Source organism: Corynebacterium afermentans subsp. lipophilum (assembly GCF_030408375.1).
GTDB lineage: Bacteria > Actinomycetota > Actinomycetes > Mycobacteriales > Mycobacteriaceae > Corynebacterium > Corynebacterium lipophilum.
Genome location: NZ_CP046530.1, coordinates 562035 through 785616 on the forward strand (window position 1 = coordinate 562035; position 223582 = coordinate 785616).

Here is a 223582-nt window from a genome sequence, read left to right on the forward strand (position 1 = left end):
TACGACGACGAGCCCGCGGAGGCGCGCGCGGTGGCGCAGAAGGTGCGCAAGCTGCTGAACGACGGCGTGCCCGCCCGCGAGATCGCCATCTTGTACCGCATCAACGCCCAGTCCGCCGCGTTTGAAGCCGCGCTCGCGGACGAGGGGATTGTCTACCAGGTCCGCGGAGGCGAAGGCTTTTTCCAGCGCGCGGAGATCCGCGAGGCGTTCGCGCAGCTTCTGCGCGCCTCCAAGCGCACGGACCTGCCGGATGATCCGGTGCGCATTGCGCGTGCCGCGCTCGCCCCACTGGGGTTGACGCCGGAGGAACCGGAGGGCGCGAAGGCGCGCGAGCGCTGGCAGTCCTTGAGCGCGCTGGTGGATCTGATCGAGGAGATCGTGCGCACCCGCGAGGCATCCACCATGGCGGAGGTGCTGGGATCGCTGCGCCGCCGCGCCGACGCGAAGCAGCCCCCGGCCGTGGACGGGGTGACCCTGGCTAGCCTGCACGCCGCGAAGGGCCTGGAGTGGGACGCGGTGTTCTTGGTGGGGCTGGTGGAAAAGACGCTTCCGATCTCACATGCGCTCAAGGCGGGCGACGAGCAGATCGAGGAGGAGCGCCGCCTGTTCTACGTCGGCGTGACCCGCGCGCGCGAGCACCTGCACATGTCGTGGTCGCTGGCGCGCCAGGAGGGCGGGCACAAAAACCGCACCCGCTCGCGCTTCTTGGACGGGCTGGTGCCGGAGCTGGAGGTGGAGCAATCCCCGCAGCGGCTCAAGCGCGCGAAGCGCTGCCGGGTGTGCGGCAACCAGCTGGGCACGCCCGCGGAGAAGTCCCTGGGCCGCCACGAGGAGTGCGAGCCGAGTTTCGACGAGGCCGTCTACGACGCACTGAAGCGCTGGCGCCTGGATGTCTCGCGTGCAGCCGGCCAGCCGGCGTTCGTGGTGTTCACCGACGCGACGCTGATGTCCATCGCGGAGGCCATGCCTGCCGACGAGCGCGAGCTGCTCGGCGTCTCCGGCGTGGGCCCGGTGAAGGTGGACAACTACGGCGCCGGCGTGCTCGAGGTGTTAGGGCAGTTCCGATAAGGGGGGTACCCGGAGGCGTCGCGAAGCTTAGAAGCACATGGCGCAGTCCGGGTGGGGCGGCAGCGTCGCCGTGGACACGGGTGTCGGCGCGAACGGGTCGACCACCGTGAGCACCCCGGCACCAGGCTTCGGCGCGGAGACCCCGGGCGGGTCCGGCACGCCCGCCAAACGCCGCAGCGCCACCGCGGCAAAAGCAGCGCCGGCCGCGGCAGGGACGGGATCGCCCTGCACGCTCAGCGGCGCGCGCTGCTCCACCACGGGCCAGTTTGGGTCCCGGTCCAGAAGGTAGAGGCGCACGCACAAAGGGCACGGGCCAGGGCGGGCGCACACGGGGCCTACCACCACGCGCGCGTCCACCTGCGTCACTGGCAGCACCGCGCCCTGGCGCTGCCGGGTCAGCGCGGCGAGCTCGCCGAGTTGGGCAGTGGTGTTCACCGCCGCCACCGGCGCCCACTTCTCGCTGTGCAGGAGGAACTTCGACAGCGCCTCGTTGCGCGCTTGCGTGCGCACATCTAACCCGCATTCGCGCAGTCTGGCAGTCACCGCCGCCGCCAGCCGTCCATGGCCGACGAGCAGCACCTCGGGCTTGGTGGCTGGAACGAGGACCCGGTAGCTGAGCAAGTCGTCCGCGAGACTCCGGGCTGCCTCGGCGCCGATGAGCGAGGTAAGCTGCTCCACCACCCAGCCCAGCCGCCGCGGCCGCATGAGCACACCCAACAGCGCCGCGACGTCCTTCGCGTGCTCGGTGGTTACCAGGCCCGTGCGTGTGGCGTCGACGCCGAATTGCATGACGTTGTCTGCGCGCAGAAACGGGTGCGCGCCGTGGGCGAGTTTCACCCGCGTGTTGTCGTTGATCATCCCTGCATCCACCCCCGATGCGGGATCCTACAATGCATTGCCATGGCTGGCAGGCAAACACAGAAAGACTCGACGCCGTACCGCGTGATCCGCTCGGCGCGCAGGACGCGCTCGGTGCAGGCGCGGCTGGTGGGCGGAGTGGCGGAGATTCGCATCCCTGCGCACTTCACTGACGCGCAAGAGCGCGAGGCGGTGGCCGAGATGCTGGCCAAGCTCGAGCGCAAGACAAAGGCGCGCCCACGTGACGACGTCTCCTTGCGCACGCGCGCCGATTCCCTCAATAAGCACGTCCTGGACGGCCAGGCGCGCCTCGGCTCGATTAGGTGGGTGTCCAACCAGCGCTCGAGGTGGGGCTCCTGCACGGTGTCCACCGGCGACATCCGGATCAGCGACCGGTTAAAGCAGGTGCCGGACTACGTACTGGACGCGGTGATCGTGCACGAGCTAACGCACACGTTCATTCCGAACCACAGCAAAGAGTTCTACGAGTGGGCGGGCAAGGTGCCGTACGCGGAGCGCGCACGCGGCTACCTGGAGGCCTACCAGCGCTTCGGGTGAGGACCGCCCTTAAAGTTCCGTGCCGTCCTCGCGGCCGTCATCCTTGCCGTCGCCGTCTTCGCGCTTGAGCTCCGGGTTGTCGCGCAGCTCCTGCTCGAGCTTGGCAAACTCGTCGTCGAAGTCGGTGTCCGGCGCGTCGTCCAGCAGCGTGTCGATGAACGCAGCCGGGTTGTCCAGGTGCTCCGCCGACGGCAGGAAGTCCGGGTGGTTCCACACCTGGTCGCGGCGCTCGTTGCCCACGGCGGTGCCGATGCGGCGCCACAGCTCGGCGGCGTCGCGGGTGCGCGGCGCGCCCAGCTCGATGCCCACGATGTTGGCGAAGGCCTGCTCGGCGGAGCCGCCGGTGGCGCGGCGGCGCGCCCACGCCTCCGCCAGCTGCGGGGTGGACGGGATGCGCTCGCCGAGAGCCTCGGCCACCACGACGTCGACCCAACCTTCCACCAAGGCGATCAGCGTCTCCAGGCGGGAGGTGGCGCCGGCGTTGCGGGTGCCCACACGCGGGGAGAGGTCCTCGCCCTGCAAGTTCTGCAGCGCCTCCTGGATCTGCTGCGGGTCGCCGCCTTCCAAGTTGAGGTTGCGGACGATTTCCTCGATGTGGGAGGTGTCGATCTCCAAACCGGCGGCGTATTCCTCCACGGAGGAGACGATGCGCTCCACCAGCCACGGCACGTGGCGGAACAGGCGCTGGCGCGCGGCGATGTAGACCATCACTTCCTGGCCGGCCAGGTCCAATCCCTTGGAAATCTCGGTGACGTTGCGCGGCAGTATCGCGGCGGTGCCGGCGGGGGCGACGGGCAGGCCGAAGTCGGAACCGGTCAGCGCCTGCTGCGCCAGATCGCCCAGCGCGTGGCCGAGCTTCATGCCGAACTGCATGGAGTTCATCTGGTTCATCATCCCGGCCATCGGGCCCATCATCTCCCGGGCCTGTTCCGGCATGGAGTCCAGCTGGGCGCGGTTCATGTGCTCCGCAACGGGGTTGACCAGTCGCTTCCACATCGGCATGGTCTGGTTCAGCCACTGCTCGGCGTTCCACGCCTCGGCTTTAGCCCCGCTTGCGGGCAGGTCCGTGGCTTCGTCCAACCACAGTTCCACTAAGCGCAGGGATTCCTCCGCCGCGCGGGTGTCCGCCTCGGAGACCGGGCTTGCACCGGCGATGCGCTGGCGCGCCATGCGCGCGGCCAGCTCAAAGTTCACCGCGTCGCCCGACGCCTGGGCGTTCATGGACGAGCCCATGCCGGAGAGCATCTGGCCCAGCTGGTTAAACATGTCGCCTAAGCCGCCCCCGCCGGGCTGGCCCCCGCCGAAGCCGAATGCGGCAAAGGGGTTGTTCGCGTCGCCGCGGCCGTTTCCGTCGCCGCCCCGATTGTTGCCGTCGCCTTCGCCGTCATCGTTCGAGTCGTTAGGAAAGGAAAAGCCGAATCCGTTAGTCATGCCAGCCAGAATACAGTCAGCCCGCGAACACATGGGTTCGCTGAGAGCCAGCAACAGTGTCAAGCGCCTCCTGCGCTAGAATCTGCGCCCATGTCCAAAGCGCGTGAAGCTCGGAACCGGCGGTGGTCGACCCTGGTCTGGGGGTCCATCCCCGTCGTGCTGTTGGCAGGTGCACTGACCGCGGACCACATCCCGGGCACCGATATCCGCCTGACCGTGCCGTACGCGGCGGAGGGGCCGGGGCCTACCTTTGACACGCTCGGCGAGGTCGGAGGCGAGCCTGTCGTGGACATCGAGGGCGCGGAGACGCTGGACACCGGCGGCAAGTTGAACATGACCACCGTGTCTGTGCGCACGAACATGACGCTCGGCCAGGCGCTGGGGCGTTGGGTTGCCACGGACGACACGATCGTGCCGGTGGAGCAGATCATGCCGCCGGATTTGGACGAGGATCAGGTGCGCGAGGTCAACCAGCAGGCGTTTGTCGCCTCCGAGGCGTCCGCGACGGTGGCGGCCATGCACTACCTGAACCGTCCCACCACGGTGGTGGTGCACGACGTGATGGAAGGCGGCGCCTCCGAGGGGGTGCTGCAGCCGGAGGACCTGATCACCGCCGTCGCGGGCGAAAAGGTGGAAACGCCGCAGGAAGTCCAGGATGCTGTGCGCGCCAAGACCCCCGGCGAGACCATCGAAATCGCCGTGGAGCGCGACGGTGAAAAGCGCACCGAGTCGGTGGAGCTGGGGGAGAACCCGCACGAGAAGGGCCAGCCCATGCTGGGCATCCTCATGACTTCCGAGCCGGCCGGCGGCATCAGCGTGAACTACAACCTCAACGACATCGGCGGGCCGAGCGCGGGCATGATGTTCTCGCTCGCCGTCATTGACAAGCTCACCCCGGGCGCGCTCAACGGCGGCAAGTTTGTCGCGGGCACCGGCACGATCAACGAGGACGGCGAGGTCGGCCCCATCGGCGGCATCACCCACAAGATCCGTGCCGCAGAGGACGACGGCGCGGAACTCTTCTTGGCGCCCGCCGGCAACTGCGACGCCGTCAAACGCGTGGACACAGAGCACATGACGGTGGCGAAGGTGGACAACCTCACCGAGGCCGTCGAGGCGATGGAGGATTTCGCCGCGGGCCGCGACGTTCCCTCCTGCGAGTAGTTACTGCTTGGCCAGCCCCAAGTCGTAGATGCGCTGGCGCGGATCATCCTGGTCGGTGGAGATCAGCTGCTGCATCACCTGACCGGCCTCGTTGTCCACCACGGTGATGATCGCGGAGGTGCCGAGCGTGGACCAGCCCACCACACGGTCGCCGTTGTCTTCCACCACGCGCGAGGAGCGCAGTTCGGTTAGAAGCTGCGTCGTCGAGGCGGCCTTGGAGTCGGAGTCGAAGAATTGGAACTGGCCGATGCCCTCGCCGGAGCAGTCGAAGGAGCCGCTCAAACCGCCCGCCGCGCAGTCGTCGAACTGGTCGAAGAACTCTTCCGGGGCCAATGTGGAGAAGCGCTCGCGCACTTCCGCCAGCGCGTCAGCTTCCTGCTTCTTTCCGCTTGTCGACGTCGCATCCGCCGTGCCCGCAGCAGTCTTCTTCGACGAGGACGCAGACGACGCTGACGACGCAGAGGATGCTGCGGACGTAGCCGAAGAGGCCGACGCGGCAGAGGTGGAGCGCTGCGTCGACGTCACCGTCGCCGAGTCAGTCTCGGTGCCCGCGCCGGTTTCGGTGTCAGTGGGCTCCTGCTCGCTCGGCGGCGTCTCCGTGGAGGTGATCTCCGGCGCGCGGGTATCGGGATCCTCGGAGTCGGAATCGTTAGAGCACGCCGTTAGCGTGAGCGCTGCGGCGGTGGCGCAGGCGATGAGGGATGCGGACCGGGACCAGGGGCGGGAAGTAGACACAACTGACATCCTAAACCAGCTCGTCCGGGTCCTGCTCGAGGCCGTAGCGCAGCGCCGCCACTACACCTGGGGCTACGCCGGGCCCGCCGCGCAGCTCGATGTCGTCCTGGGCGAACGCGCCGCGCTCTTCTAGCTCCTGATCGGTCAGGCGCAGCTGAAGCAGCGTCTGTTCGATGTCCTCTTCGCGCAGTACGCCGGAGAACAGGCGCGCCGGGCGCGGCTCGGCGGCCTCGCCGGCGGAGGCGTCCTTGAACACGATCTCCTGGGCCAAGATCACGCCCTGCACGTCGCGCGGCCAGGCGATGCGGGAGACGTACTCGCCCAGTTCCTCGGAGCCGGGCAGGATGTGCTCCGGGAGGTCTTGGACCACCAGTGTTAACGGGGAAGAGTCGTCGAGGTGGCCCAGCTCGTCGACAAGCAACTGCGTGGGCACCAGGCCGAACAGTGTCGGGGGAGCGTCCCACCCCTCCGCGTGGACGAACTCGACGGCCTCCATCATGGCCTTATTTAATGCTTGCTGTTCGCGCACGGGAACCCTCCGGGCAAGTTTGACGTTGGATTATTTAAGCTTGAAGCTTATCTGCGTTGCACACACTAATTCCTAAGGAGCAGGCTTGGCTACCCGCCTCAATCGGCCACAACCACGCGCCAAGAAACCGAACACGGGATTGATGACCACCATCGGTGTCTTGGGCCTCATTCTTGTCCTCTTGCCAATGGCAGTCGGGCTGTACACCGACTTCCTGTGGTTCGGGGAGGTGGACTTTAGGGGCGTGTTCAACCGCGTGATCCTGGTCCGCGTGGTGCTGTTTATCATCTTTGCGCTGATCGGCGGCGCGATCACTTGGATTGCCGCCCGGCTGGCGTGGCGCGGCAGGCCCCAGGAGCAGGCCGCGCCGTTCGACCAGGCTGCGCAGTACCGCCAGCAGGTGCAGCGGTCCGTTCGCGGCATGCTGGTGTGGGTGCCGGTTGTCGTCGCCATCCTGTCCGGCCTGGCCGGCCAGCGCATGTGGCGCGTGTTCATGCTCTGGTTCAACGGCGGCGAGTTCGGCTCCACCGACGCGCAGTTTGGCAAGGACCTGGGCTTCTACGCGTTTACCCTGCCCGGCATTTCCGCGGTGGTGGACACGCTTTCCATGCTGCTTTTGGTGGCGTTTTTGGTTGCAGCCGTAGGCCACTACCTGCTGGGCGGCATCCGCATTGGCAACAAGGTCTCCGGCATCTCCGGCCACATCAGTAAGGACGCGCGCATCCAGCTCGCCGTCACCGCTGGCCTGTGGATGCTGCTGAAGGCTGTGAGCTACTGGCTGGAGCGCTACTACCTGCTCTACAGCGAAAACGACATCTTCACAGGTGCGTCCTACACCACCGTCAACGCGATGCTGCCGGCGAAGATCATCCTCACCGTCATTGCAGTTGTGGTGGCCGCGGCGTTCTTCGCCTCCATCGTCTACCGCGACTTCCGCATCCCCGTGCTGGCCACCGTGCTCATGCTGCTGTCGTCTCTGGTGGTGGGCAACGTCTGGCCCGCGCTGATGGAGCAGTTCTCCGTCAAGCCCAACCGCCAGGCCAAGGAGTACGAGTACATCGGCCGCAACATCGAGGCCACCCGCGAGGCGTACGGGCTTACCGACGACAACGTGACCTACCTGGACAACTGGGGCGCCGGCAACACCTCCAACTCCGATGTCGCCTCCGACGCGGCTACGATTTCCAACCTGCGCCTTCTGGACCCGGAGATCATCTCCCCGACGTTTACCCAGAACCAGCAGCTGCGTAACTTCTACGGCTTTCCGGACCAGCTGGCCATGGACCGCTACCAGGTCGACGGCGAGATGCGCGACTACGTGGTGGCCGCGCGTGAGATGAACCCGAACGCGCTGAGTGAAAACCAGCTCGACTGGATTAACCGCCACACGGTGTACACCCACGGCAACGGCTTTGTGGCCGCGCAGGCCAACACCGTGGACGAGGCGGCGCAGGACGCCGGCTCCACCCGCGGCGGCCTGCCCATCTTCACGGTGTCCGACCTGCAGTCCAACGCCGCCGCCAAGGCCTCCGAGGACGCAGAAGAGCTGGGCATCAAGGTCGACGAGCCGCGCATTTACTACGGACCCGTCATCGCTTCTGCCAAGGACGGCCTGGACTACGCCATTGTGGGCGAGACCGGCCAGGGCCCGGTGGAGTACGACACGGATAACTCCACCTACACCTACGACGGCAAGGGCGGCGTGGACATCGGCAACATCTTCAACCGCCTCGCCTACACGGTGAAATACCAGGAGCTGAACTTCCTGCTGTCCGACCGCGTCGGCGGCGACTCGAAGGTGCTCTACGACCGCGACCCGCGCACCCGCGTGGAGAAGGTCGCTCCGTGGCTGACCACGGACTCCAAGACCTACCCGGCGGTGATTGACGGCCGCGTGAAGTGGATCGTGGACGGCTACACCACGCTGTCCCAGCTGCCGTACTCCACGCGCAACTCCCTGCAGGACACCACGCAGGATGCGCTGAACCCGGACGGCACCACCCAGCGTTTGATCACGGACAACGTGGGCTACATCCGCAACTCCGTCAAGGCCACCGTGGACGCCTACGACGGCTCCGTGGAGCTCTACGCCTTCGACGAATCCGACCCGGTGCTCAAGGCATGGCAGGGCATCTTCCCGGACACGGTGCGCCCGGCGTCCGACATCTCGGATTCTCTGCGTGAGCACCTGCGCTACCCGGAGGACCTGTTCAAGGTGCAGCGCGACCTTTTGGCGCGCTACCACGTGGATGACCCGGGAGTGTTCTTCAACAACGACGCCTTCTGGTCCGTGCCGAACGACCCGACCGCGCCGGAGGGCCGCGGCCAGCTAAACCAGCCGCCGTACTACGTCGTGGCGGCGGACCCGGAGACGGACAAGCCGTCGTTCCAGCTGATTACCCCGTTCCGCGGCCTGAACCGCGAGTTCCTGTCCGCGCACATGGCGGTGTCCTCCGACCCGGAGACGTACGGCGACATCACCGTGCGCGTGCTGCCGACGAACAAGCAGACCCAGGGCCCGAAGCAGGCGCAGGACGCCCTGATGTCCTCCGACCAGGTCGCCCGCGACCGCACGCTGTGGGAGGGCACCAACGACCTGAAGAACGGCAACCTGCTCACCCTGCCGGTGGGCGGCGGCGAGATCCTCTACGTGGAGCCGATCTACTCGCAGCGCAAGGACCAGGAATCGGCCTTCCCGAAGCTGCTTCGCGTGCTGGTATTCTACCGTGGCCAGGTGGGCTACGCGCCGACGATCTCCCAGGCGCTCGACCAGGTGGGCATCCACTCGGAGGCCGCCCAGGACATCGAGGTTGTGGACGAGAACGCCGGCGGCGACGCCAAGCCGGAAGGTGAGAACCAGGAGGCGAAGCCAGAAGGCGACGCCCAGCCGGAGGGCAGCGAGGACGCTCCGCAGGTGAACAAGGACGAGGCGATGAACAACATCAACGACGCCCTGCGCAACCTGGAGAGCGCACGCGACGGCTCCTTCGAGGAGTACGGCCGCGCACTCGACCGCCTGGATCGCGCGGTGGAGGAGTACCAGCGGGCCCAGTAAGCACGATCTGCGCACGCGCGCCACTCGAGCACAAAAACGATAGCGCCAAACCTCCTTTGAGCAGGAGGTTTGGCGCTATTAGTTGGTGTATGTATAGTAACTCCACGTTGCCGGTTAAGGCGACAGGCGATAATCACATAAACGCCCGACGCGGGGTGGAGCAGCTCGGTAGCTCGCTGGGCTCATAACCCAGAGGTCGTTGGTTCGAATCCAGCCCCCGCTACTAAGTGCCTGGTCAGAGGATACTTCCTCTGGCCAGGTTTTCTTTTTGCGAGACACCGTCTCGATAAACGTCCCTATAGCTGCACGGGTTCTGTACAGCGTCTCGCTAGAGCAGATTGGTACCCCGGAGCAAAAGCGTCCCGATAGCGACCTGCAGAGGCTTCGCGTGTAGGCGAGGGTGCTGCCCGACGCGGGTGCGGCACACCCCTGCTTCAGGGGGCTGCTTGGTTCACTACGGGCTGCGAAGGCCGGCATCTCCCCGGTGGGAACGACAGCAGGCGTGATGCCGACCTTCGCTCAGCACGGGTGGCGTAGGCCCTGTGCCACAAAACCACATGTGTTGATGCGTGGTGTGGATTTGCAGCCGCGTTTGCGCAGGTCGCGTTTTCAAATCCACACCACACTCACGCCGAGTGTGGATTTCACCTCATCTTGGTGACACACATCACATCAATGCGGCCACAGCTGAAGAAAGGCCCATTTCTATGAATAAAAAGGGGCCTTTCTTTATATATAGGACACACGCTAGCTGTCTGAGCTCTGTCCACCCTGTTTCGTCGTGCGCTTGGTGGTTTTCTTCGCGGCGTCCTTCTTGTAGCGCTTCGCTGCACCACGCTTGCGGGCCTCGGATCGCGCCTTTGCACCGGCGTTGTACTCCCGCAGTGCCTCTAACACGTCGTTGTCCTTGGCAATGTCCTTGGATTCATCCCACGAAGCCTGCACGTCGGCAATCTCTTGCATCACGCCATCGCGAAACGACGCTGCGGCAGTCAAGAACGCATCGTGCTCAGCGCCTTCGTAGTCCTTGTCATCGTCGGATTCGATGATCGTGGACGGAGAGTCGTAGAGGTACTCCAACAACATCGGCAGGTTGTCGCGGTGCTTTTTCCACATTGCTGTGTACTCGTTCTTACGCTCACGCGAGACGTTCTTTCGAGACTTGACTGCCTGTTGAGCCTTGTTGATGATCGCTTCAATCTGCTCAGGCGTGAGCTTGTCGAAGTCAATATCAGGCGTACCCGGGTTGTCGGGAGTGTTTGCTGAGTCTGTCATATGTGCACTGTAAACCAGTTTCCGTGCTGTTGTGCACATATCCGCACCAAAAGGTGCGGACGAGTGTGGGCGTGGCTGATGTAAGCCAACCCCCGACACTCGTGTGAGGAGACATCATGGAGCAGCAACCCATTTCGACCCCCGGCGATGTGATCGCCTTAATCCCCGGCTTACTCGGGTTTTACCCACAAGAATCACTGGTGGTGCTGTGCTTCAACCGCGACGGCGGCTATGTGGAGACCGGCCCTGCAATGCGCCTTGACCTCGACCAGGTCACAGAGGACGCATTTGGTGAGCGCTTTGCACGCATCACCGGCGACTACAACGTGGTGCTCGGCGTCATCATCACCCGCCACCGCCACCACCCGGTCGTGCTCAACGCACTGGATCACCTGTACGTCGCCTACGTTGATGAGCTCATCGACGCCATCTGGTCTGTGCCCGATGTTGCCGAAGGCGAGCGCTACCACCTTGAGTACGGCCAGCAGCCGTCGATGGTAGATGACCCGCGCTTTTATGAAGGCGACGTCGCAAGCATCATGGCCTCGCCTGCGATGGCACAGCTTGCACAACACGGCGTGCTGCCGGAGCTCAGCCGCGATGACATGATGGGCTACTTTGCGCTCGCCACGCACCGCGCATCGCGCTACGACCAGGTTGCAGCCGACGCGAAGCTGCACGGCAGCGAGGTGCTTCACGCCTGGGCAAATGGCATCCACGACCCCGCCCGCGCGCTGGTAGCACAAGCGATGCTCACCATCGAAACAGCACAGCCTGCAATGGTTGTGCCCGCGCAGATCCCCGATCCGCTGGTGCTGCTCGACACCGACGAGCTGACAGCGTTTGTGGCGTGTCTGACCAGCAGCAAACTGCGTGACGCACTGATTACCGTCGTGCTCGACAACCCGCAGCGTGCAAGCCAGATCCTGCTTGCTGTCGCTACCTACTTCGACGGCGTTGTGCGTGCCAACGCGCTGTGCCTGTGGTCCATGCTGGCCACCAACGAAGACTTGGCAGGGCTGGCGCGTGCCGCACTCGATGCTGCGGTGGACACCGAGCCAGAGCATAGGCTGACGCGCCTGTTGGACAAGATCATGGCGCACGGGCTGAGCAGACAGCTGCTCGATAGCGCCGCTGACGGGGCGAATATGACCCTGCAGGAGCTTGGCCTATGAGCGGGCCAGCTGTGCCACAGCGGTTCTTCCCAGGCCGGATGATCGCACAGATCCCAGGCATGTTCGCCTACTTCCCGCGCGATGCCTTAGTGCTGGTCGGCCTGGACTGGCTAGACGATGCGCTACAACCCGTTGAGCTGGCGTATGTCGGCCTAGAGCAGGTGTTGCGCCAAAACTGGCAGCACGCGATGTTTCGCGACCTGCGCAGACTGCCTCACGTCTTCGCCGTGATCGTGACTCCACACCGCGAGACGCAGCAGGTCGATGACATCACCGAACACGCATATGTGGCCCAAGTGCTGGGCACCAACCTCATCGAGGCGTGCTGGCACGTGGCAGACATCGCCCACGGCGAGCCATTCTCGCTGGTGTTCGCCACACCAGGGCTATTGGGCTACGACGTGCGCAGACCACCTGTGATGTTCGGTTCGGTAGCCGACCCGGAAGACAACGACCACATGCGCCTGCTACACAACTGTGGCGTGCGCCCAGCGGCGAACCTCGCGACGTTTGCCGGCTACTGGGAGTACTCCGAGGACCTAGCAGCGCTGACAGGCGTGCACAGCAAAGCAGCCTCACAAGAGTTCGCCACCGCCAACGCCGTGGTGGATGTGGCAACCAGCGCACAGCGCAGGGCACACCGGGCGCTGATGGACCTCAACGACGGCAACGCTGATCGCGCTGTCGATCTGGTCTACGCCGCCCGTGACGTGCTGCGCAGCGCTGTGGCCAGCGAGCTCATTGAGCCGACACACTCATGCCCGCAGATTGTGCTGGTCGATGACCCGCATGAGCTTGAAGTGCTCATCGCAGCACTAAGCGTGAGCAAGATCAGCGACTGCCTGATCACCGAAGCGCTCGACCACCCGCAGCAAACCGCAGGGCTGTTGATGCACGTCGCCAAGACCACACACGGCGAAGCACGAGCGCACGCCCTGGGCATGTGGGCGCTTATCGCGCTGCAGGAGGGTATTGCCCCCTGGGCGCTGCAGGCACTGCGCCAAGCAAGCGCTGAGATGCCCTCCTACACGCCTGCACGGGTCATTGGAGAGCTGTTGCGCCAAGGACGCAGCCACGAGGTCATCTCGCGGGCTCACAGCGGCTCACAGCGCGCCTGGGCCGAGCTCTTGCTGCCACCAGATGCCATGCACTGGCGACGCACATAGGAAACCCGCCCTGGATACACCAGGGCGGGCCCGCAGCCAGGGAGCGCTAGGCGCGAAGTTCTGGGGGATGAACTTCATCGGGGGGGTGCCACGCTGCCCGAGGAGGTCAATGAGCAGGTCGCTCAACCCGGCTGCAGACATGAATGTACTGGACAACCACATACCCCGCACGACAACAGGAGAAAGACACTATGACTAGCAACAACACCAACCACCCGCAGGTCTGGGTGGGATGTTTAGCCTGCTACAACGACGGCCGTTTAGTCGGTGAATGGATCGACGCCGAGGATGCCGAGGACATCACCATCGACAGCCTGCACGACTACCTACCAGCGACGCTGCGCACGCAGGTCGAGCGAGACAGCGCGCATGACGAGCTGTGGTGCTTCGACACCAACAACATGCCCAAAAGCGGCGAAATGCAGCCTATGGACGCTGCCATGTGGGGCAGGGCGTACGTCGAACTCAGCGATGATTCGCTGTGGCCGGCCTATATGCGCTGGTGCTACGACGTGCTCGATGCATCCGAGCCGCCAGAGATAGCGCGCTTTAGGCAGGCCTACCAGGGAGAATACGGCTCGTTTGCCGACTTTGGCTGGGAGCAGTACTGCGAGCTCAAGCCCACCGAGGGCATGACCGACGAGCAGGAGCGCTACTTCGACTACGAGCAGTGGCTGCGCGACCTGGAGATGGACTACCACGTGCTTCCCACCATGAAAGTGGGGAGCGTGTGGGTCTTTGACGCGGTGGTATAGCGCTTGCACAGCTTGCTGACAGCGTATTAAATGACGGTGTACAGATTTCACTGGATCTAAGGAGCGGCGCAATGCCCAACCCTCAAGAACTCAACCGCCTGCTGCGTGACCTGCAGAACCTGCTTCCACAAATCGCTGGCGCTATCGTCGCAGTCATCACCGTCATCGTGATGATCGTGCAGGCAATCAACCCATCTCTTCCCGAGGGTGACAAACCCCAGAACCCAGGCCCCAGCATTGATAACGCTGCTCCGAAAGAAGAGTCGATGTGGGACCTGTGCGGTAGGACCTGGAACCTGCTGAGCCCGGCTGAGGTCGGCGTCAACGGCAAGACCTTCAAGAACGGAGTTGTGTCGACCGGCCGCGATGCCGCCCCATCTGGGATCGAATGCATCGTCGACAAGAAGTACAGTGCTGTTTCCTTCACTCTCACACGTGATGAACTGCACTACGTCAACGATGACGCAGAGGTAGAGGCCATCATCTACCTCAACGGTGCCGAGTCCCGTAAGTACACGCTACGTAAGGGCCAGGAGACCCAGGTCACCCTCCCACTTAATGGTGCATCCAGCTTCGCTATCTACTTCGAGGGTGGCGAAAACGATGGTAAGGGTGCCGCAGCCTACGGCTTCAAGTTCTACCGCTAACCCGTAGCCCCAGGCACGTCAGAGCAGTAACCCCGTGAGGTACGCCCTCACGGGGTTTCTGCTTTTGCTCTACACGTCCCGCGTTAGTGCAGCGTAGTTCTCGAACAACAGCTCCTGGCGCTGCCGCTCAGTCGTGAGCTTGCGCGGTGCACCAAACGCCTTGTCCACCTCGCGGTCGAGAGCGTCATGCGCCTTGATCAACGCCGGGTCCATGGCTAGCGGGTTGTAGTGATCCGCAAGTGAGCGTTCTGGGTGCCGCTCACGCGCTTCAAGTACGCCCTTACCGGCCTTAATGATGCGCTCACGCTGATCATCGGTCAGAGACGGCACCGGGAAGGTGTACCAGGTCAAGGTCGAGCTAAACCGCAGGTCAGACTTAATACGTCCTCCGATTGTCTTCAACCAGGTGATGAACATTGATGAGGAAATTAACCCAAACTGCAAACCACTCGAGTCAGGCAGCGTGAAATTCGCGTCACCGCTAATCACCTCAGGTCCAAACCGTTCAACGGTGAAGTAGCGCCGATTCATACTGACATGCCGAGGGATACATAAGTAGGGCTCAGCTGGCCTCCTCGAATTGGGCCTGAACAGGTGTGGGGTGTTGCGATACTTGAAAGCATCACCAGTCTCCTTGGCCGCCTCGCGGTACCGTCGGCTTTCCTCCACCCGATCATGCAACAGCGCAGAGCGAGCCAGATCAGCAGGATCGAAATCTTCGTCCGCCATCCACAAACACCATCGGTCCGTACCCTGCACTAACTCCTTTGCACCAACAAACTTGCGCAGGTACTTAGATGCAACAGTGTCTGCCTTGAATGCATCGATGTCCGCAGGCCCAACCAGCAATGCCGGCCCAAGCGGCATTGTCCCGAACGCGCTGCGTTGGATCACTGCAGAAAGAGGTTTCGATACCGAACGAACCGTCTCCCAGGGCCCATCTACGAGATAGCCGTTGACACCCATCGTCACAGCCACCGGCACAGCCTCACCCCCTACTGATGGGTAGTCCCACAGTTGCTGCTTCACACCACGATCACGGGTGAAGCCCACGATCACACAGTGTACCGCGGCTTTACCAGGTGCTTCAGAGTCCCAGGCGAAGGTGCGATGTGCAAACTTGATACGCCAACCATGCTCAACCAGCGGGTCAAACAGGGCGGGCACACCTTGCCCCTGCACAATCGAGTTGGTGGTCACGAACGCGAACTCGCCTTGTCGCTGCTCAAGCACCCACATCGACTTCGCATGCCAGGCGGTGACGTAGTCAAGCTCGCCAGCTGCGTAGTCGCCCCACGCAGCCTTGAGGTCTTGCCGTTGCTCAGGCGTCTTCGTCTTGTGCCCAATGAACGGCGGGTTGCCGAAGATGTACGTCATCGGCGCATCTGGCAGCGCCACAGCCCAGTCAAAGGCCAGCGCATTGCCGTGGTGAATGTGCGCCGAAATCGAAATGGGCAGGCGATCTGGCGCCATGCCGATACGCGCAGCCAGCTCGACGTTGGCCTGGTGGTCGACCAGGAACATCGCTGTCTCAGCGATGCGTGCAGGCCACCAATTCAGCTCGAAGCCATGGAACTGGCCGATGGAGAGCTTCTGTTCGAGCGAAACGTCCCAGACCATTGTCTCTTGGCCTTCGAGTTCACGGATCGCGACAATGACGTCAGTCTCGATTTTGCGCAGCTCACGGTAGGCGACAACCAAGAAGTTGCCGGACCCGCAGGCCGGGTCGCAGAAGACGTAAGAAGCCAATCTGTCCTGGAAGGTGCGCAGCTGCTTCACTCTCGCACTTGCAGTGCCTTTCAGAGCGATCAGCCTGTCAGCCTCGGCGCGGAACTCGTCCAAAAACAGCGGCTCAAGCACCTTGAGGATGTTTTTCTCGGACGTGTAGTGCTCACCGTCTGAGCGGCGGGCTTCTTTGGACTTCACCAGCTGGAACAGGGAGCCAAAGATCGCAGGGCTAATGCGCGACCAATCAAAGTGCGTCGCCACGCACAACGCCTCGTACATCTGCTCATTGAAGAACTGCGTCGGCAGGGTGTCTTCGAACAGGTGGCCGTTGACGTAGGGGAATTCCGCCAGCAGCTCAGACACATTGCGCCTGCGCTCAACAGGGGTGTTGAGCACTGCAAACAGTGCTTGCAGCTGGGCGCCTAAGTTGGCCGCGTTGCACTCTTCCTCCACAAAGCGGGTGAACATCCCCGCTTCAAACAGACCAGCGTCCTCTGCGAACAGGCAAAACAGGATGCGCGAGAGGAACGATGAGGTCTCGTAGACGGCTACGTCCTCGTCGTGCATCGTTGTTGGTGCCTCGTCACCAACTTCCTCATCCACCTCATCGCCCACCATTGCGGTGAACAAGTTGGTCATGAGCTTCGATGCCTGGACAGAGGCTTCGACCTGCTCTTGGTAGGTGACCGTGTCGTAGCCCGCCAAGAACTTCAGGTAGTCCACATGCTCAGGTAGCTCAGCCAGCGGGAACTCCACGTCGAACTTCTCGCCCGAGAGCCTGATGACGCGCAGATACTCGAAGTTGTGGCACAGGATGTAGCGGGGCATCTCGCTTTGGGTGACAGAGCCACCGGCGAGGTAATCGAGCACCTGGGTATAGGCCTTCTCTAGCGGTACACCGGGGCTTTTGGCCTCGCCAATAACCACTGAGGGCTGGAAGAGGTCAATGCGCCCCAGACCACGGCTAGAGGCCTTCTGGGCGTAGCGCTCGTAGATCGCAGTGACAGTGGCGTCGATGCCGAAGCACGAATACAACTCCTGCCAGAACGGCTGCGCGTACTGCTGCTCGACATTGGCTTGCACCACATCCGTGTTCGAGAGGATCTCGTGCCAGCGGTGGGCAAAGCCCTGCAGGTTGGACTGAATCTGCGTGCGCGAAAGGCGCGTTTCACCTTGGGTTACCACCCAAGGGAGTTTAGTGGATTGTGCAGGCATTTTCGCTCCTATTCACCCATGTCCCTGGCGGATGGTCGGTTGACGTCAGGGTCTGGCTCCAGCGCGTACGGATCGACGCGATGTTCTTCCGGTGCCGGTGACCACGACAGGCGTTTGGGCCGCACAAGTTCATCACGGTAGACCTTCGTCTCGGCCTCAATCTGCTTCTGGTCGGCGTAATCGCGGACCCCCTCGATGGTCTTCTCGAAGTCGCGTATATACGCCTTACGCTGCTGCTCTAATTCCTTCGAGGCTTTCTGGAATGCCTTGGAGTACGACTTGTACGCCCTGTTGTAAGCACTCTCATAAGCAGCTGTGTAGGCCTCGTCAAAACCGGTTGCAAAACCCTCTTCCCGGCCCCTCCAGAAGCCTTCTTCTTCGCCAATAGCGTGGCCATCGGGCTTTCCATCCTTAACGCCCTTGTAGTACCCGCTTGCGTAGCCTTTCTTGTGCCCCGTCTCTCGGGCTTGGTCCCTGGTCTTTCGGTTCTGCGCCTTGCGTTTGGCCATGTAGGCCTTGCTTTCTTCCTCAAACTCGCGCTGACGCTTAACGATGAGCTGCAGCAACAGGGCAAGCGCCATTGCTGCCTGGCGCTGCTGTGTGTGCAGGCTTTGCGATTGGGCTTGCAGGCTGGACTCGCGCTCGTCGAGGTCAGCAGCCCTGGTCTTCAGCGAGGCCCCGAAATCCTCCAGATCCGCAGAGGCGGAGTCAAGCTCGCGTTCGCGCTGCATATTGCGCTCTGTGTGGAGCTCAATATCTGACCATGCCTCCTGCAGGGCCATGTACTCATCCTTGGATAGCCCACTGCCAGCACGGGGTGAGTTTTCCATCTCAACGTCGTAGCCCTTGTCGCGCATGAACTCCTTCATCTGCTTCTGCAGACCAGCAACCTTGACGCGACCGCTAATTACCTTTCCGCGCTTGTTCTTGTTTGGGTGATCTTCCGGATAACGCAGATCACGATGCTGTGACCAGGTTTTGGAAAACGCCGATTGAAGCATTCCGGGAGATTTTGAAGAAGGGGCGAAACTGTCCGCGAAAATATGTATGTGTGGGCGTGACTCATCGAAATTCAGTGCAAATCCATGTATCGCCTGCTGGCCTCCAGGCAATACCATTCCGAAGTATTCCAACACATCCTGGAAATATTGGTTTACAGCTTCTGGGTCCTTTGCAACCCAGCGTGATCGCATTAACGGCTCGCCATCTTCGTCATACTTTATGTCGCCGTTTTCGTCACGTCGGTAATACACGTTCGGTATTTCTCGCAGAAGCGAAATAGGTGCGTAAACAATAAACGTCGAGTATTCGTTCTGATTATCACGAGGCGCTCGATCTATTTGGAGATTCCGCCATTCTGCGTAGTGGACAACATCGCTGGAATCCATGCAGAGGTTGAAGCCACCGGCACCGTCGTTGACGAAAGCAAGGTTCTTCTCAGTCTCTGCGGCAATGATGGAGTCGTTCCGCTCGGCGTACTTCGCCACCAACTGGGGGTCCAGGTGGCGCATGCATTCATCGAGAAGGGCCTTTCGGCCGGTTGTTTTCGACTCCCTCTCACCGAATGCGTGGTGCTCGACGTGAAAGCCAGTACGTGATGCGTGATCTGTTGGCACGGTCCTTGTCCTTACTGTGAAAACTTCATTGAACATGAGCCGCACCACTCATGAAAAGAAATCTACACTACCTCAGAATCAATTGTCAACAACTAATCGGGACAAATTTGCTAAAGGTGAGTTTGTGGTTTTGGTAGAATTACGGAATATCGCAGCGTAACCGTTGTAAACATGAGATCGGGACGGGGGAGAAACATGTGCAACAGCGGCCCTCGCACGAGCAGCTGTACATGGGGTCACAACCGCGAGGTGTACACCCGTGTTCCTGGGGAAATGCGTTTTGAAACACGCGATTGCAGCCGGATTGTGTGGTGCCTTCCGAGCAAAAAGCCTGTCACCTGCAGATTTGATGCTGTTTGCCGCACGAGGTGGGGCCTTTTTCGGGCCGTTTTCACGTTGAAAAGAGCCATCGGACTGAAATCGGCCTCTAAACCCTCAGGTCCTGAACCCCGATTTTGGCTCCGGACTGAAATCGGCTTTGTACCAGCCTCGACTCGCAATCCACGCCCTGGGGGAGGCGTTTTGCGCCGTTTCAGGCCCATTTCAACGCCTCTGCGGCGTTGAACCAATTTTTCTGCACTTGGGGACCCCTCGCAGGCTATGCCGGGACCCTGGCCAAAACCTTGCTGCGCTGCGGTTTTGTCCTCCCCGGCATAGCCTGCCCCCAAGTGCAGAAAAATTGTGATAGCCCCGTAGGACAAATCGGCGCTCCGCTGGATTTGTCTCACGGGGCCCTTGCAGGGGGCTACCGGCTGCCGCCGGAAGGCACCCACAGGCCACACTGCGCCCCCGACACTGCATGTGTTCGTGTCGGGGGCTTGGTGGCGCTGTGAGCGCCTGAACGGGCCCAGTCGGGCCCAACACTGCGCGCACTCGTGTTGGGCCCTTTGTGGGCATTGGAGCACCGACCGCGCCCGCCCCGGGCGCTTGTGGTGCATGGGCGATCCTGGCGGGCAATGGAGCTTGCCACCGACCATATCTGGTCACCCCAGGACATGTACGACAACGAGTGAATGTGTCGTTATCGCAGATCTGCCACACTTTGTGGAGAAAATGTCACGATCTGTTGAGAAAAACGATGAAAAATCTCAAGAAATTTCATCACATTTGGGCTGTTCGCTGTTCCGCAACCATTGCAACAATGGCCTGGTCTACACGTTGAACAACGTATGTGAAACTAGATTGGCTTAAATAAATCCGGGGGTGTGTCACGAAGTTCAGGGATAGCTTTCTCTAATTCCTCAGTCCATAATGCATACATCTCCCAAACCTTACGTTTGATTAGTGGATCATCATGGTTCGCATGTTGAAGTTTAGCCAATTCTTTTTTGACCTCATTAAACTCGTGATTCTCAAACGTATTCCAACAGGGCGCCCATCTGTGCAATTTCCACATATTCGATAGCGAATCCGTGAGATTGCACTCTTTCAGTATTCGGTAATAGTGATTCTCGGTTTCATGGATATCATCTCCCGGTGAATACTTGTCCCAGTTGTACATCGAAAGGAGAATGAGTTGTAAACGAGTTTTAATATCTTTGACGCTAGGAAGAAGGGCTTTCTTCTTTGCTACAAGTAACTTCGAGTAATCATCTCGGGCGAAGAACTTCCCGTTCTCGTCTATGTCTCCAAATGGTCCTAGGTCATCACTGAACCCCGCTGGGGGCGTCGGCAGTAGTGGCGCTGTAGGTAGTTGCTCGATTGGCTTTGGAGCAACGGCATTAGCACTCGCTGTGGCGCCCTCCGTCGGGTCTGCAGGCCTCTCAGCGACTGCTAGTGTCTCTGGGGCCTGCTGTGTCTCTTGTGGCTCTTCTACGACCTCTGCCTCAATGATTTCGGGGTCTTCTGCGGCGTTGCCTTGGGCCTCCAGACTGAATGTGGCATAGAAGTCCTCCGGTGCCACACGTGGTGTCATGCGCTCCCGGACCGCAGCATCCGCTGCAATAAGCTCTTTAAGCTGTTCGTGCTGGATGCGCTCCGCGCTGGCTTTGATGACCTCATTGTTGGGGTAGAGGCGCGCCGTCTCCATCATCTGTCGCAAGTTTTGCCGGACGCGATTTCCAGCGCGATAACCTGATCCCAGAGCATCATCGCCTAGGGCCTCTTCGAGGATGGAAACCTTGAAACTGTCGGTGTCGACCTCAACCAGAATGGGGAAGGTGCGCCCAAGTTCCCGGCTTGCATCGTCCTGGCCCTGGATCACTTTGGTGAACTCTTGGAGCAGCTGTGCTTTGAACTGCTCTATCGGCATCTCGCTCATTACTACGCACGTATCGTGTAGAAACGCTGTCTCACCCTGCGAGGTCTTGACGAACCGCGCGTTATCGAACTGATCGGGTTGCCGCTTGAAGAAGCTGACCAGCTGCTCGCTGCCACCGAGTGCGTCCTTGATGGCGCGTAGGGTGAAACCTTCCCGTTGGGTTCCACGCTCCACACCGCGCAGCATCACCAGCCGCTCACCCTCGTACCGGCTTAGAGCCTCCAAGGTGTCCTTTTCGAACTCCTTCTTCCTCTCCCAGTACTTACCGTAGTCGGGGATACGGAAGTCGAAGACCTCTTGCTCGCTGCCGGCCAGCACCTGAGCTGCAGCTTTGCAGAAGGGTGCCGCGTCGAAGCTGTCTTCAACCTGCAGGTAGAACACGAGGCGATACGAAGGCGGGCGCTGCGTAACAAGGTAGGCGTGTCGCGCGCTGCGCAGGCGCTTTGCATCTGCCTTGATGCCGAGCTGCAGCGCCTCCTTGGGCATGATCTCGCCTCGGACCACTCGCGAATAGGGGTCGTTGGAGAGCCTTCGCGGCGTGTTGGGCTTGCCCATAAGCTTGTACCGCTCATAGCCTGTTTCCCAATCCCACCCTGGCGAAGTTACAAGGTCTTCACGAGCGTAGGGCTCCTTGTTCGCATGCTGCGGTGCATCGTGCAGCATGTACTCGATAGCGGGGTAGAAGTGCTTCACTGCACCAGCGTGCTTCCAGACCTTCTCCTCGGGCACGCCGAAAATCTCCGCCCATTGCGAGCGAGTGCGTGCGGCTTTGAGGCGATCCAACAGTACAACTAAGTGAATGTGCGCCTCTGGCGTATCAGGCTTGTGGACTATGTAGACGTAACGGTCCGCGCCTATTTGATCTAGCGCACGTTGCACAGCCTCTACACTCCACAGCTGTTGTCCAGTAGCCGGGTTTGTCAGGTACTGCATTATCGATACGCATCGAGACGTTTTGGTGTTCCAGTAGTGCTTGTTCGCCATGTGCACAATATACACTTTTCGGCAGAAATATACAATGAGTCGAAAAGTGTATCTGGAAAAGTGTATATCGCAGTGTATCGGCAGCGTATCTAGTGCTCTGCAGGTTGCGTTTGTAATACACACATACACATTAATGTGTATGTGAGGACGCAAATGTGTATTTGTGTATCCGCCCGCACTGGCGCAGTGTGGGCCAACCCGCAGGGATAAAATGTGCTGCAAGCTGGCCCAATGGCGCCCTTGGGTACCGATACCGGGGGAACAACGTGCGCCGGGGTGATGCTCAAGCAGAAGCCGAACATGGCATTGGAAAGGCGAACAGCATCCGACTGGCGCATACACATTCAAAAGTGTATCGGGTGTATACCAAGGAAGTGTATGACCCACAGGCACGCGCACGCACGTCTATTTATGCTGGTAAATGGACATGTACTTGTGTGTTCGCTTTTCCGCAGGTACACAAATACACTTTTTGCACACATATAGAGCAGTAGTAACTTTAGAAAGGTTTTGGAAAAAAGTGCGAACGGGCGAACACGGCCTATTTTTGCCACTATTTTCCCAGCTCACGGCACCTTTGTGGCTGTTCGGCCCAAAAAACCGGTGAAAACGAACGTCTAGCAACACGCCTGGTCAGGGAGGGGATATGTGTTCGTCCGATTCTCGTGAAAAACCGCACGCTGTCTTTTGTGGGTCCAAGGGACTGCCTTCGTGGGACTCGCTGCAGCAAGTGCGCGCTGCTCGCGGTAGTGGTCAAAGCAGCTCGCTGCCCGGGTGTCGAGTGCTCAACAAACACTGCGACGCTTTCCGCCCTCAGCACGGTAGGGTGCACTGCGACCAAAACAACACCCCCGACAGAGGCTTTGTCGGGGGTGTTGTTGTGTATCGACTACAAGGTGTTCAGTAGTGGCTATCGATCCAGTCTTCTAGGTCTTGCGTCCTGTAGATCACTTTGCCGCGTACTTTTGTGAACGGCGGGCCGCTGCCCTCAGAGCGCAAATTGGCCAAGGTCTTCATGCTCAAGCCCACAAACGCCGCAGCGTCTGCTGTGCTCATGGCGTAGACTGACATAGGTTCTGTCTCTGCAACACGCAGCGTCTTCACGTCTTCTGACATGGGAAAATCACTCTCTGTAGATCCAAGAGTGCCCACGTCATCTCGCTGGCAGTACGTCTACTGTGTGCCCAGCACCGGTTGCTTTACTCTTCTGCCGTGCTCGTTCACACCCAACCTCTGGTGCTCACACGGCAACTCGGCTCCTACATCGAGCGCGGGCGAGTGGCCACCTCGTTGTCCCCGCACTGGCACTTGAGCGTTGTGCTCACACGAGACTATACATCCTTACGGTTCCCTGTGCTACCCTGCGATTCCCGATACAAAACAACAACGACCCCTTTACTGTCTCGCTAGTACACAACTAGAATGGGTCTCATGAGTACAAAAAAGAGAACAAAAAAGGGTGCAGCGCGCACGAAGCTAGCGCCCGGTGAGCACTCAATTGACCGCGCAGCAGTGCAAACGAAACCAGGCGGTGTCAAGGTCATCCGTTGGCAAGGCACGCTTCCTGACGGCAAGAAAATCCCACGGCAAAAGACGGAGATGACCACACGCTCAGATCGTGCGCTTCGCGACAAAGCGAAAGCAAGGTGGGAAGCCCTGGTGCAAAGCCAGCATTCCACCGTCGAGAGCACGATGGCTATGACCCGCTACATCGATGACGTGGTTTCGCCTGCGCTTGAGAAAGCACTGGCATCCGAGCACATCAAACCGAAGACGTACAAGCGCCATGCTTTGTCGCTGAAGCACCTACGCAGCGCGTTTGACGGCTACAGCATCAGTGATGCTGTGCGTTTTCGAACCATGGAGCGCGCGCTGATCGACATTGCCTACGCCCACGGGCACGAGTCCGCACGTCAGTGTCGTACAGTCCTATCGAAATACATCCTCGGTTCGCTTCGTCGTGATGAGCTCATTCAGGGCAACCCGTTGGCAGGCATGTCCATCGATCTACCGAAGGTGAAGAAGACCACCAAGGGCTCGTCCAGCGACGTCACCCTGACGCTAGAAGAGTACGAGCGAGTGGTGGACCACTTGCTTGAGCGCGACACGACAGTGCCGCTGCCACCGGGAACCGACAGGCGCGGTTCGTCAATTAGACTGCACCAAAACATCGTGCGCGCAGCACTCATCCAAGCTGGTATCGGACTTCGCATCGGTGAAGTCGTGGAGCTGCGTTTTAGCGATATGGCGGTCGATGCAGACAATCACATGCTTGCCCCAGTTAGCCCAGAGAAATCCAAAACGCATCGGGGCCGAAACGTCCCCTTGGTCAACCCTCGTATCGAGGAATACATCGCCAAGCTTGCGCGCTCTAGCAATCCAGATGACTTGATCGTCGGTGCGCCAGCTGATCCGACAAAGGTGTGGGACTCTAACGCGGCCAGTAAAGCTGCCACCAAGCTTTTCAAGGACATGGCCAAGGTGCTCAACATGCCGAAATTGGCGCAGATGACGTCGCACTCCTGGCGTGCCACCCTCAACACCTTGACTGCCCCCTTCATCCCGCTCGAAGTACGCGCTGCGTACTTCGGCCACTCGCAGGAGGTCAATATCCGCTACTACACGGACATGACAGCGGTGGATCTGATGCGCGGTGCGCTGCAGTCCCAAACGGACGCCGACGATGCCGCTGAGCCGGATGGAGACACCCAGGCGCCTCAGCCGCGACTTACCGTCGTGACTGAGGAAGAGCCGTCCGCCGATGACCCCGACATTGCGGTCTAGTGGGGTGCTTTTGCCAGCTTCAAATCGTCCCTATAAGCGTCCCTATAGATGCGGGAGGCATAGGGTTCCCTAGAGTTCCCTAGGGTTCCTGCCCCTATTAAAAGACCAGCTCAGCGGGGCTAACTTACCAGGGTATCGAACTGGATACGAATAACCCAGAGGTCGTTGGTTCGAATCCAGCCCCCGCTACTAAGATAAGGTCCCTACCAGTGCAAATGCTGGTAGGGGCCTTCTTTATTTTGTGATCGGATCGCCATTTGGTGCACTACGTGGTGCACTAGGGTCAAAATCCTGCACCAAACGGAACTGCGACGCTCCAACGAAGCGGCGCAGGTTTTCGGGGCATTGCTTAGTGATTGCTAGGACGGCAGCAACGAAGGAACGCCACGGGAGCCGGCAGTTCGAGGAAAGCAACTGCGAACTGCTGTGCAAGTCTCACAACCGCGCCAAAGGTAACGCTTAACCAGCGGCGACGCGGGGATCTAACAATGCTGCGTCGCTAGCGCTCGCACCCAGCGAGCGAGCATCAGGCTGCGCTAGCGACGCTCAGCACGCTTCAGGTGCGGTGGTGCCGTGGCAGGGCGCGACCGGCAGAGCCGGACTGAATACGGGATTGCCCACGTACACCCCGTATTCGTGCAAAGGAGCACTGCCATGTCCACTCATTCCCACACGCTTGCATCTCACGGCGAGATCCTCGCGAACCTCCCCGGCATCCTCGGCTTCTACCCGAACAACTCGCTGATCCTCGCGTTCTTCGTCGACGGCGAGGGCGTCGACACCGTCCGCCTCGGCCCGGTCGCGCGGTTCGACCTGGACGAAGCTGTTGCAAAGCTCACCGAGAGCCGCGAGCGGTTCGCAGCGTGGGCCCACCACCTCGAACTCGACGCTGTTATCGCGTACATGATCAGCGACGACATTGCACAGCCGATCTTCGACGAGACGGCCACGTACCTCACCAGCGGGGCAGTGCACCTACCGCCGCTGCTCGGGGTGGTGCAGGTGCCTGAGATCGTCACCGGGGCTGCGTGGTGGTCTGTGTACCAGCATCCGCTCATCGACGAGCCGCGCCACGGCGTTGTCGGCGAGGTCGCCGCATCGGCGGCGCTGCGGCAGATGCTAGAGCACACCGGCGAGCTGCCGGAGCCGAGCAAAGACGACATCGAGGCACGGTTGAACAGCACCGATCACGGCATCGACGCTGCCGAGCACGCCGACATCATCGAAGACGCGCTGGCGTATATCCCGCCCATGTTCTCCGACGTGCTGCAGCGTGAATACGAGCAGGCGGCGGCAGGAATAACCCAGCCGAGCACGCGCGCTGTTCGATCGGCGCTGAAATGCTTCACTACAAAGCGCTTGCGAGACGCGCTGCTCGCGGCGCTGCTCGATGACCCGCAGGCTGGCCTTGCGTTCATAGAGCAGGTTATGCGCGCTGTCCCGACCAGCTGGCCGGGGATGCGGGCGCAGCTCACCGCCACTGTCGCAGTGCTCGCGCACGCCACCGGCCAGCCGGGACTAGCTGGCGTGGCTGCGCAGCGAGCCACCGAGATCGGGCCAGACGAGAACTTCCCGTCGCTGGTGGCGAAGCTGACCGATATCGGCCAGGGCGAGCGGATGGTCGAGCTTGTCCGCGAAGGCGCCGAGAAGACCCGCACGATCTTGTTTGCCGAGTAGCACCACACACCCCGTTGCAGCAATGCAATGGGGTTTCTTTTTCTCGTCGGCCGTGGCTTGCAGAGATGCACACCTAGCGGGGCGGGGGAGAACCCCCTAGACAGCAGAGCTGTCTCCAACAGACGGATTGACCATCAATCCGAACAAGGAGGCACGTGATGCGCGACATCACCCACACCGACCTGGAACTGCTCTACCAGCTCGCCGACGGCATCGACGGCGAGGACGCCGATCCGGGCGCAGCGCAAGAACTGCGCGACCTAGAGGCGGCAGGCACACCGCTGCCCTGGGCAGTGCTGTAACGACAGCTCAACCACCCCGCAGCAGCAAAGCAGCTGCTTAAGTACCCAAATTGCACGGCAAATCACACCCACTCACGTAAGGAGAACCATCATGTCCAACCCCTTCAACAACGGCACCATCGTCGGCAACGCAGCTCGCGCACCCAAGCTGTTCGAGCACGCAAACGGTGGCGCGACGGTGAAACTCAGCGTCTATGCGCGCAACACCTTCAAGAACAAGACCACCGGCAAGGTGGAGTCCGAGATCGTGGAGCTGACCGGCTACGTCCAGGACGCGAAGAACCCCGGCGTGTTCGGCTGCATCGGCTCCGGCGATCGCGTCGCGGTGAGCTACTCGCTGAAAACCGACTTCTACACCGACAAGGACGGTGTGAAGCACTACCCGCTGGTCGCACGCATCGACACCGTGCAGCTGATCGACTCCAAGAAAGAGTCCGCTGCGCGCGCAGCCCGTCGCGGAGGCGAGGCGGCGAACGCCGCCCTGGCTGGCGCTGACGCCGACAACGACGAAGCACCGTTCTAACAACGACACCCGCAGGGAAACCTGCGGGGTAATTTTTTCAACTATTTCACGGTGTTGATCCAGCTCGTTCACGGCCTTACCCAACTGAACAAAACCCAACAGCCCTAGCATCAGCTTGGCGATCGGGGAGGAGTCTTTTGAGTAGGTCTGTCCCTCCTTGAGGAACTTCACCGACACTCCTTTGCTGACTAGCTCGTCAACAATGGCGTACAGATCCGTCAGTGAACGCGCGCACCGATCCATCGACGTGACGACAAGCTGATCTCCTGCACGGACATATCGCATTGCTTCATCAAGTCCAGGGCGCTCACGCGATCCACCACTGGCCTTATCCGTGTAATAGGTGAAGACCTTCTCTGCCTTGAGTTGTTCAATCTGACGATCAAGGTTCTGATCTTTCGAACTCACCCGGGCATAGCCCACCTTTTGTCCTGAGATCGCACCCAACTGTTCAGTGATCTCCAGAGGCAGTGACGGTTCTGTTCCGTTAGTCTTGGAACTAACCCTAGCGAACAGGAAGTTTTGTCATTCACAAATTGTTCGCTTGGGGTGTACCCCAAAAGCCTCATGTCTCGATTATGCCTCACAAACCCCTACCGAGCACCACCCTGCGACAACTTAGGGCGAGGCGCTTTAGTGAGACGGGGAGGAGGCCAATTGCCCCATGAAACGGTCTCACATTCCAGTTCCTGCCGGGTGTCTCATAAAACTTTAGGTTTTCAGGACGCTCCGCGACCGCTAGTGGGCCATATAAGCGAGTCGGGTGTGGCCATCGACAGCGGCATGGACGTGGTCGAACCCGATCGGGTCTTCCGGTCGCGGATCGGTCGTGGACTCGCCAACCGCCGCTGTCGGGGATGCGGCTGAGTTTCTTCACATCGATATGGATGAGCTTGCCTGGCCACCAGCAACGCTCTCGCATGCGTGGTCAAGCGGGCGTTACCGTTGGGCATAGAGGCCTCCTGGCAGTGAAGAACTAGACAGCTCCACTAAGCCAGGAGGCCTAGCTATTTCACAAGACCGAAAGTGCCACCAACGTCACGGTCGAGTACAACTAGTGGGTGTCACTGTGGCTTTCCGAAGTTCACCACACTGACGTTCCCGTCATTGCGGGGGGCGGTACAGAGGGCTCCTGACGGCTTGCCCGAAGCACTCTGCACGAATTGACTTCCGGCCTGATGCCGCTGTACCAACCTGTCCTGATAGGCGGGCGCCTCGTTTGCCAGAAGATGGGCAAGCTTCCCTCTCCCCCTTGCTTTTTGGGAGTCCTCGGCCAGCTACGGGATCGTGCCTGGCCGGTCCTCGGTCGAGTTGTTGTCCGGAGTTGGTGTGCAGCAGTCGGGTTCCCCGCTTTGCCCGGGGCCCTCGCCTGTGGGCGGTGTTCCCTGTCTGATGCGCAGTCTCCTGCGCCGGTTGAGGGCGGCCAATGCCGATGCGAGCACCACGGCTGCGGCGAGGGCTGCGATCAGGGTGCTGTTGTCGCTGATCCAGGCGCTGGCGGCGGCTGACCATACGGCGAGGCTGTTGGCCTGTGCGGTTCCGCCGGTGGCGGCGGGATACCAATACCAGCTGAGGTAGGCGCCGGTTATGGTGAGGATGAAGGCGGCGATGCGGTTGCTGTGCTTGGCGAGGCCGGTGATACTTCGCCCGAGGGCGGCCCCGGCGATGGCCGTGCCTGCCGAAACGAGCATCAGGACAGTGGCCGAGCCTGCGGCGTAGGCGGCGAAGACCGCGAGCAGCCCGGCGTAGCTGGCGACGGCCTGGGCTTGGGCGATCACGGCCAGGAGCACCCCGAGGGTGCAGCCGAGGGATGCTGCGGCGTATCCGACCCCGAAGGCCACCATGCGCCCGGGTTTGTGACCTGCCCCTGCGGCTTCTTGTGTGCGGGGTTTCGTGGCCCAGGCCGGCAGACGGAGCCGTGGTGTGAGTCCGGTGAGCATGGCCAGGCCCAGCAGGAGAAGGATCACCCCGGTGGCCATTCCCAGCCAGGGCGCTGCGCTGATCAGGGTCCTGGCGCCCGCGCTGACGATCAGCCCGAAGGCTGCCAGGGTCCCGGCGAAGCCGAGGCTGAGCGCGAGCCCGGCCCGGAGCCCGTGGGCCAGACGCAGCGCGAGCGGGCGCGTCCGGGCGTCCCCGATGGTCTGGGCTATCCAGGCGGGCAGGAGGGCGAAACCGCAGGGATTGACCGGGGCAATCATTCCAGCGGCGAAGGCCAGGGCAAGCAGGGCTGTCATTGGGCACCGGCCTTGGTGAGTTCTTCTTGGATCTTTTCCGCAGACGGGTCGGTGGCCCGGAAGGTAACGTCGCCCTTCGCGTCGACCACCACCAGGGTGCTTATGGAGGTGACCTTGTACCGGGTGGTCAGTGTGGCCTCGGTGTCGATGACGGCAGGGAGCTCAGGGGCCTTGATGTAATCGCGGAATCCGTTGATGGTCTCCTTCGGTTCTCGGGGGTCCACGTCCACCAGGAGGTAGTCGGCCGAGCTTCCCAGGGCCGTGGAGGCCTTGTTCAGGGAATCGGCCCCTTCCACACACTCACCGCATCCGGCAGAGAAGAAGAACAGTGCTGCGGGCTTACCGTCCGGGATGGTCCGGGTAGTGCCGTCAATGTCGGAGACCGTAACAGCAACGGCACCGGCCGCGTCGGGCGACGAACCGCCTGGCGCGGCCGACGGGCCGCTCGGTGAGCTGGCGCAGGCGGTTGTCAGTGCCATGACCGCTGCCAGAAACAGGGCGGAGGCGAGGTGCCTGGGCCGGGGAACGGACAGAGAACGGCGGGATCTCGGGTATGTCATGGTGTCTGGTGGTTCCTTCCAGGAATGGGGATGGGGACTCAGGCGGTGCCGTGGTCGGTGCGGTGGTGCTCGGGGGATGCGGGAGGGCAGCAGTCGTCGGTCCTGCGGCGTTTTCGCTGCCTGGTGACGGCGATGATCCCGGCCAGGAGCACCGTGGCGGCCGCGAGTAACACGAGGGGATTTGAGAAGAATCCGGCGATCGCGCCGAGGGCTCCGGCGGCGATGAGGATGGGTCCTGCGCAGCACAGGATCATGGCCGCTGCTATGCCGATTCCTGCGGCCAGTGTGTGGTATCGCCCGGGGCGACCGGTCTGCCGGACGGGTTGATGGCCGGTGTCTGGCTGTTCTGGGTGCTGGGTCATGTCATGTCCTTTTAAAGCTCAGCAGCAGGAGTCCTGCGCCGCGGGGGCCCGCGTGGCGGCCGCGGCGAGGAGGGCGGAGGCCATGGCGGCACCGGCCCGGTGTGCCGCCTCGATGTCCAGGACTTCGCCGTCGGGATGGGAATCCAACCACGGCTGGGCGTCCTCGCGGGAGGCGAAGTAGTGGACCTGGTTGCAGAACGATGACCGCACCGGCCCCGTGCCCGGGTGGCTGATGATGGACACGACGGCGGTGGCCGGCTGCACGGAGGTCACCGTGCCGTCCGCGCCCGTCATCACCCGGATGAGGGTCCCGCTACCCGGGGAGGTCGACTCAATGGTTGCGGCCTTCCCGATCAGGGCCGGGAAGAAGAGGGTGTCCAGGGCGCACCAGGTGTAGAGCTGTTCCCCGGCCAGGGTGAAGCGATGCGGGGTGGGCCGCATCGTCAGGGCCAGGCCGATGATGCGGCCCTCGTCGTCGTACTCGGTGTCCGGGACGGCGGCCAGTCCCTGCCGGACCGTGTCTTCGCTCCGGCCACTGGCGGTGGCCAGTTCGGCGACCGTGACGGGCTCGCCCGCGGCCAGGAGCCGCAGCAGCGGCACGAACAATTCCGGGTCTATTCCGGAGCGCGCGGGGGACAACAGATAGGTGAGGGCCTGGTCGGTGGCGGTCATGGCATTCCTTTGCTTCGGTAGTGGGGGCTGCAGCTCAGGCGCAGCAGGAGAGCTTGGAGACGTCGGTGTTGAAGGCCTTGGCGGCGATCCTGATGCCCTCGGCCATCGTCAGGTAGGGGCTCCAGGCGGCGGCGACCTGCGCGGTGGTCATGCCCGCTTCGAGGATGTAGACGCCGGCGGCGGCGATTTCCCCGGCGTCCTTGGCCACCGCGGAGAGGCCCAGGATCCGTCCGGTGTCGCGGTCCGCGACAACCTTGATGAAGCCGCGGGTGTCGCGGTTGACCACGGCTCGCGGCACGTACTCCAGGGGGAGGACCCGGCACTCGCAGCTGATCCCGGCGGCGACAGCTTCCTTTTCCGTCATCCCGACCGCCCCGATGGCGGGACTGGTGAAGGTGACACGGGGCAGGTGCCGGTAGTCGACCTCGGCCAGGGCATCGGTGAACGCATTGTCCACGGCTAGGGCGCCGTGGGCCGCTGCGACGTAAACGAACTCCCGATGGCCGGTCGCGTCCCCGGCGGCCCAAACCCGCGGGTTGGACGTGGCCAGGCGGGAATCGACCACGATCTCGCCGGATGCGCCGGTCTTCACCCCGACGGCGTCAAGGTCCAGTCCCTCGGTCACCGGGCGGCGGCCCAGTGCCACGAGGATGTGGGAAGCGCGGAACACCTCCTCGCCCCCGGCCACGTTTGCCGTCACCGAGACCCCGTCCGGGCCGGAGGCCACGGAGTCGGCCATGGCCCGCCGGACCACCCGGATCCCCTCGTCGGCGAACACCCCCGCCAACGCCTTGGATGCCTCCGGTTCCTCCTGCGAGGCCAACCGGGAACGGACCAGCATGGTCACCCGGGAGCCCAGCCGGGAGAAAAGCTGTGCCATCTCCAGGGCAACATAGCCTCCGCCCAGGATCAGCATTGATTCGGGCACCTCGTCCAGTTCCATCGCCGTCGTCGAGGTCAGGTACCCGGCCTCGGCCAGTCCGGGAACGGGGGGCACGTAGGGTGCGGAGCCAGTGGCCACGAGGTAGTGCCCGGCCTCGATCGTTCTCACTGCACCATCCGGGGAGATCACCCGGAGCAGCGGTGCGTCCTGGGTTCCGGTGAACGACGCGTCCCCCGAGATCATCGTCCACCCGTAGTCCGCGGCCAGATCGACGTACTTCTCCGTGCGCATGCTTTCAACCAGCGCGGCCTTGCCCTGAATCAGGGCCGGCATGTCCACCGGGCCCGCCGAGGCCGCCACCCCAGGGAAGCGGGCCGAATCCAACGCCACGTGGCGGGCCTCCGCGGCAGCCAGGAGCGCCTTCGACGGGACGCAGCCCGTGTTCACGCATGTCCCGCCCACGGTGCCGCGCTCCACCATCACGACGCGCTTGCCCAGCCCGGTGGCCCGGATCGCGGCCGCAAACGCTCCGCCGCCGGAACCAATAATCGCCAGATCGAACTTTTCGTTTGTCATTCCAGATGTCTCTTCCCTGTGGTTCAAAAGTTCCTATGGAACCATTGTGAACCTTCCAGTACAATGGAAGGTCAAGTGTGGTGGCCATTGGAAGGGGAATCGGCGAACATGAGGATCGGACAGCTTGCGGAAGCAACCGGAACCACGACCAAGACCCTGCGGTTCTACGAGGAGTCGGGGCTGCTCCCTCCGGCCGAGCGATTGGCCTCCGGCTATCGGGACTACGCCGAGGATGCCGTGGGTCGGGTCGGGTTCATCCACCGGGGCCAGGCCGCCGGGCTGACCCTCGCCCAGAGGTGCTGTTGCAAAGTTCGGGCGACAGGAAGACCTGCGTGAAATAATCACAGCCATGGGCATCTTCTCCGGTCGTCATTTCCCCCGTGAAATCATCCTGTGGGCGGTCCGGTGGTACTGCCGCTACGGGCTCAGCTACCGCGATCTGGAAGAAATGATGACCGAACGCGGCGTACCGGTCGATCACAGCACCATCTACCGCTGGGTCCAGAAATATGCTCCTGAGCTGGACAAGCAGACCCGGTGGTACCGACAAGTCCCGGATTGGCAGGCCCGGTCCTGGCGGGTGGACGAGACCTATATCCGGGTCGGGGGAAAGTGGTGCTACCTCTATCGGGCCATCACCGCGGGTGGGCATACCCTGGATTTTTACCTGTCCCCAAAGCGTAATGTCGCCGCAGCGAAGCGTTTCCTGGCCAAGACCCTGAGGTCGAACACGATAACCGGGTTCCCGCGGGTGATCAACACCGATAAAGCACCCTCCCTGGCCAGGGCAATCGCCGAGTTGAAGTCAGAGGGAATCTGCCCGCAGACCGTGGAACACCGGCAGGTGAAATACCTCAATAACGTCATTGAAGGAGATCATGGGCGGCTGAAACGGATCCTCGGACCGAAGGGGGCGTTCAAAAACCGGACCTCGGCGTACCGGACGTTGAAAGGGATGGAAGCGATGCACTCATTACGGAAAGGCCAGGGCGCGATGTTTGCCTACGAGCAACCGAACCCGGATGCGGTGATCGTCAGCCGGGTGTTCGAGGCTGCCTGAGAACGCCGACCCGCAGCGAGCATCAGAGGATGAAGACTGGGTCGTCACGGCTCTCCGCCTGAAGTTTGCAACAGCACCACTGGATCTCTATCGGCATCCTGGTCGTCGCCTCAATAATCGGGTGGGGCCTGGTGGCCAACCTGTTCGCCGAGGAAGCGGCCTGGAACAACTGGCAGGGCTACCTCCTGCCGCTGGTCGGCGAGCACTGGGCGGACGCGAACCTGGGCGTCCTTGTCGCGCTCGTGCTCTCGTTTGTGGCGGCGTGGTTTGCGCGCCGGGGCCGAATCCGCCGGCAGGAGGGGAGCGCGGCCTAGCGCGCTGTCCCGCGCCGCCGGTGCAGCCGCCGCAGCCTACGCACGTTGAGCTGGTACGCGCCGTCGTGCTCCGGGCCTTCCACCGGGGCGAGCCAGCCGGTGGCGGTGAAGACGAACAGGCGGGACATTAAAAAACCCGTTCGACGCGCAAGGCTTCCGCGTCGAACGGGCGTTCGGCGTTATGACTTAGAGCTTGAACAGCACCTGGTTGGTGGCGCCGGCGCGGATGACCGCGCGGGTGGCGATGTCCGCCACGTACAGGTTGCCGGAGAAATCCGGGGCGATGTAGGCGGAGCCGAGCTGCTTGACCTGCAGCGGGTTCAACTTCTGGGGCGGGTTGGTAAAGCCCTGGTTCCAGCAGTGGACAGCGGCGGATCCGTCACCGACGCTTACGGCTGGGGCGAGCTGCTCCGGCGGGTTGCACTCCGGCTGTGCCTTGCGTGCGGGGTCGGAAACACAGATTGTCTTCGTGGTGCCCTGGAGCTGATAGATCTCACAGCGGACGTCGCCTGCGGTGTTGGAGTAGGCGGCGCTGTTGGCGGATGCGGCCGGTGCGAGCGCGGCAGCGGCGGCGATGAGGGTGGCGACGGTAACAATGGAGGCGGTCTTTGTGATCTGCATGACACGAGTATTGCAGTTTATGCCCAGCGTTGCACGCCTCCGGGCAAAGATTTCAAAGAAATCCCCAATGTTTCGGCAAACGCCCGATGCTTCTCGACGAACCCTTCGGAGCGCACACCACCAGCGCAATACACGACAACCTCGTCGCCGGGCGAGAACTGCTTAAACGTCCTCGATACAGCATCCGGGTCCCGCTCCACCTCGCTGAGCGGGAGGTTTGCCCCCGGCACGGGCAGATCCGCGATCGCTTTCTCGTGCGGTTCGCGGACGTCGATAGAGGGCAGTTGGTGGGACGTGAGGGCGTCGAAAAGCTCTTGCCCTTCGGTGTTCACGGTGCACGCCTCGGTGTAGGTGCTCAGAGTGGTGGCGAGCTCGCGTGCCGGGTCGCGGGTGACGGTGAAGCGGCGCATCGTGGCGGACAGTGCGTCGTACATGTGCAGCCGGCCGATGCGCACCTCGCCGATGCCGGCGAGGAACTTCACCGCTTCAGTGGACATGAGTGAGCCGACCACCGAGGTGGTCACGCCGAGCACGCCGGCGGTGGCGCAGTCCGGCACGGAATCCGCGTCCGGCTGGGTGGGGTAGAGGTCGCGAAGACCGACCCCGTCCGCGGGCGCGCCGGGGCCGGAGTGCCACAGGGCAATGTCGCCGCGGTAGCGCAGCACTGAACCCCACAACAGCGGCGTGCCGGTGATTTCGGCGGCGTCGGCGGCCATGAACTTGGTGGCAAACGTGTCGGAGCCGTCGATGAGCAGGTCGATGCCGTCGAGCGCCTCGATGAAGTTGTCGGGCGTGAGACGGTCGTTCACCGCCGTGACCTGGATGTCCGGCTGTAGCGCGCGCAACCTTTCGGCGGTCACGTCGACCTTGCTACGGCCCACGTCGGAAGCGCCGAAGAGGATCTGGCGGTGGATGTTGGTCAGATCCACCGTGTCGTCGTCCCACACGGTGATGCGGCCGACGCCGGTTGCGGCCAGCGTCTGCATGATCGGGCAGCCCAGCCCGCCCGCGCCGATGACCAGCACGTGGGCGTCGTAAAGGCGCTGTTGTTGCTCCGGGCCGAAGCCGGGCAGGTTCATCTGGCGCGCGGTGCGCTTGAGTTCTCGCTCGGGCAGCACTTACAAAACCTCGTCCGCCCAGCTGGCCAGGCCGTCGAAGGTGGAGGACGCCACGGCGTGCTCGCGCTTCGGAATCCGCCCGGCGGCGCGCGCAAGTCTGCCGGCCTCCACCGCGTGCCGCATGGCCTGCGCCATCGCCACCGGGTCCTGGCAGCGGTTCACCGCACTCGCCAGTAGCACGCCCGAGCAGCCCAGCTCCATGGCGAGCGATGCGTCGGAGGCGGTGCCCACGCCGGCGTCGATAAGCACCGGCACCTCCGCGCGCGAGCAGATCAGCTCGATGTTGTGCGGGTTCAAAATGCCAAGCCCGGTGCCGATCGGCGAGCCCAGCGGCATCACCGCCGCCGCGCCCAGGTCCTCGAGGCGCTTGGCGGCCACCGGGTCGTCGGAGGTGTAGGCCAGCACGGTAAAGCCCTCGTCGATGAGCATCTCGCAGGCGTCCACGGTCTCCACCACGTCGGGAAGCAGCGTGCGGTCGTCCGCGATGACCTCGAGTTTCACCCAATCGGTGCCCAGCGCCTCGCGCGCCAGCTTCGCCGTGATCACCGCGTCGCGCGCGGTACGGCAGCCCGCGGTGTTCGGCAGCGGCGCGATGCCCAGGCGCTTGAGCAGGTCGAACACGCTCTCCCCGCCGCCGGTGGTGGCGCTGTGGCGGCGCATCGCCACCGTGGTCAGCTCCGTGCCGGAGGCCTTCAAGGCCTGCTCCAGCATGTCAAAGGAGCTCGCCCCGCCCGTGCCCATGATCAGGTGCGAGCCGAACTGCTTTCCGGCGATTTCCAGCACGTTTAGCCTCCTTGCACTGCGGTGAGGATGTCGGCGGAGCAGCCGTCGATAAGCTTTCGCCCCCACTGTGATCGCGGCACGACCTCGCCGTCGATGGCCACCGCGGTGCCGTCCGCGGGCGCGCCGACCTCCGCCACCAGTTCCTCTACCGTCGCGGCGGCGGTGGTGGCTGCTTCTCCGTTGAGCGTGATGTTCATGAATGCCTCCTCGGGTCGCACGCGGTCAAGTCTATTGAGGGCTCCTGCCTATCGACGAGCTCCGCCCCAACCCGCGCCCCCAACCCCGCCAACAAAATCCCGTGCCGGAAGTAGCCGGTGGACACGACCGTGCGCTCGTCGATGCGGCCGAGGTAAGGCAGGTCGTCCGGCGTGCCGGGGCGCGCGCCCGCGGTGGCCTCGACGAAGTCGCACTCCTCCAGCGCCGGGACGAGCTCGATGGCGTCGCGCAACAGCTGGTGGATGCCCTGGACCTGGGGCTGACCGCGGCCGTCCTCGCGGGTGGTCGCGCCGATGGTCAGCGTGCCGTCTTTTCTAGGGATGAGGTAGACGGGGCGATCCTCCACGAACCCGCGGACCACGCGAGTGAGCAGCGGGTACTGGTGCTTGGGCACGCGCACGTGCAGGACGTCTCCGTACACCGGGCGCAGGTCCAAGCCTTCCACGAGCTGGCTTGCGCCGAGACCGTTGGCGACGACCACCTGGTCGGCATCTTCGAGCTGGTCGAGGCGGTCGATGTGGTTGGTGGTGAAGGTGACGTTGGCGGACCGGCAGGCGTCGATAAGCGCACGCGTAAACAGGCGGGGCTGCACCTGGTGGTCGCCGTCGATGCTGACAGCGCCGTTGATGGCGGGGGAGAGCGCCGGCTCGAGCTTCCGGGCCTGGCGCACGGTGAGCTTGTCCACCGCCATGCCGTGCCGGGACTGGTAATCGCGCAGCTCGTCCAGGTGGGTCTTGTCCGCGGTGTCGCGGGCGACGACGAAGGTGCCGTCCGTGCGGTAACCCGTGGGCAGGTCCGTGTACTTGGCGGTGAGCTTGATCAGGTCCGGGTACCACTCGGCGGAGGCGCGCATCAGCGGGAAGAGGGGGTCCTGCTTGTACACCACCTCCGCAGTCGGGGCGAGCATGCCACCCGCGTGATGGGAGGCGCCGGAGGCGGGCTCGGGGTCGTGGACCGTGACCGTGTGGCCGCGGTCCGCGAGCGTAAGCGCGGTGGCCAGGCCGATAACTCCTGCGCCGACGACCGAAACATTCACGCTTGACAGGGTAGCGCGTTCGTGGCGGTGTGGAAGCGAGTTTCGTGTGGTTCAGCTAGACCTCAGCGACGCCCGTGCACACAGACCCTGAGGAACAAAGCACGAGTTTGCCCAAAATTCGGCCCTGCTCAGGGGTGCTTCCTCTGGGTTTGTGTGTAGGACTAGCCGGTGGCTGCGTGGTCCTGCGCACCTCGCTCGAACTCGGCGATCACACGCTCGCAGTACGCCTTCGCGTCGCCGGCGTGCATGATGCCGCGCACGATAGCGAGCCCGTCTACGCCTGCCCGCGCTAGGTCGTAGGCGTCGTCCGCGGTGACGTCGCCGATGGCCACCAGCGGCAGCTCGGAGGCGGCCACCAGCTCCGGGTAGCCGTCCAGCCCGATCGGGGCCCGGCCGGAATCCTTCGTGGGCGTGGCGCGAAACGGCCCGCAACCGATGTAATCGATGACGTCTTTGTGCTCGTTGGCGGCCTGAACCAGCTCTAAGGTGCCGGTGGTCAGGCCGATGATCGCGTCCGGGCCAAGCAGCTCGCGCACCACGCGCACGTCCAGGTCGTCCTGCCCGACGTGGACGCCGGAGATGCCCTGATTGCGGAGGGCGGCGGCGACGTCGGCGCGGTCGTCGATAAGCACATGCGTCTGCGGGTTGACGGAGCGGACCGCTTCGGCCACGGCGCGGGAGAGCGCGTAGAGCTCGCGGGCGGTGATCGGCTTCGAGCGGACCTGGATCACGCCCGCGCCGCCGGCGGCAGCCTGGCGGGCGCGCTCCACGACGTCCGGGCCCTGGCCAGTGACGAAGTAACAGCGAAGATCAAGAGGCTTAGTCACGCAGCGCCTCGATCAACTCGTCTTTGGTCATTTCGGAGCGGCCCTCGATGTCGAGCTCCTGGGCGCGGGCGTACAGCTCGTCTTTGGTCCAATCCTCGTAGGAGCCGGACTCGCCGCCGCGCTCGCCGACTGCGGAGCGGCCGTCGCGGGCGGCCGCATTCGCAATGGCGGCGGCCTTGGACTTGGAGTTGCCCTCGCGCAGCAGGGCCTCGTAGAGCTCGGGATCCTTAATCGAATCAGCCATGGCTGCCAGCCTATGCGTTTTCGAGGTCCCTGTGGGGCGGGCTGCGGGGGCTGGAGGGGCACCCGGCAGAAGGGATCCCTAGACTGTCAGCGGGCCTGTGCGGGTGGGGTGCCCCAGCGGCTCCACGTGGACGATTGTCTCCGCGCCGCCGAGGGCTTCGGCCACGCCGACCTCCACCTCATCGGCGCGGTCGTGGGCGCGGGCGACCGTCCAGTCGCCGGGGACCTGCATGACCAGGTTGACCATGCGCTCGCGGCCGGCGGCGGTGGTGCGCACCGAGGTGAACTTCACGCCGTTGGCGGCGGCGTACTCGTCTAGGTAGGCGTGGACGATCTGGTTTTCTTCCTTCGGCAGCGATTCCGCCAGCAGGCCCAGGATTGCGCCCTTGAGCAGCTTGTAGCCGGTGAACATGATGTTCGCGCCCACGATCAGCGCCACGATCGGGTCGAGGGGCTGCCAGCCGGTCAGCCACACCAGCGCCATGCCGACGATGACGCCGACGGTGGTCCAGACGTCGGTGAGCAAATGGTGCCCGTCGGCATCCAGGGTGGTGGAGCGGTACTTCTTGCCCGCGCGGATAAGTAGCACACCCACCGCGCCGTTGAGCACCGTCGCAGCCACAGAAAACGCAAGGCCGATGCCGAGCTGCTCTACCGGCACGGGGTTGATCAGCCTGTCTACGGCGGTGTAGATGATGGCCACCGACGCCAGCAGAATCAGTGAACCTTCCACCTGTGCCGAGAAATATTCGGCGCGGGCGTGGCCGAAGTGGTGGTTGGCGTCCGCAGGTTTGGCGGACAGCTTCAGCGCCCACAGGCCCACCGCGGCGGCGATGAGGTTAATTCCGGATTCGATGGCGTCTGAAAGAAAGCCCACGGAGCCCGTCACAAGCGCTGCAGTCGCTTTCAGCGCGATGGTCAGTGCTGATGCGGCGATGGAAAGCCACATGAATCGCTCGAGGAGTTTTTGTTCGTTGTTTTCCACGCTGTTCGCCACGGTTTTTCATCCCTCTCACACCCGCGTTGCAGAGGCTGAGCCTAGCAAATCGGTACCGTGGTGCGGACACACCGTAGATCTCTCGATAACGCTTAAGGAAGGTTTTCACTATGGGACGTTGGGTCGTCGCAATCGCCGGCGCCGTCGTTGGCGCGCTGTTTTTCGGTTGGCTGCTGCAGATGCTGGGGGTGACCGGGATCCTCTACACCATCGGAGTGCTGGTGGGATCCGCCGTCACGTCCTCTCTCGCCGGCACGCTGATCAAGCCCGGCCGTTAACTCGGCCAAAAATCTAGATAGGACCTAGTTAGGACCAAACATGGCGCGTACACGCCGTTTGCAATCTGATCCCCTTATTTTCTTCTCCGCGCTGGGTTTCGTCCTAGTGTTCGTCGCAGCCACGCTGGTGTTCGGCGACCAGGCGCGTGAAACCTACGCGGCCGTCTCCGGCTGGCTGATGGACCATTTCACGTGGCTCTACGTCGGCGGTGTGTCGGCCACGCTGGTATTCCTCATCGTGGTGTTCGTCTCCCGCTATGGCAACCTGCGCCTGGGCGATGACGACGACGAGCCGGAGTATTCCTACCCCGTCTGGTTTGCCATGCTGTTCGCCGCCGGCATGGGCGCGACCCTGCTGTTCTGGGGTGCGGCCGAGCCGCTGAACCACGCTTACAACCCGCCGCGCGGGGGCTACGACTCCATGAGCCGCGAGGCGATTATCCAGGCGTTTCAGTTCACCTACTACCACTTCGGCATCCACATGTGGGTCATCTTCACGCTGCCAGGGCTGGCGGTGGGGTACTTCGTGTATAAGCGCAAGATGCCCGCGCGTATGTCGTCGATGTTCTCGCCGCTGCTTGGCGGCAAGGTGTACGACACCCCGGGCAAGCTGCTCGATGCCCTGGGCATCATCGGCACCGTCTTCGGCCTCGCCGTGTCGGTGGGCTTGGGCGTGCTGCAGATTTCTGCGGGCATGAACATTCTTTGGGACGTCCCCCTGGTGACCCCCGTACAAATCGGCATCATCTGTGCGATCACCCTCGCCGCCTCGATTTCCGTGGCCACCGGCCTGGACAAGGGCGTGAAGATCCTGTCCAACCTGAACATCGTCGGCACGATCCTGCTGATGATCTTCGTGCTGCTCACCGGCCCCACGCTGAAGCTGCTCGGCCAGATCACCGAGTCCTTCGGCATCTACGCGCAGTCGCTGCCGGAGCTGATGTTCTGGGTGGATTCTTACAACGACAACCCGGGCTGGCACGCCACCTGGACGGCCTTCTACTGGGCGTGGACGATCTGCTGGTCGCCGTTTGTGGGCATGTTCTTCGCCCGCATCTCCCGCGGCCGCACCGTGCGCGAGTTCATCGGCGGCACGCTGCTTTTGCCAACCACCTTCGACCTGATCTGGTTTTCCATCTTCGGCCGCGCCGCCATTGACATGGAAGAGCAGGACCCGGGCGTATTGACCAAGCCAGTCGTCGAAGACGGCGACACCCCGCAGGCGCTGTTTACCCTGCTGGCGGACTACCCCCTCTACGCCGTCACCGGAGCCCTGGCACTGGTGGTGATCGTGTTCTACTTTGTCACCTCCATGGACTCCGCTGCGGTGGTTATGGACATGTTCGCCTCCGGCGAGGAGAACAAGTCCCCCACCTACTACCGGGTCGGCTGGGTCGTCGCCGTCGGTTTGGTTACAGGCGCACTGCTGTTCATCAACGACTCCGGCATTGAGGCCCTGCAGCAAGTGGTGATCATCATCGCGCTGCCGTTCTTCTTCATGTACTTCGTCATGATGTACTCGCTGACGAAGGCGATGAACGACGACTCCGCCGCGGCGCGCAAGACCCGCTCCCGCACCTGGGAGAAGACCGACACCGCAGAAAAGCTCGAGGAGGGCGAGAACAAGCCCGCGCCGGGCTACGACTCGGAAGGCAACGAGGTCGAGCGCCCCGAGCTCGAGTACGACGCGGAGGACGATTCCTGGAAGCTCCCGGAGGGCTTCAGGTTGGATCGCAGCGGCGAGAACGACACGCTTGTCGACGACCGCAGGTCCGACCAGTAGCAGTCTAACCTGCAACGATGCGGCTTGAGCCCCTAGCGGGCCAGCCGCATTTTTCTGTGCGGGATGCCGGTGTCGAGGAACTCGTCGCCCTCGGCAACAAGCCCGAACTGCTCGTAGTAGCCCACCAGGCCGGACTGGGCCTCCACGATGAGGTCGCCGTCGAAGCGCTCGGTGTATTCGATGCCGGTGCGCACGATCTGTGGGCCGAGGCCGGACCCGCGGAAATCGGGGTGGACCACAAACCGGCCGAAGCGCGAGCCGTCCTCGGTGGGGAAGACGCGGGCGCAGCCGGCCAGCGTCTCGCCGTCGAAGGCGAGGATGTGGCGGGTCTCAGGGTTTGCGTCTTGGTCGTCGATCTCCTTGAAAGGGCAGTTCTGCTCGGCCACGAAGACGTCCACACGTAGCTTGTACAGCTGGTGGACCTGCATGGGTGTCATCTCATGCAGTGATTTGAGGCTGATCATATTTCGGCTCAATCCTTCCCGTCTTGCCGTAGGAGAGGTGGCGGTGCGCCCACTCGAATGGGCCTTGCTTGCCCGCCCGGTCCAGCAGCACCGCCAGCAGCAGGCTAATCAACCACACCACAAAGCCGATGATGAGCTTGCCGGTGACCGAGGCGTCCAGGCCGATGCCCAAAAACGCCGGGGTGCAAATCGCGATGAAGAGGAACGACTGCGCGAGATACCCCGACATGGAGCGCTTGCCCAGCGCTACGAACGCCCGCGCCCAACCGGGGACCTGGTTGTTCAGCTCGTCTGTAGCCAGCGCGAGCAGCGCCAGGATGCCCGGGCCGGTGAGGTAACCGAGCGCCTGGTTGAGCATGAACAGCGGCAGCTCCCACTCGTCCGGCAGCACGCCCGCGGCGGCTAAGCCCCAGGGCAGGCCGACGCAGAGGATGACCAGCCCGGTGATGATGCTCCAGGTGATGAGGGTGCGGCGGTGCGCGTGGACGTCGATAAGCACTTGCTCCCTCGCCCACACGTAGCCGATGATGGCAAGCGATAACAGCTGCAGCACCGCAAACGGCTGCGCGACCAGCTGCCCGAGTGCCATGTCCAGGTTGAACGAGAAGTACGCCCCGAAGGTGTCGAAGGTGGCGGTGGGTTCGGACTGGTTGAAGCCGCCGGACGCGTCGAAGTAGAACGACGCGATCCCGCCGGCGACGCCGAGGGCCGTGAACAGGCCGAGGATGGTGTAGGCGATGATGCGCAGCGTCTTCGAACTCAGCGTGAGCATCGCCGCGAGGAAGATGCCCACCAGCCCGTAGGTGAGCATGATGTCGCCGTAGAACAGCAGGAACATGTGCGCCACGCCGAACAGCGCGAGCGCGCCGTAGCGGCGGTACAGCACGCGCCGGGCCTGTTTGGCGGGGTAGTGCTTGCGGTACAGGCTGGCCGCGACTAGGCCGAAGCCGAAGCCCAGCAGCGTGGAGAACATCGGCAGGCCGCGCACGTGGATGAACATGGCCGCGAAGACGGCGCCGATCTGGTCGATCAGGCTGTCCGGGCGCACGCCGCCGACGGACCAGCCGACCCGGGACTGGTCCTCCGACCAGTCGTTGATCACCCACCCCTGGGCGGCGTTGGCCATCGCGATGCCCAACAGGGCGGTGCCGCGCGCGAGGTCCGGGACGATCAGGCGGGGGCGTTGCTGCGTGGGTTGCTGCGGTGGTTGGTGCTGTTCGGCGTTGGCGGTTTCGTGCATGCGCTCAAGGTACCGCCTCAGGCCCGCATGAGCCACGTTTGCGGTTACTGGCCCACGGAGGAAAAGGATGTGGTTGAATGTCTCTGTTGATGCTCATGTTGCCAATGTGATTGGGGTTGCTATGCGCCGTTCGTCCGCCGCCCGCCTGCTTACCGCCGCGTTTCTGATTGCCACCTCGGCGACTATCGGCAGCCCCGCGGCGCACGCCCAGCAGGCGGAGGCGCCGGTGGGCGACGTGCTCAACTACGTTTGGCGCACCGACCCGGTGTCGAAGGTGCTCGCCGGAAAGCCCATGGCGGACAAGGTCCTGCACCGCGTCCCCGGCTCCTTTTTCGACGCCCCGCGCACCCCGGCCGAATCCGATGAAGCGATGCGACGCGGCCGCGCTCTGTACGGACCGAGCACCCCGCTGTATGTCGGCTCCGAGCCCGGCAAGGAAGTCATGTGCACCACCACGGCGGCCGGCTACAACGACCGCGGCGAGAAAATCGCCGTTACCGCCGGCCACTGCGGCAACGTCGGCGACGCGGTGCGCTCCGCGGACTCCTGGCAGCTCGGCCGCACCGGCACGATCACACACGTCAACCGCGAGCTGGACTACGCCGTGATCACGCTCGCCGACAACACCGAGGTCACCCGTTCCTACAACGGCGTGACCGTCAACCACCTGGGCGGCGCACCGGTGAAGCCGGGCGGCGTGGTGTGCAAGACCGGCGTGGCCTCCGGCACCACCTGCGGTTTCACCTATACCGATTGGGAACAGCGCAACACCAACCAGGTCTGCGCCATGCAGGGCGACTCTGGCGCGCCGCTGATGGTGGGCGACCGCGTGATCGGCATGATCAACGGCGGCATCTGGGGCCCGCCGTTCAACGTGGCTTGCCGCACCCCGCTGCAGGGGCCGCTGCACGCGCCGACGGGTGCGCTGCGCATGGACGCCGTGCTCGGCGACATCCCGGGCGGCTTCCGCCTGCCGTAGCCCGGGCAGCTAGCCGCGCAGGCGCTCGGCGATCTCGTCCACGATCCGCGAGTTACCGGCAACGCACCAGGTCACGCCACCGGCTTCGACCTTCGTGCATCGGCCGCCAACGGCCTCGACCAGCGCCTTGCCCGGCAACCAATCCCAGTCCGGCACGGTGTGCTGCAGCCACGCGCCCATCTGCCCGGACGCGAGATTCGACAGGTCCACGGACCCCGCACCCATCATGCGCATCGTCGCCGCCCCCGACACCACGCGCAGCCACGCCTCGCGCACATCGTCGTCGGCCATGAAGGTGGGGTGCAGGTAGGTCACCACAGCGCTTTCACCTAGCGACGACTCCGCCAACCCCCGAAGCTCCACCCCGTCGCGCGTGGCCACGCCGTTCGCCGCGATCCACGTGGTGTCCGTGGCGGGGCGGTGCACGGCGCCGATGGCGGGGGTGTGGGCGGAGTTGTCGTCGGTAAGCGCGAGCGCCGAGCAGAAGTAGTCCGAGCCCTGGGAGAAGTTGTAGGTGCCGTCCACCGGGTCGATCACCCACGTGCGGCCGGTGGCGGACGGGCGGGAAGCGCCCTCCTCGCCGATCACGCCGTCGTCGCCGCGCAGCGCTTGAAGCGCCTCGGCCACGAAGCGCTCGGCGGTGCGGTCGGCTTCCGTGACCACGTCGGAGACAGAGGTTTTCACCTCAGCGTCCAAGCCCTGGCCGCGCATGCGCAGCGCCAGCTGGCCGGCGTGGCGCACGAGCGCGGCTGCGAGCTCGGCGTCGGAATCGTTGCGGTGGTCGGAAATAAACTGCTGCGTATCGGTCACGCGGCCATTATGGCGCAGTCGGGGACTCCTCGCCCTCCTTGAGGTACACGTTCGAGCCCAAGTCGCGGAATTCGCGCGCCATCTCTTGCTCGCCCTCGCGCGCGTCGGAAGATGCGGCCGCGGAGTCGGCGTCGAAGTCGAACGACGGCATGCCGAGGTCCGCGATCTGGTCGCCGAACTCGTCGCGGATGTCCTGCGAGATGCGCATGGAGCAGAACTTCGGGCCGCACATCGAGCAGAAGTGCGCCGTCTTCGCGGGCTCCGCCGGCAGCGTCTCGTCGTGGTAGGACTGCGCCGTCTCCGGGTCCAGGGACAGGGCGAACTGGTCGTGCCAGCGGAACTCGAAGCGGGCCTTGCTCATCGCGTCGTCCCAGTCGCGCGCGCCGGGGTGGCCCTTGGCCACATCGGCTGCGTGGGCGGCGACCTTGTAGGTGATCACGCCGGTTTTCACGTCGTCGCGGTTGGGCAGGCCCAGGTGCTCCTTCGGGGTGACGTAGCACAGCATCGCCGTGCCGCCGGCCGCGATGTTGGCCGCGCCGATGGCGGAGGTGATGTGGTCGTAGCCTGGCGCGATGTCGGTGACCAGGGGGCCGAGCGTGTAGAAGGGCGCGCCGCCGCACCACTGCTCTTCCTTGTCGTTGTTCACCTGGATCATGTTCAGCGGCACGTGGCCGGGGCCTTCGATCATCACCTGCACGTCGTAGTCCCAGGCGCGCTTGCACAGCTCGCCGATGGTTTTCAGTTCGGCGAACTGGGCGGCGTCGTTGGCGTCGGCCACGGAGCCGGGGCGCAGGCCGTCGCCAAGCGAGAATGCGACGTCGTACTGGGCGAAGATCTCGCACAGTTCGTCGAAGTTCTCGTACAGGAAGGACTCCTTGTGGTGGGCCAGGCACCAGCCGGCCATGATCGAGCCGCCGCGGGAGACGATGCCGGTGACGCGCTTGGAGGTCAGCGGCACGTACGGCAGGCGCACGCCGGCGTGCACGGTCATGTAGTCCACGCCCTGCTCGCACTGCTCGATCACGGTGTCGCGGAAGATCTCCCAGGTCAGGTCCTCTGCGACGCCGCCCACCTTCTCCAGCGCCTGGTAGATCGGCACGGTGCCGATGGGCACCGGGGAGTTGCGCAGGATCCACTCGCGGGTGGCGTGGATGTCGTCGCCGGTGGACAGGTCCATCACGGTGTCGGCGCCCCAGCGGGTGGCCCAGCGCAGCTTGTCCACCTCCTCGCGGATGGAGGAGGTCACCGCGGAGTTGCCGATGTTGGCGTTGATCTTGGTCAAAAACGCGTTGCCGATGATCATCGGCTCGCTTTCCGGGTGGTTGATGTTGTTCGGGATGATCGCACGCCCCGCGGCGACCTCTTCGCGCACTTTCTCCACGTCGCAGTGCTCGCGCAGCGCCACGAACTCCATCTCGCGGGTGATTTCCCCGCGGCGCGCGTACGCCATCTGGGTCACGCGCTGGCCGTCCTTGGCCCGCAGCGGTGTGCGGGACTCGCCACGCCACTCCTCGCTGGCGGCGCCGCGTTTGACGGCCGCGCGGCCGTCGTCAAGCAAATTGCGCTCGCGGCCTGCGTATTCCTCCACATCGCCGCGGGCGGTGATCCACTCGCCGCGCAGGCTGGGCAGGCCCACCTCCGGCTCCGCGTGCGGGCCGCAGGTGCGGTAGATCTTGAACGGCTCGTTCGGCCCGGTGGGGGAATCATCCAGCTGGATCGCAGTCTCCGGAACCTCCAGCCCGTCTTTCACAATCGGGGCGTAGGAGTGCTTCGGGTGGATTTCATGGGCATAGATGTCGTGAACCACGACCTTCTCCTTCCTTCGCTGGTGCTAACCAGACAGGTTCGAACGGTGCTCGCGCTGGCATCAGCGCGATCTCAGCCCGGTGCCCCGGGCGCCCGTGTTGGGTCGCAGGCCACTGTATCCCGTCTTGGTGGCCGCGTCAGGCGGTTCGCTAGACTTTGCCCCTATGCAGCCGGAAACTCAGACGCGGATCAAGGACTTAAGCTCCACACTTTCCACCATTGAGAAGGTGATGGACCTGGACGTCCTGCGCGAGCGCGCCCGCGAGCTGGAGGCGCAAGCCGGGGACCCGTCGCTTTGGGACGATCCAGCGCACGCACAAAAGGTCACCACCGAGCTGTCCAATGTGCAGGCGCGCTTAAAGAAGGTCGCCTCGCTTCGCTCGCGTATCGACGACCTGCCGGTGATGTACGAACTCGCCGAAGAAGAAGGCGACGCATCCATGGCCGACGAGGAGCTGGCAGACGTCGCCGCGCAGATTGATTCGCTGGAGGTGCAGACCATGCTCTCCGGCGAGTACGACGCCCGCGAAGCCGTGGTGCACATTCGCTCCGGCGCCGGCGGCGTGGACGCGGCGGACTGGGCGGAGATGCTCCTGCGCATGTACACCCGCTGGGCCGAAAAGGCAGGCCACAAGGTGGACGTATACGACATCTCCTATGCGGAGGAAGCCGGCATCAAGTCCGCCACCTTCGTCGTGCACGGCGAGTACCTCTACGGCCAGCTGTCGGTGGAGCAGGGCGCGCACCGGCTCGTGCGCATCTCGCCCTTTGACAACCAGGCGCGCCGCCAGACCTCATTCGCCGAGGTGGAGGTGCTGCCGGTGGTGGAGCAGACCGACCACATCGACATCCCGGACTCCGACATCCGCGTCGATGTCTACCGCTCCTCCGGCCCCGGCGGGCAGAGCGTGAACACCACCGACTCCGCAGTGCGCATCACCCACATCCCAACCGGCATTGTGGTGACCTGCCAGAACGAGAAGTCCCAGATCCAGAACAAGGCTTCGGCGCTCAACGTCTTGCAGTCCAAGCTGTTGGAGAAGAAGCGCCAGGAGGAAAAGGCCGAAATGGATGCCCTCGGTGCCGGCGGCAACGCCAGCTGGGGCAACCAAATGCGCTCGTATGTGCTGCACCCGTACCAGATGGTCAAGGACCTGCGCACCGACTTTGAGGTCGGCGACCCGCAGAAGGTCCTCGACGGCGACATCGACGGGTTCTTAGAGGCCGGCATCCGCTGGCGCATGGCGCAGCAGCAGGAGGCGTAAAGCCCTAAAGCCCTTAGGCATCGCGGAGATCGATGCCCTTCGTCTCCGGAAGGATCTTCATGCTGATCAGGGTGAGCACGCACAGCACCACAACGTAGATACCCGAAATGTGCGTGAGGTCGTGGGACGTGAACCACTGGAAAATGTACGGTGCGGTGCCGCCGAAGACGGCCACGGACAGGGAGTAGGCGAAGCCGATGCTGCTGGTGCGCTGGGAGGTGGGGAAGACCTCCGCCATCACCGGGGCCAGCAGCGCGCCGCCGGCTGCAACCGCCACCACCGCGACGGTGGCGGCGACGAGCATGGTCCACGGGCGGGAATCGATCATGCCCATCAGCGGGATCTGTAGCAGGCCCACCGAGATGGCGAAGGTGTACATCACGGGTTTACGGCCGATGCGGTCAGACAGCGCACCCCACAGCGGGAGGGCGATCAGGCCGCAGGTCTGCGCGAACACGGATACCCAGTACGCGCCCTGAGTGGACATGCCGGCGTGGGTGATGGCGTAGGTGGAGACGTAGGACGTCCAGGTGTAGTGCGCGGCGGTCACACCGGAGACCATGCCGATGACCAGCAGGATGTTCATCCAGTTGGAGCGGACCGGGGTCTGCGGGCGGGTGGCCGAAAGGTCGTCGTAGGACTCGGCACCGCCTTCCTGGATCTCGTTGAAGTGCTCGGACTCCTGCATGTGGCGGCGCAGGTACAGGGCCACGAACGCGGCAGCGGCGCCCAGCCAGAACGGGATGCGCCAGCCCCACGCGCCGATCTGCTCGTCGCTAAGCACAAGCGAAATGATGCCGCCGAGGGTGTAGGCGATCACTGAGCCGCCGAAGATAGACATGTAGACCATGGAGCCCCACTTGCCGCGGCGGTCGCGCGGGGCGATCTCCGGGATGTAGCTGTTGGCCGTGGCTGATTCGCCGCCGTGGGCGAAGCCCTGGATCACGCGCACCAGCAGCAGGATGACGGAGGCCCAGATGCCGATCTGCTCGTAGGTGGGCATAACCCCGATGACCACGGCGGACAGCGCCATGATGATGATCGTCATCATCAGCACGTTCTTCCGGCCCACGCGGTCTGCGATGCGGCCGAAGATGATGCCGCCCAGCGGGCGGACTAGGAAGCCGACAGCAAAGACGCCGAAGGTGGCCAACAGTGCCGAGGTGGGGTCGGATTTGTCGAAGAAGGCTGCCGCGATAAACGGGGCGAAGACGGCGTAGGAGCTCCACTCGAACCATTCGAGCAGCTGGCCGATGAGGCTGGCGCCGAGGGACTTTTTGTCGGCCGGGCGTTCGGCCGCGATATGGGTCGTGCCCATTGTGGAGCGGGGTTTTGTACTCACGGTTCCTCCTTCGGGGACTGTTGTTTGACCGAAAATGTATTGCCTAGATCACGTTGTTGGGTGCGGAATGATCCGAAGCACGTCGTTTTTTAGTGCTCGATTTCTGGGGCACCGGAGAGAAACTGCAGCTCGTTGCGGGTTTCCGGGATGGGTGGCACGGGAGCGGTGTTCGGTATGCGAACGCGCGTGCTTTATGCGCACCCCAGAACGGGGGGAGTGGTTTACCGCGCATAAGTGCACTCAAGGTGCGGTTTCACAAGTTTGAACTGAAATGAGTCGCGCTTCACACTTTTTCGGGCGTACATTGTGCGCAACGGTGGCTAGCCACTCGGCAGTTGCCACGGTCTGGCGTTTCTAAGGAGGAACAATGGCACTTAGCCCAGAAGAGCTGAGCACAGAGAGCCTCGCTGAAATCTTCGCCGCGGGTGGTCGACCGGCGGACAGTGAGCGAGAAATCAAGATCATCGACACCACGCTGCGCGACGCGCACCAGTCCATCTGGGCGACCCGCATGCGCACCGAGCACATCATGGACCTGCTCGACGACGTGACCAACGCTGGCTTTGAGCATGTTGACCTGGTCGCTCCGATTCAGTTCGACGTGCCGGTGCGCTACCTCAGGGAGGACCCCTGGGAGCGCGTGCGCAAGGTGCACGAGGCCGCACCGAACACGAAGTTCCGCTCCATGGTCCGTTCCCGCAACCTCGCGTCCTTCGACTTTCTGCCTGACGACGTCATCCACGCGTGGGTTGAGCGCCTCTACGCCAACGGCTTCCGCGTCATCGGCGCTTTCGACGGCCTCAACGACATCGACAACATCGCTGACACCCTCATCCTGGCCAAGGAGCTCGGCGCCGAGACCTACGGCTGCCTGTCCTACTGCCTGTCGCCGGTGCACACCGACCAGCTCTACATCGACAAGGCCCAAGAGCTCGTCGAGTGCACCGACGTGGACCGCATCATGCTCAAGGACGCCGGCGGCCTGCTCACCCCGGACCGCATGAAGACGCTGATCCCGGCTATCCGCAGCGCCATCGGCAACGACCTTCCGCTGGAGGTCCACACCCACTCGTTGACCGGCCTGTCCCCGCTGACTTACATCTACGCTGCAGAACTCGGTGTGGACTCCATCCACACCTCCATCGCCCCGCTCGCCAACGGCCAGGGCCAGCCCGCCACCCAGGCGCTCGCCCGCGACCTGCGCGCGCTGGGCTACACCGTCAACATCGACGACGAGCGTGTGGACAACGCCAGCCAGAAGCTCCAGGAAATCGCGGACCGCGAGGACAAGCCGGTGGGCAAGCCCCGCGCGTTCGACGGCGTGCACTACATGCACCAGCTGCCGGGAGGCATGCTCACCAACTTCGAATCCCAGCTCGCCACCGCCGGCCTGTCGGACCGCTTCGAAGACCTGCTCTACGAAACCGCACGCGTGCGCGAGGAGCTGGCGTACCCGATCATGATCACCCCGTTCGCCCAGTTCGTGGGCACCCAGGCTGTGATGAACGTGATCTCCGGCGAGCGCTACTCCGTGGTGCCTAACGAGATTAAAAAGTACGCGCTCGGCCACTACGGCGAGCCGCTCGCGCCGATCGACCCGGACGCGCTGGAAAAGATCAAGGCCAACGGCTCCTCCGAAATCGAGGAGGGCCGCCCGGAGCTCGAGCCGCGCCTGCCGGGCCTGAAGGAGCAGTACCCGGACGACGACATCGACACGCTGCTGCTGCGCGCCAACATCCCGGGCAACAACGTCGACGAGATGCGTCGCTTCGTCGCCGAAGGCCGCGCGGGCCAAGGCGAAGGGGTGCCGGGCGGCGAGCTAACCAAGCTCGTGCAGAAGATCTACGAGACCACCACCTCCGGCGAATTCCGACTGAAGACCGACGACCTCGAAATCAACCTGACCAAAAAAGGAGAGCAGTAAACCATGTCTGACACCACCAACTTCAACGAACTGAAGTCCCTGCTTGAGTGGGTGAACCAGTCCGGCGACATCGAAGAGCTGAGCATCAAGTACGGCGACATCGAACTCGCCCTGTCCAAGACCCCGGGCGGGTTGAGCCACCTCAAGGCGGCCCCGGCGGCCGCACCGGCCGCACCGGCTCCGGCGGCTCCGGAAGCACCGAAGGCTGAAGCTCCGGCACCGGCGCCTGCGGAGGCTGAGACACCGGCACCGGCGCCGAAGGAAGAGGCTCCGAAGCCGCAGGCTGCTCCGGCAAGCTCCGGCAACGGCGTGGAGGTCAAGTCCCCGATGGTGGGCACCTTCTACGCCGCCCCGAAGCCGGGTGCGGATCCGTTTGTGAAGGTCGGCGACACCGTCGAGGTCGGCCAGGTGCTGTGCATCGTCGAAGTGATGAAGCTGATGAACAACATCGAAGCGAAGACCGCCGGCACCGTCACCGAGATCCTCGTGGACAACGAGGACGCCGTCGAGCACGGCCAGACGCTGATGGTCATCGAGCCGAAGTAGGTACCCCATGGCTGAATCTGAAAAGCTGCTGGACAGCGTCCTCATTGCCAACCGCGGCGAGATCGCGCTGCGCGTCATCCGCGCCTGCAAGGAGCTCGGCATCAAGAGCATCCTCGCTTACTCGGAAGGCGACCGCGACTCCCTGCCGGTCAAGGAAGCCGACCAGGCCGTGTGCATCGGCCCTGCCAACGCCGCGAAGAGCTACAACAGCCCCGAGCTGATTGTCTCCGCCGCGATGGCGTTCAAGGCCGACGCCATCCACCCCGGATACGGCTTCCTCTCCGAGAAGTCCGACTTTGTCAAAATGGTCGAGGACGAAAACATCGGTTTCGTCGGCCCCTCGTCGGAGCACATCCGCCGCATGGGCGACAAGATCGAGGCGAAGAAGATCGCGCAGGCCGCCGGCGTGCCCACGGTGCCCGGCTCAGATGGCGTGGTCACTGAGTTCGAGGAAGCTTTGGACGTCGCTAAGCAAACTGGCTTCCCGCTTCTGATTAAGGCCGCCGCTGGCGGCGGTGGCCGCGGCATGCGAGTGGTGGAGTCCGAGGCAACGCTGGAAAAAGACCTCAACGAGATCATGAACGAGGCGCAGTCCGCGTTCAACGACTCGTCGGTCTACATCGAGCGCTTCCTCACCGACATCCGCCACATTGAAATCCAGGTGCTGGCGGACGGCGAGAACGCCATCGCTCTCGGCGAGCGCGACTGCACCTCGCAGCGCCGCAACCAGAAGCTCATTGAGGAAGCACCCTCGCCCGCGATTGACGACGAACTTCGCGCCGGCCTCCAGGAAGCCGCCATCAACCTCTGCAAAGAGGTGGGCTACAAAAACGCCGGCACCGTCGAGTTCGTCTTCGACAACATCGAGCGCAAGTACTACTTCATCGAGATGAACACGCGCATCCAGGTGGAGCACCCGGTTACCGAGATGATCACCGGCGTGGACCTGATCCAGGAGCAGCTGCGCATCGCCTCCGGGCAGAAGCTGCGCCTGACCCAGGACGACATTCAGATCCGCGGGCATGCCATCGAGTGCCGTATCAATGCTGAGGACCCGAACGAAAACTTCGCTCCGCGCCCCGGCAAGATCGAGCACTACCGCACCCCGGGCGGCTTCGGTGTGCGCATGGACACCCACATCGAGACCGGCTACACCATCCCGCCGTTCTACGACTCCATGGTGGGCAAGCTCATCTGCTGGGCGGACACCCGCGAGGATGCCATCGAGCGCACTTTGCGCGCGCTCGGCGAGCTGAAGGTCGACGGCGTGGTCACCACCGCGCCGTTCCAGGCCCAGCTGATCAACAGCGAGAAGTTCCGCTCCGGCGAGTTCAACACCGGCTACGTAGCCAAGATGCTGGAGAACATGGACACGATCCCGACGGACGAGTAGCCGTCGCACACGTGTAGGGCAGGCAGCCGGGCGCATTTTGCCCCGGCTGCCTGTTCCGCTTGAAGGAGGAGAACACAATGTTGCTGCTCATGGCCATGCTTGTGGGCGCGATCGTGCCCGTCCAGACCGCGATTAACACCCGGCTGCGGCAAAGCGTCGGCTCGCCGATCGGCGCGACGTTTGTGTCCTTCATCATTGCGGTGGTGGTCGCCTCCATCATCGCCTGGGGGGCCAGCGGGGCACTGCTGCGAAACTTATCGACGGCTGCCGCGCAGCCGTGGTGGGCATGGCTCGGCGGGTTCATGGGCGTGATGTTCATCGCCGGCAACATCGTCCTGTTCCCCAAACTCGGCCCGGTGCAGACCGTGATCCTGCCGATTCTGGGCCAGGTGCTGATGGGACTTCTGATCGACCGGTTCGGGCTGTTTCAATCCCCGCAGGTTGCCGTGGGGCCCCTGCGTCTTCTGGGCGCGCTCATCGTGGTCGGCGGCATTGCGATGGTGCTGGAGATCGGACGCACACGAACCGTCCAGGGCACTGCCGATGGCGCCGCGCTGTGGGCGCTGCGCGCGTTCGGCGTGGTCATGGGCATGGGTTCGGCCACCCAAACCGCAGTTAATGGCCACCTCGGCCGCGCGCTGGGCAGCTCGCTGCAGGCCGGCCAAATCTCCCTCGTGGTCGGCCTTGCGCTGCTGGCGGCCATGTCCGTGCTGCTGTCCGGGCCGCGCCGGGCGCTGGCCACTGGTATCGCGCCGGGGCCGTGGTGGATGTGGCTCGGCGGCATGCTCGGCGCGTTTTTCGTGTTCGGCGGCGCGGCTCTGTCGCCGATCCTTGGCACCGGCACCACCGTGATTGCGGCCCTGGTGGGCAACATCATTTGCGGCCAGGTGCTCGAGTCCCTCGGCGTGGGCACCGGCGGGCACCGCAGCGTTCCCACGCCCTACCGCCTCACCGGGCTGGCCATTGTATTGGCGGGCGTGGTGATGGTGCGGATGCTTTAGGCGCGCAGGTTCTTCCACCGTTCTAGCGTGAGGGTGGGCGACAGCGACCGGGAGACGCACGTGGCAAAGGCGCCGTTTTCGTGTTGCTCTTCCGTGAAGATGCTGTCGCGGTGGTCGGGGGTGCCGTCCACGACGCGCATGATGCAGGTGCCGCACGTGCCCTCCGAGCACTGGGACATGATGGGCACGTCCTCGTCCTCGAAGACATCCAGGACGCTCTCGCCCTCTGGAACCTCGTAGGTTTCGCCGTTGAGGACGACGTTGAACGGGCCGTTCGCGTCGTGGTTGCCAGCGAGTGTTTCCTCGGCGGGACGGAAGGTCTCGAAGTGGATATTCGCCTTGGGCAGGCGTTCGGACGCGACTGCGATGGCGCCGTCCATGAAACCCTGGGGCCCGCACACGTACAGGTGGGTGTCCTCCGGGGCGGTGTCCGCCGAAGCGAGGGCTTCTTCGATGTAGCCGGCCTGCTTGTCGCGTTCGCCCGACGCGAAGATGCTTTTGGTCTGGCCGTGGAGGTAGGTGTCAATGAGGTGGCGCATTAGCGCCCGCTCTTGGCTGGAGGCGAAATACAGCACCGAGTAGTCCGCTTGCTGGATCTGCAACTCTCTGGCGAGCGAGAAAATCGGGGCGATGCCCACACCGGCGCCCACCAGGATCGAACGCTCCGCGTCCGGGGCGAGGCCGAAGTTGTTGCGGGGCGGCAGAATGCGCACAGTGTCGCCCGGCTCGATGCTGTGGGCGGCGATGGAGCCGCCGCGCGAATCCGTCTCCAGCTTCACTTCGATGCCGTAGGCGGCGCGCTGGTCGGAGTTTTCAGTGCCGAGCTGGTGCAGGGGGAACAGGGAGAACTGGCGAACGAGCTCCTCGCCCTCGGGCGAGCGCAGCAGAAAGTCCGCGTGGCAGCCTGGCTCGTAGCCGGGGATGGGGGAACCGTCGCGGGTATGCAGCGTGATCAAGGCGATGCCGTGGGCGCGCTCGACGTCGACGGCGGTGAGCTCGATGACGTCGCCGGGGGTGCTGGTGCCGCTCGGCTGCTCTGCCTGGCGCGTTTGTCGGCTGGCGAACGCTTCCTCGCGGTCGAGCGCGTTCGGGTCCTTTTCCCTGTTCTTGCCGCCAAAAAGCGTGGTCAAGCTGCCAAAAGTCTTGCCGTTTCTCACTCAAACCTCCGTTGTAAAAATTCGCCGCAAAACTGGTTGCCGGCGTTTTGTGTAATCGATAGTATAAGACCACGCAAAAGTGACTGACACCACAAAAATGTTCGCATTTCGCACAAACAACACTTTTGACTGGTGGACAGGGTCGTCAGCGCTTGTTTGCGACAGGCCCAAAATCAGGTGCCCAAAATCAGGCGCCCCAAGCCAGGGCCGCTACGTCAAAGGGAAGTGACACGAATGACTGCCAGCACCGATGCTCGCGAGGAGCATCAATACCAACATCCGGTTCACCCGGAAATCCTTCCGATGTCGGACAATCCTTTCGAGGATTTCCGCTACTTCTACCGAGACGGCATGCCGCTTCGCCCTGCACCGAAGCGCCGCACGCGCCGACCGGGTTGGGCGACGCTGCGCCACAATTTGTTCGACCGCTGGCACACCGTCGCCGACGATTGGGAGGGCTACACCAGCTTCCAAACAAAGCTTCTCGACGATCACATGTGGCAGACCGACGAAACCGGAGCCAAGCTCGCCGAGGCATTCAAGCGCGACGGCGCGGAGAAATCCCGCGCCGACTTTGAAACGGCGCTGAACGAGGGCATCGACAAGGTTGCCGACCCGTCGCTGGAACTGGTGGAGTTCTTCGCCGAGGTGGACGACATCCCGGACTGGATCGACCTCGAAGCAGCCGAGCGCGGCCGCATCGCCTACTACAACGTCACACCGTCCGCGGAGCTGCTTTCCATCGGCTTCGCCTACTGGGCCACCACGATGGAGGACCGCACCTCTGCGGCCACCGGCGAGACTGCCATGTTCGAGATCGAGTCCTTCACCCGCATCATCGAGACGGTGAAGTTCTTCGTGGACCTGGGTAAAAAGGGCGTGTTCGACCGCTACAGCGACGGCCTCAAGGCCGCCGTGCGCGTGCGCCTCCTGCACGCCCAGGCCAACCGCGGCCTGGAAAAGTTGTGGGGCCCGGAGCACTACAACGAGTTCGGCCGGCCCATCGGCTCGTCATTCCTCGTCTCCGGCGAGGGCTGGTTCGCGCTGATGCCGATCGGCGTGGACGAATTCTTCGGCCGCCCGCACACCGGCGAGGAATGGGATGACGTGGCCATGTACTGGGCGTGGGTGCTCTACCTCATGGGAGCGGAGGAGCGCCTGATTCCGAAGACCGGCGACGAGATGCGCAAGATGACGGATTTCATCTACGCCAACGGCGGCTACTCCTCGGACTACCACGTGCGTGTGGCGACCGCCTTGATGGGCATCCTCGAAGACTTGGACCCGAAGATGCCGGCGCAGGTCCTTGGCGCGCTGTCGCTGATCATCGGCGACGAAGACACGAAGTTCATGGTCAAGGGCTCCCGGTTCGAGGGCACGCCGTATCTGCACTGGAAAATCGCCTTCCTGCTCAAGGCGAAAGCGGAGGCCGCGATTTACCGCGTGCGCGACAAACTTCCCGGGGCACAGGCCGCGAAGGCGAAGAAAGCCGCGGACGGAAAGCCGCCGTGGTCCGGCGTGTTCAAGCAGATCGAGGACTACGTCGCCGAGAAGGCCCCGCACGTCAAGGCCGAATACAAGCTGCACGACACATCCAAGGAAGGCCTGCGCTAAGCACGCGCGGACCATCCCTCATACAAGGAGCACAACCATGACTCAGACATTCGTTGACAACCCCCTCGCGCAGGACCACTACAACCGCACTGATTGGCCGGTGGCGCGAGGGAGCCGCGAAGCTTTCGTCGAGAAGTTCGGCGAAGCACGTGCGAAGCGATTCGAGCAGGCGTTTTGGGCGATGGACCCGATCGCCGACGCGCTGTACACCAGCGGCAACAAAGCCAAGGACATCATGCCGAACCTGCGTGCGGCACTCGCACGCGGCGAGGCGGACGCGGACACGCTGCCCGAGGTCAAGGCACTCATCGACGACATGAATGCCGCCCTCGACGGCGTGGACTGGGAGCGGCTCGAGCGCGGCCAAAAGGCTGCGCTGGCGATCCCGGTGCTCGCGCAGAACCTCTCCCTCGGCCCGGGCGCGCTGATCCACACCTATTCGGCGCCGTCCATCGCCGACATCCTGGTCAACACCGGCGAGCTCACCGAGGGTGCCGTGCACCGCCTGGCGTACACCACCAACTGGATCTACTCGGTGTACCTGAAGGACGGGCTCAAGCCGGGCAACGTCAGCTACATCCACACCGGCATGGTCCGCGCGATGCACGCGCACGTGCGTCGCGTGCAGACGCAGCTTGGCCTGGACTACTCCGAGTGGGGCGCGCCAATCAGCGAGCTGGACATGTTCCGCACCTGGTTCGACTTCACCTACATCGCGTTCACCTACCTGCGGAACCTCGGCTACCGCCTCACCCTGGAGGAAGAGCAGGACCTGTTCTACCTGTGGCGGGTCGTGGGCCTGATGCTGGGCATCCCGGGCGACCTCCTCGAGCCGGAGACGGACATCGACGCTTCCCAGGAGACGATCGACGCGATCCACTTCGTCGACGGCGAGCCCAACGACGCGTCGCGTGCGTTGGTGGAGGCCCTGTTCAACGGTTTCCGCACCAACGTCAAGGAGCTCCTGCCGTTCCCGGACGAGTCCATCGACGACTGGATGTACACCGCCACCCGCCTGATGCACGGCGACGAGGTGGCCGACATTTACGACGTGCCGCACGCAGTCTCGCGTCCGTTCGCCGAGCTGGATCTGCCCCTCGTGCAGCAGCGCTTCGATCTGCTGCGCGCGAATCCGGAGGTGTTGGCGCAGGTAGTCGAGGAAAACCACAAGACGCTGCTTGATGCGTTGACGCAAGAAACCTCCTACATGGGCCAAGACCAAGGCATCAAAATGAGCGACGGGGCTTACAGGCCCGGAGCTTAGTGATAGAGTTCACAAGCGCCCGTGAAAAACAAAAATAGCATTCCAGAAAGGACCATCATGTCTAACCAGTACCGCGTGCAAAACCCTGCGACCAACGAGGTCATTGAAACCTTCGACTTTGCCACTGACCAGGAAATCCAGGACATCCTGGACCGCTCAGAAGCGGCTTTCAAGACCTGGCGCAAGACTTCCTACGAGGAGCGCGCTGAGATCGTGGGCAAGGCGGCGCAGCTGCTCAAGGAGCGCTCGAACGAGCTGGCCCAGATCATGGCCTCGGAGATGGGCAAGTCTGTGCCGGAAGGTGCGTGGGAGGCCGACTTTTCTGGCGACATCCTGCAGTTCTACGCAGATAACGCCGCTGAACACTCTGCCGACAAGAAGGTCGATGTTCCGGGCGGCAAGGCCGTCGTGCGCCGCCTGCCGCTGGGCACGCTGCTCGGCATCATGCCGTGGAACTTCCCGATCTACCAGGTGGCTCGATTTGCGGGACCGAACCTGATGAACGGCAACTGCATCATCCTCAAGCACGCTGAGATCACCCCGAAGTCCGGTGCGGCCTTTGAGGAAATTCTCAAGGAGGCGGGCTTGCCGGACGGCGTGTTCATCAACGTCTACGCCACCCACGAGCAGGTGGAGACCATCATCGCCGACCCGCGCGTGCAGGGGGTTTCCCTCACCGGCTCCGAGCGTGCTGGTGCAAAGGTGGCGGAAACCGCCGGCAAGAACCTGAAGAAGGTTGTGCTCGAGCTCGGCGGCACCGACCCGTACGTCATCCTGGACTCCTCGGACATCAAGGCCGCGGCGCAGGATGCTTGGGCGAAGCGAGTGCAGAACGCGGGCCAGGTGTGCACCTCCAACAAGCGCATCATTGTGATGGAGGACATCTACGACGAGTTTGTTGACGAGATGGTGGCCATTGCCGATTCCTTTAAGAAGGGCGATCCGTCCAACCCGGGCGAGAATGAGTACTACCCGATGTCCTCCCGCCGCGCGGCAGAGCTGCTGGATGACCAGGTCAAGCGCGCTGTAGAGAAGGGTGCGAAGCTACGCACTGGCGGTGTGTTGGAGGACAACTCGGCCTACTACTCCCCGGCGGTGCTGACCGATCTTCCGGTCGGCTCCGACGAGTACTATGAGGAGTTCTTCGGCCCGGTTGCCGAGATTTACAAGGTATCTTCCGAGGAAGAGGCCGTCGAGCTGGCAAACAACTCTTACCAGGGCCTCGGCGGCGCGGTCTTCTCCGATGACACGGAACGTGCCATCAAGGTTGCGGACCAGATCGACACCGGCATGATCCACGTCAACCTCGGCCAGTACTTCTCTGCAGTCCTGCCGTTCGGCGGCGTGAAGCGCTCCGGCTTCGGCCGCGAGCTGTCCGTGTTCGCGCTCGACGAGTTCGTGAACAAGCAGTATCTCTACGTCAACGACTAAGACACTGCCTTATCGGCGCCGGGAAATCCCACCTGTTTTTGCAGGTGGGTTTTCCCATGGGGCCGGTTCCTGACAGATTACGGCAGCCTCTTGCGGCGACCTGGGGCGATGGGTTCTGACTGACAGATTCCGCCGCGATGTGTCTGGGGGCGCGCGTCCCCGTCTGCCGGCCCCCACCGCCAACAACCACTACAGTCACATCAGTAACAGGTAAGGTGTGTCGCGTGATCCGATTCGACCATGTGACCAAGGCGTACTCGACGTCCACGCGCCCCGCGCTCGACGACGTCACGCTCGACATCCCCGACGGCGAGTTCGTGTTCCTCATCGGCGCGTCCGGCTCCGGCAAGTCCACATTCCTGCAGCTTTTGATCCGCGAGGAAAACGTCTCTTCAGGCGACATCTTCTTCAATGACTTCCACGTCAACACCCTCAGCGGCAAGCAAGTGAATAAGCTGCGTCAATCCATCGGCTACGTGTTCCAGGACTTCCGCCTGCTGCCGAACTTGAGCGTCTACGACAACGTCGCGTTCGCGCTCGAGGTCATCGGCAAGCCGAAAAACCGCATCGCCAAACTCGTCCCCGACGCGCTCGAGCTCGTCGGCCTCGGCGCCAAAGCCAACCGCATGCCGCGGGAGCTGTCGGGTGGTGAGCAGCAGCGCGTGGCTATTGCGAGAGCTTTCGTGGATAAGCCCAAGCTCATGCTTTGCGACGAACCAACGGGCAACCTCGACCCCGGCACCGCCGACGAAATTATGGCGCTGCTCGCCCGCATTAACCGCATGGGCACCACAGTGATCATGTCCACGCACAACGCGCGAGCGGTGGACGAGATGCGCAAGCGCGTGGTTGAACTGCAGCTGGGCAAGATCGTGCGCGACGAGGAAAACGGCGTGTACGGGGATGTGAGGAGGTAGCCGTGAACTGGGAGTTTGTTTTCCGTGAGGGTGTCAAAGGCCTTGGCCGCAACCTCACCATGACCATCGCGCTGATCATCACCACCGCGCTGTCGCTGGTGCTGGTGGGCACCGGCGTGCTGATTTCCAAGGCCACCACGCAGACGAAAGACCTGTACCTGGACCGCGTCGAGGTGATGGTGGAGCTGGACGAGGACATCTCCGCCAGCGACCAGGACTGCTCCTCGGACCGCTGCAAACAGGTTCGCGACACCTTGCAGGCGGACGACCGCGTCGAGCAGGTGACTTTCCGCTCCCGCGAACAGTCCTACGAGCGCTTCAAGGAATTGTTCCAGGAATCCGAGCCGGAGCTGGTGCGCGAAACCGCCCCGGACGCCCTGCCGGCGGCGCTGCACGTGCGCCTGGCGGACCCGACGGACACCTCGCCGCTGGACAAGATCCGCGACATGGAGCAAGTAGAGGTCATCTCCGACCAGGCGGACACGGTCCGTTCCGCCGCCGGGACGCTGAACACGTTCCGCAACGTGGCCTTCGCCGTCGCCGCAGCACAGGCGCTGGCCGCGGTGTTTTTGATCTCCAACATGGTGCAGCTTGCCGCCTTCAACCGCCGCGAGCAGATTGGCATCATGCGCATGGTGGGTGCCTCGCGCTGGTTCACCCAGGCGCCGTTCGTGCTGGAGGCGGTGCTGTCCGTGCTCATCGGCGCGGTGCTGGCCACCATCGGCGTGTGGGCCGGCAAGCAGCTCATCGTGGACCCGCTGCTGGGGGACCTGTACGCCAACCAGCTCATCGCGCGCGTGCCGGACAGCACCGTGTGGGCGGTGATGCCGCTGGTCGGCCTCGTCGCTATGGTGCTGGGCGGACTAGCCGCGCAGGTGGCGCTTCGCTCTTACGTGCGCAAGTAGTAGACTCGTCTGCCTTATGTCCAAGAAGAAAAAGAAGCAGAAGCTTTCCAACACCGGTGTGCTTGCCACCAACCGGAAAGCTCGGCATGACTACCACATCTTGGACACCTGGGAGTGCGGGCTGGTGCTGCAGGGCACCGAGATCAAGGCGCTGCGCGAGGGCAAGGTCTCGCTGGTGGAGGCGTTTGCCACCATCGACAACGGCGAGGTCTGGCTGCGTAACATGCACATCCCGGAGTACTCCCGCGGCCACTGGACCAACCACCCGCCGCGGCGCACCCGCAAGCTGCTTTTGCACCGCCGGGAGATCGACTCGCTGGAGGGCAAGGTCCGCGACGGCAACCGCACCCTGATCCCGCTGTCGCTCTACCTCAAGGACGGCCGCGCGAAGGTCGAGCTGGGCCTTGCGCAGGGTAAGCAGGACTACGACAAGCGCCGCGACATCAAGCGCCGCACCGAGGACCGCGAGATCACCCGCGATCTGGGCCGCAAGCTCAAGGGCATCAAGGCTTAAGCTTCGTATTCGCTACGGTGGGTGCCTATGAAAAAGGCACTGATTACTGGAGCATCCCGCGGCATCGGCCGCGCCATCGCCGAGGACCTGGGCAAGGACCACCACATTTACGCGGGCGCGTCGAAGGACGCCTCCGACATCGTTTCCGCCCTGCCCAGCGCAGAGCCCTTCGAGGCGGACCTCACCGACACCGACGCCATCCTGGAGGCGGCCTCCAACATCGAGGAGCTGGACGTACTCGTCCTTGCTGCCGGCGTGATGGACGGTGGCCCGCTGGAAGAGCTCACCGACGACAAGTGGCGCGAGATGATGGAGGTCAACTTCTTCGCACCCGTCACGCTTACCCGTGCGTTGCTTCCTGCCTTGCGACGTTCCTCCGGCCTCATCATCACCATCAACTCCGGCGCCGGATTCCACGGCATGGCCGAAAACTCGGCGTACTGCGCGTCCAAGTTCGCCCTGCGCGGCTTCACCGAGTCTCTGGCGCAGGAGGAAGCGGGCAAGGTGCGCGTGACCTCCCTGCACCCGGGCCGCACCGACACCGACATGCTCGCCGGCGACAACGGCAGGCCGAAGATGGCGGCCGAGGAGGTGGCCAAGGCGGCCCGCCTCGCCGTCGACGCTGGACCGGACGCTGTGGTGGAGTTCCTCCGGGTGCGTCCGGCGTTGACGTCGTAAAGCCTCTTGTGCTTCTCGGGCGCCTGCGGTAAAGTTTCATCTCCTGCGTTTCTTCGTAGTTGAAGGGGTCGATTCTGGTTTCGACTTCATCGACTTAGCCAGGGGAAGCGTGCCGGTGCAGGCAGGAGACCACCGTAAGCGTCGCTGTAACTAATAAACGCAGAGAAGAACTCTCAGCGTGACTACGCCCTCGCTGCCTAAATAAAAGGTCCAGCGACCTGCGTGTCCGTCAGGTCGGGGATGTCCCCGCCCCGGTACCTGGCGTCGACTTAGGGGACTTGCCTTCCGGCTCTGTCAGTGGGGCCTTGGAAGGGACACCTTTCACTGACTGGGCCCGTCATCCGGACATGTTCGCCTGATCCGGAGGGCCGATGAGAGACAACGTGCGAACTGCGCACGGAGAAGCCCTGGCGCGGTGATGAAGGACCCGGGTTCAATTCCCGGCGGCTCCACCGAAAAGCAGGAAACCCGCTGGCCACAACACGGCCAGCGGGTTTCTTTGTTGCACGGAGATCTAATCGGTCGGGTAGCCGGTGACCGGGCCCTCGGTGTTCGGCTGCCAGCCCAGCGCGGGGGCGACGTGGGTGGCGAAGTTTTCCAGGATCTTCACGTTGACGTGCACACCCATGACAGTGGGGATGGTGATCAGTAGCGTGTCGGCGGCCATGACGGCCGGGTCGGCCTTGAGCTGTTCGATCAGTGTGTCCGGCTCGGCGGCGTAGGTGCGGCCGAAGGTGGAAGCGCCCACGTCCGGTAGCGCCCCGACCTGGTCGGAGCCGGAGGCCTGCATGCCGAAGCGCTGCATGTCGGCGCTGTCGACGATGGGGAAGATGGTGCGGGAGACGGATACGCGCGGGGTCCAGTCGTGGCCCGCTTCCTTCCAGGCTGCGCGGTAGCGGGTGATCTGTTCCGCCTGGATCTCCCCCAAGGTCTCGGCGGTGGTCTCGGAGACCAGGGTGGAAGACATCAGGTTGAGCCCGTCATTGGCGGTCTGCTCCGCCGAAGCGTGAGTGCCCGAGCCGTAGAAGATGTGCTTGCGCAGCTCAGGTGCCATGGGGAAGACCGGCAGGGCGGAGCCGGGCTGGAACATGTTGGGGTATTGGCGGTCAAGGGGTGCGGCGGTGGCGAGGCCGTTGCCGTCCACCGCGGCCATGAAGGTTTCCAGGTGGGCCCGTGCCACGTCCGCGCCATTGGGGGCCTCGCCTTTGTAGCCGAATGCCTCCCAGCCGCGCACCGCTACTTCGGGCGCGCCGCGCGAGACCCCCAGGGCCACGCGGCCGCCGGAAAGTTGGTACAGGGATGCGGCCTCTTCGGCGAGGTAGAGCGGGTTTTCGTAGCGCATGTCGATAACGCCGGTGCCCACCTCGATGTTCTTGGTGGTGGCGGCGACCGCACCCAGCAGCGGCATCGGGGCGGAGGCCTGCGGCACGAAGTGGTGGACGCGGAAGGACGCGTTGTTCACGCCGATCTCGTCGGCGGCCTGGGCAATCTCCAAGTGGGTTTTAGCGATCTTTTCCGCGGACGGGCCGCGCTGGCCGGCGAAAGCGTAGTGCCCGAAGCTTAGGAAACCGAATGCCTTCATTGCGCAACACTCCTTTTTGGTGACGTATCAACAAGGAGGGTAGCGCTTTACCCGCACATTGTCACGGCCTCAGACAGGCCGCACCACAAACCCTGAGCGAAGGACCCCTATTACGGCCCAAAATCGCGCATACTCGGGAGGGCTTACTCGGGGTTTGCGGGCTGGAGGCCGACAGGAACTTTTACGCCTGTGCAAATCAGCACCGAATAATTGGGCCTTAACCTCCGGTGGCATGAACCGCAACGCCCTCGCAGCACTCGCCGCCACGACCTTCCTGGTTGTCGGCTGCAGTGGCGCGCCCGAGGCGGAGCACGTGACGGTGACCGAAACCGTGGAAGCGCCGGAGGCTCCAAAAGCAGAGGAAGAACCGACGAAGCAGGCTGATGCTGTGGCGTCGGGGGAGGCGGAGCACGTCGATAGGCAAGGCATCCCTGGTGCCCCGCTGGCGTACCCGGGTGCCGGCGGCCCCGTCCCGGACAACGCGCGGCCGATCAGAACGCTCAAGAGCATCGGCGATAGCCCCGTGCAAAACGCGCTGTTTGTCACCCCGTCCGGCAACATCGGCTGCATGATGAACCTGGCGGATAAGCCGATGTTCGACTGCGGCGTGAAGTCCTTTATGGAAAGCGAGCAGTTTGGCATCGGTGAGCTGGGTACGCCGAGGTGGATGATGGAAATTCTCGGCGGCTACCCGCGCGAGCAAACTGAGCCGCCGCTTTACGACGACTCCGTGTGGCCCCCGGGCAGCGAATCCGCCGAGGTTGTGCAGTACGGCGAAGTGGTCAACCACGGTCCATACGTGTGCGCGGTGGAAGAGACCGGCGTGACCTGTTGGGACTCTGAAAGTGGCAAGGGGGCGTGGCTGGAGCGAGACGAGGTGGTGTTCTTTTAGGCCGCCCTAGCGCTCGCTGGCCGTTGGGTTAAAGGAGTGTCCAGGTTGCTTAAAAGCTTCGTAGGGGCCCTTTAATGCTGCCAAATGCTAGGTAGGTTGGCGCCCATGACCTCAAAGACTGTAAAGACGTTGTCCGCAGCAACTGCTCTCGCCGCCCTCGCCGGCGGTTTTATTGGTGCAGGCACCGCCAACGCGCAGATGTCTTCCAACGGACCCGCCGACATTGAGGGCTGGACGCAGATGGGATGGTCTGCGTTTAGCGGCTCCGTGATTAACAAGGGCGGGTCCCACATGCTGCTGAAGAATCTGCCGGAAGGCGCGAAGCCGCTGCCCGCCGAGAAGGCAAAGGCTGCCCTGGAGGGGCCACTGCCAGTCAAGGGTGACGCGTCCATGACGGTCACCTTCGGCCCGGACGGCAAGCTGTCCTTCTTCGACGGCTGCAACGCCGGTAGCGCCGGGTACTCCATCGACGGCGCCGGCGCCGTGAAGGTCGGGGCCATCGCCCAGACGCAGCGCCTGTGCGACCCGACCACCATGAACAAGGCGGACGAGCTGACGTCCATCCTGCGTTCGAACCCGTCGGTGTACCGCTTCGACAACGAGACGATCGCTCTGGCGGCCCAGGGTAAGGCCATCGAATTCTCAAAGGCGGCTGCGAACTAATCCGCGCCACTTACATCTCCCGTTGCCCACCTCTGGGCAGCGGGATTTTGGTTTTTGCAAAGAGCTAGTGCGTATGGCGAAGCTACGAGCTGCGTAAACGCAAGTGTGGAGTTGCATTGAAGTTCCCTTGAGCCCCTTGTTCGCCTGAATTCGCTCGGTAGCGTGATGGCTATGGTTACTTCGACCAAGACCCTAAAGAAGTTGTCCACAACGACCGCAGTCGTCGCCCTCACGGGTGGCCTGCTCGGCGTCGGAACTGCCGACGCCCAGGAGCGCCCTGAAACCTCCAGCATCGACCAATTCGTGCAGATGAGCTCGAACTTGTTCGGTGACCTCGGCGGCACACCCGCACCGGCCCCAGCGCCGGTGCCGGAGAACCCAGCCGGCTCCGAGCTGATCCAGCAGCTCCCAGAAGGTGCAGACCAGCTCAAGGATGATCGCCTCACCGCTGCGCTGGACACCGCGCTGCAGGCAAAGAATAACAACACCATCACCCTGGACTTCCGGGAAAATGGTGTGCTCCACTCGAACGACGGCTGCAACTCCGGCACCGCCAAGTACCAGATCGACAACACCGGCGCGCTGCACCTCAGCGACTTCACCGAGACCAAGATGGCCTGCGAGCCGGGCGCACAGAAGGACGCCGACGACCTGAAGATGGTCCTCCAGTCCAACCCGCAGCTGTTCCAGCTCGACGCGTCAACCCTGTTCCTCGCGGGCCAGGGCCACGGCATTGAGCTGCAGAAGATGCACGGCCGCGACTACCAGTAATTGTTGTCCGAACGGCGCTGAAGCTGGTTCGGGGGGCGCGTTTTACACGGCAACCTCGAACGGGGCTTCGGTGGCTTCGCGGACGGACTCGACGGTCTCGCCTGGGGCAACCTCTGTCAGGGTGAGGCCTTGCTTTTCGTCCACGGAGAACACGGCCAGGTTGGTGATGATCTGGTCGACGCACTTCGCGCCTGTCAGCGGCAGGCGGCACTCCGGCAAGACCTTCGAGGTGCCCTTCTTGGTGGTGTGTTCCATGAGCAGGATGACCTTCTTGGCCCCGTGCACGAGGTCCATTGCGCCGCCCATGCCCTTGACCATTTTGCCTGGGATCATCCAGTTGGCCAGGTCGCCGTATTGAGAGACCTCCATGGCACCGAGGACGGCGACGTCGATCGCGCGGGAGCGGATCATGCCAAAGGACGTAGAAGAGCCGAAGAAGGATCCGCCCGGCGCCACCGTGATGGTCTCCTTGCCGGCGTTAATAAGTTCCGGATCGACGGTGTCGTCGGTGGGGTAGGGGCCCACGCCGAGGATGCCGTTTTCGGAGTGCAGCACCACTTCCACGTCTTTGGGCAGGTAGCCCGGGATGAGGGTGGGCATCCCGATGCCCAGGTTGACGTACTGGCCGTTTTCCAGCTCTTGGGCTGCTCTGGACGCCATTTCTTGCCTGGTCCAAGCCATTACTCGCTCACCGTCCTAAATTCGATTCCGGTCTCCTGCGGGCCCACCTCGACTACGCGGTCGACGTAGATGCCGGGCAGGTTCACCTCGGCTGCGGGGATTTCATCTACCACGTGCTCCGCCTGCACGATCGTGATCTTGCCGGCCACGGCAGCGTCGGGGTTGAAGTTCTGCGCGGTTTTAGAGAAGACGAGGTTGCCAAAGCGGTCCGCTTTGTGCGCGTGCACGAATGCGAAATCCGGTGTCAGTGCGGTTTCCATTACGTACTGCTCGCCGTTGAACTCGCGCAGTTCCTTCGGGCGGGAGTACTCGGCGATGGTGCCGTCCGGGTTGTAGCGGGTGGGGATTTCCCCTGTGGCCAGCGGGGTGCCCACGCCGGCTTTGGTGTAGAACGCGGGGATGCCCGCGCCGCCGGCGCGCATGCGTTCTGCCAGGGTGCCCTGCGGGGTGAACTCGACGGTGAGCTCGCCTTCCAGGTACTGGCGCGCGTACTCCTTGTTCGTGCCCAGGTAGGAGCCGATGGAGCGGGAGATCCGCTTGTCCGCCAGCAGTAGGCCGAGTCCGAAGCCGTCGGTGCCCAGGTTGTTGGAAATGATCGTGAGATCGCCGGCGCCCTGGGCGCGCAGGGCGTCGATGAGCCGGGCGGGGATGCCCACCAGCCCGAAGCCGCCCACGGCGATGGAGGCGCCATCCGGGATGTCGGCGACCGCCTCCTCCGCTGAAGAAACCACCTTGTTAATCATGTGTGCATCGTAACTGTTGTTCGGCTACTGCACAAGGGTTCACAAAGCGAACCTTCTTCGACTAGGATCACACGTATGTCTGGTAGTGATGTGCAACTCGTACAGAGCCTCACTCGGGGCCTGGCGGTCATCCGCGCGTTCAGCGGTGCCCGCCCGCGCCAAACGCTTGCCCAGGTCGCAGAATCCACGGGCCTTCCGCGCGCGACGGTGCGCCGGTTTTTGCACACGCTCGTTGCGGAGGGGTACGCCTCCAGCGACGGCACGGTTTTCTGGCTCACCCCGAAGACTCTCGAGCTGGGCTTTTCGTACCTGTCCAGCCTGGGGCTTCCGGCGATCGCGCAGCCGCATTTGGATGGTCTGTCGCGCACGCTCAACGAATCGAGCTCGCTCACCGTCCTCGACGGCTCCGACGTCGTCTACGTCGCCCGCGCCGCCGCGGACCGCATCATGAGCGTCAACATCACCATTGGCACGCGCTTTCCCGCTTACGCGACGTCGATGGGCCGCGTGCTGCTCGCCGATCTCCCATCCGCGCAGCTCGACGCCTACCTTGCCGGAACCGCACTCGAGCCCATCACCCCTGAGACGGTCACCAGCGAGGATGCGTTCAGGCAATTGCTTATCGACGTCCAAAGGCAGGGCTACGCCATCGTCGACCAAGAACTCGAGCTGGGTCTGCGTTCCGTGGCGTGCCCGGTCCGCGGCAACGACGGCAAGGTCGTGGCCGCGGTGAATCTGTCGGCCCATGCTGGGGCGGTGGGGCACCGGGAGGTCGTCGATAGGCTGCTGCCCCCGCTGCAGGCAACGGCGAGCGCGATCGAGCGTGACCTGCAAACAACCACTCTGAAGGAGGAATCATGAGCGACCCGAAAGATATTGTCATTTGCAACCCCAAGCGCACCGCGGTGGGGCGCTACGGCGGCGCATTCGTCGGCGTGCCGGTGCAGGAGCTGGCCGCGACTGTGGTCAAGGCCGTCATTGAGGATGCTGGGATTCCCGGCGAAGTGATCGACGACATCATCCTCGGTCAGGCCTCGCCGAACGGCGCCGCACCCGCGCTGGGCCGCGTTGTCGGACTTGACGCTGAACTGGGTGTGGGCGTGCCCGGCATGCAGCTGGACCGCCGCTGCGGCTCCGGCTTGCAGGCGATCGCCACCGCCGCGGCGCACGTGGCTGCCGGTGCCGCCGACCTGATCGTCGCCGGCGGTGCGGAATCAATGTCCAACACCGAGTACACCGTGGACGGAAAGATCCGCTGGGGTGCCAAGGGCGGCACGATGGAGCTCAAGGACCGCCTGCAGGAGGGCCGCGAGCAGGCTGGCGGCAAGCACCACCCGATCCCGGGCGGGATGATCGAGACCGCGGAGAACCTGCGCGAGGAGTACTCAATCGCGCGCGACCGCCAGGACAAGCTAGCGGTGGCGTCGCACGCCCGCGCCGCGGCGGCGCGGGAGGCCGGAGACTTCGACGCCGAGATCGTGCCGGTTTCGGTGCCGCAGCGCAAGGGCGATCCGGTGGTGGTGGACAAGGACGAGCACATCCGCCCCGGCACCTCCGAGGAATCGCTGGCCAAGCTGCGGCCGGTGATGGGCAAAACGTTGGAGGCGGCCACGGGTTTGGCTCCGAAGTTTGGTTAGCCTAAGGTGGGTCAGGTAACCCTTACCTTATGGACCGAAAGGAAGGACGACCGTGACCCGTTTCTCCCGTACCCCTCTCATCGCTCTCGTTGCGGCCGGCGCCCTCGCGCTGGGCGCATGCTCCACCAGCGAGTCCGGCACGGATGCCGCCGCTGGTTCGGAATCGGTGGCGACCGAAGGGGCGTCGGCAAGCAATGATGCTTCCGAAGGCACCGTGACACTTACCGACAACTACGGCGAGAAGACCGTGCCCAGCCCGCCGAAGCGGGTAGTCGCCCTGGACAACCGCACCTTCGAGCTCCTGGACTCCTGGGGCATTAAGCCCGTCGCCGCGCCGCGCGACATCGTGCCCAATTCCATCCCGGGCATCGCGGACGACGAGGACATCCTCAACATTGGCAACCACCGCGAGCCGAACCTGGAAACCATCGTTGCCGCCGACCCGGACGTGATCATCTCCGGCCAGCGCTTTGAAACGTTCGACGAAGAACTGCAGAAGCTGGTCCCGGACGCCACGCTGCTGGACTTCGAACCGCGCGACGGCGAGCCGATTGACCGCGAGATCATTCGCCAGACCCTGGAGCTGGGCGACGTCTTTGGCAAGCAAGCCGAGGCTGAGCAGGCAGTTCAGGAATTCACCGAGGCTGTCCAGCGCACCCGCAACGCCTACGACCCGGAGCAGAAGGTCATGGCCCTGAACGTTTCCGGTGGCGAGATTGGCTACGTCGCCCCGGGCGTGGGCCGCGTGTGGGGGCCGCTGTTCGACCTGATTGGTTTCACCCCGGCGCTCGAGGTGGAGAACGCCTCCGACGACCACCAGGGCGACGACATCTCCGTCGAAGCCATCGCCAGCGCCAACCCGGACTGGCTGCTCGTGCTGGACCGCGACGCGGGCGTGAAGTCCATCACGGACTCCCCGGAAGCGCTGTCTGTGATCAACGACTCCGCGCCGCTGAAGAACGTCACCGCGGTGAAGGACGGCCACGTCTACGTCGCCCCGGCGGACACCTACACCAACGAGTCCATCTACACCTACACCGAGATTCTCAACCAGATCTCCGAGCAGCTTGAGGCAGGCAAGTAGTCTGTCTTCGATGACTGATACAACGACCACCACCCGCCCCAAGCTTCTGGACTGGAAGCTCGGGGCGGGTGTCGTCCTTGTTTTAGCCCTCCTTGCCGCGTCGCTGATGGTGGGGCAGTACGACATTCTGGGCACCGAGGACGGCTGGGAAATGTTCCGCGCCACCCGCGTGCCGCGCACGATCGCGCTGGTGCTCGCGGGTGCGGCGATGGCGATGAGCGGGCTGATCATGCAGATGCTCACCCAGAACCGCTTCGTCGAACCCACCACCACCGGCACCACCGAATGGGCCGGGCTGGGGCTGCTCGCGTCGTTTTTGCTGTTCCCGGACGGCTCCGTGATGACGCGCATGCTGCTCGCCGTCGGCGCCGCCTTCATCGGCACCATGGTGTTCTTCGCGTTCCTGCGGCGCGTGACGTTGCGCTCCAGCCTGGTGGTGCCCATCGTGGGCATCATGCTCGGCGCGGTGGTCAGCGCGGTGTCCACCTTTATCGCACTGCAGACTGACCTGTTGCAGTCGCTCGGAGTCTGGTTCGCCGGCTCGTTCACCAGCGTGATCGCCGGCCAGTACGAGATCCTCTGGGTCGTGCTGCTCGTGGTCATCGCCGTGTTCTTCTACGCCGACCGCCTCACCGCGGCCGGTTTGGGCGAAGACATCGCCACCAACATCGGCCTGAATTACAACCGCATCGTGCTCGTGGGCACCAGCCTCGTTGCGGTGGCCACGGGCGTGGTCACGGTTGTCGTGGGCAACCTCCCATTCCTCGGGCTCATCGTCCCCAACATCGTGAGCATGCTGCGTGGCGACGACCTCCGGTCCAACCTGCCCTGGGTCTGCCTCACCGGCATCGGGGTGGTGACGCTGTGCGACCTGCTCGGACGCATCGTCATCGCGCCGTTCGAGATGCCGGTGTCCGTGATCCTCGGCGTGGTTGGCGCCGCCGTGTTTATCGCGTTGATTGTGAGGCGGGGTAAGAATGCGTGATGTAGGCGCGTTTCAAACGTCGCAAAGCAAGAGGCGCTACTGGCTGCTCACCGCATCGCTGGTGGTGGCCGCGCTGCTGTTCACCGCGGGCCTGCTGTCCTGGGGAAACCCCATGGACTTTGGCACCCGCGGCTACTGGCTGATCGCGCAGCGCCGGTTGAACTCCGTCATCGCCATGGCGGTGGTGGCGGTCTGCCAGGCCGTGGCCACAGTGGCGTTCCAAACGGTGACGAACAACCGCATCATTACCCCGTCCATCATGGGGTTCGAGTCGCTGTACGTGGCCATTCACACCTCAACCGTGTACTTCCTCGGCGCCGCCGGGCTGAACGCCCGCACGCTGGAGATGTTCGTGATCCAGCTCGTGCTCATGGTGGGGCTGAGCCTGATTCTTTACACGTGGCTGCTCGCCGGCGACAACCCGAACATGCACGCCATGCTGCTCGTCGGCATCGTGCTCGGAGGGGGACTGGGCAGCGTATCGACGTTCATGCAGCGCCTGCTCACACCCAGCGAGTTCGACGTGCTCACTGCCCGGCTGTTCGGCTCGGTGAACAACGCGGACCCGGCCTACTACCCGCTGGCAGTGCCGTTGGTGCTGGTGGCGGCCGGGCTGATGGTGTTGAACTCGCGCCGGCTCAACGTGCTGGGCCTCGGCCGCGACGTGGCGGTGAACCTGGGCGTGAACCACAAAAAGCACGCGGTGTTCACGCTGGTGCTGGTCTCGGTGCTGATGGCGGTCTCTACCGCGCTGGTCGGGCCGATGACCTTCCTCGGGTTCCTGGTGGCCACGCTTGCGTACCAGTTCGCGGACACCTACGACCACCGATACGTGTTCCCCATGGCGGCGCTGCTCGGCTACTGCATTCTGGCGGGCGCGTACTTCGTCATGAACCACATCTTCTACGCCCAGGGCGTCGTCTCCATCATCATCGAGCTGGTCGGCGGCCTGACGTTCCTCATCGTTGTCCTACGGAAGGGGAGACTGTGATCGAGCTCAACGAGGTGAGCAAGGCCTACGGCGACGACACCGCCATCGGGCCGGTCTCGCTTAACATCCCGGCCGGCGGCATCACCGCTTTGGTGGGGCCGAACGGCGCCGGCAAGTCGACACTTCTGACCATGATCGGCCGGCTGCTAGCGCTGGACTCCGGCTCCGTGCGCATCGGGCAGATGGACGTGTCCTCCACGAACCCGAAAGACCTGGCCAAAGTGGTCTCCATCCTGCGTCAGGAAAACCACTTTGTCACCCGCCTGACCGTGCGCCAGCTTGTCGGCTTCGGCCGCTTCCCATACTCCGGCGGGCGCCTGACCGAGGAGGACGAGGAGATCATCTCCCGCTACATCGACTTCTTCGGGCTGCGCGACCTCGAGCACCGCTACTTGGACCAGCTTTCAGGTGGTCAGCGTCAGCGCGCATATGTAGCCATGGTGCTTTGCCAGGAGACGGACTACGTGCTTCTCGACGAGCCCCTGAACAACCTGGACATATCCCACTCCGTGGAGATGATGCAGCACCTGCATTCCGCCGCCCGCGAGTTCGGCCGGACCATCGTGATCGTGCTGCACGACATCAACTTCGCGGCCCGCTACGCGGACTACATCTGCGCTGCCAAGGATGGGCAGGTCTTTGCCTTCGGCACGGTGGAGGAGATCATGCGCGACGATTTGCTCACCGAAATTTTTAATACCCCGGTGCAGGTGATCGAAGGCCCGCACGGCCCGATTGCCGCATACCACTAAAACCAGTGTTTACCTGCTGGTTTGTGTGCAGTTTACGTTCGTGGTTATATTTCCATCCGTTGCTTCCGAGCGGTTCGGCCGGTTGGGAGGGACGAGTTAATTTGAATAGGGGTTACGTTCTGGTTAACCGGGGTTTAACGTGAGTTTGACTTTTGGTTGGTTGGTTGTGTAGCTTCTGACGAAGCCGCTTTTTCTGGCTGGGATCGTGTGTGGTTCTGGTTGTTGGGTGTGCTGGTGTTGTTTGAGAACTCGATAGTGTGCCAATGTACTTTTGTTGCGTGGGTGTGTTTGCCTGCCTTGTTTTGTGCACTGTGTGGTAGACGCTCTTTTTGGGTGTGTGCCGGTGGTGGCGTGGTTGAATTCCAATGACTAATCGCGTCATCTTTTTGGTTCATGGTGTGCGTGGGGTGTGGTTGAACATGTTTCACGTATTTTTGGCCGACCCCTGCTTATGACCCCGTCGGGTTGGGGGTTGGTTGTTGAACCTTTGTAATTTTTGGATTTTGCCAGTCCGGCGCCTGTTTGGGTGTTGGTTGGTTTGTTTTTGGTTGGGTATTGGGCTTTTCACGGCCTGTTTCTGCTGAAACGTTTTTTGTGGAGAGTTTGATCCTGGCTCAGGATGAACGCTGGCGGCGTGCTTAACACATGCAAGTCGAACGGAAAGGCCCAAGCTTGCTTGGGTACTCGAGTGGCGAACGGGTGAGTAACACGTGGGTGATCTGCCCTGCACTTCGGGATAAGCCTGGGAAACTGGGTCTAATACCGGATAGGACCACATTTTGGATGGTGTGGTGGAAAGTTTTTCGGTGTGGGATGAGCTCGCGGCCTATCAGCTTGTTGGTGGGGTAATGGCCTACCAAGGCGTCGACGGGTAGCCGGCCTGAGAGGGTGTACGGCCACATTGGGACTGAGATACGGCCCAGACTCCTACGGGAGGCAGCAGTGGGGAATATTGCACAATGGGCGCAAGCCTGATGCAGCGACGCCGCGTGGGGGATGACGGCCTTCGGGTTGTAAACTCCTTTCGCTAGGGACGAAGCGTTTTTGTGACGGTACCTGGAGAAGAAGCACCGGCTAACTACGTGCCAGCAGCCGCGGTAATACGTAGGGTGCGAGCGTTGTCCGGAATTACTGGGCGTAAAGAGCTCGTAGGTGGTTTGTCGCGTCGTTTGTGTAAGCCCGCAGCTTAACTGCGGGACTGCAGGCGATACGGGCATAACTTGAGTGCTGTAGGGGAGACTGGAATTCCTGGTGTAGCGGTGGAATGCGCAGATATCAGGAGGAACACCGATGGCGAAGGCAGGTCTCTGGGCAGTAACTGACGCTGAGGAGCGAAAGCATGGGTAGCGAACAGGATTAGATACCCTGGTAGTCCATGCCGTAAACGGTGGGCGCTAGGTGTGAGTCCCTTCCACGGGGTTCGTGCCGTAGCTAACGCATTAAGCGCCCCGCCTGGGGAGTACGGCCGCAAGGCTAAAACTCAAAGGAATTGACGGGGGCCCGCACAAGCGGCGGAGCATGTGGATTAATTCGATGCAACGCGAAGAACCTTACCTGGGCTTGACATACACCAGATCGCCGTAGAGATACGGTTTCCCTTTGTGGTTGGTGTACAGGTGGTGCATGGTTGTCGTCAGCTCGTGTCGTGAGATGTTGGGTTAAGTCCCGCAACGAGCGCAACCCTTGTCTTATGTTGCCAGCAATTCGGTTGGGGACTCGTGAGAGACTGCCGGGGTTAACTCGGAGGAAGGTGGGGATGACGTCAAATCATCATGCCCCTTATGTCCAGGGCTTCACACATGCTACAATGGTCGGTACAACGCGTCTGCGAGCCTGTGAGGGTGAGCTAATCGCTGTAAAGCCGGTCGTAGTTCGGATTGGGGTCTGCAACTCGACCCCATGAAGTCGGAGTCGCTAGTAATCGCAGATCAGCAACGCTGCGGTGAATACGTTCCCGGGCCTTGTACACACCGCCCGTCACGTCATGAAAGTTGGTAACACCCGAAGCCAGTGGCCTGTCAAAAGGAGCTGTCGAAGGTGGGATCGGCGATTGGGACGAAGTCGTAACAAGGTAGCCGTACCGGAAGGTGCGGCTGGATCACCTCCTTTCTAAGGAGTTTTTGTTTTTGGCCCACAGTTGTGGGCGAGTGTGGTTGAGTCGCCGAGTGTGTGACTGCCATATGTTTTGTTTTTGCCGGGTGGAGGCATACCCGCAGGCGCTGATGCTGCTTCGATGGTGGTGTTGGTGGCTGATGGTGGGGTGTGTGCTGCGTGGTGTTGGGGTTGGTGGATACACCGATTTTGCGTGACAAAAGGGTTTTTGCGTTGGTGCACTGTTGGGTGTCTGGGGCAGCACAAAGTTGTTCCTGTTGGGCCCTACTTGCATGGATGGCTGCTTTTGGTGTGGTTGTTTGTGTGTGGGGTTGTGTTGTGTGAGAACTGTATAGTGGACGCGAGTATCTTTCTTTTTTGTGTTTTGGTGTTTGTACCTGTTTGTTTGTGTGTCCGTGTGTTTTGTTACGGGCGTATGGTGGATGCCTTGGCATGCTGAGCCGATGAAGGACGTGTGAGGCTGCGTTATGCCTCGGGGAGTTGCCAACAAAGCGTTGATCCGAGGATGTCCGAATGGGGAAACCCAGCACCGGTTGTGTGGTGTTACCCGCAGGTGAATTCATAGTCTGTGTGGGGGTTGACGCGGGGAAGTGAAACATCTCAGTACCCGTAGGAGAAGAAAACAATTGTGATTCCGTGTGTAGTGGCGAGCGATAGCGGATGAGGCTAAACCGTGTGCGTGTGATACCTGGCAGGGGTTGCGTGTGCGGTGTTGTGGGGCGTAAATGTTGCAGGCTGCCGACTGCAAGCGCAATGCGCATACATCAGCGGAAGCATCTGGGATGGTGCACCGGAGTAGGTGATGAGTCCTGTACGTGAAGGTGTGTGTGGTTGTGTTGTTTGTGTTTTTCCCCGAGTAGCAGCGGGCTCGTGGAATCTGCTGTGAATCTGCCGGGACCACCCGGTAAGCCTAAATACTCAGTGTGACCGATAGTGGATAAGTACCGTGAGGGAATGGTGAAAAGTACCCCGGGAGGGGAGTGAAAGAGTTCCTGAAACCATGCGCTTACAATCCGTCAGAGCACCGTTTGTGTGTGATGGCGTGCCTTTTGAAGAATGAGCCTGCGAGTCAGCGGCATGTCGCGAGGTTAACCCGTTTTTGTGGGGTAGTCGTAGCGAAAGCGAATCCGAATAGGGTGGCAAGTGGCATGTCCTGGACCCGAAGCGGGGTGATCTACCCATGGCCAGTGTGAAGCAGCTGTAAGAGGTTGTGGAGGCGCGAACCCACTTAGGTTGAAAACTGAGGGGATGAGCTGTGGGTAGGGGTGAAAGGCCAATCAAACTCCGTGATAGCTGGTTCTCCCCGAAATGCATTTAGGTGCAGCGTGATGTGAGCTTGCCGGAGGTAGAGCTACTGGTTGGTTGAGCGGGACTATCATCTTAGCGACGTCAGCCAAACTCCGAATACCGGTTGAAGTGGTGCATTGCAGTGAGACTGTGGGGGATAAGCTTCATAGTCGAGAGGGAAACAGCCCAGATCGCCGGTTAAGGCCCCTAAGGGTGTGCTAAGTGGAAAAGGATGTGGGATCGCGAAGACAGCCAGGAGGTTGGCTTAGAAGCAGCCATCCTTGAAAGAGTGCGTAATAGCTCACTGGTCGAGTGGTTCCGCGCCGACAATTCAGTGGGGCTCAAGCACACCGCCGAAGCCGCGGCAAACATTTGTTGTTTGGGTAGGGGAGCGTCGTGTGTGGGGTGAAGCCGTATCGGAAGGAGCGGTGGACTGCATGCGAGTGAGAATGCAGGCATGAGTAACGAATGGCAAGTGAGAATCTTGCCCGCCGGATGACTAAGGGTTCCTGGGTCAAGTTCGTCTTCCCAGGGTGAGTCGGGTCCTAAGGCGAGGCCGACAGGCGTAGTCGATGGTTAACGGGTTGATATTCCCGTACCCGTGTATGCGCGCCCAGTATCGAAGCGGTGAGACTAACCACCCTGATCCGCCGATCGTTGCCGTCCTTTGGGACGGTTGGTTGGTGGTGATGCGTGGGGCCTGATCCGTGGTAGGTCAGTGATGGGGTGACGCAGTGAGGTAGCTAAGCCGCTTATTGGATTGCGGTGCAAGCGTGTGGCACGGCAACATTGGTCAAATCCGGTTGCCATGAGTGTGAGGCGTGATGCGTAGCCCATGTTGGGTGATGTTGGTGATCCTGTACTGCCGAGAAAAGCCTCTAGCGATGTGCATGTACGGCCCGTACCCATAACCGACACAGGTGGTCAGGTAGAAAATACTAAGGCGAGCGGGTGAACTGTGGTTAAGGAACTCGGCAAAATGCCCCCGTAACTTCGGGAGAAGGGGGACCACAACTGGTGACACATGTTCGTGTTGAGCTGGTTGGGGTCGCAGAGAAGAGAGGGGAGCGACTGTTTATCAAAAACACAGGTCCGTGCGAAGACGGTTAAGTTGATGTATACGGACTGACGCCTGCCCGGTGCTGGAAGGTTAAGAGGACCCGTTAGGCCGTTGTGGTCGAAGCGGAGAATTTAAGCCCCAGTAAACGGCGGTGGTAACTATAACCATCCTAAGGTAGCGAAATTCCTTGTCGGGTAAGTTCCGACCTGCACGAATGGCGTAACGACTCCCCTGCTGTCTCAACCACAGGCCCGGTGAAATTGCAGTACGAGTAAAGATGCTCGTTTCGCGCGGCAGGACGAAAAGACCCCGGGACCTTCACTATAGCTTGGTATTGGCATTCGGTGCGGTTTGTGTAGGATAGGTGGGAGATGTGGAAGCATGCACGCTAGTGTGTGTGGAGTCGTTGTTGAAATACCACTCTGACCGTAGTGGATATCTAACCTTGGCCCATGATCTGGGTTGGGGACAGTGCCTGGTGGGTAGTTTAACTGGGGCGGTTGCCTCCCAAAATGTAACGGAGGCGCCCAAAGGTTCCCTCAGCCTGGTTGGCAATCAGGTGTTTAGAGTGTAAGTGCACAAGGGAGCTTGACTGCGAGACTTACTAGTCGAGCAGGGACGAAAGTCGGGACTAGTGATCCGGCACCTACTTGTGGATGTGGTGTCGCTCAACGGATAAAAGGTACCCCGGGGATAACAGGCTGATCTTCCCCAAGAGTCCATATCGACGGGATGGTTTGGCACCTCGATGTCGGCTCGTCGCATCCTGGGGCTGGAGTAGGTCCCAAGGGTTGGGCTGTTCGCCCATTAAAGCGGCACGCGAGCTGGGTTCAGAACGTCGTGAGACAGTTCGGTCTCTATCCGCCGCGCGCGTTGAAACTTGAAGAAGGCTGTCCCTAGTACGAGAGGACCGGGACGGACGTACCTCTAGTGTGCCAGTTGTTCCGCCAGGAGCACGGCTGGTTGGCTACGTACGGGAGGGATAACCGCTGAAAGCATCTAAGCGGGAAGCCTGTTTTAAGATGAGGTTTCATTTGAGGTTCCCAGGAGACTACTGGGTTGATAGGCCGGACCTGGAAGCACAGTAATGTGTGGAGGCGACCGGTACTAATACACCAATAAACACCATTGACACACTGATAGGTTGTGAACACCGCGAAAAAACACAAAAGCATGTTGCTTGCGTCCACTGTGCAGTCACTGACACAACACACCACCCGGCATTCACCGGGTTGGCCGACTTAATTGCATATCGCTGATTGTTGATCAGCCGACCATGCCCCGTATAGGTGTGTCGGTGGTTGATGGCGGCGGGGAAACGCCCGGTCCCATTCCGAACCCGGAAGCTAAGCCCGCCCGCGCCGATGGTACTGCCCCCGGGAGGGAGTGGGAGAGTAGGTTACCGCCGACCCAACAACTTCACACACAAGCACCCGCTGTAAGCACCACGCTTACAGCGGGTGCTTTCGTATGCGCACAGTCCCCGACCGGGACGGCTGGGCGGGGTCCCCGCTTTGCGGACAACCGTGGCGTAACCACCCGGCAGGGCGTGAGTCATTCACTGGGGGCGGAATAGGTCGCGGGGCCAGCACACGCAGCCACGATGACGCTTACTGCGGGGCGAAAGTCGAGTACCGGACGTCGAGTACGCCCGCGTACACCGATGGACTCGACCTCCACTACTCGACCAACAACGCACCCACAAAAACCCGGGGCCGGTCCAGACTCCCCATTGCGGACAACCGCGGCGGCACCAACTATGGGCGCGTACCCACGGATCATTTGTCTGGCGGTTTCGTAGAAGCTGACGCCGGCTATTTCTCACCTGGGTAAACAGCGGCCGAAAATGGCTGGATCGTCAACGTTTACGAAAGCCACCCCCGCGAAACTCCGCAACGCCGATAACCACGACAGCACCAACAATGGGGCACGCCCACGAAACCGTGGTTCCAGATCGGACTCCGCATTGCGGACAACTGCGCCCGCACCCATCATGGGTCTGCGCCCACCAACTACCGAGCCCGGCACCCCCGTCTTCACCACCCCCGGAAACAGGAGCGCTAGAGCTCCACGAGGGAGTTCTTGGAGCGCTCGACGAGTTCGGCCTTCTTGCGGGCGCGCTCTAGCGTGGACCACTGGTCCTGGGGGATCGACTTCCGGGCGGAGGTGACCACGGCCTCGTCGGGCGTGCCCCAGGCGATCGGCATGGGCGTGATGGTCTGCCAGTGCTGTTGGTCGCGGGCGGAGCGTTGTGCGCCTACGGCGGCGACCGGTACCTTGGTGCCCACCTTGTCGGCGGTGTTCGGCAGCGGCTGCATCACTCGGGAGGTGATGGCCCAGCGCGGGGGAAGGGCAGGATCCACGTTGAGGTTCACCAGCGCGGTCAGCGTCACCGTCGTTCCGGCGCGCTCCGTGATTATGGCGGGGGCGAGGGGGTTGGAGTCGTAGATGTCCTGGGTCTTGCCCACGCTGCGCGGAATCAGCAGCGCGACCACCAGCATCAAAATGCCGAACAGTACGGCGCCAAAACTACCGAGCCAGTGCCACGGCGAGGACGGGTCCACAAGGAACCAGACGGCAACGCCGACGATCAGGGAGATGACAAAGATCGCGATGCCGGATGCGACGAGGCTGCGGGTGTCGCGCACCATTTCGTTGTGCTGCTTCGCAAACTCCTCGTCGACGTCGAACTTGAATACCTTCATGCCACTCATGGCATACAAGTCTAAAGGTCGGCGGCGTCGACCAACCGGTACGCGTAGCCCTGCTCGGCTAGGAAGCGTTGGCGGTGCATGGCGTACTCGGAGTCCAGGGTGTCGCGGGCGACGACGGTGTAAAACACTGCTTCGGCGCCGTCGGATTTGGGGCGCAGCAACCGTCCCAGCCGCTGCGCTTCTTCCTGCCGGGAGCCGAAGGTGCCGGAGACCTGGATGGCCACGGCGGCTTCGGGCAGGTCGATGGAGAAGTTGGCCACCTTGGACACCACCAGGGTGGAGATTTCGCCGTCCCGGAATGCCTGGAAGGCTGCTTCGCGTTTCTTGGTGGTGGTTTTGCCGTCGATCAGCGGGGCGTCGATACGCGCGGCGATCTCCTCGAGCTGCTCCACGTACGCGCCGATGATCAAGATCTGCTGGCCCTTATGCGTTGCCAGCAGCCTATCGACGACCTCCAGCTTGCCCGCCGAACAAGCCGCCAGACGGTAACGCTCGCGGGTCTCGGCGGTGGCGTAGGTGAGGCGCTCCTCGTCGGTGAGTGTGGTACGGACCTCGACGCATTCGGCGGTGGCGATGTAGCCGGCCATCTCGAGTTCTTTCCAGGGTGCGTCGTAACGCTTGGGGCCGATGAGTGAGAACACGTCATCCTCGCGGCCGTCCTCGCGCACGAGCGTGGCGGTAAGCCCCAGCCGGCGGCGCGACTGCAGGTCTGCTGCCATGCGGAATACCGGCGCGGGCAGGAGGTGGACTTCGTCGTAGATGATTAGGCCCCAGTCGCGGGAGTCGAAGAGCTCGAGCGCGCGGTACTCGCCCTTGGTTTTGCGGGTGACCACCTGGTAGGTGGCGATGGTGACGGGGCGGATCTCCTTCTTCTCCCCGGAGTATTCGCCGATTTCCTCGGGTGTCAGGGTGGTGCGGCGCAGCAGCTCGTCGCGCCACTGGCGGCCGGCGACGGTGTTGGTGACCAAGATCAAGGTGGTGGTCTGCGCCTGCGCCATCGACGCCGCGCCGACGATGGTTTTGCCGGCGCCGCAGGGCAGGACGACAACACCGGAGCCGCCTTCCCAGAAGGATTCGGCGGCGTATTGCTGGTAGTCGCGAAGCTGCCAGCCGTCGTGGTTTAGCGCGATCGGGTGGGATTCGCCGTCGACGTAGCCGGCCAGGTCCTCCACGGGCCAGCCCAGCTTGGTCAGCTCCTGCTTGATTTGGCCGCGGGCGGAGGGGTGGACGGGGGCCGTGGTGTCGTCGATAGGCTTGGCGATCAGGGGCTGGATCTTCTTCGAGCGGGTGACCTCGGTGAGGATCGCGGCGTCGTCCGCCTCCAGTATCAGCCCGTGCGCGGGGTGCTTGACCAGCTTGAGGCGGCCGTAACGGGCCATGGTTTCGGCGACGTCGACGAGCAGCGCCTGTGGCACTGGGAAGCGGGAGTAGCGCTCGAGCACGTCCACGGCCTGCTCGGCATCGAAGCCGGCCGCGCGGGCGTTCCACAGCGCCAGCGGGGTGATGCGGTAGGTGTGGATGTGCTCGGGCGCGCGCTCGAGCTCCGCGAACGGGGCGAGCGCGGCGCGAGCCTTTGGCGCGTCCGGGTGCGCGACTTCGAGCAGGACGGTCTTGTCCGATTGGACGATCAGTGGGCCGTCGCCGAGAGCCATGCGATCTACTCCTAAATGTTGGTAGCGTGCCGTGTATGGCTAAGAACACTTCAGTTGTACTCGGCGAACGCTACGACACGTTCATCGCCCAGCTCATTCAGGACGGCCGCTACGCCTCCGCCAGTGAAGTCCTGCGCGAAGGCCTGCGGCTGGTGGAGGAGCGCGAGCGCAAATTCGAGATCGTTCGCAAGGCTGCGGAGTCGGGGGAGCTCGGGGGTGTGGACCCGCAGCAGCTTATCGACGAGCTCCGCTAGCCCCTGCGCAGCAGCTGCGACCATTTGGTCGCGCTGCCGTTGTTGAGAATCGTCCGCTTGTAGATGCGGGCGGCGGCCCACACCGCCAGCGCCGTCGCGAGTGCTGCGAGGACGAAGGAGCCGGCCAGCTGCGCCGCGGTGAAGTCCCCGGCCGCATACGACAGCGGCGCGGCGAAAATGGAAAACGGCGGGATCCAGCTCATCACCTGCATCCAGGTGGCATCGGTGCTCATCCAGCCGAAGCCGGGGATGTACGCGGACGCCATGATCAGCAGCAGGATCGGCATCTGGGTGGACTGCAGGTCCTCGGTGCGCTGCACCATCGCACCCGCCGCGGCATAGAGGGCACCGAAGAACAGCATCGCCAGTGTCCACGCGATCAGCAGGATGGGGACGACGGCCCAGTCGAACTCGATGTCGTCCACGAGTCCGGAGACCTTCAGCCCAACAACGCCGACAACCAGGAGCACGGCGGTGGCGACGAAGCCCAGCGCGAGGGTGCCCAGCAGCTTGCCGGCCAAAAAGTCCAGGGGGCGCACCGACGCGAGCACGAGCTCCACCACGCGGGAGGACTTCTCCTCTGTGACGCGGCTGCCCACCTGCGCGGCGAAGGTGATCACGGTGAAGATCACCACCATCAGCGCGATAAACGTGGTGAGCAGTCGCAGGAGCTGCTGCTCGGTGTCTCCGCTGTCGTTGATGTCTACCGGTACGACTTCGATCTGCGGGGAGGCGGCTTCGTAATCTGCGGCGGAGATGCCCAGGTTGTCCAGGGTCTCTGCGCGCGAGTACTGCTGCGATAGTCCCTCGAGGCCGGCGAGGATGCTCGTCGATGGCATTCCGTCGCTGACGACCTCCCAACGGTTTTCCTCGGCCACCAGCGCGGCCTTGACGTCGCCGTCGCGGACGAGTTGCTCAGCTTCGTTACGGTCGGCGGCGGCGCGCCCGTCGTAGCCGGCGTCGTTGAGCAGCTGCGGGTCCACGCCCACCGCGGCGACCGCCGGGCCGGCCTCGCCGGACTCGTCCTTGTCTTTTTGCCAGGCGGCGAAGCCGATGAAACCCAGTATGGCCAACAGGAGGATCACCAGCGAGATGATGGTGCCCTTCTTCAGCAGCAAAATCTGGACTTCCCGCTTGGCGGTAGTAGTGATCGTGTGCATGGGGGAGTACGGCTTCATTACTGCACAACCTCCTTGAACAGGTCGGCCAGATCCGGCACGACGCGGGTGAACTCGTGGACTGGGCCGGCGGCCATGGCGGCTTGCAGGATGCGTTGGTCGTCCTGGGCGCTTGGGGCTTCGAGGATGACGTGGGTGGCGGAGTCGTCGATAAGCTTCATGCCCTCCGGGATCCAGCCGCGCGCTTGCGTGCCGACGCGGAACCGAACCGGCCCGCCCGAGCGCAGCTCGTCGACGGTGCCCTCGGCGACCATGCGGCCGCGGGTGACGATGCCGATGCGGTCGCACAGGCGCTGCACCAGATCCAGCTGGTGGGAGGAGAAGATGACGGGCACTCCTGCCCGGGCGCGGTCGGTGAGCATCGTGCTCATCACGTCCACGGCGACGGGGTCGAGGCCGGAAAACGGCTCGTCCAGGATAAGGATGTCCGGGTCGTGGATAAGCGACGCGGCGAGCTGGACGCGCTGCTGGTTGCCCAGTGAGAGGTCGTCGAGCTTGTCGCCCAGGCGCTCGCCGAGGCCGAGCTGGTCGAGCAGCTCGGTGCCGCGCTTCTTTGCGGCTTTGCCGTCGACGCCGTGCAGCTTGGCCAGGAAAACAAGCTGGTCCAGGATCTTTTCCTTGCCGTACAGGCCGCGCTCCTCGGGCATGTAGCCGATGCGGCGGCGGGTGTCGTCGTCAAGCGGGCGCCCGTCGAGGAGCACCTCGCCCGAATCAGCGGCGAGCACGCCGAGGGCGATGCGCATCGTGGTGGACTTGCCGGCGCCGTTGGAGCCGACGAAGCCGTACATCTCGCCGTCGTGGACGGTGAAACTCATGCCGTCGAGGGCTTGGACGTCGCCGAAGCGCTTGTTCAGATTGCGGATTTCGATTGTTGTCACACGTCTAAATTACCAATAAAGTACCGAAGTTCGGGTAGCGGACAGAGGCGGGGCTAGCATGGATTTATGACCACAACCATTTCCTCCCCTGAAGAGCATTTGTCCCGCGAACTCGGCTCCGACCAGGCGCTTTCCACCCGCCCGATCGACCGGATCAAGTACGCCCACGACGCGTCGCACTTCCTCTACACCCCGGACGTGGTGGTGGAAGCCCGCACCGCCCACGACGTGGCGGCAGCTTTCCGCGCCTCCGCCTCCTCCGGCGCCCCGGTGGTGCTGCGTGGCGGCGGCACCTCCCTGTCCGGCCAGGCCGGCGGTGCGGGCATGCTCGTGGACGTGCGCAAGCACTTCCGCGGCGTGGAAGTCCTCGACGGCGGCAAGCGCGTGTGCGTCCAGCCCGGCTCCACGGTGCGGCAGGTCAACGCCCACCTCGCCCCGTACGGCCGCAAGATCGGCCCGGACCCCGCGTCCGAAGGCGCGGCGACCATGGGAGGCGTGATCGCCAACAACTCCTCCGGCATGGCCTGCGGCACGCAGTACAACTCCTACAACACCATCGAATCGATGACGTTCGTGCTGCCTTCCGGCACCGTCATCAACACGGCGCATAAGGACGCGGAGGCGCAGTTTGCGCGGGAGGAGGCGGAGCTCGTCGCAAAGCTGGAGCACCTCAAGCGCCGCGTGCGCGAGAACAAGGAATCCGTGGCCACCATCGAGCGCCACTTCGCGCTGAAGAACACGATGGGCTACTCGTTGAATGCGTTCCTGGACTACGAGTCGCCTCTGGACATCTTCATGCACCTGCTGGTCGCGTCCGAGGGCACGCTCGCGTTCATCGCGGAGGCCGTGCTGCGCACTATTGAGGTGCCGAAGCTGAAAACCACCACTATCGCGGTGTACCCGACGCTGGACGCGGCGACGCGCTCGCTGCCCGCGCTGTTCGACTCGAAGGCCGCCACGCTTGAGCTGATGGACTCGCGCTCCATCAAGGTCGGCCGCACCTTCGACTCGGTGCCAGAACAGATCACCGGCTTCGAACTGTCCGGCCAGGCGGCGCTGCTCATCGAGTACCACGCAAACGAGGCCGATGAGCTGCGCGAATACGAAGCCGCCGGCTCGAAGCTGCTGGAGGGGTTTGACCTGCAGACCCCGGCGGCCTTCACCACCGACGCCGCCGAGGCCGCCAAGGCCTGGGCCTTCCGCAAGGGCCTCTACGCCCAGGTCGCGGAGGCGCGCCCGTCCGGCACCACCGCGCTGCTCGAGGACATCGCCGTGCCCGTGGGCGACCTCGCCGACACGTGCGGCGGGTTGCAGCAGCTTTTCGACGCCTACCGCTACGACGACGCCGTCATCTTCGGCCACGCCAAAGACGGCAACATCCACTTCCTCATCACCGACCGCTTCGAAGGCGACGAGAACCTCTCCCGCTATGACGGCTTCAACGAGGAGATGGTCGACCTCGTGCTCGGCGCCGGCGGCAACCTGAAGGCCGAGCACGGCACCGGGCGCGTGATGGCGCCGTACGTGCGCCGCCAGTACGGCGAGGAACTCTACGAGGTCATGGTGGAGCTCAAGCGCGCCGCCGACCCGCGCGGGGTGATGAACCCGGGCGTGATCATCACCGACGACGAGCGCGAGCACATGAAGAACTTCAAGCTCAACCCGCAGGTGGAAGACGAAATCGACTCGTGCGTGGAGTGCGGCTACTGCGAGCCGGTGTGCCCCTCGCGCGACATCACTATGACCCCGCGCCAGCGCATCGTGGTGCGCCGTGCCCGCGCGAAGGCGATCCAGGAAGGCGACACCGAGCTGGTCAAGCACCTCGACGAGGCCTACCAGTACGACGGCATCGACACCTGCGCCGTGGACTCGATGTGCGTGACCGCCTGCCCGGTGAAGATCGATACCGGCAAGTTCATTAAATCCCTGCGCCGCGGCCAGGCGGGAGCTGCGGAATCCGCCGGCTGGGCGGCCGCGGCGAAGGCGTGGGGCCCGGGCAACACGCTGGCCTCGGCGGCGTTGACCGGCGCCTACTACATGCCGACCAAACTGGTGCAGAAGGTCACCGACGTCGCCCGCGGGCTGGTGGGCGATGACACGGTGCCGCAGTACCGCCCCGAACTGTCCAAGGGCGGGGTGAAGCGCTCCAAGGCGTTCGGCACCCGCATCGGCGCGCCGGGCGCGGAGCCGGCGGGCGTGTTCGTCCCCGCGTGCGTGAACTCCATGTTCGGGCCGCAGGGCGAGGGTGTGGGCGCCTCCGAGGCGTTTGCGAAGCTGGTCGAGCGTGCGGGGCTCGCGCTGTCCGTCCCGGAGGGCATCGACGGGATGTGCTGCGGGACCCCGTGGGCGTCGAAAGGCATGAGCACGGGCCACGACATCATGCAGCGCCGCGTCAACGACCAGCTCATCGCCGCCACCGACGGCGGGCGCCTGCCGGTGGTCGTGGACGCGTCCAGCTGCACCCACGGTTTCCGCGACATGGCCGAGGGCATCGGCATCAAGGTCATCGATGCCATCGAGTTCGTCGAGGACCAGGTGCTCGAGCGCCTCGAGGTGAAGCAGAAGGTGGACTCTGTGACGTTGCACCCGACGTGTTCGGCGACGCACCTTGGGATCGTCGATACGCTGGCGCGCGTCGCTGGTGCCGCGGCCGAAGATGTGCGCGTGCCCGCCGAGTGGAACTGCTGCGGCTACGCGGGCGACCGCGGCATGCTGCACCCGGAGCTGACCCACGCTGCGACGAAGCGCGAGGCGGCGCAGGCGGCCGAGCTGGGGTCGGCCTGCCATGCGTCGTCCAACCGCACCTGCGAGCTGGGCCTAACCGCGGCGACCGGTAAGGACTACGAGCACATCCTGGAAATCCTGGAGCGCGTCAGCCGCTAGGCCAGCACCACTTTGGTGATGCGCGGCAGGGCGATGCGCACCACGTGATCGGCGGCCTCGTCGAGCGCGTCGACCTGCCCCGCGCTCACGCTCAGCGGCAGCACGGTGAGCGTGCGGCCGCGCCCTTGCTTATCCACGAAACCTACGGCCACATGCCGCCTCGCCCGGGCCGCCGCCCGCAGCGTTTCGAAGATGTCGCCGGCCCCGGCATCCGCGTCGGAGCCGGAATCGGCGCGCAGCTTGGCCACGATCGCTTCGACCTGCTCCTCGGTGGCCTTTGGGGTGCGCGGCAGGGTAGACGGGGTGGCGGCGACCAGCGCGGGTTCGGGCGCCATGTTCAGCGTCGCGCCGGTGTTGTCCTCCGCGGTGGGCTGCATCCCGGCCGCTCGCAGCTGCGCCATGAGCTTCGACAACGGCTGATCGGACACCGCGACGGTGGGGGCGAGGACGCGCAGGCCGCAGCGCTCGGCCGCGGTGGCGATCAGCGCCGGGTCCGCGGAACGGATGTAGCTCAGCGCGCTGCCGGCGCGGATGGCACCGTGGGTGCGGGCGGTGTCGTCGACAAGAAACGCGATTGCCTGCGGCACCTCGCCCATGACGTGCCGGTCGAGCCAGGCGTGGACCTCCTCGGCGGTGAGCCCGCCGTCCAGGCCGCGGCGTACCGACGCCTCCGTGACCCGCCACACGCTGGCCAGGCCCGGCGATTCGAGCTCGGCGATGCGCTCCAAAAACGACGCCATGTCCGGCTCGAGCGGGCCCGGGGCAAGCATTGTCATGTCGCCTTGGGCAATCAGCGTGTCTACGGACGCCGGCACGAGCTCCTTGGCCACGGCGGCGACGTCTTCGCTGCCCAGCAGCGCCAGCAGGGGAGAGGACTGCGCCGGCTGCGGGGTGCCGGCGAGCGCGCCGACGAACTGGGCCTCATCCACCACCGCCTGGATGAGCCGCGGGGAGAAACCGCTGGCCTCCAGCGGGGCGTGGAACAGCAACTGGTCGGTGCGGCCGGCGTGGCGCAGGATGGTCAGCCGTGCGTGGCGCACCGCGGGCGCGTGCATATCCGCGGACAAGAGTTTCGCGGCGGTGTCGGCGCGCCACGGGGAGGCGGCCCAGCCGACCATCAGGATCGCCCACTGGTCCGAAAGCGTGGCGTCGATCCACGTCAGCGCGTCGCGGGTGGCGGCGAGCACGTCCTCGTCGTCGACGTTGCCGCGGCCGATAAGGCCCGCCGCCTCGCCGATGGTGATCAATAGCCTCGGGTCGAAGCCGAGTTTCTTTTCCAGGTTCGCCGCGGCGCGCACGCCGACGGTGCCGTCCTTGTTCAGAGCGACCGGGGCGTCCATGAGCGCCATGACAAGCTGGCGCATTTGGCGCACGGCATCCAGGCCCTGGGAGGTCGCGGCTTCGTCCACCGCAGCCTGGTCCACCTCGTCCACTGCGGGCGCCTCCAGCGGGAACTCACGCGGCTGGATCCCGCGCATCGCGTCGCGCACCGGCCGCGGCAGCCGCACCGTGTTCGCGTCCACCCGCACCAACAAACCGGCCGCAAGCAGCTTCGCCACGGGTGACGCGGGGTCCGCGTCGGGCCCGGCCGCCGAGGTGGTGCCCACCCCGCCCGAGGAGGCCAGGGTCTCCAGCACCTTGCGCTCGCGGGCGGGCAGCGCCTCCAGCGCTTCGTCCGCGCCCGCCGGCAGGCTGTCGGTCACGCGCCAGCCTGGGGGCAGCGCGGTGAGCGTGCCGGGGGAGATCCGCAGAGCCTCCGCCGGCCCGTAGACCAAAGCGAGTTCCCGCAGGTGCGCCACCTCGCCGAGCTCGCCCGCGTCCACCGGGTCCAGCTCCGCGCCGGCGTCGGCGAGGCGCTCCAGCACTGCCAGGTCGGCTGCGGTGAGCTGGCGCAACGCCCGCGACGCGGAACCGGGCAAGCCCAGCCGCGTGGCCAACGACCCAGCCGAGGGCGGGGTGGGGAAGAAGGCATCTGGCCGGGTGCGGATGAGTAGGCGGAGCTGATCGTCGCTAAGCGACTGCAAGAATTCGGGGAAGGTAGACATTGCGGGGGTGAGTTTACGTGCGTTTTCGTCCCCGGCGTGAAAGAATGAGGGGCATGGCTAAAGATGTAGAGAAGATCGGTCGCGCGAACCCGGCGTGGCCCACGCACACCCCTGGTAACGGTCACCCGGTCACCGAGATTTCCTCCAAGCTCACCGGCGCCGCGAGCCCGTTCGGCGACGAGCTGATCCTGCCGCTGAAGGCGGAGGAGACCGGCTACGTCCACCCGACCACGCGCATCAACCGCTAGCTTTCGCTTAGCGACGGCACCGAAGGTGGCCCCCGTGCTGCGGGGCCACCTTTTTCGTGTGTTTGGGGGCGGTCGTGGTCTCTGCGCTGATCGTCTAGCAGAGTCGGTGGGGTGCTAGACGATCCGGCTCTTATTGACAATCAAGCGCAATACGACCTGGGGAAACGTATGGCGCGGATCGTGATCGTCTAGCAGGTCTGCCCTCCGCGCTAGACGGTCCGCCTTGGGGGCAAAAGAAAATCCGCCCGGAGGCGGGGTTTCTGTGTTTCAGAGCTTCAGCGCTTAGCGCGGCAGGTAGGTCTGCTGCAGGGAAGCCAGGGTGTCGTTGACCTGGTTGCTGAAGTTGGAGCCGATGAGCTGGGCGACCTTCGCGTAGTCGCCGGCCAGTGCGGCGTCCACCAGCGGCTGGTTAGCTGCGTAGAACGCGTTGTAGTCGTTGCGGTTTGCGGCGTAGTTGTCCTGGACGGTGGCCGGGACCTGGAAGCCGAGGCCGTTGATGGCGTCGCGCAGTTTCGCGTACAGCTCGTCGGTCTCGTTGCCGTTGGAGGAAGTCTGGGCTGCCGGTGCTGCAGCTGCCGGTGCCGGGGCGGGAGCCGGCTTCGGTGCCGGAGCCGCCTGGGCTGCCTGCGCGTCGCGGTTGGTCGGCGCGGAGTTCAGGCCGTAGCGCGCGGAGCAGGCCGGCCATGCGCCCCAGCCCTGCTGGGCCAGGGTGCGCTCGGCGATGATGATCTGCTGCTCGCGGGTGGCCTGGTCTGCGGTCGGGGCGAACTCGCCGCCGCCGTATGCCTGCCAGGTGCCGTAGTTGAACTGCAGGCCGCCGTAGTAGCCGTTGCCGGTGTTGATCGACCAGTTGCCGCCGGACTCGCACTGTGCGAGCTTGTCCCAGTCGGAATCCGGAGCTGCGGTTGCCTGCGGGGCGACGATGCCTGCCAGTGCTGCAACTGCTGCGGTACCTGCCAGAGCCTTCTTGCCCGTGGAGGTGGTCTTCTTGGAGTGGCGTCCCATGATTCGTTTCCTCTCGTCGTTGACCGCCAATTCTCGGGACAGCCTAACCATTTGTAACGATTGTGTCACGCAAGCGGCACGGAATGGTGTTCATGTGACAGACGAGCTTAACGTTTCCGCAGGTCGCGCACCTCCCGGCGGGTTTTGGTGTTCTGGGTCACAGTCGCGGTTTTCGGGGCGGAGGTGTAGTGTAAAGCCTTTATTTTGGCCTGCAATGGGCGGGCCATGTACCGGAACCTTAAAGGAGGATGCCATGCCTATTGGAAAGGTGAAGTGGTACGACACCGAAAAGGGCTTCGGCTTCGCGTCCAACCCGGGCGACGACGACGTCTTCATCGGCAAGTCCGTGCTTCCCGATGGCGTGGACGAGCTGGTCGCAGGCCAGCGCATCGAGTTCGATTTCGCTGCCGGCCGCCGTGGCCCGCAGGCGCTGCGTGTGAAAGTGCTCGATGAGCCGAAGCGTCGCCCTGTGCACCGTCGTAAGCCGGAGGAGCTGGGCAGCATGCTGGCGGATGTGATGACCTTGATTGAGACGCAGGTCCAGCCAGCGCTGACCAACGGCCGCTACCCGGACCGCAAGGAGGGCCGCCAGGTTGCGGGGATCCTGCGGGCGGTGGCCCGGGAGCTGGATGCTTAGCGACGCACCTTCGGCTTAGTCGAAGCCGACGGACCACGTGGCGATGACGGGAGTTTCTTCCCCGTCATCGCCTTTTTCAATGTCCAAGGTCGTGATCTCTGCGACGACGAGCTTCGCGCCGGACTCGGTGACCGCCGGGACGGTTTCCTCGCCGGACTCGCCGGAGGTGAACACGCGCTCGGTGTTGGCGGCGGGGTCGTCGTAGATGAGCAGCAGGCGCCAGCTGTTGCGTTCGATCTCGCCGGGCACAGTGATAGTCACGTCCCCCTGATCCGGCAGGCGCATGCTCGGCGGCTCACCGCCGGGGCACTCCACGTCCAGCTCGCACACTGTATATACGGGCACCTGTTCGGTCTGCCCGGCGGCAGCCACGGCGACTTCGAGGTCGCGTACCGGGGTGCCTGGCTTGTTCTGCTGGTAGCTCATAAAGGCGTAGACCGCCCCCACCAGCACCACCACGCCAACTAGGGCGATGGCCAGGACTTTCCACTGCTGAGTTGCTGCGCGTTTGGGTGCCATGGCGCACGATCCTACTTGGCGGCGGTCTCAGGCTTAAACGTCACGCGGTACATGTCGGGCCAGCGCTTGCCGGCGAGGTAGAACTCCTCGGTGCCGGGGATGTGTGCGATGCCGTTGAGCACGTTGTTCGGGTCGGGCGCGGCGTTGTTGTCCAGCGCGGAGGCGTCGATGACGGCGGTGACTTTCCCCGAGTCGGCGTCGATGCGCATGATGTTGGTGGTGGTGAAGACGTTGGCGTACACCTCGTCGCCCGCGCACTCGAGCTCGTTGAGGCCCTCCACCGGTTGGCCGTCCATGGTGACGGTGAAGCGCTCGCGCTCCTCGAAGGTTTCCGGGTCCATGCGGCGCAGCTCGGCTGTGCCGTCGGAGAAGATCAGCTCGTCCTCGTCGGCGCGGGAGCACAGGCCCCAGCCTTCGCCGGCGTAATTCGCCCGGCCGGTTTCTTCCAGTGTTGCGGCGTCGCGCTTGATTGCGGTGCCGTGTTGCCAGGTCAGTTGCCACACCGTGCCGTCGTGAAGCGTAATGCCCTCGCCGAAGAACTCCGGATCCAAATCAGTCGACCGCAACTCGTCGCCTTCGGGCGTGCGCGTGTACAGGCGGGATTCGCCCTCCTGGCCGGTGCCGACGTAGATGGTGCCGTCCTCGGCGACCTCCAGACCCTGGGTGAAGCTGGTGTCGTCGAACGGCAGGCGCTCCTCGACGTGCGCGGTGAGGCGCTGCGTGTCCGGCCCCGCGGTCTCGGGGGAGGAACAGCCCGACAAGACAGCGAGCGCGGAACAGGTGGCGGCAAGCGTGAATCGACCCATGGCAACCATCCTGCACCACGTGGGCAATAATGGGGAACCGTGTCACGATCCAACAACCGATCCCGCAACCCCCGAAAGCGCAGCCCCCTGCTGTCCACCGACGCAGTCGCCACTGCACGGGAGGCGCTGGCCGAAATCGCCGACGGGGAAGTCGGCGAGCACATCGGCGTGACGGGGCTCGGCCGCAACGTGGCCACCCACCGTTTCGCCGCCGACGTGCCCGGCTACGCAGGTTGGGAATGGAACGCCGTGGTGGCCTGCGCCGACGGCGCGGACTGGGTCACCGTCAACGAGGTCGCGCTCGTGCCCTCGCAGGGCGCGCTGGAGGCGCCGGACTGGGTGCCGTACTCCGACCGCCTGCGCCCCGGCGACCTGGGCCCGGGCGACATCATGGAGCTTTCGCCTGACGACGACCGCGTCACCGACGACTCCTTTTCCCGCGAGGCCGTCACGTTTACCGGCCGCGACACCAAGCGCTACCTCACCACCACCGGCCTGGAGGACGCGAAGAAGCGCTGGCGCACCGGCGAGTTCGGCCCCAACAGCGAGTTCGCCGAAAAGGCCGCGCTGTCGTGCCGCTCCTGCGCGTTTTATCTTCCGCTGGAGCAGCCGGTGGGCGAGAACTTCGGCATCTGCGCCAACGAGTACTCAGCGGACGGGCACGTGGTGGCCTCCTCCTACGGCTGCGGGGCGCACTCGGACACCACCGTGGGGGAATAATCGTTGGTAAGCCCCAACGATTGGTGTTTTCGCAGGCAGGGTGCGACACTAATGCGACGTGAGTACCACCACCGGAGCAAAACTGCATAAGGACCAGCCGCAGCCGCGCGGCGCGCTGGACACCTTCTTCCACATCAGTGAGCGCGGATCCACGGTCGGCACCGAGGTGCGCGCCGGGGTAGTGACGTTCTTCGCGATGGCCTACATCGTGCTGCTCAACCCTCTGATCATCGGCACCAGCCCGGACCGCGAAGGCGTTGTCTTGGGCATCCCGCAGGTCGCCGCCGCAACGGCGCTCGCCGCCGGCGTGATGAGCATCCTGTTCGGCGTGATTGCCAAGTACCCGTTCGGCATCGCCACCGGCCTGGGCATCAACACCCTGGTCGCGGTGACCATGGTGGGGCAGCAGGGCCTGACCTGGCCAGAGGCCATGGGCCTGGTGGTCATCGACGGCATCATCATCGTGCTGCTGGCCGTCTCCGGCTTCCGCACCGCCGTGTTCAACGCCATCCCGGATTCCATGAAGGTGGCCATGAGCGTGGGCATCGGCATGTTCATCGCCACCATCGGGCTTGTGGACGCCGGCTTTGTCCGCCGCATCCCCGACGCCGCCATGACCACCGTGCCGGTGCAGCTGGGCACCGGCGGCTCCATTTCGTCCTGGCCCACGTTCGTGTTCGTCATCGGCCTGTTCATCTGCGGCTTCATGGTCGCGCGCAACATCCGCGGCGGGTTGTTCATCGGTATCTTGCTCACCACCGTCATCGCCATGGTGGTCGAGGCGCTGACTGGCGCCGGCTCCTCCGCGGACAACCCGGAGGGGTGGGGCATGGCGGTGCCGGGCCTGCCGGACAGCTTCGGCGGCATCCCGGACCTGTCCATCGTGGGCAACGTGGACCTGTTCGGCGCGTTTGTGAACCTCGGAGTGATCTCCGCGTCGCTGCTCGTGTTCACCCTCGTGCTGGCCAACTTCTTCGACGCCATGGGCACCATGACCGCACTTGGCCGCCAGGCCGGGCTTACCGACGAACACGCCGTGCTGCCGGACATGAAGCGCGCCCTGGTCGTCGAGGGCTTCGGTGCCGTCGTCGGCGGCGCGACCTCGGCGTCGTCGAATACCGTGTTCGTCGATTCCTCCGCTGGTATCGCGGACGGTGCGCGCACCGGCCTGGCCAACGTTGTTACCGGCGTGCTGTTCCTCGTCGCGATGTTTTTCACCCCGCTCTACGAGATCGTGCCCATCGAGGCCGCAGCCCCCGTGCTCGTGGTCGTCGGTGCGCTGATGATGATGCAGGTCGGCCAGATCGAGTGGTCCGAGTTCACTATCGCCCTGCCGGCGTTTCTGACCATCGTGACCATGCCGCTGACTTACTCCATCGCCAACGGCATTGGCGTCGGCTTCATCTCCTTTACCCTGATGAGCCTGTTCGCCGGCAAGGCGAAGGAGATTCACTGGATCATGTGGCTCATCTCCGCCCTGTTCGTGGTGTACTTCGCGCAGGGCCCGATCATGGCGGCGCTGAGCTAAATGCTTGTGCCTATCGACGACCCGTCGGACCCCCGCCTCGACGACATCCGCGACCTGAAACATTCGGACAAGGAAAAAGGGCTGGTCTTCGCTGAGGGTCCGCTCGTGGCCGGCCGGTTGGTGGAATCCCGCTTCCCGGTGCGCGCCGTGTTCGGCTTCGGCGGGCGGCTCGAGTCCTTCATGGCCGATTACGGCGACGAGCTCGAGAGCCGCGGCGTGCCCGTCTACCAGATCACCCGCGCCATCATGGGCGAGGTCGCCGGCTACGACATGCACCGCGGGCTGCTGGTCTCCGCCGACAAGCCGGAGCCGCTTTCCGTCGCGGAGGTGCTCGAGGGCGCGCGCACCCTCGTGATCTTGGAGGGCGTGGGCGACCACGAGAACATCGGGTCCATCTTCCGCAACGCCGCGGGCATGAGCGTCGACGGCGTGCTCTTCGGCGCCGCCACCGCCGACCCGCTGTACCGGCGGGCCGTGCGTGTGTCCATGGGGCACGTCCTGCGCACCCCGTTCGCGCACCTCGACGGCACGCCGACGACGTGGCAGCGCTCGCTGGAGCAGCTGCGCGAGGCCGGCTGGTGGCTCATCTCGCTCACCCCGGCCGACGACGCCGTCGAGCTGAGAGACGCGATCCAGGGCCACGACAAGGTGGCTTTCCTAGTCGGCGGGGAGGGCCCCGGCCTGACCCCGCACGCGATGCGCGCCACCGACGTGCGCGCCAAGATCCCCATGGCGCCGGGCACGGATTCGCTCAACGTGGCCACGTCCGCCGCGATCGCGTTTTACGAAAGGAACCGTTAGCGGTCGAAGTGGCGGATGCGCTCCGAAAGCGCCTTCCACAGCTCCGCCGCGCGTGCGCGCAGGCCCCGGCCGACGCGTTTCGCGGCGGCCACGGAGGCGTCGGCAAGCTCGGCGAACTCGTCGCCGCGCTGCTGGTCAGGCGCGTCCTCGTAGTCGTCGTACGCCTTCGACTTCTCCGCGAACTTCGCGGCCACAGCGTCCACCGACTTCACCGCGGGCGTTTTCTTTTCCTCGATTTTCGGCTCGGGGCGGCCGTCCACCGCGTAGCCGACGACGTTGATGTCGGGGCCGTCCTCGCCGATGTCCACGCCGAGCCAGTGCCGCTCTGCAGACAGCGCGAGGTCGCGCGGCTCGAACGGCAGCGAGATGCCGCCGGCTGCCTCGGCGCGCTCGCCCGCCCAGTACGGTGCCTCGAACGGCTCCGGCAGGCCGAGGTCCTCGATGACCTGGGTGCGGGTAGCGCTGAAGCTGCGCACCACAGTCTCGCCGGTGAAGTGCGCGAACCCGCCGTAGTCGCTATCCGTGCCGGTCGCGATGACAAACACGTCAGAGGCGGGAAGGGCCGAATGCCACGGGGTTGTGGTGGACAGAGCCGAGGCGTCGTCGACAAGCATCCGCATCACCGAGACCCCAGGGAAGCCCGCGATGTAGAACTCGTCGCGGCCCGGCACCGAGGAGCGGTTCAGCGGAAACGAGCCGATCGGTGTGATCGGCCATGCCGGGTTGACCTGGGAAAGCAGCTTGCGGCCGAACCCGCGGTCGGCCTTCGGCTCGCGCTCGAGCACGCCTGCCGGGTCGGCGGTGTTGACAAACCAAAGCGTAAGAACCGCTGGGAAACTCATGCATACATCCTAGGGTGCTCAACGCTTCGGGCGCTTGGTGTTCGTGCGAACCCCCAGCAACACGTCCTCCCAGTGCGGGGTGACAGCCTTGCGGCGGCGCTTCTTCGGCTGTTCGTCCTCGTCCGGGTGGCGCAGGAAGTCGCCCTCGAGCACATCGTCTCGCGTATCGACGACCTCCGGGTTGCCCTCCACCGGCAACTCCGTGACATCAGCTTCCGGGGCAGCTTGAGGCCCGGTGGCGCTGGTGGGGTCGTCGTCACTTACGTCCGCTCGCACCGCGGACAGTGAACGCACCGGCTGCGCGAAATCCGGGTCCGTCAGGTCCGCGGCCATGGCGTTGCGCGCCTCCGTCTGGGCGGCGGAGCCCATGGAGCGCTTGAAGGTCCACAGCGCCTCGTTCTCCGTCAGCCCGGCCTTCCAGGTGACGTGGACGACCCAGCTGTCGCCCTGCTCGCGGGTGGCGTCCCATTCCGCGTCGCTGATCGAGTGCCCGCGGGCCGCGAACGCGGTGGCGAGGATCTCGAATAAGGTCTGCTTCGCGGGGCCGTCCTCGCGCACCGGGTGGGACTGCTTCGCGGCCTCCGCCACCTGGGCGCGCTCCAGCAGCACCGGGTGGGCGTACACATCGAGGCGGCTTTCGGCCACGCCCATCTCCTCGGCCAGCGCGGTGGCGGTGGCGCCGGCGCGCAGGCGCGCCTGGATCTCGTTCGGGCGCATGGACAGGGGAGTGGCGTAGAGCGGGTCCGGCTCCGGCAGGGAGCGCTCCACCGGCGCGGGCGCTGGCTTTTGGGCAGCGGGTTCCTCTACGTCGGCGGAGTCGGTCTCGGGCTCGTCGGCGGTCGTGTCCAACACGGTCACCGCCGTGTCGCGGTCGGGGGTGGAGGGGGCGGTGACGGAAGCGCCGTCGGTAGGCGAAGGCTCAAGCTCGGTCCGCGCCAACTGGTAACGCATCCCGTTGTCGTCGCGGAGGACGAAAAACGTCTCCGTCGACTCGTCTTCCAAGAAGTACAGCTCGCGCATACGTCACCTTTCCGCCGGGCAGATACCCGACCAGCTTAACGGACGAGCCCGCACCTGCGGGCGTACCCGCCCGGTTCTCTGTGGTGTGTCCAGGCAGCTGCCGTTGTTGTCAGACGCGTCACAAACTTTGATACAGTGCCTTACGTAAAAACAGGTTGCCGGGAGCTATCCCAAAGACAGCCGAGAAAACTACCTGGAAGGGGAAATCAGTGGCTACTGAGAACAAGGATAAGGCCGTACTCCACTACCCGGGCGGCGAGTACGAGATGGACATCATGCACGCCACCGAAGGCAATGACGGTGTCGTGCTGGGCAAGCTTCTCGGCGAAACCGGCCTGGTCACCTTCGACCCTGGCTACGTTTCTACCGGCTCCACCGAGTCCAAGATCACCTACATCGACGGCGAAGCAGGCATCCTGCGCTACCGCGGCTACGACATCGCGGACCTCGCAGAAAACGCCACCTTCAACGAGGTGTCCTACCTGCTGATCAACGGTGAGCTGCCCACCACCGACGAGCTGGAGAACTTCAACTCCGAGCTGCGCCACCACACCCTGCTGGACGAGGACTTCAAGGCCGCGTTCAACATCTTCCCGCGCAACGCCCACCCGATGGCCGTGCTCGCCTCCTCGGTGAACATTCTCTCCGCCTACTACCAGGACCAGCTCGACCCGCTGGACGAGGAGCAGCTGGACAAGGCAACCGTGCGCCTGATGGCCAAGGTGCCGATGCTCGCCGCGTACGCCTACCGCGCATCCCGCGGCAAGCCGTACATGTACCCGGACAACTCCCTGAACCCGCGCGAGAACTTCATGCGCATGATGTTCGGGTACCCGACCGAGGACTACCACGTCGATCCGGTGCTGACCAAGGCCCTGGACAAGCTGCTCATCCTGCACGCGGACCACGAGCAGAACTGCTCCACCTCCACCGTGCGCATGATCGCCTCCGCCCAGGCCAACATGTTCGTCTCCATCGCAGGCGGCATCAACGCACTGGCAGGCCCGCTGCACGGCGGCGCAAACCAGGCCGTGCTGGAGATGCTCGAGGACATCAAGAACAACCACGACGGCGACGCCACCGACTTCATGAACCGCGTGAAGAACAAGGAAAAGGGCGTGCGCCTGATGGGCTTCGGCCACCGCGTGTACAAGAACTACGACCCGCGCGCCGCGATCGTCAAGGACACCGCACATGAGGTGCTCGAGCACCTCGGCGGCGACGAGCTGCTGGACCTGGCCATGAAGCTCGAGGAGATCGCGCTGAAGGACGAGTACTTCATCGAGCGCAAGCTCTACCCGAACGTGGACTTCTACACCGGCCTGATCTACCGCGCCATGGGCTTCCCGACGGACTTCTTCACCGTCCTGTTCGCCATCGGCCGCCTGCCGGGCTGGATCGCCCAGTACCGCGAGCAGCTCGAGATGAACACGAAGATCAACCGCCCGCGCCAGATCTACACCGGCTACCAGCAGCGCGACTTCGTGCCGCGCGACCAGCGCTAGGCGCAACCGAAAGGCGTCGATAAGCGGCATGCTTCGACGCTCCACCGCCGAGAACTGAGCTTCCCTTATAATTTTGGGAGGAAGTTCTCGGCGGTTTTGTATTGGGCCGCACAACTTGCCCACATAATTTGCAAGGAGTTTCAACGCTATGGAAAAGCCGTTCATCGACAAGCCGGAGGGCCCGGCGCCTGCAGACCTCGTCATCGAGGACATCACTGTCGGCGAGGGCGCAGAGGCCGTGGCCGGCGGTTATGTCAAGGTCCACTACCTTGGCGTGGACTTTGAAACGGGCGAGGAGTTCGACTCCTCCTGGGACCGTGGCGAGGCCGCAGAGTTCCCGCTCACCGGCCTGATCCAGGGCTGGCAGGAAGGTATCCCCGGCATGAAGGTCGGCGGCCGCCGCCAGCTGACCATCCCGCCGGAAAAGGCATACGGCCCAGCGGGCGGCGGGCACCCGCTGTCCGGGCGCACCCTCGTGTTCATCATCGACCTGCTCGACGCCAGCTAGGAGGCTGCCATGCGCATCCCGGTCACCACACTTAACGACGGCTACGATTTCCCCCTCCTCGGCCTCGGCACCTACAAGCTGACCGGCGACGAGGTGGAGCCCATCGTGCGCACCGCGATCGAGCTCGGCTACCGCCACATCGACACCGCGGCGCTCTACGACAACGAAGTCGAGGTGGGTAAGGCCATCAACGCAGCGATCAAGGCCGGCGACGTCACGCGCGAAGAGCTGTTTGTGACCACCAAGCTGTGGAACGACGACCAGGAGCGCGTGGCCGAGGCCTACCAAGAGTCGCTCGAGCGCCTCGACCTCGAATTCATTGACCTCTACCTCGTGCACTGGCCGTGGCCGCAGCACGGCACTTACGTGAAGGCCTTCGAGCAGGTCGCGGAGCTGCAGGGGATGGGTCGGCTGCAGTCTGTCGGCGTGGCCAACTTCTACCCGGAGGTGCTCGACGAGATTATCGAGGCCACCGGCATTTCCCCGGTGCTCAACCAGGTGGAGCTGCACGCCGGGTTCACCCAGCCCGAGCTGCGCGCCTACCACGACGAGCGCGATATCGTGACCGAGGCGTGGGCACCGCTTGCCCGCGGCTCGAACTTCGACGACCCGGCCATCCAGGCCGTCGCCGACAAGCACGGCGCGACCGCTGCGCAGGTCTCGCTGGCGTACCTGATGCAGCTTGGCTGCTCCGTGGTGCCGAAGACCGCCAACCCGAAGCGTCTGGAGGAAAATCTCGGCGCGGTGGGTGTCACGCTGGACAGCGAGGACGTCGCCGCCCTAGACGGTGTGAAAGGTGAGCGCCTCTCAGGCGACCCGTTGACGTTCCCTGGGTAGGGGATTGGTGTTGAGCCGCCCGGCCGCGTTGATCGTGGCCGGGCGGTTTTTCTTTGCTGCGATATTTCCTGGCAAAAAATTTAAAGCGATTTGTGGAACAACGTGCATGCGACTGTGTGATAGATTACATTCACATTGTTGAGTCGGAGATCACATAATTCCGGCGCGGCAAAGACCTTATTCCCGTGCATAAGAAAGGATCGAGGCCATGGCCGGTTCCACCGCTGTCCCGCAACGCCGCGAGCCAACTCCTGACGAGTTCGTGGCCATGCAGCAAAGCCCCGAATTCCAGGATCTGCGAGGCACGTTCCGCGGATTCACCTTCCCCGTGATGATCGCGGCGTTCCTCTGGTACGTCTTCTACGTCGTCTTCGCCACTTTCGCCCCCGACGTGATGGCCAAGGACTTCCTCGGCCTCAACGTCGGCCTCTGGCTCGGCTTGGCGCAGTTTTTCACCACGTTTTTGATCACCTGGATCTACGTCTCGTGGGCGAACAAGAACATCGAGCCGCGCGCGGCTCATATCCGCGAAGAGATGGAGGGCTAAACCATGCAGACTCACCTGTTTGCAGCCGAAGCCGGGGAAGCAGCCGGCAACCCGCTGCTCAACATCGCCATTTTCGGCGCCTTCATCATGGTCACCCTCTACATTGTGACCCGCGCTGGCAAGACCACAAGCGAATCCGCGGACTTCTACACCGGCGGTGCGTCGTTTAGCGGCACGCAAAACGGCCTCGCCATCGCCGGCGACTATCTTTCCGCCGCATCCTTCCTCGGCATCGTCGGCTCGATCGCGCTCAACGGCTACGACGGCTTCCTGTACTCCATCGGCTTCTTCGTCGCGTGGCTGGTCGCGCTGCTGCTGGTGGCGGAGCCGCTGCGCAACGTCGGCCGCTTCACCATGGCCGACGTGCTGTCGTTCCGCCTGCGCCAGAAGCCGGTGCGCGTCGCCGCGGCGTTCGGCACCCTGTTCGTGTCGCTGTTCTACCTCATCGCCCAGATGGCTGGCGCGGGCTCCCTGGTGTCCGTGCTGCTGAACCTGCACTCCTTTACCGCGCAGGCGATCTGCGTGGGCATCGTCGGCGTGATCATGATCATCTACGTCCTCGTCGGCGGCATGAAGGGCACCACGTACGTGCAGATGATCAAGGCTGTGCTGCTCATCACCGGCGTGCTGATCATGTCGGTGCTGGCGTTCATCATGGCCAAGGGCGGCCTGACCGCGGTGTTCGACCAGGCCATCGACACCCACTCCGCGTCTAGCTACCTCGCGGAGAAGGGCTACGAGGCCGAGGAGATTATGAAGCCGGGCCTGAAATACGGCGAGACCACCACTTCCAAGCTGGACTTCATCTCCCTCGGGCTTTCCCTGGTGCTCGGTACCGCAGGTCTGCCGCACGTGCTCATGCGCTTCTACACTGTGCCCACCGCTAAGGAGGCGCGTAAGTCCGTGACCTGGGCGATCGTGCTCATCGGCTCTTTCTACCTGCTCACCCTGATCCTGGGCTACGCCGCGGCCGCCTTCGTCGGCCCGGACCGCATCCTCGCAGCCCCCGGCGGCGCGAACTCGGCGGCCCCGCTGCTCGCATTCGAGCTCGGCGGCTCCATCTTCATGGCGCTGATTTCCGCAGTCGCCTTTGCGACGGTGCTGGCGGTCGTCGCCGGCCTGGCCATCACCGCCTCCGCATCCATCGCCCACGACATCTACGACGCAGTGCTTCGCGACGGCCAGGCCACCGAAGAAGAGCAGGTCCGCGTCTCCCGCATCACCGTGGTCGTGCTGGGCATCGTCTCCATCATCCTGGGCATCCTGGCGATGCAGCAGAACGTGGCCTTCCTGGTCTCCCTGGCGTTCGCCGTCGCGGCGTCCGCGAACCTGCCGACCATCCTGTACTCCCTGTACTGGAAGCGCTTCAACACCACCGGCGCGGTGGCGTCGATCTACACCGGCCTGATCTCCGCCCTGGTGCTGATCGCTCTGTCGCCGGCGGTCTCCGGCAGCCCGACGGCGATGTTCCCCAACGCCGACTGGTCCATCTTCCCGCTGACCAGCCCGGGCTTGGTGTCCATCCCGCTCGGCTTCCTCGCCGGCATTGTCGGCACCTACCTTGGCAAGCCGGACAACTTCGACGAGCTGCAGGCCGAGATGGAGGTCCGCTCGCTGACCGGTGTCGGCGTCGAGGCCCCCGTCGACCACTAAGGTTGAGCGCTAGCTCGAAACAAAAACGGCCCGGAGGTTCCGGGCCGTTTTTCGTGGCGCTACCTCATCCAGGAGGACGACAGCTGGCTGCTGCCCTGAAGCAGTGCGGACCAGTCGCCTGGCGTCAGGTTGGTCAGCGGGGAGGGTTGCCCCGGGGTCCACTGGCCCCAGTCGGAGGCGTAGACGTTGTTGATGTCCACCTGCACGCCCTGGATCGAGGCCTGCTGGCCAGCGACCTGGTGGAGGTTCGCCCGCGGGTGGACCTTGCCGCGGGAGCCCCAGTCGTGCTGCCAGAAGTAGGAGCCGATGCCGTCTTCGAGGCACCAGGCAATGGTGTAATAGTTGCCGTACACGCCGAGCTGGAAACCGGCGGCGCTGAAGGCAGTACCCATGGCCGTCAAATACGGGTTGATCTGGTTGTTGAACTGCTCGAGGGTGGGGTTGTCGTCGATGGCCACGTAGATCGGGCGCCCGGTCGGCCCGCCTGCCGCGGTGTGCAGCGCCATCGCCTTCGGGGCGTGGGCGGCGGCGCCGAGCGCGCCGCGCTTCCAATCGGCGGTCTCGGCGCGGCCGAACTGGTACACCGAGGCGACGGCCAGGCCGTTGGCCTTGTAGTCGCGGGTTTCGGCCGCGGTCACAGGCTTGCCGCGCATCCATTCGGCGCCGGGGCGGCGGTCGGAGACGTAGCGCACCGCGCCCATGTGGCCGGCGGCTTTCACGGCGCTGGCCTGCGGCACGCCAGCCGAGTAATCCACCACCGTGCCGAGCACCCGGCGCTGCTGGGCCCGGGCGGCGGGAGCGGTGAGAGCGGCTGAGGTGCTGCCGGCGAGCGCGGCGGTGGCGGCTGCGGCGCCCGCGGACTTGAGGAACGTGCGGCGATTAAAGGTAGTCACATGTGCCACTCTAGTCTCAGCGGCCCACAACCACCATCCAAATGGCCACGAGGTGGCACACGGCGGCGACGACGGTCGCGGTGTGGAAGTGCTCGTGGTAGCCGTAGTAGCGCGCGGAGCGGCCCGGCCACTTGAAGCCGTAGACCAGTGCGCCGAGCGTGTAGACGACGCCGCCGGCGAACAGCAGCCACACCACGGCGGGGCCGGCGGAGCTCCACAGCGTCGGCAGCAGCGGCACGATGATCCAGCCCAGGCCCACATAGACCACCACGTCCAGCCAGCGGGGATGGTTGATCCACACCAGGTTCAATACGGCCCCGCCGATGCCGCCCGCCCAGGCCACGACGAGCATGATCGCGGCGGTGCGCGGCTCGAAGACGATCAGGCACAGCGGGGTGTAGGTGGCGGCAATGAAAACGGAGATGGTGGCGTGGTCGGCCCGGCGCCACCACTGCACCGCTTCGACCGAGCGCCACGGCCACCGGTGGTACATCGCGGAGACGGCGAACAACAGCACCACGCCGGCGCCGTAGATGGTCACGCCGAGGGCCTGCGGCCACGGCAGGGTCATCCACCCGAACGTGATCAGCACGGCCGAGGAGATGGCGGACAGGGCGGCGGCCACGAGGTGGAACCAGCCGCGAACGGCTGGGCGCTCGCCGCGGTCCGCGACCACGTAGGTGCGCTGGATTTGGCCTGTCTTGAGGGCGGTCATGGGCACCTCGCAGGGGTAGGGGAGTTTTAGAACCAAACCCTACCGGACCGTAGGTAGCGGCGGAAGGGCCCACGAGCCTGTTTTCGGCGCATGCAACCGCTGCGGTACTCTTTACCCCATTGCCCTAGTAGCTCAGTGGATAGAGCACTTCTCTCCTAAAGAAGGTGTCGGAGGTTCGATTCCTCTCTGGGGCGCAATTTCTTGCCGATTTACCTGCGCAAACTACCGGTTGAACGGCTGGGAGACCCAGGTGAACGGCCGGTCCAGAAGGGTGGTGCCGAGCTTGGAGGGGGTCAGCTCGAAGGCGTCGGAGGTGCCGTCGATAGGCGAAAGCTCGAGGCCATCGCCCTCAGCGCGCCAGGTGAACTCCATCGTTTCCTCGATGGGGCCGCGCGGGGCGGCGTTGACGCCGTCGTCGGTCATGGGGGCGGTGAGCTGGATAATCACCCGGTCGCCGTCGAGGGTGTAGAAGCCTTCCTGGAGGTCGCCGGAGGCTCGTCGTAAGGCAGCGAGCCCATGGAAGGACCCCTCGGGGGTTTCGGCGCCCTCTACCCGGTAGAAGCTGCCGGCCGCGGGGCCGTCGATGGAGCCGAACGCGATCGCCGCCCAGCGCTGGTCGTCGGACAATGCGGGAGCCGCGTCGATGTCGCCGCCGGATACCGCATACAGGCCGGAGAGCTCGGTGCCTTCCCGGTCGAGCGCCTTCGGGATGCCGGTGAACATCGCGAACCCGCCCGCACCGAGTGCGACTACGGCGGCGACGGCGGGGAAGAAGCGGGTCACGCGGTGGACCTTGTCGGCTGCGATCACCTGCGGCGCCTCGACGGCCTCCGTCGCACGTCCTGCGAGGAAGCGGAACAGCCGCGGCAGCCACGGCGCCAGCACCAGCAGGTACAGCAGCGCCTGGATGGCCGAGGGGATCTTCACGGGCACGTCGAACGTCATGTTCAAAAGCCACACCACGGCCAGATCGATGAAGCCGATCAGCCCGCCGAGCCAGGCGGTGCGCCGCCACAGGAGCAACAGGGCGGCGACGAATTCGGCCAGCCCCGCGAGGAACTGCACGACGGGGGAGAACCCCATGAACGTCCACAACAGGCCCATCGGGGACTTCTCGCCGAGGGTGATCAGCAGCTCCGGGAAGTCGGGCCGGCCCATCTGCATCAGGCCCAGTTTGAACAGGGCGTACGGCATGAGCAGCACAAACGCTGCCATGCGTACGACCCAGTGCAGCGCCCATCCAATCTGCTTCGTGTTCATGGGCAGCAGTCTAGCTAACATTGGCGGGGTGAAACCTCGGGCAGTTGTCGTCGGCGCCGGGCCCAACGGGCTCACGGCCGCCGCTCGCCTCGCGGCCAGCGGATGGCGGGTGGAGGTGCTCGAGCGCGCAGGCAAGGTCGGGGGTGCGGCTGCGACGCAGATGCTTGACGACGCCACGCTGGTCGACCTCGGCGCCGCCTGCCACCCCTTCGGGGCCGCCAGCCCGGCCTTCCGGGCGCTGCAGCTGGAGGACTACGGGGTGCGCTGGCTGCGCGCGCCGTACGAGATGGCGCACCCGTTCGATGGCGGCGCGGCGGTGCTGGCTGGCTCGCTGGAGGACACCGCGGCGGGCCTCGGTGTCGACGGGAAAGCGTGGGCGCGGCTGCATAAGCCGGTGGTAGCGCGCGTGGACGACCTGCTTGAAGACGTGCTCGCGCCGATGCCGCGCGTGCCCGGCCACCCGGTCGCGCTGGCGCGCTTCGGCGCGCGCGGGCTGTGGCCGGCCACGGCGCTGGGGCGCGCGGCGTTTCGCACCGAGGAGGCGCGCGCCCTGTTGGCAGGCAGCGCAACGCACGCGATCACCTCGCCGTCGCGTCCGCTGACCGGGGCGTTCGGCCTGTTGTTCGGCGCGCTCGGGATGACGCGCGGCTGGCCGGTGGCGGAAGGAGGCTCGGGCGCGGTCGCGGCGGCTCTAGCCAAAGTTGTCGAGGAGCACGGCGGGGTGGTGCGCCGCGGCGAGGAGGTGCGAACCCTGCCCGAGGCGGACGCAGTGATCCTCAACTGCACCCCCAAGCAGGCGTTGGGCATCCGCGGCACGTCGCTGCCCGCCCGCCGCACCCGGTCCATGCGCCGGTGGCGTTACGGGCCGGGCGTGCACAAGGTGGACTTCCTGCTGGTCGCCCCGGTGCCGTGGGCGGATCCCCGGGTGGGCAAGGCGGCCACGGTGCACGTCGGCGGCACCGCGGAAGAGATCGTGCGCGCCGAGCGGGACGTGGCCAACGGGGTCATGCCCGAGCGCCCCTTCGTGATGGCGGCGCAGCAGTACGCCGCCGACCCCTCGCGGGGGCTGGTGCTGTGGACCTACGCGCATGTCCCGCACGGCTACCGGGAGCGCTACCCGGGCGAGGTGGCGCAGAAGATCACCAAGCAGATCGAGCGGTTCGCGCCGGGCTTTACCGCGGTGGTGAGAGACACAATCGAGACGCCGCCGCAAGAACTGGAGGCGTGGAACCCCAACCTCGTCGGCGGCGACATCGCGGGCGGCGCCATGGACGGCACCCAGCTGCTCATGCGCCAGCCGCACCGGCTGCGCAAGGGGCTGTACCTGGCCTCGGCGTCGACGGCGCCGGGCGCCGGGGTGCACGGCATGCCCGGGTGGTGGGCCGCCGAGGCGGCGCTGCGGGACTTCGGGGCTACTCCTCGCCGGTGAGCTCGCGCAGCTTCGCGCGCACCGCGGAGGCCTCAGGGTTGGTGGCGTGGGTGCCGTCGGAGTAGAGCACCGTGGGCACGATGCGGTTGCCGTCGTTGACGGACTCGATCCAGGCGTTGACCTCGTCCATGCCGTCGGCGTCCACGTCGACCAGATCATAGGGGGTCTCGGTGCGGTCGAGGCGCTCGCGCAGCTTGCGGCAGAACGGGCACCATTCTGCGGCGAAGATGGTCACGTGCGAGGAGGTCTCAGGTGCGGCAACGGTCATGTCAAACCCTTTCAAAACGTTGGAACTTGTAGCGCAGGCCGGTCGTGGAGGTCTGCCACTCGCCGTCGCGGACCAGCTCGAAGGCGTCGTCGATGCGGGGCGCGTGGACGGCTTTGTTTGCGGGCAGGTCCGGATGGACGTCGATAAGTGTGCGCTCGATGACGTCGACCTCGTCGAGGGTGGCCTCGTAGACCTGGGCGCCGCCGATGATCCACGCGTCCGACTCCAAATCCGGGATGTCGCGGCACACGGACGCGCCGTCGGACCACTCGTCGTCCTCGCGCGAGGACAGCACGATGTTCTTGCGGCCCGGCAGCGGGCGCACGGGCAGCGACTCCCAGGTGCGCCGCCCCATGATGATGGGGCTGCCGAGGGTGGTCTCCTTGAAGTGCTTGAGGTCCTCGGGCAGGTGCCACGGCATGCCGGCGCCGTCGCCGATGATGCCGTCGAGGCTTTGGGCCCAGATTGCGCCCAAGGTCATACGGACACCTCCGCCTTGATGGTGGGGTGGGGGTCGTAGCCCTCAACCTCGATGTCGGCGAAGTCGTAGTCGAAGATCGACGCCGCCTTGCGCAGCTTCAGCTGCGGGTACTCGCGGGGTTCGCGGGTCAGCTGCTCGCGCACCTGGTCGAGGTGGTTGTTGTAAATGTGGCAGTCGCCGCCCGTCCAGATCAGCTCGCCGACCTCAAGGCCCGCCTGCTGGGCGAACATGTGGGTCAACAGCGCGTAGGAGGCGATGTTGAACGGCACACCGAGGAACATGTCGGCGGAGCGCTGGTACACCTGCATACTCAAGCGGCCGTCGGCGACGTAGAGCTGGAACAGCAGGTGGCAGGGCATCAGCGCCATCTTGTCCAGCTCGGCCACGTTCCAGGCGGACACCAGGTTGCGGCGCGAATCCGGGTTCTCCTTCAGGGTGCGCAGGACCTCCTCGATCTGGTCGATGTGCCCGCCGTCGGGGGTGGGCCAGGAGCGCCACTGCACGCCGTAGACCGGGCCGAGCTCGCCGTCGTCGTCGGCCCACTCGTTCCAGATGCGCACCCCGTTGTCCTGCAGCCAGCGCACGTTGGAGTCGCCGCGCAAGAACCACAGCAGCTCGCCGACGACACCCTTGAAGTACACCTTCTTCGTGGTCAGCAGGGGAAAGGACTCGGACAAGTCGTAGCGGATCTGGCGGCCGAACACGCTGCGGGTGCCGGTGCCGGTACGGTCGCCCTTCTCGGTGCCGTTTTCTAAAACGTCGCGCAGCAGGTCCTCGTACGGGGTGGAAATCACTTAGCTACTCCTTCAAAGGTGCCGTGCTCGTCGCGGTAGCGGGCGGCGGCCTCAAGAATGTCGTCGGCGAGTTCGGGGCGGCAGATCACAATATCGGGGATGTAGGTGTCGGTGTTGTTGTAGCGCAGCGGGGTGCCGTCGAGGCGCGAGGCGTGCAGCCCCGCCGCGAGCGCCACGCCCACCGGCGCGGCCTGGTCCCACTCGTACTGACCGCCGGCGTGGACGTAGGCGTCGTAGTCGCCGAGCAGCACGTGCATCGCCTTCGCGCCCGCGGACCCCACGGGCTGCACCTCGAAGTCGAGGGCTTGGGCAACATGCTTCGCGACGGCCGGGGGCCTGTTCCTCGACATCGCCACCTTGCCCGCAAACGGCCCGGAGACGTGGCGGACATCGGACGACTTGAACACCACACCCAGGTCCGGCAGGCCCACCGCGGCGTGGGTGGGCACCCCGTCCTCCACCAGCGCGACGTGCACCGCCCAGTCCTGGCGGCCCGTGGCGAACTCCTTCGTGCCGTCGAGCGGGTCGACGATCCAGACCCTGCCCTTCGACAGGCGGTCTTGGTTGTCGGCGGCTTCCTCCGACAGGAAGCCGTCGTCAGGCCTGTGCTGCGAAAGCACCCTGGAGATCCAGCTCTGGGCGAGCTCGTCGCCCGCCTCGCCGAGCTCGCGGCCCCGCAACAGGCCCACGCCGCGCACGCCTTTGAGGATCTCGCCGGTGCCCTCGGCGATGAGGTTGGTCAGCCGGGAATCCGAGTACTGAGCAGTCATGCACCCGACTCTACCGCTAAGGTTGGCGTGATGAACGCGCCGATCCTCAGCCGCTTCCACCCGCAGGTGGCCCAGTGGTTCGGGGACGTCTTCGCCGCGCCGACCGCGGTGCAGGAGCAGGCGTGGCGCGCAATCTCCGACGGCGAAAACGCGCTGGTGGTCGCGCCCACGGGCTCCGGTAAGACGCTGGCGGCGTTTCTGTGGTCGCTGAACTCGCTGGTGGAGCGCGCCGGGCAGCAAGCCTTGCCTATCGACGGCGCGAACAGCTCCACCCACGGCGGCGTGAAAGTCCTCTACATCTCGCCCCTGAAGGCGCTGGGCGTAGACGTGGAGAACAACCTGCGCGCGCCGCTGGCCGGCATCGCGCGGGTGGCGCAGAAGCTGGGCCGCGACATGCCCGACATCTCGGTCGGGGTGCGCTCCGGCGACACCCCGCAGTCCGAGCGCAACCGGCAGGTGCGCAAGCCCCCGGACATCCTTATCACCACGCCGGAGTCGCTGTACCTCATGCTCACCTCGAAGGCGGCGGGCATTTTGCGGACGGTGGACACGGTCATCGTGGACGAGATCCACGCCCTGGCCGGCACGAAGCGCGGCGTGCACCTTTCGCTCTCGCTGGAGCGGCTGCGGCGGCTGGCGGGGGACTTCCAGCGCATCGGCCTGTCGGCCACGGTGCGCCCGATAGAGGCGGTGGCCAACTTCCTCGGGCCGACAACGACCATCATCAACCCGCCCGCGGAAAAGCGCTGGCACCTGGACGTGCGGGTGCCGGTGGACGACATGAGTGACCTGCCCGTGCCGGAGGACGCCTCCACGATCGGCGACGCGGTCTTCGACGACGCGGTGTTCGACGACGCGCTGGAAGAAGCGGAGCCAGTCCAGCCGCCGGGCGCGGTGAACTCCATCTGGCCGCACATCGAGCGTTCCATCTACGACGAGGTGATGGCGCACCGCTCCACCATCGTGTTCGTGAACTCGCGTCGCACCGCCGAGCGGCTGACCAGCCAGCTCAACGAACTCTGGGCGAAGGAGCACGACCCGGAGGCGCTGTCGCCTACGACGCGGCGCCCGCCGGCGCAGCTGATGAAGTCGGTCGACACCGCCGGCCACGCCGCGAACGTGATCGCGCGGGCCCACCACGGCTCAGTGTCCAAAGACGAGCGCGCCCAGACCGAAACCATGCTGAAAGAGGGCACCCTGCGCGCGGTGGTGTCCACCTCCTCGCTGGAGCTGGGCATCGACATGGGCGCGGTCGACCTGGTCATCCAGGTGGAGTCGCCGCCGTCGGTGGCCTCCGGGCTGCAGCGCGTGGGGCGCGCCGGGCACACCGTGGGCGCGGTCTCGGAGGGCACGTTCTACCCGAAGCACCGCTCCGACCTGGTGCAAACGGCGGTGACGGTGCCGCGGATGCGCGAGGGCCTCATCGAGGAGCTGCACACCCCGCGCAGCCCGCTCGACGTGCTGGCGCAGCAGACCGTGGCGGCGGTGGCGGTGGAGGACCTGGACGTCGACGAGTGGTACGACACGGTGCGCCGCGCCTGGCCGTACCGGGACCTGGCGCGCGAGGTGTTCGACTCGGTGATCGACCTGGTCATCGGCATCTACCCGTCCACGGACTTCGCGGAACTGCGCCCGCGCGCCATCCTCGAGGGCTCGGTGCTGAAGGCGAGGCCCGGCGCCCAACGGGTCGCCGTCACCAACGCCGGCACCATCCCGGACCGAGGGATGTTCGGCGTGTTCTTGCTCGCAGGCGCCGAGGACAAGGCCCCCCGCCGCGTCGGAGAGCTCGACGAGGAAATGGTCTACGAGTCCCGCGTCGGCGACGTGTTCACCCTCGGCGCCTCCAGCTGGCGCATCGAGAACATCACCCGCGACCAGGTGCAGGTCTCACCCGCGCCGGGGCATACCGGCCGGCTGCCGTTCTGGACCGGCGACGGGCTGGGCAGGCCCTACGAGCTGGGCAAGGCGCTGGGGGCGTTTCGTCGAGAAGCAAAAAGCTCCCTGGATGAGAGCCTGGACGAGCGGGCGCGGACCAACCTGCTGCAATACCTCGAGGAGCAGGAGGAGGCCACCGGCATCCTGCCGGACGAGAAGACGCTGGTGCTCGAGCGGTTCACCGACGAGCTGGGGGATTGGCGCGTGGTGCTGCACACCCCCTTCGGCAAGGGGGTCAACGCGGCGTGGGCGCTGGCCACCGGGTGGCGGGTCGCGCAGGAGACTGGCATGGACGCCCAGGCGGTCGCGGGCGACGACGGCATAGTGCTGCGCCTGCCGCAGGGCGACAAGGAGCCGGACGGGGCGATCTTCCAATTCGACGCCGACGAGATCGCCGACATCGTCACCGAACAGGTGGGCAACTCCGCCCTGTTCGCCTCGCGGTTCCGCGAGTGCGCCGCCCGCGCCCTGCTGCTGCCGCGCCGCAACCCCGGGAAGCGCGCGCCGCTGTGGCAGCAGCGCCAGCGCGCCGAGCAGCTTCTGGATGTGGCCCGCAACTACCCGAGCTTTCCGATCATTCTCGAGACGGTGCGCGAGTGCCTCCAGGACGTCTACGACCTGCCCGCCCTGCAGGAGGTCATGCGGGATGTGAACACGCGCCGGGTGCGCATCGCCGAGGTGACCACGGACCAGCCGAGCCCCTTCGCCTCGTCGCTGCTGTTCAACTACACCGGCGCGTTCATGTACGAAGGCGACACCCCGCTCGCGGAGAAGCGGGCCGCGGCGCTGTCGCTGGACCCGTCGCTGCTGGCCAAGCTGCTCGGCACCGTTGAGCTGCGGGAACTCTTGGACGGCGACATTATTGCGGAGGTGGACGCGTCGCTTCGCCGGCTGGGGCGCGCCGAGACCTCGGAGCAGTTCGCCGACACCCTGCGCATCGTGGGGCCCGTGCCTATCGACGAGCTCCGCCTCCACACAGCTGTTCCCCTCGAGTCCTTGGAGCAGGCCTTGGGCGCGCGCATGATGCGGGTGCGCATCGGCGGGCGGGAGCACGTCGCCCAGGTGCTGGACGCGCCGCTGCTTCGCGACGGCCTCGGCGTGCCCGTCCCGCCCGGCGTCGCCGCCCAAGTGCAGACCATCCCCGACGCCCTGGCCCAGCTGGTCGGCCGCTGGGTGCGCACCCGCGGGCCGTTCACCCTGCGCGACCTGGCCGACGCCTTCGGCCTGGCGGTCGGCGCGGCGCACGCGGCGCTGCAGCCGCTGGTGGACAAGGACAAGGTCATCCCGGGCCGCTACCGGCAGGGTATTGAAGAAGAGGAATACGTCGCGGCTGAGGTGCTGCGGATCATCCGGTCGCGCTCGCTGGCGGCGGCGCGCGCCCAGACGCGCCCGGTGTCGCAGTCCGCCTACGGGCGCTTCCTGCCCGCGTGGTCGAACGTCGCCCCGGTAAGGGTCACGCCGGCGCTGCGCGGGGCGGACGGGGTCTACTCGGTGCTGGAGCAGCTCGCCGGGGTGCGGCTGCCGGCCAGCGCGTGGGAGTCCCACATCCTGCCGGCCCGGGTGGGCGACTACTCGCCGGTGATGCTCGACGAGCTCACCGCTTCGGGGGAGGTCACCATCGTCGGCGCCGGCAAGGCGGGCGCGCGCGACCCGTGGATCATGCTGCTGCCGGCGGACTACGCCGCCCAGCTCATGCCGCAGGTCGACGAGCCGCTGCTGTCGTTGACCCAGTCCCAGGTGATGGAGAAGGTGCGCCGCGGGGGCGGGTTCTTGTTCAGCGACCTCCTCGAGCCCACAACCACGACCGAGGAGCTGCGCGAGGCGATGTGGGACCTGGTCGAGGCCGGGTTTTTGGCCCCCGACTCGTTCGCGCCGATCCGGGCGCGGCTCGCCGGGGGCAAGACGGCGCACAGGGCTCGCCGGAGGCCGTCGAGAAGCAGGGTGCGCTCGGGGCGGACCTCGTTCGCGGCAAGCGTGCCACCGGACATGGTGGGGCGGTGGTCGCTGACGCCGACGCCCGACGACGACGCGACGCGGCGGTCGGTCGCCTTGGGGGAGAGCCTGCTGGACCGCTACGGGGTGGTCACCCGCGGCTCGGTGGTCGCCGAGGACATCCTCGGCGGGTTCGCGCTCGCGTACAAGACCCTGTCCGGGTTCGAGGCGTCCGGCAAGGCGATGCGCGGCTACCTGGTGGAGGGGCTCGGGGCATCGCAGTTTTCCACCCCGGCGACCATCGACCGGCTGCGTGGTCACCAGGATTCCGACGACGTGGTCGGCTGGCCCTCGGGCGCCCGGGAGCCGCACGTGCACGTGCTGGCGGCGACGGACCCGGCGAACCCCTACGGGGCGGGGCTGCCGTGGCCGGCGCAGGGGCCGACCCGCTCGGCCGGGGCGATGGTGGTGTTGATCGATGGGCTCCTGGCTGCCCACGTCACCCGCGGCGGGAAGACCATGACCACCTTTTTCGACACGTTTCCGGACGGGGTCGGCGACCCGATGCCGCTGGTGGTCGGCGCGCTCACGGACGCGGTGCGGGCGGGCCGGATGCAGCCGCTGAGCGTGGAGAAGCTCGACGGCGGGCCGGCGTATTCGCTGAAGGAGTACGGGGCGACGGCGACCCACAAGGGCGCGAAGATCGGCGGGCGTGCCTCGGCGCCCCCGAAGCGGCGCGGCCGCAGCGTGGCGGAGGCGCTGGGGGAGCTCGACGGCGGCGAAGGTGCCGGACCAACCTTCGACGACTAATTCACGTTGGAAGCGCAGGTATTTTAGGGCCGCATCGGCATCCGGTGGGTGGGGCGATGGTTCGCCTGCCCCGCGCGCCCCGGTGGCGGCGGTGGGGAAGTGGGCCAGTGCGTTTCTGCAGGTGGCGGAGCCGACGTTGCGGCCCGTTTCGCCCGGATCCGGTTGACCGCCGAGTGCATGGCCGGATCCGTGGTGTTGGTGTGGCGGGCGCCGTCGGCCTTGACTAGGACGGCGCCGCCGGTGTCGGGGTCGTAATCCATGTACCCCTTATTAAAGGAGCCGTCCCGGTGGTCGTTGTTGCACCTGTGGTGGGTGGGGCACAGGCCGGTGAGGTTCTCGATGTCGGTCGCGCCGTACCGCAGCCAGGAAATGATGTGGTGGGCCTCGCACTCGCTCATGGAGGTCGTGCAGCCGGCCCAGGAGCACACGCCCTGTACCGCGAACATGGCGATGCGCTGGCCCACCGACGCGAGCCTCCGCGACCGGCCGAGGTGCAGCGGCACCCCGGAAAGCCCGTCGACGGTGAGGACGAAATCGCTCGTGCCGTCCATGCCCAGCCGGACCAGATCGAAGGCGTCGAGCTCCACTCCGACGTTCGTCTGAAACAGGGTGTTGGCGTCGGCCTCGGCGAGGTCGTCCAACGTGATGGACACGACCACCGACGCCGCGCCGCCGTTCGCGGCCTGCTGCCCCTCCTCGTACTGGCGCAGGATGGCCATGTACTGGTCGTAGCGGCGCTGCCCCTTCGTGCGCGGGTCGCGGTCGCGCTGGAGCTCCTCCGGGATGTTGGAATTCGGCGACAGCCCCTTGTCGGTGAGCGCCTTGTACAGCGCGTAATCGGCGCGGGTCATGGACAGCGTCACGTCGAAGGTGCCGTCGCTGTTCTCTCTGCCCAGCGAGGCGTCGCGCTTCTCAAAACCCGCGTTCGGGTTCGCCTTCACGTGCGGCTTGTTGGCTTCGGCGACCAGGCGCTTCACAAACAGCCGCAGGTCTTTCTCGTCGCGGTACTTCGCCTGCTCCATCGCGCGGGCGTAGATGCGCATCCGCTCGCCTTCGGCTGCCTTGAGCAGCTTGTCCAGCTCGCGGCGGATGATGTCCTGCTTGGCGGCCGGGACCTCGTCGGCACGCTTGCGCGCCTCCTCCTGGTCCTTGCGGCGGCGCTCCGCCTCTTCTTCGCTGGCCTTGCGTGCGGCCTCCTCAGCAGCGGAGCGGTCCTCCTCCGTGTCACCATCACCGAAGAGGTCACCCAAATCCGGTTCGGGCGGAGGCGGCGCGTCGAACAGCGCCTTCGCCCGAGCGAGGCGGTTGTATGCTTCGCCGCGGGAGATACCGAGCTTTTCGGTCAAGTACGCGTCCGGGTGGTTCGCGCCGACGAGCTTTCCGGCGTCCGCCAGCACGCACGCCTGCGCGAAGGCGGCGTCGACGTACGCCTTCTTATCCATCGCTCGTTCGAGGCGCGCGAGGTCGCGGGTGATGGTGGCGAGGGGGAGGGCCGAAGGGGCGTCCAGAAGCTGGCGCAACTGCGAGAGGCCGTCGGCGACCTGGTCCACGAGCTCGGCGATCCCGTTCATGACACACCCTCCTTCCCGCAACATTTCTCGGGTGTTGGGTGTCAATGTATCGGTGCGTCCGACACGCAAAACCAAAAATAGAACAGGTGTTCTAAATTAGCTGCTTGACCAGGTGGTTAGCAGCCGCAAGTCCGAGTCGCGGGTTCGCTTCACGTACGTCTTTCACCGCGCGCACGAACTGCGCTTTGGGGTCGGTGCCAGTTTCATTCAAAACGCCGCGCGCCCACTCGATCGCGGCGTCCATGTCGGGGAAGAAGCCGACGAGCGATTCTTCCGGGGTCGGACCCGAGTTGAACACCTTGCGGAGAAAATCGAACATAGAATCCGATTATGCCCGAAGGTGACTCCGTCTATCAGCTGTCCAAGCGCCTGCAATGGATGCAAGGCCGCGAGGTCACAGCCACGTCCATCCGCGTTCCCCGCTACGCCACCGTCGACTTCACGGGCATGACCTGCGAGCGCGTCTGGCCGTACGGCAAGCACTTGTTCATGCAGTTCGGCGCGCCAGGCCACCAGCCGCAGATCCTGCACACCCACCTGAAGATGGAGGGCACGTGGTCCATGCACCGCGCCGGCGCCAGGTGGAAAAAGCCTGCTCACGCCGCCCGTGTCGTGCTTTCGCTTAACGACGAACCAAAGGCCGACCTCGAACTCGTTGGCTTTTGGCTCGGGCTGGTCCGCGTCTTCCCCGCCAGGGAATACCAGCAGGAGATGGGCTATCTCGGCCCGGACCTGCTCGACCCCGACTTCGACGTCGACGAGGCGGTGAGGCGCATCGAAGCCGAGCCCGACCGCGAGATCGGCCGTGCGCTGCTAGACCAGCACAAACTTGCCGGTATTGGCAACGAGTACCGAGCGGAGATCAACTTTTTGGCTGGGACGCATCCGGCGGAGTTGGTGCGTGACGTGGACGTCGAAAAGCATGTGCGTCTCGCCCGCAGGCTGATGTGGGCGAATAAAGATGCCCCCGTCCGCGTGACCACGGGAATCAGGCGGGCGGGGGAGACGAGCTATGTGTTTGGCCGAAACAATAAGCCGTGCAGGCGGTGCGGCACCCTGATCGCTAAGGGATTCCTCGGCGGGGAGGGCGACCTGGAGCGGGTTATTTGGTGGTGTCCGCGGTGTCAGCCTGCACCTTCGCCGCGTTTTTCTCCCGCACCGCACGGCGGATGAAGAACACCAAAAAGCCCAGGATGATCAGGAGAAGCACCACGTAGATCACGTTGGAGTAGGTGTCGGCGTACTCGGTGGCCTTCTCCCAGTTGTCGCCGAGGACGAAGCCGAGGTAGATCAGGATGGCGTTCCAGATGCCGGAGCCCAGGGTCGTCCACAGGCCGAAGGTGATCAGGTTCATCTTGCCCAGGCCCGCGGGGATGGAAATGAGCGAACGCACGCCGGGGATGAGGCGGCCGAAGAACACGCTCGGCTTGCCGTATTTGGTGAAGAAATTCATCGCGGAGTCCACGTCGGAGGCGCGAACGAGCCACATCCAGTCGGCGATTTTGCGCAGCCGCTCGAGTCCCAGCCACACGCCGACCCCGTAGAGCACGTATGCGCCGACGACGGAGCCCAGCACGGACCAGATGAACACATTGACCATGTTCAGCGAGCCCTGCGCGACGGTGAAGCCGGCAAGCGGCAGCACCACCTCGGATGGGATGGGCGGGAAGAGGTTCTCCAAGAGGATCGCGATGCCGACGCCGGGTGCGCCGAGGGTCTCCATGAGACCCACAATCCAGTCGATGATGCTCTGCATTGGGCCTATCTTGCCCTACTCAACCTCAAGCGTCCAAGTGTGCACCGGCGCGTCTGCCTGGGAATTTTTCATGTACTGGCGTAAAACCCGCGCGAGTCCATCGGCGCGCTCTGTGGTCAGGGCCTTCGACCCGCCGGCCACGTGCTCCAGCGCGGCGAGCTGCCACGTCGCACCGTTTTGCCGGGCCCGCACGCGCCCCTCGATCACGCCGAGGTACTCGTCGATGCAGGCCTCGTCGACCTCGAGCGTGCGCAGCCCTTCGTGCGCGAGCTCGAGCAAATGCTTCTCGACGAGCTCCGCCACCGCCACCGTCCCCAGCGTCGGCCACTCCACCTCGGCGTTGATGCCGTCGCGGGCCCCTGCCAGGAAGTTCTCGTTGGCGTCTTTGAAGCTCAGGCGCGACCACACCGGCCGGGTCTGGTCGCCCAGCGCCTTGACCAGCCCGTAGTAGAACGCCGCGTCCGCCACGATGTCCTTCACGGTGGGACCTGCGGGAAGCAGGCGGTTTTCCACGCGGATGTGGCTGAGCTCGCCGGCCGGGTCGTAGATGGCGCGGTTCCAGCGCCAGATGGTGCCGTTGTGCAGGTTGAGGTAGTGCAGGCCGGGGTTGCCGCCGTTCATGAACGGCGCGCCGGCTGCCATGCGGCCCTCGGGCAGCAGGGGAGAGAAGTAGCGCACGTTCTCCTCGAACAGGTCGAACACGCTGGTGATCCATCGTTCTCCGAACCACACGCGCGGGCGCACGCCCTGGTTGATCAGCTCCTTGGTGCGGGTGTCGATGGCCTGCTTGAACACGGGGATGCGCGACTCGTGCCACACCTTGTGCCCCATGAACAGCGGGGAGTTGGCCGACAGCGCCACCTGCACACCAGCGATCGCCTGGGAGGCGTTCCACGCGTCCGCGAACCGGTTGGGCGCCACCTGCAGGTGCAGCTGCATGGAGGTACAGGTGGATTCAGGCGCGATGGTTTCGAAGTAGTGGGTGTACTTCTCGTCGCGGCGCAGGTCGATCTTCACCAGCTCGCCGCGCGATTCCAGGATGGAGTTGTTCAACCCCGCATAGCGGTTTTCCTGCGTCATCCATTCGTCGCTGTCCAAAAACTGCGAAGTCATCGTGGGCAGCGTGCCAATCATCGCCAGCTGCGAACCAGCCTACTCCGCGGCGTTGCGAACGGTGGCAAGACGCTTCTCGATGCCCTCCGCCAGCCGCGCCAAACCGTCGCCCTCAATTCCCAGCGGCGGGTGGTTCATTTCCACGTTGTAGGCGCCGATCTCGGACTGGTATTCGTCGCCCAGAATCTCCAGCACAGCCTGGTTGTTGGGGTGTGGCTGCATGTCGCCGTCCACCAGGTTGAGTTCGAGTTCGAGCCCGATCGTGCCGTGGTCCACGAAGTCCGCGTCTTGGAGGTGGCGGTCGAAGCGCTCCAGCTCGTCTTCAAGCCGACGCCGGTACGTGGTGCGCTGGCGCGGAGTGTAGGACTCCGAAGAAACGGCGTCGCCCATTAGCGGTGCTTCCGGTACCAGGCGATCAGGCTATCGGTGGAGGAGTCGCCCGTGTCCGGTGCCTCTTCGCCCGCGACGGCGGCGGCCAGGTCGTTCGCCTGCGCCTTGCCCAGCTCCACGCCCCACTGATCGAAGGCGTTAATGCCCCAGATCGCGGCCTCGACGAACACGATGTGTTCGTACAGCGCAATCAGCGCGCCCAGGCTGAATGGGGAGAGCTCCTCCGCCAGGATGGTGGTGGTGGGGCGGTTGCCCGGCATCACCTTGTGCGGGGCCAGTTCGTGCGGCACGCCCTCGGCCTCAATCTCCTGCTGGGTCTTGCCAAACGCCATGACTTTCGTCTGCGCGAAGAAGTTGCCCATGAGCAGGTCGTGCATGGAGCCCTCGCCGGTGGCGGTGGGCAGGTCCGCGCGGGGCTTGGCAAAGCCGATGAAGTCCGCGGGCACGAGCGTGGTGCCCTGGTGAATCAGCTGGAAAAACGCGTGCTGGCCGTTGGTGCCCGGCTCGCCGAAGTAGATTTCGCCGGTGTCGTGGTCGACGCTTGCGCCGTCGATACGCGTGTGCTTGCCGTTGGACTCCATGGTCAGCTGCTGCAGGTACGCGGGGAAGCGGGCGAGGTCCTGCGAGTATGGCAGGACCGCGTGCGTCTGCGCCTTGTGGAAATTGCGGTACCAAATGTTCAAAAGGCCCATCAGCACCGGCACATTTTCCTCGAGCGGGGTGGTGCGGAAATGTTGGTCCATGGCGTGGAAGCCTTCGAGCATGCGCATGAAATCTTCCGGGCCGATCACGGCCATGAGGCTGAGCCCGATCGCGGAATCCATGGAGTAGCGCCCGCCTACCCAGTCCCAGAACGGGAACATGTTGGCAGTGTCGATGCCAAACTCCGCCACTTTCTCCGCGTTGGTGGACACGGCCACGAAGTGCTTCGCAATCGCGGATTCGTCGCCATCGAACTGCTCGAGCAGCCAGCGCTTTGCGGCGTGCGCGTTGGCCAACGTCTCCTGGGTGGTGAACGTCTTGGAGGCGACGATGAACAGCGTTTCTTCCGCATCCACCTCAGCCAGCACGCTCGTCATGTCCGCCGGGTCCACGTTGGAGACGAACTCCGCGGTAATGCCCGCGGTGGCGTAGGTGCGCAACGCCTGCGCTGCCATGGCCGGCCCCAGGTCAGAGCCGCCGATGCCGATGTTAACCACCTTGGAAATCGTTTTTCCGGTGTGGCCCACCCACTCGCCGCTGCGCAGCTTGGTGGCAAACTCGCGCATCTGCTTCAGCACCGCGTGCACGTCCGCGGTGACGTCCTGGCCGTCCACCTCCAGTCCAGCGTCCGCGGGCGCGCGCAGCGCAGTGTGCAGCACCGCGCGGTCCTCGGTGGTGTTGATGCGCTCGCCGCTAAACATCGCCTCGATGCGGCCTTTCAGGTCCGCTTCTTCCGCGAGCGTGAGCAATTGCTTTGCGACGTCTCCGTCCACCAAGTTCTTCGAAAGATCCACCCGGAGCCCGGCCGCGTCGAACGTGTAGCGCTGCGCACGCTCATCGTCCGCCCGGAACAAATCCCGCAGGGTGGTGCGGGACTTTTCCGCGTGGAGTTTTTCCAGCTTGCCCCAGCTTTCGGTGGACGTGATGTCGTGCATGTCAGCCTCCCAGGTGGCAGTCCAGGTCGCGGTTGGGTTGTCCTTGTTCAAAGGTAGCCAAAACTCGCAAGGAACGTCCGTGTGACGGGAATGCATGGATAATGGCTGCCATGAGCATTGTGAAAAATCAACGCGATTACCGTCCCCGAGGGCGCCGGCGAGGAGCTGGAGCGCCGGTTTGCCGCCCGCAAGCACTCCATCGACGGCCACCCCGGCTTCGAGGGCTTCCAACTGCTGCGCCCGGTCAAGGGCGAAGACCGCTACTTCGTGGTCACCCGCTGGGCGGACGAGGAGTCCTACAACGCGTGGTGGGAAGGTGCCGGCCACGCCGGGCACGGGGAAAACGCGGGGGAGAAACTCCGCAAGCCGGTGTCGCAGTCTGCGGACTTGCTGGAGTTCGAGGTCGTGCTCGACTCGACCGACGGCGCAAGCGCCGCCGGTGAGGCGTAACGGGGCCCTACCCCAGCTTGCCCCGGCCCAGACGCAGCAGGATCTGCGCTAAGCCGGGGCCTTCCTCGCCCAGTTCGTCGCGGAACTGGTTAATTATGGCCACTTCGCGGGTGTGCACCAGGCGGGTGCCGCCGGAACCCATGCGGGTTTTGCCGATGGCGCGGGAGATTTCGCTGCGGCGCTTCACCGCGTCGAGGATCACGCGGTCGAGCTTGTCGATCTCTTTGCGGTACGCCTGAATCTCCGCGTCCGAGAGTGGGTCGTCTGTACCGGAAGGCATGCGGATTTCAAGCTCGCTCATGGGCGCTCATTATGCCAGTTCAAACACCCGCACGGGCCGTGTCGGAGGCGTTAGTACAGTTACGGCCATGACTGATCTGACCCTGGGATTGAATCCGCAGCAACAGGCCGCCGTCGTCCATGAGGGCAGCCCGCTGCTCATCGTTGCGGGCGCAGGTTCCGGCAAGACTGCGGTGCTCACCCGTCGAATTGCCTATCTGCTGCACAACCGCGGTGTTGCGCCGTGGCAGATCTTGGCCATCACCTTCACTAACAAGGCCGCCGCAGAGATGAAGGAGCGCGTGGGCCAGCTGGTCGGCCCGGAGGCGGAGCGGATGTGGGTGGCCACGTTCCACTCCGTGTGCGTGCGCATCCTGCGCCAACAGGCGCAGCTGGTGCCGGGGCTGAACACCAACTTCACTATCTACGACTCGGACGATTCGCGCCGGCTGCTGGGCATGATTGCCAAGGACTTCAACCTTGATTTGAAGAAGTTCACGCCGCGCACCCTGGCCAACGGCATTTCCAACCTCAAAAACGAGCTTGTCGGCCCGGAGCGTGCGCTGGCGGACGCCGAGCGCACCCACAACCCGTTCGAGACCACGGTGGCCAAGGTCTATGCGGAGTACCAGCGCCGCCTGCGCCAGTCCAACGCCTTGGATTTCGACGACCTCATTGGCGAGGTGGTGCGCATTTTCAAGGAGCACCCCCAGGTCACGGATTATTACCGCCGCCGCTTCCGCCACGTGCTGGTGGACGAGTACCAGGACACCAACCACGCCCAGTACGAGCTCATCCACACCCTTGTCGGCGATGGCCCGGATGCGCCGGAGCTTGCGGTGGTGGGCGATTCGGATCAGTCCATCTACGCGTTCCGTGGCGCGACCATCCGCAACATCGAGGAGTTTGAGCGCGACTACCCGAACGCCACCACGATCATGCTGGAACAGAATTACCGCTCCACGCAGAACATCCTGGGGGCGGCGAATGCGGTGATCTCGCAGAACGAGGGCCGCCGCCCGAAGAAACTGTGGACGGATCAGGGCTCCGGCGAGAAGATCGTCGGCTACGTCGCGGACAATGAGCACGACGAGGCGCGCTTTATCGCCTCCGAGATCGACACCCTTGCCGATAGGGGAGTGCCGTACTCGGACATGGCGGTGATGTACCGCACCAACAACGCCTCCCGCGCGCTCGAGGACATCTTTATCCGCTCCGGCATCCCGTACAAGGTTGTCGGCGGCACGCGCTTCTACGAGCGCCGCGAGATCCGAGACATCGTCGCCTACCTCAAGGTCTTGGAGAACCCGGACGACACGGTGAGCATGCGCCGCATTGTCAACGTGCCCAAGCGCGGCATCGGCGACAAGGCGCAGGCGATGGTGGCGCTGCATTCGGAGAACAACAATCAAAGCTTCGGGCGATCGCTTGTCGACGCCACCTCGGGCAACGTTGACATGCTGGCCAAGGCCGCCACGAACTCGATCACGCGCTTTGTGGACATGATCCGCCAGATACGAGACGACATGCCGTCGATGCGCAACGAGGTCACGGGCATGCCGGACCTGGGTGCGCTGATCACCCGGGTGCTGGAGGACACCGGCTACCGCGCTGAGCTGGAGGCGTCGAACGACCCGCAGGACGGCGCGCGCCTGGACAACCTCAACGAGCTGGTCTCTGTCGCCCGGGAGTTCTCCTCCGAAGCCGCGAACCAGGTGGCGTACATGACGGACGAGGAGCTCAACGAGGTGATGCAGGAAGGCGAACCTGCCCCGGGCTCCCTGCAGGCGTTCCTGGAGAAGGTCTCCTTGGTGGCGGACGCGGACCAGCTGCCGGAGCACGAGCAAGGCGTGGTCACGCTGATGACGCTGCACACGGCGAAGGGCCTGGAGTTCCCCGTGGTGTTTGTCACCGGGTGGGAGGACGGGCAGTTTCCGCACCTGCGTGCCCTGGGGGACCCGGCGGAGCTCGCCGAGGAGCGCCGCCTGGCGTACGTGGGCATCACCCGTGCGAAGGAGCAGCTCTACCTGACGCGAGCGATCCTGCGCGCTTCTTGGGGCTCCCCGGTGACCAACCCCGCCAGTCGCTTCCTCGCAGAGGTCCCGGAGGACCTCATCGACTGGCGCCGGTTGGAACCGGAGCGTTCGTTCAGCTCTGACGCGTGGGGCGCGTCCACCCGCTCCCGCCCGCCGGCCCGCCCCCGCCGGGGCGGGTCCGGGGCCAAGGTGCACAAGAACCTCAACCTGGCTGTGGGGGACCGGGTCAATCACGCCAAGTACGGGCTTGGCACCGTGATGGCGGTGGAGGGCTCGGGCGTGCGGGAAACGGTGACGATTGACTTCGGCTCCTCGGGCACTGTCCGTTTGATGACGATCGGCGGCGTGCCCATGGAGAAGCTCTAGCCCGCTAGATCTTGATGCCTTGGGCGGCGAACCACGGCACCGGGTCCACCTGGTTCACGCCGTCCGGCTTGATCTCGAAGTGGAGGTGCGGGCCGGTGGACTGGCCCTCGCTGCCGATGGAGGCGATCTTCTGTCCGGCGGTGACGCGCTGGCCCACGGAGACGTCGTAGTAGCGCATGTGGCCGTAGACGGACACTTCGCCGCCGTCGTGCTTAATTACGACCCAGTTGCCGAAACCGCTTGCCGGGCCTGCGGAGATGACGGTGCCGTCCATGGCGGCGTAAATCGGGGTGCCCAGGTCATTAGCAATGTCGATGCCCTGGTGCATGCTGCCCCAGCGCGGGCCGAAGCCTGAAGTGAATCGGCCGGATGCCGGGGTGACCACGGTGCGGCCGTCGGCGGTGCGGCCGCGCTGCGGCGCCACCCAGTCGCTGCCTTTCGCCGGAGCGAACGCAGCGGCGAGCGGGGCCTCGAGAGCGCGGGGGTCGTAGACGATCTTGTAGTCGCCTGCGGTAATCGTCGCGCCACTTTCCTTGATAGCGCCTGCGGCTTTCGCAACTGCGCCCATAGCTTGGCCCGCGTCGGAGATGGTTGCGCCACCCATAGTGACGGTCAGTGCGGTAGCAGGCGCGGGCGCCAGGGTGAGCGCCATTGCCGCTGCGGCCGAGACGGCTGCGATGCTCGAAGTGAGACGTCGGTTCATGTTTGGGGGATACCTTTTCTAACTCTGTAGAGGGCTAGGCGCGGTCTCGGCCACGCACACAGGCAGAGAATTTAACCGGCAAAACGGCCGCTGGCAATGCTGTGACGTGCACGTTTGTTCGAATCTTGGGGCAAACTTAGGTGTCTGTCCAGCTCACCCGGCGTGTTGCTGTAGTGAAAATTGTTACGCATGGTATTTGGCGGCGGGGGTGGCGCGTTTACCCCCGTCAAAGAGGCCGCTGGTGAGAATTGCGCAAAAACGGGGCCTCCCGCGCGTCGAGTAGCGCGAAAGGCCCCGTCGAAGAGGGCTGGAAAAGGGCTAGAGGTTGATGCCTCGGGCTGCGAGCCACGGAGCCGGATCGGACGGGGTGGCACCGTCTGGCCAGATCTCAAAGTGGAGGTGGGAGCCGGTGGAGAAGCCCATCGAGCCCATGCCGGCGATGTCCTGGCCGGACTCGACGGCCTCGCCGACGGCGACGTGGAGGGTCTGCATGTGGCCGTAAACGGAGATGGAGCCATCTTCGTGGCGGATACGGATCCAGTTGCCGTAGCCCTGCGCCGGACCAGAGTCGATCACGGTGCCGGCGGCAACGGCGCGGATCGTGGTGCCCGGGGTGTTGGCAATGTCGACGCCGTTGTGCATCGAGCCCCAGCGCATGCCGAAACCGGAGGTGAAAGCGCCCTCGGCCGGCTTGGTAAACAGCGGAGCGCGGGCGGCCTCGTCCAGGCGGGCAACCTCGTCGGAGTGCTGGATGGCCTTGTCGAGCTGCTCGGTAAGGTTTTCCACCGGCTTGTACTCGGCGATGGACAGGATCTGCGGGGTCTCTTCGGTGGAGGCCTCGGTCACTTCCGGATCCGCGTTCTGCAGCTCGTCGGCATCTGCGGCGAGCTTGATGTTCTGCCCCTGCTCGGCGTCCTGGTTGCTGGTGAGGGCACCTGCAACGAGGCCGGAGAAACCAGCGGTGGACACAGCGCCGGTGGCTGCTGCGACGACGGCAACGCGCCCCTTGTTGGGGGTCTGCTTGCGGTGCTTGCCGCCCTGCTTCTTAGAGTTGAACATGAGCCCTCTTTGAGATCTTCCGTTGGCCGTTCCTCCCGCTGTTCACGGCGGAATCGTAACCTTCCTGTTATCTACGAGAGGCTACTGTAACGAATTGATTTCGTCGGAGCAAGATAGAAGCTGAAAAAATTCTTAAATCGGGCTCATTCGGGTGAACGTTACATCGCCGCCTTTTTGGAGACGTGCGCCACGCCGTTGCGCGGTGACGGTGCAACGGCGATTTTTCCCAGGTGGCAGGGGTAAGAGATGGGGCGTGCGGGTGTCATTGTGGTGGGCTCTGTGTCTGGGGTGGCAGAGTGGGACGCGATGAGCACCACACCCAACCAGAGGCCGCGTCAGTCGGACGTGCGCCGCCAGCGTCGCAAAGGCGCAAGCAAGCGCAAGATCACGGGCATCAAACGCCCGGCTGCGAACGACAAGGTTCCTGCCACCGCGAAGGAGCGCGTGCGCCACTACCTGCCGTACGCGATCGTGCCGAACTTGGCGTTGGTGCTCGGGCTTGTCGCGTTGTGTTTCGCGGTGATCCTCATTGCCGGTTGGAGCCTCACGTATTTCCCCGGTGCGGTCGGTGAGGCATGGTTCGCGCTCCACGGCGTGCCGTTGCTTATCGACGGCGTCTCGCTCACCGCAATGCCGCTCCTGCCCGCAGTGGGTGTCGCGGCTGTGGTGGCGGTACAGGTGCGTAAAGCCACCGCGGGCCGCGTCAGTGTGCTTGACCTGCTGACCCTGCTCGGGCTTACGCTCGGCCTGCCGCTCGTGATCAGTGCCATCGCGTTGTTTATGGTCTTCGACGCCTCGCACGTGTACCCGGTTGGGATGCCGCCTGTCGTCGCGGCGTTTGCCTACCCGCTGATCGTGCATCTGTTGGGCTTCATTATCGGGGTGCGGCGAGTGGTGTGGCACGCCCTGGCAAAGCGCAGCGGCATCCCAGCCGAGGCTGTAGATGCCGGGGCGGACGCCGCGAACCTCGTTCTCCGCCTGCTCGCGGCGGCGGCCGTAGTCTTCCTCGTCGCCCTCGCCTTCGGCTACGCCCGCGTCGGTGAGCTGGTCTCGCAGTTCCCGCAACTCGGCGTCGCCGGGGGAACTGCTCTGGTGGCGTTGAGCCTGCTGTACCTGCCTAACGCGGCGGTCGCACAGCTGGCGGTGCTACTCGGCGGCAGCTTCGAGGCCGCCGGGGCGGGTGTGAGCCTGTTCGCCGCCTCCAACGTGGCTTACCCGCCGCTGCCGCTGTTCGCGGCGATCCCGGCGCAGATGCCGCAGTGGGCTCCGGTGCTGTTGGTTGTGCCGGCGGCGGTGCTGGCGCATGCGTTCGTCGTCAAGCCGATGACCCTCGAGGGTGTGGCGGCGACCGCGACGTGGACCGCGCTCATGGGAGCGCTGCTGGGGATCTTCTCGGCTGGGGGTGCCGGTGCCTACGGTCTCGTCGGAACTGATCCGTTCGCGCTCGCATTGTCGCTGTTTATCTGGGTGGCGCTGACCGGCGCGCTTGTGCGCGGGGTGGCGCTGGTGAGGCAACGCGCCTCCACGCGCAGCGGGAGTTAGACTTAAGCCCGTGAGTGACTCTGCGAAATCGGTGGCCGTCCTCGCGTCGGGCACCGGCACCTTGCTGAAAGCGATCATCGATAACCAAGAGAACCGCTACCGCGTTGACATCGTGGTGGCGGATCAAATTTGTCCAGCGCTGCAACGGGCAAAAAACGCTGGCATCCGTACGGCCGTGGTGCCGATGGAGACAAACCGCAACACTTGGAACGACAAAATGGTGGCCGCTGTGGCCTCCGTCGAGCCGGACTTGGTGGTTTCTGCGGGGTTCATGCGGCTGCTCGGCCCGGCGTTCGTGCAGGAATTCGAGGGGCGAACGATCAACGCCCACCCGTCGCTTTTGCCGTCGTTTCCAGGGGCGCACGCGGTGCGCGATGCGCTGGAGCACGGCGTGAAGGTCACCGGCTGCACGGTGCACTACGTGGACGCCGGCCTGGACAGTGGCGAGATCATCGCCCAGCGCGCCGTTGAGGTGCAGCCGGGGGATACAGAGTGGGAGCTCCACGAACGCATTAAGAAGGTGGAGCGCGAACAGATCGTTCACCTGCTCCGCAACCTCGAAATTGCAAACGGAAAGGCTGTATTTGATGTCTAAGCGGGAAATTAAGCGCGCGCTGATCAGCGTCTACGACAAGACCGGGCTGGAGGAGTTGGCACGGGCGCTCGGCCAAGCGGGTGTGGAGATTGTTTCCACCGGCTCCACCGCCAAGCGCATCGCCGACGCGGGTGTTCCCGTCACCGAGGTCGCGGACGTGACCGGCTTCCCGGAGGTGCTCGACGGCCGTGTGAAGACGCTGCACCCGCGCGTGCACTCCGGCATCCTCGCGGACCTGCGCAAGGACAGCCACGTGGACCAGCTGCAGGAGCTGGGCATCGAGCCGTTCGACCTCGTTGTGGTCAACCTCTACCCGTTCGAAGAGACCGTTGCTTCCGGCGCCACCTTTGACGAGTGCGTCGAGCAGATCGATATCGGCGGCCCGTCCATGGTCCGCGCCGCTGCCAAGAACCACCCGTCGGTCGCCGTGGTCACCTCGCCTGCCCGTTACGGTGAGGTCGTCGAGGCCGTCAAGGGCGGCGGTTTCGACCTCGAGCAGCGCAAACAGCTGGCACTCGAGGCGTTTACGCATACTGCGCTTTACGACGCCGCGGTCTCCTCCTGGCTGTCCAACCAGCTCGGCGCGGACGCCTCCGGCGCCGGTGAAGGTGCCACCGACTTGCGCTACGGCGAGAACCCGCACCAGGCCGCCCGCCTGGAAAACGAGGGCTGGGGCCTTGCCGCCGCCACCCAGCACGGCGGCAAGGAGATGAGCTACAACAACTACCAGGATGCCGATGCCGCGTGGCGCGCCGCCTGGGACCACGAGCGTGCGTGCGTGGCAATTATCAAGCACGCCAACCCGTGCGGCGTGGCCGTCTCCGATGACTCCATCGCGGACGCGCACAAGAAGGCCCATGCATGCGACCCGGTCTCCGCCTACGGCGGCGTGATCGCCTGCAACCGCGAGGTCACCCTGGAGCTGGCGGAGCAGATCAAGCCGATTTTCACTGAGGTGGTCGTCGCACCGTCGTACGCCGCGGACGCGCTCGAGCTGCTGCAGACGAAGAAGAACCTGCGCATCCTCGAGGTAGAGCCGAAGCAGCAGGACGAGGAGCGCAAGCAGATCACCGGCGGCTGGCTCGTGCAGGAGCGCGACCGCTTCCAGGCCGACGGCGACAGCGCCGCCAACTGGACCCTGGCGGCCGGCGAGGCAGCAGACGAGCAGACCCTCGCGGACCTCGAATTCGCGTGGCGCGCTGTTCGTTGCGTGAAGTCGAACGCGATTCTGATCGCGGCCGAAGGGGCGTCGGTAGGCATTGGCATGGGCCAGGTCAACCGAGTCGACTCCGCAAAGCTCGCCGTTGACCGCGCCAACACCCTCGACGAGGGCCGCAACCGCACCAACGGTGCCGTCGCCGCCTCCGACGCGTTCTTCCCGTTCGCGGACGGGTTCCAGCTGCTGGCTGACTCCGGTGTGAAGGCCGTGGTCCAGCCCGGCGGCTCCATCCGCGACGAGGAAGTCATCGCCGCCGCTGAGGCCGCCGGCGTGACCATGTACCTGACCGGCACCCGCCACTTCGCCCACTAGAAAGACCGTTTCCCGTGCCCTCCAAAGTTGCAGCCCTGGCCCTGACCGCGGGCCTGGCGTTTCCCATGTCATCGGTACCGACGTACACGGCGATCGACCAGATTCCCGTGGTAGGTCAGCCGATCGTGCAGGCCTACAACCAGCTGCCCCCGCAGGTGAAAAACGCCATCCGCCTGCCGCTGCCGCTGACCACCCCGAAGCCCGGTAAAACACAGCACGTCGCACCGGCCGTGGACGTCCAGGCGCAGCTGGACCGACTCGTGGCGGACGTGGTGGGGCGCCACGGTGGCCGCGCCACCGTGGCGGTCGGCAGCTTCACCGCAGGCGACAACCGGCCGGAGCCGGCGTTTTCGACCATGAAGGTGCCGCTGGCCATTGCCGCGCTGCGCCAGAACCAGGCGTTCTACCCGGATGCTGAGGCCGCTGTGACCCGCTCCGACAACCCCGCCGCGCACCGCATGTTCGGCCAAGTGCCGGCCGCGGGTTACGAGGGCGTGATCCGCGAGGCGGGCGCCCGTACGACCACCCCGGCCGGCTACCAGATGGGCACGCTGTGGACCACCAGCGACCAGGCCGAGTTCGCCTCGGGATTGCGCTGCGTTGCGGGGCACGAGCCGGTGCTGGACATGATGGGCCGCATCGTGGACTACCAGCACTGGGGCCTGGGCCGCATCGGCGGCGCCCGCTACAAGGGCGGCTGGAACCACTACGAGGGCGGGCACCTGGCCCGCCAGTTCGGCCTCATCCCGGGCCCGAACGGCGACATCGCCGTGGCGATCACCGCCCACAGCCCGAAGGGCTACGAGGGCAGCTTCGCCATGCTGGACGAGCTCGCAAACGGCCTGAGCGCCATGCGCGGCGACCTACCCACGTCGCGCTGTTAGGGGTGCGCCATGACCAATCAAGGCTCCAGCAAATGGACACCGGACCAGTCGCACTTCACGGATCCGGACGTAGGACACACACAGCAGTTCAGCGCGGTGCCGCAGCAGCAGTACGGCCAGTCCAACGAGTACCAGACCAGCTACCAGCCGACTGAGCCGGCGGAAAAGCGTGGCGGGCCGAGCCCGTGGCTTTACGTGCTAGCGGCACTGCTGCTCGCCGCACTTGTCGGTGTGCTCGCCTTTATGGGCGGTTCCGGCGCGTTCAACCGCTCCAGCGAGCCGGTGACCAGCACGGTGGTTGAAACTCGTACGCTGCCCAAATCGGAGGCTCCCGAACAGGGGCCCAGTGAGCCGGCGAAGCGCACGTACTCGCAGTACGCCCCGGATACGGAGGTAACCACTGCGGGCTTTGCCGCCAACGTTTACGAGGCGTTCCAGGGCACCTACGCCCGCACCGGCACGCCAGACTTCACGGTGTCCGTGTACAGTCCGGCCACCAAAATCACCTACCGCATGACCTGCTCTGGTGGCGAGACGGTGTACTGCACCGGCGGCGACAACGCCCGGGTCAAGATTTGGTAGCTCGCTGGCGCTTGGGGCTCGCTGTAGCCGTCGCAGTGTTCTTGTCCGCCTGTTCGGGCGGCCAGGAAACCGTGACCGTCACGTCTGTCGTCACCTCTGAGGCCACAGAGGCGCCAGCCTCCGCCCCCGATGCGCAATTGCTTCTCGACGCCACCGTCGCCCACGTCGAATCCATCTACGGCGGCCAGCTGGGCGTTGCCACGGTAGGGAATGAGGGAGCGGTAGCGGCCGGATTCACCGCCCCGAGCCCCGCCTGGTCCACTATCAAGGTGCCAATCGCCATAGCAGCCATGCGCGCTTTTCCCGGACTCGAGGAAGACGCCCGCGCCGCGGTGAGTGCGTCGGACAACGGGGCGGCGCAACGCCTCTACGACGCCGTCGGCCCAGAGGCCGTCGACGGGGTGCTTGCCCAGGTCGGACTTGGTACGGGTTTGAACACGGAACCGCTCCGGTCCGAGTTCTCCACTTACGGGCAGACCCAGCTCAGCGTGGCCGACGAAGCCGTGCTCGCGGGCCAGCTCGCTTGCGTGGAAGGCGCGGGCCCCGTGCTCGCGCTCATGGGGCAGGTCGACCCTTCGCAGGCGTACGGACTGGGGACAATCGGGGCGCTGTTCAAGGGAGGTTGGGGCCCGGACACCACGGGTGCCTACCAGGTCCGGCAGTTCGGGCTCGTCCCGCGCGGAGACGGTGCGCTGGCGCCGGTTGCGATTACGGCCTTGCCCGCGGACGGAACGTACGAGACGGGCCAGGCCATGCTGACCGCTGCCGCGGAAACACTCGCCGCCGATCAGAAGCAGTTGCCGGTTGCGGCCTGCCAGCCCTAGTCCTGCTCGTTCTTGCGGGAGACTAAGTCCACCAGCTCGAGCATGCGCTCCGTGCGGCGTTCCGGCAGGTCCGTGTGGAGGACGTCCAGCACGGCGTCGGCGATGGTGACGGCGGGGGCGGGCAGCGCATCGTCGACAAGCGGGTAGGGCGCGGTGCCAGTGTTGTCGCGCATCTCGATGGCCGCGAGCGTCATGTGGAACGGCAGGTCGATGCGCGGGTCGTCCTCGCCGACGATCTGCCCCGATAGTTTGCGGAAGATCCCCTCTAACTCCTGTCGCGCCTCGTGGTACTCGGTGAACTCTTCGGACAACAGCACCGGCAGCTGATAGAGCCTGCCGATGTTCCAATTCGAGGACAGCAGGATGCGCGACTCCGCGGCCACCAGCGCCCACAGCTTCACCGCCGCCGACTCGTCGGTCTTGGCCAGATCCGACGCGAGCGCGAGGGCCGGCTGGATCGTGCCCATCAGCAGCGTGAGGAAGATGTCGCGCTTGGAGGGGAAGTGGTAGTACAGCGAGGCTTGGCGCATGCCCACCGCGTCCGCGATGTCATGGGTGGAGGTGGTGGCGAAACCTTTGCGGGTGAACAGTTCGGAGGCGGCGTCGAGGATCTCCTCGCGTGCGGTGGCGCCTCTGCGGCGGGGGCTTTGCTTGCGTGGCCGTCCGACCGGTTTCGCCATGCCTTCCGTCCTTTCCGGGGAGCTCTCTGTGTACGGTTGCGCGGGATAACTATAGACGAAAAGCACCCGCTCTCGACCCTCCGGGGAGGGGAGTGCGGGTGCTTCTTTTGAGCCGAAGACTCTACGCTGTCATCGTCAACCGGCTAATTAGCGGGTGGTGAACGGCAGAAGAGCCATCTCGCGCGCGTTCTTCACAGCGGTAGCGACCTGGCGCTGCTGCTGCGGGGTCAGGCCCGTGACGCGGCGGGAACGGATCTTGTGGCGGTCGGAGATGAACAGACGCAGGGTCTCAACATCCTTGTAGTCGACCGACTCGATGCCCTTCGCCTTCAGCGGATTCTTCTTCGGGCGGCGGGACTGCTCAATGCGCGGCTTACGCGAATTGTTGCGCTTCATAATGTGAGTCCTCCTTACCACGAAGACTTACGGACGCCAGGCAGCTCACCACGGTGAGCCATCTCGCGCATACGGACACGGGAAACACCGAACTTGCGGAGGTAGCCGCGGGGGCGGCCGTCACGCGAGTCACGGTTGCGCACGCGGGCCGGGGAGGCGTCGCGCGGCTGACGGTTGAGCTCGAACTGTGCCTCAAGACGGTCCTCGTCAGAGGTTTCCGGGTTCTTGATGATGGCCTTGAGCTCCTGACGACGCTCCGCGTAGCGGGCGACGATCTCTTTACGCTGCTCGTTCTTAGCGATCTTAGACTTCTTCGCCATGGATTATCGCTCCTCGCGGAATTCGACGTGCTTGCGAACAACCGGGTCGTACTTCTTCAGCGTGATGCGATCCGGGTTGTTGCGCTTGTTCTTGCGGGTCACATAGGTGAAACCGGTGCCCGCAGTGGACTTGAGCTTGATGATCGGGCGGATATCGTTACGTGCCATTAGATCTTCTCACCTCGTGCGCGGATCTTGGCGACGACGGACTCGATGCCGTCGCGGTCGATGATCTTCAGACCCTTGGTGGAGACGTTCAGGGTGATGGTACGGCCCTCGGAGGGCAGGTAGAACCGGCGCTTCTGCACGTTGGGGTTCCAACGGCGCGAGTGGCGGCGGTGCGAGTGCGAGACGGTCTTGCCGAAAGACGGCTTGCGTCCCGTGACCTGGCAATGTGCCGACATGGGTTAGCTTCCTTACTCTTCTTGCCGCCCACGACACGATCGCTATGTGAGGAAAAGCGCCAGGTGAGAAGCGGAGTGAGGGTCCGCGACCAGCGCAAGTGCAATCGGTTGACGCAGGCGTATACGTGTACTTCGACAACAGCGAGGAATCACCCTACCGTCTTAGGCCTCTATCTCATAATCGCGTCTGGCTGGCCATTCTCCCAAGTTCCGCGAGCGACGCCCAGCGAGGGCCCACCAGGGCGAAGGATCGTCGATAGGCGGTATGCGCAATTAGGTAAACACGCACGTGAACTGTAAGATACTGCGGGTTGTCCGGCGACCGCCGGATGCAAAGAACATTTCGCACCCAACTCGGGCACGATCTTCGCGCGCGCTCCTCGTCGCGAGAGGCGCGGAGAACCGACCCGTAGTTCAATCCTGAGGGAGACGAATCAAATGAGGAAAGACATTCACCCGGATTACCACCCGGTGATTTTCCAGGACGCAAACACGGGCCACAAGTTCCTGACGCGCTCCACCCTGACCTCCGCACGTACTGAGCAGTGGGAAGACGGCAACGAGTACCCGCTCGTGGTCGTGGACGTCACCGCCGAGTCCCACCCGTTCTGGACCGGCGCGCAGCGTCTCATGGACACCGCTGGCCGCGTGGAGAAGTTCAACCAGCGTTTCGGCGGCATGGCCCGCCGCAAGAAGAAGGCCAACTAGAGGGGATAAAGGAGACTCGTCATGGCAACACCGAAGTTCAAGAAGTCCCGCGCGAACACGCGTATGCGTCGTTCCCAGTGGAAGGCCGACAACGCCGACCTGCAGACCGTCAAGATCGACGGCCAGGAGGTGCGCATCCCGCGTCGTCTGGTCAAGGCTGCTCAGGCCGGTCTGATCGACGTCGAGCAGTTCTAAGCTTTTAAGGGTCGCATTAGACCCATCGAACGAGCCGGGACCCCCAGGTGGGGCCCGGTTTTTTCAGCTTAATTCAACTCTGAGGAAAATATAAGTCATAATAATCCTATGAAAATTCTCGTAGCCGACGACGAGCAGGCTGTCCGTGAGTCGCTCCGACGCTCGCTGCGCTTCAACGGATACGACGTTGTGCTCGCCGTAGACGGCGAAGACGCGCTCGACCAGATCCGTATTGAGCAGCCTGACCTGACCATCCTCGACCTTATGATGCCCAAGCTCGACGGCCTGGGTGTTTGCAGGACCCTGCGTTCCTCTGGGTACGACGGGCCGATCCTCATGCTCACGGCTCGCGACGGCGTGTCCGACCGTGTGGCCGGCCTGGATGCGGGCGCGGACGACTATCTGCCCAAGCCTTTCGCCTTGGAGGAGCTGCTGGCTCGTGTTGGCTCGCTGCTGCGCCGCACCCGGTCCGAGGCCCGCAAGGCCACGGGAAAGGACCAGACCCGCCTCCAGTTCGAGGACTTGGTCATGGACACCTCCACCCGCGACGTCACCCGCGGCGGCCGGGCAATCTCGCTGACCCGTACCGAGTTTGCGCTGCTGCACCTGCTGCTGCAGAACCCGCGCCATGTGCTGGCCCGCCAGACCATCCTGGAAGAGGTGTGGGGCTACGACTTCCCGACCTCCGGCAACGCGCTGGAGGTCTACATCGGCTACCTGCGCCGCAAGACTGAAGCGGGCGGCGAATCGCGCCTGATCCACACCGTCCGCGGCGTCGGCTACGTCCTCCGGGAGACCGCTCCGTGATTTTGCGGCGTTTCACGGGCGAAGCTGAGCTGCAGGGGCAAGCCAATACCGGCCGGTCTCTGCGTAACAGCTTGGCCGTACTCGCCGGCGGCATCGTCGCCGTGGTCATCTTGTTGACCGCGCTGTTTACCTACCGGCTTTCAGAAACGACTCGTCTAACCGTCATGGACGACGACCTGCGCACCCGCACCTACGGCGTATCGCTGCAGTTGAACGACTTGGACGCCGACGATCAGGAAGGCTTTGAAAAAGCCCTTGCCGAGTTCGGCCGATCGAGCCCGTGGGTGAAGATCTCGGCCGCGCCCGCTGGTTCCAACGTGTTCTACGGCGATCCGGTGCCGGTGGCGGGGCCGTACACGGCGACGTCCTCAGGCGACATGCTCTCCCAGCGCACCGTGGCGGGAGAGCGCGTAGTTGTGCGCCGCAGCACCTCCGGTGTCACCGTGGCCATCGCAAAGCCGTTGGACGTGATGAGCATTGTCTCCGGCAGTTGGGGAGCGGCCGCGCTCGTCCTCGCCGGCACCGGCGGGCTCGTCGCCTGGATCGCGGGCGCGGTGATTTCCGCCGTTGGCCTCCGCCCCGTGCGCAGGCTACACAGAGCTATCGACGCCGCCAACGAGTCCGACCAGCTGACAGAGCTGCCCGTCGACGGCGACGACGAATTCGCGGAAATCACCACCTCGGTGAACAAGATGATCGCCACGCTGGAAGACTCTAAGACGCGCCAGGCGCAGCTGGTGGCGGATGCCGGTCACGAGTTGAAAACCCCTCTGACATCGATGCGCACGAACATCGAGCTGTTGATGATGCTGTACAACTCCGGACAGCAGGATCAGATTTCGGAGCAGGATCGCAAGGACCTAGAGCGCGACGTGATGGCGCAAATGGAGGAAATGTCCATCCTCATCGGCGACTTGGTGGATCTGACGCGGGACGAAGCGCAGCAGGGCGCCGAGCCCGAGGATTTCCGCCTCGACGAGGTGCTGGAGGAAGCGCTCGACCGCGTGCGGCGCCGCCGCCCGGACCTGGCGTTCCAATTCGAGGCGGACCCGTGGGTGATCACCGGCGACCGGTTCGCCATGGGCCGCGCCCCAATCAACCTCATCGATAACGCCGCGAAGTGGTCGCCGCAGGGCGGCACGGTGCGCGTGTCGCTGAAGGCGGCGAAGCGCAACGCGGTGCTCATCGTCGACGACTCGGGCCCCGGCATCCCCGAGGACCAGCGGGAGAAGGTTTTCGAGCGCTTCTACCGCGCGCCGGAGTCCCGCTCGATGCCGGGGTCCGGTTTGGGCCTGGCCATCGTGAAGCAGGTCTTTGACCGCCACAATGCGACCATCGTGGCGGAGGAGTCCGACGACGGCGGCGCACGCTTCCGCGTGGTGTTCCCAGGCCGCCCGCCGCAAACGGACAACGTGGAGGCTGACGCCACAGCCGCAGAAACCCAGGCGCGCGTGATTCCGCGCAAGAGCTACAGTTAGACCTGCAGGCTAACGCGCACAGTAATCGTTCAGGAATTGTTACGAAACGCGGTGCATGCCCTCAAGTTCTGCCACAGGGCGGCGGGGCATAATGGCCCGTCATGAGTGAAACGAACTTCCCGGAAGACACCTCCAGTTTTCCGTCGGACAATGGCGTCTACCAGGTGCCGTCGCAGCCCCAGGCGTACAACCGCCGCAGCAACGGCGGCAACGGCGGCAAGGGCATCGCAACGGCATTCGCAGTCGCGCTGGCAACGGCTCTCGTTGCCGGCGGCGGCGCGGGCTACTTCGCCGGCTCGACCCAGGCGGGCAAGGAGGCGCAGGGGCCGCTGGAAAGCGCCTCGGAGGACTCCTCGGAGGATTCCCGGAATGGATCTGGCGATGCGCCGTCGCAAAGCGAACTGCGTAACCCGACAGTTGCGGACCCGGCCGATGCTCCCGAAGGCTCGGTAGAGCAGGTGGCCGCCGCGGTGCTGCCCGCGGTGGTCTCCATCGAGGTGGCCACGCCCCGCGGCAGTGCAGAGGGCTCCGGCTCCATCATTTCCGCGGACGGCTATGTGCTGACCAACCACCACGTCATCGCCGGCGCCGACACGCCCGGGTCGAAGGTGCAGGTCACGCTTAACGACGGCTCACGCCGCAGCGCCCAATTCGTCGCCTCCGACGTCAACACGGATGTCGGCGTGCTCAAGATCGACGATGCCAACGACCTGCCGGTGATGCAATTCGGAAACTCCGACGAACTGCGTGTGGGCCAGGAGGTCGTCGCGGTGGGCTCCCCGCTGGGGCTGTCCGCCACGGTGACCAGCGGCATCGTCTCCGCGCTCAACCGCCCGGTGCGCGCCTCTCAGGGCGGCGGGGAAAGCTCGCTGATGGACGGCATCCAAACCGACGCCGCGATCAACCCGGGCAACTCCGGCGGCCCGTTGGTGGACCGCAGCGGCAACCTGATCGGCATGAACTCCGCGATTGCTTCGCTGTCCGCGGGCGGCATGGGGCAGGGCGGCCAGGGCGGCTCCATCGGCCTCGGTTTTGCCATCCCGTCGAACTTTGCCAAGCGGGTGGCGGAGCAACTCATTGAAACGGGCGAGGCTACCCAGCCGATGCTCGGTGTGCGCGTGAGCGTGATGCAGGGCTTCGGCGGCGGTGCCGTGGTGGCGGGGGTGGAGCCCGGCAGCCCCGGCGAAACGGCTGGGCTGAAACCTGGTGACGTGATCACGCGGCTGAACGACCGGCCCATCGACTCTGCCGACGCTCTCATCGCGGCGACGCGCTCCAAGGCGTTCGGGGAGACGGTGACGCTGCAAGTGCAGCGGGAGGGGGAGTCTCAGCCGATTCCGGTAGAGGTGACCTTAAGTTCCGAGTAACTTCATATCTGACCTATCCGCCCCGTTATGTCTTAAGGGAGTCTGACCACGATGCCGGAATTGTTTGACGCGCTCGACATCACCGAGCCGGACGATGCGACGCTGCGCGCCTCCGAGCTGGAGAGCGATTCCCCGACGTCGCCGGGCGCCATCGTCGTGCTGGTGGGCGACCGCCGCTACGACGCGCCGGGTGACAACACCGACGAGATGGTGGTGGAGCTTTTGCGCGAGGCTGGCTTTGTGGTCGATGGCGTGGTGCGCGTGAAGTCCAAGAAGTCCGAGATCCGCAAGGCCATTGAAACTGGCGTGGTCGGCGGCGTGGATCTGGTGCTCACGCTGGGTGGCACGGGCGTCGGCCCGCGCGATAAGACGCCGGAAGCGACCCGCGCGGTCATTGACAAGGTGGTCCCCGGCGTCAGCCAGGCCATCCGCTCGTCCGGCCAGGCGTGCGGTGCCGTGGACGCGTGCACCTCCCGCGGCATTTGCGGCGTGTCCGGTTCCACGGTCGTGGTCAACCTGGCGTCCTCGCGCCAGGCGATTCGCGATGGTGTGTCGACGGCGACTCCGCTGGTACGTCACCTCATCGACGAGCTGAACCAGCACTCGGTGTAAATCCGGCGCAGTACAGCAGGCAGATGGAACGCAAACGTAGGCGCGCTGTGCGCAAAGCGGACGTGGAATATGACCGGTCCGCCGACGCCGCGCCAAACACGCAGGCAGAAGAAAACCCGGCCCTGGACGCTGAGCGCGAGGTGCTGCTCGGCGACGAAGAGCCGGGTTTGACGGGTCGTGATTTCTATGAGGCGGAGCGGCCTCCGCACTACGGGGAGTAGCTTTTCAGCCAGTCCCGCTCAAGGACGAACTAGTTCAGCGGCTTGTGCACGTTGTTCGGGTTCTGGCCTGCGAGCAGGTCGCGGATCTCCGTGAGCAGCTCGGTGTCGGTCGGCTCCGGCTCATCCGGGTCGATGCCCTTGCGGCGCTTCTGCGCCTCGTCCAGCTTGTTCATCGGAGCAACGAGCAGGAAGTAGATCACTGCGGCGATGAGCAGGAAGTTGATGATGGCAGTAAGGACGGCGCCAAAGTTGACGAAGGTCGCCTCGTTGCCCTCCCGGATGAAGAAGCCCAGTCCGGAGTCGGAGTAGTCCACGCCGCCGAGGGATGCGAGGAGCGGGTTGATGATCGCGTCAGAGAACGCGGTGACAACTGCGGTGAATGCCGCGCCGATGACGACGCCGACGGCAAGCTCGATGACGTTGCCGCGCATGATGAAGTCTTTAAATCCTTGAAGCATGTTTCGGGATATTAAACGCACGCTCACGGTTGCTCAATACGAGCGTGAGCGGCTCCGACAGGGAAGCGGCTGCTACGGCGGCAGCCTCACCCTGTCTGAGCAGCACTAATACCGCGTCGCCTTCCCCAGATGTGACGACAATCCCATTTTCCGCAACCACGCGGGGCCCTTGGCCCACAACGTCAACTTCTGCCCCGTGGTGCAGCATGGGCAAGATGTCCGGTTCCGCCAGCGGCACCGGAACCATGGAGAACTCCTCGCCGTCTGGTTTGTCCTGGGTGAGCAGGCCCGCCAGATCGGGCCCGACCAGGCGCGTGGCCGTGACCACCTCGCCGCGGGAGGCGGCCGCCGCGAGCAGTTGCCCCTCGGCCAACGCCGCGTCGTCGAGCGCGTTTTCGGGTACCGACTCCGCCGGGAGCCGCCGCAGCTCTAGGTCGTCCGCGCTGAGCACAGTGCCGGGGGCGACATCGCGAGAGAAGGTGAGGGCTGGCGGGTCGGACCGTGAGGCGTCGATAAGCACATGCAGCACAGCGGCGACGACGAGGATGACGGCTATCACCCTGCGGATGAGTACGGAGCGGCGGTAGCCGGGGGAGCGGAGGTTGTGAAGGCGCGCGGAGAGGTCCATGGGAATAAGACGGCGGAAACCGCGCCCCGGTTCCCTAGACGCGGAAGAAACCCTCCGGCGTGATCACCGCGTCCACCGCCTGGTCGTGCGCGTCATGCGGCACAGCGTCTACGACCTCCCAGTCGTAGACCACTGCCGCAACGGGAACATCCAGGGCCGACAACGCTCGGTCGTAGTAGCCGGCGCCTTTGCCCAATCGCATGCCTTGCCTATCGACGGCTAACGCCGGCGCCACCACCAGCCCGCAGGAGCGCAACACGTTAGAGGTGAAGCGCGGGCCCGTCGGCTCAGTGATCCCCAAAGCGCCGGCCGCATCCGCGGCCCCGAGCTGCGCCCAGGCGAGCACCCCGTCCGGCAGGGAAATGGGCAGAAATGGCGTGCGCGCCGCGGTGGCGAGCTGTGCCGCGAAATCCGCCGGGCCAGGCTCGGAGGCGAGCGGGTTATAGGCGGCGATGTTGGTGCCGCGGGCGTTGAAATCGTCGATGCACGCCAAGGTGGCCGCGACAATAGCCTGGTCGAGCCTTCGTTTTCGTTCCGTGCCGCGCAGCTCGCGCCGGTTGGCGAGGTGCGTCGCACGCAAGGCGGCCTTCCGGGGTTGTGTGGTTGCGTCCACGTCGGTGTGCTTACTCCTTGCTTCTTCCGGGTCGCAGCCGGGTTGTGAAGGTTGGGGACTGTAGGCTTTGCGTTTATGCAGAATTCTACTGACCTTCCCGTTGATGCTGCGAACGCTTCGGTGAAGACTGTTGTGGTTCCGGCGGCGGGTATGGGGACTCGTTTTTTGCCGGCGACGAAGACGGTGCCGAAGGAGCTTTTGCCGGTGGTGGATACCCCGGGCATCGAGCTGATTGCTGAGGAGGCTGCGGCGGCTGGGGCGCAGCGTCTTGCTGTGGTGGTCGCGCCGAATAAGGAAGAGATCATGCGGCATTTCGGCGAGTTTTCGGACTTGCAGGACCTCATGGTCGCCCGCGGCAAGCAGGCCCAGGCGGACAAGGTGGCGCGCGCCAACGGTTTGATTGAGGCTGTGGCGGTCACCCAGGATGAGCCGCTCGGGCTTGGGCACGCGGTTGGTTGCGCTGAGGAAGCGTTGGACGATGACGAGGATGCGGTTGCTGTGATGCTGCCGGATGATCTTGTGTTGCCGGCGGGTGTGATGGAGAAGATGGTCGCGGTGCGCAATGAACTCGGGGGGTCGGTGTTGTGCGCGTTTAACGTCTCGCGTGAGGAGGTGTTCAACTACGGCGTGTTCGACGTGGAGGATGCCCAGGCTGAGATTGATGGTGTTGAGGTGTTAAAGGTGCGCGGCATGGTGGAAAAGCCTGCTGTTGAGGATGCGCCGTCGACGCTGGTGGCTACCGGCCGGTACCTGCTGGACCGCGGGATTTTTGATGCGCTGCGGCGTATTGAGCCGGGTAAGGGCGGGGAGTTGCAGCTGACTGATGCGATTGAGTTGATGATCTCTGAGGGCCACCCGGTGCACGTGGTGGTGCATGAGGGCAAGCGCCACGACCTGGGTAACCCCGGTGGCTATATCCCGGCGAATGTGGATTTCGGCCTGCGCGATGAGAAGTTCGGGCCTGCCGTGTACACCGCGGTGAAGAAAATCATCGCCGACTTCGAGGCGGAACACCCCGAGGTTGCCGCAAAGGCGCAGGACAACGCGTAGACGAAAGGGGCACGGGCCATGCGCAGCGTAGAGGACCAGCTTGCGGCTGTAGTGGACGCGGCGACCGCCCCCGAGCCGATCCGGGTGGCGCTGACGGACGCGCTCGGCCTGATGTGCGCCGAAGAGGTCACCTCCACCACGCAGGTCCCCGGCTTCCCTCAGGCGGCTGTGGACGGTTTCGCCGTGCGCGCGGTAGACGTGGGCGGCACCGCCGGGCTGCGCAGGACCGAGCGCCGCGACCACAACGAAAACGGCCACAACGATCACGACCAAGCCGATAACGGCGAGGAAGCCCCCGCCGCCCCACAGCCGAATCGCGAGCGCGCCCTTCCGGTGGTAGGCGAGGTGCCCGCCGGCTCCCAGAAGCCGCTGCGCCTGCAGCCGCGCCAGGCGGTCCGCGTCGCCACCGGCGCCCCGCTGCCCACACTCGCGGACGCGGTGCTGCCGCTGGAGTGGACGGACCGCGGACGCAAACGCGTCACCCCGCAACGCCCCGTGCGCACCGGTGATTTCGTGCGCCGGCCTGGCGACGACATCCAGCCCGGCGACATCGCCGTGCGCCAGGGCGCGGTGCTCGGCCCCGCCCAGATCGGCCTCGCCGCCGCCGCGGGCCGCGACAAGTTACTGGTGTACCCGCGCCCGCGTGTGACGGTGATGAGTTACGGCCTGGAACTGGTGGACTTGGACCGCCGGCCGGGCCTGGGGCAGGTCTTCGACATCGCCTCCTACGTCGTGGCCGCGGCCGCCAAAGAGGCGGGCGCGGACGTGCACCGCGCCGGCATCATCAACGCCGAGCCGCGCCGCATGCGCGAGATCGTGGCGGGACACATCGCCAAAAGCGAATTCGTCGTCATCACAGGCGCCGTTGGCGGCTCCGGTGCGGCCCCCATCCAGGAGATCTTGCGCGAGCTCGGCCAGGTGGACACCACCCGCGTGGCCATGCACCCCGGCTCCGTGCAGGGCTTCGGCCTGATGGGTGAGGAGCGCGTCCCGGCGTTTCTCCTGCCGTCCAACCCGGTGAGCGCGCTGGTGATCGCGGAGACGTTCATCCGCCCCGCCATCCGCAGCTCCCTGGGCAAGACCGCGGTGACGCGCCGCACCGTCAAGGCCCGCTCCCTGCGCGAGCTCAGCTCCATTCCTGGCCGCCGCGGCTACATCCGCGCCCGCCTCATGCGCGACGCGGACACCGGCGACTACCTGGTCGAACCGCTGTCCGCACTGGAAGCCGGCCCCGCCCACCTGCTGGCCGGCTTCGCTGAGGCCAACGCCATGATCCACCTGCCGGAAGACGCCGTGGACGTGCGCCCCGGCGACATCGTGGACGTCGAGTTCCTCCGCCAGCGCAGCTAGGCTCAGCCATGTTCGCGATGTTCCGCCAGCCCACCCCGGGCTGGCCCGAGCCCACACCGACCGCGACGCTTCCCGACGGCGCATCCGTCCGCCTGCGCCCCTTGTCCTCCCGCGATGGGGAGGACTGGTCGGGCACGAGAAACGTCGATAAGCAATGGCTCCAGCCAGTCGAGCCCACGGTGGAGGGCACCTGGGAGGACGCGCACTCGCACGCGGCGTGGCGCAACACCTGGCTGAACCTGAAGCGGCTGGCCAACCAGGGCACGGTGGTGCCGCTGGTCATCGAGGTCGACGGCGATTTCGCCGGACAGGTCACCCTGGGCAACATCCAGCACGGCATCGTCTCCGAATGCTGGGTGGGCTACTGGGTGCACTCGCCGTTCATGGGCCGCGGGGTGGCCACCGCGGCGTGCGCGCTGGGCGTTGACCACGCGTTTTCCCGCGTCGGGCTGCACCGCGTGACCGCCACCTACCTGCCGCACAACCCCGCCTCGGGCCAGGTGCTCAAGCTCAACGGCTTCCGCGAGGAGGGCTACCTTCGCCGCAACCTGCACATCGACGGGCAGTGGCGCGATCACCACTTCGTGGCCTTAAACGCAGACGATTTCCCCACCACCGCCGTGCAGCGCCTGCGCGAGGCTGGCCGGGTGCGCTAACGGCGAAAAACAGCTGCGCCCCACGGCGCGCCGACCCGTTCGCCCGCACGAGTGCCGATACCGTGGACTCCTGACTTCAAGGGTGCAACTGACGCGGAAAGGTGGCATCGCCCATGGGCAGCCCGAGCTTAATGATCATCTTGATCCTGGTCGTGTGGATCATCGTCCTCGCGCCGTTGATGATCGGCAACAACAAGCCGATCCGCCGCTCCGGCGACGGCTACGACGAAACACGCGTGCTGCACGAGGGCGGCACCGCGCCGATGGCTGAGCGCCGCCGCCCGAAGCTCACCGCCGCCGACATCCACCGCCACAGCGAGGACACCGACTACGAGGTCGTCGAAGCAACAGATGCCGAGGAGCAAGTGCTTATCGACGACGCTCCCGCCCTGCGCACCCTCTTCCGCCGCCCCGGCGCAGAAGAGGCAGGTGCCGAAGAGTCCGACGCTGCGTCAGACCACATCGACGGCGAAGTGATCGAGCACGCCGAAGACGAGGCCGAGCCCGCCGAGGTTGATGCCGATGACGCTGAGGCCGATAGCGCTGAGGCCGATGACACTGAGACCGCTGACGCCGAGACCGCGGGCGGCTCCACCAAGGTCGTGGCCAGCGAGCCCGCCGGTTCCACCTCTGTGAAGCTCCTCGCCGAAACCGACCGCTACGAGCTGGACGAGTCCTACACCGCACCCGAGGATTTTGGCTACGCGGGCGAGACCGGAGGCGTGGAGAAGCAGAGCGCCTCGGAAACGGACGTGGAGGATGTTCAGGCGGACACCAACACCGACGCTGGCGTCGACGACGAGGTCGACACCGCGGAGGCCGCCGAAGCGGGCGACGAGGACCTCGCTTTCGCCGCCGCGCGCCGCGGCCGAGGCGGATTCGACCCGGAGCGCGACAAGAAAAACACCGCCACCCGCTTCCAGCGCCGCCAGCGCACCCTGCTGGCGCTGATCGCCGCCTGCGTGGTCACCTTCGTCGTGGCGTTTGTCGCGGGCGGCTGGACCTGGGTGCTGCCCGCCGTGTCGGTGGGTCTTACCGCATGGTTCATGATCGCGTTGCGTCGCGTGGTGCTGCAAGAGCGCGCCCTGCACGCCCGCCGCCTGCGCCAGCTGCGCCGCGCCCGCATGGGCGTGGCTATGAGCAACCACGTCGAGCACCCGCGTGACGCTCGCCTGCGCGCCGGCTCCGTCGTGCTGGACCTGGACGACGACAGCCCCGACTTCGACACCCTGCCGTCCGCCCGCTACGCGCCGGAAAACGACCCCGGCTACGACGACTACGAAGACCTCGGCGGCTACGGCACCCGCGCCTCCTAAAAGCTGTGAAAACCTCCACTGCGCTGGCGATTTAACCGGTGCGTGGGGGAGGAGTAACGTAACGAGCGTGCCCAAGGGGCTATAGCTCAGTTGGTAGAGCGTCGCGTTCGCAATGCGAAGGTCAGGGGTTCGATTCCCCTTAGCTCCACTAGATTGCGGGACCCGGTCGAATACGGTCGGGTCCCGTTACGTTTTGCTGATCGGCTAAGCTGCCTCCCGTTGAATCTCAGGCATAAACGAGCAGCTGAAGTGGAAGATTCGTTGGGCGCGCAGAAGATCCGTCGCGCGGTCTTGATTGTGGCGCTGTTGAACCTGGCGTACTTTTTCGTGGAGTTCGCCGGTGCGGTGGCCATCGGGTCGGCGTCCCTGTTCGCGGACTCCGCCGACTTTCTCGAGGACACCGCGATCAACCTGCTGGTGTTCTTCGCCGTGGCGTGGCCGGCCGCGCGCCGCCGCACCGCCGGTAGCGTGCTCGCAGCGCTGATCCTCATCCCGGCGGTGGCTGCGATTGCCGCCGCCAAGGAAGTGTGGGAGGCCTCCCGCGAGGAGCACGACTCTGTCGAGGACGCCTTCGCGGACATGGACGACGATTAAACGCCATCCAGACACCGCTTAAGCCCACACCCCGGACGCACCGCGGCGCCAGGTGCCCACCAGGTTGGTGTCGATGATGCCGGTGGATTCCATCAGCGCGTACATGGTCACCGGCCCCACGAAGGTGAAGCCGCGCTTTTTCAAGTCCTTCGCCAGTTGCTCGGATTCGGCCGAGCGCGTCGGCACCTCCGCCATCGTGCGCGGCACCGGCGTGTGTTCCGGCTGGTAGGACCACACGAACTCGCCCAGGTGTGTGCCCTGTTCCCGCAGGTCTAGCGTGGCCTGGGCGTTTTTCACTGCAGCTTCGAGTTTGCGCCGGTTGCGGATCAAGGAAGCGTCGTCAAGCAGATGCTCGATGCTCATACCCGCGACCTCCTCCGGGTCGAAACCGTGGAACGCCGCGCGCAGCGCATCGCGCTTTTGCAGGATCAGCCGCCAGGACAACCCCACCTGGAAGCCTTCGAGGCAGACGCGCTCGAACATGCCTTGCTCGTCGGTGACGGGCATGCCCCATTCGGTGTCGTAGTACTCGCGCAAAAGCGGGTCGGCGGCGGCCCACGGCGGGCGGGCTCGCCCGTCGTCGCCGATGACGGGCCAGCCGGATTCGGGATCGGTCTCTGGTGTGCGATGAAGATCAGTCATATGTATTGGACTCAGTTCTACCCCGTTTGGTTCCACGGGTACGCTAATCGGCATGAATAGGCCCGCCGTCCGCGACTTCGCGCTGCTTGTACTCCGGCTCGTGCTGGGCGCGGTGTTTGTGGCGCACGGCTACAACCACTGGTTCGAGATGGGCATGGCCGAAACCGGCCGCCAGTTCGCGACACTCGGGGTGCCGCAGCCACAGCTGTCCGCCTACCTCACCGGCACCGTCGAGCTCATCGGCGGCGCGTTTTTGGCAGTGGGGCTCTTAACGACGATCACCGCGTCGCTCCTTGCCCTCCTTGTTTTAGCCGCCGGATACTTCGTGCACCTGGACAACGGCTTTTTCATCGAGGCTGGGGGAGTGGAGTACGTGCTCGTGCTCGCCGCCGCGCTGTTTATCATCACCGTCTTCGGCACCGGCCGTGCCAGCCTGGACGGGGTGCTCACGCGTGGTTAGCCACGAGGAGGTCCAGGCGGCGCTGTCAGCGCGCATCGACGGCGAGAAAGCAGAACTCGACGACGCCATCGTCGACGCCCACGTGTCCGGCTGCGCGGAATGCCGGGCGTTTTTGGACCGTAGCCTGGCCCTGTCCCAGTCACTCGGTGGGGACAGCGCAATGGCTCCGCCGCAGGACCTGTCTGCCGCGATCCTCGCGGGCGTGGACAACGAGTGGCGCCGCTTCGCCCGCCGCCGCGAACTCGGCATGGGCGTGGGGCGTGTGATGCTCGGCGTTATGGCCGTGGTGTGGGTGCTGTGGGCCGTGCGCCTTATCCTGTCCGGCGGGGAGGAGCCGGTTGTGGCGTCCGCGGCGTCCGTGCGCTTCGGCGTGGCGCTTGCGTTGGGCTTTACCGCCTGGCGCCCGCAGCAGATCCCGGGGGTTGTGCTCATCGTGGGCACGATGTTCACCTTCACCGTCGGCTTCGCCGTGCGCGACTTCGTGCTGGGTACCGGCGCGTTCGAGCCCGCCGGGGTTTTCATCCCGCTGCTGAGTTTGGTGGCCCTGGTGTGGACCTGGGTCGCGGACCGGGGCGGGGCGCTGCGCCGGGCGTGGCAGATGCTCGACGCCCGGCCGTACTAGCTACTTCCAGCTGGGCAGCCACATGATGGACTCGTACCAGGTGTCCGGGATCTTAAAGCCGTAGAGGATGGGCGACCAGTAGATGAAGCTGGCCACCACTAGTGCGATGTAGACCACGGCGGCGAGCTGGCCCCAGCGCATCTCAAAGCCTGCAACCTTGTTCACCCAGGGCCACGTCACAGCCCCGCCCTTCTTGGCCAGGTTGCCCAACGCCAAGGCCAGCAGCACCGCGGTGAACGGCACCATTGCGGCGGCGTAGAAGAAGTACATCTGGCGGTCGAAGGCCGCCAGCCACGGCAGGAAGCCGGCGGCGAACGCGATCACCGGCACGATGACGCGGAAGTCCTTGCGGGTCAGCCACACCCAGCACGCCCACAGCAGCACTGGCACGGTCAGCCACCAAATTGCGGGGGTGCCGAACATGTAGATCATCTCGCGGCACTTGCCGTCGCCGGATGCCATGGAGCACTCCAGGTCGGTGGCGGAGTAGTAGAGGATCGGTCGCGCCGAGACCAGCCAGGCCCACGGCTTGGAATCCCAGGGGTGGGAGTGGCCGGAGGACGACGTCAGCGAGGCGTGGAAGTTCAGCACCGAGAAGTGGTAGTAGAACCAACCGGCGATCGGCTCGGGCAGGTTAGCCAGCCAGGGCCAGTCAGAGCCGGCGATGGTGCCGTCGGTAAGCGAGTGGCGGTACACGGAGGTCTCAGAGGCGAACCAGGCGCGCCAGGACCACAGGTACAGCACGGCGGGGATGAGCACGATGGAGGCGAGCGCCGACGGGACGTCGCGAAGCAGGGTGCCCGAGACCGGCTTCTCCACGCCGTAGCGGCGGCGCAGGAACAGGTCCCAGAACGACGACAGCAGGCCGAAGAACATGATGTAGTACAGGCCGGACCACTTCACCGACAGGGTCAGACCAAGCAGCACGCCGGTGGCGAAGCGCCACCAGCGAAAGCCCATGCGCGGGCCGAACGGGCCCGCGTCCTCGAGCTTGCCGGCCAGCCACGCGTCGTGCCAGCGGTGGTGCACCTCGCGCATGTCGCCGGCTAAGGTCCACGCCGCCATCACCACGAACAGCACCTGGAAGACGTCGAGCATGCCGAATTTGGCGGAGACCAGCAGGACGCCGTCGAAAAGCGCGATGATGCCCGCGATGATCGCAATGTTGGTGGACTGGCTCACGCGCCGCGCGAGCAGGAACACGAACACGATCACAGCAGTGCCGAACAGGCCGGTCATGAGGCGCCAGCCGAGCGGGGAGTAGCCGAAGAGGATCTCGCCCAGCGCGAGCAGCTGCTTGCCCAGCGGCGGGTGCACAACCAGCCCGTAGCCGGGGTTGGACTCGATGCCGCCCAACACCGGGTTGAACCAGCTTTCCACCATGTCCCAGGCCTGCGGCACATAGTGCTTCTCGTCGAAGACGGGGGTGCCGGAGCTGGTCGGCTGCACCAGCCCGATAAAGCGGGTGAGCAGCGCCAGCACACCGATGACGGAGGCGGCGATGGTGTCGCGGCGCGTCCATGGCACAGTCACGGGTGCCTCGGGCGCAGGCTGGGCAGGCCGCAAGGAACGCGTCGTCTCTGGTGCTGTTGCGTCGGCACCGGATGGCGGTCCGGCGGGGTTCGGGGTGCTCGCGATAGTGGTCACGACGCAAGATATTAGCGCCTTGAGCGTAAGCTCCCGTGGTATGTCCGCCGAGCAAGACCAGACACAGAACCTCCCGGCCGGAGTTGTGCTCGCGGCCACCCCGCTTGGCAACGCGGCGGATGCGTCGCCGCGGCTGGCGCAGGCGCTCGCGGCCGCGGACGTGATCGCCGCAGAAGACACACGCCGCACGCGGGCGCTCGCCGCGGCGCTCGGCGTGGAAATCGCTGGACGAGTGGTGTCCAACTTCGACCACAACGAAGAATCGAGGGTGCGGGAGCTTCTCGACGCCGCACGAGCCGGCACCGTCGTCGTTGTCACCGACGCCGGCATGCCGCTGGTGTCCGACCCCGGCCACTCAATCGTCGCCGCCGCCCACGACGCCGGCGTCCCCGTCACCTGCATCCCGGGACCCTCCGCGGTCACCACGGCCCTGGCGCTTTCGGGGCTTAACGTGGCCCACTTCATCTTCGACGGCTTCGCGCCCCGGAAGACCGGCGCGCGCCGCGCGTGGTTGGAGACACTCGTGCACGAGCGCCGCGCTGTGTGCTGCTTCGAGTCGCCGCACCGCATCGAGCAGTTGCTTGCCGACGCCGCGGACGTCCTCGGCGCCGAACGCCGCGCCGCCGTGTGCCGCGAGCTGACGAAAACCTATGAGGAAGTCAAGCGCGGCACGCTGGGGGAGCTCGCCGAGTGGGCGGCCGGCGGAGTGCGAGGGGAGATCACGCTGGTGATCGAAGGCGGCACCGGGCAGCAGGCCGAACCCGAGGACTTAGTCGGTCTGGTGCTGGAGCTGGTCGACGGCGGCCAGCGCATGAAAGATGCGGCGAAACAGGTGGCGAAGCAGCATGGAGTGAAGGTCGGAGACCTCTACGATGCCGCGTTGGATGCGCGAAGCTGACGTCGATAAGCAAAAGTTCCCCGCGCGCGGGCTAGCACAATGGTGTGATCTGCGCTAGCCTGCTTGGGTTCTAGAAAAACCCTGAAAATTTGCGAGGAGAACTATATGTCTCAGCGTGATCTCCAAAGGGATCCCCACGATCCCGACGTGGAGCCGCGGAGTACGGACCCCATCAAAGCTGAACGATCTTCCGCAGTCGGCGAGATCGCCGCACTGCTGCGCGCAGACCGCGACGGCGCGCAACCCGATTACACAGACCCCGAGGAAAGCGTCGTTAGCGAAGCCGACGCAGAGGACGCCCCTATTAACTGGGGCATCGTCATCCCTCTGGCAGTGATCGTCGCGGCGGTCGTCGGCTGGGGCCTGGCTGCCCCCGACAACTTCTCTAACTTCGCGGACACCGCCTTCGGCTGGGTCATCGACAACCTCGGCTGGGCCTTCGTCCTCGGCGGCACCATCTTCGTCGCCTTCGTCATCGTCATCGCGGCGTCGAACTTCGGCACCATCCGCCTCGGTACCGCCGACGAGCGCCCAGAGTTCAAGACAACCTCGTGGATCGCCATGATGTTCGCCGCCGGCATGGGCATCGGCCTGATGTTCTACGGCGCGGCCGAGCCGCTGGCGATGTACAACGACGGCGTGCCGGGCCACGACGAGCACGAAGTCGGCACCGCGATGGCGCAGACCATGTTCCACTGGACGCTGCACCCGTGGGCCGTCTACGCCATCATCGGCCTGGCCATCGCGTACTCGACGTTCCGCCTCGGGCGCAAACAGCTGTTGTCCAGCGCGTTCATCCCGCTGATCGGCGAGAAGGCAGCCAATGGCTGGCTGGGCAAGCTCATCGACGCCTTCGCCGTGTTCGCCACCATCTTCGGCACCGCCTGCTCCCTGGGCCTGGGCGCGCTGCAGATCAGCTCCGGCCTGGAAGCCTCCGGTTTCGTGGACAACCCGTCCAACAAGCTGATCATCGGCATCGTGGCTGTGCTTACCCTGGCGTTTTTGCTGTCCGCAATGTCGGGCGTGTCCAAGGGCATCCAGTGGCTGTCCAACACAAACATGGTCGTCGCCGCAGTCCTGGCGATCTTCGTTTTCGTGTTCGGCCCGACCGTGGCGCAGCTGAACATGCTGCCGACCGCCGTGGGCAGCTACCTGCAGAACTTCTTCGAAATGGCAGCCCGCACCGCTGAGAGCTCCGACGGCCAGGCCGGCGAGTTCCTCTCCAGCTGGACCATCTTCTACTGGGCATGGTGGATCTCCTGGTCCCCGTTCGTGGGCACCTTCCTGGCGCGCATTTCCCGCGGCCGCACCGTGCGCGAGTTCTGCCTCGGCGTGATGCTGGTTCCGGCTGGCCTGTCCACCGTGTGGTTCGCCATCTTCGGCGGCACCGCTATCAAGATGGAGCAGGCTGGCGAGTCCATCGTCGGCGGCGGCTCCAACGAAGAGCAGCTGTTCAACCTGCTGCACTCGATGCCGGGAGGCTACGTCATGGGCGTGTTCGCCCTGATCCTTCTGGGCACCTTCTTCATCACCTCGGCGGACTCCGCGTCCACCGTGATGGCGTCTATGACCCAGTCCGGTAAGACCGAGCCGAAGCCGTGGCTCGCCGCAATGTGGGGCCTGGCTACCGCATTCGTCGGCCTGACGCTTCTGATCTCCGGTGGCTCGGACGCGCTGAACTCGCTGCAGTCCGTGACCATCGTGGCCGCAACGCCGTTCTTGATCATCCTGATCGTGCTGATGTTCGCGATTGTCAAGGACATGTCCAACGACACGATCTACCTGGACAAGAAGGAGCAGGAGCGCTTCGCCCGCCAGCTGGCCATCGAGCGCCGCATGCACCGCGACCAGCAGCAGCTGGAAGCCCGCAAGGCGCAGGTCAAGGAGATACTCAAACCGCGTTCCCGCTAGGAGCGTTTGCTTGACGACGTTCTAAAGTTGCGCCCCGCTTAAGCAGTGCAGTGCTTAAGCGGGGCATAACTTATGCTGAGAGCCATGACTTCTTCCGAGACCAACAACAACGTTCTTGTGTGCGTTGCGTGGCCGTACGCCAACGGCCCGCGCCATATCGGCCACGTCGCAGGCTTCGGCGTGCCCTCCGATGTCTTCGCCCGCTACCAGCGAATGTCCGGCAAGAACGTGCTCATGGTCTCCGGCACCGACGAGCACGGCACACCACTTTTGGTGCAGGCCGATAAGGAAGGCGTGACCGTCAAGGAGCTGGCGGACCGCTACAACAAGCAGATCGTGGAGGACCTGGCGGGCCTGGGCCTGTCCTACGACCTGTTCACCCGCACCACCACCCGCAACCACTACGCGGTGGTGCAGGAGCTGTTCCGGGGGCTGAACGAAAACGGCTACATGATCCGGGAGACCACGCAGGGCGCGATTTCCCCGTCGACAGGCCGCACGCTTCCGGACCGCTACATCGAGGGCACCTGCCCGATCTGCGGCGCCACCGACGCCCGCGGCGACCAGTGCGACACCTGCGGCAACCAGCTCGACCCGGCGGATCTGATCAACCCGGTGTCCAAGATCAACGGCGAGACGCCCGAGTTCATTGAGACCGAGCACTTCATGCTCGACCTGCCCGCGCTGCACGACGCGCTGGAGCAGTGGCTGACCACCCGCGAGGACTGGCGCCCGAATGTGCTGAAGTTCTCCCTGAACCTGCTGGAAGACATGCGCCCGCGCGCCATGACCCGCGACATTGACTGGGGCATCCCGATCCCGGTGGAAGACTGGCAGGACAACCCGTCGAAGAAGCTCTACGTCTGGTTCGACGCGGTGGTGGGCTACCTGTCTGCATCGATTGAGTGGGCGCACCGCTCCGGCAACCCGGAGGCGTGGAAAGACTTCTGGCAGGACCCGGCCACCGAGGGCTACTACTTCATGGGCAAGGACAACATCACCTTCCACTCCCAGATCTGGCCGGCGGAGCTGCTCGGCTACGCGGGCAAGGGCGCGAAGGGCGGCACGGTCCACGAGCTCGGCGAGCTGAACCTGCCCACCGAGGTCGTCTCATCCGAGTTCCTCACCATGTCCGGCTCCAAGTTCTCCTCGTCCAAGGGCGTGGTCATCTACGTCAAGGACTTCCTGGCCGAGTTCGGCCCGGACCCGTTGCGTTACTTCATCGCCGTCGCCGGCCCGGAGAACACCGACACGGACTTCACCTGGGACGAGTTTGTCCGCCGCGTGAACAACGAGCTGGCTAATGGCTGGGGCAACCTGGTCAACCGCACCGTGTCCATGGCGCACAAGAACTTCGGCCAAGTCCCAGCGCCCGGCCCGCTCGAGGCATCCGACGAGCGCATCCTCGACCTCGCGGCCGAGACCTTCACCACCGCCGGCGAGGCCCTGGGCAAGGCCCACTTCAAGTCCGCGATCACGAAGATCATGCACGTCGTCGGCGAGGCCAACGCCTACATTGCGGAGCAGGAGCCGTGGAAGCTGACCAAGGACGACTCCCAGCGCGAGCGCCTGGCCACCGTGCTGTGGACCGCGCTGCAGGTCGTCTCCGACTGCAACGCAATGCTCACCCCGTTCTTGCCGCACACCGCGCAGAAGGTCCACGAGACCCTGGGCCGCACCGGCATCTGGGCCGCCGAGCCGCGCGTCGAGGAGGTCGTGGACGACGAGGAGTTCAACCTCGTCGGCGCAGGCTTGCCGGAGAAGGGCCAGACCTACCTGACCATCACTGGCGACTACTCCCAGCAGCAGGCCGAGTGGAAGCGCGTGGACGTCACCCCGGGCACGGAGCTGTCCAAGCCGCAGCCGCTAATTGCCAAGCTGGACCCGGAGCTGGGCGAGACCGGCCCGGAGTGGGCACCGGTGCAGTAGCACGTTAGAGCTGCTCGCCCAGCCAGCTGCGCGCCGAGGCGAGCATTTGCTTGACCACGGGGACGTCGAAGGCCCACAGCTCGATCGCGTGTGGCGCACCTTCGACGATTTCCAGTTGGGCGGGGACTCCGGCATCGCGCAGGCGTCGGGCGTAGTCGCAGATTTCCTCGTAAAACAGCTCGATGTCCCCGGTGGACAGCCACGCAGGGGGAAGGCCGGCGAGGTTTTGACGCCGGGCGGGCACCGCGTAATCCGGCACCGCTTCCAGCCCGGGCTCTTGGCCAAGGTACGACGTCCAGGCGAAGCGGGTCTGCGCGTTGTTGGCCACGGGCCGGTCGCGCGGGATATCGCGCCTTCGGTCGGCGGTGGGGCGGTCGTCCAACATGGGGCAGAAAAGCCACTGGGCGCGAGGAAGCGGGCCGCGCTCGTCGTACAGCCGCTGGCACACCGCGGCGGCGAGCCCGCCGCCCGCGCTTTCGCCGCCGATGGCGAACGGCTCCCCAAACTCGTGCGCGTGGGTGTGCATCCACGCCCACGTATCCATCGCCGCGTTCAAGCCCGCGGGAAACGGGTGGGCGGGCGAGAGCGGATAGCGCGGGGCCACCACGGTCACCCCCACCTCGGCGGCGGTGTTGGCGCACAGCGGCCCGTCCTGGCTCGGGTGGCCGATGATGTGGCCGCCGCCGTGCAGCCACAGCAGCGCGCCTTTCGGTTTTCGCGGCTTGAAGATGAGGGTGCGCCCGCGCCGGATGAGCTCCACGCCCTCGCGCCGGGGGATGGGGAAGAGCGTCTGCCCGTGCGTGGCAAGCCAGCGCGTCATGCGGAGCTCCACCGGTGGGTGAGGGATCAGCCGTGCGCGCCGGCGAAGCTCGGGGCGCACGAGCGGCATAATTGATTCCCTCACAAGAACTGCCCCAGGAACTTGGTCAGGGTCCCGGGTTCCTCGTCCTCGAAGCGCTGGTCCACAACAACGAGCGGGGCGGTGTATTTCTCGCCGGCTCCGCCGATGTCTTTGGCGACGACGAGGTCGGTGCCGTAGTCGTCGATAAGCAATTGCCACTGAAACCCCTCGCGCACGAGCGCCTGGCCGAGCGCGGTGCCGTACAGGCGCGCGGTGTCGCCGCGGGGGAACGCGCGGCGCACGTCCTGCGGGAGCGCGAGGTAGTCGGCGAGCTCGGCCTCGAAGGACTCTACGATGTCCGCGGGCGAGCCGTTGATGCCGCGGCCGGCGGCTTCGGCCAGGTCGGCCTCGATTTGAGTGGTGGTGGCTGAGTCGATGTCTTCAAATGCCATAGGGTGCATCGTATGAGCAAAAAGAAACCGCGTCCCACACCCGTGCCCGCCGAGCCGATTGCCGGCCTGATCGACGCGCACACCCACCTCGCGTCCTGCGGCGCGCGCACCAAGGATGAGGTGGACGCGTTCGTCGAACGCGCCCTGGCCGCCGGCGTTGAGCGCATCTGCACCGTCGGCGACGGCCTCGAGGAGGCGGAGCGTGCATTGGAAGCCGCCCACTTCAACGAGCGCGTGTTCGCGGCGTGCGCCATCCACCCGACGCGGGCGCACGAGCTTGACCGCGACGCTCGCGCCCGCCTGACCGAGATGGCCGCCGACGAGCGTTGCGTGGCGGTGGGCGAGACCGGCATCGACACGTACTGGCTGAAGCACGACGCGGAGGGCACCGCGCCGCTGGAGGTGCAGGAGGAGGCGTTTCGCTGGCACATCGACTTGGCCTGTGAGACGGGCAAGGCGCTGATGATCCACAACCGCGAGGGCGACGCCGACATGATGCGCATTCTCGATAGCGCGCCGCGGCCCGAGCACGTGATCTTGCACTGCTTCTCCTCGCCCCTGGATGTCGCCCGTGAGGCCATCGAGCGCGGCTATGTGCTCAGTTTCGCCGGCAACGTGACGTTCAAGCGCAACGAGGAGCTGCGCGAGGCGGCGGCGCTGGCGCCCGTGGGGCAACTGCTGGTGGAAACGGACGCGCCATACATGACGCCCGAGCCTTACCGCGGGGCGAGAAACGAGCCGGCGCTGATCGGGCATACGGCGAAGGTTGTGGCGCAAGCGCGCGGCATGGAAGTGGCCGATGTGGCGCGTGAGATTGCAGAGACGTTCTCGCGGGTCTACGGGGTGTGACCTGGCACGTCCGTCCTTGAAACCCCGCGGGCGTTACCGTATCGTTACCCGGGTTATTAGCTGAAGCCCCTTTCAGCTGAGCCGACCCGTGAGGAAACACATGTCCCGTCAGATCAAGCGGATCAACCCGAAGAGCACCGCCACCAAGCGCGCCGTCGCCGGCACCGTCGCCGGCGCAGTCCTGGTCGGCGGCGCGGGCACGGCACTTGCCACCCAGAAGCAAGTCACCGTCGACGTCAACGGCGAGGAAACCAACGTGCGCACCTACGCCTCGGACGTGGCGGGCGCGCTTTCTTCCGCCGGTGTCGATGTCGCACCGGAGGACCTGGTCTACCCGGCGCCGGGGGAGAAGCTGTCCAGCGGCGACACCGTCACCGTGCGCACCGCGAAGCCGGTCGCCGTGGTCATCGACGGTGTTGCGCAGGAGATAACGTCGACCGCCGGCACCGTCGGCGAGCTGATTGACCAGGCCGGCGTCGCCGGCCACTCCGCCGTGGACGTGGACCGCGACCAGCCGGTCACCCACGGCATGAACCTGGACGTGACCACCCCGAAGATCGTCGCGCTGCGCGACGGCGGGGATCTGACCTACGTCTCGGCAGCGGCGAAAACCGTCGGCGACCTGCTCTCCGCGCGCGGCGTCACCTTCGACACCGACGACCGCCTCAACGTCGCACTAACCGATGCCATCGTGCCCGGCATGGAAATCGTGCTCGACCGCGTGAGCACCGTGGACCGCCCGGAGACTGTCGTGGTTGAGGCCCCGGCGGAGTACGTCGACGACGACTCGCTCGATGAGGGCGAAGAGGAGGTCCGCGAGAAGGGCGAGCAGGGCGAGACCAAGGTCATCCACCGCACGGTCACCGTCAACGGCAAGGTCGAGTCCGAAGGCGTCGCTGAGGAGAAGGAAGTGAAGAAAGCCAAGCCGGCCCTGATCGCCCGCGGCACCAAACAAGCCGGCAACACCGGTGCGGCCGCGCCCGCGGTGGCCTCCGGCAGCGTCTGGGATTCGCTGGCGCAGTGCGAATCCGGCGGCAACTGGGCCATCAACACCGGCAACGGCTTCTCCGGCGGCCTGCAGTTCACCCCGTCTACCTGGGCGGGCCACGGCGGCACCGCGTATGCGCCGAGCGCGCACCTGGCCACCCGCGAGCAGCAGATAGCCATCGCCGAGCGCGTCCAGGCCTCCCAGGGCTGGGGCGCCTGGCCGGCCTGCACCGCCAGCCTGGGTATCCGCTAGATGGCGGAAGCGCAACTTCTAGGGCCCGCCGAGATCCGCGAGCTCGCCGCCGAGCTGGACGTCACCCCGACGAAGAAGCTGGGGCAGAACTTCCTGCACGACCCCAACACCGTGCGCCGCATCGTCGTGGCCGCGGAGCTTTCCCCCGACGACCACGTCGTGGAGGTCGGACCGGGCCTCGGCTCGCTCACCCTGGGCCTGATCGACACCGCCGCGAGCGTGACCGCGCTCGAGATCGACCCGCGCCTGGCCGGGCGCCTGCCCACCACCGTGGAGGCGTTCGCCCCGGATCATGCCGAGCGCCTCACCGTGATCAACACCGACGCGCTGAAGGTCGCCCGCGCAGACTTCGACGTCGCGCCGACCGCGCTGGTGGCGAATTTGCCCTACAACGTCTCGGTGCCGGTGCTGCTGCATTTGCTGGCGGAGTTGCCGTCGATACGCAGGGTGCTCGTGATGGTGCAAAAGGAAGTTGCCGACCGCCTTGCCGCCCAACCCGGCTCGAAGATTTACGGCGTGCCCAGCGTCAAGGCCGCGTTCTACGGCGACGTCTCGCGCGCCGGCACGATTGGCAAGCACGTGTTCTGGCCGGCGCCGAACATCGAGTCGGGGCTGGTGCGCATCGACGTGTCCGAAAGCGTGCCCCGCAACGTGCGCGACACCATCTTTCCGCTCGTGGACGCGGCATTCGCCCAACGCCGCAAGACGCTGCGCTCCACGCTGGCCGGCATCTACGGCTCGGCCGCGGCCGCCGAGGACGCGCTGCGCGCCGCCGGCATCGACCCGGGCCTGCGCGGCGAGAAGCTCACGGTCGCAGACTTTATCCGCTTGGGGGAGGCCCGCCATGGTGCGTGAGATCGTCGCCTCCGCGCCGGGCAAGGTCAACCTGCACCTCGGCGTCGGCGAGGCGCGCACGGACGGCTACCACGACCTGGTCAGCATCTTCCACGCGGTGGACCGGCGCGAGGTGGTGCGATTGCTTCTCGACGGCGCCCCCGTGGCCGGCCCGGCAGTCGAGTCCATGCACACCACGTTCTTCGTGGACCAGCCGGACGAGGACATCGACGGGCCAAACAACCTGGCCTGGCGCGCCGTCGAGGCCGTGGTGGCGCGCGCGGGTGTGGCGGTGCCGCACGTGCGCATCGAGGTGGACAAGCACGTCTTCGTCGCCGGCGGCATGGCGGGCGGCTCCGCCGACGCGGCCGCCGCGCTGGTAGCGGCCAACGCGCTCGTGGCGCAATTCGGCGAGCCGCTGCCGGACGAGGCGCTGCACGAGATCGCGGCGTCGCTCGGCGCGGACGTGCCCTTTTCGCTCATGGGCGGCACGGCGCTCGGCACAGGCCGCGGCGACAAGCTGGTCGAGATGCTCTCGCGGGGCCGGCTGCACTGGGTGTTCATCAACCCCAAGATCGGTATCAACACCGGCGGAGCGTTCTCGCTTCTCGACGACCTCCGGCACGGCAACCCCGCCCTCGTGCCGCATTTGGACGCCACAGACCTGTCCCAGGCGCTGACCTCCGGCGACGTGGCGCGCGTCGCCGCCGCGCTGCACAACGACCTGGAAGCGCCCGCGTTGTCGATGCGGCCGGTGCTCAAGCGCGTGCTCGGTGTAGCCGCAGACGCTGGCCGCCGTGCGGTCGTCTCCGGGTCGGGTCCCACCGTGGCTGTGCTCTGCGACGATGCCGGCGCCGCGCGGTTCGCCGCCGAGCACCTGGCGGAGCAGTTCGACGGCTACGAGGTCTTCGTCGCGGAAGGCCCCGACCATGGTGCGGTGGTGGAGAAGGTGGGTTAACCGGAGGCGTCGTTACGCTTGCGCCTGCGTAAGATTGCAAGCCATATGGCTAACCTGATCAACCTGGAAAACGTCTCCAAAACGTGGGGGCTGAAAACGCTTCTCGACGGGGTTTCGCTCGGCGTGCAGACCGGCGAGCGCATCGGCATCGTCGGCGTCAACGGCGGCGGCAAAACCACCCTGCTGGAAGTGCTCACCGGCATCGAGCCGCCGGACGCAGGGCGCGTCTCGCACACCTCGGATCTGCGCATGGCGGTGGTGACGCAGCGCTTTACGCTGGATAGTGCGCTCACGGTCGGCCAGGCCGTCGTCGAGCCGCTGGGCCTGCAGACCTTCGAATGGGCCTCCAGCGCCCGCGTGCGCGAGGTGCTCCAAGGCACTGGTGTGGCGGAGCTTGGCCTGGACACCCCGGTGGGCCAGCTCTCCGGCGGCGAGCGGCGCCGCGTCAACCTCGCCGCCGCGCTCGTGCAAGACCTGGACCTGGTGGTGCTGGACGAGCCGACCAACCACCTCGACGTCGAAGGCGTGCAATGGCTCGCCGACCACCTGCTCTCGCGCAAGGTCGCGGTCGTGGTGGTCACCCACGACCGCTGGTTCCTCGACACCGTGGCCACACTTACGTGGGAGGTGCACGACGGCACCGTCGATGTCTACGAGGGCGGCTACAACGACTGGACGTTCGCGCGCGCCGAGCGCGCCCGCCAGGCCGACGCCATCGAGCAGCGCCGCCAGAACCTCGCCCGCAAGGAGCTGGCGTGGCTGCGCCGCGGCGCGCCGGCGCGCACCTCCAAGCCGCGCTACCGCATCGAGGCCGCCGAAGCCCTGATCAAGGACGTCCCGCCCCCGCGCGACACCGTCGAACTCATGGCGTTTTCGAAACAGCGCCAAGGCCGCGTGGTCATCGAGCTCGAAGACGCGGGCATCGACGCCCCGGACGGCCGCACGCTGGTCGACCACCTCACATGGCGCCTCGCGCCGGGCGAGCGCATCGGCCTGGTCGGCGTGAACGGCTCCGGCAAAACCACCCTGCTGCGCACCCTGGCCGGCGAGTACCCGCTCGCAGCCGGCAAACGCATCGAGGGGCAGACCACCCGCATCGGCTGGCTGCGCCAAGAGCTCGACGACCTCGACCCGGAGCGCCGCGTCATCGACGCCGTCGAGGACGTCGCCACCTACATCTCCCTCGGCAAAAAGGAGCTGTCCGCCTCCCAGCTCGCCGAACGCCTCGGCTTCTCGCCGAAGCGCCAACGCACCCCCGTGCGCGACCTCTCCGGCGGCGAGCGCCGCCGCCTCCAACTCACCCGCGTGCTCATGAGCGAGCCGAACGTTTTGCTTCTCGACGAGCCCACGAACGACCTCGACATCGACACCCTCCAGGAGCTGGAAAACCTCCTCGACTCCTGGCCCGGCACCCTGGTGGTCATCTCCCACGACCGCTACCTGATCGAGCGCATCGCAGATAACACCTACGCGCTGTTCGGCGACGGCAAGCTGACCAACCTGCCCGGCGGCATCCAGCAATACCTGGACACCCGTGCCGACCAGTCCCGCACTGCCGGCGTGCTGGATCTGGGGGAGGGGAAACCGGAGGGCGTCGAGAAGCAAATGAGCTCCCAACAAGAGCGCGAACTGCACAAGAAGATGAAAGCGCTCGAGCGCAAAATCGCGAAGGAAAACGAGCGGGCGGAAGCCCTGGAGGCCGAGATCGCCGCGCTTTCCGAAGCTGGCGACTTCGACACCATCGGCGACAAAACCAAAGAGCTCAACGCCGTGAAGGACACCCGCGAGGAGCTTGAGATGGAATGGCTCGAACTCGGCGAACAGCTTGAAGGCTAGGGTGGGGCGCATGATTTTGATCAACGTACGATTCAAGCCCCTGCCCGAACACGTCGATAACTTCCGCGAACTGGTCAAGGACTTCACCGACGCCTCTCGCGCCGAAGAAGGCAACATCTTCTTCGACTGGTACCGCAACGAAGACAACCCCGACGAATACCTGCTCATCGAAGCATTCCAGGACGACGCCGCCGAAGCCCACGTCAACTCCGACCACTTCAAGGCCGCCCAGGAATTCTTCCCCACGATCCTGAAAGAGACCCCCACCATCATCAACACCCTCATCGAGGGCAAGACCGAGTGGGACCAGATGGCGGAGTTCAAAGTCTCCTAGGGGGAGCCCCAGTGGGGCGCAATGTTTCCTGGAGCGCATTCATGGCTTAATATCTCCCCCGTCACATTTTCCTAGAACGTGAAAGGGGTGTCCCCAGTGACCGCTCCAGATCCGACCCAGAGTGGGTCCACCGCGGCCGACGCGCCCGCGAAACCACCAGCCGCGGCGAGGGGGATCGGCCCCATGATCGGCGCCATCTTCCTCATGGCCACCTCGGCCATCGGACCCGGCTTCCTCACCCAAACATCCGTCTTCACCGTGAAAATGGGCGCAGCACTCGCCTTCGCGATCCTGCTGTCCATCATCATCGACATCGCCGTGCAACTCAACGTCTGGCGCATCCTCGGCGTATCCGGCCTGCGCGCCAGCGAACTCGCAAACAAGGTGGTGCCCGGCCTCGGCTGGGTGCTCGCGGTGCTCGTCGGCGTCGGCGGCTTCATCTTCAACATCGGCAACGTCGCCGGCACGGGCCTCGGCCTGCAGGCGCTCGCCGGCATTGAACCGCGCATCGGCGGCGCCATCTCCGCCGTCATCGCCCTGGTGGTGTTCCTGTCAAAGCGCGCCGGCGCCGCACTCGACGTCATCGTCGGCATCCTCGGCGCGATGATGATCCTGCTCATGCTGTATGTCGCCATCTCCTCGAACCCGCCGGTGGCGGAGGCCATGCGGCAGACGGTCGCGCCCGAAGCGATCGACTTCAACGTCATCACCATCCTCATCGGCGGAACCGTCGGCGGTTACATCGTGTTCGCTGGCGTGCACCGCCTCATCGACGCAGGCCACACCGGGCCGGAGAACATCGATTACCTCACCCGGTCCTCGGTCACCGGCATCATCGTCACCGGCATTATGCGCGTGCTGCTGTTCCTCGCGGTGCTCGGCGTGGTGGCCACCGGTGTCACGTTGTCCAAGGACAACACCGCCGCGGACGTGTTCTACCAGGCCGCCGGCGAGTTCGGCCGCCGCGCGTTCGGCCTCGTGCTGTGGGCCGCTGGCCTGTCCTCGGTGATCGGCGCGTCGTTTACCTCCGTGTCGTTTATGACCAAGCAGGGCTTCGACCCGAAGAAGCGCACGATGTTCACCGTCGCGTTCATTGTCGCCTCCGCCGCGATCTTCCTCGCGCTTGGCGGCACCCCGCCGCAGAAAGTGCTGCTGTTCGCCGGCGCGTTCAACGGCTTGATCCTCCCGATCGGTTTCGCGGTGGTGCTCTTCGCCGGCATCTTCCGCCGGGACCTGTTGCATGGCTACAAGCCGCCGGTGTGGATGCTCACGATCGGTGTGCTCGTGCTGGGGCTCACGCTGTACATGGGTTGGAGCTCCATTAGCAAGCTCCCGGAGATTATCTCGATGTAGCGTTGAGGCATGTACGCCTCCTACACCCCAGCGCAGGCCCGCGCGTTGTTCCGCACCACCGATGTGGCGACAACGGCGGGCTTTTCCGCTGGCTACGCCCAAGCCAACCTGATCGCGCTGGATCGGAAGTACGCGTTCGATTTCTTGTTGTTCGCGCAGCGCAACCCGAAGCCGTGCCCGCTGCTCGGCGTGTTGGAACCGGGGCAGGTGTCGTCGCCGCTGCTCGCGGGTGGCGATATCCGCACCGACATCCCGTCCTACCGGGTGTTCTCGCACGGCTCGCTTATCGACGAACCAACGGATGCCACCGCCTACTGGACCGAGAACACCGTCGCGTTTGTCATCGGATGCTCCTTCACCTTCGAACAGGCATTGCTGGACAACAATGTGCCGGTCGCCCATATCGAGCAGGGGGTGAACGTGCCGATGTTTATGACCAACATCGACTGTGAACCGGCGGGGGTGTTCAGCGGGAAGATGGTGGTGTCGATGCGGCCCATTCCGGCGAACTTGGTGGCGGACGCGGTGCGCATCACTTCGCGCTACCCGGCGGTGCACGGCGCGCCGGTGCACGTGGGGGAGCCGGGGTTAATCGGCATCGACGATCTGGCCGCCCCCGATTTCGGCGAGGCGGTGGACATTCCGGCCGGGTGGGTGCCGGTGTTCTGGGCGTGCGGGGTGACGCCGCAGTCGATCGTGATGCATTCGAAACCGGAGCTGGCGATCTGCCATTCGCCGGGCAAGATGCTCATCACCGATGTGCGGGACGTGGCGTACCAGGTTCCCTAAAGGTCCCGGCTGTGGACAACTTTGGTACTGGTGTGGCGAGTTATCCACAGATTCTGGCTGTGGGGGTTGTGTGGGGTTGCGTTGGGTTTAGGTTCTGTGGACATGAACCCGTTCGACGCATTCATCCAGGCGATGGCCGCAGCATCCATGGAGACGCTGCGGCACTTCGACCTGCCGGTTGCGCTTTCGGCTGGCATGGCGCCGGATCGGGCCCGTGCGTGGGATCAGATGCAGGACGTCTACTACGGGAAAACGAAATACACCCGCAAACAATCGGAAGCCGCGCAGAAAGCCCGCGGGTTCTCCCTCGACGAGCTCGCGCTGATTGAACGGCGCATCAGCGGCGTGAAGGACGCCGGTGAGCGGTGGCGGCTGCGGCTGGAACTGCTGGATGTCACCGGCGGGTACCGCGCGATTGAACGTGCCGCACGCGACATCGTGCCCCGCGAGGACAACGCCCCGACAAAGAAGCAGGTGGCGTTCTCGGCGCCGAAGAACGGGCGGGCGCGCATCACCATCGACACCACCGACCGCAAAGCAGCCGACTTAGAGCACCGCCTGCGCCAAGACATCGATGCCACGCTGCCGGCGGCGGCGCAGATGGAGGAGGCGTTCTGGCGCATCGTCGAAGGCAAAACCGGCGGGGTGGTCGCTGCCGCGCCACGGCCGATCGTGATGGTGCCGATCACGGAGCACGCACGCATCATGGCGGGAGACGGCGACGACATCATCCTGACGCTGACTGACGGCACCATCATGACGGGTGCGGAGTACCTCCAGCAAGAGTTCGGCGAAGCCTTGGAGGTTGCCGCCTTCCACCCGGAGGAAGGGGCGGTGAACCTCTACGACACCGAACGCTTCGCCAACCAGAAACAACGCGATCTTGCCTGCATGGTCTCACCCGTGTGCGCCTTCCCGGGCTGCCGCCACGGCGCGTATGCTTCCGAGATCCACCACGTGGATGCGTGGAAACACGGCGGGCTGACCAACATGGACAACCTGGCGCCGCTGTGCCGCTACCACAACCGGATCAACGACGATGACCCCTGGCGCAACAAACGCGGCCGCATCGCCATGATCAGAGGCGCACCCTGGTGGGTTTCACCACGCGGATACCACCTGAGAAACACCGACCGCGGAGCACTCGACCAACTCTTCGGCTAGGCGTTGTCGATGATCACCTTCATCGCCTGGTGCTCGTCGGCATGCCAGAACGTCTCCCATGCCTCGCCGAGTTGGTCCCACGTGAAGTGGTGTGTTGCCAACGACTTGATGGGCAGGTCCGAGTTCTGGACTGCCTTAAGCAGCATGCCTGTTGTATTGGCGTTGACGAGGCCGGTGGTCACGGTGAGGTTTTTAATCCACATTTCCTGCAGCGGAAACTCCACCGGTTTTCCGTGTACGCCGACCACGGCGATATTTCCGCCTTCCTTGACGTTATCGGTGCATGTTTTCCATGTCGCAGGCAGGCCGACTGCTTCGATGGCGGTGTCGACGCCCCGCCCTTCGGTGATCTCCGCAATCCGCGTATTGACATCATCGCTTGCGGGGTTGAGGGTGTGGGTTGCGCCCATTTCGCGGGCTTTGGCGAGGCGGTTGTCGTCCATATCCACAACCGTGATGGTGGCGGGGGAGTAGAACTGGGATGTGAGCAGCACACCCATGCCGACTGGGCCTGCGCCGACGATCATGATGTCGCTGCCCGGGGTGACGTTGCCGTATTGGACACCGATTTCGTGCCCGGTGGGCAGGGCGTCGGAGAGGAACACTGCGATTTCTTTGTCCAGCGTGTCCGGCAGGTGGTAGAGGGAGGTGTCGGCGAACGGGGTGCGCACGTACTCGGCGAGTGTGCCGTCGATCATGTAGCCCAGAATCCAGGATCCGCCGTTTTGGCAGTGGCTGTAAAGCTGCTTTTGGCAGTTTTCGCATGCGCCGCATCGGGAAACGCACGAGACGAGTACTTTGTCGCCGGGTTTGAAGCTTTGTACTGCGTCGCCGACGGCTTCGACGGTGCCGATGCCTTCGTGGCCGAGGATGCGCCCGTTCCAATCGCCGGAGCTCTCGCGTTCGCGCTCCTCAATTTCGGGGTTTTTGCCGTGGAAGATTCCGAGGTCGGTGCCGCAGATGGTGGTGGTGTCGATGCGGATGATCGCATCGGTGGGCTCCAAGATGGTCGGCACAGGGCGCGTGTCGACGCGCACGTCGCCCTCGCCGTAGTAGGTGAGTGCCTGCATTGTCTCAGCCATGATGGGGGTCCTTTCGCTGGTGTGGCTTCAGACACCCTCATCGTATGGCCGAGGTGCAGCCTCTGCTAGGAAATCGTCGCGATCGTGGCGTTCGCCTTGACGCGCTCGCCCTGTTGTGCGGCGAGGGAGATCTGCCCGTCGCGAGGCGCTTTGATCTGCGATTCCATCTTCATGGCCTCGACGGTGGCGATCGCGTCGCCCTTGGAGACGACGTCGCCGTCGGCGACCAACCATTCGACGATGGTCGCTTCGTACTTCGACGTCACGGCGCCCGCTTCGTCACCGGCTGGGCCAGCCGCTTCGGCCGGGGCCGTGGCCGCGCCGCCGCCGAGCATGGCGACCGGGAAGCCGATGGTGTGCAGGCGGCCGTCGATTTCCACGACGACGTCGCGGCGCTCGTCGTAGATGTGCTCGATGTCGACGCCGTTGTGTTTCTGCGACGGTGAGTAGTTGTGGTCGACCCAGTCGGTGTAAACGTCGAGGCTCTCGCCGGTGATTTCGGGCGCGTCGACCATGTCGCGGTGGAACGGCAGCACGGTGCGCACGCCTTCGATAACGAACTCGCTGAGCGCCTGCTTTGCGCGGGCGAGGGCGGTGTCGCGGTCGGGTCCCCAGACGACGAGTTTGCCCATGAGCGAGTCGTAGTACGGCGGGATTTGTCCGCCGGTGCGAACGCCGGTGTCGATGCGCACGCCTGGTCCGGTCGGCACGTCGAAGCGGGTCACCGTGCCGGGCGAGGGGGCGAAGCCGTTGGTGACGTCTTCGGCATTGATGCGGAATTCAAAAGCATGCCCGCTTATCGACGGATCGATCCCGTTGCCGCCGTTACCGTTCGAGTCGACGAAGGAGAGGGGAAGCCCATCCGCGATGCGGAATTGCTCGGCGATGATGTCCACGCCGGTGACGGCCTCGGTGATGGGGTGCTCGACCTGGACGCGGGTGTTGACCTCCAAAAACGACACGGTGCCGTCTTCGGAGACGATGTATTCGACGGTGCCGGCGGACTGGTAGTTCGCCTTGCGGATGATTTCGCGGGCGCCTTCTTCGATGGCGCTGCGCTGCTCGTCGGTGAGGAACGGGGCGGGGGCTTCCTCGATGAGTTTTTGGAAGCGGCGCTGGGTGGAGCAGTCGCGGGTGCCAAGCACTGCGACGTTGCCGTGCGCGTCGGCAAGCACTTGCGCCTCGACGTGGCGCGGGTGGGTGAGGAACTTCTCCACGTAGCACTCGCCGCGGCCGAACGCTTCGCGCGCTTCGCGACCAGCGGACGCGAAGCCTTCCTCGATGTCGGCTTCGTCGAAGACGACTTTCAGGCCGCGCCCGCCGCCGCCGAAGGCTGCCTTGATCGCGATGGGCATGCCGTGCTGGTCGGCGAAGTCGCGGGCTTCCTCCCAGGTGGACAGTGGCTCGCCGGTGCCTGGTGCGAGCGGGGCGTCAGCCTCGACGGCAAGCGCGCGGGCGGAGAGTTTGTCGCCGAGGAGTTCGATGGCGTCCGGCGATGGCCCGATCCAGGTCAGGCCTGCCTGCTCGACGGTGCGGGCGAAGTCGGCGTTTTCGGAGAGGAAGCCGTAGCCGGGGTGGAGGCAGTCGGCGCCAGCGCGGTGCGCGATCTCGATGAGCGCCGGGATGTTCATGTACGTCTCGGCGGAGGTCTTGCCCGGCAGCAGGTAGGCCTCGTCGGCGACCTGGGTGTGCAGCGCCCCGGTGTCCGGCTCGGAGTAGACGGCGATGGAGCGGATGCCCAGATCGCGGGCGGTGCGCGCGATGCGCGTGGCGATCTCGCCGCGGTTGGCAATCAGTACGGCAGAAAGAGTCATGAATTAACCTTCCAGGGTGTAGCGCTCGAAGCGGAGTTTTCCGCCGGGCGGGAGTTGTGCGGCGATGTCGACGTCTTCATTGATCACGGTCGCGATGACAGGGTAGCCACCGGTCACGGCGTGGTCGCGCAGGAAGAGTACGGGTTGGCCGGACGGGGGGATCTGCACGGAGCCCGCGACCATGCCTTCACTGGGGAGCTCGCCGTCGCGGGAGCGGGTCAGCGGGGCGTCGGATTCGAGGCGCAGGCCCACGCGGTTGGAGTCGCCGGTAACGGTGAATGTGGTGGCGAAGAACCGGTCCACGGCGTCTTTATCGAACCAGTCGTCACGGGGGCCGAGGACGCAGCGCACCACGCCGACGACGTCCGCGCCGTCGCGTTCGACGCGCAGCGGGTTGGACAAAAGCGAGTTCGCGGATTGCGGCGGGGTCAGCGACATAGCGATGGTGTCGCCGGCCGCCAGCGGCTTTGGGCCGAGACCGGAGAGCATGTCGGTGGCCGCGGAGTCCAGCTCGGTGTCGGCGATGAGCCCGCCGCGCACGGCGACGTAGGTGCGAAAACCCAGGCGCGCCGGCTTGACGACGACCTCCGCGCCCGCCGGCACAATCGTCGGGGTGGCCAGCGGCGCGGGGCGCCCGCCGACGGTGACTTCGGCGTCGGCGCCGGTGACACAGATCACGGTCTCGGCCAGGGCGGTCATGGTCAGCCCGCCGACGTTTTCCAACAGCGTGGCGTTGCGTTTGTTGCCCACCGCGGCGTTGGCGGTGCGGGCGGAGGCGCGGTCGGTGGACCCGGACGTGGTCACGCCCAGGTTGCCGTTGCCTTGTCGGCCGAGGTCCTGGTACAGCGTCTGCAGGCCCGCGTCGTCCAGCGTGAACACGGGGCGGCGCGGCGGTGTGGCCAGGTGTTTGCGCGCGGTCTGCGTGTCCGCGGGCAGGGTGTCCACGGCGTGGTAGTGCACGCGGTCGCCGGGGGCGACGAGCGCGGGTGGGGTGGCGGTGGAGTCCCACATCGGGGTGGCGGTGGTGCCGATGAGCTGCCAGCCGCCGGGGGAGGTGCGCGGGTAGACGGCGGAGAACTCGCCGGCCAGGGCGACGGCGCCTGCGGGCACGGCGGTGCGCGGCGAGTCGCGGCGCGGGATTGCTAGCGCGCGCGAAGCGTCTTCCGGCACGCAGTAGGTGAACCCGGGGGCGAATCCGCCGAAGGCGGCGACCCAGGTGGTGGAGGTGTGCCACTCGATCAGCTCGCGCGGGCTCATGCCTAGCGACGCCGCCAGCGCGTCGACGTCTTCCCCGTCGTAGTGCACGTCGATGTCGATGTCGCGCGGCGTGCCCATATCCGCAGCTGCGGGCGAATAGCCGGCGAGCATATCGACGGCGTTGGTGGTGGCGGTGGGCGAGTCGAAGGTCACGAGCACGGTGCGCGCGGCGGCGATGACGTCGGTTTGGTGCTCCAGCGGCGAGGCGGAAAGCGCCGCGTAGAAGTCCATGACGGTTTTCAGGTCGGGCAGGTCCACGATGAGGGCGCGGGTGCCGACTCGCTTTACGGGGTAGCTCACAGGACGGCCTCGATGCGGATGCCTTCGTCGGCAAGCTTGTGCACGACGCTGCGGGTCAGTTCGACGGAGCCGGGGGAGTCGCCGTGGACGCAGACCGATTCGGCCTGGACTTTGACTTCGGTGCCGTCGATGGCGGTGACGGATCCGGTGGAGGCGACTTGGAGCACTCGCTTAGCGACGTCCTGCGGGTCGTGCATGACCGCACCCGGCTCACGGCGCGACACGAGCGTGCCGTCGGGGTTGTAGCCGCGGTCCGCGAACGCTTCGCGGATCACGCGCAGGCCTGCCTTTTCGGCGATGTCGACGGCGACGCCACCGGGAAGCAGCATCACGGCAAGCTCGGGGCTAAACGCTTTGATGCCGTCGATGACCGCCTTGGCGTGGGCTTCGTGGTGGACGATCGTGTTGTAGAGCGCGCCGTGCGGCTTGACGTAGCGCACGCGCATGCCGTGGACGCGGGCCAGGGCGTCGAGGGCACCGATTTGGTAGAGCGTTTCGTCGGCGAGCTCGGCTGGGGCGTAGTCGATGAAGCGGCGGCCGAAGCCGGCCGGGTCGTTGTAGGCCACGTGCGCGCCGAGGGTCACGCCGTGGGCGGCGGCGTTTTTGAGGGTGCCGGCGATGGAATGGGGGTCTCCTGCGTGGAATCCGGTGGCGACGTTGGCGCTGGAAACCATCTCCAGCATGGCTGCGTCGTCAGCGACCGGGTTGCCCGCGGTGGTCTCGCCGAGGTCAGCGTTGAGGTCGATGTGCATGGCCCTAGTTATACAACCTGGCGCATGTGATCTCGCACTCAGGTTGGGCCGGGGGTGGTTTAGACAGCGCCGTTGTTGATCTTCTCGATCATCTCGATGATCGCCTCGGCCTGCTCCATCAGCTGCACCTGGAGGTAGTCGGAGGCGGCTTGGCGGTCGCCGGACTGGACCAGTTCGACGATGTGCTCGTTGACCTCGATGAAGCGGCGGTTGAACGCCGGGTCGCGCTCCAGGATGGGCAAGGTGGCCAGGCGGAGGAAGGCGTCGAGCTGGTCCATGGTGTCGCCGAGGGTTTTCGAGCCCATCGCGGCGAGCACGACGTGGTGGAAGGCTTGGTTGACGGCGATGAGCAGGTCGTCGTCTTCTTCCTCGATTGCGACGCGGGCTTCCTTGTTCAGCTCGTCGAGTCGCTCGACGTCCAGGTCCGGGCCCCACAGCAGCGCGGCCGGCTCGATGGCGGCGCGGGCGCGGAAGGTGTCGGTGACGAACTCCGGCGTCGGGGTGGCCAGGAACACGCCGCGGTTGGGGATGCGTTCGCAGAGGCCTTCAGCGGTCAGCATGGCGAAAGCTTCACGCAACGTGTTGCGGGAAACCCCGAAGCGCTCGGCGAGGGCGACCTCGTTGAGCTTTTGCCCGGGAGCGAATTCGCCACGTGAGATCGCTCGGCGGACCTCGGCGGAAACGTTGTGTGCAAGCATGGCATCCGTATTGAAATCAGTTGTCACCTACCGTATTTCTGCAGGTGGGTGACCACGTTGGTTAGAACTAGAGAGAGTATAACGCATTTATTGTTGAACAATGCACTGGTTACCTCATGTTGATCTTTCTTCTCAGGTTCCAGTGTCTTTTTAGTGCTCACAGCGCCTGCGGGTACGGTTACACCCATGAGCCACGACAACAAACCGCCGAAACTGTCCAAGAAAGCCTACGAAAAAGAGCTGCTGCGCCTGCAGGCTGAGCTTGTGGCTATGCAACAGTGGGTGGTGCAAAACGGTGAGCGCTTGGTCATCGTCATGGAAGGCCGCGACGCCGCCGGTAAGGGCTCCGCGATTAAGCGCATCACCCAGTATTTGAACCCTCGCACCTGCCGCATCGAGGCGCTGCCGAAGCCGACGGATCGCGAGCAGGGTCAGTGGTACTTCCAGCGTTACGTGGAGAAGCTGCCCACGGCCGGCGAGATCGTCATCTTCGACCGCTCTTGGTACAACCGTGCCGGCGTAGAGCGCGTGATGGGCTTTGCGTCCTCGCAGGAGTACCGGCGGTTTTTGCACCAGGCGCCGATCTTTGAGCGCCTGTTGGTCGAAGACGGCATCATGCTGCGCAAATACTGGTTCTCCGTTTCCGACGAGGAGCAGTACAAGCGTTTCCAGTCCCGCCGCAACGATCCTCTGCGTCAGTGGAAACTCTCGCCGATGGACCTGGAGTCCATCACAAAATGGGAGGACTACTCCCGCGCAAAGGACGAGATGTTCGTTCACACCGACATCCCGTCGGCGCCGTGGTACACGGTGGAAAGCGAGGACAAGAAGCGCTCGCGCATCAACGTCATTTCGCACCTTTTGTCCACTATCCCGTACGAGCACACTAAGCCGGACCTGCCGGAGATCCCGGAGCGCCCGGAGACCACGGACTATGAGCGTCCGCCTCGCGACGAGTTCCGCTACGTCCCCGACGTCGCCGCCGACCTTGAGGTGGGCAAGCAGTCCAAGAAAAAGAAGAAGAAAAAGAAGAAGTAGCTAGCGCTTCTTTGGCGCGCCCCGTGGGGTGGAGACGGTTTTGTTGCCGGGGATCCAGAACCGCCACGGGGCGTCGGCGTTTTTGGAGATGCCGATGCGCGGGCCAGCCACCCACTCCGGTTCCGAGTCCCGCGGGGTGATGTGCACTTTCGTGCCGTTATCGCCCAACTCTAAACCGAGCGCTCGGCCGAGGTTGCCCGGCCCGCGCGCCAGGTTTTCGTAGGCGATCGGCGCCCGGTCGGGGCGCTGCCGCCGCTGCCGCGCCAAATCCTCGCCGGCGACGACCTCGCCGCCGCGCATGAGGCACCCCTGGCCGTCGCCCTCCGGCGCGCACACGATGTTGCCGTTGTGGTGGATGCCGTAGGAGAAGTACACGTACAACCGCCCGGGCGGGCCGAACATCGCCGCGTTGCGCGCTGTTTTACCGCGGTACGTGTGCGCCGCCGGGTCGTCTGCGCCGAGGTACGCCTCGACCTCGGTGAGCCTGATGCTCACCCCGTTGTGCGTGATCACGCACCCAAGCAGCTGCGGGGCGACAACGTTGGCGGGTTGGAAAAAGTCGATCATGAGAGCCACTCCGCCAGCCTTGCCACGGCCGCGCCGTCCGTGTTGGTTCCCACTACCTCGTCGGCGACGGCTTTGACGTCCTCGTGCGCGTTGCCCATCGCCACGGCGTGCCCGGCCGCGCGCAGCATGCCGAGGTCGTTGAGGTAGTCGCCGAACGCCGCCGTCTCCGACATCGCAACGCCCATCGCTCCAGCCAGCTGGGTGAGCGCCAGGCCCTTGTCGGCGTCCGGGTGCATCAGGTCCACCCAGTGCTTGCCGGAGACCACCGCGCGCAGCTCCGGCACCAGCTCGCGCACCCACGGGTAGGCGTCGCGCTCGGCGTCCGACTCCACGTACAGGGCGATTTTGATGGTGGGGGAGGCGGAGCCGTCGCCAAGCAAGGTGCGCGAGGCGTAGTACTTGTCCACCTCCGCGTCCACAGCGGGCGGCAGGGCGACGGTGGCGGCGACCGACGGCGCGCACACCACGGCATGCGCCGCAAACGGCGCGCCCGGCAGGGCGGACAACAACCGCTGCACCGGCGCTTCCGGCAGGGCCGTGGTGGAGACCACCTCGCCGCCGCGCGCCACCACCGCGCCGTTTTCCGCGATGAAGTCCTCGCAATCCGGGAACATCTGCTGCAACGTGGCCAGCTGGCGCCCCGACGCCGGCGCGAGGGTCACCCCGCGCGAGCGCGCAGTCTCCAGCAGCGGCCAAAACGCATCCGGCACACGCCCGTCGCCGTCGAGGAGTGTGCCGTCCATGTCCAACGCTATTAACCGAGGTGTCCGCATTGCCCCCACACTACCGGTGTGATGTGGAACACTAGGAAAGCATGACCGATCTGATCAAGACTGAAGTACGCGACACCACCGGCGTGATCACCCTGGACCGCCCGAAGGCGTTGAACTCGCTGAGCCCCGAGATGGCCCGCGCCATCGACGCCACGTTGAAGCAGTGGCGCGACGACGACGCCATCGACCAGGTGGTCATCCAGTCCTCCGGCAAGCACTTCTGCTCCGGCGGCGATGTGCGCGCCGCACGCGAGGGCATCCTCGACGGCCGCGGCGAAGAGGTCGACGCCTTCTTCGCCGACGAGTACGCCATGAACCTGGACATCGCGAACTACCCCAAGCCGTACATCGCGCTGTGCAACGGTGTGATCATGGGCGGCGGCATGGGCATCTCCGCACACGGCTCGCACATGGTGGTCACCGAAGATGCCTTTGCGTCCATGCCGGAGATGAACATCGGCTATGTCACGGATGTGGGCATGTCCTGGCTGTTTCAGAACCTGCCCGATCGCCCGTCGCTGGCGCTGGGGAAGTTCCTCGCGCTAACCGGCTACCGGCTCACCCCCGACGACATGCTGGCCACCGGCCTGGCCACGCACAAGGTGTCCACGCTGGACGGGGTGCTCGACGGCATCGTCGCCGAAGGGCCCGGCTACCTTGACACGGTCGCCATCGCACCGGGGGAGCCGGAGCTTTCATCGCTTTACGACGGCATCGAGCGCACGTTCCAGGGTTCCTGGGCTGAGATTCAGGAAAAGTTGGACGGGGAATTGGCGGAGCTCGTCGCAAAGCTGACCGCCCAGGCCTCCCCGTCGGCGCTGGTCGCGGCCACCGAGCTGTTCGACGCCAACGCCTCGCAGGACCTCGCCGGCGCCCTGGACAACGAGCGGCGGCTCGGGGCCATGATGACCCGCGAACCCGACTTCGCCGAGGGGGTGCGCGCAGTGCTCGTGGACAAAGACCAGTCCCCGAACTTCGCCCCGCAGCCAGAACCCGGCAAGTACCGGGACGTCCTGCGCAATTAGTTATTGGGCTAGCGGGGCATCAGCCGCGCAATGACCTCCCCACCAAGGCCGAGCAGGGCCCAGACCGAGAAGAAGGCCGCGACGGCAATCGCGATGACTTCGGGCGCGCCCATCTTGCTGGACGGCGATTCTGGCGCCGGAACGGGCGTAGCGGTCTCGGTGAGGCGGGCCTTTGCGTGGTCTGAGGTCGCGCCCAGCGGGAGACAGTCTTCAAGTTCATCGAGCGTGTAGAACATCGAGCCTTCTTCGATAGGCACGCAGCCTGAGTGGAACGGAACTTCGGCCTCGTTGTACAGCATCCGGACAATGGTGTCGTCGTTGTCGTTTTGGAACGCGTCCCATTGAATGTTCGCTCCCATCGGCGTGACCTTGTCGCCACGCCACGAGGAGTTGGAGTAGTCCATGACCTGGTTCGCCGGCACGCCCTTCTCCGAGCCCGGCAGTTTCAATAACGCCGCTAGCGGAACGATGGTCTCCGCGTGGCCGAAACGGAACTCGGCCGCGGTGTCACCGCCCTCAGCGCGCTCGCGCACACCGGCGAGCATGTGGTCGAGCAGTGGCGCGAAGTTGTCGTAAGAGACGGTCTGGCCCTCAATGGCTGGGCCCTTCTCGTAGTAGTCCTCGACATCGAGAAGGTATGCGAATGTCGGGCCGTCGGACTCATCCATGTATTCGTCGAAGATCCAACCTTCGGCGGGCTTCGCCGGCTCTTCCTCCATGGCTGGGGCAATGATGTACAGGTTGTAGAACTGCAGGGCGGCATCCACGATGCCCTCAACGGTCTTGTCTTTCTTCTCAACGCCGACGAACGTCAGGGTGCCGTTATCGATCGCGTCGATGAACTCCGGCGCGAAAATCTTTCCCAGTAGGCTCGTGGCCGCCTCGCGGGATGCGGGTTTTGCGTAGGCTTGCTCCACCTTTTCTTCGAGTACGTCGCCGTCGGCCCACGCTTTGTATGCCTCGTAGCTCGGCGCAGTTTTGTCCTTGTGCGCGTAGAGGAGGTCTCGGCGGGGCTCGAGCTCTACATGGCCGTCGGCCGCACCGTACGTGAGGTTGTCGGTAAGTTCCGGATTGGTTTCAAGCAGGCCCTTGCCGAAGTACCAGCCGGATTCAATCGCGCGGTCCTCACCGGAGGACAGAAAACTAATGGAGTGCTTTTCGCGGTCGATAGCGTCGAACAGTTCCGCGTTGCGCCGCGCGTTGCGCTCGCCGATGCCGCTCAATTCAGCGCGACCGAAGGCAGTGAGGTTGCCGTACCCGCCTTCACCCGGGCCAGTCAGTTCGCGGTTAGCTTTGCTCATCGCCTCGACCTGCGGGATGAGGCGTTCGCCGAGTTCCGTGAGCTGACCGCGTTCTTTCGCGGCGGTGAGCATCTGGCCGGCGAGGTCGTCGTACTTGAATGAAGACAACCCTCGCGATCCGTGGCGGTTGACCGAGCTCGTGTAGATCTGCTGAAAACCTTCGGGGGCTTTGCTGTAACTGTCGATGGTTCCGGCAGGGAAGTAGGGCTGCTTTGTGGAATAGTACGTCGCGGTATCGGCGCTGGCAGCCGCAACGTTGCTGACAGCTACAGACGCAGCTGCGACTACACATACAGCACGACGGGAAAATATGGACATGGGAAGCGGGCTCCTTACAGGGGGGACAAGGCCGCTGCCGAGGCTAAACCTCCGAGATGAAATTAAAGTGAACACACGCTAGGGGATCCTTGCCCGGCGGGTTCGCGCAGGCGCTACAGTAAGGGGGCGATTACGGGTAAGAAAATTGCCCCCGATTCCCACATGCAAAAGGAGCGACGTTGACCGAAACGACAAACCCCCGCGACGAATGGAACCACAAGCTCACCCTCGCGCAGGAGATGCTGCCGCTGATCAGCCGCCTGCACCGCGAGCACAACGCGGTGACCTCGGTCTACGGCCGCCTGCTGGTGGGTGTCACCGACATCGACATCATTAAGGCGCACCGCTACGCCCGCCGCATCGACGAAAAGGAACTCGCGCTCGACGAGACGCTGCCGATCCTGCGCGAACTCGTGGAGATGGACCTCGGCACCGCGTCGATCGACCTGGGCCGCCTGGCCAAGGAGTTCAAGCACTCCGACGAGCAGGACCTGCGCGCCTTCCTCGACCGCGAGCTCGCCGACGTCATCGGTACCTCCTCCGAACTCGAGGCCCGCGACGTCGTGCTCTACGGCTTCGGCCGCATCGGCCGCCTCCTCGCCCGCATCTTGATCGCCCGCGAGGCGATGTACGGCGGCGTGCGCCTGCGCGCCGTGGTGGTGCGCAAGAAGGGCGACATCGACATCATCAAGCGCGCGTCCCTTCTGCGCCGCGACTCTGTGCACGGCGCCTTCAACGGCACCATCACCGTCGACGAGGAGAAGGAAATCATCTGGGCAAACGGCACCCCGATCCAGATGATCTACGCCAACGACCCGTCTGAGATCGACTACACCTCCTACGGCATCGACAACGCCATCGTGGTGGACAACACCGGTGCGTGGCGCGACCGCGACGGCCTGTCCAAGCACCTGGAGTCCAAGGGCGTGGACCGCGTCCTGCTCACCGCGCCGGGCAAGGGCGACATCCCGAACATCGTCTACGGCATCAACCAGGACATGATCGGCGACGAGCGCGTCCTGTCCGCCGCGTCCTGCACCACCAACGGCATCACCCCGGTGCTCAAGGTGATCAACGACCGCTACGGCATCAAGCACGGCCACGTCGAGACCGTCCACTCCTACACCAACGACCAGAACCTCGCGGACAACTTCCACAAGGGCAACCGCCGCGGCCGCGCCGCCGGCCTGAACATGGTGCTCACCGAGACCGGTGCTGCCAAGGCCGTGTCCAAGGCGCTTCCGGAGTTCGAGGGCAAGCTCACCGGCAACGCCATCCGCGTGCCCACCCCGGACGTGTCCATGGCCGTGCTGAACCTGGACCTGGACAAGGAAGTGGAAAAGGATGAGGTGAACAACTTCCTGCGCCGCGTGTCCACCCACTCCAACCTGCGCCAGCAGATCGACTACATCAACTCCCCGGAGGTCGTCTCCACCGACCTGCTCGGCACCACCCACGCCTCCGTGGTGGACGGCCTGGCCACCATCGCGTCTGGCAACCACCTCGTGCTGTATGTCTGGTACGACAACGAGTACGGCTACTCCCACCAGGTGGTCCGTGTCGTCGAGGACATCGCGGGCGTGCGTCCGCGCGTGTTCCCGGAGCGCAAGGACCCGGCTGAGATCCAGTAGTCATGGTCATGCACCGTAAATTCGCCGCCGTCGCCAGTGTGTTTGTGCTGGCCGGCTGCGGCGCGCATGGCGCCGAGCTGGGGCTAGAGGACGCCGCGCTCGCCGGGGACTTCACCGTCGCGGACGTGGCGGGGCCGGACGTGGAACGCGCCTACGTGTTCTGCCCGTACACGGACAAGGCTGAAGCGCAGCGCCTCGGCTTCGACCCGGACGACGTGCCTGGCATCGACGACAACACCCAGGCCTGGGAGACTGCCTCCGGTATCGGCGTGATCGCTGGGGGCCGCGCGGAGATCGAGTGGTTCGACCCGCGCAAAGTCGACGCCTGCGGGCCGGGGGTGGAGCCGTACCAGGAAATCGACCCGGCGGCGACGGTGCGCGGGAGCGCCGAGACCCGCGAATACGGAGGCGGGGAGACCGCCGAGGTCACCGTCCTGCGCTTCGAATGACCTCGTCGTAGTAGCCCAGCACCGTCTCGGTGGAGGCGCGCCACGTCCAGCGCTCCGCCTCGGCGCGGCCGGCCGCGGACATGCGCTCGCGCAGCTCCGGCTGGGTCAAAATACGCTCGATCGGGTCGGCCCAGGCTGCATCCGGCGCCTCCGGGTCGACCAGCACGCCGGTCTCTCCGTCGGCCACCACAAACGGCAGGCCGCCAGCCTTCGCCGCCACCACCGGCACGCCGGACGCGAAGGCCTCCAGCGCGGCGAACCCCAAGGTCTCGGTGGTGGAGGGAAACAGCAGTACATCGCCCGACGCGTAGGCTGCACTGAGGTCCGCCCCGGACAAATACCCGGTGAAGGTGGCCCAGGCGGGCGGGTTGGCGCGGAGCTCGTCGTAAAGCGGGCCCTCGCCCACAAACGCCAGGCGCGCGTTGGGCACGCGCTTGCGCACCTCTTCGACGATCGGAATACAGCGGTCCACGGATTTTTCCGCCGAGATGCGGCCGACGAAGATGATCAGGGGGTCGTCCGGATGGCCGTCGGAAAGCAGGCTGCGCATCTCCCGGGTGCGCGCGGCGGGGGTGAAGCTTTCCGTATCCACCGCCTTCGGCCACAGCCGCACGTTTTCGATGCCGTAGTCGGCGGCCTTGTCCATCATCGGGCCCGAGGTCACCATGTTCAGCCCGGCGCGGCCGTGAAAGGTGCGAAGCCCCCACTCGGCGATCGGTTTCACCCACGGGATGCCGAGTTTCAGGCAGTATTCCGGCACGTCGGTGTGAAACGAGGCGACGACGGGGTAGCGGCGCGCCACCACCAACGTGGACCAGCCGGCCGTCCAAATGGGGTTGACGGCGTGCACGACGTCCGGGTTGAACTCGCGCAGGCGGCGGTAGGTTTTCGGCCCCAGCATGCCGTGCTTGACCTCGGGGTAGACCTTCAAGCTGTGCGAGCGGATCGGCACAACCTCAAAGCCCGCGTACTCGGCGGGCGGGTTACCGGGCGCGAAGATGAGCACCTCGTGGCCGAGCGCCGCCAACTGGTCCAAGTGGCGGGTGGTGCGGGTGACCACGCCGTCGATTTTGGGCAGGAAGACCTCGGTGAGCAGCGCGATGCGCATCTACTTCTCGCCGTGCGGCACGCCGGCGGACTGCGCGGCGGTCCACAGCGAGCGCGCCGGAATCTTCGAGCGGTCCGCGCGGTCGGCGTACTTCTTCGCCACCTCCTCGACCTCCACGAGCAGGCCTTCTTCCAGCTTCGTCGGCTCTAGGCCGAGGTCCAGGAAAGCGTCGTTGACCACGTAGAGTTCGTTTTCCGCGGACTCCTTGCGCGGGTTGGGCACCATCTGCACCTCCGCGTCCGCAATCCTTGCGACGAGCTCCGCCAAATCCCGCACCCTGTGCGTCTCCGTCATCTGGTTGAAAATCTTCACCCGCTCGCCGCGCGCCGGCGGGTTCTCCACCGCCAGCTGGATGCAGCGCGCCATGTCGCGGATGTGGATGAACGCGCGGGTCTGCCCGCCGGTGCCGTGCACGGTCAGCGGGTAGCCGATCGCCGCCTGCATGAGGAAGCGGTTGAGCACGGTGCCGTAGTCGCCGTCGTAGTCGAAGCGGTTGATCAGGCGTTCGTCGCGAAGTGTTTGCGGGGTGTGGGTGCCCCAGATGATGCCCTGGTGCAGATCCGTGATCCGCAGCTCGTCGTTCTTGGCGTAGTACGCGAACAGGTGCTGGTCCAGCACCTTGGTCATGTGGTAGACCGAGCCCGGGTTGGTGGGGTAGAGGATCTGCTGCTCCACAATGCCGTTTTCGCCCGCGTCCACCTGCACGTCCAAGTAGCCCTCCGGGATTTTCATGCCGGCGGTGCCGTAGCCGTAGACGCCCATGGTGCCCAGGTGCACGACGTGGATGTCCTGGCCGGTCTCCACGATCGCGGTGAGCAGGTTGTGTGTGGCGTTGACGTTGTTGTCCACGGTGTAGCGCTTGTTGCGCGGGGACTTCATGGAATACGGCGCGGCGCGCTGCTCGGCGAAGTGGATCACCGTGTCCGGCTGGAAGTCCTTGAGGAAGGCCAGCAGTGCGTCGTAGTCCTGGGCCACGTCGATGTTTTCGTAGCCGATCGTTTTGCCGGAGACCTCGTTCCAGGCCGACAGGCGCTCGTCGATAGTCGCGATCGGCGTCAGCGACTCCGCGTCGAGCTCGCCGTCAATGCGGCGCCGCGACAGGTTGTCCACGATCGTGACCTCGTGTCCGAGGTCTGAAAGGTGCAGGGATGCGGGCCAGCCACAGAATCCGTCGCCGCCCAGAACTGCAATTTTCACTAATTCCCGCCTTTCTTTACGCACATTTCCGCATACGTTACCGGTGCTCGGCAACCTCCGCTGAGCGTACTCGCGTGCGCGCACCCTCGGCGTATGTAATGTTGGATAGGGCATACAACTGAGTGGTAGCGTTTTGCTGTGTTCTGGCCGTGTTCGAGCGTTGAAAAAGTTGGGAGCCCGCATGTCTCTGCCCGGTAAAGATTGCGTGCGTGCAAAGCGAATCACCGCAGTAGCTACAGTGTTGGCGCTCGCGGGCGGTGCCGCGGAAATTCCGCTTGGCCCCGTCGGGTCGGTCGCGCACGCGCAGATCGCGCCAACGCAGCAGCCGGGCATCGACAACGGCACCGTGCGGACCGCCGGACGCGATTGGGAAGCGTCCGTGTTTTTCCTCACGGGCATGACGGTGCGGACGGTGAGCATCGACTTTGTGCCGGCAGACAGCACCAATCCGAGGGAAGAGGCTCCAGCCGACGACCCAGTGTTCACGCGCATCCCCGAAATCGCCGATTACCGCGTGGACCACATGAAGGGCAAAGAGGTCCTCGCCTCCTACGACGTTACGGCGCGCCGCAGCCAAGGGACCTCCACGTCGGGGCATCCGACCATCCACATCACGTATGAGCTCCCAGGAGTGCAGGTTGGCCAGGGCGAGCGACTGGCCCTCTTCGCGCCGGGTAAAGGCAGTCAGTACCCCACGCCTTTGCGTGGCGGCGGTGCGCGGTTTACTCGCCCCACCGTCAATGCAGACATCCGCGGTTCAGTAACCATGCACGACGCAACCGCGGATGAGTACAAGCAGACGATGGTGGAGATCCGCCAGGGTGCCGAGACCTTCACCTCTCCAGTGCAACCCGACGGTTCCTACGAGATTGCGATGCCGTCGCCCTCCGGCACGATGGAAATCAACGTGATTCCACCGGCCGGTTTTGTTACCCCGGAGCCAAAGACGTGGGAGGCTGCTGAGGGCCTCGCCGCCCCCGACTTCGATGTCTACCCGATCACCGTGAGCGGTTCGCTTATCGACGACTCCGGTACCCCCGTGCAAGGCGCCCCCGTGACGATTGCCGGCCGCACCGCGACTACGGATCAGTACGGCAACTTCACCGTGAACAAGGTTCCGGCTGGCACGTACGACGTGGTGTTCGGCGACACCACGACGACGCACGAGAGAACAGTCTCCGGTGTTGTGGTGAGCGACAAGCGCGACAACTGGATTGGGCAGCACACGACTGCCGCGAAGTCGCAGTTCGGCACCGTGTCTGGTCGTGTGACTGATCCGGATGGCAATGGTCTTGCGGGGGTGACGGTGACTGCCGGCGGCAAGACGGCTACTACTAATGCCGACGGTGTCTACTCGATTGCTGATGTGCCGACTGGTTCGGTGTCGGTTGCGGTTGATGCCGCCACCGTGCCGGATGGGTACTCGGTTGATGGCCCGCTTGATCGCAATGTGACGACGTCTGGCGTGTCTGGTGTGAAATTCTCCACGACGCGTGAGACCGGCGCCGTGTCTGGTCGTGTGACTGATCCGGATGGCAATGGTGTTGCGGGTGTGACGGTGAGCGCTGGCGATCTGTCGGCGCGGACCGATGCTGATGGTGACTATTCGATTGCTGGTGTGCCGACTGGTTCGGTGTCGGTTGAGGTGACTGATGGTGTACCGGCCGGGTACTCGGTTTCTGGTGCGCAGCAGGAGAATCTCACGACGGCGGGCGTGACGGACGTGGATTTCTCCACGATGCGTGAGACCGGCACCGTGTCTGGTCGTGTGACCGGTCCGGGCAGCACAGGCGTTGCCGGAGTAACTGTCAAGGCCGGCACAGCAACGGCGACGACGGACGCTAACGGCATGTACTCGATTCCTGGGGTGCCCACGGGCACGACCACCATCGAGGTCACAGCGTTGCCTTCGCGGTATGTACTGCCTACGTCGCAGCAGCGGAACGTGACGGTCAATGGGGTCCAAAACGTCGACTTTCCTCTCGAGCTAAAGCCGACCCCGACGCCGACTCCGAAACCGACGACTTCTGCACCCACCCCGACGCCGACACCCGAACCGACGACTTCAGCACCGGCACCGAAGCCGTCGCCCACGACGTCTGCTCAGCCGACGACTCCGAAGCCGTCGCCGACGACGACTGCCCAGCCGACGACTTCAGCACCGGCACCGAAGCCGTCGCCCACGACGTCTGCTCAGCCGACGACCTCGAAGCCGTCGCCCACGACGTCTGCTCAGCCCACGACGCTGAAACCGACACCGACGTCCACTACACCTAAACCATCGCCGACTCCGGCCCCTGCCCCGCCGTCGACGCAGCCGCCGGCGCCGACGGTCGGCTCCGTGGCCGGCAAAGTCGCCGACCCCGCAGGCAAGCCGGTGCCGGGCGCGACTGTCACGGCGCGCGACGCGCGTGGCAAGACCCACTCCGTTCCGGTCGCCGCGAACGGGAAGTTCCAGCTCACCGACCTGCCACCGGGCGACTACACGGTCACCGTCGGCGTACCCACAGGCCACGTCGCCCCGCCGCCCGCCAACGTGACCGTAAAGGCGGGGCAGCAGGTCCAGCTGCCCGGCTTCGTAGTCAACCCGGAAAAGCCGAAGGCGCGGTTCGATTGGGACCGTGTGGTGGTCAAACCCGGCCAGACCCAGGTCACCGCACCAACTCGTACTGGCGACACCACAACACCGCCGAACTTCCGCACCAGCACTGTCACGCAGGTTAAGCCGGACGGCACCACCACTGAGCTCCCGGCGGAGGAGAGCTGGATTACGGTGGAGGGCGACGGCACGGTTGTCGCTAGGCCGCCGCGCGATGCCGAACCGGGCGAGTACCGCGTCGAGGTGCGGGGCGACTCGGGCGAGACCCACACAATTACCGTCGAGGTGGATGAGCCAACCCCGATGGCGCAGCAGCACGAGGTGCGTTTCCCGCTGATTCCGGTGCCGGCAGGGTCGACGCGTCAGGCTGGCCGTCCGCGCGCGACTGTTACCGACGGTCCGTTCGTGTACGTCGATCGCCGCCTGCCAGAAGGCACCCGCTTCGAGGTGGGGCCGGCCTACGCGGACTGGGTTCGCGCCGATAACAACGGCCGTCTCACCTTCACCCCGCCGAAGGACGCGGCACCCGGCATCCGGGAAATTCCGGTGAAGGTGACGTTCCCGGACGGTACGTCCCGCACCTACACCGCTGAGGTGGAGATCGGCGATCCGCTTCTCGCACACACCACCGAGCTGGGCTACGAGGAGGGCTTGTCGGTGCGTCCCGGCGAGGGCATCACTGTGTTGCGCACCGGCGCCGCGGTGTTGCCGGAGGGCACCACGTTCGAGGTGGATCGCTCGCAGCCGCTGGGCGATTGGGTCGCCATCGTGGACGAGCACACCGGCAACCTGCGCGTTTTCGCGCCGCAGCAGGGTGAGGTGAAGGTGCCGGTCATCGCGTACTTCGCCGACGGGTCGTCCGCAGAACTTACTGCGAGCGTTCGCGTATCGACGAGCTCCGCCCTCTCCGCCGCCCATTCCCCCTCGTACGCCGATGTGTCGGCAGCGCCTGGCGGCACCGCGACCGTGAAGCTGAGCGGTTCCGTGCCGGCTGGCACCACGTTTGCTGTGGTTGATGGTGGGGGGCTGCGGAACGTGGGCGTCGATAGGCGAACTGGCTCGCTGAAAATCAAGCTTCCCGCCGACGCGCAACTGGACACCCCCTACACGGTGACGGTGCGCGTGCGCTACGCGGACGGCAGCACCGAGGAGATCACCGCGCAGGTCACGGCGGCCTCGGACGCGGCGCGCTTCACCCCGCGAGTGGCTGGGGTGACCGCTGAAGTCGGCGAAGCCGCGACCGTGCGCACCGGGCTCAACCACAACGCCAAGCTGGCGGAGTTCGACCATGACGGCTGGCAAGTGTTCTACGACCGGGCTACCGGCGAGCTCACCGCGAAACCGAACAGCGACGTGCCGGTGGGCACCGTGCTGAAGGTGCCGATGAAGGTGACGTTCCCGGACGGCTCGACGAAGATTGTGGAGTACGCGTTTACCGCCACCGACACGCCCGCCCCGGCGGTAAAGCAGAACCGGACGTCCTCGGGTTCGTCCGACGGCTCGTCCATCGGTTCGTCGGCCGGATCGTCGGACGGCTCGTCGGCCTCCGGAGGATGGATCGCGGTGGTGCTCGGCCTGCTCGCGATGATCGCGGGTGTGGGGTACGCGGCCTTCCTCAATCAGGACGCCATTCGGGCGCAACTGAAGCACTACGGATTTTAGAAAAGGACATTGACATGAATATTTCGAAGAAAACCCTGGCAGTGTCCTTGTGCGCTGCACTCGCGGCGACCGTGGCGCCCATGGCGCCGGTAGCGGATGCGAAAGTCACGCTCGGCACCACCCAGCCGGATGCGACAGTGAACCGTTCCAACCCCACCGAGCCGTTTGTCAACGGCTTCATCACCCCGCGTGGCACTGGCCGGTTCGACTATTCGCACCCCGCGTCCCAGGCGGACAACCACCAGTTCGATACCTCCATGGAGGTGCGCACCAACGGCGACGTGGTGGTTCCCGACCTGTTTGCGCAGCCGGAAGTGACCACCGACGGCACCGCCGACGTGCTCACTTACACGCTGCAACAAACCAACTTCCTCATCACGCGGACCTACCGCATCGACGGCGGCCAGGTCAACGCCACAGTGACCGTGAAAAACACGGGCCAAACTGCGGCGGAGGTGGGCATTGACCTGGCCAACGTCGTGCCTTTTGCCGAAGGTATTACGGCTAACCAGGACGGTGACCGCGTGGTGGTGCAGCCGAAGTCCGGTGGTTACATCACCGACGTGCGCTTCACCGCGCCGGACACGGTGGCAACGGGGGCGACTCAGGCGGCGGCCCTTTCGGGCGCGAACAACGGTGCCAAGCACCAGGCGGCGAGGTGGGAGCGCACGGTTGCTCCGGGGGCGTCGATAAGCGCAGGTATGTCCGTGGCAATCAGCACCCAAGAATCTGCCCTCGACACCGACGGCGATGGGCTGCGCGACTCCTGGGAGACCGAGGGGCTCAGGCTTGCCGACGGCACGTACCTGCCCATCCACCGCTGGGGTGCAGACCCCGACCGCAAAGACCTGTTCCTGCAGGTCAACTGGATGAAGTCCGAGTGGGAGACGATCGGCTGCGACCGCTCCGAACGCTTCGCCGCCACCCTCGATGATTTCGCCGAATTTGCCGCCTGCGCCACCGCGAACACCAAGAGCTACGCGCCGAACCCGTCGCTTTTCAAAGAGCTGGAAGACCTGTTCGACCAAAACGGCATCAACCTGCACATCGACGCCGGCAAGACTTACGTCAGCGAATCCATGGCCAGCATGACCGCGAAAGAGCGCAAGGGCGGTGAGACCGAGGATTACACCGCCGAGTACTTCGGCGGCCTGGACGAGCTGGGCCGCACCAAGAAGCTGGAGGATCAGGCCAAACACTTGCTCGGCGCGCGACGCTCCGTGTTCCGCTCGGCACTGATCGGCACCCGCTTCGACGAAGGCGCGAAGCGCAACGTCACCGGCTTAGGCCAGGTCAACGGCTCCACCTTCTTCATCTCCGGCGACGTGACCAACAACGACGAACTGCTGCGCAACACCATCCTCCACGAGTTCGGCCACACCTTGGGGCTGATGCACTGGGGGCGTGAAACCCAAGACAACACCGCCCAGCGTCCCGTGCGCTTCGTGGACACCAAGGACCCGTCGGTGGAGTTCTACCGCGCCGGCTACGACTGGCTGGATAAGTACAAGTCCACCATGAGCTACGCCCACCAATTCTCCACATTCGGTTTTTCCGACCAGGAGGTGCGCACCAACGAGACCATCCCGAACGCCGACGACAATTCCCGCTACAAGCCCAAAAACGACGACTTCGACTACGTCATCCCGTCGGACTGGGACAACCTGCTGTTCAAAACCGAATACATCGGCCAGGGCGTGCGCGATTACGACGACACCGCCGACACCCCGGAAGTGCTCGCGGACGAGGAGCGCGCCGAAGTCGACGAACTGATCTCCGCCGCAGCCGCGACCGGCAAGAACGACGGCAAGGTCGGCTTCAGCCTCGCCCGTAGCCTGCACAATGACAACGGCATTGTCACCCACGCGGACACCAACATCATCAAGGGTGAGCTGCGTAACTTAGGGTCCACCGACGACACCTTCACGGTGGTTGCGGACTATGGAGTCGGGCAGTTCAAAGACAGCTACTTTGCCAAGGGCGACTCGAACTACATCACCCCGGTGGATATCGAGGTCTCACCGGCCGCGTTCATTGACACACCCGTCGTGCCGCTGCACATCACCGTGTCCAACTCCGAGGGCGCTCAGGTCTTCGACGACACCTTCAACGTTTCCGCGCTCGAGTACACCCCAGCGGAGATGGATAAGGTGCTGAAGGAAGTCCTCGCCTCCGACGCGGACGAGAACCTGAAAACGTTTGCCCGTCAGCGGCTGAAGGCCGCGCCGGTGGGGACGTCGACTGCGACGGCGAAGCCTGCGCCCGCGCCGGCGCCTACGCAGAAGAAGGCGGAGCCGTCGCCAAGCGAGAAGCCCTCCGGCAGCTCCGACTCGCCGATTGCGATCATCATCGGCGTGCTGCTGGGGCTTATCGGCCTGGGTGCTGCGGGATTCGGCTGGGCACACAGCCAAGGGCTGCTTCCTTAAATACGATGGGTGGGGCAGAGTGCCTATCGACGACCAAAGGAGCCCCACCCCATGAAGGCCATCCGCTACACCGACTACCAAACGTTTCCGCAGATCGTTGACGTTGACAAGCCCACCGCCGGCCCCGGCGAAGTGGTACTGAAGGTCGCCGCCTCGGGCGCATGCCACTCCGACGTCGCCGTGTTCAACGACTTTGTCGAGGGCACAAACCCGTTGTGCGCGCCGCAGTTCACCCTCGGCCACGAAGTCGCAGGCTGGGCGGACGAGATCGGTGAAGGCGTCGACGGAATCGAGCGCGGCGCCGCGTACGTGGTCTACGGTCCGGTCGGCTGCGGCTACTGCCGGTTCTGCATGATCGGCCAGGACACGTTCTGCGAAAACGTCGCCCAGGTCGGCTACCTGGGCATTGGTTTGGGTCGTGACGGAGGCATGGCGGAGTACGTCGTCGTGCCGGCGCGCAACCTCGTGCCGCTGGGAGAGGCGGACCCAGTGAAGGCCTCCGCGCTTGCCGATGCCGGTTTGACCCCGTACCACGCCATCAAACTGGCGCTGCCGAAGCTGAACAAGGCCGGCTCGTCCGCGCTGGTGATCGGCCTTGGCGGGCTCGGGTTGCTGGCAGTGCAGATCCTCAAAGCCATGACCGGCGCGACGATCATCGCCACAGACACCAAGGAAGAAGCGCTGCGCGAGGCTGAGAAGTACGGCGCGATCACCGTTGCTTCCGGCGACGATCAGGCCGCGAAAATCCGTGAGCTCACCGGTGGGTGGGGCGTAGATGCCGTCTTCGACATGGTCGGCATCGGCCCCACTGTGGAGACCGCGATGACATCCGTGGCCACGCAAGGCCGCGTGTCCATCGTCGGCCTCGGTGCCGCGGGCAGCGATTACGGCTGGCAGTGGTACAAGGAGCCGTACGAGGCCGAGCTGGTGAAGACCTACTGGGGTACTCTGCCGGAGCTCGGCGAGCTGGTCGCGCTACTGCAGCAAGGTCACCTGGAGCCGCAGTACACTACATACTCGCTGGATGAGGGCTTAAATGCCTACCAGAAACTCGTTGACGGCCAAGTCGCCGGCCGCGCGATCATCGTGCCCAACGAGCGTTTCTAAGACGCCCGCTCATCCCACCATTGCTCGAGGTACGCAATAGCCTGGTCGATGGCGTGGTGGGTGTCCACCGCCTCCATCGACGGCAGGCCTTCGGAACGGAACTGCGGGCCCAGGTTCTTAAACGGGCTGATCGTGCGATCTTCGTGCATGGCCGCGTGGATGGACTCTAGGATGTCGTTGATCCTGCGCGCCACGATCTTCTTCTGGGCGCGGTTGAAGGTGGGTGGGGCGAACGGGTTGTCGTCGATGAGCATGTGCCCCGAAAGCTTGCCCTCGCGCGGGTCGAACGCGAATACTGCGACCGGGAACGTGAAATCGGAGTTCATGTTCGGGCGAAATTCGATGCAGAACGTGGTGTAGAGCGCGTTGTCCTGCGAGTTCTGCACCATCGCCAGCGTGGCGGTGGACATGTCCTCCGCCTCGAACGACGCGCGGCGCTTCAGCGCGAACGCGGGATCCTGCGGGTCGACGATTTTCACGGTTTTGTCATCGAGCGCGACGAGGATGCGGCCGAGCTCGGCGACCACGTTCGCGGCGTCCTCCGGCGTGTACCACTCGGGCGCTTGCGGGCTGCCGGGCTGCAGCATGGCGAGCTCGACCTCGTGGGTGTCGATGTCGTGCACGATCACGGCGACTTTCAGGCCGGTGTCGGTGACGTAGTCGGCGTCTAAGTGGCAGGCGATGTCTTCGTCAAAGTACGGATCGTCGTGTTCGATCCCGAGGTCGTCGGCGAGGTCCGCCGCTTCCTCGTCGTAAGTGTCCAGGTAGTACAGCTCGTAGGTGTCGAATCGCATGGGTCCCCCTCGGTGTCGTGCGGCAGCCCCCTGCTGCCGCCTATCGACGACACTAAAGCCGCCCTACTTCCGCGCACAAGAGCCTGCGTGTCCATGAAAATGCGCAACGGCGAGGGAACCGCCCCGGGGGATATGGTTGCGGGCATGGATGAGCAAGCGAAGTTGGAGCGGGTATACGCGTACCCGTTCGGCGACATTTACAACAACTACCTGGCGAAGGTTGAGCGCAAGGGTCACAGCCGCGACGAGTTGGACGACGTGCTCGGCTGGTTCACCGGGCTTGCGCCGGGGGAGTTGGAATCAGAAGCCGAGTCGGGCAAGACGCTGCGCGAGTTCTTCGACGCGGTGGCGCTCAACGCGAACGCCGATTTGATCACCGGGAAGGTGTGTGGCGTGCGCGTCGAGGAGGTCGAAGAGGACCTCATGCGCAAGATCCGCCAGATGGACCTGCTTGTGGACGAGCTGGCCCGCGGCAAGAAGATCACCAGCATCAAGCGCGGCGCGTAACCCTAATCCCAGCCGGTGTCGCGCGTGCTTCGCTGGTTGAGGTGGTGGCCCATGTGGGGGATGACAAAGTTGAGCACACCCCGGCGAGGGGAGTAGATCAGCTCACGGTCGATGAGCTTCTGCCGCACCATGGAAACTTGCTGTACGCGTTTGCCCAGGTGTTGCGCGATCGCAGCACTTGGCACCGCCTGTTGGCCCTCCTGTACTTCGGCCATCGCTGAAAGGTATTCGAGCTCGGCGGCGGGCAGGTGTAGCAGCGCTGGTTGGTGGACCAAGTCGCCCAGTGTTTTCAACACGTCTGGGGTCACTGCCGCGAGGTCGTCGTGGGAAACGGGCTGGTCCCGGCGGCTCGCACGCTCGAACAGGTGGTAGCCGAGGAGCTGGATTAAAAAGGGGTAGCCGCGGGTCAGCGCCGCGGCGTCCGTGAGTACCCCGTCGGGGATCTCGACGCCGCCTCGTGCCGCGGTATCCCTCAGTACCGAAAGTGTCTCTGATGGCGTCATTGGGGCGAGCACGGCGTGCTGGGCGCGGCGCAGAAACGTGGTGCCCGGGTGTTGTAGTAGCGACTCCACGCCGTCAGGCAACCCGGCGGCGGCGAAGGCGATGTCGCGCCCGTCGCGGCGCAGATCCTGCACCGCGGCCGTGAGTTGCCACAGCTCTTTCGCGTTGACACTTTGGACTTCGTCCAGGGTGATCAGTACGCCGGATTCGGGCGGCAGCTCGTCGCAAAGAGTGTTCAGTGAACCGATCAAGGAGGGGGCCGGCTTTTCACCCGGGGCGGCGGTGGTTGAAAACCCGCCGATGCCGGAGACCGTCACGCCCGTGATGCGTCGCCGCTCTGGGTCCTGCTGTCGTACCGTGGCGAGCGCCTGCGGGATCACGGTGGCAACCAGCGGTTCGACCAGCTCGTACGGCTGAGCGCGTAGCACGATCCAGCCATGGCCGGCGGCTTCGTCTTCGAGCTCGTTGAGCGCGACCGTCTTTCCGATGCCACGCGGCCCCGAGATAAGCAGGGTTCGCCTCGGGTCGCCGGGTCCGCCGTCCAGGCCGGCGCCGAAGCTGCGTGTGAGGCTGCCGTCGCCGCCGAGCACGACGGGTGAAACGCCGAACGTGGGGATGAAGGGATTACGCATCCGTGCCTCCTTGAGTCTTTATACTCTTTATACACGGGGGTGTCTTTATACTCTTTATACTCCCAATTCGTCGGCGATTTTCAAAGCGACGGCACGGGCAGGAAACGCTCGGTGAGGCGTTGCTGCGTCACAGCAGCACGGAAACGCCGCGCACGATGGAATCCCACAGCCCGATCACGGAAAAGCTGAGGTCAGAAAGCGAATCCTGCCAAGATGCCGGTAGGAAGTTGTTGGTGATGTCGGTGGTGAGCATGATGCGCAGATCCTCCGCGCCGTGGTGCATGTTGTAGTTCAGCTGCGAGCTCAGATTCATGGCAGCGATGCTACCCCTCGCACGACGACGCACCCCGGTAAAACCGTACGAACATCACATTTTGCAGGCTTTATAGGAGTGACTAGCGTCAGGTATATAACAACCGAATCAAGGAGGGGCACGCAGTGACGACAGCGACCACAGCAGTCACACCAGCAGCAAACTCAGAGCAACAACCTGAGGAAAAGAAACGCAACACCGGCAAGATCATCGCGTTCATCTTGGCGTTTGTGGCACTCGGGGTGGTGATGATGCTGCCGATTGCGGGCCTGGCCATGCCGGCGAAAATCGCGCTCGGCATGCTCGCCTTCGCCGTGATCATGTGGGTCACCGAGGCGGTGTCCTACTCGGTTTCCGCCGTGATCATCGTCGGCCTCATCGCGATCTTGCTCACCTTCGCCACCGACCCCGAGACCGGTCAGGCGGTCGGCGCGTCCAAGGGACTGAGCATCGCAATGAGCGGATTCTCGTCGTCTGCGGTGGCGCTCGTCGGTGCCGCGCTCGCGCTGGCGACGGCGATGCAGGCCACTGGGCTGCACCGCAGGCTGGCGCTTTACGTGCTTAAGACTGCGGGCGAGAAGGTCTCCAACATCGTCATCGGCGCGATCGTCATCTCCATCATCCTGGCGTTTTTCGTCCCGTCCGCAACGGCGCGCGCCGGCGCCGTCGTGCCGATCCTCATGGGCATGGTCGCCGCGTTCGGCCTGGCCAAGGAGTCGAAGCTGGCGGCGCTGCTGGTCATCACCGCGACGCAGGCGGTGTCCATTTGGAACGTCGGCATCAAAACCGCCGCGGCGCAAAACCTGGTGGCCGTCGGCTTCATCGAAGACCAGCTGGGACAGACCGTCTCCTGGGGCCAGTGGTTCCTGTGGGCCGCGCCGTGGTCTGTGCTGATGTCGATCGCGCTGTTTTTCATCATGCGCTGGGCGATCAAGCCGGAGGCTGAGGCGATCGAGGGCGGGCGTGAGCTCGTCGAAAAGCAGCTTGCAGAGATGGGGCCGATGACCGGCGCTGAGAAGCGCCTCACCGCAATTGCCGTCGCGCTGCTGCTGTTCTGGGCGACGGAAGGCGTGCTGCACCCGATCAGCTCCGCCACCATCACCATCGTCGCGGTGGGCATCATGCTCACCCCGATCATCGGCGTGATGGACTGGAAATACGCCCAAGAACACATCAATTGGGGCACCCTGGTCGTCTTCGCCGCCGGTATCTCGCTGGGTAAGTTCCTGCTGGACACGGGCGCGGCGACCTGGCTGTCGGAGGCGACGTTCGGCGCCATCGGCCTCGCCTCCATGCCGATCATCGCCACGATCGCGCTGGTGAGCCTGTTTAACATTCTCATCCACTTGGGCTTCGCCTCGGCGACCTCGCTGGCGTCCGCGCTGATCCCTGTGTTCATCGCGCTGGCGGCCACCCTGGACGTGCCCAACAACGGCATCGGCTTCGTGATCATCCAGCAGTTCGTCATCTGCTTCGGCTTCCTGCTGCCGGTCTCCGCGCCGCAGAACATGCTGGCCTACGGCACCGGAGCGTTCACCTCCAAGCAGTTCCTGCGCACCGGTATCCCGCTGACGATCGTGGGCTACCTGCTCATCCTGCTGCTGTCGGCAACCTACTGGAACTGGATCGGTCTGCTCTAACTACTCCACAATCAGGCCCAGGTGTAGCGCGGAAAGTTCGTGCTCGCCTGGGCCTTTCGGCAATTCAGCGAGCTCGCGGGCGGTCGCGGGCGTCACCGGAATGATCCACCCGAGCTTCGGGTCCAGCACCGGCACGGCTTCGCGGTCAACCGGCACGAAAGTGACGTCGCGCTCGCCTTCGTGCCGCAGCTGCACCGCGCCGCCTGCGGCGATGCGATCGAGCGCGGCCGCCGAGGTGGTCACGATGACCATCTTTTCCTCGGTGTCGGGGGAGAGTTTCGCGGTGTGCACCTCAAGCTTGTCGACGTTCAAAGGTTCAAACCGGTCCGGAAAATCCACCAACGGCGTGTGGCCGAGGCCGAGGAGCTGGCGTGCGCGACTGAGAAGTCCCATGCCCGCCGAGTGTAGAGGGCCACCGCTAGTGATTGGGCAGTCGAGTTGTTCACAGATTTGGAAACACTGGGAACCCGCGCACAGTTTCGGCAGCACACCCCGGTTACAGTGTCTGACATGGCAGAAAAGGGCACCTCTTACCGCGCTGAGCTGGTCATGCCGTACGGCACCGGCGACGTGGTCGTCTCCCCGCACGACTACTCCTCCCCGCTGGGCACCCGTCTGTCGCGCGCCGGCTGGAAGTCGGTGCTGCGCCGCATCGTCACCGACTTTTCCAACGACGCCATGGTGGACCGCGCAGCCGCGATGACGTACTACACGCTGCTGTCGGTTGCACCGATGCTGCTTGCGGCGTATTCCATTTTCAGCCTGCTCATGCCGCGCGAGGAGGACGCCCCAGACTCGCTGCTCGCCGAACTGATTCGCTCGTACGTGCCTGCAGAGTTGCAGGAATATGCGCTGGCGCTGGTGCTGTCGATTGTCGGGACGCCGTCGCAAAGCACGATTGCCCTCGTGGTCTCTGTGCTGATCTCGCTGCTGTCCGCCTCGGGCTACGTGCGGTCGTTTTCGCGTAACGCGAACCTCATGTACGGCCGCACTGAAGGCCGCCCGATTGTGGTCACGTGGGCGACGATGTGGCTGGTCACGCTCGTGCTCGTGGTCGGCGCGGTGGTGATTATTTTGGGCGCGCTGCTTACCGACGGCATCGTGAACGCCGTCCTCGGACCCATCGCACGACCGTTGCAGCTGGAGGATGAGCTGGAGTACCTCACCTCGATTTTTCTGCCCGTGTGGGACTACCTGCGCGGCCCCGTGATCGCGGTGGTGGCAGTCGCGCTGGTCAGCGTGCTCTACCACTTCACCCCGAACGTGCGGCCCGGGCGGTTCCGGGTGCTGACGCTCGGCTCGGCGCTGGCGCTCGTGGTAGCCAGCGCGCTGTGGGTGGGTTTTGGCTGGTACCTGAGACTGGTCGGCGTGCGTAGCACCTACGGCGCGTTCGGGACGGTGCTGGCGGTGCTGGTGCTGGTGTGGACGGTTAACGTGGTGTTGCTGATGGGCGTGAAAATCGATGCCGAGATGCTGCGCGCCAAAGAACTGCAGGCGGGGATGGATTCGCGCCGCTGCATCCAGGCGCCGCCGCGCTCCAGCCGGGGCGCTGCGGGACGGCTACAGATGCGGCGGTGGACCGACCGGGCAGCGGATGAAATCTTGAACGGATGATTACAAACCCGCCGGTAGGGTGGCATCATGGCACTGATTGATCCCCGCACAAAGTACCCGTCCGAATTCCCCTCCGAGCCACGCCAGAACAACCCCGGCCTGGACGTGAAGATGGCGACCGAGCCCGATCTGGGGCAGGACTCCTACGAAGGCTCCGGCAAGCTCGAGGGCCGCCGCGCCCTTATCACCGGTGGTGATTCCGGCATCGGCGCCGCTACCGCAATCGCGTTCGCCCGCGAAGGCGCCGACGTGGCCATCGCCTACCTGCCCGAGGAGCAAGAAGATGCCGAGCGCATTGTGAAGCTCATCGAGGATGCCGGCCGCAAAGCGGTGGCGATACCGGGCGACCTGCAGGAGCTAGAAAACTGCGTAGCCGCGGTGGAAAAGACCGTCGAGGCCCTTGGCGGCCTGGACATCCTTGTCAACAACGCCTCGCGCCAGGTGTGGAACGACGGGCTGCTCAACATCTCAGACGCCGATTTCGACGCCACGATGAAGACCAACATCTACTCCGCCTTCCGCGTGACCAAGGAAGCGGTCAAACACATGGAGCCGGGCTCATCGATCATCTTCTCCACTTCAATCCAGGCCTATGAGCCGTCCAAGGAGTTGTTGGACTACGCCATGACGAAGGCCGCCTTTAACAACCTGGCCAAGGGGCTGTCCGGCGAGTTGTTGCCGTCGAAGGGGATCCGCGTCAACGCGGTCGCGCCCGGGCCGATCTGGACCGTGATCCAGCCGGCGGAGGGACAGCCGAAGGAGGTTGTGGACAACTTCGCTCAGGACTCCGACATCGGCCGCCCGGGCCAGCCCGCGGAACTGGCGGGCGCCTACGTGTTCCTCGCCTCCGAGGCGGCGTCCTACATCTCCGGGGAGACGCTCGCAGTGACCGGGGGTGCGCTGACCCCGTAGGGTTGAACACCGTTCAAAAGGTCCGGTGAGCTGCTAGAGTTCGTGGGTATGGACTCACGCGAGATCGCCGACATTGACGCTGCCCACATCTGGCACCCCTACGCGGAACCGGGGCAGTTCACCTACCCCGTCGAAAGCGCCGCGGGCCCACGCATCACGTTTCTCGACGGCCGTGTGCTCATCGACGCCATGTCCTCCTGGTGGGCCGCCATCCACGGCCACTGCCACCCGCGTTTGGTCTCCGCGGCCGAGGCGCAGATTGCGAAGATGAGCCACGTCATGTTCGGCGGGCTCACCCACGAACCAGCGGCGACGCTGACGAAACGCCTGCTGGAGCTGACCGGCGGGGCGTTTTCCCAGGTGTTCTACTCCGACTCCGGATCGGTGTCGGTGGAGGTGGCGATGAAGATGGCGCTGCAGTACGCCATCGGGCAAGGGCACCCAGAGCGCACCACGTTTTTGACCTGGCGCTCCGGCTACCACGGCGACACGTTTGCCACCATGAGCGTGTGCGACCCGCAAGGCGGCATGCACGCGATGTGGGGCGACGCGCTGAAACCGCAGGTGTTTGCCCCCGCGCCGCCGGTGCGCGGCGCGTCCGCCGGCGAGCATGCGGCGTATTTGGATGAGTTCGCACGGCTGATCACACCGGAGATCGCCGGCGTGATCGTCGAGCCAGTGGTCCAGGGTGCCGGCGGCATGCGCTTCCACGACCCCGAGCTGCTTGTGGGGCTACGCCAGCTTTGCGACGCCTCCGGCATCCCCCTCATCGCCGACGAAATCGCCACCGGGTTCGGCCGCACCGGCCAGCTGTTTACCACCCTGGACAACGGCGTTGTGCCCGACATCATGTGCGTGGGCAAGGCGATGACCGGCGGGTTTATGACACTCGCGGCCACCCTGGCCACCGAGAAAATTGCGTCCGGAATGGAGCCGCGCGCGCTCATGCACGGCCCGACGTTCATGGCCAACCCGCTCGCCTGCGCGGTCGCGACCGAGTCCGTTGCGATGGTGGCGGAGGGGAAGTGGCGCGACCAGGTCGCCCGGATCGAAGGGGAGCTCGAGCGTGGCCTGCGCCCGCTGGCGGACATCCCGGGCGTGGGCGATGTGCGCGTGCTTGGCGCCATCGGCGTGGTCGAGCTCGAACACGACGCGCCCATGCGCGAAACCACCGAAGCCGCCATGGCAGAAGGCGTGTGGATCCGCCCATTCGGTCGGCTGATCTACACCATGCCGCCCTACATCTGCTCGGAAGAGGACATCGCCCAGATCTGCCGGGGCATTGGGGCAGCAGTCAAGGAGGCTACGAAATGATCATTGCTGTAACCGGCACCAACACCGACGTGGGCAAGACGGTGTCCACTGCCGCCATCGCCGCCGTGCTCAAGCGCCGCGGCTTCGATGTGGTGGCAGCCAAGCCCGTACAGACGGGCGAGGAGGCGGGGCAGGGGGATGCGTCAGCCGTCGCAAAGCTTGCTGGCATTGAGACGTTCGAGCGGTGGCGCTACCCGGAACCCCTCGCACCGAACCTCGCTGCGCGCCGCGCCGGGATCGAGACTCCGAGCCTGGACGAGGTCGCGGAATGGGTGCGCAGCCTCGATGCCCCGGATCGCGTTGTGCTGGTGGAAGGCGCCGGCGGGCTGCTGGTGCGGCTTGCCGACGACTACACCCTCGCCGACATCGCCAAAGCCACATGCGCGCCGCTCGTGGTGGTCACCTCACTGGGGCTGGGCAGCTTGAACCTCGCCGAACTGACCTGCGTCCAGGCTCGCGCAATGGGCCTGGAGGTGCTGGGGCTGATCGGCGGCAGCATGCCCGATAACCCGGACCTGCCCACGCGCCTCAACGTCGAGGAGATGCCCGAGGTCACCGGCGCCGAGTACTGGGGCCACCTGCCGGAAGGCTGCGGGAGCCTCGGCACGGCTGAATTTGCGGAGGCCGCCTGGGACGCGATCGGAGAGGCCGTGCGCGTAGGCTCGCGGGCATGATCGACGCCCGCGACACCGCCCTCATCTTCGAAGGTGGAGGCACCCGCAACTCCTATACCGCCCCCGTGGTGGAAAAGCTCCTCGCGGAGGAGGTCCAATTCGGCTGGGTCGGCGGCATTTCCGCCGGCTCGGTCCACGCGTTGAACTTCGCCTCCCGCGACACGTGGCGCTCCGAGAACGCGTTCACGGAGTTCGTGGGCAACCCCAAGTTCGGCGGCTGGCGCTCCGTGGTGCGAGGCAAAGGCCTGATCAACGGCGAGTGGGCGTACGAGCAATCCGAGGACGTTCTGCCGTTCGACTTCGACACGTTTACCCGGACCACCGAGGAGGTCCACGTTGAGGCGGTGCGCGCCGACACAGGGGAGACGGTGGCGTTCAACCGCGGCGACCTGCGCACCTTGGAGGACGTCGCCCTTGCAGCCCGAACGTCGTCGACGCTGCCAATCCTGATGAAAATGCGCGAGATCGACGGCGTGCCCTACGTCGACGGCGCGCTGGGAACCTCGGGCGGTTTGCTCATCGACGCCGCTCGCGCCGCAGGCTACACCCGTTTCCTCGCTGTGCTCACCCGACCGCGCGACTACGTCAAGGGGCCGCAGAAACGCGAGCGCGCCGTGCGCCGCATCCTGCGCAACACGCCGAAGGTCGCCGATGCGATGGTCGCTCGACCCGAGATCTACAACGCTGCGAAGCAGTCGCTTATCGACGAAGCCGGCGCCGGCAACGCCTACATCTTCTTCCCCGACGCAATGGGAGTGGAGTCCACCGAGCTCGACGCGGGGAAGCTGTGGGCGAACTACGCGGCCGGCCAGGCGCAGGTGGAGCGCGACTGGCCCGCGATGCGCGAGTTCCTCACCGCGAAGCGTTAGTCCGCGATGAGCGGCTCGATGGTCAGCTCCGGGTGTTCTTTCTCCACGAACGCGAGCTTCCATTTGTCGCCGAACAGGGCGATGAGCTCGCCGTCGGTGCGGGTGAAGATTTCCACGCCGCGCTGACGCCCCAGCTCCGGCGCGGAGTCGGCGTCGGTGCGGCGCGCCACCGAGTACGGGATCGGCTCGGTGACGGTTTCGACGTTGTACTCGTTTTCCATGCGCGCCTGCATGACCTCGAACTGCATCGGGCCGACTGCGGCCATCACCGGGGCGGCGTCGCCGCGGGCGTCGTTGCGCAGGATCTGCACGACGCCCTCGGCGTCCAGCTGGTCCAAGGCCTTGCGGAACTGCTTGTACTTGCCCAGCGACTTGGCGCGCAGCGTGCGGAAGTGTTCCGGCGCGAACTGCGGCATCGGCGGGAACTGGACCTTCTTACCGGCGTAGATCGTGTCGCCAGGTGCCAAAGCGCCGGCGTTGACCAGGCCGATGATGTCGCCCGGGTACGCCGTTTCCACCGTGTCGCGGTTGCGGCCGAACACCGTCAGCGCGTACTTCGTCGAAAACGACCGGCTGGATTGCGCGTGCGTGACCTGCATGCCGCGTTCGAACTCGCCGGAGACCACGCGCATGAATGCCAGGGTGTCGCGGTGGTTTTTGTCCATGCCGGCCTGGACCTTAAACACCACGCCGGAGAAGTCGTCGCCGACTTCGCGCTGCTCGTCCATCGCGGTGGTGGACGCCTCGATGGCCTTCGGGTCCGAGGCGCGGCCCTCTGGCGCCGGGGCGATGGCGCACAGCGTGTCCAGGATCTGGTGCACGCCGAAGTTCAGCATCGCGGAGGCGAAGATGATCGGCGAGGTGGTGCACTGCTCGAAGAGTTGCTGGTCGTGCACGGCGCCGTCTTCAAGCAAAAGCGACGCCTCCTCGACGGCGGTGTCCCACACGTCGCCTTCCTTGCCCGCGGCCTCGTCGGGGGAGTAGTGCTCCTCTGGGGCGATGGTGGAGCCGCCGGCGGTGCGGGTGAAGTGCACGTACCCGTCGATCTCGCCGTCGCGTGAGACGTGCGCCAGGCCGCGGAAATCGCCTGCTTCGCCGACCGGCCAGTACAGCGGGGTCGGCTGCAGGTCGATTTCGGAGACGATCTCGTCGACAAGCTCGAGCGGCTCGCGGCCCACGCGGTCCCACTTGTTAATCACGGTGACAATCGGCAAACCCCGGGCCTTGCACACGCGGAACAGTTTCAGGGTTTGCGGCTCGAGGCCTTTGGCTGCGTCGATAAGCATGACCGCAGCATCGACAGCGGAAAGCACGCGGTAGGTGTCCTCGGAGAAGTCCGCGTGGCCCGGCGTGTCCACCAGGTTGACCACGTACGGCTCGCCCTCGTGGCCGTCGGGGGCGTACTCGAACTGCAGCGCCGAGGACGCGACGGAAATGCCGCGGTCTTTTTCCATCTCCATCCAGTCCGACACGGTGGACTTGCGGTTGCCCTTGCCGTGCACCGCTCCGGCCTCCGAAATCACGTGCGCGTGCAGCGCCAGCGCCTCCGTGATCGTCGACTTACCGGCGTCCGGGTGGGCGATGACGGCGAATGTGCGGCGGCGCGCGGCCTCGGAAACGGTACTCATAAGCAGCTAGCTTATCGACGCACCTTCGGCCAAGTACAGTCGTGTCCATGACAACAATCGGAGTGTTTCTTGGATCTGTACACTCTGGCCGCATCGGCGAGCATATCGGCGCCTGGGTGATGGACGCCGCCGCCGAGCGCGACGCCGATTACCGCCTGTTGGACCTGGCCGATTCCGACGTGCCGCACCTGGTTGCGGAGGTCGTGCCGGGCGCGGCGAACAAGCAGTATGACGACCCGGTGGTAACCCGCTGGTCCAAGGCGGTGGATGCCTGCGACGGGTTCGTCTTTGTCACCCCGGAGTACAACCACTCCATCCCGGGCACGATGAAAAACGCCTTCGACTCGCTGTTCGGCGAGTGGGCCGGCAAGCCGGTGGCGTTTGTCGGCTACGGTGCCGACGGCGGCGTGCGCGCGGTCGAGCACTGGCGCCAGATCGTGGCGAATTTGTCCATGCGCGGCATCCGCAACCAGGTTGCGCTGCACATCTTCGGTGAGGACGTCGAAGACGGCGAGCTCGCCCCGCGCGAGCACAAGCAGGTGGCGCTCACGCGCGCGCTGGATGACCTGGAGGCCGAGCTGGGCTAGTCCGCCAACGGGAGCTCGAACTTCAGACCCTCGCATGTGATGCGCCCGGTCTGCTTGCCGTTCCACTCAGGTGTAAAGCCGACCTCCTCGAGCGCCTCGGCGATCGCCTGGCCGATCTCGGCGTCGGACTCGTCGCCGGGGTTGTCTAGGGAGCTGAAGCCGAAATAGATCAGCCCTGTGTGGATGACGCAGTCGACGTCCTGCATGGTGCAGTAGGCGTAGCCCTTGCGGCCTTCTTCGCGGGCGAGGTCGGCGCCGTCCTCGGCGGCCTCGCCCATGTCGTAGCCGGTGTCGAAGGAAAAGGAGAGCTCGCGCTTCGCCAGCGCCTCGCGTAGCGCGTCGATGCGCTTGGCGTCCTCGGAGGCCTCGGGGACGAAGCGGGCGTATTCGTCGCGGACTTCGTCGATGAGGTCGGTCGGGCGCTCGTTGTCTTCCAACCAGCTTTCGATGTGGCTGGCGCTCCAGCCGTGGCAAAGCTGCAGGCAGATTTCGCTGGTGGTCTCGTCGGGTTCAAAAAGGCCGGGTGCGGGCGGGTATTTGCTGTCGAACATGGCATGACGGGTCATGCCCCACAACCTACCGTGTTGCGTGGATCACGTTCTGTGCTTTGCCTAGGCCTTCGCTGACAATCAACTGCACGGCCTTGGTGGCGAGCGCGACCTGGGCGGAAATGTCGCTCTCGACGGGGGAGAGCACCCAGTCCGGCACCGCCACACCCTTCGGCGGGCGCCCGATGCCCATCCGCACACGCAGATAGTCGCGGGTGCCCAGGTGCTCGGTGATAGATTTCAGTCCGTTGTGGCCGTTTTCGTTGCCGCCGAGCTTGACGCGCACTTTCCCGGCGGGCAGGTCCAGCTCGTCGTGCACCACGATGATGCGCTCCGGCGCCACGCCCAGTTGTTTCGCCAGCGGGCCGACGGCCTCGCCGGTGGTGTTCATGTACGTCGTGGACCGGGCGTAAGCCACGCTGTCGCGCACCTGGACGAGCGCTTTGACCCCCGGCACCGGCGTAAGCTCGCCGGCCAACTCGTCGAGCGTCATGTAGCCAACGTTATGCCTGGTGGCGGCGTATTTCGCGCCCGGGTTGCCCAGCCCCACCACGAGCCACTCCGCCTCCAGCTTGGGGGTGCGTTTGCGCCTGAAGAATCCGAACATGACGCATACTCTAGCCATGGACTTTCCACGCGTGATCGCAGCACCCATGGCCGGCGGGCCGTCCACGCCCGCGCTCGTCAACGCGGTGAGCTTCGGGTTCATCGCACTCGGCACCTGCACCGTCGCCCAAGCCCGCGAGTGGCTCGCCGCGTGCGAGCCGCCGTTCGGTGCCAACCTGTTTGTGCCGCAGCGCGAGCCTTTGCCTGGCGACGTCCTCACGGTCGCCCGCCGCCTTAACCAAGAGGTCCCGGAGGTGACGTCCGACTACGCGGAGAAGTTCGCACTCGTTCTCGATGCCGCGCCGGCCGTGGTCTCGTCCACGTTCGGCTGCTTCACCGAAGACGAGATTGCCCAGCTGCACGCCGCGGGGTCGGAGGCGTGGGCGACGGTGACTAACCCGGCCGAGATCGCCGAGGCGCAGCGCAGGGGCGTCGACGGCGTGATCGTCCAGGGCCCGCGCGCCGGCGGCCACCGTGCAACCTGGGACCAGCACGACGATCCGGACCAGCGCCCGCTGGAGGAGCTGCTCGCGCTCGCCGACGGTCCGGTGATCGCGGCGGGAGGCGTGCGGGGACCGGAGAACGTCGCCAAGCTTGATGCCCCCGTCGCCTGCGGCACCGCATTTTTGCTTGCGGACGAAGCGGGAACGAGCGAGCGCAACCGCGAACTTTTGCGCTCGGACGCGCCAGCCGTGGTCACGCGCGCGTTTTCTGGGCGGTGGGCGAGCGGGGTGGAAACCGCATTCACCCGCGAGCACCCGGACCTGCCGCCGACCTACCCGTATTTGCGCCCCATGACCAAGGACAATGACTACTGCCTCGTCGGCGCGGACCGCGGCGAACTCATGGCCGCACCGGCGCGTGAAATCGAGCGGATGCTAACGCCCTAGTCGGCCGGGGCGATGTTTAAGGTGTCAGCCAGCTCGGCGGCGGCTCGAACGAGGCAGCGATGTTCAGCTCCGTGCCGTTCATCATCCTGCTGCTGCCGCTGCAGATGATCGCCGAGGCTGAGGTCCGCCTGCTGGACAAGCTGAGCGTCTAGTACACCCGCGTGGTGTTCTCGATCGCGCCCAAGCCCTCGATTTCCACGCGCACCGTGTCGCCGTTAGCGAGGTAGCGCTGCGGATCGCGGGCGTGGCCCACACCTGCGGGCGTGCCGGTGGCGATGACGTCGCCGGGCTCGAGCGGGTAGAGGTGCGAGATGAACTCCACCAGCTTCGCCGGGGTGAACACCAGATCGTCGGTGGGGGCGTGCTGCATCACCTCGCCGTTGACGGTGGTGGTGATCGCAGGGCCCGGCTGCCACTCGGTGTCCAGCCATGGGCCGAACCCGGCGGTCTTCTCCAGCGATTTGCCCTGGTGCCACTGCTGCGTGCGCTTTTGAAAGTGGCGCTGGGTGTAGTCGTTGATTACCGAGTAGCCCGCGATGTGCTCCGCGCCGTCTATGGCGTGGCGGGCGCGGGTGCCGACGATGACCGCGAGCTCGCCTTCGAAGTCGAGCGTGTCGGCGTTGAAGCTGGGCACCTCGGCGTCGTCGTAGGCGCCGATGAGCGCCTCCGGGTACTTGATAAACAAGGTGGGCACGTCCGGCTGCTCGTGGCCCATCTCCGCGATGTGCTTGGCGTAGTTCAGGCCGACGCAGATGATCTTGCCGGGCCGCGGGATCACCGGGGCGAGGTCGCCCGGGGCGAAGGTGATCTCCTCGCCTTCGTCGAAGGTGCCGTCGCGGAGCAGCTTTCCGACGTCCCCCGCGCCCAGCGTGACCGCCCTATTGTCATCGATGATGCGCGCGGCGGTGGTGGTGTCTCCGGTCCTGATCGTGGCAAGTTTCATGCGCGCTAGCCTATCGCGCGGAGGATCTCATCCGCCGCGTCCGCGGACGCGATAGCCAGATCCACCTGCTCCTTCGCGCTAAATGGTTTGAGCACGTAGTCCGCCGGCGCCATCCTCCCAGGCGGGCGGCCGATACCCACCGCCACCTTGTTATACGGCTTGCCGCCTAAAGATTTCGTGATGGACTTCAACCCGTTGTGCCCGTGGTCGCCGCCGCCGAGGCGCAGCTTCACCTCGCCGAGCTCCAAGTCCAGCTCGTCATGCGCCACATACAAATCGGCCGGCTGCACGCCGAAGTAATCCATCAGCGCTTTGACCGGCCCGCCGGAGACGTTCATGAAAGACCGGGTGCGGGCGATGACCGCATGGTCGTCGTCAAGCAAGCGCCCCTTCGCAAGCTCGGCGATCTCCGTGTTCGTGCGCTTGTGCACCGCAAGCTGCGCCGGCATGGGGGTCGCGCGGCCAAGCAGCTCCTCCACGACGAACACGCCCGCGTTGTGCCGCGTGGCGGCGTACTGCGGGCCGGGGTTGCCAAGGCCGACGATCAAGATAGTCACGCCCACGAGGATAACCCACCCGAAAATGCGGAAAACCCGCCGCCGCGGCAACGCGGGGGCGGGTTCAGCAGGGGGAGAGGTTTACTCCTCGCCCTTCTCCTCAGCCGGAGCGTCGGACTCGGCGCCAGCCTCAGCGCCGCCTTCCTCAGCTGCCTCGGCCTCAGCCTCGAGGTCCTCGTCAACCTGCTCGTAGGTGACGTTGACGATGAGGGTCTCTGCGTCGGAGATGAGCTCTGCGCCCTCCGGCAGCTTGACGTCGGAGGCGTAGAGAGCGTCGCCGATCTCCTTGCCCTCGATGGAGACGGTCAGCTCGTCCGGGATGGACAGCGCGTCGATCTCGATCTCGACGTAGTCGGTCTCCTGCAGCACAACTGCGCCCGGAGCAGCCTCGCCCTCCATGACAACCGGGACCTCGACGGTGACCTTCTCGCCGCGCTTAATGCCGAACAGGTCGATGTGGTCGATGTCCAGGGTGATCACGTTCTGGTCGATGTGCTTGACCATGGCCAGCAGCTTCTCGCCGTCGAGCTCGAGCTCGACGATGGCGTTGGCGCCGTCGTTACGCACGATCGCGGTCATTTCGATGCGGTCGACCGCGAAGTGGATGTTCTCGATGCCCTTTTCGTACAGGACACCCGGGATCTTGCCGTCGCGGCGCAGACGGCGTGCGGAGCCCTTTCCGAACTCCTCGCGACGCTCACCCTTGATAACGGTGGGGGTAATAGCCATGTTGTACTCCTTCTTGGTGGAAGGGCCACAGGCCTTGCCTGCGACCACTAAACGGATATGTGCTCGTCGAGTGATCGCAAAAGGATCTCAAAATCGCGTCGATAACGGCCCTTTGAAAGGCCCTCGCCGAGACTGCTACAGGGTAGCAGCCGGTTTCTGCCACACAAAATGCCCGCCCGCCTGGGCTTCCTCGTGCTCGTGCCCGAGCGGGATGCCGCCACGTTCGCGCATCAGCAGCGTGACCACGAAGCCCGTGACCGTGGCCGCCATCAAATACACGGTGATCGCAGTGGTACTGCCCGTCGCCTCGCGCAGAGCAGCGGCGATGGTGGGGGCGAACGCGCCACCCAGGATCGCGCCGAGCGCGTAGGAGATGGACGCGCCGGACGCGCGAATGGAGGCGGGGAAGAGTTCCGCGAAGAACGCGCCGATCTCGCCGTAGGTCAGGCCAAGCCCGACGGTGAGGAAGACCAGGGCCGCGGTGATCTTCGGCAGCGACCCGGTGTCCACAAGCGGGAACAGTACCGCCACGCCAGCGGCCTGCACGACAAAGCCGACCAAAAGGGTGCGGCGGCGGCCGATGATGTCGGAAACCCAACCGGCGAACGCGGTGGTGCACAGCCAGGTGGCAGCGGAGGCCGTCACGGCCCAGAGGATGTCGCCGCGCTCCAAGGCGAGCCCGGCCGGGTCGGTGGCGTAGTTCTGGATGTAGCCGCCGGTGGTCATGTAGCCCACCGTGCCGTTGGCGGCGAAGATCAGCGCCGCAGCACACACAAGCCCGGCGTGGCGCTTGAACAGCGACCCGACCGGGTTTTTCGCGCCGACCTCGCGCATCTGTTCCACCACGGGCGATTCCTCCACGCCGGTGCGGATCCACCAGCCCAAAAATGTCAGCCCGATGGACAGCAAAAACGGCACGCGCCAGCCCCACTGCAAAAACGCCTCGCCGGGGGCGATCATGCTCATCAGCGCCAGCACACCGGAGGACAGCAGCAGCCCCGCTGGCACGCCCACCTGGGGTCCGGCGCCGTAGAGGCCGCGCTTGTCGGTCGGCGCGTGCTCCACGGCCAAAAGCACGGCCGAGCCCCATTCACCACCGGCGGAGGTGCCCTGCAAGATCCGCAACAGCACCAGGGCGGCCGGCGCGAACCAGCCGGCGGTTTCATACGTGGGCAGCAGCCCGATCAGCGCGGTGGCGGTGCCCATGGTGAACAGCGTGACCATGAGCACGCCGCGGCGCCCGAGCCGGTCGCCGAAGTGGCCCGCCAGTACCGCACCGAGCGGCCGGAACAAAAATGACAGCCCCACGGTGAGGAAGCTGGCGATCGTCGCCGCCGCGGGCCCGAGCGGGCCGAACATGACTTGGTTGAACACCAGCCCGGCGACGGCGGCGTAGAGGAAGTAGTCGTACCACTCGATGGCGGTGCCGATGGTCGTGGCCGCGATGACGCGGCGTCGCTCACTGCGCACGGCTGAAAGCCTCTAAAAGTGCGTCGGTTTCCTCCGCGTTGGTCACCGTCACGCGGATGCCCTCGGGGAAAGCGCGCACCAGCACACCTTCCGCGGCCAGCCGGTCCGCCAACTCCTGGCCTGCGCCGGGCAGCCACACAAAGTTCGCTTGGCTTTCTGCGAGCCCAAGCTTATCGACGACACGGCTCCGCTCGGCCACGGTGCCGTCGATACGCGCACGCAGTGCGTCCTGCGCCTCGAGCGAGGCGAGTGCCGCCTCCTGCGCCACCGCGCTGACGGAAAAGGGGATGGAGACTTTATTCAGCGCCTCGATGATCGGGCGCGGGCCGAACGCGTAGCCGATGCGCGCGCCGGCCAGCCCGTACGCCTTGGAGAAAGTGCGAAGCCCCACCACGTTGGGGTAGCGGGTGATCGCCTCGGTGGCGACAGGCGTGTCGGCGGCGTGGTTGTACTCGAAGTAGGCCTCGTCGAGCACGACGAGCACGTCCGCCGGCACCTCGTCCATGAACGCGGTGAACTCGGCGCTAGTGATTGTGGTGCCGGTCGGGTTGTTCGGGTTGCAGATGAAAATGAGCTTGGTGCGTTCGGTCACCGCGGCGGCCAGTGCCGGCATGTCCAGCCTGTCGTCGCTGTCCAGCGACACGCGTACCGGGGTGGCGCCGACGACCTGGACGAAGATCGGGTAGGCCTCGAAGCTGCGCCAGGGGAAGATCACTTCGTCGCCGGGCTGGGCCGCAATGGACACTAGCTGCTGACACAGGGCGGAAGAACCGGCGCCGAGTGCGACCTGCTCCGGTGCCACACCGAGGTGCTCGCCGAGTACTGTGCGCAGCTGCAGCGCGCCGATGTCCGGGTAGCGGTTGATTTCGCCGAGCGCCTTGCGCATGGCGTCGAGCACCGGCGGCAGCGGGCCCTCCGCGCACTCGTTGGAGGACAACTTGATGGCGCGCTCGTCGCGCACGCCGGGGACGTACGGGGGGATGGCCTCGAGGTCGGGACGGATCATGCGCGGCTCCTCTGCGTGGTCAGTGAGATCAGGCCCAGCACGATAATCCAGCCGGTCAGCGTGGCCAGGCCCATACGGTATTCCGGAAGAATACCCATCAGCACGAGCACGAGGATGAAAAACGCGATGCAAATCCAGTTGGCCGCCGGGTACAGCGGGGCGGGAAAGGTTGCGCTCTTGGAGGTTTTGCGGAAGTTCAAGTGCGAAATGCAGATGCCCGCCCAGGTAATCAGCTCGGTGCCGACGATGATGGCGAGCAGCACCGCGAAGATTTTGCCTTCGAAGAAGAAGTTCAGGATGACGACGGTGCCCATCAGCGCGGCGTCGAAAAGCAGGGCTTTGGTGGGCAGCCCCTTCGCGCTGGTGGCGGCGAACGCGCGGGGCGCTTGGCCGTTGCGGGCGAGGTCGCGCAGCATGCGCGCGCCTGAGTACGTCATGGTGTTGAGCACCGAGAACACCGCCACCACGATGACCACGTTGAGCGCGGTGGCGGCGGGTCCGAAACCGACACCGGAAAGCACGCGGATGAACGGGCTTTCGTTCGATTCCTGCTCGTTCCACGGGGCGAGCAGCAGGATGGTGCCGATGCCGCCGAGGTAGAACACCAAAATGCGCCACACCACGGAGTTCACGGCGCGCGGGATCGCGGACTTCGGGTTGTCCGCCTCCCCGGCGGCGGTGCCGATGGACATGATGCCGCCGAACGTGAACGTCACCGCCACCAGAGCGAACAGCACGCCGGAGATGCCGTTGGGCATGAACCCGCCGTGCTCGGTGATGTTGGAAAACCCGATCGCCTCGTCCGGACCTAGGCCTACCACGAGCGCAAACCCGAGCACGATCATCAGCACGAGCGCTGCGACTTTGATCAGCGACAGCCAGTATTCGGTCGCGGCGAACACCCGCACGTTGAACAGGTTGAGCGCGACTACCAGCAGCAGCGTCACCAGTGCGGTGACCCAGTGGGGCAGGGCGGGGAACCAGTAGTCCAAGAACGTGCCCATGGCGGTCAGCTCCAGCATGCCCACCACGACGGTGGTGAACCACCAGTTCCAGCCGGTGATGAAGCCGGCCACCGGCCCGATGAACGCGCGCGAGTACGCGGCGAAGGAGCCGGAGACGGGGTGCTCGACCGCCATCTCGCCGAGCATGCGCATGAGGAGGTACACGATCGCGCCGACGAACGCGAAGGAGATCAGTACCGCGGGCCCGGCGTACTGGATCGATCCGGCGGAGCCCAGAAACAGGCCCGTGCCTATCGACGAACCAAAGGCAATCATCATCAATTGCCTACTTTTGACGCTCCTTTGCAGGCCCTGCTCTTGCAGGCTTTGGTTCTGGCTCAAGGTTTAGTTTCCTGTCGGTGGTCGTGTGGTGGTGCGGGACATCCCCCGGAATTCGGCGATGGCGGTGTCGCCGTCGTAAAGCGTGACGTCCGAAAGCCCGTTGCGCCCCCACGTGTGGCGCTCACGCGCAACGCCGCGGATGGTGCGGCCCATTTTCGCGGGCGCGAGGAAGATGATCTCGGACTGCGCGCTGACGGTCGGGTCGGTGCGCCGCGAGTTGCAGGCGCCTCCGAACAGCGCGTCGGCGAAGGTGAACAGCACACCGCCCTGGCACACGCCGAAGCCGTTGGCGTGGCGCGCTTCAACTGTGAACTCGCCCTCGGCCAAGCCGGGCTCGAGGCGTGTGATGGTCGCGCCGAGGTATTCCAGGGTGGCGTCGTTGTCGAACATGGACTTCGCGTGCTCGAGGTCGGGGGTGAAATCTACCGACGGGGCGTAGCGCTCGTACATCCTTTTTCCTTCCCGTATGCGTGAAGCCGGGGCAGCGCAAGTGCTGCCCCGGCTGTCGTGGTCCGGCGAACCGTGGCGGTTACGCCTGCCCCTCGAACAGGGTGGTCACGGAACCGTTTTCGAAGATCTCGTGGATCGTCTTTGCCAAAAGCGGCGCGATCGACAGCACCGTGAGGTTGCTCCAGCCTTCGGGGTCCTGCGGCAGGGTGTCGGTGGTGATGACTTCCTCTGCGCCGCAGTCGCTGAGGCGCTCGCGGGCCGGGTCGGAGAACACGCCGTGGGTGCAGGCGATGACCACGGACTTCGCGCCGGCCTCTTTGAGCACGCCGACGGCGCCGGCGATGGTGCCGCCGGTGTCGATCATGTCGTCCATGAGAATGCAGTCCTTGCCGTCGACGTCGCCGACGACGCGGTTGGACACGACCTTGTTCGCGGCGTCGATGTCGCGGGTCTTGTGCACGAACGCCATCGGGGCGTCGCCGAGCATGTTGGCCCACTTCTCGGCGGTCTTCACGCGGCCGGCGTCGGGGGAGACCACCACGAGGTTGTCCAGCGGGTACTTGGACTTGATGTAGTCCACCAGGATCGGCTGGGCGTGCATGTGGTCCACCGGGCCGTCGAAGAAGCCCTGGATCTGGTCGGTGTGCAGGTCCACGGAGACGATGCGGTCCGCGCCGGCGGCGGTGAGCAGGTCCGCGATCAGGCGGGCGGAGATCGGTTCGCGGCCGCGGTGCTTCTTGTCCTGGCGGGCGTAGGGGTAGAACGGCAGGATCGCGGTGATGCGCTTGGCGGAGCCGCGCTTGAGCGCGTCGATCATGATGAGCTGTTCTATCAGCCACTTGTTCAGCGGCTGGGCGTGGGACTGCATGACAAAGCAGTCGGCGCCGCGGACGGACTCTTCGAAGCGGATGAAGATCTCGCCGTTGGCGAAGTCGCGCGCGGTGGTGGGCACCAGCTCGATGCCGAGCTCCTTGGCCACAGCTTCTGCGAGGGCCGGGTGGGCGCGGCCGGTGAAGACCTTGAGGTCTTTGTGGCTTTCGGTGGAGTAACCAGTCATGAAATTAACCCTCTCGCTTCGCGTTTTTGGCTGCTTCAGCTGCATCGGTGCCCGGGCGGCGGTTTTCCACCCAGCCTTCGATGTTGCGCTGGCGGCCTTCCTTGATGGCCAGCGCGCCGGCGGGCACATCCTCGGTGACCACTGTACCCGCGCCGGTGTAGGCGCCATCACCGATGTTCACCGGTGCGACGAACATGGTGTCGGAGCCGGTGCGGCAGTAGTCGCCGATGGTGGTGTGGTGCTTGTTCACGCCGTCGTAGTTGGCAAACACGGAGCTTGCGCCGATGTTGGAGTGCTTGCCCACGGTGGCGTCGCCAATGTAGGTCAGGTGCGGCACCTTGGAGCCCTCGCCGATCTTGGCGTTCTTGGATTCGACGAAGCCGCCGAGCTTGCCGCGGGCGCCGAGTTCGGTGCCGGGGCGGATGTAGGTGAACGGGCCGACGGTGGCTTCTTCGCCGATGACGCCGAGCTCGCCCTGGGTGCGCACGACGGTGGCGCGGGCACCGACTTCCATGTCGGTCAGGGTGGTGTCGGGGCCGATTTCGGCGCCGTCGCCGATGACGGTGGAGCCCCACAGCTGGGTGTTCGGGTGGATCACCACGTCGCGGCCGATTTCCACCTCGACGCCGATCCAGGTGGTGTTCGGGTCGATCACGGTCGCACCGCCTCGCATCGCCTTCTCGACGAGCCTGCGGTTGAGCTCCTTGCCGGCCTCCGCCAGCTGCACCCGGTCGTTCACGCCGGCCAGTTCGCGTGCGTCGGGGGCGGTAAAGGCGGTGACCCGGAGGCCGTCGCCGCGCGCGATGCTCAGCACGTCGGTGATGTAGAACTCGCCCTGGGCGTTGTCCGGGGTGACGCGCGTGAGGGCGTCGCGAAGCACCTTGCCGTCGAAGGCGAACACGCCGGAGTTGACCTCGCGGACGGCGCGCTGCTCGTCGGTGGCGTCTTTTTCCTCCACGATCTCGAGGACGTCGCCGGCCTCGCCGCGGATGATGCGGCCGTAGCCGGTGGGGTTGTCGAACTCGAGCGAGAGCACGGTGACCGCGGCGTGCTCGGCCTCATGCTTTTCCACGAGCGCCTGCAGGGTCTCCGGGGTCAGAAGCGGCACGTCGCCGTTGGTGACTACCACGGTGCCGTCGAAGTCCGGGATGGCGGACAGGCCCACCTGGACAGCGTGGCCGGTGCCGTTTTGCTCCTCCTGGATGGCCTGGCGGATCTCCACGTGCATCTGCTCGGCGATCTGCTCCACGGCCGGGGCGACCTGGTCGCGCTGGTGGCCGACAACCGCAACCAGGTGGTTGGGGTGCACACCGGCGGCTGCGTGCAGGGAGTGGGACAGCAGGCTACGCCCGCCGATCTCGTGCAGCGTCTTCTGGCGGTCGGACTTCATGCGGGTTCCGGCGCCGGCCGCAAGCACGACAACGGCACGTTCGAAGTGGGTAGGCACTCGAATGCTCCTTGTTTTATGGGATTTGTAGCGGGTTTTTGTCGGCCACAAGCATAACGCCTAGGCGGCGGTCGCCGAGACTTCTTTCAGGTTCCGCGCGCCGACAACACCGGCGTAGCCCACAACGGCCAGGAAGATCAGCGCCGCCTGCGGCCCGAGTACCGCAATCGCGGAGGACACCGCGCCGACGACGAGGAGGATCACGCCCATCACCGTGTTGGAAGCGCCGGTGATCATGGTGCGCTTGTCACCGTCGGCCATATCCACCAGGTAGGTCTTACGGCTCACGCGCACCGCGGTGTGGGCGAGGTTGACTAGGAAAAAGCCCAGCGGCATGACCCAGGCGTTCACCGCAGAAGGCGCCAGGCGTGCGCTTGCGACAAGGGCCACGATCACGGTCGAGGCCACGCCGGCTGCCCAGGCCATCGTGCTTTTCGACGACCTGTCGGAAAGCTTGCCCGACACCCTGCCGCCCAGCAGCGACGCGCCGCCCGACGCGATGATGAATGCGCCTAGGCCCGTCAGGTCCGCGCCCTCATCGCCGGCCATCACCACGATGAAGGGGGTGGAAAGTGCGGTGACCAGCATCAGCGAGCGCACCACCAGGAACTTCTGGAGGTCCCGGTCGCCCTTGACCAGCGCCCACATTTCCTTCATGCTCTGGCCGTCTTTGGACTCCGGTTCGGCTTTCGGCTCGTCGATGCCGCTGAAGACCAGTGACGCCAGCGCCCACGTCAAAGCACCCACGGCGAGCAGCGCGGCGATCGTCCACTGCGGCAGGTTGTTCGGCAAAAACGTCAGCAGCAGGCCGATCGCGAGCGTGAACGCGCCGGCCAGGGCGGTGGCGCGGCCGGTGATGCTGCCTCGGCGGCCCTTGGAAATCGTGCGCCCCTGCACGTCCTTGCCCGCCAGTGAGCACAACGAGCGAAACAGCGCGTGGGCGGCCAGAAGGATCAGGATGACGGCGCCGAGCGGAGTGCCGTCGAGAAGCAAGGCGCTGAGCGCGATGAGGCCCGCGGCGATGGCTTGGCCCCACGAACCGATGAGCCACACGCGTTTGCGGGAGCGCTTCGAGGTCACCCACGGGCTCAAAAACGCCTGCGGCAGCATCGAGCCGGATTCGCGGATGGGCACGAGAAACGAGGTCATCACCGCCGGCACGCCCGCGGCGCCGAAGAGCCACGGCAACACCGTCTTCGGAGCGACGATCTGGTCGCCGATGTTTTGCAGGCCGTTGGACCAGACGAACCGGCGTGCGTTGCGTTCCTCGCGTTGATCGTTAGACATACAGCGGATAGTAGGGTCGAAAGAGAGTATCAGCGAACCGGGAGGCGGACATGGCAATGAGTAGACGCACATTTTTCAGGGGCACACTTCTCGCGACGGCGGCGCTGGCCGCGGCAGCGACGGGTACGGCGTGCTCGACGTCCTCGCAGACGAAACCGCTGGGCGCGGACGAAAAGGCGCGACCGCTCCACATCCCGCCGCTGTACGAGGGCGAGCTCGACGGAAACGTGCGCCGCTTCGAGCTGACCGCGCAGGAAGGCGAGTTCGAGATCGTGCCCGGCACAATGACAAAAACCTGGGGTTTCAACGGCCCGTACCAGGGGCCGACGCTGTACATGCGCCGCGGCGAGGAAATCGACATGACGGTGCACAACGAGCTGCCCGAGCCGACGGTTGTGCACTGGCACGGCATGCACCTTCCGGCGACCGCCGACGGCGGGCCGGCGCTCATGTTCGACCCAGGTGAGTCCTGGTCGCCGTCGTGGACCGTGGACCAGCCGGCGGCGACCTGCTGGTACCACCCGCACCCGCACGAAAAGTCTGCCGTCCACGCCTACCGCGGATTGGCCGGGGGCATCGTGCTTGACGACGACGATTCCGCCTTCCCCGGCCTCCCCAACGACTACGGGGTAGACGACATCCCCGTGATCATCACCGACGCCAACTTCACCGAAGACGGCCAGCTGGACGAGGAAAACGGCTGGGTCGGATCCACCGTGATGGTCAACGGCATGACCAAGCCGCGCTTCGAGGCGGCCACCCGGCGCGTCCGCCTGCGCGTGCTCAACGGCGCGACGATGCGTTTCCACCACCTGTCCTTGGGCAAGCCGTTCCACGTGGTGGCCACGGACCAGGGCTTCCTGGACGCCCCGGTTGAGGTCGACGGCGTGCTGCTCAGCGCTGGCGAGCGCGTGGAGATCGTGGTGGACCTGGAGCCGGGCAAGGACCTGATGCTGCGCAGCGACGGCCTCCCGGACCTAGGCGGCATGCCGGATAAGGAAACCGCGGAGATGTTCGGCTTCACCGACAAGTTCGACCTGCTCGAGATCGCAGCGCCCGCGGAAGATGCCCCCGAGGTGCCCGAGCTCGCGGATTCGCTGGTGCCATTCGAGGTGCCCGATGCGGATTCTGTGGAGGTGGAGCGCGAGTTCCGTCTCAACGGCACCGAGATCAACGGCAAAACGATGGACATGACGCGCGTGGACTTCACCGTGGACCACAAGGGCCCGGAGATCTGGCACGTGACCAACGAGAACGACGACATGGCCCACAACTTCCACATCCACGACGCGCGCTTTGCAGTCATCGGTGTGGAAAACGGCGAGTTGGAGTTCACCACCGGCTGGCACGACACCATCACCGTCCCGCCGCTGGCCACGGTGAGCCTGCTTGTGCAGATGGGCTACTACCCGGACCCGAGCCTGGCGTACATGTACCACTGCCACATGCTCAACCACGAAGACAGCGGCATGATGGGCCAGTTCGTCATCGTTGAGCCTGGCCAGGAGGCGGACCTGGACCTTCCGGCCGGCCACGGCGGGCACTAACCGACCGGTTGCGCCGCGTCGGCCCGGTATGGCCCCAGCCGGCAGCGTGTCTAGCCGCGCACGTTGTGGCCGATGATTGCCGGCAGGAGCAGGGGAGCCTCGCCGAGCAGCGCCTTGAGGTTGCCTTCGCGCTCCACCGCACTGGTGACAGTGCGGACCTTCGAACCGGACTTGTCGCGCCCGCGCCCCCGGTTTGCGCCGGCCGCCATAGGGCCCGCAGCGAAGGCGCCGCCTCGTGCGCCGTGGGCGCTTTGGCCTGCGGCACCGTTCGCCCCGGCGGGAGCGTAGGACGAACCCGCGCCGGTGCCGCCGGCGCCTGCACCACCGTTACCTGGGCGCATGCCGTTGACGCCTTGCCCCGTTCCAGCGTGTGATCCGGCTCCAGCGCTGCTAGCTGCCCCGGCGCCGGTGCCGAGCGCCGTGCCGCCGCGCTGGCCACCGGGGGTAATGTGCGCGCCTGCACCTGCACCTGCGCCGGTGCCGAAACCGCGGCCGTTGGCGAAGCCACTACTGGCACCGCTTCCGTTAGCGGTAGCGCCGCCTGCGCTAGGGCGGGCGTTGTTGGCGAGCCCTGGGCTAGTGCTTCGACCAGAAGCTGCGCTGCGACCACCTACGGCGGCATTGCCCGGTGCGAGGCCGAGTCCCGCCGCACTGGTGCCGGCGTTGGCGGTCCTTGCGGCCGCGTTGGTGTGGGGCGTGCCGCTGAACCCGCTGATGGTCGGGGTGGCGGTGTTGACAGGGGAGGCAGGAGTGCTCGTCGGCAAGCTGCCTGCTGCTGACGGGGCAGGCGGGGCGAGAACCGCGGAAGCAGACTGGGTGGGAGCCGCGCCTGCGGCGATGCGCTCGAAGGTCTCAGGGGTGGGGCGGCCGTACTGCTGGATGACCTCCGCCGGCGACTTTGCGTGCGCAAGGTCGCCGTAGCCGCGGTTGGTCAAAACCTCCTGAAGCCCGGGCGGCAGTTCAGTCGGCGTATACGACGTGGTGGCCGGGGCGGGCACGTCGGTGCTGGCGTACGGCGTCGACGGCAGCTTGCCCGCGTCCGGCAGCAGCCGGTTAAACGCAGGAATTGCCGGCTGGAGCCCGGAAGTGACGCGAGAAGAATACGAGCTGAGGTAGTCCGACTCGATCTGTGCCTTGATCTTCGGATCTTCCGCCGCGTGGTAGGCAGCCGCGGCGGCCGAGGCGTACATACTCTCCGAGTCAGCCGCCATACCGAGTGCCTCCGTGTGATTGGCGAGCGAACGCGAGTTAGCCACGTATTCCAAACCCGCATTCTGGATCTGGGTGACCTTCTTCATCGCCTCCTGGATCCAGACGGTGTCCGCCGATGAGCTCAAAGCGTGGTGGACGCCGTTGAGCTCATCCATGGCGTCCGCGATCAGTTGAGCGTTGGAATTCCAAAAATCCGATGCCGAGTACGCCAGGGACGTATTGGTGAGGTTCAGATTCATTTCCGCGCCGAGCAGCGATGCCTCCGACGCTGAGGACACGGCTGCGTTGTCGAACGTTTGGGTCTTCGGGTCCGCGGCCTTGAGCTGCTGGAACCCCTGGGAGTACATCGGCGTCAGCGCCTGCGCGGAACGACCGAGCGGTGCCAGCAGCGAGCCCATCATCCCGGAGAACGACTCATCCGTCTGCTGCGTGTTGGTCAACGCCAACCAAAGGTTGTCCGCAGTGTGCTTCAGATATAGCGCGATAGCCTGGTTGGCCTCCGGTGCCCTCTCATCCCCGATCGGGCTGAGTCGCTCGCCCGCCTCGTCCAAGCCTCCCGCGCTGGAGAACCCGGATAGGGAGCTCGCATTCCCAGTCCAACGATTTGCTTGGAGACGCTCAGCAGTCATTCTGAGCAATTCAATTCCACTAGTGACTCCAGCGGTATCAAGTTCGATTTTCATTTACCCACCCTTTCGTAGACCTAACACTCTTGGAGGCTAAAACGGGAAATAAGCGTGGGGAAGAGGTTGTCCACTGAAATGAACAATTCAAAAAGCAGATGATGCTTCGGCTAAGGATTCAAGAGCTGCGATTGCTTTAGCGCATGTATCTTCCGGGGAGTCGTATCCTTCGAAACCCGGAACAGCTGCGATTATGCCTCCACGTTGGGTATCTACTTGTGCAAAACAATCGGGGCCCGTCCCGTTTCGGGGGCCATGGGTGTAAAGCGTCGGCAGTCGGTCGGATTTATATTCCAAGAGGTTTCCGATTTCTTCGATGCTTCTGTGGTTCGCATTATTGTTCATGAATCCAACATGGAATTTTCCCTCATCCCAAACCTCGCAAGCACTCAACCCCCGCGCCAAACCCGCGTACTCCTCCGGGATTGGTTCCACGTTGTGGAAGCCGGCGGCGGCGAATTCCTCGGGCGAGATCTCGGTGCAGGGGTCGAAGATGTCGCCGCCGAGGGTGTAGGGGTCGAAGTCGCCGATTTCGAGGGTGCCGCTTTCGAAATGGAACGCGGCGGGGGCCTCGGCGGAATCCTGGGAGTCGGTACCGTGCGAGGTGGACTCAGCGGTGTTTTGGCTGGGGGTGGGGGACGCAGGGGCGTCGATAGGCAAAGGCTCCGAAACGCAACCCGCGAGTACCCCGCATGCAACGAGCCAAGCGATGTGGCGTTTCATGTGCCCCCTCCAATAAAAAAGCTTCCCCACCAGGACTCGAACCTAGAATGACGGTACCAAAAACCGTAGTGTTGCCGATTACACCATGGGGAATAGCACCGCTGATTGTAGACCAGACCCGCCAACTGCCAAAGACGGGGTTAACACTACGACGCTCTAAGCTAGGTCGCATGGCTCGAAGGCGAATGACAGCACCCCAGCGCAGAGATCAGTTGATCGGAGTGGGGCGGCAAGCATTCGCTGAGCGCGGGCTCGATGGCATTTCCATGGAGGAGATCGCGGCGCGCGCCGGGGTGTCCAAGCCTGTGGTGTACGAGCATTTTGGCAGCAAGGAAGGCCTGTACCAGGAGGTTGTGCGGCTGGAGATGGCCCGTCTGGAGCACACGATTACGTCGAACATTCAGGCCGGCCCGTGGCGCGACCGCATTGAGCGCGGCGTGCTGGCGTTGCTCACCTACGTGGAGGAGGAAACGGACGGGTTTGTCATCCTCGCGCACGGTCAGCTGCCGGGGGAGGGGCGGACGTATTCGACGATTCTCAACCGCGTCACCGCCGAGGTGAGTTACCTGCTGGGAGAGGCGTTTAAGCACCGCGGGCTCGACGAGTCGATGGCGGGCCTGTACGGTCAGGCGCTTGTCGGCACCGTCTCCAATTCTGCGCTGTGGTGGCTGGACGAGCGCACGCCGGACAAGCACACTGTGGCGGCGCACATTTCCAACCTGTGCTGGAACGGGTTGCGGGGGATGGAAGCGAAGCCGCGTGTGTACGGAAGCGGCCAGGCGAGCGACGAGACAAGCGACGAAACCGCAGAGAAGGATGCGTAAGACACATGACTGAAACCACCCCGCCCGTGCTGGGCGGTTTGCTCACGGCGGCGCTGACGGACCCGAAGTTGAAGGGGTTGGTCACGCACGTGGGCGAGGATTCGTTGCACGTCACGGGCATCGACCAGGTGCGCTCTTGGGCGGCCGGTGCGATTGCGCGGGAGGCGCCGGTGCTTTTGGTCACGGCTACCGGCCACGAGGCGGAGGATCTCGCCGCCGAGCTGAAGGCCATTTTGGGCGAAGAGAAGGTCGCGCAGTTCCCGGCGTACGAGACGCTGCCGCACGAGCGTCTTTCGCCGGCGCCGGACATTGTGGGGCGCCGCTCGAAGGTGCTGTGGGAGATGCCGCGCGTGATCGTCGCGGCGGCGCGCGCGGTGTGCCAGCCGGTGCTGCCGCCTGTCCAGCCGATCAGCATCGCGGTGGACCAGGAGCACGACTTTGAGGATCTGACCGCGAAGCTGGTGCACTTCGCGTATAACCATGTGGACATGGTGGCTTCGCGCGGCGAGTTCGCCACCCGCGGCGGCATCATCGATGTGTTCCCGACCACCGCGCAAAACCCGGTACGCATCGAGTTCTGGGGCGACGAGGTCACCGACATCCGCTCCTTCGCCGTCGCGGACCAGCGCACCATCGAGGAGGTGCGGTCGGTGGACCTGCACCCTGCGAGGCAATTGCTTATCGACGATGCCGTGGCCGCCAAAGTCGACGAACTCGCGCGGAAATTCCCCTCCAACCCGACGCTGTCGTCGCTGCTGGCGCGCATCTCGGAGAAGCAGCCGGCCGATGGCATGGAGGCGCTCATCCCGGCGCTGACGGACAAGCAGTACTCGGTGCTGCCGGAGCTCATGCCCGCCGGCTCCGTTGTGTTAGTGACCAACCCGGAGAAGGTGCGCACCCGCATCGCTGATTTGGAGGCGACGGACCGCGAGTTCCTCGAGGCCGGCTGGGAGGCAGCCGCCATGGGCGCCGAGGGGCCTGTGGTGGTGGAGGGCCTGGACGTGTCCGCCTCGTCGTACCGCTCCTACGAGTCGCTGGAGGTTTCCGCCTCCAAGGCCGGCAACGCCTGGTGGACGTTCGCCCCGCCCGGCATGTTCGCCGCCGACGACGCAGACACGCTGCCGCTGGAGTTCGAGGCCGCGCCTGCCCCGAAGGGCGACCCGAAGGCGATTGAGCAGCTCTACGCCACGCTCAAGCTCCACATCGGTCAAAACCACGGCAAGGTCGCGTTCGTGGCGCCGGCGAAGGGCACGATCGACCGCATGGCGGAGCGCCTGCGCGAGCACGGCGTATCCGCCCGCGTGGCCACGCCCGGCCTGGAACCCGTCGAGGGCGCGGTGACGTTGTACCAGGCCCTGTCGCACGCGGGCCTGGTCTTCGGCGGGCCGAACCTGGTCGTGGTCACCGAAACTGACGTCACCGGCAACCGCGTGGGCGATATCGCAGGTGCTAAACGACGGGCTCCGCGCCGCCGTAACCGCGTCGACCCGCTCGCCCTGCAGCCTGGCGATTTCGTGGTGCACGACACCCACGGCATCGGCAAGTTCGTGAAAATGGCGGAGCGCACCGTCAAAGCCGGCGACGAGGACTCGCGCCGCGAGTACATCGTGCTGGAGTACCAGCCCGCCAAGCGCGGCCAGCCCGGCGACCAGCTTTGGGTGCCAATGGAGTCGTTGGACCTGCTGAGTAAGTACACCGGGGGCGAGAAGCCGTCGCTAAGCAAAATGGGTGGCTCCGACTGGAAATCCACTAAGCGCAAGGCGCGCGCCGCGGTCCGCGAGATCGCAGGCGAGTTGGTGGAGCTCTACGCCAAGCGCCAGGCCGCGCCGGGGCATGCGTTCGCGCCGGACACCCCGTGGCAGCACGAGATGGAGGACGCCTTCCCGTTCGTGGAGACCGAAGACCAGCTCACCGCCATCGAAGCAGTGAAGTCGGACATGGAAAAGCCCACCCCGATGGACCGCGTCATCGTGGGCGACGTGGGCTTCGGCAAAACCGAGGTCGCCGTGCGCGCCGCGTTCAAGGCGGTCCAGGACGGCAAGCAGGTTGCGGTACTCGTGCCCACGACGCTTCTGGCCCAGCAGCACTTCTCCACGTTCAACCAGCGCATGGACGGCTTCGGCGTGACGGTGCGCGAACTGTCGCGTTTTACCACCGCCGCGGAGTCGAAGGAGATCATCTCCGGACTTGCCGACGGTTCCGTGGACATCGTCATCGGCACCCACCGCCTGCTGCAGACGGGCGTGCAGTGGAAGAACCTCGGCCTGATCATCGTGGACGAGGAGCAGCGCTTCGGCGTCGAGCACAAGGAGCACATCAAGGCGCTGAAATCGCACGTGGACGTGCTGACCATGACCGCAACACCGATCCCGCGCACCCTAGAGATGTCTTTGACCGGCATCCGCGAGATGACCTCCATCACCACCGCGCCGGAGGACCGCCACCCCGTGCTGACCTATGTCGGCCCGCAGGAAGACAAGCAGGTCGCCGCCGCAATCCGCCGCGAGCTGCTCCGCGACGGCCAGGTCTTCTACATCCACAACAAAGTCTCCGACATTGAAAAGACCGCCCGCCAGCTGCGCGAACTGGTACCGGAGGCGCGCATCGTCGTCGCCCACGGCCAGATGAGCGAGCAAGTGCTCGAACAGACGGTGCAGGGTTTTTGGAACCGCGACTACGACGTCATGGTCTGCACCACCATCGTGGAAACCGGCCTGGACATCGCCAACGCCAACACCCTGATCGTGGAAAACGCCCAGAACATGGGTCTTTCCCAGCTGCACCAGTTGCGCGGGCGCGTGGGGCGTTCCCGCGAGCGCGCCTACGCGTACTTTTTGTACCCGAAGGACAAAACGCTCACGGAGACCTCCTACGACCGCCTGGCCACCATCGCCCAGAACAACGACCTAGGCTCCGGCATCGCCGTGGCGCAAAAGGATCTGGAGATGCGCGGCGCCGGCAACGTATTGGGCGCCGAGCAGTCCGGCCACATCGCCGGGGTGGGCTTTGACATGTACGTGCGCCTGGTCAGCGAGGCGGTGGAAACCTTCAAGGGACTCATGAGCGGCGAGCCTGTCGACGCCACCGACAAGGGCCCCAAGGAAATCCGCGTGGACCTGCCCGTGGACGCGCACATCCCGGAGACCTACATCAACTCCGAGCGGCTGCGCCTGGAGGTCTACCGCAAGCTCGCCGAGGCGCGCGACGACGACGCCCTGACCGCCGCCGCCGACGACATGATCGACCGTTTTGGCGCACTGCCGAGAGAGGTCGAGCACCTCATGGCTGTGGCGCGGCTGCGCAACCAGGCCCGTGAGGTGGGTGTTTCCGACATCCTCACCCAGGGCAGCCGCATCAAGCTGCACCCGGTTGAGCTGCCGGACTCCAAGCAGGTGCGCCTGAAACGCCTTTACCCGGGCGCGAACTTCCGCGCCGCGGCCAAGGCGCTGCAGGTGCCGATGCCGCGCGAGGGCGGCGCGAAGCGCGCCCTGAACGCGCCGAATCTGCGCGATACGGAGCTGCTGCAATGGGTGGCCGACTTCATGACGGAGATGCTCGACGCGCCGAAGATTTCGGTCGCGGGGGCCGCCAAAGCTGAGGAGAAGCCGAAGAAGGAGGTGTTCTCCGTCAGCGAGTAGGCGGTTCGGGCTCCTGGGCGGTCTGTGGGGAGCGCGACTCCTGGGCGGTGCTCGGCGGACAGTCACGCGGTTCCGCGGCCCCCACCCTCCACGCCTCTCGCGGCCCCACGCCTCCCGCGCGCAGGATCCAGCTAGTAGGACCCAGCTAATTGCGATTTTTTGGCGAATAGCTGGGTCCTACTAGCTGGATTCGCGAAAGGCGAGAGGAGGCCGACGCTGCCCCCCGCGTCCTAGAAGAACTGGGGCAGGATGAGCAGCATCCCGATGCTCCAGGTCAGGTGCTCAGCAATCGGGGAGTAGAGCCTGCCGGTTTTCGCCGCTTCGAAGTAGGCCACCGCCCCCAGCACGCCGGCGGCGAACACCAGCAGCGGCACGCCCATCACGCACGTGACCAGGCAGTAAGCCAGCGTGGACCACACGCCGGCCTGCACCACCGACTGGCCCATGCCCCGCAGCTGGCGCGGCACCACGTCGCGGAACACCAGCTCCTCGCCGATGCCGTTGACCACCAGCACCAGCAGCGTCAGGGCGTAGCCGCCCTTGTCGGGCGTGTCCAGCAGCTCCGCCGCGGGGCCGGCGAGGAACGGGAAGTGCTGCACCACTAAGGCGCCGAGGACGAACACGAGCGCCAGGGCGGCGCCGATGAGGGCGCCCCGGAGGACGTCGATAAGCTTTTTGGGCCCCATAAACGCCTGGCGGTTGCCCCATAGCCACCACGCGGCCGCGTACACCACGGCGGTAAAGGCGGTGGCCCAGTAGAAGCCCGCGGTGCCGTCGCCGGCGCGGCGCGCGAGAAATAGTCCGAGTGCGCCGAGGGCGCAGGGAGCTAGAAAGAGCCATTGCCTGGTCAAGTGGGACCTCCGTCTAAGTAAATTCGCCGGTCCGGGAGCAAGATTACGGCATGGCTGCACAACGAACTGGTCTGGTCACCGGGGCGACGGGCTAGTTGGGCGGGCCGGGCTCGATCGACAGCTACTTCACGGAGAAGGTGATCATCTCGGTGTCGTCCGGCTTGCCGCGGTAGCGGCCGTCGTCGCCGGGGAAGTTGTTGTCCAGCGCGGTGAGGTAGCGGCCGTCTTCCAACTGGATGATGGTCTCGACGCTGAGCAGCGCGAATTGGAACGGGTCGCCGACGCCGTAGGCGCGGGCGTCGGAGACCATGCCGATCTTGCCCGGGTTGGCAATGTTGAGCAGGTCCGCCATCAGGTCCTTCTTCAGCGTGGAGCCAGCCTTCGCGTCCGCGAAGTCCTTTACCTCGAAGACCTTCTTCAGCTGGGCCTCCGAGCCGAGGAAATCGTCGCGTTCGAGCATGAGCAGGCGGCCGTCCTTGGTCAAAAACGCGTCGCCAATCAGCGCGTCGTCGTCTTCTGCGAGGTAATCCCAGGTCTTTCCGGTGTACTTTCGAGTTTCGGTGTCGAACTGGGAGATCACGCGCACGCGCTTGTCGGTGGCCTCGTCGAGGTAGCCCTCGAAGATCGGGTAGAGGTAGCGGCCGTCGGTGGCCATGGCCTCGAAGCCCTTGGAGTTGCGCAGGTTCGGCTTTTCTTCGGCACCCAACGTCGGGTTGGACGGGCTCTTGACGCCCGGGTAGGCGTACGGGGCGTCGAGAAGTGTGCCGTCCTTGTCCACGTGGAGGATGTAGGGGCCGAACTCCTCGCCGACCCAGAAGGTGCCGTCCGCGGCCTGCACGAAGGACTCTGGGTCGAAGTCCGCGCCGGTAAGTAGGCGGTCCTCGGTGTCGTTGTTGACGATGTCCCAGGAAATCTTGTTGTTCGGGTCCTTCAGCGAGACGTAGTCCAGCACTTCGATGCCGCCGGTGTCCTTCGGGTTCTTCGCGGTGTCCGCGGTCTCCCAGTTCGGCTTCACCGTGTAGATGCGCAGCAGGAAGTCGGAGGAGTTCTTCTTCGAGCCGAAGCCGTTGTCGGGAAGCGCGTAGAATTGACCATCGCCCTTCTCAATTATGCCGGAAAAGCCCGGGATGACCTGGCCTTTGAACGGGTGGGTCTGCCCGTTGCCGTCGAACGCATCCTTGCCGGAATCCGGTCCGGGCGCCTGGTAGAGCGCCGAGAGCTTCGCGCGGCCGTCAAGGACGGGGCCTTCCGCATCAGGTGCGGTCTGGGTCGGGGCAGTAGCCTGGTCGCTGGACCCGGTGCCCTCGGAGCTTCCGCCGGCGGCAGCGCCGATCGCGCCGCCGACAAGGCCGCCGACGACGAATGCGCCTGCAACAGCAGCGATGATCTGCTCGAGGTTGAGGTCTTTGAAGATCTGATCGAGCGGGGAGGGGAGATGGATATTCATGGGGTGTAGCCTTTTAATCGCTTGCGGGTGGATGCGAAACTCAGAAGATACTGAGATTTCGCACAGCGAGTGTAAGGCCACCCGGCCGGCTCCGCTCGGTGAAAATGAGCTGGCCGATTGCGGTTTGCTCACGGCGGGGAAGTACGATGTTTCCCGTCGCCCCTATAGCCCAATTGGCAGAGGCAGCGGACTTAAAATCCGCCCAGTGTCGGTTCGAGCCCGACTGGGGGCACTGTCACCAATTGGGGCCTCGTCTGATTCGGATGGGGCCCTTCACCGTTTCCAGATCCACGGTGTCGGACCCCTGAGTAATAATCACGGTCCCGGAGTGTGCAAGATCCTGTGCTGCGTCGCGCGCGACCTCGGACGGACAAATGGAAGAGGAAGCTTCGCGGGCAGCGAGCTTCTCGACGATCACCTCACGGTACCTCGCCGCCTCCATCACTTCGCTGCGCCGAGCGCCGCCTTGATCAGCGGGATCTGCAGCGGCAGGCGCCCGATGGAGATGATCTGCTTCTGCCACGGCTCGTCGCGCCACTGCCATGCCATGTTGAAGTTGGCCGGCCACACCGCCGTCAGAAGGGCCGCGGCGAACTTCCCGCCGGCAGCCCTCGTTTTCGGGTTGGCCAGCAGCGCAGCGGCGGCGAGCTCGGCCACGCCGGAGACGTAGGTGTAGG

206 protein-coding genes, 4 tRNA genes, 3 rRNA genes, 1 other RNA gene, 5 pseudogenes and 1 riboswitch (2 of these 220 only partly in view) are annotated in these 223582 nt (G+C 65.0%); of the genes and pseudogenes, 115 read left to right on the forward strand and 104 right to left on the reverse strand.

All coding sequences use genetic code 11. The features are described 5' to 3' along the window. Positions 1–1068 carry the 3' portion of an ATP-dependent DNA helicase UvrD2 gene (locus CAFEL_RS02685; protein WP_194560885.1) on the forward strand. It extends 981 nt beyond the left edge of the window, so the window shows 1068 of its 2049 coding nt (coding positions 982–2049); its start codon lies off the left edge, out of view; it ends in the stop codon at positions 1066–1068. Between the two features lie 27 nt (positions 1069–1095). Here CAFEL_RS02685 and CAFEL_RS02690 read toward each other — a convergent pair whose 3' ends face one another. Beyond that, a complete protein-coding gene (locus CAFEL_RS02690) occupies positions 1096–1938 on the reverse strand; it encodes a hypothetical protein (RefSeq protein ID WP_194560886.1) in 843 nt (280 codons plus the stop codon). A 30-nt stretch (positions 1939–1968) separates the two neighbouring features. Between CAFEL_RS02690 and CAFEL_RS02695 the strand changes: the two genes are divergently transcribed. Next, a complete protein-coding gene (locus CAFEL_RS02695) occupies positions 1969–2484 on the forward strand; it encodes a M48 family metallopeptidase (protein ID WP_194560887.1) in 516 nt (171 codons plus the stop codon). Between the two features lie 9 nt (positions 2485–2493). Here the strand turns inward: CAFEL_RS02695 and CAFEL_RS02700 are convergent, their stop codons facing one another. Then, positions 2494–3915, reverse strand: a complete 1422-nt coding sequence (locus tag CAFEL_RS02700; protein WP_194560888.1) for a zinc-dependent metalloprotease — start codon at positions 3913–3915, stop codon at positions 2494–2496. A gap of 90 nt (positions 3916–4005) precedes the next feature. Between CAFEL_RS02700 and CAFEL_RS02705 the strand changes: the two genes are divergently transcribed. Further along, positions 4006–5079 (forward strand): YlbL family protein, encoded by a 1074-nt coding sequence (locus tag CAFEL_RS02705; RefSeq protein ID WP_194560889.1) that lies wholly within the window; start codon positions 4006–4008, stop codon positions 5077–5079. Here CAFEL_RS02705 and CAFEL_RS02710 read toward each other — a convergent pair whose 3' ends face one another. Both CAFEL_RS02710 and CAFEL_RS02715 read right to left on the reverse strand, forming a co-directional pair. Continuing rightward, positions 5080–5814 (reverse strand): hypothetical protein, encoded by a 735-nt coding sequence (locus CAFEL_RS02710; RefSeq protein WP_194560890.1) that lies wholly within the window; start codon positions 5812–5814, stop codon positions 5080–5082. A 10-nt stretch (positions 5815–5824) separates the two neighbouring features. Further along, the gene (locus tag CAFEL_RS02715; protein ID WP_194560953.1) at positions 5825–6313 is read right to left on the reverse strand and encodes a PPA1309 family protein; all 489 of its coding nucleotides are present in this window, start codon (positions 6311–6313) and stop codon (positions 5825–5827) included. A gap of 172 nt (positions 6314–6485) precedes the next feature. Here CAFEL_RS02715 and CAFEL_RS02720 point away from each other — a divergent pair, with 172 nt between their 5' ends. Continuing rightward, positions 6486–9398, forward strand: coding sequence for a UPF0182 family protein (locus CAFEL_RS02720; protein ID WP_394354806.1), 2913 nt, complete (start codon positions 6486–6488; stop codon positions 9396–9398). A 149-nt stretch (positions 9399–9547) separates the two neighbouring features. Continuing rightward, positions 9548–9621: transfer RNA gene (locus CAFEL_RS02725), tRNA-Met, on the forward strand. Between the two features lie 524 nt (positions 9622–10145). On the opposite strand, the gene CAFEL_RS02730 is transcribed toward CAFEL_RS02725, so the two are convergent. Beyond that, positions 10146–10673 carry a hypothetical protein gene (locus CAFEL_RS02730; protein ID WP_194560892.1) on the reverse strand — a complete coding sequence of 176 codons (528 nt, stop codon included), beginning with the start codon at positions 10671–10673 and terminating at the stop codon, positions 10146–10148. A 116-nt stretch (positions 10674–10789) separates the two neighbouring features. On the opposite strand from CAFEL_RS02730, the gene CAFEL_RS02735 reads away from it, so the two are divergent. The 4 genes from CAFEL_RS02735 to CAFEL_RS02750 all read left to right on the forward strand — a co-directional run bounded on the left by CAFEL_RS02735 (position 10790) and on the right by CAFEL_RS02750 (position 14416). Beyond that, positions 10790–11848, forward strand: coding sequence for a DUF4192 domain-containing protein (locus CAFEL_RS02735; protein WP_194560893.1), 1059 nt, complete (start codon positions 10790–10792; stop codon positions 11846–11848). A gap of 38 nt (positions 11849–11886) precedes the next feature. Then, complete coding sequence (locus CAFEL_RS02740; protein ID WP_194560894.1) at positions 11887–13014, forward strand: DUF4192 family protein; 1128 nt, start codon at positions 11887–11889, stop codon at positions 13012–13014. 191 nt (positions 13015–13205) lie between these two features. Next, on the forward strand, positions 13206–13769 hold the full coding sequence (locus tag CAFEL_RS02745) for an antirestriction protein ArdA (protein WP_194560895.1): 564 nt from the start codon (positions 13206–13208) through the stop codon (positions 13767–13769). Positions 13770–13840: 71 nt separating this feature from the next. Then, a complete protein-coding gene (locus CAFEL_RS02750; protein WP_194560896.1) occupies positions 13841–14416 on the forward strand; it encodes a hypothetical protein in 576 nt (191 codons plus the stop codon). Between the two features lie 69 nt (positions 14417–14485). On the opposite strand, the gene CAFEL_RS02755 is transcribed toward CAFEL_RS02750, so the two are convergent. The 4 genes from CAFEL_RS02755 to CAFEL_RS11225 all read right to left on the reverse strand — a co-directional run bounded on the left by CAFEL_RS02755 (position 14486) and on the right by CAFEL_RS11225 (position 23335). Further along, positions 14486–17359: a DNA methyltransferase gene (locus CAFEL_RS02755; protein WP_194560897.1), complete on the reverse strand. Its 2874-nt coding sequence runs from the start codon at positions 17357–17359 to the stop codon at positions 14486–14488. Positions 17360–17367: 8 nt separating this feature from the next. Further along, the gene (locus CAFEL_RS02760) at positions 17368–18975 is read right to left on the reverse strand and encodes a FliH/SctL family protein (RefSeq protein ID WP_194560898.1); all 1608 of its coding nucleotides are present in this window, start codon (positions 18973–18975) and stop codon (positions 17368–17370) included. 1177 nt (positions 18976–20152) lie between these two features. Next, a complete protein-coding gene (locus CAFEL_RS02765) occupies positions 20153–22219 on the reverse strand; it encodes a hypothetical protein (RefSeq protein ID WP_194560899.1) in 2067 nt (688 codons plus the stop codon). A 900-nt stretch (positions 22220–23119) separates the two neighbouring features. Then, on the reverse strand, positions 23120–23335 hold the full coding sequence (locus CAFEL_RS11225) for a helix-turn-helix domain-containing protein (RefSeq protein WP_095537094.1): 216 nt from the start codon (positions 23333–23335) through the stop codon (positions 23120–23122). Positions 23336–23650: 315 nt separating this feature from the next. Here CAFEL_RS11225 and CAFEL_RS02770 point away from each other — a divergent pair, with 315 nt between their 5' ends. The 4 genes from CAFEL_RS02770 (at position 23651) to CAFEL_RS02785 (ending at position 27505) form a co-directional block, all read left to right on the forward strand. Next, positions 23651–25003 carry a tyrosine-type recombinase/integrase gene (locus CAFEL_RS02770; protein ID WP_194560900.1) on the forward strand — a complete coding sequence of 451 codons (1353 nt, stop codon included), beginning with the start codon at positions 23651–23653 and terminating at the stop codon, positions 25001–25003. A 654-nt stretch (positions 25004–25657) separates the two neighbouring features. Next, the gene (locus CAFEL_RS02775) at positions 25658–26680 is read left to right on the forward strand and encodes a DUF4192 domain-containing protein (RefSeq protein ID WP_194560901.1); all 1023 of its coding nucleotides are present in this window, start codon (positions 25658–25660) and stop codon (positions 26678–26680) included. Positions 26681–26838: 158 nt separating this feature from the next. Further along, entirely contained in the window at positions 26839–26982 is a 144-nt protein-coding gene (locus tag CAFEL_RS02780; protein WP_016456431.1) for a hypothetical protein, read from the forward strand. A gap of 91 nt (positions 26983–27073) precedes the next feature. After that, positions 27074–27505: a single-stranded DNA-binding protein gene (locus CAFEL_RS02785; protein ID WP_194560902.1), complete on the forward strand. Its 432-nt coding sequence runs from the start codon at positions 27074–27076 to the stop codon at positions 27503–27505. Positions 27506–27604: 99 nt separating this feature from the next. On the opposite strand, the pseudogene CAFEL_RS02790 reads toward CAFEL_RS02785, so the two are convergent. The 7 genes and pseudogenes from CAFEL_RS02790 to merA all read right to left on the reverse strand — a co-directional run. Beyond that, positions 27605–27928, reverse strand: a pseudogene (locus tag CAFEL_RS02790) (recombinase family protein); the annotation flags it as partial. A 327-nt stretch (positions 27929–28255) separates the two neighbouring features. Continuing rightward, positions 28256–28406 (reverse strand): annotated as a pseudogene (locus tag CAFEL_RS11280) (IS481 family transposase); the annotation flags it as partial. 376 nt (positions 28407–28782) lie between these two features. After that, the gene (locus tag CAFEL_RS02795) at positions 28783–29739 is read right to left on the reverse strand and encodes a cytochrome c biogenesis CcdA family protein (protein WP_194560903.1); all 957 of its coding nucleotides are present in this window, start codon (positions 29737–29739) and stop codon (positions 28783–28785) included. Then, positions 29736–30218 (reverse strand): TlpA family protein disulfide reductase, encoded by a 483-nt coding sequence (locus CAFEL_RS02800; RefSeq protein WP_228496497.1) that lies wholly within the window; start codon positions 30216–30218, stop codon positions 29736–29738. The genes CAFEL_RS02795 and CAFEL_RS02800 overlap by 4 nt, the downstream gene beginning before the upstream one ends. A 119-nt stretch (positions 30219–30337) precedes the next feature. Next, positions 30338–30661, reverse strand: a complete 324-nt coding sequence (gene merT / locus CAFEL_RS02805; protein WP_228496498.1) for a mercuric ion transporter MerT — start codon at positions 30659–30661, stop codon at positions 30338–30340. Between the two features lie 18 nt (positions 30662–30679). Beyond that, entirely contained in the window at positions 30680–31333 is a 654-nt protein-coding gene (gene merB / locus CAFEL_RS02810; protein WP_194560904.1) for an organomercurial lyase MerB, read from the reverse strand. Positions 31334–31367: 34 nt separating this feature from the next. Then, entirely contained in the window at positions 31368–32792 is a 1425-nt protein-coding gene (merA, locus tag CAFEL_RS02815) for a mercury(II) reductase (protein WP_194560905.1), read from the reverse strand. A 108-nt stretch (positions 32793–32900) separates the two neighbouring features. On the opposite strand from merA, the pseudogene CAFEL_RS02820 reads away from it, so the two are divergent. The 3 genes and pseudogenes from CAFEL_RS02820 to CAFEL_RS02830 all read left to right on the forward strand — a co-directional run. Then, positions 32901–33086: pseudogene (locus tag CAFEL_RS02820) on the forward strand (MerR family DNA-binding transcriptional regulator); the annotation flags it as partial. A 55-nt stretch (positions 33087–33141) separates the two neighbouring features. After that, a complete protein-coding gene (locus CAFEL_RS02825) occupies positions 33142–33852 on the forward strand; it encodes an IS6-like element ISCef5 family transposase (RefSeq protein ID WP_035004237.1) in 711 nt (236 codons plus the stop codon). 65 nt (positions 33853–33917) lie between these two features. Then, the gene (locus CAFEL_RS02830) at positions 33918–34166 is read left to right on the forward strand and encodes a hypothetical protein (protein WP_228496499.1); all 249 of its coding nucleotides are present in this window, start codon (positions 33918–33920) and stop codon (positions 34164–34166) included. Here CAFEL_RS02830 and CAFEL_RS02835 read toward each other — a convergent pair. The 9 genes from CAFEL_RS02835 to CAFEL_RS02875 form a co-directional block, all read right to left on the reverse strand. After that, complete coding sequence (locus CAFEL_RS02835) at positions 34163–34294, reverse strand: hypothetical protein (RefSeq protein WP_267238688.1); 132 nt, start codon at positions 34292–34294, stop codon at positions 34163–34165. The genes CAFEL_RS02830 and CAFEL_RS02835 overlap by 4 nt on opposite strands. Positions 34295–34352: 58 nt before the next feature. Beyond that, positions 34353–34787, reverse strand: coding sequence for a hypothetical protein (locus CAFEL_RS02840; RefSeq protein WP_194560906.1), 435 nt, complete (start codon positions 34785–34787; stop codon positions 34353–34355). 17 nt (positions 34788–34804) lie between these two features. Beyond that, a complete protein-coding gene (locus CAFEL_RS02845; RefSeq protein WP_290172182.1) occupies positions 34805–35905 on the reverse strand; it encodes a ThiF family adenylyltransferase in 1101 nt (366 codons plus the stop codon). Then, positions 35906–36688 (reverse strand): thiazole synthase, encoded by a 783-nt coding sequence (locus tag CAFEL_RS02850; RefSeq protein ID WP_194560907.1) that lies wholly within the window; start codon positions 36686–36688, stop codon positions 35906–35908. It abuts the gene before it with no gap. 2 nt (positions 36689–36690) lie between these two features. Then, positions 36691–36885: a sulfur carrier protein ThiS gene (gene thiS / locus CAFEL_RS02855; protein WP_070473243.1), complete on the reverse strand. Its 195-nt coding sequence runs from the start codon at positions 36883–36885 to the stop codon at positions 36691–36693. Further along, positions 36882–37949: a glycine oxidase ThiO gene (gene thiO / locus CAFEL_RS02860; RefSeq protein WP_194560955.1), complete on the reverse strand. Its 1068-nt coding sequence runs from the start codon at positions 37947–37949 to the stop codon at positions 36882–36884. Before thiO ends, thiS begins: the two co-directional genes overlap by 4 nt. A 152-nt stretch (positions 37950–38101) precedes the next feature. Then, complete coding sequence (locus CAFEL_RS02865; protein ID WP_194560908.1) at positions 38102–38767, reverse strand: thiamine phosphate synthase; 666 nt, start codon at positions 38765–38767, stop codon at positions 38102–38104. Beyond that, positions 38760–39011, reverse strand: a complete 252-nt coding sequence (locus CAFEL_RS02870) for a DUF7218 family protein (RefSeq protein WP_034997609.1) — start codon at positions 39009–39011, stop codon at positions 38760–38762. The genes CAFEL_RS02865 and CAFEL_RS02870 overlap by 8 nt, the downstream gene beginning before the upstream one ends. 78 nt (positions 39012–39089) lie before the next feature. Beyond that, a complete protein-coding gene (locus CAFEL_RS02875) occupies positions 39090–39959 on the reverse strand; it encodes a cation diffusion facilitator family transporter (protein WP_194560956.1) in 870 nt (289 codons plus the stop codon). A gap of 158 nt (positions 39960–40117) precedes the next feature. Between CAFEL_RS02875 and CAFEL_RS02880 the strand changes: the two genes are divergently transcribed. Together CAFEL_RS02880 and CAFEL_RS02885 are read left to right on the forward strand one after the other, a co-directional pair. Further along, positions 40118–40285 carry a hypothetical protein gene (locus CAFEL_RS02880; protein WP_034997626.1) on the forward strand — a complete coding sequence of 56 codons (168 nt, stop codon included), beginning with the start codon at positions 40118–40120 and terminating at the stop codon, positions 40283–40285. A 40-nt stretch (positions 40286–40325) separates the two neighbouring features. Next, positions 40326–42068 carry a BCCT family transporter gene (locus tag CAFEL_RS02885; RefSeq protein WP_194560909.1) on the forward strand — a complete coding sequence of 581 codons (1743 nt, stop codon included), beginning with the start codon at positions 40326–40328 and terminating at the stop codon, positions 42066–42068. 32 nt (positions 42069–42100) lie between these two features. Here the strand turns inward: CAFEL_RS02885 and CAFEL_RS02890 are convergent, their stop codons facing one another. Then, complete coding sequence (locus tag CAFEL_RS02890) at positions 42101–42505, reverse strand: GNAT family N-acetyltransferase (protein WP_228496500.1); 405 nt, start codon at positions 42503–42505, stop codon at positions 42101–42103. A 1-nt stretch (position 42506) separates the two neighbouring features. Then, positions 42507–43772: a DUF418 domain-containing protein gene (locus tag CAFEL_RS02895; RefSeq protein ID WP_194560911.1), complete on the reverse strand. Its 1266-nt coding sequence runs from the start codon at positions 43770–43772 to the stop codon at positions 42507–42509. Positions 43773–43893: 121 nt separating this feature from the next. Between CAFEL_RS02895 and CAFEL_RS02900 the strand changes: the two genes are divergently transcribed. Beyond that, positions 43894–44751: a S1 family peptidase gene (locus tag CAFEL_RS02900; protein WP_228496501.1), complete on the forward strand. Its 858-nt coding sequence runs from the start codon at positions 43894–43896 to the stop codon at positions 44749–44751. Positions 44752–44760: 9 nt separating this feature from the next. Here CAFEL_RS02900 and CAFEL_RS02905 read toward each other — a convergent pair whose 3' ends face one another. After that, on the reverse strand, positions 44761–45561 hold the full coding sequence (locus tag CAFEL_RS02905; RefSeq protein ID WP_290172186.1) for an inositol monophosphatase family protein: 801 nt from the start codon (positions 45559–45561) through the stop codon (positions 44761–44763). Between the two features lie 7 nt (positions 45562–45568). After that, the gene (gene thiC, locus CAFEL_RS02910; protein ID WP_194560912.1) at positions 45569–47368 is read right to left on the reverse strand and encodes a phosphomethylpyrimidine synthase ThiC; all 1800 of its coding nucleotides are present in this window, start codon (positions 47366–47368) and stop codon (positions 45569–45571) included. Continuing rightward, positions 47362–47474: riboswitch (TPP riboswitch) on the reverse strand. (Overlaps the previous gene by 7 nt.) Before the next feature lie 57 nt (positions 47475–47531). Between thiC and prfB the strand changes: the two genes are divergently transcribed. Next, a complete protein-coding gene (prfB, locus tag CAFEL_RS02915; RefSeq protein ID WP_194560913.1) occupies positions 47532–48632 on the forward strand; it encodes a peptide chain release factor 2 in 1101 nt (366 codons plus the stop codon). Positions 48633–48645: 13 nt separating this feature from the next. Here the strand turns inward: prfB and CAFEL_RS02920 are convergent, their stop codons facing one another. Next, entirely contained in the window at positions 48646–49950 is a 1305-nt protein-coding gene (locus tag CAFEL_RS02920; protein WP_181890071.1) for an MFS transporter, read from the reverse strand. 391 nt (positions 49951–50341) lie between these two features. On the opposite strand from CAFEL_RS02920, the gene CAFEL_RS02925 reads away from it, so the two are divergent. The 4 genes from CAFEL_RS02925 (at position 50342) to CAFEL_RS02940 (ending at position 54838) form a co-directional block, all read left to right on the forward strand. After that, a complete protein-coding gene (locus tag CAFEL_RS02925; RefSeq protein WP_194560914.1) occupies positions 50342–51898 on the forward strand; it encodes a pyruvate carboxylase subunit B in 1557 nt (518 codons plus the stop codon). Between the two features lie 3 nt (positions 51899–51901). Then, entirely contained in the window at positions 51902–52444 is a 543-nt protein-coding gene (gene accB, locus CAFEL_RS02930) for an acetyl-CoA carboxylase biotin carboxyl carrier protein (protein WP_194560915.1), read from the forward strand. A 7-nt stretch (positions 52445–52451) separates the two neighbouring features. Continuing rightward, positions 52452–53837 carry an acetyl-CoA carboxylase biotin carboxylase subunit gene (gene accC, locus CAFEL_RS02935; RefSeq protein ID WP_194560916.1) on the forward strand — a complete coding sequence of 462 codons (1386 nt, stop codon included), beginning with the start codon at positions 52452–52454 and terminating at the stop codon, positions 53835–53837. Between the two features lie 77 nt (positions 53838–53914). After that, positions 53915–54838 (forward strand): DMT family transporter, encoded by a 924-nt coding sequence (locus CAFEL_RS02940; RefSeq protein ID WP_194560917.1) that lies wholly within the window; start codon positions 53915–53917, stop codon positions 54836–54838. Here the strand turns inward: CAFEL_RS02940 and CAFEL_RS02945 are convergent. Next, positions 54835–55968: a PDR/VanB family oxidoreductase gene (locus CAFEL_RS02945; protein WP_194560918.1), complete on the reverse strand. Its 1134-nt coding sequence runs from the start codon at positions 55966–55968 to the stop codon at positions 54835–54837. The genes CAFEL_RS02940 and CAFEL_RS02945 overlap by 4 nt on opposite strands. A gap of 261 nt (positions 55969–56229) precedes the next feature. On the opposite strand from CAFEL_RS02945, the gene CAFEL_RS02950 reads away from it, so the two are divergent. The 8 genes from CAFEL_RS02950 (at position 56230) to ssrA (ending at position 63773) form a co-directional block, all read left to right on the forward strand. Next, complete coding sequence (locus CAFEL_RS02950; protein ID WP_228496502.1) at positions 56230–57609, forward strand: oxygenase MpaB family protein; 1380 nt, start codon at positions 56230–56232, stop codon at positions 57607–57609. A 37-nt stretch (positions 57610–57646) separates the two neighbouring features. Further along, the gene (locus CAFEL_RS02955) at positions 57647–58873 is read left to right on the forward strand and encodes an oxygenase MpaB family protein (protein ID WP_194560919.1); all 1227 of its coding nucleotides are present in this window, start codon (positions 57647–57649) and stop codon (positions 58871–58873) included. A 57-nt stretch (positions 58874–58930) separates the two neighbouring features. Then, a complete protein-coding gene (locus CAFEL_RS02960) occupies positions 58931–60304 on the forward strand; it encodes an NAD-dependent succinate-semialdehyde dehydrogenase (protein WP_194560920.1) in 1374 nt (457 codons plus the stop codon). 224 nt (positions 60305–60528) lie between these two features. Beyond that, positions 60529–61221 (forward strand): cell division ATP-binding protein FtsE, encoded by a 693-nt coding sequence (gene ftsE, locus CAFEL_RS02965; protein WP_194560921.1) that lies wholly within the window; start codon positions 60529–60531, stop codon positions 61219–61221. 2 nt (positions 61222–61223) lie between these two features. Then, positions 61224–62126 (forward strand): permease-like cell division protein FtsX, encoded by a 903-nt coding sequence (gene ftsX, locus CAFEL_RS02970; RefSeq protein WP_194560922.1) that lies wholly within the window; start codon positions 61224–61226, stop codon positions 62124–62126. 16 nt (positions 62127–62142) lie between these two features. Further along, on the forward strand, positions 62143–62640 hold the full coding sequence (gene smpB / locus CAFEL_RS02975; protein ID WP_194560923.1) for an SsrA-binding protein SmpB: 498 nt from the start codon (positions 62143–62145) through the stop codon (positions 62638–62640). Between the two features lie 27 nt (positions 62641–62667). Beyond that, positions 62668–63318 (forward strand): SDR family oxidoreductase, encoded by a 651-nt coding sequence (locus tag CAFEL_RS02980; protein WP_194560924.1) that lies wholly within the window; start codon positions 62668–62670, stop codon positions 63316–63318. 64 nt (positions 63319–63382) lie between these two features. After that, positions 63383–63773: a transfer-messenger RNA gene (gene ssrA, locus CAFEL_RS02985) on the forward strand. Between the two features lie 59 nt (positions 63774–63832). Here the strand turns inward: ssrA and CAFEL_RS02990 are convergent. After that, positions 63833–64900, reverse strand: a complete 1068-nt coding sequence (locus CAFEL_RS02990; RefSeq protein WP_194560925.1) for an LLM class flavin-dependent oxidoreductase — start codon at positions 64898–64900, stop codon at positions 63833–63835. Between the two features lie 232 nt (positions 64901–65132). Between CAFEL_RS02990 and CAFEL_RS02995 the strand changes: the two genes are divergently transcribed. The 3 genes from CAFEL_RS02995 (at position 65133) to CAFEL_RS03005 (ending at position 67226) form a co-directional block, all read left to right on the forward strand. Further along, positions 65133–65792, forward strand: a complete 660-nt coding sequence (locus tag CAFEL_RS02995) for a hypothetical protein (RefSeq protein ID WP_194560926.1) — start codon at positions 65133–65135, stop codon at positions 65790–65792. Between the two features lie 105 nt (positions 65793–65897). Beyond that, positions 65898–66455, forward strand: coding sequence for an META domain-containing protein (locus CAFEL_RS03000; protein ID WP_194560927.1), 558 nt, complete (start codon positions 65898–65900; stop codon positions 66453–66455). 171 nt (positions 66456–66626) lie between these two features. After that, positions 66627–67226 (forward strand): META domain-containing protein, encoded by a 600-nt coding sequence (locus CAFEL_RS03005; RefSeq protein ID WP_194560928.1) that lies wholly within the window; start codon positions 66627–66629, stop codon positions 67224–67226. A gap of 42 nt (positions 67227–67268) precedes the next feature. Here CAFEL_RS03005 and CAFEL_RS03010 read toward each other — a convergent pair whose 3' ends face one another. Continuing rightward, positions 67269–67907 (reverse strand): CoA transferase subunit B, encoded by a 639-nt coding sequence (locus CAFEL_RS03010; protein WP_194560929.1) that lies wholly within the window; start codon positions 67905–67907, stop codon positions 67269–67271. Beyond that, positions 67907–68650, reverse strand: coding sequence for a CoA transferase subunit A (locus tag CAFEL_RS03015; RefSeq protein WP_194560930.1), 744 nt, complete (start codon positions 68648–68650; stop codon positions 67907–67909). Before CAFEL_RS03015 ends, CAFEL_RS03010 begins: the two co-directional genes overlap by 1 nt. A 75-nt stretch (positions 68651–68725) precedes the next feature. Here CAFEL_RS03015 and CAFEL_RS03020 point away from each other — a divergent pair, with 75 nt between their 5' ends. The 9 genes and pseudogenes from CAFEL_RS03020 (at position 68726) to rrf (ending at position 79969) form a co-directional block, all read left to right on the forward strand. After that, positions 68726–69511: an IclR family transcriptional regulator domain-containing protein gene (locus tag CAFEL_RS03020; RefSeq protein WP_194560931.1), complete on the forward strand. Its 786-nt coding sequence runs from the start codon at positions 68726–68728 to the stop codon at positions 69509–69511. Then, positions 69508–70263, forward strand: a pseudogene (locus tag CAFEL_RS03025) (thiolase family protein); the annotation flags it as partial. The gene CAFEL_RS03020 and the pseudogene CAFEL_RS03025, both read left to right, overlap by 4 nt. Positions 70264–70339: 76 nt before the next feature. Further along, positions 70340–71371 (forward strand): siderophore ABC transporter substrate-binding protein, encoded by a 1032-nt coding sequence (locus CAFEL_RS03030; RefSeq protein WP_194560933.1) that lies wholly within the window; start codon positions 70340–70342, stop codon positions 71369–71371. Positions 71372–71381: 10 nt separating this feature from the next. After that, the gene (locus CAFEL_RS03035) at positions 71382–72356 is read left to right on the forward strand and encodes an ABC transporter permease (RefSeq protein WP_194560934.1); all 975 of its coding nucleotides are present in this window, start codon (positions 71382–71384) and stop codon (positions 72354–72356) included. Continuing rightward, entirely contained in the window at positions 72349–73347 is a 999-nt protein-coding gene (locus CAFEL_RS03040; protein WP_194560935.1) for an iron chelate uptake ABC transporter family permease subunit, read from the forward strand. The genes CAFEL_RS03035 and CAFEL_RS03040 overlap by 8 nt, the downstream gene beginning before the upstream one ends. Then, positions 73344–74099 (forward strand): iron ABC transporter ATP-binding protein, encoded by a 756-nt coding sequence (locus CAFEL_RS03045; protein WP_194560936.1) that lies wholly within the window; start codon positions 73344–73346, stop codon positions 74097–74099. The genes CAFEL_RS03040 and CAFEL_RS03045 overlap by 4 nt, the downstream gene beginning before the upstream one ends. Positions 74100–74690: 591 nt before the next feature. Beyond that, positions 74691–76208 (forward strand): 16S ribosomal RNA (locus tag CAFEL_RS03050). Positions 76209–76606: 398 nt separating this feature from the next. Then, positions 76607–79688 (forward strand): 23S ribosomal RNA (locus CAFEL_RS03055). Between the two features lie 163 nt (positions 79689–79851). Beyond that, positions 79852–79969: ribosomal RNA gene (rrf, locus tag CAFEL_RS03060) — 5S ribosomal RNA — on the forward strand. The 16S, 23S and 5S rRNA genes sit together here, the layout of an rRNA operon. A gap of 649 nt (positions 79970–80618) precedes the next feature. Here rrf and CAFEL_RS03065 read toward each other — a convergent pair. Then, complete coding sequence (locus tag CAFEL_RS03065; protein WP_353959477.1) at positions 80619–81272, reverse strand: DUF3239 domain-containing protein; 654 nt, start codon at positions 81270–81272, stop codon at positions 80619–80621. Positions 81273–81283: 11 nt separating this feature from the next. Then, positions 81284–82924, reverse strand: coding sequence for a DNA repair helicase XPB (locus CAFEL_RS03070; protein ID WP_194560483.1), 1641 nt, complete (start codon positions 82922–82924; stop codon positions 81284–81286). Between the two features lie 35 nt (positions 82925–82959). On the opposite strand from CAFEL_RS03070, the gene CAFEL_RS03075 reads away from it, so the two are divergent. Next, positions 82960–83178, forward strand: coding sequence for a type II toxin-antitoxin system ParD family antitoxin (locus CAFEL_RS03075; RefSeq protein ID WP_194560482.1), 219 nt, complete (start codon positions 82960–82962; stop codon positions 83176–83178). On the opposite strand, the gene CAFEL_RS03080 is transcribed toward CAFEL_RS03075, so the two are convergent. Both CAFEL_RS03080 and CAFEL_RS03085 read right to left on the reverse strand, forming a co-directional pair. Next, positions 83175–84356, reverse strand: coding sequence for an ABC transporter permease (locus CAFEL_RS03080; RefSeq protein WP_194560481.1), 1182 nt, complete (start codon positions 84354–84356; stop codon positions 83175–83177). The genes CAFEL_RS03075 and CAFEL_RS03080 overlap by 4 nt on opposite strands. Beyond that, complete coding sequence (locus tag CAFEL_RS03085) at positions 84356–85234, reverse strand: ABC transporter ATP-binding protein (protein WP_194560480.1); 879 nt, start codon at positions 85232–85234, stop codon at positions 84356–84358. Before CAFEL_RS03085 ends, CAFEL_RS03080 begins: the two co-directional genes overlap by 1 nt. A 66-nt stretch (positions 85235–85300) precedes the next feature. On the opposite strand from CAFEL_RS03085, the gene CAFEL_RS03090 reads away from it, so the two are divergent. Then, on the forward strand, positions 85301–88117 hold the full coding sequence (locus CAFEL_RS03090; protein ID WP_194560479.1) for an FAD-binding and (Fe-S)-binding domain-containing protein: 2817 nt from the start codon (positions 85301–85303) through the stop codon (positions 88115–88117). Here the strand turns inward: CAFEL_RS03090 and CAFEL_RS03095 are convergent. Continuing rightward, positions 88114–90162, reverse strand: coding sequence for a helicase-associated domain-containing protein (locus CAFEL_RS03095; RefSeq protein ID WP_194560478.1), 2049 nt, complete (start codon positions 90160–90162; stop codon positions 88114–88116). The genes CAFEL_RS03090 and CAFEL_RS03095 overlap by 4 nt on opposite strands. A 53-nt stretch (positions 90163–90215) precedes the next feature. On the opposite strand from CAFEL_RS03095, the gene CAFEL_RS03100 reads away from it, so the two are divergent. After that, positions 90216–90410 (forward strand): hypothetical protein, encoded by a 195-nt coding sequence (locus CAFEL_RS03100; protein WP_034999421.1) that lies wholly within the window; start codon positions 90216–90218, stop codon positions 90408–90410. A gap of 282 nt (positions 90411–90692) precedes the next feature. Here the strand turns inward: CAFEL_RS03100 and CAFEL_RS03105 are convergent, their stop codons facing one another. Next, complete coding sequence (locus tag CAFEL_RS03105; protein ID WP_194560477.1) at positions 90693–91415, reverse strand: resuscitation-promoting factor Rpf1 domain-containing protein; 723 nt, start codon at positions 91413–91415, stop codon at positions 90693–90695. Positions 91416–91668: 253 nt separating this feature from the next. On the opposite strand from CAFEL_RS03105, the gene CAFEL_RS03110 reads away from it, so the two are divergent. Beyond that, positions 91669–92052, forward strand: coding sequence for a cold-shock protein (locus CAFEL_RS03110; protein ID WP_034999423.1), 384 nt, complete (start codon positions 91669–91671; stop codon positions 92050–92052). A gap of 15 nt (positions 92053–92067) precedes the next feature. On the opposite strand, the gene CAFEL_RS03115 is transcribed toward CAFEL_RS03110, so the two are convergent. Together CAFEL_RS03115 and CAFEL_RS03120 are read right to left on the reverse strand one after the other, a co-directional pair. Next, positions 92068–92571 carry a DUF2771 family protein gene (locus tag CAFEL_RS03115; protein WP_194560476.1) on the reverse strand — a complete coding sequence of 168 codons (504 nt, stop codon included), beginning with the start codon at positions 92569–92571 and terminating at the stop codon, positions 92068–92070. Between the two features lie 11 nt (positions 92572–92582). Further along, positions 92583–93377, reverse strand: coding sequence for a glutaminyl-peptide cyclotransferase (locus tag CAFEL_RS03120; protein ID WP_194560475.1), 795 nt, complete (start codon positions 93375–93377; stop codon positions 92583–92585). Positions 93378–93416: 39 nt separating this feature from the next. Here CAFEL_RS03120 and CAFEL_RS03125 point away from each other — a divergent pair, with 39 nt between their 5' ends. Genes CAFEL_RS03125 through CAFEL_RS03135 form a run of 3 tightly spaced genes read left to right on the forward strand, consistent with a single transcriptional unit; the run spans position 93417 to position 96426 of the window. Then, positions 93417–94097 carry a DUF3027 domain-containing protein gene (locus tag CAFEL_RS03125; protein WP_194560474.1) on the forward strand — a complete coding sequence of 227 codons (681 nt, stop codon included), beginning with the start codon at positions 93417–93419 and terminating at the stop codon, positions 94095–94097. Positions 94098–94155: 58 nt separating this feature from the next. Continuing rightward, positions 94156–95625 carry an NCS2 family permease gene (locus CAFEL_RS03130; RefSeq protein ID WP_194560473.1) on the forward strand — a complete coding sequence of 490 codons (1470 nt, stop codon included), beginning with the start codon at positions 94156–94158 and terminating at the stop codon, positions 95623–95625. Further along, complete coding sequence (locus tag CAFEL_RS03135) at positions 95626–96426, forward strand: TrmH family RNA methyltransferase (RefSeq protein WP_194560472.1); 801 nt, start codon at positions 95626–95628, stop codon at positions 96424–96426. Here the strand turns inward: CAFEL_RS03135 and CAFEL_RS03140 are convergent. Beyond that, a complete protein-coding gene (locus tag CAFEL_RS03140; protein ID WP_194560471.1) occupies positions 96423–97268 on the reverse strand; it encodes a DUF6928 family protein in 846 nt (281 codons plus the stop codon). The genes CAFEL_RS03135 and CAFEL_RS03140 overlap by 4 nt on opposite strands. An 18-nt stretch (positions 97269–97286) precedes the next feature. Continuing rightward, on the reverse strand, positions 97287–98288 hold the full coding sequence (gene sepH / locus CAFEL_RS03145) for a septation protein SepH (protein ID WP_194560470.1): 1002 nt from the start codon (positions 98286–98288) through the stop codon (positions 97287–97289). 209 nt (positions 98289–98497) lie between these two features. Here sepH and CAFEL_RS03150 point away from each other — a divergent pair, with 209 nt between their 5' ends. The 5 genes from CAFEL_RS03150 to CAFEL_RS03170 all read left to right on the forward strand — a co-directional run bounded on the left by CAFEL_RS03150 (position 98498) and on the right by CAFEL_RS03170 (position 103338). Continuing rightward, positions 98498–99793, forward strand: a complete 1296-nt coding sequence (locus tag CAFEL_RS03150) for a citrate synthase (RefSeq protein WP_194560469.1) — start codon at positions 98498–98500, stop codon at positions 99791–99793. A gap of 148 nt (positions 99794–99941) precedes the next feature. After that, a complete protein-coding gene (gene fkpA, locus CAFEL_RS03155; RefSeq protein WP_194560468.1) occupies positions 99942–100301 on the forward strand; it encodes an FKBP-type peptidyl-prolyl cis-trans isomerase FkpA in 360 nt (119 codons plus the stop codon). A gap of 9 nt (positions 100302–100310) precedes the next feature. Then, a complete protein-coding gene (locus CAFEL_RS03160; RefSeq protein ID WP_194560467.1) occupies positions 100311–101138 on the forward strand; it encodes an aldo/keto reductase in 828 nt (275 codons plus the stop codon). Between the two features lie 208 nt (positions 101139–101346). After that, on the forward strand, positions 101347–101685 hold the full coding sequence (locus tag CAFEL_RS03165) for a DUF485 domain-containing protein (RefSeq protein WP_063938221.1): 339 nt from the start codon (positions 101347–101349) through the stop codon (positions 101683–101685). A gap of 3 nt (positions 101686–101688) precedes the next feature. Further along, positions 101689–103338, forward strand: coding sequence for a monocarboxylic acid transporter (locus tag CAFEL_RS03170; protein WP_194560466.1), 1650 nt, complete (start codon positions 101689–101691; stop codon positions 103336–103338). A 59-nt stretch (positions 103339–103397) separates the two neighbouring features. Here CAFEL_RS03170 and CAFEL_RS03175 read toward each other — a convergent pair whose 3' ends face one another. Both CAFEL_RS03175 and trhA read right to left on the reverse strand, forming a co-directional pair. Then, positions 103398–104240, reverse strand: coding sequence for a DUF1906 domain-containing protein (locus tag CAFEL_RS03175; RefSeq protein ID WP_194560465.1), 843 nt, complete (start codon positions 104238–104240; stop codon positions 103398–103400). A 7-nt stretch (positions 104241–104247) separates the two neighbouring features. After that, on the reverse strand, positions 104248–104946 hold the full coding sequence (trhA, locus tag CAFEL_RS03180) for a PAQR family membrane homeostasis protein TrhA (RefSeq protein ID WP_194560464.1): 699 nt from the start codon (positions 104944–104946) through the stop codon (positions 104248–104250). Between the two features lie 121 nt (positions 104947–105067). Here trhA and CAFEL_RS03185 point away from each other — a divergent pair. Beyond that, positions 105068–105140: transfer RNA gene (locus CAFEL_RS03185), tRNA-Arg, on the forward strand. Between the two features lie 28 nt (positions 105141–105168). Here the strand turns inward: CAFEL_RS03185 and CAFEL_RS03190 are convergent. Then, positions 105169–106206, reverse strand: coding sequence for a hypothetical protein (locus CAFEL_RS03190; protein ID WP_194560463.1), 1038 nt, complete (start codon positions 106204–106206; stop codon positions 105169–105171). Between CAFEL_RS03190 and CAFEL_RS03195 the strand changes: the two genes are divergently transcribed. Then, positions 106205–107635: a phytoene desaturase family protein gene (locus tag CAFEL_RS03195; protein WP_194560462.1), complete on the forward strand. Its 1431-nt coding sequence runs from the start codon at positions 106205–106207 to the stop codon at positions 107633–107635. The genes CAFEL_RS03190 and CAFEL_RS03195 overlap by 2 nt on opposite strands. Here CAFEL_RS03195 and CAFEL_RS03200 read toward each other — a convergent pair. The 4 genes from CAFEL_RS03200 to CAFEL_RS03215 are packed head-to-tail and all read right to left on the reverse strand — an operon-like array spanning position 107619 to position 109948. Continuing rightward, entirely contained in the window at positions 107619–107903 is a 285-nt protein-coding gene (locus CAFEL_RS03200) for a mycoredoxin (RefSeq protein ID WP_126858355.1), read from the reverse strand. The two genes, CAFEL_RS03195 and CAFEL_RS03200, sit on opposite strands and share 17 nt — an antisense overlap. A gap of 1 nt (position 107904) precedes the next feature. Then, complete coding sequence (locus CAFEL_RS03205; protein ID WP_194560461.1) at positions 107905–108384, reverse strand: dihydrofolate reductase; 480 nt, start codon at positions 108382–108384, stop codon at positions 107905–107907. Further along, a complete protein-coding gene (locus tag CAFEL_RS03210) occupies positions 108381–109178 on the reverse strand; it encodes a thymidylate synthase (RefSeq protein WP_194560460.1) in 798 nt (265 codons plus the stop codon). Before CAFEL_RS03210 ends, CAFEL_RS03205 begins: the two co-directional genes overlap by 4 nt. Then, the gene (locus CAFEL_RS03215) at positions 109175–109948 is read right to left on the reverse strand and encodes a 3'(2'),5'-bisphosphate nucleotidase CysQ (RefSeq protein WP_194560459.1); all 774 of its coding nucleotides are present in this window, start codon (positions 109946–109948) and stop codon (positions 109175–109177) included. Before CAFEL_RS03215 ends, CAFEL_RS03210 begins: the two co-directional genes overlap by 4 nt. A gap of 30 nt (positions 109949–109978) precedes the next feature. Here CAFEL_RS03215 and CAFEL_RS03220 point away from each other — a divergent pair, with 30 nt between their 5' ends. After that, the gene (locus CAFEL_RS03220; protein ID WP_194560458.1) at positions 109979–114625 is read left to right on the forward strand and encodes an ATP-dependent helicase; all 4647 of its coding nucleotides are present in this window, start codon (positions 109979–109981) and stop codon (positions 114623–114625) included. Positions 114626–114648: 23 nt separating this feature from the next. Here the strand turns inward: CAFEL_RS03220 and CAFEL_RS03225 are convergent, their stop codons facing one another. Together CAFEL_RS03225 and CAFEL_RS03230 are read right to left on the reverse strand one after the other, a co-directional pair. Next, entirely contained in the window at positions 114649–116196 is a 1548-nt protein-coding gene (locus CAFEL_RS03225; protein WP_194560457.1) for an HNH endonuclease signature motif containing protein, read from the reverse strand. 91 nt (positions 116197–116287) lie between these two features. Next, positions 116288–116515, reverse strand: a complete 228-nt coding sequence (locus tag CAFEL_RS03230; RefSeq protein ID WP_194560456.1) for a YciI family protein — start codon at positions 116513–116515, stop codon at positions 116288–116290. 11 nt (positions 116516–116526) lie between these two features. Here CAFEL_RS03230 and CAFEL_RS03235 point away from each other — a divergent pair, with 11 nt between their 5' ends. Then, a complete protein-coding gene (locus tag CAFEL_RS03235; protein ID WP_194560455.1) occupies positions 116527–117369 on the forward strand; it encodes a DNA-formamidopyrimidine glycosylase family protein in 843 nt (280 codons plus the stop codon). Here CAFEL_RS03235 and CAFEL_RS03240 read toward each other — a convergent pair. The 3 genes and pseudogenes from CAFEL_RS03240 to pgi form a co-directional block, all read right to left on the reverse strand. Further along, positions 117299–117952, reverse strand: coding sequence for a DedA family protein (locus CAFEL_RS03240; RefSeq protein WP_194560454.1), 654 nt, complete (start codon positions 117950–117952; stop codon positions 117299–117301). The genes CAFEL_RS03235 and CAFEL_RS03240 overlap by 71 nt on opposite strands. Positions 117953–117967: 15 nt before the next feature. Next, positions 117968–119455: pseudogene (locus tag CAFEL_RS03245) on the reverse strand (glutamate-cysteine ligase family protein). Then, on the reverse strand, positions 119455–121092 hold the full coding sequence (pgi, locus tag CAFEL_RS03250) for a glucose-6-phosphate isomerase (RefSeq protein ID WP_194560453.1): 1638 nt from the start codon (positions 121090–121092) through the stop codon (positions 119455–119457). The pseudogene CAFEL_RS03245 and the gene pgi overlap by 1 nt, the downstream one beginning before the upstream one ends. Positions 121093–121218: 126 nt before the next feature. Here pgi and CAFEL_RS03255 point away from each other — a divergent pair, with 126 nt between their 5' ends. Beyond that, positions 121219–121542: an antibiotic biosynthesis monooxygenase family protein gene (locus CAFEL_RS03255; RefSeq protein ID WP_290172373.1), complete on the forward strand. Its 324-nt coding sequence runs from the start codon at positions 121219–121221 to the stop codon at positions 121540–121542. A gap of 7 nt (positions 121543–121549) precedes the next feature. On the opposite strand, the gene CAFEL_RS03260 is transcribed toward CAFEL_RS03255, so the two are convergent. Then, entirely contained in the window at positions 121550–121843 is a 294-nt protein-coding gene (locus CAFEL_RS03260; RefSeq protein WP_034999457.1) for a chorismate mutase, read from the reverse strand. 67 nt (positions 121844–121910) lie between these two features. Between CAFEL_RS03260 and pcrA the strand changes: the two genes are divergently transcribed. Next, on the forward strand, positions 121911–124223 hold the full coding sequence (pcrA, locus tag CAFEL_RS03265) for a DNA helicase PcrA (protein ID WP_228496386.1): 2313 nt from the start codon (positions 121911–121913) through the stop codon (positions 124221–124223). A 4-nt stretch (positions 124224–124227) separates the two neighbouring features. Here pcrA and CAFEL_RS03270 read toward each other — a convergent pair whose 3' ends face one another. Next, positions 124228–124926, reverse strand: a complete 699-nt coding sequence (locus CAFEL_RS03270; RefSeq protein ID WP_194560451.1) for a M23 family metallopeptidase — start codon at positions 124924–124926, stop codon at positions 124228–124230. A gap of 318 nt (positions 124927–125244) precedes the next feature. Continuing rightward, on the reverse strand, positions 125245–125985 hold the full coding sequence (locus CAFEL_RS03275) for a M23 family metallopeptidase (protein WP_194560450.1): 741 nt from the start codon (positions 125983–125985) through the stop codon (positions 125245–125247). Positions 125986–126291: 306 nt separating this feature from the next. Between CAFEL_RS03275 and CAFEL_RS03280 the strand changes: the two genes are divergently transcribed. From CAFEL_RS03280 to CAFEL_RS03305, 6 genes are all read left to right on the forward strand, one after another. Beyond that, positions 126292–127527, forward strand: coding sequence for a cell division protein PerM (locus tag CAFEL_RS03280; RefSeq protein WP_194560449.1), 1236 nt, complete (start codon positions 126292–126294; stop codon positions 127525–127527). 10 nt (positions 127528–127537) lie between these two features. Then, the gene (gene purN / locus CAFEL_RS03285; protein WP_290172208.1) at positions 127538–128122 is read left to right on the forward strand and encodes a phosphoribosylglycinamide formyltransferase; all 585 of its coding nucleotides are present in this window, start codon (positions 127538–127540) and stop codon (positions 128120–128122) included. Next, complete coding sequence (gene purH, locus CAFEL_RS03290) at positions 128115–129653, forward strand: bifunctional phosphoribosylaminoimidazolecarboxamide formyltransferase/IMP cyclohydrolase (protein WP_194560448.1); 1539 nt, start codon at positions 128115–128117, stop codon at positions 129651–129653. The genes purN and purH overlap by 8 nt, the downstream gene beginning before the upstream one ends. A 14-nt stretch (positions 129654–129667) precedes the next feature. Then, positions 129668–130537, forward strand: a complete 870-nt coding sequence (locus tag CAFEL_RS03295) for a serine hydrolase (protein WP_194560447.1) — start codon at positions 129668–129670, stop codon at positions 130535–130537. A 9-nt stretch (positions 130538–130546) separates the two neighbouring features. Then, positions 130547–131119, forward strand: coding sequence for a hypothetical protein (locus CAFEL_RS03300; RefSeq protein WP_194560446.1), 573 nt, complete (start codon positions 130547–130549; stop codon positions 131117–131119). A 71-nt stretch (positions 131120–131190) separates the two neighbouring features. Next, positions 131191–131943: a serine hydrolase gene (locus CAFEL_RS03305; RefSeq protein WP_290172211.1), complete on the forward strand. Its 753-nt coding sequence runs from the start codon at positions 131191–131193 to the stop codon at positions 131941–131943. Here the strand turns inward: CAFEL_RS03305 and CAFEL_RS03310 are convergent. The 5 genes from CAFEL_RS03310 to rpmB form a co-directional block, all read right to left on the reverse strand. Then, positions 131940–132623 carry a TetR/AcrR family transcriptional regulator gene (locus tag CAFEL_RS03310; RefSeq protein WP_194560444.1) on the reverse strand — a complete coding sequence of 228 codons (684 nt, stop codon included), beginning with the start codon at positions 132621–132623 and terminating at the stop codon, positions 131940–131942. The two genes, CAFEL_RS03305 and CAFEL_RS03310, sit on opposite strands and share 4 nt — an antisense overlap. Positions 132624–132770: 147 nt before the next feature. Next, positions 132771–133022, reverse strand: coding sequence for a 30S ribosomal protein S18 (gene rpsR, locus CAFEL_RS03315; RefSeq protein ID WP_172796731.1), 252 nt, complete (start codon positions 133020–133022; stop codon positions 132771–132773). Positions 133023–133033: 11 nt separating this feature from the next. Continuing rightward, the gene (gene rpsN, locus CAFEL_RS03320; protein ID WP_070472882.1) at positions 133034–133339 is read right to left on the reverse strand and encodes a 30S ribosomal protein S14; all 306 of its coding nucleotides are present in this window, start codon (positions 133337–133339) and stop codon (positions 133034–133036) included. A 3-nt stretch (positions 133340–133342) separates the two neighbouring features. Next, a complete protein-coding gene (rpmG, locus tag CAFEL_RS03325; RefSeq protein WP_006841072.1) occupies positions 133343–133507 on the reverse strand; it encodes a 50S ribosomal protein L33 in 165 nt (54 codons plus the stop codon). After that, entirely contained in the window at positions 133507–133743 is a 237-nt protein-coding gene (gene rpmB / locus CAFEL_RS03330; RefSeq protein ID WP_034999474.1) for a 50S ribosomal protein L28, read from the reverse strand. The genes rpmG and rpmB overlap by 1 nt, the downstream gene beginning before the upstream one ends. A 438-nt stretch (positions 133744–134181) precedes the next feature. On the opposite strand from rpmB, the gene CAFEL_RS03335 reads away from it, so the two are divergent. The 7 genes from CAFEL_RS03335 to CAFEL_RS03365 all read left to right on the forward strand — a co-directional run bounded on the left by CAFEL_RS03335 (position 134182) and on the right by CAFEL_RS03365 (position 139131). After that, positions 134182–134451, forward strand: coding sequence for a type B 50S ribosomal protein L31 (locus CAFEL_RS03335; protein ID WP_034999480.1), 270 nt, complete (start codon positions 134182–134184; stop codon positions 134449–134451). Positions 134452–134472: 21 nt separating this feature from the next. Further along, positions 134473–134646, forward strand: a complete 174-nt coding sequence (rpmF, locus tag CAFEL_RS03340; RefSeq protein WP_034999483.1) for a 50S ribosomal protein L32 — start codon at positions 134473–134475, stop codon at positions 134644–134646. A gap of 108 nt (positions 134647–134754) precedes the next feature. Next, positions 134755–135453, forward strand: a complete 699-nt coding sequence (locus tag CAFEL_RS03345; RefSeq protein WP_194560443.1) for a response regulator transcription factor — start codon at positions 134755–134757, stop codon at positions 135451–135453. Continuing rightward, positions 135450–136931, forward strand: coding sequence for a HAMP domain-containing sensor histidine kinase (locus CAFEL_RS03350; protein WP_194560442.1), 1482 nt, complete (start codon positions 135450–135452; stop codon positions 136929–136931). The genes CAFEL_RS03345 and CAFEL_RS03350 overlap by 4 nt, the downstream gene beginning before the upstream one ends. A gap of 101 nt (positions 136932–137032) precedes the next feature. Beyond that, entirely contained in the window at positions 137033–138298 is a 1266-nt protein-coding gene (locus tag CAFEL_RS03355) for a S1C family serine protease (RefSeq protein WP_194560441.1), read from the forward strand. 51 nt (positions 138299–138349) lie between these two features. Further along, positions 138350–138910, forward strand: coding sequence for a MogA/MoaB family molybdenum cofactor biosynthesis protein (locus CAFEL_RS03360; protein WP_051106437.1), 561 nt, complete (start codon positions 138350–138352; stop codon positions 138908–138910). A gap of 23 nt (positions 138911–138933) precedes the next feature. Beyond that, positions 138934–139131 (forward strand): hypothetical protein, encoded by a 198-nt coding sequence (locus tag CAFEL_RS03365; protein WP_126858374.1) that lies wholly within the window; start codon positions 138934–138936, stop codon positions 139129–139131. A gap of 29 nt (positions 139132–139160) precedes the next feature. Here the strand turns inward: CAFEL_RS03365 and mscL are convergent, their stop codons facing one another. From mscL to CAFEL_RS03380, 3 genes are read right to left on the reverse strand one after another with little or no spacing between them, the layout of a single operon-like run. Then, positions 139161–139589 (reverse strand): large conductance mechanosensitive channel protein MscL, encoded by a 429-nt coding sequence (gene mscL, locus CAFEL_RS03370; protein WP_194560440.1) that lies wholly within the window; start codon positions 139587–139589, stop codon positions 139161–139163. Continuing rightward, the gene (locus CAFEL_RS03375) at positions 139573–140217 is read right to left on the reverse strand and encodes an SAF domain-containing protein (RefSeq protein WP_194560439.1); all 645 of its coding nucleotides are present in this window, start codon (positions 140215–140217) and stop codon (positions 139573–139575) included. Before CAFEL_RS03375 ends, mscL begins: the two co-directional genes overlap by 17 nt. A 34-nt stretch (positions 140218–140251) precedes the next feature. Continuing rightward, on the reverse strand, positions 140252–140830 hold the full coding sequence (locus CAFEL_RS03380; RefSeq protein WP_194560438.1) for a 5-formyltetrahydrofolate cyclo-ligase: 579 nt from the start codon (positions 140828–140830) through the stop codon (positions 140252–140254). A gap of 75 nt (positions 140831–140905) precedes the next feature. Here CAFEL_RS03380 and CAFEL_RS03385 point away from each other — a divergent pair, with 75 nt between their 5' ends. From CAFEL_RS03385 to CAFEL_RS03410, 6 genes are all read left to right on the forward strand, one after another. Beyond that, positions 140906–141880 (forward strand): UTP--glucose-1-phosphate uridylyltransferase, encoded by a 975-nt coding sequence (locus CAFEL_RS03385; protein ID WP_194560437.1) that lies wholly within the window; start codon positions 140906–140908, stop codon positions 141878–141880. Between the two features lie 18 nt (positions 141881–141898). Continuing rightward, entirely contained in the window at positions 141899–143230 is a 1332-nt protein-coding gene (gene glp / locus CAFEL_RS03390) for a molybdotransferase-like divisome protein Glp (RefSeq protein WP_194560436.1), read from the forward strand. 8 nt (positions 143231–143238) lie between these two features. Continuing rightward, positions 143239–143886: a GNAT family N-acetyltransferase gene (locus tag CAFEL_RS03395; protein ID WP_394354799.1), complete on the forward strand. Its 648-nt coding sequence runs from the start codon at positions 143239–143241 to the stop codon at positions 143884–143886. 113 nt (positions 143887–143999) lie between these two features. Then, entirely contained in the window at positions 144000–145202 is a 1203-nt protein-coding gene (sepX, locus tag CAFEL_RS03400) for a divisome protein SepX/GlpR (RefSeq protein ID WP_194560435.1), read from the forward strand. A 75-nt stretch (positions 145203–145277) separates the two neighbouring features. Further along, a tRNA-Ala gene (locus CAFEL_RS03405) sits at positions 145278–145350 on the forward strand. A 101-nt stretch (positions 145351–145451) separates the two neighbouring features. Next, complete coding sequence (locus tag CAFEL_RS03410) at positions 145452–145796, forward strand: cation transporter (RefSeq protein ID WP_194560434.1); 345 nt, start codon at positions 145452–145454, stop codon at positions 145794–145796. 18 nt (positions 145797–145814) lie between these two features. On the opposite strand, the gene CAFEL_RS03415 is transcribed toward CAFEL_RS03410, so the two are convergent. Further along, a complete protein-coding gene (locus tag CAFEL_RS03415) occupies positions 145815–146438 on the reverse strand; it encodes a DNA-3-methyladenine glycosylase I (RefSeq protein WP_194560433.1) in 624 nt (207 codons plus the stop codon). Between the two features lie 52 nt (positions 146439–146490). Between CAFEL_RS03415 and CAFEL_RS03420 the strand changes: the two genes are divergently transcribed. Together CAFEL_RS03420 and CAFEL_RS03425 are read left to right on the forward strand one after the other, a co-directional pair. Beyond that, positions 146491–146898, forward strand: a complete 408-nt coding sequence (locus CAFEL_RS03420) for a DoxX family protein (protein ID WP_194560432.1) — start codon at positions 146491–146493, stop codon at positions 146896–146898. Further along, positions 146891–147520 carry a zf-HC2 domain-containing protein gene (locus CAFEL_RS03425; RefSeq protein WP_194560431.1) on the forward strand — a complete coding sequence of 210 codons (630 nt, stop codon included), beginning with the start codon at positions 146891–146893 and terminating at the stop codon, positions 147518–147520. The genes CAFEL_RS03420 and CAFEL_RS03425 overlap by 8 nt, the downstream gene beginning before the upstream one ends. On the opposite strand, the gene pmt is transcribed toward CAFEL_RS03425, so the two are convergent. Beyond that, positions 147521–149167: a protein O-mannosyltransferase gene (pmt, locus tag CAFEL_RS03430; RefSeq protein ID WP_394354798.1), complete on the reverse strand. Its 1647-nt coding sequence runs from the start codon at positions 149165–149167 to the stop codon at positions 147521–147523. It lies immediately after the preceding gene. 40 nt (positions 149168–149207) lie between these two features. On the opposite strand from pmt, the gene rsmI reads away from it, so the two are divergent. The 3 genes from rsmI to metG all read left to right on the forward strand — a co-directional run bounded on the left by rsmI (position 149208) and on the right by metG (position 153905). Then, positions 149208–150065: a 16S rRNA (cytidine(1402)-2'-O)-methyltransferase gene (rsmI, locus tag CAFEL_RS03435; protein ID WP_194560430.1), complete on the forward strand. Its 858-nt coding sequence runs from the start codon at positions 149208–149210 to the stop codon at positions 150063–150065. A gap of 105 nt (positions 150066–150170) precedes the next feature. Further along, entirely contained in the window at positions 150171–151976 is a 1806-nt protein-coding gene (locus tag CAFEL_RS03440; protein ID WP_194560429.1) for a BCCT family transporter, read from the forward strand. An 84-nt stretch (positions 151977–152060) separates the two neighbouring features. Then, the gene (metG, locus tag CAFEL_RS03445) at positions 152061–153905 is read left to right on the forward strand and encodes a methionine--tRNA ligase (RefSeq protein WP_228496385.1); all 1845 of its coding nucleotides are present in this window, start codon (positions 152061–152063) and stop codon (positions 153903–153905) included. A 4-nt stretch (positions 153906–153909) separates the two neighbouring features. Here metG and CAFEL_RS03450 read toward each other — a convergent pair whose 3' ends face one another. Continuing rightward, positions 153910–154725, reverse strand: coding sequence for an alpha/beta hydrolase (locus CAFEL_RS03450; RefSeq protein WP_228496384.1), 816 nt, complete (start codon positions 154723–154725; stop codon positions 153910–153912). Between the two features lie 80 nt (positions 154726–154805). Further along, positions 154806–155198 carry a DUF3806 domain-containing protein gene (locus CAFEL_RS03455; protein WP_194560427.1) on the reverse strand — a complete coding sequence of 131 codons (393 nt, stop codon included), beginning with the start codon at positions 155196–155198 and terminating at the stop codon, positions 154806–154808. 12 nt (positions 155199–155210) lie between these two features. Between CAFEL_RS03455 and CAFEL_RS03460 the strand changes: the two genes are divergently transcribed. The 9 genes from CAFEL_RS03460 (at position 155211) to CAFEL_RS03500 (ending at position 164555) form a co-directional block, all read left to right on the forward strand. Further along, the gene (locus CAFEL_RS03460; protein WP_194560426.1) at positions 155211–156047 is read left to right on the forward strand and encodes a TatD family hydrolase; all 837 of its coding nucleotides are present in this window, start codon (positions 155211–155213) and stop codon (positions 156045–156047) included. A 100-nt stretch (positions 156048–156147) separates the two neighbouring features. Then, positions 156148–157287, forward strand: coding sequence for a resuscitation-promoting factor (locus CAFEL_RS03465; protein ID WP_194560425.1), 1140 nt, complete (start codon positions 156148–156150; stop codon positions 157285–157287). Further along, a complete protein-coding gene (rsmA, locus tag CAFEL_RS03470; RefSeq protein WP_194560424.1) occupies positions 157288–158142 on the forward strand; it encodes a 16S rRNA (adenine(1518)-N(6)/adenine(1519)-N(6))-dimethyltransferase RsmA in 855 nt (284 codons plus the stop codon). Then, positions 158132–159079 (forward strand): 4-(cytidine 5'-diphospho)-2-C-methyl-D-erythritol kinase, encoded by a 948-nt coding sequence (locus tag CAFEL_RS03475; protein ID WP_194560423.1) that lies wholly within the window; start codon positions 158132–158134, stop codon positions 159077–159079. Before rsmA ends, CAFEL_RS03475 begins: the two co-directional genes overlap by 11 nt. Before the next feature lie 45 nt (positions 159080–159124). Then, positions 159125–160915: an ABC-F family ATP-binding cassette domain-containing protein gene (locus CAFEL_RS03480; RefSeq protein WP_194560422.1), complete on the forward strand. Its 1791-nt coding sequence runs from the start codon at positions 159125–159127 to the stop codon at positions 160913–160915. A 10-nt stretch (positions 160916–160925) separates the two neighbouring features. Further along, positions 160926–161249 carry a putative quinol monooxygenase gene (locus CAFEL_RS03485; protein WP_034999517.1) on the forward strand — a complete coding sequence of 108 codons (324 nt, stop codon included), beginning with the start codon at positions 160926–160928 and terminating at the stop codon, positions 161247–161249. Between the two features lie 183 nt (positions 161250–161432). Continuing rightward, positions 161433–162602, forward strand: coding sequence for an NRAMP family divalent metal transporter (locus CAFEL_RS03490; protein ID WP_194560510.1), 1170 nt, complete (start codon positions 161433–161435; stop codon positions 162600–162602). Positions 162603–162611: 9 nt separating this feature from the next. Beyond that, complete coding sequence (locus tag CAFEL_RS03495) at positions 162612–163391, forward strand: putative hydro-lyase (RefSeq protein WP_194560421.1); 780 nt, start codon at positions 162612–162614, stop codon at positions 163389–163391. A gap of 102 nt (positions 163392–163493) precedes the next feature. After that, the gene (locus CAFEL_RS03500; RefSeq protein ID WP_194560420.1) at positions 163494–164555 is read left to right on the forward strand and encodes an HNH endonuclease signature motif containing protein; all 1062 of its coding nucleotides are present in this window, start codon (positions 163494–163496) and stop codon (positions 164553–164555) included. On the opposite strand, the gene CAFEL_RS03505 is transcribed toward CAFEL_RS03500, so the two are convergent. The 5 genes from CAFEL_RS03505 to CAFEL_RS03525 form a co-directional block, all read right to left on the reverse strand. Beyond that, on the reverse strand, positions 164552–165637 hold the full coding sequence (locus CAFEL_RS03505; RefSeq protein WP_194560419.1) for a zinc-dependent alcohol dehydrogenase family protein: 1086 nt from the start codon (positions 165635–165637) through the stop codon (positions 164552–164554). The two genes, CAFEL_RS03500 and CAFEL_RS03505, sit on opposite strands and share 4 nt — an antisense overlap. A gap of 65 nt (positions 165638–165702) precedes the next feature. Next, complete coding sequence (locus tag CAFEL_RS03510) at positions 165703–167451, reverse strand: acetyl/propionyl/methylcrotonyl-CoA carboxylase subunit alpha (RefSeq protein ID WP_194560418.1); 1749 nt, start codon at positions 167449–167451, stop codon at positions 165703–165705. Positions 167452–167454: 3 nt separating this feature from the next. Then, positions 167455–169008 carry a 5-oxoprolinase subunit B/C family protein gene (locus CAFEL_RS03515; RefSeq protein ID WP_194560417.1) on the reverse strand — a complete coding sequence of 518 codons (1554 nt, stop codon included), beginning with the start codon at positions 169006–169008 and terminating at the stop codon, positions 167455–167457. Beyond that, on the reverse strand, positions 169005–169760 hold the full coding sequence (locus CAFEL_RS03520) for a LamB/YcsF family protein (RefSeq protein ID WP_194560416.1): 756 nt from the start codon (positions 169758–169760) through the stop codon (positions 169005–169007). Before CAFEL_RS03520 ends, CAFEL_RS03515 begins: the two co-directional genes overlap by 4 nt. A 59-nt stretch (positions 169761–169819) precedes the next feature. After that, a complete protein-coding gene (locus CAFEL_RS03525; protein WP_194560415.1) occupies positions 169820–170458 on the reverse strand; it encodes a GntR family transcriptional regulator in 639 nt (212 codons plus the stop codon). A 186-nt stretch (positions 170459–170644) separates the two neighbouring features. Here CAFEL_RS03525 and ppk2 point away from each other — a divergent pair, with 186 nt between their 5' ends. After that, the gene (gene ppk2, locus CAFEL_RS03530) at positions 170645–171496 is read left to right on the forward strand and encodes a polyphosphate kinase 2 (RefSeq protein WP_194560414.1); all 852 of its coding nucleotides are present in this window, start codon (positions 170645–170647) and stop codon (positions 171494–171496) included. On the opposite strand, the gene CAFEL_RS03535 is transcribed toward ppk2, so the two are convergent. Continuing rightward, positions 171497–172063 carry a DNA-3-methyladenine glycosylase gene (locus CAFEL_RS03535; RefSeq protein ID WP_194560413.1) on the reverse strand — a complete coding sequence of 189 codons (567 nt, stop codon included), beginning with the start codon at positions 172061–172063 and terminating at the stop codon, positions 171497–171499. Then, positions 172060–172836 carry a Cof-type HAD-IIB family hydrolase gene (locus tag CAFEL_RS03540; protein ID WP_194560412.1) on the reverse strand — a complete coding sequence of 259 codons (777 nt, stop codon included), beginning with the start codon at positions 172834–172836 and terminating at the stop codon, positions 172060–172062. The genes CAFEL_RS03535 and CAFEL_RS03540 overlap by 4 nt, the downstream gene beginning before the upstream one ends. Positions 172837–172877: 41 nt before the next feature. Between CAFEL_RS03540 and CAFEL_RS03545 the strand changes: the two genes are divergently transcribed. Further along, positions 172878–173861 carry a 3-hydroxyisobutyryl-CoA hydrolase gene (locus CAFEL_RS03545; RefSeq protein ID WP_194560411.1) on the forward strand — a complete coding sequence of 328 codons (984 nt, stop codon included), beginning with the start codon at positions 172878–172880 and terminating at the stop codon, positions 173859–173861. A gap of 8 nt (positions 173862–173869) precedes the next feature. Here CAFEL_RS03545 and CAFEL_RS03550 read toward each other — a convergent pair whose 3' ends face one another. Then, positions 173870–175270, reverse strand: a complete 1401-nt coding sequence (locus CAFEL_RS03550; RefSeq protein ID WP_194560410.1) for a histidine-type phosphatase — start codon at positions 175268–175270, stop codon at positions 173870–173872. A 449-nt stretch (positions 175271–175719) separates the two neighbouring features. On the opposite strand from CAFEL_RS03550, the gene CAFEL_RS03555 reads away from it, so the two are divergent. Further along, positions 175720–177111, forward strand: a complete 1392-nt coding sequence (locus CAFEL_RS03555; RefSeq protein WP_194560509.1) for a glyceraldehyde-3-phosphate dehydrogenase — start codon at positions 175720–175722, stop codon at positions 177109–177111. An 8-nt stretch (positions 177112–177119) separates the two neighbouring features. Beyond that, a complete protein-coding gene (locus tag CAFEL_RS03560) occupies positions 177120–177560 on the forward strand; it encodes a hypothetical protein (protein ID WP_194560409.1) in 441 nt (146 codons plus the stop codon). On the opposite strand, the gene CAFEL_RS03565 is transcribed toward CAFEL_RS03560, so the two are convergent. Further along, positions 177538–178668, reverse strand: a complete 1131-nt coding sequence (locus CAFEL_RS03565) for a glycosyltransferase family 4 protein (RefSeq protein ID WP_194560408.1) — start codon at positions 178666–178668, stop codon at positions 177538–177540. The two genes, CAFEL_RS03560 and CAFEL_RS03565, sit on opposite strands and share 23 nt — an antisense overlap. Next, positions 178669–179865, reverse strand: a complete 1197-nt coding sequence (locus tag CAFEL_RS03570; RefSeq protein WP_194560407.1) for an NAD-dependent epimerase/dehydratase family protein — start codon at positions 179863–179865, stop codon at positions 178669–178671. 205 nt (positions 179866–180070) lie between these two features. On the opposite strand from CAFEL_RS03570, the gene CAFEL_RS03575 reads away from it, so the two are divergent. From CAFEL_RS03575 to CAFEL_RS03585, 3 genes are read left to right on the forward strand one after another with little or no spacing between them, the layout of a single operon-like run. Further along, positions 180071–184126 (forward strand): Rib/alpha-like domain-containing protein, encoded by a 4056-nt coding sequence (locus CAFEL_RS03575; RefSeq protein ID WP_194560406.1) that lies wholly within the window; start codon positions 180071–180073, stop codon positions 184124–184126. A 14-nt stretch (positions 184127–184140) separates the two neighbouring features. Next, positions 184141–186552 carry a zinc metalloprotease gene (locus CAFEL_RS03580; RefSeq protein WP_194560405.1) on the forward strand — a complete coding sequence of 804 codons (2412 nt, stop codon included), beginning with the start codon at positions 184141–184143 and terminating at the stop codon, positions 186550–186552. A 51-nt stretch (positions 186553–186603) separates the two neighbouring features. Then, the gene (locus CAFEL_RS03585) at positions 186604–187659 is read left to right on the forward strand and encodes an NAD(P)-dependent alcohol dehydrogenase (protein WP_194560404.1); all 1056 of its coding nucleotides are present in this window, start codon (positions 186604–186606) and stop codon (positions 187657–187659) included. On the opposite strand, the gene CAFEL_RS03590 is transcribed toward CAFEL_RS03585, so the two are convergent. After that, positions 187656–188453, reverse strand: coding sequence for a hypothetical protein (locus CAFEL_RS03590; RefSeq protein WP_194560403.1), 798 nt, complete (start codon positions 188451–188453; stop codon positions 187656–187658). The two genes, CAFEL_RS03585 and CAFEL_RS03590, sit on opposite strands and share 4 nt — an antisense overlap. 144 nt (positions 188454–188597) lie before the next feature. Between CAFEL_RS03590 and CAFEL_RS03595 the strand changes: the two genes are divergently transcribed. Continuing rightward, entirely contained in the window at positions 188598–188960 is a 363-nt protein-coding gene (locus CAFEL_RS03595) for a DUF2200 family protein (RefSeq protein WP_194560508.1), read from the forward strand. A 2-nt stretch (positions 188961–188962) separates the two neighbouring features. Here the strand turns inward: CAFEL_RS03595 and CAFEL_RS03600 are convergent, their stop codons facing one another. Beyond that, complete coding sequence (locus tag CAFEL_RS03600; protein WP_194560402.1) at positions 188963–190093, reverse strand: ATP-binding protein; 1131 nt, start codon at positions 190091–190093, stop codon at positions 188963–188965. Positions 190094–190220: 127 nt separating this feature from the next. Next, positions 190221–190406 carry a hypothetical protein gene (locus tag CAFEL_RS03605; RefSeq protein WP_194560401.1) on the reverse strand — a complete coding sequence of 62 codons (186 nt, stop codon included), beginning with the start codon at positions 190404–190406 and terminating at the stop codon, positions 190221–190223. A 125-nt stretch (positions 190407–190531) separates the two neighbouring features. Between CAFEL_RS03605 and CAFEL_RS03610 the strand changes: the two genes are divergently transcribed. Further along, positions 190532–192046 (forward strand): DASS family sodium-coupled anion symporter, encoded by a 1515-nt coding sequence (locus tag CAFEL_RS03610; protein ID WP_194560400.1) that lies wholly within the window; start codon positions 190532–190534, stop codon positions 192044–192046. On the opposite strand, the gene CAFEL_RS03615 is transcribed toward CAFEL_RS03610, so the two are convergent. Beyond that, positions 192047–192439: a hypothetical protein gene (locus CAFEL_RS03615; protein WP_194560399.1), complete on the reverse strand. Its 393-nt coding sequence runs from the start codon at positions 192437–192439 to the stop codon at positions 192047–192049. Between the two features lie 117 nt (positions 192440–192556). Between CAFEL_RS03615 and CAFEL_RS03620 the strand changes: the two genes are divergently transcribed. From CAFEL_RS03620 to CAFEL_RS03640, 5 genes are read left to right on the forward strand one after another with little or no spacing between them, the layout of a single operon-like run. After that, positions 192557–193660 (forward strand): YihY/virulence factor BrkB family protein, encoded by a 1104-nt coding sequence (locus CAFEL_RS03620; RefSeq protein ID WP_194560398.1) that lies wholly within the window; start codon positions 192557–192559, stop codon positions 193658–193660. Between the two features lie 27 nt (positions 193661–193687). Then, positions 193688–194572, forward strand: coding sequence for an SDR family oxidoreductase (locus CAFEL_RS03625; RefSeq protein ID WP_194560397.1), 885 nt, complete (start codon positions 193688–193690; stop codon positions 194570–194572). A 48-nt stretch (positions 194573–194620) separates the two neighbouring features. Then, the gene (locus CAFEL_RS03630) at positions 194621–195886 is read left to right on the forward strand and encodes an adenosylmethionine--8-amino-7-oxononanoate transaminase (protein ID WP_194560396.1); all 1266 of its coding nucleotides are present in this window, start codon (positions 194621–194623) and stop codon (positions 195884–195886) included. Continuing rightward, positions 195883–196560: a dethiobiotin synthase gene (gene bioD, locus CAFEL_RS03635; protein ID WP_194560395.1), complete on the forward strand. Its 678-nt coding sequence runs from the start codon at positions 195883–195885 to the stop codon at positions 196558–196560. The genes CAFEL_RS03630 and bioD overlap by 4 nt, the downstream gene beginning before the upstream one ends. Beyond that, positions 196557–197429, forward strand: a complete 873-nt coding sequence (locus tag CAFEL_RS03640) for a patatin-like phospholipase family protein (RefSeq protein ID WP_194560394.1) — start codon at positions 196557–196559, stop codon at positions 197427–197429. Before bioD ends, CAFEL_RS03640 begins: the two co-directional genes overlap by 4 nt. Here the strand turns inward: CAFEL_RS03640 and CAFEL_RS03645 are convergent. Continuing rightward, the gene (locus tag CAFEL_RS03645; protein ID WP_194560393.1) at positions 197426–199057 is read right to left on the reverse strand and encodes a peptide chain release factor 3; all 1632 of its coding nucleotides are present in this window, start codon (positions 199055–199057) and stop codon (positions 197426–197428) included. The genes CAFEL_RS03640 and CAFEL_RS03645 overlap by 4 nt on opposite strands. A gap of 47 nt (positions 199058–199104) precedes the next feature. Between CAFEL_RS03645 and CAFEL_RS03650 the strand changes: the two genes are divergently transcribed. Beyond that, complete coding sequence (locus CAFEL_RS03650) at positions 199105–199644, forward strand: NADPH-dependent FMN reductase (RefSeq protein WP_194560392.1); 540 nt, start codon at positions 199105–199107, stop codon at positions 199642–199644. Here the strand turns inward: CAFEL_RS03650 and CAFEL_RS03655 are convergent. Beyond that, entirely contained in the window at positions 199641–200210 is a 570-nt protein-coding gene (locus CAFEL_RS03655) for a DUF6891 domain-containing protein (RefSeq protein WP_194560391.1), read from the reverse strand. The genes CAFEL_RS03650 and CAFEL_RS03655 overlap by 4 nt on opposite strands. A gap of 10 nt (positions 200211–200220) precedes the next feature. Next, positions 200221–200799, reverse strand: coding sequence for an aminoacyl-tRNA hydrolase (pth, locus tag CAFEL_RS03660; protein WP_228496382.1), 579 nt, complete (start codon positions 200797–200799; stop codon positions 200221–200223). On the opposite strand from pth (CAFEL_RS03660), the gene CAFEL_RS03665 reads away from it, so the two are divergent. After that, positions 200798–201688 carry an NAD(P)H-dependent flavin oxidoreductase gene (locus CAFEL_RS03665; protein ID WP_228496381.1) on the forward strand — a complete coding sequence of 297 codons (891 nt, stop codon included), beginning with the start codon at positions 200798–200800 and terminating at the stop codon, positions 201686–201688. The genes pth (CAFEL_RS03660) and CAFEL_RS03665 overlap by 2 nt on opposite strands. Positions 201689–201836: 148 nt before the next feature. Here CAFEL_RS03665 and CAFEL_RS03670 read toward each other — a convergent pair whose 3' ends face one another. The 10 genes from CAFEL_RS03670 to CAFEL_RS03715 form a co-directional block, all read right to left on the reverse strand. After that, positions 201837–202631 carry a fumarylacetoacetate hydrolase family protein gene (locus CAFEL_RS03670; protein ID WP_194560389.1) on the reverse strand — a complete coding sequence of 265 codons (795 nt, stop codon included), beginning with the start codon at positions 202629–202631 and terminating at the stop codon, positions 201837–201839. Between the two features lie 5 nt (positions 202632–202636). Next, the gene (pth, locus tag CAFEL_RS03675) at positions 202637–203188 is read right to left on the reverse strand and encodes an aminoacyl-tRNA hydrolase (RefSeq protein WP_194560388.1); all 552 of its coding nucleotides are present in this window, start codon (positions 203186–203188) and stop codon (positions 202637–202639) included. Positions 203189–203269: 81 nt separating this feature from the next. Continuing rightward, positions 203270–203917 (reverse strand): 50S ribosomal protein L25/general stress protein Ctc, encoded by a 648-nt coding sequence (locus tag CAFEL_RS03680; protein WP_194560387.1) that lies wholly within the window; start codon positions 203915–203917, stop codon positions 203270–203272. A 135-nt stretch (positions 203918–204052) separates the two neighbouring features. Then, positions 204053–205387, reverse strand: a complete 1335-nt coding sequence (locus CAFEL_RS03685) for an MFS transporter (protein WP_194560386.1) — start codon at positions 205385–205387, stop codon at positions 204053–204055. Continuing rightward, positions 205377–206393 (reverse strand): histidinol-phosphate transaminase, encoded by a 1017-nt coding sequence (gene hisC, locus CAFEL_RS03690; RefSeq protein WP_194560385.1) that lies wholly within the window; start codon positions 206391–206393, stop codon positions 205377–205379. The genes CAFEL_RS03685 and hisC overlap by 11 nt, the downstream gene beginning before the upstream one ends. Beyond that, positions 206390–207676: an amino acid permease gene (locus CAFEL_RS03695; RefSeq protein ID WP_194560384.1), complete on the reverse strand. Its 1287-nt coding sequence runs from the start codon at positions 207674–207676 to the stop codon at positions 206390–206392. The genes hisC and CAFEL_RS03695 overlap by 4 nt, the downstream gene beginning before the upstream one ends. 66 nt (positions 207677–207742) lie before the next feature. Continuing rightward, the gene (locus tag CAFEL_RS03700; protein WP_194560383.1) at positions 207743–208189 is read right to left on the reverse strand and encodes a hotdog fold thioesterase; all 447 of its coding nucleotides are present in this window, start codon (positions 208187–208189) and stop codon (positions 207743–207745) included. A 79-nt stretch (positions 208190–208268) separates the two neighbouring features. Further along, positions 208269–209246, reverse strand: a complete 978-nt coding sequence (locus tag CAFEL_RS03705; RefSeq protein ID WP_194560382.1) for a ribose-phosphate diphosphokinase — start codon at positions 209244–209246, stop codon at positions 208269–208271. A 4-nt stretch (positions 209247–209250) separates the two neighbouring features. Continuing rightward, positions 209251–210693, reverse strand: coding sequence for a bifunctional UDP-N-acetylglucosamine diphosphorylase/glucosamine-1-phosphate N-acetyltransferase GlmU (gene glmU / locus CAFEL_RS03710; protein ID WP_194560381.1), 1443 nt, complete (start codon positions 210691–210693; stop codon positions 209251–209253). 60 nt (positions 210694–210753) lie between these two features. After that, positions 210754–211980 carry an MFS transporter gene (locus CAFEL_RS03715; protein WP_194560380.1) on the reverse strand — a complete coding sequence of 409 codons (1227 nt, stop codon included), beginning with the start codon at positions 211978–211980 and terminating at the stop codon, positions 210754–210756. Positions 211981–212036: 56 nt separating this feature from the next. On the opposite strand from CAFEL_RS03715, the gene CAFEL_RS03720 reads away from it, so the two are divergent. Beyond that, positions 212037–213527: a multicopper oxidase family protein gene (locus CAFEL_RS03720; RefSeq protein ID WP_194560379.1), complete on the forward strand. Its 1491-nt coding sequence runs from the start codon at positions 212037–212039 to the stop codon at positions 213525–213527. Between the two features lie 50 nt (positions 213528–213577). Here CAFEL_RS03720 and CAFEL_RS03725 read toward each other — a convergent pair whose 3' ends face one another. Beyond that, the gene (locus tag CAFEL_RS03725; RefSeq protein ID WP_290172232.1) at positions 213578–215179 is read right to left on the reverse strand and encodes a hypothetical protein; all 1602 of its coding nucleotides are present in this window, start codon (positions 215177–215179) and stop codon (positions 213578–213580) included. A gap of 330 nt (positions 215180–215509) precedes the next feature. Further along, entirely contained in the window at positions 215510–216145 is a 636-nt protein-coding gene (locus tag CAFEL_RS03730) for a DUF3558 family protein (protein ID WP_194560377.1), read from the reverse strand. 170 nt (positions 216146–216315) lie between these two features. Between CAFEL_RS03730 and CAFEL_RS03735 the strand changes: the two genes are divergently transcribed. Then, on the forward strand, positions 216316–216969 hold the full coding sequence (locus tag CAFEL_RS03735) for a TetR/AcrR family transcriptional regulator (RefSeq protein ID WP_194560376.1): 654 nt from the start codon (positions 216316–216318) through the stop codon (positions 216967–216969). Between the two features lie 5 nt (positions 216970–216974). After that, on the forward strand, positions 216975–220607 hold the full coding sequence (gene mfd / locus CAFEL_RS03740; protein WP_194560375.1) for a transcription-repair coupling factor: 3633 nt from the start codon (positions 216975–216977) through the stop codon (positions 220605–220607). 230 nt (positions 220608–220837) lie between these two features. On the opposite strand, the gene CAFEL_RS03745 is transcribed toward mfd, so the two are convergent. Then, positions 220838–221458 carry a CPBP family intramembrane glutamic endopeptidase gene (locus CAFEL_RS03745; RefSeq protein ID WP_194560374.1) on the reverse strand — a complete coding sequence of 207 codons (621 nt, stop codon included), beginning with the start codon at positions 221456–221458 and terminating at the stop codon, positions 220838–220840. Positions 221459–221579: 121 nt separating this feature from the next. Further along, positions 221580–222905, reverse strand: coding sequence for an esterase-like activity of phytase family protein (locus CAFEL_RS03750; RefSeq protein WP_194560373.1), 1326 nt, complete (start codon positions 222903–222905; stop codon positions 221580–221582). Positions 222906–223063: 158 nt separating this feature from the next. Here CAFEL_RS03750 and CAFEL_RS03755 point away from each other — a divergent pair. Next, positions 223064–223137 (forward strand) — tRNA-Leu (locus CAFEL_RS03755). Positions 223138–223140: 3 nt separating this feature from the next. Here CAFEL_RS03755 and CAFEL_RS03760 read toward each other — a convergent pair. Together CAFEL_RS03760 and CAFEL_RS03765 are read right to left on the reverse strand one after the other, a co-directional pair. Further along, the gene (locus CAFEL_RS03760; protein WP_435383870.1) at positions 223141–223449 is read right to left on the reverse strand and encodes a DUF3253 domain-containing protein; all 309 of its coding nucleotides are present in this window, start codon (positions 223447–223449) and stop codon (positions 223141–223143) included. Further along, on the reverse strand, positions 223347–223582 hold the 3' portion of the coding sequence (locus CAFEL_RS03765; RefSeq protein ID WP_290172235.1) for a DoxX family protein. The gene runs 118 nt beyond the window's last position; 236 of the gene's 354 nt are visible here — the last part of the coding sequence; its start codon lies off the right edge, out of view — the gene reads right to left on this strand; the stop codon is at positions 223347–223349. The genes CAFEL_RS03760 and CAFEL_RS03765 overlap by 103 nt, the downstream gene beginning before the upstream one ends.

Excerpts from the sequence above, each read along its gene's own strand:
- CAFEL_RS02940 (WP_194560917.1), top strand. The coding sequence starts at position 53,915 with ATGTTGCTGCTCATGGCCATGCTTGTGGGCGCGATCGTGCCCGTCCAG.
- merB (WP_194560904.1), bottom strand. The coding sequence starts at position 31,333 with ATGACCGCCACCGACCAGGCCCTCACCTATCTGTTGTCCCCCGCGCGC.
- CAFEL_RS03020 (WP_194560931.1), top strand. The coding sequence starts at position 68,726 with ATGTCTGGTAGTGATGTGCAACTCGTACAGAGCCTCACTCGGGGCCTG.
- CAFEL_RS02990 (WP_194560925.1), bottom strand. The coding sequence starts at position 64,900 with ATGAAGGCATTCGGTTTCCTAAGCTTCGGGCACTACGCTTTCGCCGGC.
- CAFEL_RS03220 (WP_194560458.1), top strand. The coding sequence starts at position 109,979 with ATGAACGCGCCGATCCTCAGCCGCTTCCACCCGCAGGTGGCCCAGTGG.
- pth (WP_228496382.1), bottom strand. The coding sequence starts at position 200,799 with ATGTTCGGATTCTTCAGGCGCAAACGCACCCCCAAGCTGGAGGCGGAG.
- CAFEL_RS03605 (WP_194560401.1), bottom strand. The coding sequence starts at position 190,406 with ATGAATCTGAGCTCGCAGCTGAACTACAACATGCACCACGGCGCGGAG.
- CAFEL_RS02750 (WP_194560896.1), top strand. The coding sequence starts at position 13,841 with ATGCCCAACCCTCAAGAACTCAACCGCCTGCTGCGTGACCTGCAGAAC.
- CAFEL_RS02870 (WP_034997609.1), bottom strand. The coding sequence starts at position 39,011 with ATGGCTGATTCGATTAAGGATCCCGAGCTCTACGAGGCCCTGCTGCGC.
- fkpA (WP_194560468.1), top strand. The coding sequence starts at position 99,942 with ATGGAAAAGCCGTTCATCGACAAGCCGGAGGGCCCGGCGCCTGCAGAC.
- CAFEL_RS02955 (WP_194560919.1), top strand. The coding sequence starts at position 57,647 with ATGACTCAGACATTCGTTGACAACCCCCTCGCGCAGGACCACTACAAC.
- CAFEL_RS02705 (WP_194560889.1), top strand. The coding sequence starts at position 4,006 with ATGTCCAAAGCGCGTGAAGCTCGGAACCGGCGGTGGTCGACCCTGGTC.
- CAFEL_RS03540 (WP_194560412.1), bottom strand. The coding sequence starts at position 172,836 with ATGCGGACACCTCGGTTAATAGCGTTGGACATGGACGGCACACTCCTC.
- CAFEL_RS03480 (WP_194560422.1), top strand. The coding sequence starts at position 159,125 with ATGGCTAACCTGATCAACCTGGAAAACGTCTCCAAAACGTGGGGGCTG.
- CAFEL_RS03000 (WP_194560927.1), top strand. The coding sequence starts at position 65,898 with ATGACCTCAAAGACTGTAAAGACGTTGTCCGCAGCAACTGCTCTCGCC.
- CAFEL_RS03620 (WP_194560398.1), top strand. The coding sequence starts at position 192,557 with ATGGCAGAAAAGGGCACCTCTTACCGCGCTGAGCTGGTCATGCCGTAC.
- CAFEL_RS02780 (WP_016456431.1), top strand. The coding sequence starts at position 26,839 with ATGCGCGACATCACCCACACCGACCTGGAACTGCTCTACCAGCTCGCC.
- CAFEL_RS03555 (WP_194560509.1), top strand. The coding sequence starts at position 175,720 with ATGCTGCCGCTGATCAGCCGCCTGCACCGCGAGCACAACGCGGTGACC.
- rpmF (WP_034999483.1), top strand. The coding sequence starts at position 134,473 with ATGGCAACACCGAAGTTCAAGAAGTCCCGCGCGAACACGCGTATGCGT.
- CAFEL_RS03650 (WP_194560392.1), top strand. The coding sequence starts at position 199,105 with ATGACAACAATCGGAGTGTTTCTTGGATCTGTACACTCTGGCCGCATC.
- CAFEL_RS03525 (WP_194560415.1), bottom strand. The coding sequence starts at position 170,458 with ATGCTTGCACACAACGTTTCCGCCGAGGTCCGCCGAGCGATCTCACGT.
- trhA (WP_194560464.1), bottom strand. The coding sequence starts at position 104,946 with ATGACCGCCCTCAAGACAGGCCAAATCCAGCGCACCTACGTGGTCGCG.
- CAFEL_RS03700 (WP_194560383.1), bottom strand. The coding sequence starts at position 208,189 with ATGTACGAGCGCTACGCCCCGTCGGTAGATTTCACCCCCGACCTCGAG.
- CAFEL_RS02730 (WP_194560892.1), bottom strand. The coding sequence starts at position 10,673 with ATGACAGACTCAGCAAACACTCCCGACAACCCGGGTACGCCTGATATT.
- rpmG (WP_006841072.1), bottom strand. The coding sequence starts at position 133,507 with ATGGCACGTAACGATATCCGCCCGATCATCAAGCTCAAGTCCACTGCG.
- CAFEL_RS03235 (WP_194560455.1), top strand. The coding sequence starts at position 116,527 with ATGCCCGAAGGTGACTCCGTCTATCAGCTGTCCAAGCGCCTGCAATGG.
- mscL (WP_194560440.1), bottom strand. The coding sequence starts at position 139,589 with ATGCTTCAAGGATTTAAAGACTTCATCATGCGCGGCAACGTCATCGAG.
- CAFEL_RS02825 (WP_035004237.1), top strand. The coding sequence starts at position 33,142 with ATGGGCATCTTCTCCGGTCGTCATTTCCCCCGTGAAATCATCCTGTGG.
- CAFEL_RS02800 (WP_228496497.1), bottom strand. The coding sequence starts at position 30,218 with ATGGCACTGACAACCGCCTGCGCCAGCTCACCGAGCGGCCCGTCGGCC.
- CAFEL_RS03475 (WP_194560423.1), top strand. The coding sequence starts at position 158,132 with ATGGTGCGTGAGATCGTCGCCTCCGCGCCGGGCAAGGTCAACCTGCAC.
- CAFEL_RS03215 (WP_194560459.1), bottom strand. The coding sequence starts at position 109,948 with ATGACTGCTCAGTACTCGGATTCCCGGCTGACCAACCTCATCGCCGAG.
- CAFEL_RS03275 (WP_194560450.1), bottom strand. The coding sequence starts at position 125,985 with ATGTTCAACTCTAAGAAGCAGGGCGGCAAGCACCGCAAGCAGACCCCC.
- CAFEL_RS03170 (WP_194560466.1), top strand. The coding sequence starts at position 101,689 with ATGCAGACTCACCTGTTTGCAGCCGAAGCCGGGGAAGCAGCCGGCAAC.
- CAFEL_RS03545 (WP_194560411.1), top strand. The coding sequence starts at position 172,878 with ATGACCGATCTGATCAAGACTGAAGTACGCGACACCACCGGCGTGATC.
- CAFEL_RS02950 (WP_228496502.1), top strand. The coding sequence starts at position 56,230 with ATGACTGCCAGCACCGATGCTCGCGAGGAGCATCAATACCAACATCCG.
- CAFEL_RS03455 (WP_194560427.1), bottom strand. The coding sequence starts at position 155,198 with ATGGCATTTGAAGACATCGACTCAGCCACCACCACTCAAATCGAGGCC.
- CAFEL_RS03450 (WP_228496384.1), bottom strand. The coding sequence starts at position 154,725 with ATGACGCGCTGGCTTGCCACGCACGGGCAGACGCTCTTCCCCATCCCC.
- CAFEL_RS02925 (WP_194560914.1), top strand. The coding sequence starts at position 50,342 with ATGGCACTTAGCCCAGAAGAGCTGAGCACAGAGAGCCTCGCTGAAATC.
- CAFEL_RS03580 (WP_194560405.1), top strand. The coding sequence starts at position 184,141 with ATGAATATTTCGAAGAAAACCCTGGCAGTGTCCTTGTGCGCTGCACTC.
- hisC (WP_194560385.1), bottom strand. The coding sequence starts at position 206,393 with ATGATCCGTCCCGACCTCGAGGCCATCCCCCCGTACGTCCCCGGCGTG.
- CAFEL_RS03065 (WP_353959477.1), bottom strand. The coding sequence starts at position 81,272 with ATGAGTGGCATGAAGGTATTCAAGTTCGACGTCGACGAGGAGTTTGCG.
- CAFEL_RS03300 (WP_194560446.1), top strand. The coding sequence starts at position 130,547 with ATGACCAATCAAGGCTCCAGCAAATGGACACCGGACCAGTCGCACTTC.
- CAFEL_RS03465 (WP_194560425.1), top strand. The coding sequence starts at position 156,148 with ATGTCCCGTCAGATCAAGCGGATCAACCCGAAGAGCACCGCCACCAAG.
- CAFEL_RS03070 (WP_194560483.1), bottom strand. The coding sequence starts at position 82,924 with ATGGCTCTCGGCGACGGCCCACTGATCGTCCAATCGGACAAGACCGTC.
- CAFEL_RS02880 (WP_034997626.1), top strand. The coding sequence starts at position 40,118 with ATGGGACGTTGGGTCGTCGCAATCGCCGGCGCCGTCGTTGGCGCGCTG.
- CAFEL_RS03010 (WP_194560929.1), bottom strand. The coding sequence starts at position 67,907 with ATGGCTTGGACCAGGCAAGAAATGGCGTCCAGAGCAGCCCAAGAGCTG.
- CAFEL_RS03585 (WP_194560404.1), top strand. The coding sequence starts at position 186,604 with ATGAAGGCCATCCGCTACACCGACTACCAAACGTTTCCGCAGATCGTT.
- CAFEL_RS03005 (WP_194560928.1), top strand. The coding sequence starts at position 66,627 with ATGGTTACTTCGACCAAGACCCTAAAGAAGTTGTCCACAACGACCGCA.
- CAFEL_RS02700 (WP_194560888.1), bottom strand. The coding sequence starts at position 3,915 with ATGACTAACGGATTCGGCTTTTCCTTTCCTAACGACTCGAACGATGAC.
- CAFEL_RS02900 (WP_228496501.1), top strand. The coding sequence starts at position 43,894 with ATGCGCCGTTCGTCCGCCGCCCGCCTGCTTACCGCCGCGTTTCTGATT.
- smpB (WP_194560923.1), top strand. The coding sequence starts at position 62,143 with ATGTCCAAGAAGAAAAAGAAGCAGAAGCTTTCCAACACCGGTGTGCTT.
- CAFEL_RS03095 (WP_194560478.1), bottom strand. The coding sequence starts at position 90,162 with ATGTCTACCTTCCCCGAATTCTTGCAGTCGCTTAGCGACGATCAGCTC.
- CAFEL_RS03240 (WP_194560454.1), bottom strand. The coding sequence starts at position 117,952 with ATGCAGAGCATCATCGACTGGATTGTGGGTCTCATGGAGACCCTCGGC.
- CAFEL_RS03015 (WP_194560930.1), bottom strand. The coding sequence starts at position 68,650 with ATGATTAACAAGGTGGTTTCTTCAGCGGAGGAGGCGGTCGCCGACATC.
- CAFEL_RS03695 (WP_194560384.1), bottom strand. The coding sequence starts at position 207,676 with ATGATGATTGCCTTTGGTTCGTCGATAGGCACGGGCCTGTTTCTGGGC.
- CAFEL_RS03655 (WP_194560391.1), bottom strand. The coding sequence starts at position 200,210 with ATGACCCGTCATGCCATGTTCGACAGCAAATACCCGCCCGCACCCGGC.
- thiS (WP_070473243.1), bottom strand. The coding sequence starts at position 36,885 with ATGAACATCACGCTCAACGGAGAAGCAGCCACCACCGCCGCCGCGACG.
- CAFEL_RS03310 (WP_194560444.1), bottom strand. The coding sequence starts at position 132,623 with ATGGCGAAACCGGTCGGACGGCCACGCAAGCAAAGCCCCCGCCGCAGA.
- CAFEL_RS02720 (WP_394354806.1), top strand. The coding sequence starts at position 6,486 with ATGACCACCATCGGTGTCTTGGGCCTCATTCTTGTCCTCTTGCCAATG.
- sepX (WP_194560435.1), top strand. The coding sequence starts at position 144,000 with ATGGGCAGCCCGAGCTTAATGATCATCTTGATCCTGGTCGTGTGGATC.
- CAFEL_RS03760 (WP_435383870.1), bottom strand. The coding sequence starts at position 223,449 with ATGGCAGTGGCGCGACGAGCCGTGGCAGAAGCAGATCATCTCCATCGG.
- rpsN (WP_070472882.1), bottom strand. The coding sequence starts at position 133,339 with ATGGCGAAGAAGTCTAAGATCGCTAAGAACGAGCAGCGTAAAGAGATC.
- CAFEL_RS02695 (WP_194560887.1), top strand. The coding sequence starts at position 1,969 with ATGGCTGGCAGGCAAACACAGAAAGACTCGACGCCGTACCGCGTGATC.
- CAFEL_RS03735 (WP_194560376.1), top strand. The coding sequence starts at position 216,316 with ATGGCTCGAAGGCGAATGACAGCACCCCAGCGCAGAGATCAGTTGATC.
- CAFEL_RS03640 (WP_194560394.1), top strand. The coding sequence starts at position 196,557 with ATGATCGACGCCCGCGACACCGCCCTCATCTTCGAAGGTGGAGGCACC.
- CAFEL_RS03420 (WP_194560432.1), top strand. The coding sequence starts at position 146,491 with ATGAATAGGCCCGCCGTCCGCGACTTCGCGCTGCTTGTACTCCGGCTC.
- CAFEL_RS02765 (WP_194560899.1), bottom strand. The coding sequence starts at position 22,219 with ATGGCGAACAAGCACTACTGGAACACCAAAACGTCTCGATGCGTATCG.
- CAFEL_RS03355 (WP_194560441.1), top strand. The coding sequence starts at position 137,033 with ATGAGTGAAACGAACTTCCCGGAAGACACCTCCAGTTTTCCGTCGGAC.
- CAFEL_RS03260 (WP_034999457.1), bottom strand. The coding sequence starts at position 121,843 with ATGAGCGAGCTTGAAATCCGCATGCCTTCCGGTACAGACGACCCACTC.
- CAFEL_RS03205 (WP_194560461.1), bottom strand. The coding sequence starts at position 108,384 with ATGACCTTGGGCGCAATCTGGGCCCAAAGCCTCGACGGCATCATCGGC.
- CAFEL_RS03115 (WP_194560476.1), bottom strand. The coding sequence starts at position 92,571 with ATGGCACCCAAACGCGCAGCAACTCAGCAGTGGAAAGTCCTGGCCATC.
- sepH (WP_194560470.1), bottom strand. The coding sequence starts at position 98,288 with ATGCGCGAGCTGTACTTCTTGGAAGACGAGTCGACGGAGACGTTTTTC.
- CAFEL_RS03040 (WP_194560935.1), top strand. The coding sequence starts at position 72,349 with ATGCGTGATGTAGGCGCGTTTCAAACGTCGCAAAGCAAGAGGCGCTAC.
- CAFEL_RS02745 (WP_194560895.1), top strand. The coding sequence starts at position 13,206 with ATGACTAGCAACAACACCAACCACCCGCAGGTCTGGGTGGGATGTTTA.
- CAFEL_RS03630 (WP_194560396.1), top strand. The coding sequence starts at position 194,621 with ATGGACTCACGCGAGATCGCCGACATTGACGCTGCCCACATCTGGCAC.
- CAFEL_RS02960 (WP_194560920.1), top strand. The coding sequence starts at position 58,931 with ATGTCTAACCAGTACCGCGTGCAAAACCCTGCGACCAACGAGGTCATT.
- CAFEL_RS03730 (WP_194560377.1), bottom strand. The coding sequence starts at position 216,145 with ATGAAACGCCACATCGCTTGGCTCGTTGCATGCGGGGTACTCGCGGGT.
- CAFEL_RS03535 (WP_194560413.1), bottom strand. The coding sequence starts at position 172,063 with ATGATCGACTTTTTCCAACCCGCCAACGTTGTCGCCCCGCAGCTGCTT.
- glp (WP_194560436.1), top strand. The coding sequence starts at position 141,899 with ATGCGCAGCGTAGAGGACCAGCTTGCGGCTGTAGTGGACGCGGCGACC.
- CAFEL_RS03615 (WP_194560399.1), bottom strand. The coding sequence starts at position 192,439 with ATGGGACTTCTCAGTCGCGCACGCCAGCTCCTCGGCCTCGGCCACACG.
- CAFEL_RS03495 (WP_194560421.1), top strand. The coding sequence starts at position 162,612 with ATGTACGCCTCCTACACCCCAGCGCAGGCCCGCGCGTTGTTCCGCACC.
- CAFEL_RS03520 (WP_194560416.1), bottom strand. The coding sequence starts at position 169,760 with ATGCACATCGACCTCAACGCTGACCTCGGCGAGACCACCGCGGGCAAC.
- CAFEL_RS03590 (WP_194560403.1), bottom strand. The coding sequence starts at position 188,453 with ATGCGATTCGACACCTACGAGCTGTACTACCTGGACACTTACGACGAG.
- CAFEL_RS03075 (WP_194560482.1), top strand. The coding sequence starts at position 82,960 with ATGGCTAAGAACACTTCAGTTGTACTCGGCGAACGCTACGACACGTTC.
- CAFEL_RS03500 (WP_194560420.1), top strand. The coding sequence starts at position 163,494 with ATGAACCCGTTCGACGCATTCATCCAGGCGATGGCCGCAGCATCCATG.
- CAFEL_RS03365 (WP_126858374.1), top strand. The coding sequence starts at position 138,934 with ATGGAACGCAAACGTAGGCGCGCTGTGCGCAAAGCGGACGTGGAATAT.
- CAFEL_RS03120 (WP_194560475.1), bottom strand. The coding sequence starts at position 93,377 with ATGGGTCGATTCACGCTTGCCGCCACCTGTTCCGCGCTCGCTGTCTTG.
- CAFEL_RS03080 (WP_194560481.1), bottom strand. The coding sequence starts at position 84,356 with ATGAAGCCGTACTCCCCCATGCACACGATCACTACTACCGCCAAGCGG.
- CAFEL_RS03230 (WP_194560456.1), bottom strand. The coding sequence starts at position 116,515 with ATGTTCGATTTTCTCCGCAAGGTGTTCAACTCGGGTCCGACCCCGGAA.
- CAFEL_RS02895 (WP_194560911.1), bottom strand. The coding sequence starts at position 43,772 with ATGCACGAAACCGCCAACGCCGAACAGCACCAACCACCGCAGCAACCC.
- CAFEL_RS03595 (WP_194560508.1), top strand. The coding sequence starts at position 188,598 with ATGGATGAGCAAGCGAAGTTGGAGCGGGTATACGCGTACCCGTTCGGC.
- CAFEL_RS03335 (WP_034999480.1), top strand. The coding sequence starts at position 134,182 with ATGAGGAAAGACATTCACCCGGATTACCACCCGGTGATTTTCCAGGAC.
- CAFEL_RS03360 (WP_051106437.1), top strand. The coding sequence starts at position 138,350 with ATGCCGGAATTGTTTGACGCGCTCGACATCACCGAGCCGGACGATGCG.
- CAFEL_RS03160 (WP_194560467.1), top strand. The coding sequence starts at position 100,311 with ATGCGCATCCCGGTCACCACACTTAACGACGGCTACGATTTCCCCCTC.
- merA (WP_194560905.1), bottom strand. The coding sequence starts at position 32,792 with ATGACAAACGAAAAGTTCGATCTGGCGATTATTGGTTCCGGCGGCGGA.
- CAFEL_RS03200 (WP_126858355.1), bottom strand. The coding sequence starts at position 107,903 with ATGACCGTTGCCGCACCTGAGACCTCCTCGCACGTGACCATCTTCGCC.
- metG (WP_228496385.1), top strand. The coding sequence starts at position 152,061 with ATGACTTCTTCCGAGACCAACAACAACGTTCTTGTGTGCGTTGCGTGG.
- mfd (WP_194560375.1), top strand. The coding sequence starts at position 216,975 with ATGACTGAAACCACCCCGCCCGTGCTGGGCGGTTTGCTCACGGCGGCG.
- pcrA (WP_228496386.1), top strand. The coding sequence starts at position 121,911 with ATGACTGATCTGACCCTGGGATTGAATCCGCAGCAACAGGCCGCCGTC.
- CAFEL_RS02785 (WP_194560902.1), top strand. The coding sequence starts at position 27,074 with ATGTCCAACCCCTTCAACAACGGCACCATCGTCGGCAACGCAGCTCGC.
- CAFEL_RS03460 (WP_194560426.1), top strand. The coding sequence starts at position 155,211 with ATGAGCAAAAAGAAACCGCGTCCCACACCCGTGCCCGCCGAGCCGATT.
- CAFEL_RS03485 (WP_034999517.1), top strand. The coding sequence starts at position 160,926 with ATGATTTTGATCAACGTACGATTCAAGCCCCTGCCCGAACACGTCGAT.
- CAFEL_RS02715 (WP_194560953.1), bottom strand. The coding sequence starts at position 6,313 with ATGATGGAGGCCGTCGAGTTCGTCCACGCGGAGGGGTGGGACGCTCCC.
- CAFEL_RS02995 (WP_194560926.1), top strand. The coding sequence starts at position 65,133 with ATGAACCGCAACGCCCTCGCAGCACTCGCCGCCACGACCTTCCTGGTT.
- CAFEL_RS03270 (WP_194560451.1), bottom strand. The coding sequence starts at position 124,926 with ATGAACCGACGTCTCACTTCGAGCATCGCAGCCGTCTCGGCCGCAGCG.
- CAFEL_RS03625 (WP_194560397.1), top strand. The coding sequence starts at position 193,688 with ATGGCACTGATTGATCCCCGCACAAAGTACCCGTCCGAATTCCCCTCC.
- CAFEL_RS03140 (WP_194560471.1), bottom strand. The coding sequence starts at position 97,268 with ATGAGTTTCCCAGCGGTTCTTACGCTTTGGTTTGTCAACACCGCCGAC.
- CAFEL_RS03705 (WP_194560382.1), bottom strand. The coding sequence starts at position 209,246 with ATGACTGGTTACTCCACCGAAAGCCACAAAGACCTCAAGGTCTTCACC.
- CAFEL_RS02770 (WP_194560900.1), top strand. The coding sequence starts at position 23,651 with ATGAGTACAAAAAAGAGAACAAAAAAGGGTGCAGCGCGCACGAAGCTA.
- CAFEL_RS02755 (WP_194560897.1), bottom strand. The coding sequence starts at position 17,359 with ATGCCTGCACAATCCACTAAACTCCCTTGGGTGGTAACCCAAGGTGAA.
- CAFEL_RS03490 (WP_194560510.1), top strand. The coding sequence starts at position 161,433 with ATGATCGGCGCCATCTTCCTCATGGCCACCTCGGCCATCGGACCCGGC.
- CAFEL_RS03750 (WP_194560373.1), bottom strand. The coding sequence starts at position 222,905 with ATGAATATCCATCTCCCCTCCCCGCTCGATCAGATCTTCAAAGACCTC.
- CAFEL_RS03345 (WP_194560443.1), top strand. The coding sequence starts at position 134,755 with ATGAAAATTCTCGTAGCCGACGACGAGCAGGCTGTCCGTGAGTCGCTC.
- CAFEL_RS03190 (WP_194560463.1), bottom strand. The coding sequence starts at position 106,206 with ATGAACACGAAGCAGATTGGATGGGCGCTGCACTGGGTCGTACGCATG.
- accB (WP_194560915.1), top strand. The coding sequence starts at position 51,902 with ATGTCTGACACCACCAACTTCAACGAACTGAAGTCCCTGCTTGAGTGG.
- CAFEL_RS02890 (WP_228496500.1), bottom strand. The coding sequence starts at position 42,505 with ATGACACCCATGCAGGTCCACCAGCTGTACAAGCTACGTGTGGACGTC.
- CAFEL_RS03440 (WP_194560429.1), top strand. The coding sequence starts at position 150,171 with ATGTCTCAGCGTGATCTCCAAAGGGATCCCCACGATCCCGACGTGGAG.
- purH (WP_194560448.1), top strand. The coding sequence starts at position 128,115 with ATGTCTAAGCGGGAAATTAAGCGCGCGCTGATCAGCGTCTACGACAAG.
- CAFEL_RS03720 (WP_194560379.1), top strand. The coding sequence starts at position 212,037 with ATGAGTAGACGCACATTTTTCAGGGGCACACTTCTCGCGACGGCGGCG.
- CAFEL_RS03280 (WP_194560449.1), top strand. The coding sequence starts at position 126,292 with ATGAGCACCACACCCAACCAGAGGCCGCGTCAGTCGGACGTGCGCCGC.
- CAFEL_RS03415 (WP_194560433.1), bottom strand. The coding sequence starts at position 146,438 with ATGACTGATCTTCATCGCACACCAGAGACCGATCCCGAATCCGGCTGG.
- CAFEL_RS03670 (WP_194560389.1), bottom strand. The coding sequence starts at position 202,631 with ATGAAACTTGCCACGATCAGGACCGGAGACACCACCACCGCCGCGCGC.
- CAFEL_RS03395 (WP_394354799.1), top strand. The coding sequence starts at position 143,239 with ATGTTCGCGATGTTCCGCCAGCCCACCCCGGGCTGGCCCGAGCCCACA.
- CAFEL_RS03135 (WP_194560472.1), top strand. The coding sequence starts at position 95,626 with ATGCTTGTGCCTATCGACGACCCGTCGGACCCCCGCCTCGACGACATC.
- accC (WP_194560916.1), top strand. The coding sequence starts at position 52,452 with ATGGCTGAATCTGAAAAGCTGCTGGACAGCGTCCTCATTGCCAACCGC.
- bioD (WP_194560395.1), top strand. The coding sequence starts at position 195,883 with ATGATCATTGCTGTAACCGGCACCAACACCGACGTGGGCAAGACGGTG.
- CAFEL_RS03035 (WP_194560934.1), top strand. The coding sequence starts at position 71,382 with ATGACTGATACAACGACCACCACCCGCCCCAAGCTTCTGGACTGGAAG.
- CAFEL_RS03510 (WP_194560418.1), bottom strand. The coding sequence starts at position 167,451 with ATGACTCTTTCTGCCGTACTGATTGCCAACCGCGGCGAGATCGCCACG.
- CAFEL_RS03195 (WP_194560462.1), top strand. The coding sequence starts at position 106,205 with ATGGGCAGCAGTCTAGCTAACATTGGCGGGGTGAAACCTCGGGCAGTT.
- CAFEL_RS02775 (WP_194560901.1), top strand. The coding sequence starts at position 25,658 with ATGTCCACTCATTCCCACACGCTTGCATCTCACGGCGAGATCCTCGCG.
- rsmI (WP_194560430.1), top strand. The coding sequence starts at position 149,208 with ATGTCCGCCGAGCAAGACCAGACACAGAACCTCCCGGCCGGAGTTGTG.
- CAFEL_RS03600 (WP_194560402.1), bottom strand. The coding sequence starts at position 190,093 with ATGCGTAATCCCTTCATCCCCACGTTCGGCGTTTCACCCGTCGTGCTC.
- CAFEL_RS11225 (WP_095537094.1), bottom strand. The coding sequence starts at position 23,335 with ATGTCAGAAGACGTGAAGACGCTGCGTGTTGCAGAGACAGAACCTATG.
- CAFEL_RS03715 (WP_194560380.1), bottom strand. The coding sequence starts at position 211,980 with ATGTCTAACGATCAACGCGAGGAACGCAACGCACGCCGGTTCGTCTGG.
- CAFEL_RS03225 (WP_194560457.1), bottom strand. The coding sequence starts at position 116,196 with ATGAACGGGATCGCCGAGCTCGTGGACCAGGTCGCCGACGGCCTCTCG.
- CAFEL_RS03680 (WP_194560387.1), bottom strand. The coding sequence starts at position 203,917 with ATGGCTATTACCCCCACCGTTATCAAGGGTGAGCGTCGCGAGGAGTTC.
- prfB (WP_194560913.1), top strand. The coding sequence starts at position 47,532 with ATGCAGCCGGAAACTCAGACGCGGATCAAGGACTTAAGCTCCACACTT.
- CAFEL_RS03645 (WP_194560393.1), bottom strand. The coding sequence starts at position 199,057 with ATGAGTACCGTTTCCGAGGCCGCGCGCCGCCGCACATTCGCCGTCATC.
- CAFEL_RS03100 (WP_034999421.1), top strand. The coding sequence starts at position 90,216 with ATGGCTAAAGATGTAGAGAAGATCGGTCGCGCGAACCCGGCGTGGCCC.
- CAFEL_RS03385 (WP_194560437.1), top strand. The coding sequence starts at position 140,906 with ATGCAGAATTCTACTGACCTTCCCGTTGATGCTGCGAACGCTTCGGTG.
- CAFEL_RS02735 (WP_194560893.1), top strand. The coding sequence starts at position 10,790 with ATGGAGCAGCAACCCATTTCGACCCCCGGCGATGTGATCGCCTTAATC.
- CAFEL_RS03375 (WP_194560439.1), bottom strand. The coding sequence starts at position 140,217 with ATGGACCTCTCCGCGCGCCTTCACAACCTCCGCTCCCCCGGCTACCGC.
- ppk2 (WP_194560414.1), top strand. The coding sequence starts at position 170,645 with ATGAGCCACGACAACAAACCGCCGAAACTGTCCAAGAAAGCCTACGAA.
- CAFEL_RS03105 (WP_194560477.1), bottom strand. The coding sequence starts at position 91,415 with ATGGGACGCCACTCCAAGAAGACCACCTCCACGGGCAAGAAGGCTCTG.
- merT (WP_228496498.1), bottom strand. The coding sequence starts at position 30,661 with ATGACCCAGCACCCAGAACAGCCAGACACCGGCCATCAACCCGTCCGG.
- CAFEL_RS02885 (WP_194560909.1), top strand. The coding sequence starts at position 40,326 with ATGGCGCGTACACGCCGTTTGCAATCTGATCCCCTTATTTTCTTCTCC.
- CAFEL_RS03505 (WP_194560419.1), bottom strand. The coding sequence starts at position 165,637 with ATGGCTGAGACAATGCAGGCACTCACCTACTACGGCGAGGGCGACGTG.
- CAFEL_RS02920 (WP_181890071.1), bottom strand. The coding sequence starts at position 49,950 with ATGGGCACGACCCATATCGCGGCCGAACGCCCGGCCGACAAAAAGTCC.
- CAFEL_RS02980 (WP_194560924.1), top strand. The coding sequence starts at position 62,668 with ATGAAAAAGGCACTGATTACTGGAGCATCCCGCGGCATCGGCCGCGCC.
- pgi (WP_194560453.1), bottom strand. The coding sequence starts at position 121,092 with ATGCACGACATCACGTCCACCGAAAGCTGGGGCAAGCTGGAAAAACTC.
- CAFEL_RS03165 (WP_063938221.1), top strand. The coding sequence starts at position 101,347 with ATGGCCGGTTCCACCGCTGTCCCGCAACGCCGCGAGCCAACTCCTGAC.
- rpmB (WP_034999474.1), bottom strand. The coding sequence starts at position 133,743 with ATGTCGGCACATTGCCAGGTCACGGGACGCAAGCCGTCTTTCGGCAAG.
- CAFEL_RS03565 (WP_194560408.1), bottom strand. The coding sequence starts at position 178,668 with ATGCGCATCGCGCTGCTCACCGAGGTCTTCCTGCCCAAAATCGACGGC.
- CAFEL_RS02835 (WP_267238688.1), bottom strand. The coding sequence starts at position 34,294 with ATGTCCCGCCTGTTCGTCTTCACCGCCACCGGCTGGCTCGCCCCGGTG.
- CAFEL_RS03090 (WP_194560479.1), top strand. The coding sequence starts at position 85,301 with ATGACCACAACCATTTCCTCCCCTGAAGAGCATTTGTCCCGCGAACTC.
- CAFEL_RS03560 (WP_194560409.1), top strand. The coding sequence starts at position 177,120 with ATGCACCGTAAATTCGCCGCCGTCGCCAGTGTGTTTGTGCTGGCCGGC.
- CAFEL_RS03665 (WP_228496381.1), top strand. The coding sequence starts at position 200,798 with ATGACGCATACTCTAGCCATGGACTTTCCACGCGTGATCGCAGCACCC.
- CAFEL_RS02840 (WP_194560906.1), bottom strand. The coding sequence starts at position 34,787 with ATGCAGATCACAAAGACCGCCTCCATTGTTACCGTCGCCACCCTCATC.
- CAFEL_RS02740 (WP_194560894.1), top strand. The coding sequence starts at position 11,887 with ATGATCGCACAGATCCCAGGCATGTTCGCCTACTTCCCGCGCGATGCC.
- CAFEL_RS02875 (WP_194560956.1), bottom strand. The coding sequence starts at position 39,959 with ATGTGGCTTTCCATCGCCGCATCAGCACTGACCATCGCGCTGAAAGCG.
- rsmA (WP_194560424.1), top strand. The coding sequence starts at position 157,288 with ATGGCGGAAGCGCAACTTCTAGGGCCCGCCGAGATCCGCGAGCTCGCC.
- CAFEL_RS03110 (WP_034999423.1), top strand. The coding sequence starts at position 91,669 with ATGCCTATTGGAAAGGTGAAGTGGTACGACACCGAAAAGGGCTTCGGC.
- CAFEL_RS02795 (WP_194560903.1), bottom strand. The coding sequence starts at position 29,739 with ATGACAGCCCTGCTTGCCCTGGCCTTCGCCGCTGGAATGATTGCCCCG.